This is a genomic window from Gordonia pseudamarae (genome assembly GCF_025273675.1).
Lineage (GTDB): Bacteria > Actinomycetota > Actinomycetes > Mycobacteriales > Mycobacteriaceae > Gordonia > Gordonia pseudamarae.
The window spans coordinates 4,263,881-4,494,566 of record NZ_CP045809.1 but is presented as its reverse complement, the minus strand read 5'-3'; the positions used below and the strand labels follow the sequence as shown (position 1 = coordinate 4,494,566).

At 66.3% G+C, this 230,686-nt stretch carries 208 protein-coding genes and 2 pseudogenes (2 of these 210 cut by a window edge); 141 read left to right on the top strand and 69 right to left on the bottom strand.

Annotated features, from left to right (window positions below):
* From GII31_RS19605 to GII31_RS19565, 9 genes are all read left to right on the top strand, one after another.
* Nucleotides 1-526, top strand: the 3' portion of a protein-coding gene (locus GII31_RS19605) for an MlaD family protein (RefSeq protein ID WP_213245032.1). The gene continues 443 nt to the left of window position 1, outside the view; 526 of the gene's 969 nt are visible here — the last part of the coding sequence; its start codon lies off the left edge, out of view; its stop codon occupies nt 524-526.
* 1 nt (nt 527) lies between these two features.
* On the top strand, nt 528-1,400 hold the full coding sequence (locus tag GII31_RS19600) for a hypothetical protein (protein WP_213245031.1): 873 nt from the start codon (nt 528-530) through the stop codon (nt 1,398-1,400).
* Between the two features lie 42 nt (nt 1,401-1,442).
* On the top strand, nt 1,443-2,576 hold the full coding sequence (locus GII31_RS19595; protein ID WP_246221962.1) for an ABC transporter ATP-binding protein: 1,134 nt from the start codon (nt 1,443-1,445) through the stop codon (nt 2,574-2,576).
* A gap of 85 nt (nt 2,577-2,661) precedes the next feature.
* Complete coding sequence (locus GII31_RS19590; RefSeq protein WP_213245030.1) at nt 2,662-4,149, top strand: acetyl-CoA acetyltransferase; 1,488 nt, start codon at nt 2,662-2,664, stop codon at nt 4,147-4,149.
* Between the two features lie 61 nt (nt 4,150-4,210).
* The gene (locus tag GII31_RS19585; protein WP_213245029.1) at nt 4,211-4,558 is read left to right on the top strand and encodes a hypothetical protein; all 348 of its coding nucleotides are present in this window, start codon (nt 4,211-4,213) and stop codon (nt 4,556-4,558) included.
* Nucleotides 4,555-4,983 carry a Zn-ribbon domain-containing OB-fold protein gene (locus GII31_RS19580; protein WP_213245028.1) on the top strand — a complete coding sequence of 143 codons (429 nt, stop codon included), beginning with the start codon at nt 4,555-4,557 and terminating at the stop codon, nt 4,981-4,983. The genes GII31_RS19585 and GII31_RS19580 overlap by 4 nt, the downstream gene beginning before the upstream one ends.
* Nucleotides 4,980-6,173 carry a thiolase C-terminal domain-containing protein gene (locus GII31_RS19575; RefSeq protein WP_213245027.1) on the top strand — a complete coding sequence of 398 codons (1,194 nt, stop codon included), beginning with the start codon at nt 4,980-4,982 and terminating at the stop codon, nt 6,171-6,173. Before GII31_RS19580 ends, GII31_RS19575 begins: the two co-directional genes overlap by 4 nt.
* Before the next feature lie 16 nt (nt 6,174-6,189).
* Nucleotides 6,190-7,629, top strand: a complete 1,440-nt coding sequence (locus GII31_RS19570) for an aldehyde dehydrogenase (RefSeq protein WP_213245026.1) — start codon at nt 6,190-6,192, stop codon at nt 7,627-7,629.
* 75 nt (nt 7,630-7,704) lie between these two features.
* Nucleotides 7,705-10,134 (top strand): CaiB/BaiF CoA transferase family protein, encoded by a 2,430-nt coding sequence (locus tag GII31_RS19565; RefSeq protein ID WP_213250742.1) that lies wholly within the window; start codon nt 7,705-7,707, stop codon nt 10,132-10,134.
* A gap of 244 nt (nt 10,135-10,378) precedes the next feature.
* On the opposite strand, the gene GII31_RS19560 is transcribed toward GII31_RS19565, so the two are convergent.
* On the bottom strand, nt 10,379-11,527 hold the full coding sequence (locus tag GII31_RS19560) for an acyl-CoA dehydrogenase family protein (RefSeq protein ID WP_260840123.1): 1,149 nt from the start codon (nt 11,525-11,527) through the stop codon (nt 10,379-10,381).
* A gap of 122 nt (nt 11,528-11,649) precedes the next feature.
* On the opposite strand from GII31_RS19560, the gene GII31_RS19555 reads away from it, so the two are divergent.
* From GII31_RS19555 to GII31_RS19545, 3 genes are all read left to right on the top strand, one after another.
* Complete coding sequence (locus GII31_RS19555; protein WP_322974137.1) at nt 11,650-12,675, top strand: GNAT family N-acetyltransferase; 1,026 nt, start codon at nt 11,650-11,652, stop codon at nt 12,673-12,675.
* Between the two features lie 68 nt (nt 12,676-12,743).
* Nucleotides 12,744-13,547: a crotonase/enoyl-CoA hydratase family protein gene (locus GII31_RS19550; RefSeq protein WP_213245024.1), complete on the top strand. Its 804-nt coding sequence runs from the start codon at nt 12,744-12,746 to the stop codon at nt 13,545-13,547.
* A gap of 92 nt (nt 13,548-13,639) precedes the next feature.
* Nucleotides 13,640-14,488, top strand: a complete 849-nt coding sequence (locus tag GII31_RS19545) for an enoyl-CoA hydratase-related protein (RefSeq protein ID WP_213250738.1) — start codon at nt 13,640-13,642, stop codon at nt 14,486-14,488.
* Between the two features lie 137 nt (nt 14,489-14,625).
* On the opposite strand, the gene GII31_RS19540 is transcribed toward GII31_RS19545, so the two are convergent.
* A complete protein-coding gene (locus tag GII31_RS19540) occupies nt 14,626-15,270 on the bottom strand; it encodes a TetR family transcriptional regulator (RefSeq protein ID WP_213245023.1) in 645 nt (214 codons plus the stop codon).
* A gap of 129 nt (nt 15,271-15,399) precedes the next feature.
* Between GII31_RS19540 and GII31_RS19535 the strand changes: the two genes are divergently transcribed.
* Together GII31_RS19535 and GII31_RS19530 are read left to right on the top strand one after the other, a co-directional pair.
* Nucleotides 15,400-16,290: an SDR family oxidoreductase gene (locus GII31_RS19535; protein WP_213250736.1), complete on the top strand. Its 891-nt coding sequence runs from the start codon at nt 15,400-15,402 to the stop codon at nt 16,288-16,290.
* Nucleotides 16,287-17,120 carry an enoyl-CoA hydratase-related protein gene (locus GII31_RS19530; RefSeq protein WP_213245022.1) on the top strand — a complete coding sequence of 278 codons (834 nt, stop codon included), beginning with the start codon at nt 16,287-16,289 and terminating at the stop codon, nt 17,118-17,120. The genes GII31_RS19535 and GII31_RS19530 overlap by 4 nt, the downstream gene beginning before the upstream one ends.
* Here the strand turns inward: GII31_RS19530 and GII31_RS19525 are convergent.
* On the bottom strand, nt 17,101-17,712 hold the full coding sequence (locus tag GII31_RS19525) for a PaaI family thioesterase (RefSeq protein WP_246221961.1): 612 nt from the start codon (nt 17,710-17,712) through the stop codon (nt 17,101-17,103). The genes GII31_RS19530 and GII31_RS19525 overlap by 20 nt on opposite strands.
* Nucleotides 17,713-17,929: 217 nt before the next feature.
* Here GII31_RS19525 and GII31_RS19520 point away from each other — a divergent pair, with 217 nt between their 5' ends.
* The 3 genes from GII31_RS19520 to GII31_RS19510 all read left to right on the top strand — a co-directional run bounded on the left by GII31_RS19520 (nt 17,930) and on the right by GII31_RS19510 (nt 21,256).
* Nucleotides 17,930-19,015 (top strand): enoyl-CoA hydratase/isomerase family protein, encoded by a 1,086-nt coding sequence (locus GII31_RS19520; protein ID WP_260840521.1) that lies wholly within the window; start codon nt 17,930-17,932, stop codon nt 19,013-19,015.
* Between the two features lie 115 nt (nt 19,016-19,130).
* Nucleotides 19,131-19,907, top strand: coding sequence for an enoyl-CoA hydratase (locus GII31_RS19515; RefSeq protein WP_213245021.1), 777 nt, complete (start codon nt 19,131-19,133; stop codon nt 19,905-19,907).
* 239 nt (nt 19,908-20,146) lie between these two features.
* Nucleotides 20,147-21,256, top strand: a complete 1,110-nt coding sequence (locus GII31_RS19510; protein WP_407649995.1) for an alpha/beta hydrolase — start codon at nt 20,147-20,149, stop codon at nt 21,254-21,256.
* 81 nt (nt 21,257-21,337) lie between these two features.
* On the opposite strand, the gene kstR is transcribed toward GII31_RS19510, so the two are convergent.
* Complete coding sequence (gene kstR, locus GII31_RS19505) at nt 21,338-22,006, bottom strand: cholesterol catabolism transcriptional regulator KstR (RefSeq protein WP_213245020.1); 669 nt, start codon at nt 22,004-22,006, stop codon at nt 21,338-21,340.
* A gap of 130 nt (nt 22,007-22,136) precedes the next feature.
* Here kstR and GII31_RS19500 point away from each other — a divergent pair, with 130 nt between their 5' ends.
* Nucleotides 22,137-24,347, top strand: a complete 2,211-nt coding sequence (locus GII31_RS19500) for an acyl-CoA dehydrogenase (RefSeq protein ID WP_213245019.1) — start codon at nt 22,137-22,139, stop codon at nt 24,345-24,347.
* Between the two features lie 105 nt (nt 24,348-24,452).
* On the opposite strand, the gene GII31_RS19495 is transcribed toward GII31_RS19500, so the two are convergent.
* Complete coding sequence (locus GII31_RS19495; protein WP_213245018.1) at nt 24,453-25,166, bottom strand: cutinase family protein; 714 nt, start codon at nt 25,164-25,166, stop codon at nt 24,453-24,455.
* A gap of 234 nt (nt 25,167-25,400) precedes the next feature.
* Between GII31_RS19495 and lon the strand changes: the two genes are divergently transcribed.
* The 7 genes from lon to GII31_RS19460 all read left to right on the top strand — a co-directional run bounded on the left by lon (nt 25,401) and on the right by GII31_RS19460 (nt 34,762).
* On the top strand, nt 25,401-27,776 hold the full coding sequence (lon, locus tag GII31_RS19490; RefSeq protein WP_213245013.1) for an endopeptidase La: 2,376 nt from the start codon (nt 25,401-25,403) through the stop codon (nt 27,774-27,776).
* A gap of 91 nt (nt 27,777-27,867) precedes the next feature.
* Nucleotides 27,868-28,719 carry an NAD(P)-dependent oxidoreductase gene (locus GII31_RS19485; protein WP_213245012.1) on the top strand — a complete coding sequence of 284 codons (852 nt, stop codon included), beginning with the start codon at nt 27,868-27,870 and terminating at the stop codon, nt 28,717-28,719.
* Nucleotides 28,720-28,985: 266 nt separating this feature from the next.
* Complete coding sequence (gene dnaK / locus GII31_RS19480) at nt 28,986-30,821, top strand: molecular chaperone DnaK (protein WP_213245011.1); 1,836 nt, start codon at nt 28,986-28,988, stop codon at nt 30,819-30,821.
* The gene (gene grpE / locus GII31_RS19475) at nt 30,818-31,492 is read left to right on the top strand and encodes a nucleotide exchange factor GrpE (RefSeq protein ID WP_213245010.1); all 675 of its coding nucleotides are present in this window, start codon (nt 30,818-30,820) and stop codon (nt 31,490-31,492) included. The genes dnaK and grpE overlap by 4 nt, the downstream gene beginning before the upstream one ends.
* 153 nt (nt 31,493-31,645) lie before the next feature.
* Complete coding sequence (gene dnaJ, locus GII31_RS19470; RefSeq protein ID WP_213245009.1) at nt 31,646-32,845, top strand: molecular chaperone DnaJ; 1,200 nt, start codon at nt 31,646-31,648, stop codon at nt 32,843-32,845.
* Between the two features lie 6 nt (nt 32,846-32,851).
* Nucleotides 32,852-33,361 carry a heat shock protein transcriptional repressor HspR gene (locus tag GII31_RS19465; RefSeq protein WP_407649844.1) on the top strand — a complete coding sequence of 170 codons (510 nt, stop codon included), beginning with the start codon at nt 32,852-32,854 and terminating at the stop codon, nt 33,359-33,361.
* 141 nt (nt 33,362-33,502) lie between these two features.
* Nucleotides 33,503-34,762: a hypothetical protein gene (locus GII31_RS19460; RefSeq protein ID WP_213245008.1), complete on the top strand. Its 1,260-nt coding sequence runs from the start codon at nt 33,503-33,505 to the stop codon at nt 34,760-34,762.
* Nucleotides 34,763-34,805: 43 nt separating this feature from the next.
* Here the strand turns inward: GII31_RS19460 and GII31_RS19455 are convergent, their stop codons facing one another.
* A complete protein-coding gene (locus tag GII31_RS19455; RefSeq protein WP_213245007.1) occupies nt 34,806-35,957 on the bottom strand; it encodes an FAD-binding oxidoreductase in 1,152 nt (383 codons plus the stop codon).
* Between the two features lie 216 nt (nt 35,958-36,173).
* Here GII31_RS19455 and GII31_RS19450 point away from each other — a divergent pair, with 216 nt between their 5' ends.
* A complete protein-coding gene (locus GII31_RS19450; RefSeq protein WP_246221958.1) occupies nt 36,174-37,289 on the top strand; it encodes an amidohydrolase family protein in 1,116 nt (371 codons plus the stop codon).
* A 6-nt stretch (nt 37,290-37,295) separates the two neighbouring features.
* Here the strand turns inward: GII31_RS19450 and GII31_RS19445 are convergent, their stop codons facing one another.
* Nucleotides 37,296-38,270, bottom strand: coding sequence for a serine/threonine-protein kinase (locus GII31_RS19445; protein WP_213245006.1), 975 nt, complete (start codon nt 38,268-38,270; stop codon nt 37,296-37,298).
* A 77-nt stretch (nt 38,271-38,347) separates the two neighbouring features.
* On the opposite strand from GII31_RS19445, the gene GII31_RS19440 reads away from it, so the two are divergent.
* Nucleotides 38,348-39,715: an FAD-binding oxidoreductase gene (locus tag GII31_RS19440; RefSeq protein ID WP_213245005.1), complete on the top strand. Its 1,368-nt coding sequence runs from the start codon at nt 38,348-38,350 to the stop codon at nt 39,713-39,715.
* 49 nt (nt 39,716-39,764) lie between these two features.
* On the opposite strand, the gene GII31_RS19435 is transcribed toward GII31_RS19440, so the two are convergent.
* The 10 genes from GII31_RS19435 to GII31_RS19390 all read right to left on the bottom strand — a co-directional run bounded on the left by GII31_RS19435 (nt 39,765) and on the right by GII31_RS19390 (nt 49,915).
* A complete protein-coding gene (locus tag GII31_RS19435) occupies nt 39,765-40,385 on the bottom strand; it encodes a hypothetical protein (RefSeq protein WP_213245004.1) in 621 nt (206 codons plus the stop codon).
* A complete protein-coding gene (locus GII31_RS19430; protein WP_213245003.1) occupies nt 40,382-41,053 on the bottom strand; it encodes a hypothetical protein in 672 nt (223 codons plus the stop codon). Before GII31_RS19430 ends, GII31_RS19435 begins: the two co-directional genes overlap by 4 nt.
* A complete protein-coding gene (locus GII31_RS19425; protein ID WP_260840122.1) occupies nt 41,014-42,498 on the bottom strand; it encodes an MCE family protein in 1,485 nt (494 codons plus the stop codon). Before GII31_RS19425 ends, GII31_RS19430 begins: the two co-directional genes overlap by 40 nt.
* Nucleotides 42,498-43,682, bottom strand: a complete 1,185-nt coding sequence (locus tag GII31_RS19420; protein WP_213245002.1) for an MCE family protein — start codon at nt 43,680-43,682, stop codon at nt 42,498-42,500. The genes GII31_RS19425 and GII31_RS19420 overlap by 1 nt, the downstream gene beginning before the upstream one ends.
* Entirely contained in the window at nt 43,679-44,932 is a 1,254-nt protein-coding gene (locus GII31_RS19415) for an MCE family protein (RefSeq protein WP_213245001.1), read from the bottom strand. Before GII31_RS19415 ends, GII31_RS19420 begins: the two co-directional genes overlap by 4 nt.
* The gene (locus tag GII31_RS19410; RefSeq protein WP_213245000.1) at nt 44,929-45,939 is read right to left on the bottom strand and encodes an MCE family protein; all 1,011 of its coding nucleotides are present in this window, start codon (nt 45,937-45,939) and stop codon (nt 44,929-44,931) included. The genes GII31_RS19415 and GII31_RS19410 overlap by 4 nt, the downstream gene beginning before the upstream one ends.
* Nucleotides 45,936-46,946, bottom strand: a complete 1,011-nt coding sequence (locus GII31_RS19405) for an MCE family protein (RefSeq protein ID WP_213244999.1) — start codon at nt 46,944-46,946, stop codon at nt 45,936-45,938. The genes GII31_RS19410 and GII31_RS19405 overlap by 4 nt, the downstream gene beginning before the upstream one ends.
* Nucleotides 46,943-48,103, bottom strand: a complete 1,161-nt coding sequence (locus GII31_RS19400; RefSeq protein ID WP_213244998.1) for an MCE family protein — start codon at nt 48,101-48,103, stop codon at nt 46,943-46,945. The genes GII31_RS19405 and GII31_RS19400 overlap by 4 nt, the downstream gene beginning before the upstream one ends.
* On the bottom strand, nt 48,103-48,891 hold the full coding sequence (locus tag GII31_RS19395; RefSeq protein ID WP_246222355.1) for an MlaE family ABC transporter permease: 789 nt from the start codon (nt 48,889-48,891) through the stop codon (nt 48,103-48,105). The genes GII31_RS19400 and GII31_RS19395 overlap by 1 nt, the downstream gene beginning before the upstream one ends.
* 169 nt (nt 48,892-49,060) lie before the next feature.
* Entirely contained in the window at nt 49,061-49,915 is an 855-nt protein-coding gene (locus GII31_RS19390; protein WP_213244996.1) for an MlaE family ABC transporter permease, read from the bottom strand.
* A gap of 499 nt (nt 49,916-50,414) precedes the next feature.
* On the opposite strand from GII31_RS19390, the gene GII31_RS19385 reads away from it, so the two are divergent.
* Entirely contained in the window at nt 50,415-51,740 is a 1,326-nt protein-coding gene (locus GII31_RS19385) for a cytochrome P450 (RefSeq protein WP_213244995.1), read from the top strand.
* Nucleotides 51,741-51,787: 47 nt separating this feature from the next.
* On the opposite strand, the gene GII31_RS19380 is transcribed toward GII31_RS19385, so the two are convergent.
* The gene (locus tag GII31_RS19380) at nt 51,788-52,723 is read right to left on the bottom strand and encodes a helix-turn-helix transcriptional regulator (RefSeq protein ID WP_260840121.1); all 936 of its coding nucleotides are present in this window, start codon (nt 52,721-52,723) and stop codon (nt 51,788-51,790) included.
* A 131-nt stretch (nt 52,724-52,854) separates the two neighbouring features.
* Complete coding sequence (locus tag GII31_RS19375; RefSeq protein ID WP_213244993.1) at nt 52,855-54,015, bottom strand: helix-turn-helix transcriptional regulator; 1,161 nt, start codon at nt 54,013-54,015, stop codon at nt 52,855-52,857.
* Nucleotides 54,016-54,308: 293 nt separating this feature from the next.
* On the opposite strand from GII31_RS19375, the gene GII31_RS19370 reads away from it, so the two are divergent.
* The 7 genes from GII31_RS19370 to GII31_RS19340 all read left to right on the top strand — a co-directional run bounded on the left by GII31_RS19370 (nt 54,309) and on the right by GII31_RS19340 (nt 62,307).
* The gene (locus tag GII31_RS19370; protein WP_213250711.1) at nt 54,309-55,412 is read left to right on the top strand and encodes an NAD(P)-dependent alcohol dehydrogenase; all 1,104 of its coding nucleotides are present in this window, start codon (nt 54,309-54,311) and stop codon (nt 55,410-55,412) included.
* A gap of 54 nt (nt 55,413-55,466) precedes the next feature.
* Nucleotides 55,467-56,918 carry an aldehyde dehydrogenase gene (locus tag GII31_RS19365; protein ID WP_260840120.1) on the top strand — a complete coding sequence of 484 codons (1,452 nt, stop codon included), beginning with the start codon at nt 55,467-55,469 and terminating at the stop codon, nt 56,916-56,918.
* A gap of 75 nt (nt 56,919-56,993) precedes the next feature.
* Nucleotides 56,994-58,565, top strand: a complete 1,572-nt coding sequence (locus tag GII31_RS19360) for a long-chain-fatty-acid--CoA ligase (protein ID WP_213244991.1) — start codon at nt 56,994-56,996, stop codon at nt 58,563-58,565.
* Between the two features lie 64 nt (nt 58,566-58,629).
* The gene (locus GII31_RS19355; RefSeq protein ID WP_213244990.1) at nt 58,630-59,451 is read left to right on the top strand and encodes an enoyl-CoA hydratase/isomerase family protein; all 822 of its coding nucleotides are present in this window, start codon (nt 58,630-58,632) and stop codon (nt 59,449-59,451) included.
* Nucleotides 59,452-59,585: 134 nt separating this feature from the next.
* Entirely contained in the window at nt 59,586-59,861 is a 276-nt protein-coding gene (locus GII31_RS19350; RefSeq protein ID WP_213244989.1) for a hypothetical protein, read from the top strand.
* 111 nt (nt 59,862-59,972) lie between these two features.
* Nucleotides 59,973-61,433 (top strand): aldehyde dehydrogenase, encoded by a 1,461-nt coding sequence (locus GII31_RS19345; RefSeq protein ID WP_213244988.1) that lies wholly within the window; start codon nt 59,973-59,975, stop codon nt 61,431-61,433.
* A 58-nt stretch (nt 61,434-61,491) separates the two neighbouring features.
* On the top strand, nt 61,492-62,307 hold the full coding sequence (locus tag GII31_RS19340; protein WP_260840119.1) for an SDR family NAD(P)-dependent oxidoreductase: 816 nt from the start codon (nt 61,492-61,494) through the stop codon (nt 62,305-62,307).
* A 76-nt stretch (nt 62,308-62,383) separates the two neighbouring features.
* Here the strand turns inward: GII31_RS19340 and GII31_RS19335 are convergent, their stop codons facing one another.
* The gene (locus GII31_RS19335; RefSeq protein ID WP_213244986.1) at nt 62,384-63,502 is read right to left on the bottom strand and encodes an NDMA-dependent alcohol dehydrogenase; all 1,119 of its coding nucleotides are present in this window, start codon (nt 63,500-63,502) and stop codon (nt 62,384-62,386) included.
* Nucleotides 63,503-63,691: 189 nt separating this feature from the next.
* Nucleotides 63,692-64,849, bottom strand: a complete 1,158-nt coding sequence (locus GII31_RS19330; protein WP_213244985.1) for an acyl-CoA dehydrogenase family protein — start codon at nt 64,847-64,849, stop codon at nt 63,692-63,694.
* Nucleotides 64,850-64,962: 113 nt separating this feature from the next.
* Between GII31_RS19330 and GII31_RS19325 the strand changes: the two genes are divergently transcribed.
* The 5 genes from GII31_RS19325 (at nt 64,963) to GII31_RS19305 (ending at nt 70,044) form a co-directional block, all read left to right on the top strand.
* The gene (locus tag GII31_RS19325) at nt 64,963-65,418 is read left to right on the top strand and encodes a MaoC family dehydratase (protein WP_260840118.1); all 456 of its coding nucleotides are present in this window, start codon (nt 64,963-64,965) and stop codon (nt 65,416-65,418) included.
* A complete protein-coding gene (locus GII31_RS19320) occupies nt 65,415-66,323 on the top strand; it encodes an HpcH/HpaI aldolase/citrate lyase family protein (RefSeq protein WP_260840117.1) in 909 nt (302 codons plus the stop codon). The genes GII31_RS19325 and GII31_RS19320 overlap by 4 nt, the downstream gene beginning before the upstream one ends.
* A 169-nt stretch (nt 66,324-66,492) precedes the next feature.
* On the top strand, nt 66,493-68,187 hold the full coding sequence (locus GII31_RS19315) for an AMP-binding protein (protein ID WP_213244982.1): 1,695 nt from the start codon (nt 66,493-66,495) through the stop codon (nt 68,185-68,187).
* Between the two features lie 3 nt (nt 68,188-68,190).
* The gene (locus GII31_RS19310) at nt 68,191-68,973 is read left to right on the top strand and encodes a PaaI family thioesterase (protein ID WP_213244981.1); all 783 of its coding nucleotides are present in this window, start codon (nt 68,191-68,193) and stop codon (nt 68,971-68,973) included.
* 93 nt (nt 68,974-69,066) lie between these two features.
* Complete coding sequence (locus tag GII31_RS19305; RefSeq protein ID WP_213244980.1) at nt 69,067-70,044, top strand: quinone oxidoreductase family protein; 978 nt, start codon at nt 69,067-69,069, stop codon at nt 70,042-70,044.
* Nucleotides 70,045-70,118: 74 nt separating this feature from the next.
* On the opposite strand, the gene GII31_RS19300 is transcribed toward GII31_RS19305, so the two are convergent.
* Nucleotides 70,119-70,958, bottom strand: coding sequence for a metal-dependent hydrolase (locus tag GII31_RS19300; protein ID WP_246221955.1), 840 nt, complete (start codon nt 70,956-70,958; stop codon nt 70,119-70,121).
* 338 nt (nt 70,959-71,296) lie between these two features.
* Here GII31_RS19300 and GII31_RS19295 point away from each other — a divergent pair, with 338 nt between their 5' ends.
* Nucleotides 71,297-71,743: an ester cyclase gene (locus GII31_RS19295; protein ID WP_213244979.1), complete on the top strand. Its 447-nt coding sequence runs from the start codon at nt 71,297-71,299 to the stop codon at nt 71,741-71,743.
* Between the two features lie 89 nt (nt 71,744-71,832).
* Here the strand turns inward: GII31_RS19295 and GII31_RS19290 are convergent, their stop codons facing one another.
* The 4 genes from GII31_RS19290 to GII31_RS19275 form a co-directional block, all read right to left on the bottom strand.
* On the bottom strand, nt 71,833-72,933 hold the full coding sequence (locus GII31_RS19290; RefSeq protein ID WP_213244978.1) for a helix-turn-helix transcriptional regulator: 1,101 nt from the start codon (nt 72,931-72,933) through the stop codon (nt 71,833-71,835).
* Nucleotides 72,930-74,159: a LuxR C-terminal-related transcriptional regulator gene (locus GII31_RS19285; protein ID WP_213244977.1), complete on the bottom strand. Its 1,230-nt coding sequence runs from the start codon at nt 74,157-74,159 to the stop codon at nt 72,930-72,932. Before GII31_RS19285 ends, GII31_RS19290 begins: the two co-directional genes overlap by 4 nt.
* A 189-nt stretch (nt 74,160-74,348) precedes the next feature.
* Nucleotides 74,349-74,750, bottom strand: coding sequence for a MaoC/PaaZ C-terminal domain-containing protein (locus GII31_RS19280; protein WP_213244976.1), 402 nt, complete (start codon nt 74,748-74,750; stop codon nt 74,349-74,351).
* Nucleotides 74,747-75,226, bottom strand: a complete 480-nt coding sequence (locus GII31_RS19275) for an FAS1-like dehydratase domain-containing protein (protein ID WP_213244975.1) — start codon at nt 75,224-75,226, stop codon at nt 74,747-74,749. Before GII31_RS19275 ends, GII31_RS19280 begins: the two co-directional genes overlap by 4 nt.
* Nucleotides 75,227-75,294: 68 nt before the next feature.
* Here GII31_RS19275 and GII31_RS19270 point away from each other — a divergent pair, with 68 nt between their 5' ends.
* The 10 genes from GII31_RS19270 to GII31_RS19225 are packed head-to-tail and all read left to right on the top strand — an operon-like array spanning nt 75,295 to nt 86,755.
* Nucleotides 75,295-76,500, top strand: a complete 1,206-nt coding sequence (locus tag GII31_RS19270) for an acyl-CoA dehydrogenase family protein (RefSeq protein ID WP_213244974.1) — start codon at nt 75,295-75,297, stop codon at nt 76,498-76,500.
* A gap of 11 nt (nt 76,501-76,511) precedes the next feature.
* Nucleotides 76,512-78,491, top strand: coding sequence for an AMP-binding protein (locus GII31_RS19265; protein WP_213244973.1), 1,980 nt, complete (start codon nt 76,512-76,514; stop codon nt 78,489-78,491).
* Between the two features lie 10 nt (nt 78,492-78,501).
* On the top strand, nt 78,502-79,581 hold the full coding sequence (locus GII31_RS19260) for an acyl-CoA dehydrogenase family protein (RefSeq protein ID WP_213244972.1): 1,080 nt from the start codon (nt 78,502-78,504) through the stop codon (nt 79,579-79,581).
* An 11-nt stretch (nt 79,582-79,592) separates the two neighbouring features.
* Complete coding sequence (locus tag GII31_RS19255; RefSeq protein WP_213244971.1) at nt 79,593-80,759, top strand: acyl-CoA dehydrogenase family protein; 1,167 nt, start codon at nt 79,593-79,595, stop codon at nt 80,757-80,759.
* Nucleotides 80,759-81,568, top strand: coding sequence for an SDR family NAD(P)-dependent oxidoreductase (locus GII31_RS19250; RefSeq protein WP_213244970.1), 810 nt, complete (start codon nt 80,759-80,761; stop codon nt 81,566-81,568). Before GII31_RS19255 ends, GII31_RS19250 begins: the two co-directional genes overlap by 1 nt.
* 1 nt (nt 81,569) lies before the next feature.
* Nucleotides 81,570-82,769 carry a thiolase family protein gene (locus tag GII31_RS19245; RefSeq protein WP_213244969.1) on the top strand — a complete coding sequence of 400 codons (1,200 nt, stop codon included), beginning with the start codon at nt 81,570-81,572 and terminating at the stop codon, nt 82,767-82,769.
* Entirely contained in the window at nt 82,769-83,998 is a 1,230-nt protein-coding gene (locus tag GII31_RS19240) for an acetyl-CoA hydrolase/transferase family protein (RefSeq protein ID WP_213244968.1), read from the top strand. The genes GII31_RS19245 and GII31_RS19240 overlap by 1 nt, the downstream gene beginning before the upstream one ends.
* Nucleotides 83,999-84,043: 45 nt before the next feature.
* A complete protein-coding gene (locus tag GII31_RS19235) occupies nt 84,044-84,802 on the top strand; it encodes an SDR family NAD(P)-dependent oxidoreductase (RefSeq protein ID WP_213244967.1) in 759 nt (252 codons plus the stop codon).
* Complete coding sequence (menB, locus tag GII31_RS19230; protein WP_213244966.1) at nt 84,802-85,668, top strand: 1,4-dihydroxy-2-naphthoyl-CoA synthase; 867 nt, start codon at nt 84,802-84,804, stop codon at nt 85,666-85,668. The genes GII31_RS19235 and menB overlap by 1 nt, the downstream gene beginning before the upstream one ends.
* 25 nt (nt 85,669-85,693) lie before the next feature.
* Nucleotides 85,694-86,755 carry an LLM class flavin-dependent oxidoreductase gene (locus GII31_RS19225; RefSeq protein ID WP_213244965.1) on the top strand — a complete coding sequence of 354 codons (1,062 nt, stop codon included), beginning with the start codon at nt 85,694-85,696 and terminating at the stop codon, nt 86,753-86,755.
* On the opposite strand, the gene GII31_RS19220 is transcribed toward GII31_RS19225, so the two are convergent.
* On the bottom strand, nt 86,752-87,525 hold the full coding sequence (locus tag GII31_RS19220) for a FadR/GntR family transcriptional regulator (RefSeq protein WP_213244964.1): 774 nt from the start codon (nt 87,523-87,525) through the stop codon (nt 86,752-86,754). The two genes, GII31_RS19225 and GII31_RS19220, sit on opposite strands and share 4 nt — an antisense overlap.
* A gap of 160 nt (nt 87,526-87,685) precedes the next feature.
* On the opposite strand from GII31_RS19220, the gene GII31_RS19215 reads away from it, so the two are divergent.
* From GII31_RS19215 to GII31_RS19195, 5 genes are all read left to right on the top strand, one after another.
* Entirely contained in the window at nt 87,686-88,468 is a 783-nt protein-coding gene (locus tag GII31_RS19215; protein ID WP_213244963.1) for an enoyl-CoA hydratase/isomerase family protein, read from the top strand.
* Nucleotides 88,469-88,557: 89 nt separating this feature from the next.
* Nucleotides 88,558-89,364, top strand: a complete 807-nt coding sequence (locus GII31_RS19210) for an enoyl-CoA hydratase/isomerase family protein (protein WP_213244962.1) — start codon at nt 88,558-88,560, stop codon at nt 89,362-89,364.
* Nucleotides 89,365-89,424: 60 nt separating this feature from the next.
* The gene (locus GII31_RS19205) at nt 89,425-90,237 is read left to right on the top strand and encodes an enoyl-CoA hydratase/isomerase family protein (protein WP_213244961.1); all 813 of its coding nucleotides are present in this window, start codon (nt 89,425-89,427) and stop codon (nt 90,235-90,237) included.
* A 7-nt stretch (nt 90,238-90,244) separates the two neighbouring features.
* Complete coding sequence (locus GII31_RS19200; RefSeq protein ID WP_213244960.1) at nt 90,245-91,285, top strand: phosphotransferase family protein; 1,041 nt, start codon at nt 90,245-90,247, stop codon at nt 91,283-91,285.
* Nucleotides 91,278-92,300 (top strand): DUF7064 domain-containing protein, encoded by a 1,023-nt coding sequence (locus GII31_RS19195; RefSeq protein WP_260840116.1) that lies wholly within the window; start codon nt 91,278-91,280, stop codon nt 92,298-92,300. The genes GII31_RS19200 and GII31_RS19195 overlap by 8 nt, the downstream gene beginning before the upstream one ends.
* A 73-nt stretch (nt 92,301-92,373) precedes the next feature.
* Here the strand turns inward: GII31_RS19195 and GII31_RS19190 are convergent, their stop codons facing one another.
* From GII31_RS19190 to GII31_RS19170, 5 genes are all read right to left on the bottom strand, one after another.
* Nucleotides 92,374-93,138: a hypothetical protein gene (locus GII31_RS19190; protein ID WP_213244958.1), complete on the bottom strand. Its 765-nt coding sequence runs from the start codon at nt 93,136-93,138 to the stop codon at nt 92,374-92,376.
* Between the two features lie 106 nt (nt 93,139-93,244).
* Nucleotides 93,245-93,511: a cytochrome C oxidase subunit IV family protein gene (locus tag GII31_RS19185; RefSeq protein WP_213244957.1), complete on the bottom strand. Its 267-nt coding sequence runs from the start codon at nt 93,509-93,511 to the stop codon at nt 93,245-93,247.
* Between the two features lie 2 nt (nt 93,512-93,513).
* Nucleotides 93,514-94,110 (bottom strand): cytochrome c oxidase subunit 3, encoded by a 597-nt coding sequence (locus GII31_RS19180; RefSeq protein ID WP_213244956.1) that lies wholly within the window; start codon nt 94,108-94,110, stop codon nt 93,514-93,516.
* Nucleotides 94,111-94,132: 22 nt separating this feature from the next.
* Entirely contained in the window at nt 94,133-95,047 is a 915-nt protein-coding gene (locus tag GII31_RS19175; RefSeq protein ID WP_213244955.1) for an SDR family oxidoreductase, read from the bottom strand.
* Between the two features lie 8 nt (nt 95,048-95,055).
* On the bottom strand, nt 95,056-95,850 hold the full coding sequence (locus tag GII31_RS19170) for an enoyl-CoA hydratase-related protein (protein WP_213244954.1): 795 nt from the start codon (nt 95,848-95,850) through the stop codon (nt 95,056-95,058).
* Nucleotides 95,851-96,239: 389 nt separating this feature from the next.
* On the opposite strand from GII31_RS19170, the gene GII31_RS19165 reads away from it, so the two are divergent.
* The 6 genes from GII31_RS19165 (at nt 96,240) to pglX (ending at nt 106,668) form a co-directional block, all read left to right on the top strand.
* Complete coding sequence (locus GII31_RS19165) at nt 96,240-97,298, top strand: phosphatase PAP2 family protein (RefSeq protein ID WP_246221954.1); 1,059 nt, start codon at nt 96,240-96,242, stop codon at nt 97,296-97,298.
* Nucleotides 97,295-99,007, top strand: a complete 1,713-nt coding sequence (locus GII31_RS19160; protein ID WP_213244953.1) for a hypothetical protein — start codon at nt 97,295-97,297, stop codon at nt 99,005-99,007. The genes GII31_RS19165 and GII31_RS19160 overlap by 4 nt, the downstream gene beginning before the upstream one ends.
* Nucleotides 99,008-99,287: 280 nt before the next feature.
* The gene (locus GII31_RS19155) at nt 99,288-99,914 is read left to right on the top strand and encodes a DUF1819 family protein (protein WP_213244952.1); all 627 of its coding nucleotides are present in this window, start codon (nt 99,288-99,290) and stop codon (nt 99,912-99,914) included.
* Complete coding sequence (locus tag GII31_RS19150; protein WP_213244951.1) at nt 99,911-100,534, top strand: DUF1788 domain-containing protein; 624 nt, start codon at nt 99,911-99,913, stop codon at nt 100,532-100,534. The genes GII31_RS19155 and GII31_RS19150 overlap by 4 nt, the downstream gene beginning before the upstream one ends.
* Nucleotides 100,531-104,055, top strand: a complete 3,525-nt coding sequence (gene brxC / locus GII31_RS19145; protein WP_213244950.1) for a BREX system P-loop protein BrxC — start codon at nt 100,531-100,533, stop codon at nt 104,053-104,055. The genes GII31_RS19150 and brxC overlap by 4 nt, the downstream gene beginning before the upstream one ends.
* Before the next feature lie 39 nt (nt 104,056-104,094).
* Nucleotides 104,095-106,668 (top strand): BREX-1 system adenine-specific DNA-methyltransferase PglX, encoded by a 2,574-nt coding sequence (pglX, locus tag GII31_RS19140; RefSeq protein ID WP_260840115.1) that lies wholly within the window; start codon nt 104,095-104,097, stop codon nt 106,666-106,668.
* 8 nt (nt 106,669-106,676) lie between these two features.
* On the opposite strand, the gene GII31_RS19135 is transcribed toward pglX, so the two are convergent.
* Entirely contained in the window at nt 106,677-107,114 is a 438-nt protein-coding gene (locus tag GII31_RS19135) for a BREX-1 system adenine-specific DNA-methyltransferase PglX (RefSeq protein WP_260840114.1), read from the bottom strand.
* 325 nt (nt 107,115-107,439) lie between these two features.
* On the opposite strand from GII31_RS19135, the gene GII31_RS19130 reads away from it, so the two are divergent.
* Nucleotides 107,440-108,834 (top strand): IS1380 family transposase, encoded by a 1,395-nt coding sequence (locus tag GII31_RS19130; protein ID WP_260840093.1) that lies wholly within the window; start codon nt 107,440-107,442, stop codon nt 108,832-108,834.
* Between the two features lie 107 nt (nt 108,835-108,941).
* On the opposite strand, the gene GII31_RS19125 is transcribed toward GII31_RS19130, so the two are convergent.
* Nucleotides 108,942-109,445 carry a BREX-1 system adenine-specific DNA-methyltransferase PglX gene (locus GII31_RS19125; RefSeq protein WP_260840113.1) on the bottom strand — a complete coding sequence of 168 codons (504 nt, stop codon included), beginning with the start codon at nt 109,443-109,445 and terminating at the stop codon, nt 108,942-108,944.
* 140 nt (nt 109,446-109,585) lie between these two features.
* Between GII31_RS19125 and GII31_RS19120 the strand changes: the two genes are divergently transcribed.
* The 7 genes from GII31_RS19120 (at nt 109,586) to brxL (ending at nt 118,329) form a co-directional block, all read left to right on the top strand.
* Nucleotides 109,586-110,803, top strand: a complete 1,218-nt coding sequence (locus GII31_RS19120; RefSeq protein ID WP_260840112.1) for a tyrosine-type recombinase/integrase — start codon at nt 109,586-109,588, stop codon at nt 110,801-110,803.
* A gap of 17 nt (nt 110,804-110,820) precedes the next feature.
* Nucleotides 110,821-111,126, top strand: a complete 306-nt coding sequence (locus tag GII31_RS22665) for an Rpn family recombination-promoting nuclease/putative transposase (protein WP_353735568.1) — start codon at nt 110,821-110,823, stop codon at nt 111,124-111,126.
* Nucleotides 111,080-111,487 (top strand): RpnC/YadD family protein, encoded by a 408-nt coding sequence (locus GII31_RS19115; protein ID WP_213244944.1) that lies wholly within the window; start codon nt 111,080-111,082, stop codon nt 111,485-111,487. The genes GII31_RS22665 and GII31_RS19115 overlap by 47 nt, the downstream gene beginning before the upstream one ends.
* A 168-nt stretch (nt 111,488-111,655) precedes the next feature.
* Nucleotides 111,656-112,633 (top strand): BREX-1 system adenine-specific DNA-methyltransferase PglX, encoded by a 978-nt coding sequence (locus GII31_RS19110; RefSeq protein WP_213244943.1) that lies wholly within the window; start codon nt 111,656-111,658, stop codon nt 112,631-112,633.
* Nucleotides 112,626-113,681: a PDDEXK nuclease domain-containing protein gene (locus GII31_RS19105; RefSeq protein WP_213244942.1), complete on the top strand. Its 1,056-nt coding sequence runs from the start codon at nt 112,626-112,628 to the stop codon at nt 113,679-113,681. The genes GII31_RS19110 and GII31_RS19105 overlap by 8 nt, the downstream gene beginning before the upstream one ends.
* Nucleotides 113,678-116,182 carry a BREX-1 system phosphatase PglZ type A gene (gene pglZ, locus GII31_RS19100; protein WP_260840111.1) on the top strand — a complete coding sequence of 835 codons (2,505 nt, stop codon included), beginning with the start codon at nt 113,678-113,680 and terminating at the stop codon, nt 116,180-116,182. Before GII31_RS19105 ends, pglZ begins: the two co-directional genes overlap by 4 nt.
* The gene (gene brxL / locus GII31_RS19095; protein ID WP_213244940.1) at nt 116,182-118,329 is read left to right on the top strand and encodes a BREX system Lon protease-like protein BrxL; all 2,148 of its coding nucleotides are present in this window, start codon (nt 116,182-116,184) and stop codon (nt 118,327-118,329) included. Before pglZ ends, brxL begins: the two co-directional genes overlap by 1 nt.
* Before the next feature lie 165 nt (nt 118,330-118,494).
* On the opposite strand, the gene GII31_RS19090 is transcribed toward brxL, so the two are convergent.
* Both GII31_RS19090 and GII31_RS19085 read right to left on the bottom strand, forming a co-directional pair.
* Nucleotides 118,495-119,187: an SDR family NAD(P)-dependent oxidoreductase gene (locus GII31_RS19090; RefSeq protein ID WP_213244939.1), complete on the bottom strand. Its 693-nt coding sequence runs from the start codon at nt 119,185-119,187 to the stop codon at nt 118,495-118,497.
* A 78-nt stretch (nt 119,188-119,265) separates the two neighbouring features.
* Nucleotides 119,266-120,147, bottom strand: coding sequence for an alpha/beta fold hydrolase (locus tag GII31_RS19085; RefSeq protein ID WP_213244938.1), 882 nt, complete (start codon nt 120,145-120,147; stop codon nt 119,266-119,268).
* A 157-nt stretch (nt 120,148-120,304) separates the two neighbouring features.
* On the opposite strand from GII31_RS19085, the gene GII31_RS19080 reads away from it, so the two are divergent.
* The gene (locus tag GII31_RS19080; protein WP_213244937.1) at nt 120,305-121,711 is read left to right on the top strand and encodes an MFS transporter; all 1,407 of its coding nucleotides are present in this window, start codon (nt 120,305-120,307) and stop codon (nt 121,709-121,711) included.
* Nucleotides 121,712-121,825: 114 nt separating this feature from the next.
* Here GII31_RS19080 and GII31_RS19075 read toward each other — a convergent pair whose 3' ends face one another.
* Nucleotides 121,826-123,385 carry an MFS transporter gene (locus tag GII31_RS19075; RefSeq protein ID WP_213244936.1) on the bottom strand — a complete coding sequence of 520 codons (1,560 nt, stop codon included), beginning with the start codon at nt 123,383-123,385 and terminating at the stop codon, nt 121,826-121,828.
* A 153-nt stretch (nt 123,386-123,538) separates the two neighbouring features.
* On the opposite strand from GII31_RS19075, the gene GII31_RS19070 reads away from it, so the two are divergent.
* The 3 genes from GII31_RS19070 to GII31_RS19060 all read left to right on the top strand — a co-directional run bounded on the left by GII31_RS19070 (nt 123,539) and on the right by GII31_RS19060 (nt 127,611).
* On the top strand, nt 123,539-124,021 hold the full coding sequence (locus GII31_RS19070) for a MarR family winged helix-turn-helix transcriptional regulator (protein ID WP_407649840.1): 483 nt from the start codon (nt 123,539-123,541) through the stop codon (nt 124,019-124,021).
* 159 nt (nt 124,022-124,180) lie between these two features.
* On the top strand, nt 124,181-125,764 hold the full coding sequence (locus tag GII31_RS19065) for a GMC oxidoreductase (protein WP_213244935.1): 1,584 nt from the start codon (nt 124,181-124,183) through the stop codon (nt 125,762-125,764).
* Between the two features lie 233 nt (nt 125,765-125,997).
* Nucleotides 125,998-127,611, top strand: a complete 1,614-nt coding sequence (locus GII31_RS19060; RefSeq protein ID WP_456071413.1) for a GMC oxidoreductase — start codon at nt 125,998-126,000, stop codon at nt 127,609-127,611.
* 22 nt (nt 127,612-127,633) lie between these two features.
* Here the strand turns inward: GII31_RS19060 and GII31_RS19055 are convergent, their stop codons facing one another.
* Genes GII31_RS19055 through GII31_RS19045 form a run of 3 tightly spaced genes read right to left on the bottom strand, consistent with a single transcriptional unit; the run spans nt 127,634 to nt 130,887 of the window.
* Nucleotides 127,634-128,635 (bottom strand): enoyl-CoA hydratase/isomerase family protein, encoded by a 1,002-nt coding sequence (locus GII31_RS19055; RefSeq protein WP_260840110.1) that lies wholly within the window; start codon nt 128,633-128,635, stop codon nt 127,634-127,636.
* A 45-nt stretch (nt 128,636-128,680) separates the two neighbouring features.
* Nucleotides 128,681-129,766 carry an NAD(P)H-dependent amine dehydrogenase family protein gene (locus tag GII31_RS19050; RefSeq protein WP_213244932.1) on the bottom strand — a complete coding sequence of 362 codons (1,086 nt, stop codon included), beginning with the start codon at nt 129,764-129,766 and terminating at the stop codon, nt 128,681-128,683.
* A 59-nt stretch (nt 129,767-129,825) separates the two neighbouring features.
* On the bottom strand, nt 129,826-130,887 hold the full coding sequence (locus GII31_RS19045; RefSeq protein ID WP_213244931.1) for a Rieske 2Fe-2S domain-containing protein: 1,062 nt from the start codon (nt 130,885-130,887) through the stop codon (nt 129,826-129,828).
* Nucleotides 130,888-131,011: 124 nt separating this feature from the next.
* Here GII31_RS19045 and GII31_RS19040 point away from each other — a divergent pair, with 124 nt between their 5' ends.
* A complete protein-coding gene (locus GII31_RS19040; protein ID WP_213244930.1) occupies nt 131,012-131,620 on the top strand; it encodes a TetR/AcrR family transcriptional regulator in 609 nt (202 codons plus the stop codon).
* Between the two features lie 144 nt (nt 131,621-131,764).
* Here the strand turns inward: GII31_RS19040 and GII31_RS19035 are convergent, their stop codons facing one another.
* The 5 genes from GII31_RS19035 to GII31_RS19015 all read right to left on the bottom strand — a co-directional run bounded on the left by GII31_RS19035 (nt 131,765) and on the right by GII31_RS19015 (nt 137,690).
* Nucleotides 131,765-132,679 carry an esterase/lipase family protein gene (locus tag GII31_RS19035; protein ID WP_213244929.1) on the bottom strand — a complete coding sequence of 305 codons (915 nt, stop codon included), beginning with the start codon at nt 132,677-132,679 and terminating at the stop codon, nt 131,765-131,767.
* 53 nt (nt 132,680-132,732) lie between these two features.
* A complete protein-coding gene (locus GII31_RS19030) occupies nt 132,733-134,235 on the bottom strand; it encodes an ABC transporter ATP-binding protein (protein WP_260840109.1) in 1,503 nt (500 codons plus the stop codon).
* On the bottom strand, nt 134,232-134,969 hold the full coding sequence (locus GII31_RS19025; RefSeq protein WP_213244927.1) for an ABC transporter permease: 738 nt from the start codon (nt 134,967-134,969) through the stop codon (nt 134,232-134,234). The genes GII31_RS19030 and GII31_RS19025 overlap by 4 nt, the downstream gene beginning before the upstream one ends.
* Nucleotides 134,970-135,127: 158 nt before the next feature.
* On the bottom strand, nt 135,128-136,123 hold the full coding sequence (locus tag GII31_RS19020; RefSeq protein WP_260840108.1) for an ABC transporter permease: 996 nt from the start codon (nt 136,121-136,123) through the stop codon (nt 135,128-135,130).
* Nucleotides 136,113-137,690, bottom strand: coding sequence for an ABC transporter substrate-binding protein (locus GII31_RS19015; protein WP_260840107.1), 1,578 nt, complete (start codon nt 137,688-137,690; stop codon nt 136,113-136,115). Before GII31_RS19015 ends, GII31_RS19020 begins: the two co-directional genes overlap by 11 nt.
* Nucleotides 137,691-138,292: 602 nt before the next feature.
* On the opposite strand from GII31_RS19015, the gene GII31_RS19010 reads away from it, so the two are divergent.
* The 11 genes from GII31_RS19010 (at nt 138,293) to GII31_RS18960 (ending at nt 155,941) form a co-directional block, all read left to right on the top strand.
* The gene (locus tag GII31_RS19010) at nt 138,293-140,065 is read left to right on the top strand and encodes an AMP-binding protein (RefSeq protein ID WP_260840106.1); all 1,773 of its coding nucleotides are present in this window, start codon (nt 138,293-138,295) and stop codon (nt 140,063-140,065) included.
* 208 nt (nt 140,066-140,273) lie between these two features.
* Entirely contained in the window at nt 140,274-146,057 is a 5,784-nt protein-coding gene (locus GII31_RS19005) for a non-ribosomal peptide synthetase (RefSeq protein ID WP_260840105.1), read from the top strand.
* Complete coding sequence (locus GII31_RS19000) at nt 146,054-147,199, top strand: saccharopine dehydrogenase family protein (RefSeq protein ID WP_213244922.1); 1,146 nt, start codon at nt 146,054-146,056, stop codon at nt 147,197-147,199. The genes GII31_RS19005 and GII31_RS19000 overlap by 4 nt, the downstream gene beginning before the upstream one ends.
* Nucleotides 147,192-148,211 (top strand): ABC transporter ATP-binding protein, encoded by a 1,020-nt coding sequence (locus GII31_RS18995; protein WP_260840104.1) that lies wholly within the window; start codon nt 147,192-147,194, stop codon nt 148,209-148,211. Before GII31_RS19000 ends, GII31_RS18995 begins: the two co-directional genes overlap by 8 nt.
* Nucleotides 148,208-149,026, top strand: coding sequence for an ABC transporter permease (locus GII31_RS18990; protein WP_246221952.1), 819 nt, complete (start codon nt 148,208-148,210; stop codon nt 149,024-149,026). Before GII31_RS18995 ends, GII31_RS18990 begins: the two co-directional genes overlap by 4 nt.
* Before the next feature lie 226 nt (nt 149,027-149,252).
* Nucleotides 149,253-149,759: an ABC transporter permease gene (locus GII31_RS18985; RefSeq protein ID WP_260840103.1), complete on the top strand. Its 507-nt coding sequence runs from the start codon at nt 149,253-149,255 to the stop codon at nt 149,757-149,759.
* A 25-nt stretch (nt 149,760-149,784) separates the two neighbouring features.
* Nucleotides 149,785-150,459 (top strand): class I SAM-dependent methyltransferase, encoded by a 675-nt coding sequence (locus GII31_RS18980; protein ID WP_213244920.1) that lies wholly within the window; start codon nt 149,785-149,787, stop codon nt 150,457-150,459.
* Nucleotides 150,449-152,308: an ABC transporter ATP-binding protein gene (locus GII31_RS18975; RefSeq protein ID WP_213244919.1), complete on the top strand. Its 1,860-nt coding sequence runs from the start codon at nt 150,449-150,451 to the stop codon at nt 152,306-152,308. The genes GII31_RS18980 and GII31_RS18975 overlap by 11 nt, the downstream gene beginning before the upstream one ends.
* Complete coding sequence (locus tag GII31_RS18970; RefSeq protein ID WP_213244918.1) at nt 152,298-154,037, top strand: ABC transporter ATP-binding protein; 1,740 nt, start codon at nt 152,298-152,300, stop codon at nt 154,035-154,037. Before GII31_RS18975 ends, GII31_RS18970 begins: the two co-directional genes overlap by 11 nt.
* Nucleotides 154,030-154,452, top strand: a complete 423-nt coding sequence (locus tag GII31_RS18965; protein ID WP_213244917.1) for a PaaI family thioesterase — start codon at nt 154,030-154,032, stop codon at nt 154,450-154,452. Before GII31_RS18970 ends, GII31_RS18965 begins: the two co-directional genes overlap by 8 nt.
* A 55-nt stretch (nt 154,453-154,507) precedes the next feature.
* Nucleotides 154,508-155,941, top strand: a complete 1,434-nt coding sequence (locus GII31_RS18960; RefSeq protein WP_213244916.1) for a cytochrome P450 — start codon at nt 154,508-154,510, stop codon at nt 155,939-155,941.
* A 56-nt stretch (nt 155,942-155,997) separates the two neighbouring features.
* Here the strand turns inward: GII31_RS18960 and GII31_RS18955 are convergent.
* A pseudogene (locus GII31_RS18955) lies at nt 155,998-156,435 on the bottom strand (aldehyde dehydrogenase family protein); the annotation flags it as partial.
* A 336-nt stretch (nt 156,436-156,771) separates the two neighbouring features.
* Here GII31_RS18955 and GII31_RS18945 point away from each other — a divergent pair.
* Nucleotides 156,772-158,772, top strand: coding sequence for a CocE/NonD family hydrolase (locus GII31_RS18945; RefSeq protein ID WP_246221951.1), 2,001 nt, complete (start codon nt 156,772-156,774; stop codon nt 158,770-158,772).
* 125 nt (nt 158,773-158,897) lie between these two features.
* Here the strand turns inward: GII31_RS18945 and GII31_RS18940 are convergent, their stop codons facing one another.
* Nucleotides 158,898-160,406 carry an aldehyde dehydrogenase gene (locus GII31_RS18940; RefSeq protein WP_213244914.1) on the bottom strand — a complete coding sequence of 503 codons (1,509 nt, stop codon included), beginning with the start codon at nt 160,404-160,406 and terminating at the stop codon, nt 158,898-158,900.
* A 101-nt stretch (nt 160,407-160,507) separates the two neighbouring features.
* Between GII31_RS18940 and GII31_RS18935 the strand changes: the two genes are divergently transcribed.
* Nucleotides 160,508-162,175 (top strand): ABC-F family ATP-binding cassette domain-containing protein, encoded by a 1,668-nt coding sequence (locus GII31_RS18935; RefSeq protein ID WP_213244913.1) that lies wholly within the window; start codon nt 160,508-160,510, stop codon nt 162,173-162,175.
* Nucleotides 162,176-162,447: 272 nt separating this feature from the next.
* Here the strand turns inward: GII31_RS18935 and GII31_RS18930 are convergent, their stop codons facing one another.
* Together GII31_RS18930 and GII31_RS18925 are read right to left on the bottom strand one after the other, a co-directional pair.
* The gene (locus GII31_RS18930) at nt 162,448-163,137 is read right to left on the bottom strand and encodes an LON peptidase substrate-binding domain-containing protein (RefSeq protein WP_213244912.1); all 690 of its coding nucleotides are present in this window, start codon (nt 163,135-163,137) and stop codon (nt 162,448-162,450) included.
* A 40-nt stretch (nt 163,138-163,177) separates the two neighbouring features.
* A complete protein-coding gene (locus GII31_RS18925) occupies nt 163,178-163,486 on the bottom strand; it encodes an antibiotic biosynthesis monooxygenase family protein (RefSeq protein ID WP_213244911.1) in 309 nt (102 codons plus the stop codon).
* A 201-nt stretch (nt 163,487-163,687) separates the two neighbouring features.
* Between GII31_RS18925 and GII31_RS18920 the strand changes: the two genes are divergently transcribed.
* Nucleotides 163,688-164,482: an alpha/beta fold hydrolase gene (locus tag GII31_RS18920; protein WP_213250695.1), complete on the top strand. Its 795-nt coding sequence runs from the start codon at nt 163,688-163,690 to the stop codon at nt 164,480-164,482.
* Between the two features lie 121 nt (nt 164,483-164,603).
* Here the strand turns inward: GII31_RS18920 and GII31_RS18915 are convergent, their stop codons facing one another.
* Both GII31_RS18915 and GII31_RS18910 read right to left on the bottom strand, forming a co-directional pair.
* Nucleotides 164,604-165,689, bottom strand: a complete 1,086-nt coding sequence (locus tag GII31_RS18915) for a DUF2189 domain-containing protein (protein ID WP_213244910.1) — start codon at nt 165,687-165,689, stop codon at nt 164,604-164,606.
* Between the two features lie 110 nt (nt 165,690-165,799).
* Nucleotides 165,800-166,711, bottom strand: a complete 912-nt coding sequence (locus GII31_RS18910; RefSeq protein ID WP_213244909.1) for an HhH-GPD family protein — start codon at nt 166,709-166,711, stop codon at nt 165,800-165,802.
* Between GII31_RS18910 and GII31_RS18905 the strand changes: the two genes are divergently transcribed.
* Both GII31_RS18905 and GII31_RS18900 read left to right on the top strand, forming a co-directional pair.
* Nucleotides 166,710-167,348: a carbonic anhydrase gene (locus GII31_RS18905; RefSeq protein WP_213244908.1), complete on the top strand. Its 639-nt coding sequence runs from the start codon at nt 166,710-166,712 to the stop codon at nt 167,346-167,348. The genes GII31_RS18910 and GII31_RS18905 overlap by 2 nt on opposite strands.
* A gap of 78 nt (nt 167,349-167,426) precedes the next feature.
* Nucleotides 167,427-168,179: a hypothetical protein gene (locus GII31_RS18900; RefSeq protein ID WP_213244907.1), complete on the top strand. Its 753-nt coding sequence runs from the start codon at nt 167,427-167,429 to the stop codon at nt 168,177-168,179.
* Between the two features lie 82 nt (nt 168,180-168,261).
* On the opposite strand, the gene disA is transcribed toward GII31_RS18900, so the two are convergent.
* Nucleotides 168,262-169,359: a DNA integrity scanning diadenylate cyclase DisA gene (gene disA / locus GII31_RS18895; RefSeq protein WP_213244906.1), complete on the bottom strand. Its 1,098-nt coding sequence runs from the start codon at nt 169,357-169,359 to the stop codon at nt 168,262-168,264.
* 44 nt (nt 169,360-169,403) lie between these two features.
* Here disA and GII31_RS18890 point away from each other — a divergent pair, with 44 nt between their 5' ends.
* Nucleotides 169,404-169,949 carry a PaaI family thioesterase gene (locus tag GII31_RS18890; RefSeq protein ID WP_213244905.1) on the top strand — a complete coding sequence of 182 codons (546 nt, stop codon included), beginning with the start codon at nt 169,404-169,406 and terminating at the stop codon, nt 169,947-169,949.
* A 197-nt stretch (nt 169,950-170,146) separates the two neighbouring features.
* On the opposite strand, the gene GII31_RS18885 is transcribed toward GII31_RS18890, so the two are convergent.
* From GII31_RS18885 to GII31_RS18875, 3 genes are read right to left on the bottom strand one after another with little or no spacing between them, the layout of a single operon-like run.
* On the bottom strand, nt 170,147-171,226 hold the full coding sequence (locus GII31_RS18885; protein WP_213244904.1) for a magnesium transporter CorA family protein: 1,080 nt from the start codon (nt 171,224-171,226) through the stop codon (nt 170,147-170,149).
* The gene (radA, locus tag GII31_RS18880) at nt 171,213-172,625 is read right to left on the bottom strand and encodes a DNA repair protein RadA (protein ID WP_213244903.1); all 1,413 of its coding nucleotides are present in this window, start codon (nt 172,623-172,625) and stop codon (nt 171,213-171,215) included. Before radA ends, GII31_RS18885 begins: the two co-directional genes overlap by 14 nt.
* A 33-nt stretch (nt 172,626-172,658) precedes the next feature.
* The gene (locus GII31_RS18875) at nt 172,659-173,291 is read right to left on the bottom strand and encodes a hypothetical protein (RefSeq protein WP_213244902.1); all 633 of its coding nucleotides are present in this window, start codon (nt 173,289-173,291) and stop codon (nt 172,659-172,661) included.
* Between the two features lie 342 nt (nt 173,292-173,633).
* On the opposite strand from GII31_RS18875, the gene GII31_RS18870 reads away from it, so the two are divergent.
* From GII31_RS18870 to GII31_RS18835, 8 genes are all read left to right on the top strand, one after another.
* Nucleotides 173,634-174,122 (top strand): CarD family transcriptional regulator, encoded by a 489-nt coding sequence (locus GII31_RS18870; protein WP_005191554.1) that lies wholly within the window; start codon nt 173,634-173,636, stop codon nt 174,120-174,122.
* 36 nt (nt 174,123-174,158) lie between these two features.
* Nucleotides 174,159-174,848 (top strand): 2-C-methyl-D-erythritol 4-phosphate cytidylyltransferase, encoded by a 690-nt coding sequence (gene ispD, locus GII31_RS18865; protein WP_213244901.1) that lies wholly within the window; start codon nt 174,159-174,161, stop codon nt 174,846-174,848.
* A gap of 30 nt (nt 174,849-174,878) precedes the next feature.
* Nucleotides 174,879-175,343 carry a 2-C-methyl-D-erythritol 2,4-cyclodiphosphate synthase gene (gene ispF / locus GII31_RS18860; RefSeq protein ID WP_213244900.1) on the top strand — a complete coding sequence of 155 codons (465 nt, stop codon included), beginning with the start codon at nt 174,879-174,881 and terminating at the stop codon, nt 175,341-175,343.
* Between the two features lie 11 nt (nt 175,344-175,354).
* On the top strand, nt 175,355-176,761 hold the full coding sequence (cysS, locus tag GII31_RS18855; protein WP_213244899.1) for a cysteine--tRNA ligase: 1,407 nt from the start codon (nt 175,355-175,357) through the stop codon (nt 176,759-176,761).
* Entirely contained in the window at nt 176,762-177,715 is a 954-nt protein-coding gene (rlmB, locus tag GII31_RS18850; protein WP_213244898.1) for a 23S rRNA (guanosine(2251)-2'-O)-methyltransferase RlmB, read from the top strand. It abuts the gene before it with no gap.
* 103 nt (nt 177,716-177,818) lie between these two features.
* On the top strand, nt 177,819-178,289 hold the full coding sequence (locus tag GII31_RS18845) for a hypothetical protein (RefSeq protein WP_213244897.1): 471 nt from the start codon (nt 177,819-177,821) through the stop codon (nt 178,287-178,289).
* Nucleotides 178,290-178,298: 9 nt separating this feature from the next.
* A complete protein-coding gene (locus GII31_RS18840) occupies nt 178,299-179,051 on the top strand; it encodes an ABC transporter ATP-binding protein (protein WP_213244896.1) in 753 nt (250 codons plus the stop codon).
* Complete coding sequence (locus GII31_RS18835; protein WP_213244895.1) at nt 179,035-179,847, top strand: hypothetical protein; 813 nt, start codon at nt 179,035-179,037, stop codon at nt 179,845-179,847. The genes GII31_RS18840 and GII31_RS18835 overlap by 17 nt, the downstream gene beginning before the upstream one ends.
* An 18-nt stretch (nt 179,848-179,865) precedes the next feature.
* Here GII31_RS18835 and GII31_RS18830 read toward each other — a convergent pair whose 3' ends face one another.
* On the bottom strand, nt 179,866-180,624 hold the full coding sequence (locus tag GII31_RS18830) for a LamB/YcsF family protein (protein WP_213244894.1): 759 nt from the start codon (nt 180,622-180,624) through the stop codon (nt 179,866-179,868).
* Between the two features lie 124 nt (nt 180,625-180,748).
* Here GII31_RS18830 and GII31_RS18825 point away from each other — a divergent pair, with 124 nt between their 5' ends.
* Nucleotides 180,749-182,302 (top strand): carboxylesterase/lipase family protein, encoded by a 1,554-nt coding sequence (locus tag GII31_RS18825; protein WP_213244893.1) that lies wholly within the window; start codon nt 180,749-180,751, stop codon nt 182,300-182,302.
* Nucleotides 182,303-182,320: 18 nt separating this feature from the next.
* Here the strand turns inward: GII31_RS18825 and GII31_RS18820 are convergent, their stop codons facing one another.
* Nucleotides 182,321-183,118 (bottom strand): alpha/beta fold hydrolase, encoded by a 798-nt coding sequence (locus GII31_RS18820; protein ID WP_322973035.1) that lies wholly within the window; start codon nt 183,116-183,118, stop codon nt 182,321-182,323.
* A 75-nt stretch (nt 183,119-183,193) separates the two neighbouring features.
* Between GII31_RS18820 and GII31_RS18815 the strand changes: the two genes are divergently transcribed.
* Both GII31_RS18815 and GII31_RS18810 read left to right on the top strand, forming a co-directional pair.
* A complete protein-coding gene (locus GII31_RS18815; protein ID WP_246221950.1) occupies nt 183,194-183,778 on the top strand; it encodes a DUF2599 domain-containing protein in 585 nt (194 codons plus the stop codon).
* Between the two features lie 180 nt (nt 183,779-183,958).
* Nucleotides 183,959-185,503 (top strand): carboxylesterase/lipase family protein, encoded by a 1,545-nt coding sequence (locus GII31_RS18810; RefSeq protein ID WP_213244891.1) that lies wholly within the window; start codon nt 183,959-183,961, stop codon nt 185,501-185,503.
* Nucleotides 185,504-185,582: 79 nt separating this feature from the next.
* Here the strand turns inward: GII31_RS18810 and GII31_RS18805 are convergent, their stop codons facing one another.
* The 3 genes from GII31_RS18805 to GII31_RS18795 are packed head-to-tail and all read right to left on the bottom strand — an operon-like array spanning nt 185,583 to nt 188,240.
* Complete coding sequence (locus GII31_RS18805) at nt 185,583-186,452, bottom strand: metal ABC transporter permease (protein ID WP_213244890.1); 870 nt, start codon at nt 186,450-186,452, stop codon at nt 185,583-185,585.
* Nucleotides 186,449-187,288: a metal ABC transporter ATP-binding protein gene (locus GII31_RS18800; RefSeq protein ID WP_213244889.1), complete on the bottom strand. Its 840-nt coding sequence runs from the start codon at nt 187,286-187,288 to the stop codon at nt 186,449-186,451. Before GII31_RS18800 ends, GII31_RS18805 begins: the two co-directional genes overlap by 4 nt.
* Nucleotides 187,266-188,240 (bottom strand): metal ABC transporter solute-binding protein, Zn/Mn family, encoded by a 975-nt coding sequence (locus tag GII31_RS18795; RefSeq protein WP_213244888.1) that lies wholly within the window; start codon nt 188,238-188,240, stop codon nt 187,266-187,268. Before GII31_RS18795 ends, GII31_RS18800 begins: the two co-directional genes overlap by 23 nt.
* 162 nt (nt 188,241-188,402) lie before the next feature.
* Here GII31_RS18795 and mshA point away from each other — a divergent pair, with 162 nt between their 5' ends.
* The 4 genes from mshA to GII31_RS22660 all read left to right on the top strand — a co-directional run bounded on the left by mshA (nt 188,403) and on the right by GII31_RS22660 (nt 190,948).
* Entirely contained in the window at nt 188,403-189,788 is a 1,386-nt protein-coding gene (gene mshA, locus GII31_RS18790) for a D-inositol-3-phosphate glycosyltransferase (protein ID WP_260840102.1), read from the top strand.
* Nucleotides 189,789-189,809: 21 nt separating this feature from the next.
* Nucleotides 189,810-190,325, top strand: coding sequence for a type III secretion system chaperone family protein (locus GII31_RS18785; protein WP_213244886.1), 516 nt, complete (start codon nt 189,810-189,812; stop codon nt 190,323-190,325).
* 129 nt (nt 190,326-190,454) lie between these two features.
* The gene (locus GII31_RS18780) at nt 190,455-190,799 is read left to right on the top strand and encodes an MspA family porin (RefSeq protein WP_213244885.1); all 345 of its coding nucleotides are present in this window, start codon (nt 190,455-190,457) and stop codon (nt 190,797-190,799) included.
* A complete protein-coding gene (locus tag GII31_RS22660; protein WP_353735564.1) occupies nt 190,796-190,948 on the top strand; it encodes a DUF4288 domain-containing protein in 153 nt (50 codons plus the stop codon). The genes GII31_RS18780 and GII31_RS22660 overlap by 4 nt, the downstream gene beginning before the upstream one ends.
* Before the next feature lie 343 nt (nt 190,949-191,291).
* Here GII31_RS22660 and GII31_RS18775 read toward each other — a convergent pair whose 3' ends face one another.
* Nucleotides 191,292-191,513, bottom strand: coding sequence for a DUF433 domain-containing protein (locus tag GII31_RS18775; RefSeq protein WP_213244883.1), 222 nt, complete (start codon nt 191,511-191,513; stop codon nt 191,292-191,294).
* Between the two features lie 163 nt (nt 191,514-191,676).
* Between GII31_RS18775 and GII31_RS18770 the strand changes: the two genes are divergently transcribed.
* Nucleotides 191,677-193,284, top strand: a complete 1,608-nt coding sequence (locus GII31_RS18770; RefSeq protein ID WP_213244882.1) for an AMP-binding protein — start codon at nt 191,677-191,679, stop codon at nt 193,282-193,284.
* 69 nt (nt 193,285-193,353) lie between these two features.
* On the opposite strand, the gene GII31_RS18765 is transcribed toward GII31_RS18770, so the two are convergent.
* The 3 genes from GII31_RS18765 to GII31_RS18755 all read right to left on the bottom strand — a co-directional run bounded on the left by GII31_RS18765 (nt 193,354) and on the right by GII31_RS18755 (nt 194,738).
* Nucleotides 193,354-193,788, bottom strand: a complete 435-nt coding sequence (locus tag GII31_RS18765; protein ID WP_213244881.1) for a PIN domain-containing protein — start codon at nt 193,786-193,788, stop codon at nt 193,354-193,356.
* Nucleotides 193,785-194,036 (bottom strand): CopG family transcriptional regulator, encoded by a 252-nt coding sequence (locus GII31_RS18760; protein WP_260840101.1) that lies wholly within the window; start codon nt 194,034-194,036, stop codon nt 193,785-193,787. Before GII31_RS18760 ends, GII31_RS18765 begins: the two co-directional genes overlap by 4 nt.
* A 213-nt stretch (nt 194,037-194,249) precedes the next feature.
* Nucleotides 194,250-194,738 carry an FBP domain-containing protein gene (locus GII31_RS18755; RefSeq protein ID WP_213244879.1) on the bottom strand — a complete coding sequence of 163 codons (489 nt, stop codon included), beginning with the start codon at nt 194,736-194,738 and terminating at the stop codon, nt 194,250-194,252.
* A gap of 278 nt (nt 194,739-195,016) precedes the next feature.
* Between GII31_RS18755 and GII31_RS18750 the strand changes: the two genes are divergently transcribed.
* The 6 genes from GII31_RS18750 to GII31_RS18725 all read left to right on the top strand — a co-directional run bounded on the left by GII31_RS18750 (nt 195,017) and on the right by GII31_RS18725 (nt 199,361).
* Complete coding sequence (locus GII31_RS18750) at nt 195,017-195,577, top strand: ATP-binding cassette domain-containing protein (RefSeq protein WP_246221949.1); 561 nt, start codon at nt 195,017-195,019, stop codon at nt 195,575-195,577.
* Between the two features lie 28 nt (nt 195,578-195,605).
* Nucleotides 195,606-195,854, top strand: a complete 249-nt coding sequence (locus GII31_RS18745) for a hypothetical protein (RefSeq protein ID WP_213244878.1) — start codon at nt 195,606-195,608, stop codon at nt 195,852-195,854.
* A complete protein-coding gene (locus GII31_RS18740) occupies nt 195,851-196,600 on the top strand; it encodes a phosphoglyceromutase (RefSeq protein WP_213244877.1) in 750 nt (249 codons plus the stop codon). Before GII31_RS18745 ends, GII31_RS18740 begins: the two co-directional genes overlap by 4 nt.
* Before the next feature lie 58 nt (nt 196,601-196,658).
* The gene (locus GII31_RS18735) at nt 196,659-196,976 is read left to right on the top strand and encodes a GNAT family N-acetyltransferase (protein ID WP_213244876.1); all 318 of its coding nucleotides are present in this window, start codon (nt 196,659-196,661) and stop codon (nt 196,974-196,976) included.
* Between the two features lie 191 nt (nt 196,977-197,167).
* Nucleotides 197,168-198,607 (top strand): sensor histidine kinase, encoded by a 1,440-nt coding sequence (locus tag GII31_RS18730; protein WP_213244875.1) that lies wholly within the window; start codon nt 197,168-197,170, stop codon nt 198,605-198,607.
* Nucleotides 198,608-198,677: 70 nt separating this feature from the next.
* Nucleotides 198,678-199,361, top strand: coding sequence for a response regulator transcription factor (locus GII31_RS18725; protein ID WP_213244874.1), 684 nt, complete (start codon nt 198,678-198,680; stop codon nt 199,359-199,361).
* A 209-nt stretch (nt 199,362-199,570) separates the two neighbouring features.
* Here the strand turns inward: GII31_RS18725 and GII31_RS18720 are convergent, their stop codons facing one another.
* Entirely contained in the window at nt 199,571-200,398 is an 828-nt protein-coding gene (locus tag GII31_RS18720; protein ID WP_213250690.1) for a hypothetical protein, read from the bottom strand.
* Nucleotides 200,399-200,579: 181 nt separating this feature from the next.
* On the opposite strand from GII31_RS18720, the gene GII31_RS18715 reads away from it, so the two are divergent.
* The 10 genes from GII31_RS18715 to GII31_RS18670 all read left to right on the top strand — a co-directional run bounded on the left by GII31_RS18715 (nt 200,580) and on the right by GII31_RS18670 (nt 210,718).
* Complete coding sequence (locus GII31_RS18715) at nt 200,580-201,509, top strand: Ppx/GppA phosphatase family protein (RefSeq protein WP_213244873.1); 930 nt, start codon at nt 200,580-200,582, stop codon at nt 201,507-201,509.
* Nucleotides 201,510-201,690: 181 nt separating this feature from the next.
* Nucleotides 201,691-203,379 (top strand): GtrA domain-containing protein, encoded by a 1,689-nt coding sequence (locus GII31_RS18710; RefSeq protein WP_213244872.1) that lies wholly within the window; start codon nt 201,691-201,693, stop codon nt 203,377-203,379.
* Nucleotides 203,376-204,266 (top strand): sugar phosphate isomerase/epimerase family protein, encoded by an 891-nt coding sequence (locus GII31_RS18705; protein ID WP_260840100.1) that lies wholly within the window; start codon nt 203,376-203,378, stop codon nt 204,264-204,266. The genes GII31_RS18710 and GII31_RS18705 overlap by 4 nt, the downstream gene beginning before the upstream one ends.
* Nucleotides 204,263-205,108: a thioesterase family protein gene (locus GII31_RS18700; protein WP_213244871.1), complete on the top strand. Its 846-nt coding sequence runs from the start codon at nt 204,263-204,265 to the stop codon at nt 205,106-205,108. The genes GII31_RS18705 and GII31_RS18700 overlap by 4 nt, the downstream gene beginning before the upstream one ends.
* Before the next feature lie 117 nt (nt 205,109-205,225).
* A complete protein-coding gene (gene proC / locus GII31_RS18695; RefSeq protein ID WP_213244870.1) occupies nt 205,226-206,101 on the top strand; it encodes a pyrroline-5-carboxylate reductase in 876 nt (291 codons plus the stop codon).
* Between the two features lie 186 nt (nt 206,102-206,287).
* The gene (locus GII31_RS18690) at nt 206,288-206,509 is read left to right on the top strand and encodes a helix-turn-helix domain-containing protein (RefSeq protein WP_213244869.1); all 222 of its coding nucleotides are present in this window, start codon (nt 206,288-206,290) and stop codon (nt 206,507-206,509) included.
* Nucleotides 206,510-206,751: 242 nt separating this feature from the next.
* Entirely contained in the window at nt 206,752-206,853 is a 102-nt protein-coding gene (locus GII31_RS18685) for a 30S ribosomal protein bS22 (RefSeq protein ID WP_003402602.1), read from the top strand.
* 68 nt (nt 206,854-206,921) lie between these two features.
* Complete coding sequence (locus GII31_RS18680) at nt 206,922-207,992, top strand: NAD-dependent epimerase/dehydratase family protein (RefSeq protein ID WP_213244868.1); 1,071 nt, start codon at nt 206,922-206,924, stop codon at nt 207,990-207,992.
* A 189-nt stretch (nt 207,993-208,181) separates the two neighbouring features.
* Complete coding sequence (locus GII31_RS18675) at nt 208,182-209,336, top strand: lysophospholipid acyltransferase family protein (RefSeq protein WP_213244867.1); 1,155 nt, start codon at nt 208,182-208,184, stop codon at nt 209,334-209,336.
* 221 nt (nt 209,337-209,557) lie between these two features.
* Nucleotides 209,558-210,718 carry a zinc-binding dehydrogenase gene (locus GII31_RS18670; protein ID WP_213244866.1) on the top strand — a complete coding sequence of 387 codons (1,161 nt, stop codon included), beginning with the start codon at nt 209,558-209,560 and terminating at the stop codon, nt 210,716-210,718.
* Between the two features lie 4 nt (nt 210,719-210,722).
* Here GII31_RS18670 and GII31_RS18665 read toward each other — a convergent pair whose 3' ends face one another.
* Nucleotides 210,723-211,100, bottom strand: a complete 378-nt coding sequence (locus GII31_RS18665; protein ID WP_213244865.1) for a hypothetical protein — start codon at nt 211,098-211,100, stop codon at nt 210,723-210,725.
* Nucleotides 211,101-211,215: 115 nt separating this feature from the next.
* On the opposite strand from GII31_RS18665, the pseudogene GII31_RS18660 reads away from it, so the two are divergent.
* Nucleotides 211,216-211,350, top strand: a pseudogene (locus tag GII31_RS18660) (IS630 family transposase); the annotation flags it as partial.
* 16 nt (nt 211,351-211,366) lie between these two features.
* Here GII31_RS18660 and GII31_RS18655 read toward each other — a convergent pair.
* Nucleotides 211,367-212,638, bottom strand: a complete 1,272-nt coding sequence (locus tag GII31_RS18655) for an HAD family hydrolase (RefSeq protein ID WP_407649837.1) — start codon at nt 212,636-212,638, stop codon at nt 211,367-211,369.
* 163 nt (nt 212,639-212,801) lie between these two features.
* Here GII31_RS18655 and GII31_RS18650 point away from each other — a divergent pair, with 163 nt between their 5' ends.
* From GII31_RS18650 to GII31_RS18610, 9 genes are all read left to right on the top strand, one after another.
* Nucleotides 212,802-213,074: a glutaredoxin family protein gene (locus GII31_RS18650; RefSeq protein WP_213244864.1), complete on the top strand. Its 273-nt coding sequence runs from the start codon at nt 212,802-212,804 to the stop codon at nt 213,072-213,074.
* A gap of 143 nt (nt 213,075-213,217) precedes the next feature.
* Complete coding sequence (locus GII31_RS18645) at nt 213,218-213,931, top strand: redox-sensing transcriptional repressor Rex (protein WP_213244863.1); 714 nt, start codon at nt 213,218-213,220, stop codon at nt 213,929-213,931.
* A complete protein-coding gene (locus tag GII31_RS18640; protein WP_213244862.1) occupies nt 213,928-215,283 on the top strand; it encodes a glutamyl-tRNA reductase in 1,356 nt (451 codons plus the stop codon). The genes GII31_RS18645 and GII31_RS18640 overlap by 4 nt, the downstream gene beginning before the upstream one ends.
* Before the next feature lie 97 nt (nt 215,284-215,380).
* Nucleotides 215,381-216,313, top strand: coding sequence for a hydroxymethylbilane synthase (gene hemC / locus GII31_RS18635; RefSeq protein WP_213244861.1), 933 nt, complete (start codon nt 215,381-215,383; stop codon nt 216,311-216,313).
* 128 nt (nt 216,314-216,441) lie between these two features.
* Nucleotides 216,442-218,166 carry a bifunctional uroporphyrinogen-III C-methyltransferase/uroporphyrinogen-III synthase gene (locus GII31_RS18630; RefSeq protein WP_213244860.1) on the top strand — a complete coding sequence of 575 codons (1,725 nt, stop codon included), beginning with the start codon at nt 216,442-216,444 and terminating at the stop codon, nt 218,164-218,166.
* An 88-nt stretch (nt 218,167-218,254) separates the two neighbouring features.
* A complete protein-coding gene (gene hemB, locus GII31_RS18625; RefSeq protein ID WP_213244859.1) occupies nt 218,255-219,232 on the top strand; it encodes a porphobilinogen synthase in 978 nt (325 codons plus the stop codon).
* 100 nt (nt 219,233-219,332) lie between these two features.
* A complete protein-coding gene (locus GII31_RS18620) occupies nt 219,333-220,082 on the top strand; it encodes a hypothetical protein (protein ID WP_213244858.1) in 750 nt (249 codons plus the stop codon).
* Entirely contained in the window at nt 220,069-220,506 is a 438-nt protein-coding gene (locus GII31_RS18615; protein ID WP_213244857.1) for a hypothetical protein, read from the top strand. The genes GII31_RS18620 and GII31_RS18615 overlap by 14 nt, the downstream gene beginning before the upstream one ends.
* Entirely contained in the window at nt 220,490-221,158 is a 669-nt protein-coding gene (locus GII31_RS18610) for a DUF3093 domain-containing protein (RefSeq protein ID WP_407649836.1), read from the top strand. The genes GII31_RS18615 and GII31_RS18610 overlap by 17 nt, the downstream gene beginning before the upstream one ends.
* A gap of 31 nt (nt 221,159-221,189) precedes the next feature.
* Here GII31_RS18610 and GII31_RS18605 read toward each other — a convergent pair whose 3' ends face one another.
* Both GII31_RS18605 and GII31_RS18600 read right to left on the bottom strand, forming a co-directional pair.
* Nucleotides 221,190-223,160 (bottom strand): acyl-CoA dehydrogenase family protein, encoded by a 1,971-nt coding sequence (locus GII31_RS18605; protein ID WP_213244856.1) that lies wholly within the window; start codon nt 223,158-223,160, stop codon nt 221,190-221,192.
* Between the two features lie 80 nt (nt 223,161-223,240).
* A complete protein-coding gene (locus GII31_RS18600; protein WP_260840099.1) occupies nt 223,241-223,372 on the bottom strand; it encodes a hypothetical protein in 132 nt (43 codons plus the stop codon).
* A 78-nt stretch (nt 223,373-223,450) separates the two neighbouring features.
* Here GII31_RS18600 and GII31_RS18595 point away from each other — a divergent pair, with 78 nt between their 5' ends.
* From GII31_RS18595 to hemL, 7 genes are all read left to right on the top strand, one after another.
* On the top strand, nt 223,451-224,167 hold the full coding sequence (locus GII31_RS18595) for a TetR/AcrR family transcriptional regulator (protein ID WP_213244855.1): 717 nt from the start codon (nt 223,451-223,453) through the stop codon (nt 224,165-224,167).
* A gap of 174 nt (nt 224,168-224,341) precedes the next feature.
* Nucleotides 224,342-225,505: an acyl-CoA dehydrogenase gene (locus GII31_RS18590; RefSeq protein WP_213244854.1), complete on the top strand. Its 1,164-nt coding sequence runs from the start codon at nt 224,342-224,344 to the stop codon at nt 225,503-225,505.
* 1 nt (nt 225,506) lies between these two features.
* Entirely contained in the window at nt 225,507-226,373 is an 867-nt protein-coding gene (locus GII31_RS18585; protein WP_213244853.1) for an SGNH/GDSL hydrolase family protein, read from the top strand.
* A 201-nt stretch (nt 226,374-226,574) separates the two neighbouring features.
* Nucleotides 226,575-226,952, top strand: a complete 378-nt coding sequence (locus GII31_RS18580; protein WP_213244852.1) for a DUF732 domain-containing protein — start codon at nt 226,575-226,577, stop codon at nt 226,950-226,952.
* Nucleotides 226,953-227,145: 193 nt separating this feature from the next.
* The gene (locus GII31_RS18575) at nt 227,146-227,646 is read left to right on the top strand and encodes a DUF732 domain-containing protein (RefSeq protein WP_213244851.1); all 501 of its coding nucleotides are present in this window, start codon (nt 227,146-227,148) and stop codon (nt 227,644-227,646) included.
* Nucleotides 227,647-227,770: 124 nt separating this feature from the next.
* Nucleotides 227,771-229,402 (top strand): serine/threonine-protein kinase, encoded by a 1,632-nt coding sequence (locus GII31_RS18570; protein WP_213244850.1) that lies wholly within the window; start codon nt 227,771-227,773, stop codon nt 229,400-229,402.
* Nucleotides 229,403-229,659: 257 nt separating this feature from the next.
* Nucleotides 229,660-230,686 carry the 5' portion of a glutamate-1-semialdehyde 2,1-aminomutase gene (gene hemL, locus GII31_RS18565; RefSeq protein ID WP_213244849.1) on the top strand. It continues 317 nt past the right edge of the window, so the window shows 1,027 of its 1,344 coding nt (coding positions 1-1,027); it begins with the start codon at nt 229,660-229,662; its stop codon lies off the right edge, out of view.

Sequence of the window (230,686 nt, the reverse complement as noted above, 5' to 3'; positions counted from 1 at the left end):
GGATGCCGACAAGGTGCAGGACGTGTTCCGGGAACTCGACGCCGGACTTCCCGAGGACATCGAGGTGCTCGACAACCTCAACAAGGCCGGGACTGCGATGACCAAGCAATTGCTGCGCAATCAGGATTCGCTGCGGACCCTGTTGCAGACCATGCAGCCGCTGCTGATGCGTTCGGGGCCGCTGCCGCAGGATCTGCGGGAGCTGACCCCCAAGGTGTACGACTTCACCGCGATGTTCACCTACATGACGCACGGCGTCAAGGATGCGATCGACTGGTCGGGGCCGATGGTCATCGGTATCAACGAGGGCGCGACCCCCCTGGTGGCGATGCTGCAGAAGTTCCTCGACGGCAGTTCCGGCGACATCAAGGTCATCGGCGACAATCTGTTGCCGCTGACCTCGGCGGGAGCGGCGTCGCTGCGCACCATCGACACCGGCAAGTTGCTCGATCAACTCATCGCCTCCGCCAATGGGGGTGCGCTTACGATCAGAATCGCCCAGCCCAACAACACAGGAGGTCGCTGACATGAAGAGTGTCATCGACACCCGCGCACCGGAGGAGATCGAGGACATGGCAGCGGACAGCACAGACCACGAATCCGACGCCGGGGAATCCGGCGAGGCCACCACGTCCGCCGGTCCCGATTCGACGAGCCCAGATTCAAAGAGCCCAGATTCAAAGAGCACCGAGTCTGCAAGTCCCGAGTCGAAGAAGTCTGCCGCCGGGTCCGATCCCGCCGCGAGCGGGCGGAGATCGGGCACGCTGACCCTGTCGGTGACATCGCTGGCGGTCGGACTTGGTGCGGTGGCCGCTGTCGTCATCGGCGCGGTCCTGATTTGGCTGGTGGTGGACAAATCAGGACAGGTCGACGATTTGAAATCGGCGGCGAAGGACAAGGCGCACGCCGAGGAGGTGGCGCTCGACTACGCCACCGGCGCGGCGAACATGAGCTATGAGGACACGCAGGGCTGGTTGACGCGGCTGACCGCGAACACCACGCCGGAGCTGTCGGCCAAGCTGCGTAACGCCGCGAGCCAGATGGAGCAGTTGCTGCGTCCGATGCAGTGGTCGTCGACGTCCGCACCCATCACCGCGAAGGTGTCGTCGGTGGATGGTGACGTTTACCAGGTCGACGCCTTTGTGCAGATCGTGACCAAGAACGTGCAGACGTCGGCGTCGGGCATCGACACCACCGCCACCTACAAACTGACCATCGACAAGGGCCAGGACTGGAAGATCACCGCGATCACCAGCAACGGCACCAATCTCGACGCCGACGGCGCGAGCACGGACGGCCAGGCTCCCTCGGCCGGCAACCAGAACCAGCAGACTCAGAACCAGCAGACCCCGGATCAGCAGACGCAGAACGGGCAGAACCAGGGCACACCCGGCAATTGAGTGCCGCCGGTATGTGATTGCTGACATCGGAAGGAAATAGCAGTGGGTGTAGAGGTCAGTGTCTCCGGGCTTACCAAGTCGTTCGGGTCGCAGAATATTTGGCGTGATGTGACGTTGACGTTGCCGACGGGTGAGGTCAGTGCGTTGTTGGGGCCTTCGGGTACGGGTAAGTCGGTGTTTTTGAAGACGTTGATCGGTCTGCTGCATCCGGAGCAGGGGTCGGTGGTCATCGATGGCACTGATATCACGCAGTGTTCGGCGAAGGAGTTGTACGAGATTCGTAAGTTGTTCGGTGTGCTGTTTCAGGATGGTGCGCTGTTCGGTTCGATGTCGTTGTATGACAATATCGCGTTCCCTCTTCGTGAGCATACGAAGAAGAAGGAGGACGAGGTTCGTCGGATCGTGATGGAGAAGGTCGACATGGTCGGTCTGTTGGGGGCGGAGGATAAGCTGCCGGGTGAGATTTCCGGTGGTATGCGTAAGCGTGCCGGCTTGGCGCGGGCGTTGGTGTTGGATCCGCAGATCATTTTGTGTGATGAGCCGGATTCGGGTTTGGATCCGGTGCGTACGGCTTATATTTCGCAGTTGTTGATCGATATCAATGCGACGATTGATGCGACGATTTTGATTGTGACGCACAATATCAATATCGCGCGGACGATTCCGGACAATATTGGGATGTTGTTCCGGAAGGAGTTGGTGATGTTTGGTCCGCGTGAGCAGTTGTTGACGTCGGAGCAGCCGGTGGTGAAGCAGTTCTTGTCCGGTGATCGGTTTGGTCCGATCGGTATGTCGGAGGAGAAGGACGAGGCGGTGGCGGCTGCGGAGGCGGCGATGCAGGCCGCGGGTATTTCCGGTGGTGGTACGAAGGATGATTTCACGGAGATCATTCCGCAGGTGCAGCCGAATCCGGGTATGCCGGAGCGGCAGGCGGCGATTCGGCATCGTGCGCGGGTGCATGAGATGTTGCATACGTTGCCGCCGAATGCGCAGGAGGCGATTGTGCGGTCGATGGCGCAGGAGGATGAGATCAAGGCGCAGAATCGGGCCGAGTTGGCGCAGGCGCACGCCGCCGGAGTGGCTGTCGACAACGCCCGCGGCGGGGTGCACGCCGCACCGATCGACGAGTGGTCGCAGGCGCCGACCGAGAGCTTCGGAGCGGTTCGGCGCGGCTGACCGGACCTCATATAATCTACTAACATTAGATTATGAGCTGTCCCGGAACGTCCGGGCATCGCGTACCGACGGAGGGAAGCAGCCCATGACCCTTGACCCGCGAACCCCGGTCCTGGTCGGCGGCGGCCAGATCAACGCGCGCGACGGCGGCATCGAGCCGGTCGACTTGATGGTCTCGGCCGCCCGCGAGGCGGCCGCCGAAGCCGGTTCGGCTCGGCTGCTGGAGCAGGTCGACACCGTGTGGGTGGTCGGTCTGCTGTCCTGGCGCTACCGCGACCCGGGTCTGTTGGTGGGTGAGCGTATCGGGGCCGCCGGTGCGCTGCGCCGGACCGGGTATTCCGGCAACGGCGGCAGCACCCCGCAGGTCATGGTCAACGCGGCGGCGCAGGACATCCTCGCGGGCCGGGCCGATGTGGTCCTGCTCGGCGGTGCCGAGTCCTGGCGTACCCGGATGAAGCTGAGGGCGGCCGGGGAACGGCCGGAATGGACCAAGCAGGACGAGACGGTCGGGCAGGCGCATATCGTCGTCCCGGACGTGCCGATGGAAGCCGAGAGCGAACGGCGGATCGGGATCGACCGCCCGTCGTACGTGTATCCGCTGTTTGAGCAGGCGCGCCGGATCTCGGCGGGCAACTCCATCGCCGATCACGCTCAGGAGATGGGCCGGCTGTGGTCCGCGTTCAGCAAGGTCGCGGCCGGCAATCCCAAGGCCTGGACGCAGAAGGAATACGGCGCCGACGAACTGATCACCGTCTCGCCGGGCAACCGGATGATCGCCTCGCCGTACCCGAAACTGCTCAACTCCAACAACATGGTCGATCAGGGCGCGGCCCTGCTGATGTGTTCGGTGGGCACGGCGCGAGAGCTGGGGATCGATCCGGCGACCTGGGTGTTCCCGCAGGTGGGTACGGAGTCTCACGACACGGACGCGATCGCGGCCCGCGGGGCCCTCGATCGTTCACCGGCCATCCGGATCGGGGCACGTGAGGCATTGGCGGTGGCCGGCCTCGGTCTTGGGGACATCGAGTTCGTCGACGTCTATTCATGCTTCCCCTCCGCGGTGGCGATCGCCGCGGCGGAGATCGGTCTGCCGATCGATGATCCGGCCCGGCCGCTCACCTGTACCGGTGGCCTCACCTTCGCCGGCGGTCCGTGGAACAACTACAGCACTCACGCGATCGCCACGGTTGCCACGAGACTGCGGGAGAATCCGGGCTCGTACGGGCTGGTGACCGCCAACAGCGGTTATCTCACCAAGCACGCCTTCGGGATCTACTCGACGACGCCGCCGGAGTCCGGGTTCTCCCGCCATGACGTCCAGAATCTGGTCGATGCCGAACCGGTGACCACAGAGATGATCTCCTACGCCGGCACCGCCCGCGTCGAATCATGGACCGTGGTGTACGGCCGGGATGGACTGCCCGAGAAGGCTTTCGTGGCGGCCGCACCGCGCTCCGGAGAACGGGTGCTCGCGGTGGTCACCGACGCCGACGACCTGGCGGCGTTCGCCGGTGAGGACGTCGCGGGCCGGGACGTTCGTGTCGGCGAGGCCGGCGACGCGGTGCTGTCTTGATCGCATATATCTAATGACGTAAGGTTTAACGCAACGGGGGTCGATGCAGGATGGTGGTCGAATGACAAGCAATGGCAACGAGATAGAGACGTTTCGGGGCATCTACGAAAAGCATGTGGCGGGTGTGGCCGCCGGTGACATGGAAACGGTGCTCGCCGACATGGTGCGGGCGAATCTGCCGACGGTGTTCGACGGTGTCGACATCCCGCGCGGGAGTATCGAGACCTACGAGATCATCGGTGTCCGCGCCGACGGTGAGCAGATGGTGGGCGAGACCGTGTACCGCACCAAGGCCGGTGTCATCGGGCTGCGGTCGATCTGGGATCGTCACGACGATCGCTGGCTGGCCGCCGAGCTCGCCAACTTCCCCGTCCCCGGCAGCGGCGCGGCCGACGAGGTGGCGCGGTGACGGCAACGGTGCCCTGGGGGCCGGCGGCCGACGGACTCGACCGCCCGTACTGGGACGGCCTTGTCGACGGCGAGCTCCGGCTGCAGCGATGCACCGAGTGTCGTGAGTGGATCTGGGGTCCGCAGTCGGTGTGTGCCGGCTGCTACGGATTCGACATCGGCTGGGAGAGCGTGGAGCCGGTCGGCACCATCTACAGCTGGAGCCGCAGCTGGTATCCGTACATCAGCGAACTGGGCGATGAACTCCCGTATATCAGTGTGCTGGTTGAACTTCCGCAGGCGGGTGGCCGACGCTTGCTGGGCATGCTCATAGGCGATCCTCAGCAGACCCCGCGGATCGGGGAGCGGGTTGTGGGCACAATACAGCGCAGGCCGGATGAGCCGTGGCCGTTGCTGCGGTGGCATCGTGAGGAAGGGCAGGCATGACGCGCGGAATCCAGGGCGCGAGCGCCGTCGTCGGAGTCGCCGAAAGACATTACCGGCGTGGGCAATCTCCGGACAGCGAACAGGTGATGACGCTGCGGGCGATTCTCGACGCCTGCGCCGACGCGGGCATCTCGCCCCGCGAGATCGACGGCTTCGTTTCGTACGCCGGCGGATCCAACGACGGGCCGATCCTCGGTGCGGCTCTGGGGATCGACGAGTTGCGCTGGTCCAACATGATGTGGGGCGGTGGCGGCGGTAGCGTGGCCGCCGCGATCATCAACGGCGCCACCGCGATCGCCGCCGGTCAGGCCGACGTGGTGGTTGTGTACCGGGCGATGGCCCAGGCCGACACCGGTCGGCTCGGATACGCCAAATACCACTATGGGCCGCACTTCCTGGCGCACGGCGTCGGATCGCCCGCGCAGATCTGCGCCATGCGCACCCAGCGGATGCTCGAGCACGACGGGGTACCGCGCGAGGCGCTGCGATCGCTGGTGCTGGCGGCATACCACCACGCGCAACAGAATCCGACCGCCCAGGCATACGGCAAGGCGCTCGACGCCGAGACCTACGACTCCTCGCGGCTGATCGCCGAACCGTTTCACCTGTTCGACTGCTCCCGCGAAAGCGACGGTGCTGTCGCCCTGATCCTGGTCTCGGCCGAACGCGCCCGTGACCTGCGTGCCGATCCCGCGTACATCCTGGCCGGCGCGCAGGGCGCACCGGGCGGCTACAGCGAGAGCATTGACAACGACGCCCACTATTCGACCGCGGGCTTCGGCGCCGCCAACAACGGCAAACCCGGTGTGGCCGAGCGGCTGTGGTCATCGGCGGGACTGGGTCCCGATGATGTCGACGTTGTGCAGGTGTACGAGAACTTCTCCGGACCCGCCGTCGCCGCGCTCATCGACCACGGGCTGTGCCCGCCGGGCGAGGCTGCCGGCGCCGTCCTCACCGTCGACAACCTGACCGCCCCGAACGGCAAGCTGCCGGTCAACACCAGCGGCGGCAATCTGGCCGATGCCTTCGTCAACGGCCTCAACCTGGCGGTCGAGGCCGTCCGCCAGATTCGCGGTACCTCCACCAATCAGGTCGCCGGAGCCCAAACGTCCCTGTTCATCGGCGGACCGATGGCACCGCTCGTGTCGTCGGTCCTGTTCAGCAATTCCGCCGCCCTCCGTGAGGGCTGATCGCAAGGAGCCCACGATGTCCGATCGGCCCCACCTGTTCATCGGTGGATCCTGGACCACCCCGTCGACCCCGGCGCACTTCACCGTGATCGAGGCGGCTACCGAGAAACCGCTCGGATCCGCGGCGCTGGCCGCGCGATCCGACATCGACGCGGCCGTCGTGGCGGCGCGAACGGCGTTCGACGGTCCGTGGCGCTCGCTGAGCCACGATGCGCGCGCGGACCTGCTCGACGCCTACGCGGGCGCCCTGCGGGCACGCGGGCGCGATACCGCCGAACTGGTCAGCCGCGAGAACGGCATGCCGATCTCGCTGTCCAAGGGCGCCAACGGCATCGCTCCAGCCTCGATTATCGCCTACTACGCGCGACTGATCCGGGACAGCGCCGACCAGGACACCAGGGCCAGCGTGTTCGGCGGCCGCACCGTGGTGCGCCGCGAACCCGTCGGCGTGGTCGCCGCGATCACCCCGTGGAACTATCCGCAGGCACTGGCCGCGATGAAGATCGGGCCCGCGCTCGCCGCCGGCTGCACCGTTGTTCTCAAACCGGCCCCCGAGACGGCGCTGGACGCCTACGCGTTCGCCGACGCCGCACTCGACGCCGGGCTGCCGGCCGGGGTGATCAACGTCGTACCCGCGGATCGCGACGAAAGCGCCTATCTGGTGGCGCATCCCGGTATCGACAAGGTGGCCTTCACCGGATCGACCGGTGCGGGGCGGGCCATCGGCCAGATGTGCGGCGGACTGCTGCGTCCGGTGACGCTCGAGCTCGGCGGCAAATCGGCGTCGATCGTGTTGCCCGACGCCGACCTCGACACCTTCGTGCGGGCACTGCCCGAGGTGTCCCTGGCCAACAACGGCCAGACCTGCCACGCCAGCACCCGCATCCTGGCACCCCGCGCCCGCTGGCACGAGGTGGTGTCGGCGGTGACCGACACGGTCGCGGCGCTGTCCATCGGCGACCCGCTCGACAGGACGACCGCCATCGGGCCGCTGGTCAGTGCGGCGCAACGGGACCGGGTACTCGGTTTCATCGAGTCGGGCCGGTCCGAGGGATTCCCGATCACCACCGGCGGTGGGACGCCGCAGGCGCAGGCACAGGGCTGGTTCGTCGAACCCACCGTGTTCGCCGACGTCGACAACTCCGCCCGCATCGCGCAAGAGGAGATCTTCGGCCCGGTACTGACCATCACCGGCTACGACGACGAGGACGAGGCGGTGCGGATCGCCAACGACTCGCCGTACGGGCTCGGCGGCACCATCTGGACCGCCGACGAAGAGCACGGACTGGCGGTGGCCGCGCGGATCGAGACCGGCACGATCGGGGTCAACCACTACGCCCTCGACTTCGCCTCACCGTTCGGCGGTGTCAAGGCGTCGGGGCTGGGCCGCGAACTCGGACCCGAGGGCCTGGCGCCCTATCTGACCGCGAAATCGGTCTACTTCGCCACCAGCTGACAATGCCGCCCTGAGGCGGAACATTGCTGATCCCCACCAACAGTCCCCGGAGAGAAGCCGATGAACGACAATGAGATGGCGGCACTTCCGCTGCGCGGAGTGCGGGTCCTCGACCTGACCGACGGACTCGCCGAGTCCGCGGGCCGCTTCCTCGCCGATCTCGGCGCCGATGTGGTCCGGGTCGAGCCCGAGGCCGGGTCGTACTCGCGGGGCACCGCGCCGTTCCACGAGGGCATCAGTATCCCGTTCGCCCTGCGCAACGCCAATAAGCGCGGTGTGGCACTCGATCTCACGGCGGCCGAGGGCAGGCGCCGGCTCATCGAGCTGGTGCGCGGTGCCGACATCCTGATCGACTCGCCGCGACCGGACGGGGTCGCGGGCTCGGACGTCGATCCCGCCGAACTGCTCGTGGCCAACCCCGCCCTGGTCGCGGTGACGGTGACCGGCTTCGGGCGCACCGGACCGTACCGGGAATGGGCCGCAACCGAATCGGTGATCTACGCGCTCAGCGGCGTGCTCTCGCGCTCGGGCGAACCCGGACGTGAACCGCTGCTGCCGCCCGCCGGGCTGGTCGAGTACGCGGTCGGCACACACGCCGCATGGTCGGCCCTGCTCGCGTACTACTCGCGGCTGCACACGGGCCGGGGGCAACTCGTCGACATATCCGCATTCGAAGTGATCGTGCACGGCTTCGACCCCGGCTTCGGCGTCCAGGGGTCGGCGGCCGCCGGCCGCAAGGTCGACTTCCCGCGTGGGCGGCCCGATGCCGCCGACTTCTACCCCGTGTTCGACTGCGCCGACGGCCGCGTCCGGATCTGCCTGCTGGCGAAACGTCAATGGCGGTCTATGTTCTCGTGGCTCGGTGAACCCGCGGAGTTCGCCGACCCGGTGTACGACACGATTCCGGGGCGGTTCGGCGCCGCCGATCGGCTGCACCCGCTCATCGAGAAGCTGTTCGCCTCGTACACCCGTGACCAACTGGTCGCCGAGGGTGCCACGCGTGGCATCCCGATCGGCGGGGTGCTCGCGGTGGGGGAGGTGCTCACCGCCGAACACTACGGCCGCTCCGGCGTCTTCACCGACGAACAGCTCGCCGCCGGTGTCACCGCGCGGGTGCCGGCCGGGTACGCCACCATCGACGGCCACCGCGCCGGGTGGCGGCATCCGGCACCGGCCGTCGGACAGCACAACAACGAACTGCTGAGTAGCGAATCACTGAATCCGGCGGATTCGGAATCGGCCGATGCCACAGCGGAATCGGTGATCGGCGACGAGGCCGCCCGGCCGTTCGACGGGCTCCGGGTCCTCGATCTCGGCGTGATCGTGTTCGGGGCCGAACTCGGCCGCCAGTTCGCCGACAACGGAGCCGACGTCATCAAGGTGGAGAACGCGGCGTTCCCCGACGGTCTGCGCCAGTCCAAACGAGGTGCGGCACTGGCCGCATCGGTGGCTTGGGGACATCGCAACCGCCGCTCGATCGGCTTGAACCTGCGCGAACCCGAAGGCAAACAGATTTTCCGTGAGCTGGCCGCCTCCGCCGATGTGGTGCTGGCCAACTTCAAACCCGGCACACTCACGTCGATGGGTATTTCCTACGAGGATCTTTCGGTGATCAACGACAAGATCATCGTCGCCGAGAGCAGTGCCTTCGGCAGTGTCGGCCCGTGGAGTACGCGACTGGGGTACGGCCCGCTGGTCCGGGCGGCCTGCGGCGTATCGGATCTGTGGCGGTACGACGGCGCCTACCGGGGGCTGTGCGACGGGTCCACGGTCTATCCCGACCACATCGCCGCCCAGGTGAGCGCCGCCACGGTTCTCGCGGTGCTCGTCGCACGCGAGCGCTCGGGGCGCGGCGCGCATATCGATGTGGCGCAGGCCGATACCGCGATCATGCAGCTCGGCGAACACCTCGTCAGCGAATCACTGGCACCCGGCTCGGTCGCGGTCACCGGGAACGACGACCCGTTCGCCGCACCGTCCGGGGTGTTCGCGTGCGCGGGCGATGACGAGTGGTGCGTGGTGAGCGTGCGTGACGACTCCGACTGGGGCCGGTTGTGCGCGGTGATCGGCCGTGCCGACCTCGTCACCGATGCGGAGCTGGCCACCGCCGCCGGACGCATCGCGAACCGGAGCGCCGCGCAAGCGCCACTGGTGCAATGGTTGTCGCAGCGCACGCCGACCGAGGCGATGACGGCGTTGCAGGATGCCGGTGTACCGGCCGCGGCGATGAAGCGGCTGCCCGAGCTGCTCGTCGACCCCCAGCTGGTGGCCCGATCGGCCTACACCAGCCTTGAACATCCCCTGTTGCCGGCATCGCTGCCCACGGCGTCGCGCGTCGCGCACTTCCAGACGGTTCCCGACGCCCCGCTGCGTCCCGCCCCGCTCGCCGGCGAGCAGACCCGGGAGATCGTGCGAGAGTTGCTGAGCCTGGACGACACCGAGATCGAGCGACTCGTCGACGCCGGAATCCTGCAGGAGTCCCCCGAACCGGTCACCGCCGGCTGACCGCCCCGACACTCCCCACCTCGCCGGCCGAGGCACCCCACCTCGCCGCTTGAGGTACCCCCCACCTCGCCGCCGGTGGGGCGAACATTGTCGGCTTGCGGGGTTTCGAGGCTCGGTCGCTGGGCGACCTCGCACCTCAGCCGGCGAGGTGGGGTGCCTCAGCCGGCGAGGTGGCGCCCACACGCTCGCATCGCAACCCGGCAGGGCCGTGCACCCCGACCCGGCAGGACCGGAGTGCACCGGCTCAGCGCAGGAGATCGCGGTGGATGATCTCTTTCATGATCTCGTTGGTACCGCCGTAGATCCGCTGTACCCGGGCGTCGATGAACGCCTTGGCCACCGGGTACTCCATCATGTATCCGTAGCCGCCGTGCAACTGCACACCGGTGTCGATCACCTTGTCCTGCAGCTCGGTCGCCCACAGTTTGGCCTTGGCGGCGTCGACGGCGGTGAGTGTGCCCTTGTTGTATTCGCGGACGCAGCGGTCGATGTAGGCGCGGGACACCTCGATTCCGGTGGCGAGTTCGGCGAGGGTGAAGCCGAGCCCCTGGAATCGTCCGATCGGCTTGCCGAACGCCTCGCGCTCCTTGACGTAGGCCATCGTCCACTCGAACACGGCCTCCGCGGACACCTGTCCGGCGATGGCGATGCCGAGGCGTTCGAGCGGCAGGCTCCGCATCAGGTAGCTGAATCCGCCGCCCAGTTCACCGAGCAGCTCCTTGCCGCTCACCCGGACGTTGTCGAAGAACAGTTCCGCGGTGTCCTGGGCATGCAGCCCCACCTTGTCGAGTTTGCGGCCGCGGCTGAACCCGGGGGTGCCGTCCTCGACGACGAACAGGCTGAACCCCCTCGACCCGGCGTCGGAGTCGGTTTTCGCGAACACAATGACGAGGTCGGCGAGGATGCCGCTGGTGATGAACGTCTTTGAGCCGTTGATAACCCAGTCATCGCCGTCGCGGACGGCGGTGGTGTCGATACCGCGCAGGTCGCTGCCGGCTCCGGGCTCGCTCATCGCGATCGCGCCGATGGTCTCGCCGGTGATGAAGCCGGGCAGCCAGCGCTTGCGCTGCTCGTCGTCGGCGTGGCGCAGCAGGTAGTTGAGCACGATGTCATCGTTGGTGGAGAAGCCGGACTGCAGGGCCGACGCCCCGACGCGGGCGATCTCCTCCTGGATGACGACCCGGAACCGGTAGTCGGTCTCGCCGGGGCCGCCGTACTCCTCGGGTACCGACAGACCCAGCAGCCCCTGCGCGCCGGCGGCCCGCCAGGTATCCCGGTCGATGAGGCGCTCCGAATCCCACCGTTGCATGTGGGGTTCGACGTACTTGCCGACGAACCCCCGTACGGCATCGCGGAACAGTTCGTGGTCTTCCGAGAAGAGCTCGGTGCGCATGGAATCTCCTGGTCGGCGGCCGAACGGCCGATTGCTAATTACCTATCTATGTTAGATTTATAGCATCCGGGAGCGCAGACCCGGACGTTGTCAAAAATATCGACATACGTTAGGTTTATTCGATGATCGACCAAGCCCAGTCCATCATCTCCTACTCGTGGACACCACAGTTGGAGGGTGACGACCTCGACCAGGTGCTGGCGCTGGTGACCGCTGCGTCGGAGTACGACGACGAGGCCGGTTTCGCCCAGATCGACCCGGCCGATGTCGCGAGCGTCGGCACCACCGGGATCCGGGTGCTGCACCTGCCGATCCGGGCGCGCCGCGACCTGAACCCCATCGACGACGTGCCGCTCGTGGTGGTGGCCTACCTGCGGCTGGCGATCGGTGCCGGTGGGCTCGCCGCGGTGTCCTACGTCGTGCACCCCGACTACCGATCGCGTGGTCTGACAACCCTTCTCGTCGAACAGCTCGGCCTCGACGTCGACGCCGCCGAAGGCTGGGACCGGACCGGGGCGAGTGCGCTGCGATGCTGGGCCTACTCCACTCATCCGGCCGCCGAGCGGCTCACCCGGCGGTTCGGTGTCGGTGCGATCGCCGAACAGTGGGGGCTGGCACGTCCGCTGTCGGGGCCGTTCGCGTTGCCGCTGGAGGCGCCGGTTCCGTCGGCCGGTATCACTCTCGGCGCGCCACGCGCACTGGGCGCCGATATCGAGGATCTGGTGCGGGTGCTGGACTCGGCGTCGGTGCCGCAAGCCCATCGTGACCGGCTCACCTCCGACCTGCGCCGCGGTACGGGCGTCATCATCGACGCACGGGACGAGACCGGAACCGTGCTGGGGTTCGTCTGGTACTCCACCACCACGACCATCCACCTCGAACTGCGGGCGGCCCCGGTGTTCGCGCTGATACTCGACACCGCGGCAACCGGGCGGGGTCTGGGCAGCACACTGCTGGCGGCCGCGATGATCGATCAGCGCGACAATCCGCCGGCCGGCGAACGGGGCGCGCAGGTGTCGTTGCTGCGGATCAACCCCGAGGATCAGGCCGCGGTGCGCATGTGCCGGCTGCTCGGCTACGAGCAGGAGGACTCCGACACCTGCTACCAGGTCGGTCACACCGACCAGCCGGCACCGGTTCTCGGCTGACCGTCCGCGCATATCTGCCCTGATTTTCCTGCTACGCAAGTATTTTCGGCCAAGAACGAGGAGTGTCCGTGACAGAGATCGAACCCGCCGACAACGGACCGGTGCTGTACCGGGTTCACGACCACATCGCCGTCATCACCTTCAACCGGCCCGAGGCGATGAACTCGGTCAACTCGGCGCTCTCGGCGGCGGCCGGTGCCGCACTCGAGCGCGCCGACGCCGACCCGGCCGTGCGGGCCGTGGTGCTCACCGGCGCCGGCAAGGCGTTCTGTGCGGGTGCCGATCTGAAGGAACTGGGCGCCGGGCGGCGGATCGATGACCCGGACCACCGGGAGTGGGACTTCGCCGGCATTGTGCGGCACTGGATTTCCACACCGGTCATTGCCGCTGTGAACGGATTCGCGCTCGGCGGTGGCACCGAGATCGTGCTCACCGCCGATCTGGCGGTGATCGACGAGACGGCGACGATGGGGTTGCCCGAGGTGCGTCGGGGCATTGTCGCCGCGGCCGGCGGGCTGCTGCGCATCCACCGTCAGGTACCGCAGAAGATCGCCGCCGAGATCGCACTCACCGGAGAGCCCATCTCGGCGGCACGGGCATATGAGCTCGGTCTGGTCAACCGGATCGCGCCCGCCGGAACCGCGCTCGATGTCGCACTCGAGCTGGCGGCCACGATCGCCCGCAACGCGCCGCTGGCCGTGGCCGAGAGCAAGCGGGTGATGCACGAGACGGCGCTGGACGAGCGCGGCTGGGACGACCGGTCGTGGCAGATCAACAAGACCGCGATCCGCACGGTGTTCGCCAGCGCCGACGCCAAAGAGGGGCCGCGCGCATTCGCGGAGAAGCGCCCGCCGCAGTGGACGGGAAGGTAGTCTCGGTGACCGTGACAGTCGACAGCGCCGGTGAATCCGATTCGGCAAAAAGCGGATTGGGCAATGAGATTCCCGACACCGCGAGCAACTCGATGACCCGGCAGTCCGATCCGGTGGTATCCGTCGAGATCGACGGGGAGATCGCGGTCATCCGCCTCGACCGGCCCGGCCGGCTCAACGCCTTCACTCATCAGATGTCCGAGGAGATCATCGCGGCCTTCGACGCCACCGACGCCGACGACGCGGTGCGCGCGGTCGTGATCACCGGTAACGGGCGGGCCTTCTGTGCCGGCGCCGACCTCGCCGCCGGTGGCGATACCTTTGTCACCGAAACGTCCGGCGAGGTGCCGCCCGATATCGGCGGCCGGACCACGCTGCGGATCTTCCGTTCGACCAAACCGGTGGTCGCCGCCATCAACGGCCCGGCAGCAGGTGTCGGGGTCACCATGACCCTGCCCGCTGACATCAGGATCGCCTCGGAGACAGCTAAATTCGGTTTCATCTTCACCGCGCGCGGACTCGTCCCGGAGGCGTGCTCGAGCTGGTTCCTGCCGCGACTGGTCGGTGTCGGCACCGCCCTGGAGTGGCTGATCGGCGCCCGGATGGTTCCGGTCACCGAAGCCCATGAGCGCGGCCTGGTGCGGGAAGTCGTTGCGCCGGAGCAGGTTCTGCCACGGGCGATCGAGGCGGCCCGCGAACTGGTGGCCGGCACCTCGCCGGTGTCGGTGGCCCTCACCCGTGCCATGCTGTGGCGGATGCTGGGTGCGGCCGACCCGATCGACGCGCACCGCGCCGAATCCGTGGGCATCTACCTGCGTGGCCGGTCCGCCGACGTGCGTGAGGGCGTCGATGCGTTCCTCACCAAACGGCGGCCGGAGTTTCCCGATCGCGTCTCCGACGGCCTGCCCGACCTCTTCGCGGAGACCGATCCCGCCGGTTGAGATCCGGGCGGTGACCAACTCCGTCGATTGAGGTGCGAGCCTGCGAGCCTCGAAACCGCGCGAGAGGATGTCCGTCTGCTTACCGGGGTGCCGAGGCTTGTCGCTTGCGCTCCTCCCACCTCAACCACAGTCGGGGTCTACCCGACTGTGGTGCGGTCGAGGTCGTTGTCGCGGATGATTCCGTGCAGGAAACTGCGGACCATCGCCTCGAACAGTTGCTTCTGGCTCAGTTCGTTGTCCGCGAGCGCCTTGGCCAGCAGCGGCTGAGATGACGGGTCGACGTTCGGGAAGATCGTCGACTTGCGGCTCGGCGGCCGCATCGCCTCCATCAGGACGGCGCCGACCGCCTGGGTCTCTATACCGTCGAGGATCTGCACGTGCAGGTCGCTGGGCACGCCCGAATCAAGCAGGAAGCGCGCCGTGTGTTCATACGTGGCGATGAACAGCTCGCGGGGAAAGTGCTGCAGCAGTATCGGTGCGGCGTTGCGGTGCCGGAGAATCGACTGACGGAAGTTGAGGGCGAGTGCCACGAAATACTCCGGCCAGTCCGGCCCGGGCGTCATGCGGGGTCGTGCGACGGTCCGGCCGGCGATATCGCGGGCCACTTCGGTGAGGATCTCGTTCTTGTCGGCGAAGTGGTGATAGAGCGACGGTGCGCGCACACCGAGATGTTTCGCGAGCCGGGGCAGACTGAATGCCTCGAGTCCGTCGGCGTCGATGATCTCGATGGATGCCGCCACCGCGGCCTCCCGGCTGATCAATGGTTTCGATGGTCTCGCCACGCCTACCTCCCTGCCGCCTGATGAGCGCCGATGATCAAGTCTACCGTCGTTAGTTTTGTCCGCGGTGCAGGTGGGTATGGATGCTTGCTCACGGGCCCGGCCGCCGGTGCCGCGCTGCCCGGCGTGTCGATGGTTACTGTTACCGTAAGGTCAACCGTAGATAGGAGTGTCGTGTCCGAACGATCGTTGAGTGGCCGAACCATGCTGATGTCCGGCGGCAGCCGGGGGATCGGCCTGGCAATCGCGTTGCGGGCCGCGGCCGACGGCGCGAATGTGGTACTCCTGGCCAAGACCGCAGAGCCGCACCCCACGCTGACCGGCACCGTGTACACGGCGGCCCAGGAGATCGAGGACGCGGGCGGCAAGGCGTTGCCGGTAGTCGGCGATGTGCGTGAGGAGGCGGATGTGCGGCGCGCCGTCGACGCGGCGGTCGACAGATTCGGCGGTATCGACATCGTGATCAACAATGCCTCGGCCATCGACACCTCACCGACGCGCGAGCTGGCGATGAAGCGCTACGACCTGATGCAGTCCATCAACACCCGCGGCACGTTCCTGCTGTCCAAGACGGCGATCCCGTATCTGGAACGGGGCACCAACCCGCACATCCTCACTCTGTCGCCGCCGATCGACCTCGACCCGAAATGGGTTGGCCCGCAAACCGGTTACACGCTGTCCAAGTACGGAATGAGCCTGTGCACGATTGGTCTGGCCGCCGAACTCGCCGACGCGGGCATCGCCGCCAACTCGCTGTGGCCCCGCACTCCGATCGTCACCGCCGCGATCCTCAACCGGGGCGGTGAGGACAGGGCCGCCACGGCGCGCACACCCGAGATCATGTCCGACGCCGCACACGCCGTCCTCACCCGCGACTCCCGGACCTGCACCGGGAACTTCTTCATCGACGACTCGGTGCTGATCGAGGAGGGTGTCACCAACTTCGCGAAATACCGCACCGCGCAGCGCGAGGAAGATCTGCGGCTGGATATGTACGTCTCCGAGCGGGTGGTCACCTCGTGAGCGGGATCGACACCGGCACCGAACATCTGCTGCTCGACACGGCGGACGGCATCGCCACCGTCACCCTGAACCGCCCCGATGTGAAGAACGCCGTTACGCCCGAGATGCTCGACGCGCTCGCCGTGGTGCTCGCCGATCTCGATGCGGACGCCGGCGTGCGGGCGATCGTACTCACCGGGGCGGGTGCGGCCTTCTGCGCGGGCGGCGATGTGAAGGCGTTCGCCGAACGTGGCGGTGACGTACCGGTCGGTGACGACGGCGTCCAGGACTGGTTCGACAAGCGCGCCCGCAGACAGGTCGGTGTCGTCGGGCGGCTGCGGTCGATGACCACCCCGTCGATCGCGGCGCTGCCCGGCGCGGCCGCAGGTGCCGGGCTCGGCCTTGCGCTGGCCTGCGATCTGCGTGTCGGCGGCCCATCCACCCTGCTGACCACCGCGTTCATCAAGATCGGTCTGCCGGGCGACTTCGGCGTCGCCTGGCAGCTACGCGATCTCATCGGGGTCGGGCCCGCGACCCGGCTGATGCTGCTGTCCGACCGTGTCGGCGCCGACGAGGCGCTCGGCCTCGGGCTGCTCGACTGGCTCGTCCCCGACGACGAGGTGCGGTCCACCGCCCGCGAGATCGCGGGCCGGCTCGCGGCGTCCTCGGCGCAGGCGATCGGCGCGATGAAGGCCAACCTTCGCGATGCCCGGCATCTCGACCTCGGTGCCGCGATGGACGCCGAACTCGTCCGCTACCGGGCGTGCGCCGACGGCGATGAGCACAAGGCCGCAGTGCGTGCCTTCGCCGAACGCGGCCGCAGCACCGGGACTACGCCGCGCCGGGTTTGAGGACGACGAACAGGCCACTCGCCTCCACGCAGAGGCATTCGCCGTTCCAGATCTCGCCGGTCAGGTAGCGTTTGCGGCCCTCCTCGCGGTCGAACCGGACGATCACGGCGAGATCGGTGTCGATCGGTGTGACGTTCCGGTAGTCGACGTGCAGGTTCGCGGTGCGGGCGAGGGTGCGGTCGTGGGTATTGGCGAAGCGGCCGAACGCGTCATCGAAGAACAGCGGGATGGCACCGCCGTGCACGGCGCCGTTGCCGCCGAGGAACTGGCGCCCGAACCGGACGGTGCCGCGCGACTCCGTCTCGGTTTCGGTTTCGATGTGAAACGCCGGGACCAGGGTCTGTCCCCGCCCGGGAACGGGCAGCCGCCCCGACAACTGCGACCACTCGTCGGTCGCGGACTGCGCGAGTACGTCGATGAGTTCGGCGACCAGCTGTGACGCCGTGCGGGTCTGGTCCGCGTCGGGCGCGGCCGCGGTCATCACATCCTGCAGAATCCGGAACTGCTCAGCGAATTCGGCGTACCCCTCGGGAATGACGACCGGGGCCGGCTTGTCCCACCAATTGGGCATGTTCGTGGGCAGTGCTTCCATGGTTGCGATGCGCTCCTGACCTTCGCGGTGTCGATCTTCCCACGTTATCGGTCGCGGTCGCCGAGCCGCAGCGTGGTGGCACCGGGCGTCGTGAGGGTACCCGGCGGGTGGGAAAGCACCTTCCCTGGTCGGCAGGGCATCCTATTTACTAGGATGTCCAAGTAAAGTTCGAGCCTCAGTGTGGAAGGGAGCCCCAGTGGCTGATTCGGATGGTGCGGTGGCCGACAACCCGGCATCGGTGCTGGTGAAGGTGGTTGAGGGCGTCGGTACGATCACCCTCAACAGACCGAAGGCGATCAACGCCCTCGATCATGAGATGGCGCTGGCGATGGAGCAGGCATTGCTCGGCTGGGCGGTCGACTCCGAGATCACCGGGGCCGTCGTACGTGGTGCCGGTGAGCGTGGACTGTGCGCGGGCGGCGATATCGTCGCCATTCACCGCGATGCGGCGATGCTCAGCACCGGTGACAAGACCGACGCCGATGCGGCGGCGTCGCCGTCCGCGGCGTTCTGGCGCGACGAATACCGGCTCAACACGCTCATCTCGCGGTACCCCAAACCGTATGTGGCGATCATGGACGGCATCGTGATGGGCGGCGGCGTCGGCATCTCCGCACACGGCAACACCCGGGTGGTCACCGACCGCACCAAACTGGGTATGCCGGAGGTCGGCATCGGGTTCATCCCCGACGTCGGAGGCACCCACCTGCTGTCGAAGGTGCCCGATGAGCTCGGTACCTATGTGGCGCTGACCGCCGGTACCATCCGGGCCGCCGACGCCATCGCCATCGGCCTGGCCGACCACTACATTCCGGCCGACGGCCTGGCCGCCGCCCTCGAACGGTGGAAGCCGGGCCAGGCGTTCCCCGGGGCGGATCCGGGAGAATCGGCACTGACCGATCAGCGCGGCTGGATCAGTGAGGCCTTCGCCGGTGACTCGGTGGCCGACATCATCGCCCGCTGCCGTGAACTCGGCACTCCCGAGGCGACGAAGGCCGCCGACATCATCGAGGCGAAAAGCCCACTGGCCGCGGCGGTCACGCTGCGGGCCCTGCGTGAGGCCGCATCCAGGGATGACCTGGCCGAGTCGCTGCGTGTCGAGTACCGGCTCGCGCTGCGCTCGCTGCGCAACCCCGATATGGCAGAAGGTATCCGGGCACAGGTCATCGACAAGGACCGCAACCCCACCTGGCGGCACGCGGATCACTCCTCGGTCACCGCGGCGGAGGTAGACGTGTTCTTCGAACCGCTGCCGGTGGAGTTGGAGCTGCCGATCGAGGCGTGGGGCGTGCCCGGCGAATAGCGCCAGGCGACTAGTCCGGGTCCCGACAGCGGCCCGCCAGAAACCGAACTACCCGATCACGACCCGGCCCGTCCGGATTGCGGCACCGGGTACCAACCGCACGAGAGGATCATCAATGACCGCATACGAGACCATCATCGTCGATACCGAGGGCCGCGTCGGCGTGATCACGCTGAACCGGCCGAAGGCGCTCAACGCCCTCAACACGCAGCTGATGAACGAGGTCGTCGGCGCGGCCAAGGCGTTCGACGCGGACCCGGGCATCGGCGCGATCGTGCTGACAGGTTCGGAGAAGGCCTTCGCCGCCGGCGCCGACATCAAGGAGATGTCGTCGAAGACCTACAGTGACGTGGTGTCCGAGGCGTTCTTCGGCGCGTGGGACGACCTGTCCCGGGTACGCACACCCATCATCGCCGCGGTGACCGGCTATGCCCTCGGCGGTGGCTGTGAGCTGGCGATGCTGGCCGACACGATCATCGCCGGTGAGAACGCCCGATTCGGTCAGCCCGAGATCAATCTCGGTGTGATCCCCGGCATCGGTGGATCGCAGCGGCTGACCCGCGCGGTCGGCAAGGCCAAGGCGATGGACCTGGTGCTCACCGGCCGGCAGATGAAGGCAGATGAGGCCGAGCGAGCCGGTTTGGTGTCGCGGGTGGTTCCCACCGAGGAGGCGCTGACCGTCGCCAAGGAGGCCGCCGCGACCATTGCGTCCAAGTCGCTGATCTCGGTGTACCTGGCCAAGGAGGCCGTGAACCGGGCCTTCGACACCACGCTGACCGAAGGCGTGCGCGCCGAGCGGTCGCTGTTCTACTCGCTGTTCGCCACCGAGGACCAGACCGAAGGTATGGCTGCGTTCGTGGACAAGCGTGAACCGGAGTTCAAGCACCGCTGATCCGGCCGGTCGTCACCGGATCGCGCGCGAGCGGACCGGATGCCCGCAGGTTGTCGTCTCAATGTCGTCGACCTGCGGGTTTCTCGTTTCATGGGCTGTCGTGAGTACGTCACAACTGGCTAACGGGACCTGATTCGGCTTGGGATCTGACACAACCAGAGTTACATTTGTTGTATCTGAGACTAATGATGCCAAAGGGGTTAGAGGTGCGACAGGGATTAGTGGTGCGACGAGGTGTGCTGCGCGGCGGGTGGGCCCGCGACGTGGCGGTGATTGCCGGGGTGTTGAGCCTGGTGGTTACCGGTGGCGTGGTCACCACGGCGGCACCTGCTGCCGCCGACCCGGCGCCGACGACGGTGACCGCGGGTGCTGAGCCCACGGTCATCCCGGTGGCCGACACCGACACCGACACCGATGGCGACGCCGAACCCGATCCGGCGGTCTCCCGGATCGACACGGTCATCACCGGTGAGGGTGGCCGGGTCACCGCGATCGTCTATTCGGCGTCGATGCGCAAGATGATCCCCATCGAGATGCTGCGCCCCAAGGACAGTTCCGAGCCCGCGCCGACGTTGTATCTGCTCAACGGCGCCGGCGGCGGCGAGGACTCGGCGACCTGGGCGGCCCGTACGGACTACGAGAAGTTCTTCGCCAACAAGAACGTCAACGTGGTGACCCCGATCGGCGGCGCGTTCTCGTACTACACGGATTGGCAGAAGGACGACAAGGTCCTGGGCCGCAACAAGTGGACGACTTTCCTCACCAAGGAATTGCCGCCGCTGATCGACCGGCGGTTCGGCACCACTGGGACCAACGCGATCGCCGGGATCTCCATGGCCGGCACCTCGGTGATGAATCTGGCGATCAACGCGCCCAAACTGTACAAGTCGGTGGCGGCCTTCAGCGGCTGCACCCGCACCAGCGATCCGTTGGGCCAGGCCTACATTCAGGCTGTCGTGGGCCAGCGCGGTCGTGGCAGTGTCGTCAACATGTGGGGTCTGCCGGGGTCTGCGGGCTGGCGGGAGCACGACCCGTACATCAACGCGGCCAAGCTCCGTGACACCAAGGTTTACATGACCACCGGCAGCGGTCTGCCCGGGCAGTACGACCGTCTCGGCGCGGCCGGAATCGAGAACAACCTCGATGCCCTCGCCAACCAGATCGTGCTCGGCGGCCTGATCGAGGCCGCGGTGAACCGGTGCACCAAGGACATGGCCAGGCGGATGACCCAGCTCAAGATCCCGCACGAGGTGATCACCCGGTCGACCGGTACCCACTCATGGGAGTACTGGGCGCAGGACCTCAAGACCGTCTGGCCCAAGATCGCCAAGGATCTGGGCGTCACATAGCGCACACGAGCGATCAGCCCGGCCGATCCCCAGGGGATCGGCCGGGCTGATCGCTGTATCGAGTGGTCGGGCCGCGCGGGGTCAGCGGTCTTTGAGCAGCAGCCTGACCGTGAGCTCGAGGCGGTTGGCGACGTCGGTGGCCGAGGCGCGGCGGGTGAGCCACTGCACCAGGTTCGACATCCACACGTCGGCGATCACGCGGGCGACGGCGAGGTCGTCGGCGGTCGGTTCGCCCACGTCGACCATCGCGCCGGCGAACAACCGGTCGATGGTGCCGGCGACCTGATCGACCTCGGTGGAGGCCGAGGCGTCGGCGAACATGAACGCCCGGGTCATGGCCTCGGTGAGCAGCGGGTCGCGCTGCATGGCGTAGGTGATCATGTCGAGAACGTGGCGTAGCCGTTCGACGGCGTTGTCGCCGCGCAATTGCGAGCGATCCACTTTGCCCTCGACCCGGCCCAGCTCCCGCGCCATCGCCGTGACCAGTAGATGCACCTTGGACGGAAAGTAGCGGTACAGCGTGCCGACGGCGACATCGGCCTTCTCGGCGACGGTACGCATCTGTACGGCGTCGTAACCGCCCTTGGATGCAAGCGCGAGGGTCGCGTCGAGGATGCGCTTGCGGCGCTCCCGCTGCGCCGATGATCCGGAGTCGGCACCCGGTGCGGGTGCGGCATCGGTGCCGGGTACCGGAATGTCCTCGGTCGAGGCCACGTCGACGGCTGCGTTGTTGATCGTGGAACGTGCCATCGGCTCGGGGTCCTCACATCTCGGGTCTTTCGCGGGCCGGATACCAGGCGGCTACCGGTGCACACTCTCTCGTGGCATATTAGAACAGGTTCTAATTAAGGGTCACAACCCCAACATGCACAGGAGTGTCGTGAGTCTGGTCACGAGTGAAGAACAGAGCGCGGTCTGCGCCGCGATGTCATCCTGGGCGTCGGGCCAGGGCATCGCCGACATCGTCCGCGCCGAATTGGACAAACCCGCAGGAACGCAATCGGATTCGTGGACCAGCCGGTTCGCGCGGCTCGCCGGATTCGGCGTCTTCGGTGCGGCGGTGCCCGACGAGCAGGGCGGGCTCGGCGCCGACTTCGCCGACACCGCCGCGATGATCGAGCAATGCGGCTACGACCTGATCCCCGGTCCGGTAGGACCGACGGTGGCCACCGCGATCGGGTTGTCCCGGTCGGCGGATCCGCGGGCGGCGGCGCTGCTGGCGGCGCTGCTGTCCGGCGACGTCGCCGCGGCCGTTCCGGTGAGCGCCTACACGGTCGCCCACATCGGGCCACCGACGCCGGAATCGGGGGCCGTCGAGCTGGGTCCGGTACCCGGCTACACCGAGGGCTGCGTCCTCACGATCCCACTCGCGGATGAGGGCGGGGCGGTACGGTGGTGGGCGCTGCCGCCCGGGTCGGCGCACATCACCGCCACGGCGCAGCCCGCGACCGACGGCGCCACGCCACTGTCGAGGGTCTCCGTGGACGGTATCGACACCGCACGCCTCATCCGGCTCGGTACCGCAGCGGCGGGTGATGACGCGATCGTGAGCGGTGCCCTGCACGCCGCGCTCGCCGCCTACCAGAGCGGCGTATGTCGATGGGCGCTGGACACCGCCGTCCACTACGCGAAGGTGCGCACCCAATTCGGCCGGCCCATCGGATCATTCCAGGCCGTCAAGCATCTGTGCGCCGACATCCTCTGCCGCAGTGAGCAGATCACATCGGTGGCCTGGGATCTGGCGCGGGCCGTCGATGCCGCGCTCGTCGGTGGTGACGGCGCGCCGGAGCAACTGGAACTCAGCGCGCTGGCCGCGGACGTGATCGTGGCCCAGGCCGCCCCGGCCGCCACCAAGGATTGCATCCAGGTGCTCGGCGGTATCGGCTTCACGTTCGAACACGCGGCGCACCTGTACCTGCGGTCGGCGCTGGCCGCCACGATCCTGCTCGGCCATGCCCGCGGGCAGGCCGACGCGCTGGGTGCAGCCGGACTGAGCGGTGCGCGAAGGGTGTTCGATATCGACCTGTCCGCCGTCGACGGTCGGCGCGACGAGGTACGTGCCGACATCGCGCACATCGCGGCGGTCACCGGCGACGACCGTCGGCGCCGACTGGCCGAATCGGGGTATCTGATGCCGCACTGGCCCGCGCCGTACGGCCTGGCCGCACCGGCCGCGCTGCAACTGCTGATCGACAGCGAACTCGACCGGGCGGGCGTCGACCGCCCCGACCTGGTGATCGCGGGCTGGGCGATCCCGACCATCCTGCAGCACGGCACCGACGCGCAGCGCCGGCGATTCGTCGAACCGACCCTCGCCGGAGACATCGTGTGGTGCCAGATGTTCTCCGAGCCGGAGGCCGGTTCCGACCTGGCGTCACTACGCACCAAGGCGGTGCGTGTCGACGGCGGATGGAGCCTGACCGGACAGAAGATCTGGACCTCTCAGGCGCACAACGCACAGTGGGCGATCTGCCTGGCGCGTACGGATTCCGACGTCGCCAAACACAAGGGGATCACCTACTTCCTCGTCGACATGACCTCGCCCGGACTCGACGTGCGACCCCTGCGCGAGGCCACCGGGCACCCCAAGTTCAACGAGGTCTTCCTCGACGGGGTGTTCGTGCCCGACGACTGCGTGGTCGGCGACATCGGCGGCGGCTGGCGGCTGGCGCGCACCACCCTCGCCAACGAACGGGTCGCGATGGGCGGGACGGGCCTGGGCAAGGAGATGGACACGTTGCTGCGGCAGATCGACGGACTCGGCCGCGAACTCACCGCAGACGAACGTAGAACCTTCGGCACCCTGTTCGCCGACTCCCACGTCGGCCGGGTGATGGACGCACGGGCCGTCGCCGCCCAACTCGCCGGACTGGATCCGGGCGCGGTATCGAGCGTGCGCAAACTGATCGGTGTGCAGCACCGCCAGTCGGTGCCCGACTTCGCGCTCGAACTGTCCGGTCCCGACGGCCTGGCCTGGACCGATTCCGCCGAACAGGTGATCCAGAACCGGTGCCTGTCGATCGCCGGCGGCACCACTCAGATCCTGCGCACCGCCGCGGCCGAGCGGATTCTGGGGCTGCCGCGCGGCTGAGTCACCGGCCCCCGCCTGTCGGGGCCTGGTGACCGGGCCCCGACAGGCGGGGAGCGGATTCATGCTGTCGCACCCGATGCCGGCGGGGTGGTTCAACTCAGACGGTCACACCAGGCCGGCCGCGAACGCGGCGCCCGCGTAGGTGACGCCACCGAACACGTACGCCAGGTGCAGCGGGTTGGGCGGGCTGAACGGGCTGCCGTCGCAGATGTTGTCCAGCGGCAGGCAGTAACGCATGGACTTGTCGGCGTATTCGGCGCCGAGGCGGATCGGCGGGGCGCCGACGTTGCCGAGCCAGTTGTCGGACGGCTGGGAGAACAACACCACGGCGGCGATGTGGTCGGAGATCGACGGGGGCAGCGGAGTCGGCATCGCAAACTGCACGATCGACAGATCCCGGCGAAGGCTCAGGTCCGAGCTGATCGCGTATCCGACGATGGCAGCGCCCTGTGAGAAACCGCCGAGCACGATCTTGGTGTCGGGGCATCGCCTGATGGTGCTGATGATGCGCGACTGGGTGCCGAGCACACCGTTGCGCACCGACAGGAGATACGACAGTGGCCTGGCGTAATTGCCGCTGGCCGCGTACCTGATCCCGTGACCGGCCACCGCCCGTCCCGGAAGCTGCGCCTGGAGCGAACCAAGGAAGGACTGACCGGTGGCGCCGAGCGGGGCGGGCTTCTCGGTGGTGCCGCGCGCATAGATGACCTGCACGGCCGGACACGGCGCGGCCTGTGCCTGTGGTGCCGCCACAATCGTCGCGGCGGCGGTGAGGATCGTGGCTAGACACGCGAGCACCGCCGTGGACACCTTCTTCATACCCGCTGATACTAGCGTCGCCGGTGCCCGAACGTGAGGGCTGAATCGGCGAGTGGTCCGGGTCACGTTCCGATTCGGCGGATAGACGCCGTGACCGGCCGAACCATGGTGTCCGGCCGAGGCGATTCTGGCCGAAATTCCGAAATCCATCCTGTTCGCCGGGGGCATAAGTCGATCGGGAAGAAGACCGCCGGCCATGGGGTTGAGTCCACCAGGCTGAACTTTGGAGGTTGTATGTCCAACACATACTCAGTGCCGGTCCTGTTCGTTCCCGACCTGGTCGTTCTGCCCGGCATGGTGGTGCCCATCCCGCTCGACGACGGCGCGCAGGCCACCGTCGACGCCGCCCGGGCGACCGAATCGGGCAGGCTGCTGGTGGCGCCGCGACTGGACGACCGGTATCCGACACACGGTGCGATCGTGTCGATCGTGCAGGTCGGACGTATCCCCGGTGGGCAGCAGGCCGTCGTCGTCAAGGGCGAGCGGCGTGCGCAGATCGGGTCGGGTACGCCCGGGCATGGGGCGGCACTGTGGGTCGAGGTCACCGAGATCGACGAGGAGCCCGTCACCGACGAGGTGACAGAGCTTGCCGCCGAATACAAGAAACTGGTGCTGGCGATGCTGCAGCGCCGGGAGGCGTGGCAGATCATCGATGCCGTCAACAAGATGACCGACCCGTCGGCGCTGGCCGACACGTCCGGCTACACCACGTGGCTGACCGACCGGCAGAAGCGGGAACTGCTCGAGACCGCCGACATCGCACGCCGGTTGCGGCTGCTGATCGGGTGGACCGGCGAACACATCGCCGAAACGGAGGTGAGCGACAAGATCACCGCAGACGTCCGCGACGGAATGGAGAAGCAGCAGAAGGAGTTCCTGCTGCGCCAGCAACTCGCCGCCATCCGCAAGGAACTCGGCGAGGACGAGCCCGAGGGGGCCGACGACCTCCGTGGCCGGGTGGAGGCCGCCGACCTGCCCGAGAAGGTACGCGAGGCCGCGCTGCGAGAGGTGGGCAAACTCGAGCGGGCCGGTGACCAGTCGCCGGAGTCGGGCTGGATCCGCACCTGGCTGGACACGGTTCTCGAGCTGCCGTGGAACGTCACCACCACTGATTCCACCGACATCGCCGGTGCCCGTGAGATTCTCGATGCCGATCATCACGGTCTCGACGACGTCAAGGATCGCATCGTCGAATTCCTCGCGGTGCGCGCCCGTCGCGCCGAACGCGGGCTGCAGGTGGTCGGCGGACGCGGCTCCGGCGCGGTGATGGTGCTGGCCGGCCCGCCCGGTGTGGGCAAGACCTCGCTCGGGGAGAGCATCGCGCGTGCCCTCGGCCGTGAGTTCGTCCGCGTCGCCCTCGGCGGTGTGCGGGACGAGGCCGAGATACGCGGCCACCGACGAACCTACGTCGGCGCGCTGCCGGGCCGGATCGTGCGTGCCATCGGCGAAGCGGGATCGATGAATCCTGTTGTGCTGCTGGATGAGATCGACAAGGTGGGTTCGGACTACCGTGGCGATCCGGCGGCCGCGCTGCTGGAGGTCCTCGACCCGGCGCAGAACCACACCTTCCGTGACCACTACCTCGACTTCGACCTGGACCTGTCGGATGTGGTGTTCCTGGCCACGGCCAACGTCATCGAGAACATACCGTCGGCGTTGCTCGACCGGATGGAACTGGTGACCATCGACGGCTACACCGAGGACGACAAGATTGCCATCGCCCGCGGGCACCTGGTGCCGAGACAGATCGAGAAGGCGGCGCTGTCGGCGGACGAGGTGGTCATCGGTGATGACGCGCTGCGGGAAGTCGCCGCGAACTTCACCCGCGAACCCGGTGTGCGCCACTATGAACGGCTGTTGGCGAAGATGCTGCGGAAAGTGGCCACGAAACTGGCCACAGGTGGGGCGTCGGCGCCGGTCACGATCGGCGAGGACGATCTCAAGGAATACCTCGGCCGTCCCCGGTTCACCCTGGAATCGGCCGAGCGGACCGAGGTTCCGGGTGTGGCAACGGGTCTCGCGGTCACCGGGATGGGTGGCGACGTGCTGTACATCGAGGCGACCGCCGCCGGCTCCGGCGACGGGGACGGGGATCCCCGACTGCAACTGACCGGTCAGCTCGGTGATGTGATGAAGGAGTCGGCGCAGATAGCTCTGTCGTATGTCCGTGCGCACGCAAGCGAACTCGGTGTCGATCCGGTCGCGCTCAATCGCACCGTCCATGTGCACGTGCCCGCCGGAGCCGTCCCCAAGGACGGCCCGTCGGCCGGGGTCACCATGGTCACCGCGCTGGTGTCGATGGCCACGGGGCGGCGGGTGCGCGGCGACGTGGGCATGACCGGCGAGGTCACGCTGAACGGGCGGGTCCTGCCGATCGGTGGTGTCAAGCAGAAGTTGCTCGCCGCGCAGCGCAACGGGCTGGGGACCGTGTTCATCCCGCAGCGCAACGAGCCCGACCTCGACGACGTGCCCACCGAGATCCTCGACGCGCTGGAGGTGATTCCGGTGGCCGATGTCGCCGAGATCGTCGCCCGTGCGCTGGAACCGGCCACCCGGCCCGAATCGGCGTATCCGGAGTCGTCGGCACGGACCGAGTCGTCGGCGGCCTGAGGGCGCGCCACACACCCCACCGATCCGGCGTGATCGGTGGGGTGTGTGATGTCCGCCCGCCCGTGCGGCTCGGGTGCGTAGAGTCCCGGGTATGACGTCGACCGCGGGAGGGCCGTCCGGCGGCCCGGTGAGCTTCGGAATCCTCGGGCTCGGGGAGGTGGGCACGATGTTCGCCGCGGACCTGGTGGCCGCCGGTGCCATCGTGAGCGCCTACGACCCGGACCCCTCGACCACCGCACCCGACGGTGTCGTGCGCGTCGACAGCGACCGGGCTGCGGCGGAATCGGCCGACGTCGTCATCTCGCTGACCACCGCCGCCTTTGCGGCCCCGGCGCTCGAGGCCGCGCTGCCCGCCGTCCGCGCGGGTGCGTTGTGGGCCGATCTCAACACCACCGAGCCCGGGTTGATGGCGCGGTTCGGCGACCGACTCGCCGAACGTGGCGCATACTTCGCCGATGTGTCGATCATGGCGTACGTGCCGGGCAAGGGCATCGGTGTGCCGATGCTCGCCGCGGGTTCGGGGGCGGCTCGATTCGCCGGGGTCATCTCCGCGCACGGCGGTCGCGTGGAGGTGATCGACGGTCCGGCGGGTGCGGCGGCCGAGCGAAAGCTGTTGCGCAGCGTCTTCTACAAGGGCATGGCCGCGGCGATCGTCGAGGCACTCGACGCCGCGGACAAGCAGGGTCTGGGCGACTGGCTGGCCGACAACATCCGGGCCGAGTTCGACGATCTCTCCGCCGCGTCGCTGGCGGGGATCGTCGAGGGCACCCGGCATCACGCGGCCCGGCGCGCCGAGGAGATGGATGCGGCCACCGCCATGCTCGACGGTCACGGCGTGCCGGCGGATATCGCGCGGGCGGCGGCGGTGTCGCTGCACCGGCTGGCCGGTGCCCGAACCGAATCGCAGACCTGGGCATCGCAGACCTGGGCATCACAGACCTGAGCATCACAGACCTGAGCGTAATCGGATCAACTTTTTCTCCGGAATCGGGAACAACCCCGGGGGTCCACCCGTTGGACCCATCGAGAAACTTGAGCAATACACACTCAACTTGAGTTGACCGCAGGGCGAAGGTTCCGCTAGAACATGAGTCGGCCGCACTGAAGTTGAGTGCCTGCGCAGGTTTCCGGGCAAACCAACCCGGTGCCGTGGGCGGCGCCGGACCCGCAGAAGCTTGGGCTCACGCCCTGAAACAGGAGGAAAAACAGATGTCACGTGCTGTTGGAATCGACCTCGGTACCACCAACTCCGTCGTATCCGTGCTGGAAGGCGGCGAATCGAGCGTCATCGCCAACGCGGAGGGCTCGCGGACCACGCCGTCCGTCGTCGCCTTCGCGCGCAACGGTGAGGTACTTGTCGGGCAGCCCGCCAAGAACCAGGCCGTCACCAACGTCGACCGCACCATCCGTTCGGTCAAGCGTCACATGGGCGAGGACTGGACCGTCGGCATCGACGACAAGAAGTACACCCCGCAGGAGATCAGCGCGCGCACGCTCATGAAGCTCAAGCGCGACGCGGAGGCCTACCTCGGCGAGGACGTCACCGACGCGGTGATCACCGTTCCCGCGTACTTCAACGACGCCCAGCGTCAGGCCACCAAGGAGGCCGGCCAGATCGCGGGCCTGAACGTGCTGCGCATCGTCAACGAGCCCACCGCCGCGGCCCTGGCCTACGGACTGGACAAGGGTGAGAAGGAACAGACCATCCTGGTGTTCGACCTCGGTGGCGGCACCTTCGACGTCTCGTTGCTGGAGATCGGCGACGGTGTCGTGGAGGTCCGCGCGACCTCCGGCGACAACAACCTCGGTGGCGACGACTGGGATCAGCGTGTCGTCGACTGGCTCGTCGAGAAGTTCAAGTCGCAGAACGGCATCGACCTGACCAAGGACAAGATGGCCCTGCAACGTCTGCGCGAGGCCGCGGAGAAGGCCAAGATCGAGCTGTCGGCATCGCAGTCGACCGGGATCAACCTGCCGTACATCACCGTCGACGCCGACAAGAACCCGCTGTTCCTCGACGAGCAGCTGAGCCGGTCGGAATTCCAGAAGATCACCTCCGACCTGCTCGAGCGCACCCGTGCCCCGTTCCAGGCCGTCATCAAGGACGCCGGGATCTCGGTCGGCGACATCGACCACGTGGTCCTCGTCGGCGGCTCCACCCGTATGCCCGCGGTCACCGAGCTGGTCAAGGAGCTGACCGGCGGCCAGGAGCCCAACAAGGGCGTCAACCCCGACGAGGTCGTCGCGGTGGGTGCGGCCCTGCAGGCCGGGGTGCTGCGTGGTGAGGTCAAGGACGTCCTGCTGCTCGATGTGACCCCGCTGTCGCTGGGTATCGAGACCAAGGGCGGCGTGATGCACAAGCTGATCGAACGCAACACCACCATCCCCACCAAGCGGTCGGAGACCTACACCACCGCCGAGGACAACCAGCCCTCGGTGCAGATCCAGGTGTATCAGGGTGAGCGTGAGATCGCCTCGCACAACAAGCTGCTCGGCTCCTTCGAGCTCGGCGGTATCGCCCCGGCACCGCAGGGTGTCCCGCAGATCGAGGTGACCTTCGACATCGACGCCAACGGCATCGTGCACGTCACCGCGAAGGACAAGGGCACCGGCAAGGAGAACAGCATCCGCATCCAGGACGGTTCGGGCCTGAGCAAGGACGAGATCGACCGGATGATCAAGGACGCCGAGGCGCACGCGGAGGAAGACCGCAATCGTCGTGAGGAGGCCGAGACCCGCAACCAGGCCGAGTCGCTGGTCCACCACACCGAGAAGTTCCTCAAGGACAACGAGGACAAGGTGGACGCGGGCCTCAAGGAGAAGGTCAACGCGAGCATCGCCGAGGCCAACGAGGCGCTCAAGGGCACCGACATCGGGGCCGTCAAGAACGCCATCGAGAAGCTGTCGGAGCAGTCGCAGGAAATGGGCCAGGCCATCTACGCCGCCGCCCAGGCCGACGCCACCGCCGACGGTGGCGACGCGGGTGCCGATGCTGGCGCCGATGACGTGGTGGACGCCGAGGTTGTCGACGAGGACAAGAAGTGACGGCTTCGGGCCCCCTGTCCGACGAACCGATCCAGCCTGACGAGCCGATCACCGTCAGCGACCGGCGGCGCATCGATCCCGACACGGGACAGGTGCGCCCCGGCGCGGCGGACGAGGAGCGGGCGGGGCAACCGCGGCAGGGACAGGATGGGACTTCGTCCGAGCAGGACGAGCCGCAACTCGCCACGGCGGCACCCGACGCGGCCGCGCAGGTGGCCGCCGAGCAGGTCGCCGAGCTGACCGCTGCGCTCCAGCGTGAACGGGCCCAGTTCGCCAACTTCAAACGGCGCAGCGCCGAGGAGAAGCAGGGATCGGTGGCCTACGGCAAGCGGGTGCTGGCCGAGAAGCTGTTGCCCATCCTCGACGATCTGGACCGGGCGCGCGCCCACGGCGACCTCGCCGAGGGCCCGCTCAAGTCCGTCGCCGACAAACTCCTCGGTGTGCTCACCGCGGAGGAGCTGGTGCCGTTCGGCACGTCCGGTGATCCCTTCGATCCCGAGTTGCACGAGGCGGTACAGAATGACGGCGACGGCACCAATCCGGTGCTCGGTGACGTGTACCGATGCGGATACCGATTCGGCGACAAGGTGATTCGTACCGCGATGGTGACGGTTACCGATGCACCCGCGGCTCCGGCCGAGGCCGCGACCGACACGCGGGGTGCAGAATAGGGGCAATCCGCCCCGGGTCTGACCGCACATCGGAGATGCCCGGTGACGTCACCACGGCGTCACCGGGCATCTCCGGTCGACAAGAACTTCACAGCAATCACGCGGTCCGCGCGCAGTGTCGTCGGACCCACGTCCCACAGGAGGTGACGTCCGATGGCTCCACAACGCGAATGGCTCGAACGAGACTTCTACAAGGACCTCGGCGTTGCTTCTGACGCTTCGCCTGAGGAAATTCAGAAGGCCTATCGCAAGCTCGCCGCAGAGCTGCACCCTGACCGCAATCCAGGGAACGCGGAGGCCGAAGAGCGATTCAAGAGGGTGTCTGAAGCAAAGAGCGTTCTATCGGATCCCGAGAAGAAGAAAGAGTACGACGAGACCCGTGCGATGTTCGCCGGCGGTCGATTCCGTGGCGGCGGCAACGGCTTCCCCGGCGGCTTTCCGGGCGGCGGGGGCACCAGCTACACGACCAGCACGGGCGCCGACTTCAATATCGGTGACCTGTTCGGTGGTGGTGGCGGCGGTGGCGGCGAATCGGGTGGTTTCGGCGACATCTTCGAGGGCCTGTTCAACCGGGGCGGCCGGTCGCAGACCACCACCCGGCCGCGCCGCGGTAAAGACCTGGAGACCGAGACCTCGCTGACCTTCCGCGACGCGGCCGTCGGTACGACGGTGCCGTTGCGGGTGACCAGCCCGTCGCCGTGCACGTCCTGTCACGGCAGCGGGGCGAAGGCCGGCACCAGCCCGCGCGTGTGCCCGTCGTGCAACGGTTCGGGCTATGTGAGCCGCAATCAGGGCGCGTTCGGTTTCAGCGAGCCGTGCCAGGATTGCCAGGGCACCGGTTCGCGGATCGACGATCCGTGCACCGACTGCGACGGCAGCGGTGTCAAGGTCCGTGCCCGCACCATCAATGTGCGCATCCCCCCGGGCGTGGAGGACGGGCAGCGGATCCGGCTGGCCGGGCAGGGCGAGGCGGGCCGGCGCGGTGCACCGTCCGGCGATCTGTACGTGGTGGTGCACGTCGAGGCGGACAGGGTGTTTACGCGCAGCGGCCAGGATCTGAAGGTGGCCCTGCCGGTGAGTATCTCCGAACTGGTCCTGGGCGCGACGGTGTCGGTCCCGACACTCGACGGCTCGGTGGGCGTGAAGATACCGGCGGGCACCACCGACGGACGCACCCTGCGAGTACGCGGCCGGGGCGTGCCGAAGCGGTCCGGTGGGGCCGGGGACCTGCTGGTCACCGTGAAGGTCGCGGTGCCGCCCGAACTCGACGACGCCGCGCGCGAGGCCATGCGGGCCTACGCTCAGGCCGAGCACGCTAGTGGGTTCGATCCGCGGGCAGACTGGGGACGGTGACCGGCCATGAACACGCGATCGAATTCCGACGGGGTGCCCGGTGGTCGGGACGCGGCCCGCGGCGGTGGTTCCTCTGGGGGCAACACCGCCGATACGACTGCGGTGTTCATGATCTCGGTGGCGGCGGAGCTGGCCGGTATGCACGCGCAGACGTTGCGCACCTACGACCGGCTCGGCCTGGTCACCCCGTCGCGCACCAGCGGCGGGGGCCGTCGGTACTCCTCCCGCGATGTCGAGCTGCTGCGCGAGATTCAGCGCCTTTCCCAGGAGGAGGGCGTGAATCTGGCCGGAATCAAACGGATCATCGATCTGAGCAACCAGGTCGACGCGCTGCGCGCGCGGATCGGTGAACTCACCGAGGAACTGGATTCGGCCCGGTCCCGGCGCGGTGGCGAGCTGGTCCCGGTGCCCCGCACCAGTGCGCTGGTCGTCTGGCAGCCGCGGCGCCGTGGGGGCAGAGGACAGTCGGGTTCGGGCGGTCAGAAGGGCGACCGGCAGCCGGGTTCGGACGGCTGAGATGCGCGCGGCGCCGGCGGGTACGGATGCCGACGGGGAGCCGACAGCCCGAGGCGCCGGGAGTGCGCGCCGACGCTACCCCTACAGTAGTGGGAACACCGGATCGCTCGGGCGGTTCGATCTTGACGAGGGACACGCACGATGACGTACGGCGCGAACGAGCCGGATTCGGAGGCACCGACCGTGGGGGTCGGCCGCCACGAGTCCGCCGGGAACGGCAGCGTGCTGGGCGTGGCTGTCACCGATGACGCGATCATCTCGATCGTGCGGGGGCCGGCCGGCGACATAGTCGCCAGCAATATCGTCGACCTCGTCGCCGGCACGCCGCAGGACGCGTTCGATGCGGTCGCCGAACTCATCGATTCGGTCCCGATGGCCGTCGACGCGATCGGCATCGCGGCCTCCCGTGAGCCGACGGGCGCCTTCCTCGCCGAACAGGTGGCTCTCGGACCTTCCGCTCCGGTATGGGCGGCCAAGGTGCGGATGGTGGATTTCCCGGTCGCACTGGCCGAGGTGGCGCGCGCCGAGCCGACCCGCGGTGGTGTGGTCGCCGTCGTCGATCTTGACGGCGCGGGCGTGCCGTCGTCGGGCCGCTCCATCATCACCGTCGACGTGCAGTCAGGCGCCATCGTGGGTACCGCGTCGTTCAACGACGGCTCACCGGCGCCCATCACCGAACCGGACGGGGCCAACGCGGTCGCCGACGCCGTCACGACGATGCCCGGCGGAGCAGCTGTCGTCCAGGTCATCTGCACCGGTGCCGGGGCGGCGGTGCCGGGAGTGGCGCCGGCCTTCGAGTACGCGGTCGCCCGGCCGGTGTCGATCGCGACCGCACCGGAACTGGCCGTCGCCACCGGCGTGGCCGTGTCCGCGCATCGGTTGCTGTCCGAGCCGGTCCGGCCGGTGCGTACCCCCGCTGCCGCCGCGGTCGTCGGCGATACCCCGCAGGCCCAGCCCCGTCGGTGGTGGCCGGCCGCCGCGGCGATCGTCGGTGCACTCGCGCTCGGGGCGATCGCCGGTGCGGTGATCGCGGACTCGGCCGGATCGGGTGAGGAGAAGGTCTCGACCGCCTCGGATGCGACGGCGACGGTCACGCGGACCACCACCAAGACCGTCAACAGGTCCCGCGCCACCGTCACCGAAACGGTCCGCGGCGACGGGGCCACGGTCACCGAACGCAACACGGAGACGGCGACCGCCACCACCACACGGACGGCGACGCGAACGGTCACCGAGACCGCCACCGAAACCGATATGCAGACCGAGACCGAGACGGTCACGGAGACTCCGGCCACGGTCACGGTGACCACGACGATCGAGGTTCCGGCCGAGCGTAACTACTATGTGCCCGAGCGGTCACAGACCCGCTGGCGACAGGATGCCGAGGACCCGCTCCGATAGAACCACCGGTGCGCCCGGCCCGGTGGTTCAGGTCCCCGGTGGTTCAGGTCAGGGGGTCGTGCTGGATTCTGCGAGCGGGTACGCCGGTGATGATCAGGCGCGTGCGGGTCGACTCGATCATATCGGGCGAGCCGGCCAGCAGTACCTGATGTTCGCTCCAATCGCTGTATGTCACAACCACGTTGGCCAAGGTTCCGTACATGTGCTCGATGCCGAGCTCGGTGGGGGTGACCACCGCGTCCAGCCACCACGGATCCTCGGTGTGTTCGGACACCGCGGTCACGGTGAGCCAGGGGTTGGTGGCGCAGATCCGGCGCAACACCGCCAGGTCGTACAGCTCACCCGGGTAGCGGGTGCCGTAGAAGATGTGTGTGGGCACCTGGTCGGCGCGTCTGGCCATGTCCAGCAGCAGCGCGCGCAGCGGTGCCAGACCGGTGCCGCCCGCCACCATCAGGACGGGTAGCTGCGGTTCGATGTGCAGAGTGCCGTGCGCCTGCGCGAACGTCCAGCGATCGCCGACGGCGGTCTCCTTCACCACCGACGCGCTGAACAGTCCGCCGGGCACGCCCCGGACGTGGAACTCGAGTTCGCCCGCCTCGTTCGGCGGGATCGCCGGCGACAGATTGCGCCACGTCTTGGGCCACTGCGGTATGCACACCTCCAGATACTGTCCCGTCTGATAGACCGGCGGATGATCGGTGAGCAGCCGGACCACGGCAAGGTCGCGGGAGATTCGGAACTTCTCGGCGACCTCGGCCGTCCATACGGCCGGGCCTTCGGCCATCTGTGCGGCCCCGCGCATCACACCGGTGGTCAGCAGCATCGCCTGCGACACCGCCTGCTGGGTCTCGGTGTCCCAGTCGGCGCCCATCATGGCGGCGAATTCATCCATCAGCGCCTGATACATGTGGTTGTAGTGTTCGGGCGTGATTCCGTATTTGCGGTGGTCACGACCGAGCTGGGCCAGGAAGTCGACCAGTTCGTCCTGGCCGCTGGGCGCGGGAATCGTGGCGAGCACATGGTCGATGACGCCGACGAACTTGCTGCGCATCTCGGTCATCGACGGGCCGAACAGGTCGCGTAGTGCCGGTTCGATGCTGAACAGGCGTGCGTACACGTTGGTGGCAAAACCCTGCTGGTCCTCGTTGACCAGGTCTCGCAGATGGTGCAGACCGCGTCGGGAATGGCTGACCACGGTGTATCCGTACCTCCTGTAGCCGGGCTCGGCCCGGGCATGGATTCATCGGGCTGAAGCCAATATTCTAGTCGGTGGCCGGGCGCGGCCGCCGTAGCGGAGAGGTCGTGGCGACCGATCACGGATATGGCCCGGTTGTGGATGTGACGACGACAGTAACGATGTGGTAACGACAGGGACGGCGATCGGGTCGGTCCCGTATGCGACGCTCAGGGGGTGAACAAGTTGGAAGGTGTACCGTCGGGCATCGTCGACGCGCACCTGCATCAATGGAATCCGCGTCGTATGCCGTCGTCGTCGGATGTCCTCACCCGCGGCCTGCGTCAGCTGGCCGGGATGGGCAGCCGGATCATCCCGCGGGTGACCGGCCGCGTCGAGCCGGAGTTCCTGCTCAACCCATCGGCTCTGCTGCGCGCCTATGAGCCCCGTGACTATCTCGCCGATGCCGCGCGGGTGCTGCCGGTGACCGGCGCGCGGATCGACACCGTGGTGTGTGTGGAGTCGCTGTCACTGAGTGGGCGGGACACCTCGCCGGTGGTGGAGACCGGGTATATCGCGTCGTTGCCGTTCGGGGTGGGGTCGGCACCGCGGCTGGGGGCGGTCATCGCCGCGGGCGATCCCGGTGAGGCCGACTTCGGGGCACGGCTGGACGAACACGCGGCGATCACCGATCTGCTGCGCGGTGTGCGCTGGTGCGCGGCCCGGCATCCCGACCCGGGCGTGCGTGACTTCGCGGTCGACGACGGCGCCCTGTCGTCGGCGGAGTTCCTGGCCGGTTTCGAGCAGATCGCCCGGCGCGGACTCGTCTTCGAGGTGATGTGCTATTCGCACCAGCTCTATGACGTGGTGATCCTGGCCCGCGAGTTTCCCGAAACCACCATCGTTGTCGATCACATGGGTATCCCCGTCGGCGCGTTCGGTCCCGTCGGTGTGCGTACCGGCGCGACGGCTGCCGCCCGCGCCGATATCCTGCGGTTGTGGCGTGAACGCATCGTCACCTTGGCCACCTACCCGAACGTGGTGGTGAAGCTGTCGGGACTGGCGCTGCCCGTGTTGGGGTACGGCAAGGCCCGGTGGGGCAATATCGGCGGCCGGGAAACGCTCGCCGAGATGGTCGGTCCGCTGGTCGATCATCTGGCCACCCGGTTCGGTGCCGAGCGGCTCATGTTCGGGTCGGGTTTTCCGGTGGAACGACCCAACGCCACGCTCGAGGATCTGGTGGGAGCGCTCGCCGACGTCCTGGAGGATCGCGGGTCATATTGGCTGCGAAGAGTTTTCGCCGAAAATGCGCGGGACATCTACCGGATCGGCCCCTCCGGACGTCCCGGGTGACAACCACTAGCGTCGGCCTTCGGCCCTGGTGCCCTCGTCGGTGTCGCGCTTGGGAAACCAGCCGAACCTGCGGGCGGGGCGAGGCGGTTCGGGCGATGTCACATCGCGCAGGGTGCGGGCGATGATCGACACGAATTCCTCGCACGTCTCGTATCGGTGACCCGGGTCCTTGGCCAGTGCCTTGGCGAACACGGAATTGAGCGAACTCGGCAGCCAGGGGCGGCGCCCGGTGAGCGGCGGTACCGGGTCGCGGATATGCGCGTACGTGATCGCGAACGCCGTCTGCCGGGGGTAGGGGGGCTTTCCGGTGAGCCATTCGATGAGGCTGCACGCCAGGGCGTACAGGTCGGTGGATGGTGAAAGACGTTGTGCCTGAAGTAGTTCCGGTGCCGCATAGGCGATGGATCCGCGTACCCGGCCGTTTCGGGCCAGCGGCCGGGCGTCATCGAGGAACTGTGCGATTCCGAAATCGCTGAGCAGGGCGTCGGCGGCGGACGCGGTGCGCGAGGTCAGCAGAATGTTGGCCGGTTTGACATCCCGGTGGATCACGTCGTGGTGGTGCGCGTGATCGAGGGCGGCGGCGCTCTGGGTGGCCACCCGCACGATCGTCGGCAGATCCGGTTCGGTTGCGGGGCCCGGGATCAGAACGTCGGAGGCGGGGCCGCCCGCGTACTGCATCGCCATCCACGGGGTGGGGAGCCCGTCCACGGTCAGCTCGCCGTGGTCGTACATCCGCACGATGTGCCGGTGGTGCAGCAGCGAGGCGATGGTGAACTCCCGCTCGAATCTCGCGCGCGCGACATGCTGGCCGGCCTCGCCGGAGTGCAGCACCTTGAACGCCACCGAGCCGGGATCGCCCGGTCGGGGTGCGCGCGGATGTGCCAGGTATACGTCGGCGCTGCTACCTGCGCCGACGAGCCGCTCGATGAGGTGGTTGCCGAGCACGGTGCCCGGTGGAAGCGGCTCACGCCTCGCTGTCATATCGATAGCGTAGGTGCAGCCGCATAGTGTGGCCGTACAGACCGCCCGGCGCCCGCCGACTCCATAGTGTGGGGGCTATGCCGACAGTAGACATCGCCCCGCTCGCCGACGCCCTTCCCGACGGGATGGTGGTCACCGATCCCGACGTCCTCGAAGGGTACCGGCGTGACCGGGCCCAGGACCCCGACGCGGGCACTCCGCGGGCCCTGGTGCGTCCGATCACCACCGAACAGGTGCAGACGACGGTGCGTTGGTGCGCGGCGAACGGCGTAGGGATCGTCACCCGCGGTGCCGGGACCAGCCTGTCCGGTGGGGCGACCGCCGTCGACGGTGCGATCATGTTGTCCACCGAGAAGATGCGGCAGATCGTGATCGACACAGGCACCCGCACCGCGGTCAGTCAGCCCGGCGTGTTCAACGCCGAGGTCAAGGAGGCGGCCAGGGCGCACGGCCTCTGGTATCCACCGGACCCTTCCTCGTTCGAGATCTGCACGATCGGCGGCAACGTCGCCACCAACGCCGGCGGGCTGTGCTGCGTCAAATACGGGGTGACCACCGACTATGTGCTCGGCCTGCAGGTGGTGCTCGCCGACGGCCGTGCGGTCCGGCTCGGCGGCAAGCAGCTCAAGGACTCCGCCGGACTGCCGCTGACCAAACTGTTCGTCGGCAGTGAGGGACTGCTGGGCATCGTCACCGAGGTCACGTTGCGGCTCATCCCCGCCCAGGCGGCGGCATCGACGGTGGTGGGGACGTTCGGTTCGGTGCGCCAGGCCGCCGAGGCGGTTCTGGAGATCACCGGCAGGATACGTCCGGCGCTGCTCGAGTTCATGGACAAGGTGTCGATCAACGCCGTCGAGGACATGCTCCACATGGATCTGGACCGGGACGCCGGGGCGCTGCTGGTGGCACAGTCCGATGCCCCCGGACCGGCCGCGGCCGCCGAGGTGGCGCTCATCGAGGAGGTCTTCGGCCGTCACGGCGCGTCGGAGGTGTTCTCCACCGCCGACCCCGACGAGGGCGAGGCGTTCACCGCGGCACGGCGCGCGGCGATCCCGGCGGTCGAACGTCTGGGGTCGCTGCTTCTGGAAGACGTGGGTGTGCCGATCGCGATGTTGCCGGTCCTGATCGACAGGGTGGGTGCCATCGCCGCCGACGAGCGGGTGATGATCTCGGTGATCGCGCACGCCGGTGACGGCAACACCCATCCGCTCATCGTGTTCGACCCCGACGACGCCGACGAAACCCGGCGCGCGCATTCGGCTTTCGGGCGCGTGATGGATGTGGCCATCGAACTCGGCGGCACCATCACCGGCGAGCACGGGGTCGGCAGACTCAAGAAGGCGTGGCTGCCCGATCAGGTGGGCCCCGACGTCATGGCGATGACCGCCGCCATCAAGAAGGCCCTCGATCCCGATGGTCTGCTCAACCCGGGGGTGCTGCTCTGATCGGACCGCGGGCGTGGGGGACTGGTGGGGCGGGGCGTAGGGGCCGGGCTCAGACCGGTCGTAGACCCGACACCTTCCAGCCCGAACCGATCTTGGTCAGCGACACCTTGACGCGGCTGCCGTCAAGGGTGGCGTCCGGCGAATCGGACGAGGTCGTCTTCTGGTTGACGAACAGCAGGACGTCGGCGCGATCGGCACTGTTGGAGATCAGTCCCGCCTCGACCACCTCGGCCTCGGTGCTCACCTTGCGTTCGGTGGCGCCGGGGATGATCGTGGAGGTCGCCAGCTTCTCGAACTCGTTCCGGAAGTCACCGGTGAGCAGGTCGTATTTCGCGCTGAATTGGGCCTTGACGTTCTCGGCCCGGTAGGACAGCAGGGTCGGCACCAGCTTCTTGGCCGCGGCCACCGATTCCTGTCCGGCGTCGCGGGTTCCGGTGGTGTCGATGGACTTGACCACCGAGTACCCCAGGAATCCCACGGCCAGGACCGCGGCGCAGATCACCGCGGCCAGGGTGCCGCGCAGCCGTGTCGGGGACAGGGCGCCGGTCCGGGCCGCGAGCCGCCCGAATCCGGTGTGTGGGGCGGCGAGCAGACGTTGCCGCCGAGACGGTGCGCCGTTCTCGCCGTTCTTGGTTTCGCGGGTGTCCTGATCGGATGTCTCGGTGTTCACGCCACAAACTCCACGTTCGAGACGAGCCAGCGCCCGTCGTGCCTCTCCAGGGACAATTTCATGCGGTATACGCGCGGTTGGCCGTCGGGGACCTCGGAGTTCTTCACCGTCGAGGTGACCGCGGCGATCGTGGTGGCCGACGAATCGTCGGACGTCACGATCGCGACCTCCCGGGCGGCGCCGGTCGATTCCACCGCGCCCTGCTGCAGGACGGTTGCGAAACTTCCACCGCCGTCGGTGAACTGCTTACGGAAGTCACCGGTCGTGGCGTTGGTGATCTTCTTCAGGTCCTCGTCGGCGGACTGGTGCCGCAGCGTCACCAGACTGCCGACGACCTGCCGGGTGACCAACATGATCTCCTGGTCGCGATCGGCGTCGGAGACCCCGGATCGGTGACCGATGAAGAAGATCGCACCGATCCCGGCGGCGACGATCGCCACCAGCACGCCGATGATGATCGTGGCCGCGGCTCGCGGATTGTCGGTGGCCGGCCCGGCCGCGGGCCCGTCGCGGTGCTCGGCGGTGTCGCCTTCGCCGGGCGAGTCCTGGGCAGTCGGGGCCGGGGCGCCCTCATCGGGGGCGTCCGGCCCGGTGGCAGGTGCCGCCCCGCCGGTTCGGCCGCCGGTGGTCATCGTGCCGCCGGCTCGGGCAGAAAGAGTTGTGGCCATGATGTTTTCTCCTTGCCCCCGGAGATTCCCCGGGCGATGGTGCCGATGCTGTAGGTGGTTCCGGTGGGAGTGCGGAACCGTCCGGTGGCCGGGTCGTACGGAACCGCGGTGACCCTCGGTGCGGTGCGTTGCGACGATCCGGTCGGCCGGGTGCCGGATCGGTGCGCCGAATCCGGTGTGTGTGGTGTGTTGGGGGTGGAGCGGCCGGTGCTGGGCCGGTAGGTCTGCCCGGGCCGGGAGAGCAACTCCGGCCACGTCGAGGGCAGTCCGCGCGGGCACTTGGCGACATCGGCGGTGCGTACTGCCGGGTTGGTGGCGCACGGCAGGTTTCGTGCCCCGCGTACTCCACGGAAGTCGTCCACCTTGAGTTTGCAGTACGAGTTCTCCGGCGCGGGGGCCGTCGACAGGTCGGCCGGGTCGCGCCGGGTGATCTCCTGGTAGCCGTGCGTACAGGGCACCGGGTTGGCGGTGTTGAACAACTTGAGGTCGAGTCTGCCCTGGCCGGTCGACCGGTCGGCCGGGTCCTGCAGCCCGGTGTGCATCGTGTTCACCGCGGCCGCCACCGCGGGATACACCACCAGGATGTGGCGTACACCGGGAAGATTGACCCGTACGACCTGTCCGACGGATTGCAGATTGCTCAGCAGCACCCCAGCGGTGGGAGTGAGGTCCTGCATGAGCGATGATGCCGAATCGAAGAACCCGTCGCCGGTGTCCAGGGCCAGCCGGACCGCCCCGTCGCTCATCGTGAGCTGCTGGGTGAATGACGCCAGATTCCGGGAAAAGGTGTCGATGGCCTTGTCCGACTGCGCGATCTGGGTCAACGGGCGTTGTGCGGAGTCGATGAGCCGCAGGGTCGGGTCGAGGTTGCGGCTCGCCCGGTCGACGACCCTGGTAGCCGCCGACAGTCCCGTGTTGAGTTGTCTGCCCATCCCGGTCAGCGTGGTGGACGCCTCGCGCAGTGTGGTGTCCAGATCGTCCTTGGGGACCGCCTGCAGCAGTGCGCGGACGTCTTCGATGACGGTGGTGGTGGCCACCGGGATGTGGGTCCGGTCGGCGGCGATGACGTCGCCGTCCTTGAGGCGGGGTCCGTCGCCGGTGCGCGGGATGAGGTCCACGAACTGCTCACCGACCGCGGAGATGCTGCGCACCCGCGCGTCGAGGTCCGCGGGGATCTTGTAGTCCGAGGAGATCTGCAACTCGGCGCGCGCGCCCGGCGATCGGAGGCCGACGTCGGTGACGGTGCCCACCTTGACGCCGCGATAGGTGACCAGAGCGTTCACGTACAGTCCGCCGGTGTCCTCGAGTTCTGTGGTGACCGTGTACATTCCGATGCCGGTCTGTCGCTGGATCCCGGCGTAGGCGAAGGCGGCGTATCCGACCCCGATCACCGCGACGACGGTGAAAAAGACGAGTTGGAACCGGACCAGTGTGGAGTGAAGCACTATCGGCCCTTTCGTTGCTGCGTACGCAGGGGCGCGGTCAGGGGATCGGCGTTGTCGCGGGCCAGCCGGGGCTGGACGCGGGGTTGGCGTCCATAGCTCGGGATGACCGCCGTGGTGATCTTCTCCGGGCTGATGTCCAGAGTCAGGAACAGGTTGAGGTAGTCGCCCCTGACACCGCGTTGGACGGTGGTGACGGGGAACGGGATGGTGCCCGCGATCTTGAGTGCCTCGGTCAGGTTGTCGCCCGATTCGGCGAGCTTGTTGACCACCGGTGCCAGATTGTGCAGATTCGCCAGTGTGTCGCGGTTGCTGCGGTCCAGGACGGTGCTGGCGGCGTCGCCGAATCTTCCTACCGCGCTGAGCATGTCGGTGAGCTGGCGCTGCTGGGTGTTGAGTACCTCGACCGCGGGGGTGATCGAATCGATACCCCGGTTGATGATGTCGCGGTCCTTCTCGAGCCGGTCGCTGAGGGCGGCGATGCTGTCGATGGCGCGTCGGATGTCGCCGCGTTGATCGCTGAGATCGGCCACCAGCGTCCGCAGTTTGGGGATCAGGCTCCGCAGATCGCCCTCCCGGCCGCCCAGGACACTGTTGAGTTCGCCGGTGACGGTGCGCAATTGCTGAAGCCCGGCCCCGTTGAGCACCAGCGACACCGCCGAGAGAACCTCTTCCACGGAAGGATACTGCGAGGACTGCTCCAGCGACAGGACCGCCCCGTCGTAGAGGATGCTGCCGTCGTGCCGGGTGTCACCGGTGGCACCGGCCGTCGTGTTCGGGTTGATCAACTCGATGAACTGAGATCCGAAGATGCTGGTCTGGGACAGCTTCACCCGGACGTTCGCGGGAATCTCGGCGTCCTTGCTCAGGTCGAGAACCGCCTCGGCGTGCCAGCCGCTGTTGCCGATGGTGCGGACATTGCCGATGGTGGCGTTGTGGTACTTGACCGGTGAGTTGCCCACGAGGTTCTGGGCGTTGGTCAGCTTCACCGTGACCCGATAGGTCTGGCCGCTGGCCCCGGAATTGCCGGGCAGCGGCAGTGAGTTGATGCCGTCGAAGGTGCACCCGCCCAGGAGCGCCGACGCGGCCGCGGTGGAGGTGAGGACCGTGGCGATCCGGGAATGGCGGCGCCGGGGCGGGTTGCCGCGCGGTGCGGGTGCCGGCGTGGCCTGTTGTCGACGGTTCATCGTTCACCACTTTCGGAAGGCACGTTCTTGGCTGTGCTCGTGGGGGTGGCCGTGCTCTTCGGCCCCGCCGGCTTCGATCCCGCCGGCTTCGACCCCGTCTGGCCATCATTCTTGGTGATCGCCGACTTCTTGTCCGCCGCGGCAAGATTGGTGGCCAACTGGCGGGTCACCTTCACGCAGTCGCTCTGCGGGGCGTCGACGGTCGTCAGCAGCGCGCAGATCAGCGAACGCGGGTCCGGGAAGTCAGGAATCGCCACGTTGCCGGTCAGCGAGTTACCAGCGGGGTCGTAGATGTTGTAGAAGTTGGACAGCGCGTTGGGGCCCGAGTGCAGAATCGAGGCCAGCGTGTCGACACGGTCGACGAGCACCTGGGTTGTCGTATTGGCCTTTCCGACAGCATCTTTCAATGCGGACCGGTTGTTGTCGATGAACGTCTTCACCTCCCCGAAGGCGGCATCGATGCTGTTCAGGAAGGTGTCGAGTTCGGTCCGGTTGTCGTTGAGGACGCCGGACAGCTGGGCCAGCTGCCGGGAGAATGCGGAGATCTGGTCGTCGCTGGTCGACAGGGCGCGGGTGATCGTGCTCAGGTTCTCGACCGTGGTGAACAGGTCGGGTGAGGACTTGTCGAGGGTCGATGCCGCCCTCGACAGCTGGTTGAGCGATTCCCGGAGCAGCTTTCCGTTGCCCTCCAGTGTGTTCGAGCTCGCGTGCAGGAACCGGCCGAGCGATCCCTGCTGCGCGCGACCCTCGGCGCCGGAGGCCGGGCCGAGATCGCGGGAGAGGGCTACGAGTTGTTCCTTGAGTTCGTCGTACTCGACGGGTGTGGCGGTGTCGGCGAGCGCGATCGTCGCGCCGGAGGTCATCTTCGGTCCGCCGGTGTAGGCCGGTGCGAGCTGGACATAGCGCCCCGAGACCAGGGTCGGTGCGATGATGGCGGCGCCGGCGTCGGCGGGAACCGGTTGGTCGGAGGTCAGGGTGAGGGTCAGGCGCGCACCGTCGGGTTGGGGGTCGATCTTGGTGACGGTGCCGATCGGCACGCCCAGCACCATCACCGGGTCACCGAGGTAAAGTCCTGCGGCACTGAGGAAGTAGGCGGTTACGGTTCGGTCGCCGCCGCCGGTGAACGTCGCCGCGGCGGTGGCGGCGACGAGCAGGACGGCCAGTGTCAGATAGATGAGGGTCTTGCGCTTGCCGAAGTTGAGGGCGGTGACGCCGGTGGCGTTGCGCGAGAATCGGTGTGATCGGCTCATCGGGGTGCTCCCGGACTGTAGGGCTGCTGGCCGTTGAGGTTGGCGGGCAGGATGTTCTGCAGCATGGCGGAGAAGAACGGTCCGCTGGACACCGCTTCGCCGACCTGCCTGGCGAAACGCTCGAGCCCGGCCAGTGACCTGTCGATGTTCTGGTAGTTGGCGTTGAGCGTGTCCAGCACCGAGTTGAGCTGATCCAGTGCTGGTCTGAGCGTCGCTCTGTTGTCCGAGGCGATCGCGGTCAGCGCGTTGGCGACCTCGGAGCCCTGCACGAGGACCCGGCGGATCGCCGTCGCCCGCGTGTTCAGGGCGGCGAACAACGTTCTGCCCTGCCCCAGCAACGACACCAGCTGCTGATTGCGTTCGGCGACGATATCGGTGACGGTGCCCGCGTTGTTCAGCAGATCACGCAGGTCGCCGTCGCGTTCGGCCACCGTCGAGGACAGGCGCCGCACACCGTCGATGGTGGAACGCAGATCCTCCGGAAGCGCGTCCTGCAGCTTGGTCAGCTGGTCGAGCGCGCTCGACAGATCAGGCTTGTCGGTCTTGGCGACGGTGTCGGTCACCTCGTTGAGGCTGCGGGTGATGTCGTAGCCCGACGATGTGCGCTCCAGCGCAATGGTGGCACCGGCCGGCAGTGGGTCCCGGCCGGCGGAGACGAGTTCGATGAATCGCCGGCCCAGCGCCGTTTCGACCTTGATCTGCGCGGTGGTCTCCGACTTGAGCGTCAGGTCGCCGGGGTCGGCGGTGAATGTGACGTCCACCTTGGTTCCGTTGATGGAGATGTCGGTGACCTTGCCCACCTCGACGCCCGCTATCTGGACCGCGTCGCCGGTGTGCAGCCCGCTCGCGTCGGCGAACTGTGCGTGGTACTTTTTGCCGCCGTTGACCACCGGCAGCGATCCGTAGTTGAACGCCAGCACGGTGATCGCGATGATGATGATCGTGCCCACGATGCCGATCTTGACCGGGTCGCGTTCGAGGATGCTCTTGCGGTATCGGTTGCTCATGGTTGGCACCGCGCAGCCGGGACGGTGATCATGGGAGTGGTCTCCTGAGTGGTTGAGCCGTAGCGGATCGCCAGCCCGCATACGAAGAAGTTGACGAAGTTGCCGTAGCCGGCAACACGGCCGATCAGGCGGTATGCCTCGGGGAGCTGGGACAGCACCAGATTGACGGTGTCGGTGTTGCGGTTGAGATTGGTGCTCAGTTGCCGCACGCCGGTGACGGTGTCGGCGATGTCCTTGCGGGCGGGCCCGGTGAGATCGCTCAGCGAGCGGGTGAGGCCGTCGATCTTGTCCAGCGAGGTCGTGATGGTCCGCCGATCGTCGGACAGTGCCCGGGTCAGATCGCTCACGCCGGCCAGCAGCGAGTCGAGCTGCCCGCTGCGTTCGGCGACGTCACCGAGCACACCGTTGAAGTTGGTGATGATCGCGCCGATGGATTCATCGCGGTCGGCGATAGAGTTGGTGAGCAGCGCCAGGTCGGCGATCAGTTGGGCCACCGCGGATTCGCGTCCGTTGAGTACTTCTATGAGCGATCCGGTGAGCTGGTTGGCCTGATCGGGGTCCAGGCCCTGCAGCAGTGGCCGGAAACCGTTGACCACCTCGTCGAGATCGAGTGCGGGCGTGGTGTTGGCGACCGGGATCGAGTTGCCCGACAGGGCGGCCGTCCGGCCGCTGCCCTCGGACAGCTCCAGGTAGCGGTCGCCGATCAGGTTCTTGTACAGGATCGACGCCCTGGTCCCGGAGGTGAGTACGACGTCGGAATCGAGCGAAAACTTCACCCGTGCGGTCCCGTCGCTGTTCAGGACGACGTCCTCGATCTTCCCCCGGGTCACCCCGGCGACCTTGACGTCGGACCCGGGCGTGATCCCGGATGCGGAAGAAAACTGTGCGGCATACGATGTGGTGTCACCAAAGCGCAGGTCCCCGGCGATCATCGCCACGAACAGGCCCGCCAGCGCGGTGATCACGGTGAACACTCCCAGTTTGATCAGGGTGGGCGCGATCTTCATCGAGAGCCTCCGAACAGCAGATCGGCGAGCGGGTTTCCGAAGTAGTCCTCCGGGCCGGTGATAGGTGCGTACGCGTCGCTGCCGTCGGGGAAGTCGACGTGCCGCTGTCCGACGTTCGAGTAGCAACTCGGTGCGTTGGGCAGGCCGGTGCGCGGCAGATTCTGCGGGTACTTGTAGGGCGGGTTGCCCATCAGAAGTGTCGCCATGACGTTGAGTCCCGGCCGGGCACTGCCGCCGTTGGTGATCTCCAGGTGCTTGTTGGTCTGCGCCAGGTTCTTCAGGAAACACGGCAGGATCGGCGAGAACTCGCCCAGTAGCTGGGCTGTGGGCACCAGCGTGTCCATCGACTTCTCCAGTGGCGTGCCCGCGGCCCGGAACAATTGTTCGCCGCTGGCGCCGAAGTTGGTGAAACTCAACAGGAATGCGCCGAACTGGGACCGCTTGTCGGTGAGCGTGCCCGCGGTGGTGGTCAGATTGTCGACCGTCCTGAGCATGTCCGGTGCCGTTTCGGAGAGTGTCTGTGCCGCAGCAGATCCCGAACGCAGATCGGTGCGGACCCGGTCGAGGTACGGATTGAACGAGGTCAGGTATTTGTCGAGCGAGGTGACCAGGGTGCCGACGTCGGGGCCGATGCCGCGCAGTGCCGACGACAACGCCGACAGGGTGTCGCTGACCTCGCGGGGCTTGACCACCCTGATCACCGAGACCAGATCTTCGAGTAGGTCGTTGACCTCGGTGGTGGTGTCCGCCCCGTTGATCACCGAACCGGATCTCAGCGTTGTCGGGGTGCTGCCGGCCGGTGCGGTCAGGGTGACGAACTTGCGGCCGAACAGGGTGGTGGGGTCGATGGTGGCGGTGACGTCACCGGGCAGCGCCTTGCGGTACTTCGACTCGATGCGCAGGGTCAGATCAGCCCCGGATTCGGTCGCCTTGACCCCCGAGACGGTCCCGATCACCACGCCGGCGACCTTGACGTCGGATCCCTTCTCCAGCATCAGGCCGGCCCGACCGGCGTGCAGGGTGACATCGATGGTGTCGGTGAACGATTGCTTGTAGCTGCCGATCGCGACCAGGGTCAGCGCGACGATCGCGGCGATCAGTCCCAGGCCCAGCCAGATCTCGGTGGACTTCTTTACCTCGCGGAATCCCAGTGCCATTACCCGGACATCCTCACCGCGCCGGAGGGGCCGCCGTAGACGGCGATGCCGATCAGCAGATTGATGATCATGATGGCGATCAGGGAGGTGCGGACCGCACGGCCCACCGCCACCCCGACGCCGGCGGGCCCGCCGTGTGCGTTGTAGCCGTGATAGCAGTGCACCAGCATCACGACGGTGGCCATGCACAACACCTTCAGCACCGACCACAACACATCGGAGGGGACGAGGAAGACGCTGAAGTAGTGGTCGTAGGTACCCGCCGACTGTCCGGCGAGATAGATCGTGACCCATTTGGTGGTGGTGTATCCCACCAGCAGGGAGATCGAGTACAGGGGGATGACCGCGATGATCCCGGCCAGCACCCGCGAAGCCACCAGGTAGGGCAGCGACGGGATGGACATCGTTTCCAGTGCGTCGATCTCCTCGCTGACCCGCATCGCGCCGAGCTGCGCGGTGAAGCCGGCGCCGACGGTCGCGGTCAGTGCGATGCCGGCGATGACCGGCAGTGCCTCGCGGGTGTTGAAGAACGCCGAGATGAATCCGGTCAGTGCCCCGATCCCGATATGTCCGAGGCTGTGCGTGGCCTGCTGTCCGACCTCGTAGCCGACGGCGGTGGTCAGCAGCGTGACGATGACCAGTGTTCCGCCGATCACGGCAAGGGCACCGGTACCCATGCTCACCTCGGCCAGCAGCCGCAGGGTTTCCATGCGGTAGCGGCGCAGCGTGCGTGGCAGCGCCATGAGGGTCTGCGCGTAGAACGACACCTGTCTGCCCATCGACGACATGGTGCCGACGGGTGCCTGGGCGGCCTTGGTGGCGCTGCGTAGGGCTCTTGTGTCAAGAAGTGTTGGTCTTGGCCTGGTCAATGGATCGTCCTTGTCCGAGCATCAGTTCGTCGTCGGTCTTGTTCGTCTGCGGGTGCCGGTGCGCGCACCGCAGCAGGGTGTGTGGGTGTCAGTTCAGCGAGATCGTGGTGATGATCGAGTTGGCCAGGAACAGCAGCAGAAAGCTGAAGACGACGGTCTGGTTGACCGCATCCCCGACGCCCTTCGGGCCACCCTTGACGTTGAGGCCCAGGTGACAGGCCACCAGGCCGGCCAGGAGGCCGAACACCGCGGCCTTGATCTCGGCCACCATGACATCGGGCAGGCCGGTGAGGATGGAGAAGGCCGCCACATACTGCCCGGGGGATGCGCCTTGCAGGTACACCGTCGAGAAGTACCCGCCGATGATGCCGACCGCGGTGACCAGTCCGTTGAGGAACAGGGCCACCACTGTCGAAGCGACAACTCTTGGTACACATAGCCGTTGGATGGGATCGATACCCAGGACCCGCATGGCGTCGATCTCCTCGCGGATGGTCCGCGAGCCCAGGTCGGCGCAGATCGCGGTCGATCCGGCACCGGCCACCACCAGAACGGTGATGACCGGGCCGATCTCCCGGATGATCGCGACGCCGGCACCCGCACCGCTGAGGTCGACCGCGCCGATCTCGGTGAGCAGGATGTTGATCTCGTAGACAAACATCATGCAGAACGGGATGGACATCAGCAGCGCCGGCATCACCGAGATACTGGCGATGAACCACGCCTGGGCCAGAAACTCCTTGAACTGGAACCGGGAGCTGAACAGGTACCGGAACGTCTCGATCGACGTGGCGTAGAAGCTGCCGACCGCGCGTGGCAGCACACCGGCACGAGATTTGGCTGTGCCCGTGCGTTTTCGCGGCGTGTCCCGGTCCGGGGTCGAGTCCGCCGCGGCCGGGGTGCCTGCTGTCTCCGGAGTTTTTTCTGCTGTTTGTGAGGTCATTCAAATTTCCCTACGAAAGCGAACGGTGCGGTGGGCGGGGCTGCCGCGGCGGGGCCGGGGCACCTGCTCGACCGGCGATCGGCTGGGTCGGGCGGGAAGATCGGCGGTATGGATTGTGAGGCTGTTCGCTTACTCGGGTCGCAAGTGCGGTAGATCACATTCGTTATCGGCTCGAACCAAGCTATCTATCCGATTAGGGACTTTCGTCCCCCGGTGGTGGCAATTCGTTGCCTCTTGCGGGGGATATCGCCTTTTTGGTCAGTCCATTTTAGGGCGGGTGGCCTGGGGTGACACGGGCCGTCGCGGCCCGTACCCCTCACGTACGGGGGGAGAATCCCCCCAAGTGGTGACGCGCGTCACGGTCGAGGCCGACACAATTGTGTATCAGCGTGGTTCAGCTCACTGTCCGGTCCTCCGGGCACTCACCCTTCCGTCCCCGCGCCGGGGACGCCCGCAGATCGTCGCGCAAGCGCAGATTCCCGAAAAGAGAGGCATCTCAATGACTGTCACACATGACGGCGTCCGGACCGCTCAGGTTCCCGACCACATCGCCGCCCAGATCATCAATCCCGAAGGTCACCGCGACGAGGTGAAACTGTACGAGGCCTACCGCTGGCTCAGGGAGAACGCCCCGCTGGCACAGGTGTCGGTCGACGGCTGGGATCCCATCTGGCTCATCACCAAATACGCTGATGTCATGGAGGTGGAGAAGCAGCCCGACGTCTTCTCGGCCGGCGGCGGTCCGCACAACAAGGGTGGCAACAATCCGATCCTGAACAACAAGGCAGGTGACGAGTTCACCAAGACTCTCGCCGGTGGTACCTACCGGGTGCTCGACGCGCTGCCCTACATGGACCCGGGCGAGCACACCGAGGTCAAGGCGGTGGCTCAGGACTGGTTCAAACTGGGTAACTTGCGCAAATGGGAGGATCAGATCCGTGCTATCGCACGTGAACAGGTGGCCCGCCTGGTGGCAGGGCCCACCGAGATCGACTTCGCCACTGTGTTCACGCCGTACTACCCGCTGCATGTGATGATGGCGCTGTTCGGGGTTCCGGAAGAGGACGAGGCAATGATGCTGGCACTGAGCAGGGACTTCTTCGGTGGCTCCGATCCGGACGAACAGCGCGACGACGTCGAGTTGTCCCCGGAGGCCGCGGCCGAGCAGTTCACCAAGGCGATCGGCGACTTCTACGCCTACTTCGACAGGCTGGTGGAGGATCGCCGGGCCAACCCCCGCGACGACCTGGCCACCATCATCTCGGTGGCCCGGCAGGCCGACGGTGAGTACTACCCCAAGACGTTCGCCTTCGGCTGGTTCGTCGCCATCGCCACCGCCGGACACGACACCACCGCCAGTACGCTCAACACCACCATCAACGAACTCTCCAAACAACCCGAGACCCTGGCCGAGGTCCAGGAGAATCCCAAACTGATCGGCGCACTGATCAACGAGTCGCTGCGATATGCCTCACCGGTCAAGCACTTCACCCGCCGGGCGGTGGCGGACTACCAGCTGCGGGGGCAGACCATTCATGCGGGCGACCGGCTGATGGTGCTGTTCCAGTCCGCCAATCGCGACGAGGACGTGTTCGACAGGCCCAATGACTTCATCGTCAACCGCAAACCGAACCGGCAGATCGCCTACGGCTACGGTCCGCATCAGTGCATCGGTCAGTTCCTGGCGTCGATGGAGATGCGGGTGATGCTCGAAGAGCTGCTGCCGCATCTGGAGAAGATCGAGGTGACCGGCGATATCAAGGTGTTGCAGACCAACTTCGTCGGCGGCATCAAGAACCTCCCGGTCAGGCTGACCTTCCGCTGATCGGCCGGCCCGGTGCGGTCGGTGTGACCGGCCGCACCGGGTGTTTCTCAGTTGCTTTCCAGGTAGCGGACTATCGCCTCGGACCTGTTGACCGAACCGGTCTTCCTGAGGATCTTCTTCACATGCGATTTGACCGTCTCCAAGGAGATGAACAGGCGTTCGGCGATCTCGTTGTTCGTCGCGCAGGCGGCGATCAGATGCATGATCTCCTGTTCCCGGGGCGTCAGCGCCACCCGTGACTGCTGCCCGGTATCCTCGGCCCGGGTGATTGTGGCCTCATCGACGCCGGTCAGATGCAGATCGGCGTCGATGAGCTTCCGCGTCGCCTCAAGGATGGCCTCGGTCTGCCGGGCGACGATGCTGTGCTGTGCGGCCATCCGGGCCCGGCCCACCTCGCGCGCGTACGAGAGCGCCATCGCATCGCCGTAAAGCCCGATGATGTGCCGGTCCTCGTCGCCGGGCTCTGCGTCGATGCCGCCCGCGGCATGGACCAGGCCGACCGTCCGGCCGGCGTGGACGACCGGTGCGAGCGAGTAGGCGGTGCTGCCCAGGAGTTCACTGAACTCGGCGGTCGCCGTCGCGGCGGTCGCGTTGACGGTGAGAGTGGTTTCCATACATGTCGTCTCGACACCGTCCGGTCGCCGGGGGATACCGGCGGCCAGGTGTTCGGGCAGGTCTCGTTCGGGAGTGTGGGCGATGACCGAATAGTGCCCGGGGTGTACCTCCACAACGCTCGCGCTCGTGAATCCGCCCACCTCGACGAGTTCGGCACAGCCTTGCCGGGCGACCGCTTGCGTCGATGGTTGGGCGGCGACCCGGCGCAGCGATGTGGCCAGTGCCTTGGGACCGAACAGTGTCCGGCGCGCGGCCGACTGCTGCAGCTGAAGCTGCGCGCCGAGCACTGCGGTGACCACGTCGGTGAGCTCGGCCGCAAGGTTGTCGTCGGGTGATCCGGCAACCGCCTCCAATGCGCGATCGATCACCGGATTCCCCTCGGACAAAAGGGTATCGGCGGATGCGTCCGCGGGTGGCGCCGGGAGCCCGAGAAGATCGCGCAATCGCGCGTCGAGCTGCCGGAGCCGTCGGACGGCGGCATCTGCCTGCGACCTGCCGCTCACCGAACGGTATTGCGGGACAGCTGAGCGAACTTGGCGATCGCGGCGGCCCGGGTCGAGGTGCCGAGCTTCTTGGAGATCTGTTTGAGATGGGACTTCACGGTCTCCTCGGAAATGTAAAGTGCCCGTGCGATGTCGGCGTTGGTTGCACCGGTGATCATCTCGCGCATCACGTCGCGCTCGCGGGGGGTGAGAAAGCTCGGTTCGTGGCCGGTGGCACGGGCGGACCGGGTTGCCTGGTCCTCATCGAATTCCTCACCCATCGGGTGCGTGTGCCGACCGGTTTCGGTGAGCTCGGCTGCTACCAGGGCCAGTCCGGATTCTATCTGGGCGGCGCTGGCCGCCAGTCTTTCCTCGAGCAGGGCGTGCTCGAAGAGCAATGACGTACATTCGGCGGCCACGCCGACGATTTCGGCGTCGGTGCGTGAGATCCGGCCGTGGTCGGGCTGGTCGACGTGGAGTAGCCCGATGCTCCGTCCGCGGGAGACGATGGGCGCGGCGATATAGCCTTCGCAGCCGGATATTTCGACGAGTTCCTTGAAGGTCCGCTGGTCGGAATCGGGGCTGGTGCTGAGCATCGGGGCCCGCAGCCGCACGGCTTCGCTCTCGAACGGCGCATACTGCAGGTTGATCCGGTTGGTCGCGACGTAGTCCAGGAACTGTTGTTCGGTGGGCAGCCTGTCGGCGATGTGCAGATGACGGGGTATCCAGGTGCTCCCCGATACGGACGAGACCATGGCCCGCCGGAACGAGAGATTGCCGCAGAGCCGGAGCGGGATGTGGTGAACCAGTTCTGCGGTATTCAGGCCCTCGAGGCCGGCCATGCACTGCCGGATCTCCGAGATCGCCCGGACCGCAGTGGCGCGCCGGCGTTGCAGCCCCCGGCTCTGGGTGCGGTGCACGTCGACGAGAACGCGCAGCGCCTCGGCCCTGACCCGGCCGGTGCTGCGTCGGTCACCCACCACCGACTCCAGGTGCGACCGGGCCGTGGTCAGTGCCGTGTCCGGAACCCTGGTGTGGCCGGCCTGGGCGAGCAGTTCGGCGGTCTTCTCGATGACGCACGCCGGGTCGGTGTGCGTCGGGGAGTCCGATCGGGTCCGATCCGCCGGATCACCGGATGCGGTCGGAGGTGGTTCGTGCAATGTCGCCTGTGCGGCCACCGTGTGTCTCCTAGTCTTCTTCGGCCCCCATCAGAGATGTAGATCACAGTATAGGTGCTGGTGTCCTGGGAAAACGGACGACCTTAAAAGGTCTGTCCATTCACATATGGGCAGGGTACCTCTTTCGAGGGACTGCCGGGGGGAGGTTTGAGTGATTGCCCGGTCGAGGGCTGTTCCCCCGCTCTGTGACGTGCATAACATCACACCATCTGCGGCGCCCACGCGAGTGCCGCCGGTGCCGAACTGACGAGGATCCGCACACGAGGATCCGCATACGAGGAGTGAAGAGCATGGTGGATGTGAAGGCCGCGGTCGTCCCGGCGGTGGGCGCAGATTTCGAGATCCGGACGGTCACCCTCGACGTGCCCGGCCCCGGCGAGGTCGCGATCGACGTCGCGGCGGTGGGTATCTGTCACACCGATCTGGCCATCCGCGACGGGCATCTCCCGTTCCCGCTGCCCGGCGTCCTCGGACACGAGGGCAGCGGCACCGTCACCGCCGTCGGTGAGGGCGTGACGAGCGTGCAGGTCGGTGACCGGGTGGCGGTGAGCTTCAACAGCTGCGGCCGGTGCAAACACTGCAGCCGCAACGAGCCCGCCTACTGCGACAACTTCATGGGCCTGAACCTGGGCGGCGTCCGCCCCGACGGAACCCCGCCCCTGCACGACGGTGACGAGGCACTGGGCAGCAACTTCTTCGGACAGTCGACCTTTGCCACCGCGGCGCTGGCCAACGAACGCAACGTGGTCAGGCTCCCCGACGACGCCCCGCTGGAACTGGTCGGGCCGCTCGGCTGCGGTATCCAGACCGGTGCGGGAGCCATCCTCAATTCGCTCGATGTCGAGGCCGGTTCGTCGGTCGCCATCGCCGGCGCCGGCTCCGTCGGACTCTCGGCGGTGCTGGCCGCGGTGGTGCGGGGTGCCGGCCGCATCTTCGTCATCGAACCCAACGAGGGCCGCCGGCAGCTGGCTCTCGATCTCGGTGCCACCGATGCCATCGACCCGGCCGCGGGCGTGGTTTCCGAACAGATCCGCGCGCTGGTCCCCGAGGGCGTGGACTACGCCCTCGACACCACCGCGATCACCCCGGTGGTGGCGGACCTGACGGCGGCCCTGGCGATCCGCGGAACCATCGGGCTGCTCGGCGTTCCCGCGGATCCCACGGCGGTGTTGCCGGTCCCGCTCATGCTGGCCGCCGCCATCGGCATCAGCGTCCGGGGCATCGTCGAGGGCGACGCCGACCCGCAGACCTTCATCCCCGAACTGCTCGACCTGCACCGGCAGGGCAGGTTTCCCTTCGACAAGCTCATCACCACGATGCCCTTCGACCGGATCAACGAGGCCGTGGCCGCCCAACTCTCCGGCGAGGCCATCAAGGTCGTGCTGGTCAACAGCTGACGTCGGTATCCACCGGGAGATCTCCCGCCACCACCTGAAGGGACAGACACTCACATGACAATCGACTACGGACAGCTCTACCTGGCCGGTACCTGGACCGATCCGGCCGGTTCCGACCGGATCACCGCGATCTCGCCGACCACCGAGGAGACCATCGGTTCGGTGCCCCGGGGCACCGAGGCCGACATCGACGCCGCGGTGGCATCGGCGCGGACCGCGTTCGACGCGCCCGACGGCTGGGCGCGCTGGCACCCCAAGCGGCGGGCCGAGGCGCTCGAACGGTTCGCGGTGGAGCTGGAAAGCCGCGCAGCCGAGACCGCTCGGCGCGTCACCATCCAGAACGGGATGCCGATCTGGCTGGCCCAGCAGTTCGAGGCAGGGTTCCCCGCACTGCTGGTGCGCTACTACAGCGGGCTCATGGCCGACGCGCCGGAGTTCGAGACCCGGCCCGGGATGCTCGGCGGATCGGCGCTCGTGGAGAAGCTGCCGATCGGCGTGGTCGGTGCGATCGTGCCGTGGAACGTCCCGCAGGCCATCACGTTCCTCAAGCTGGCACCGGCGCTGGCCGCGGGCTGCACGGTGGTCCTCAAGCCGGCCGAGGAAACAGTGCTCGACGCCTTCCTGATGGCCGAGGCGGCGGCCGCCGCGGGGCTGCCGGCAGGCGTGCTCAACGTTGTTCCCGGTGGGCGCGACCTGGGGGCCTACCTGGTCTCGCATCCGGGGTTGGACAAGGTGTCCTTCACCGGCAGCACCGCCGCGGGCAAGGCGATCAGCCGCACGTGCGCCGATCTGCTGCGTCCGGTCACACTCGAACTCGGCGGCAAATCGGCGGCGATCCTGCTCGACGATGTCGATCTGGTCGCCTCGCTGGAATCGTTCTTCGCCTCGACTCTGCTCAACAACGGGCAGATCTGCTGGCTGAGCACCCGGATCCTGGCGCCGCGGGCACGCTACGGCGAGATCGTCGACACCATCACGGATCTGGCCAAATCGTTGACCATCGGCGATCCTACCGACCCGGACACCAAGATCGGTCCGTTGGTGTCGGCGCAGCAACGCGCGCGTGTGGAGGGCTACATCGCCAAGGGCAAGGCCGAGGGCGCGCGGCTGACCACCGGTGGCGGACGCCCGGACGGCATCGATCACGGCTGGTTCGTCGAGCCGACTATCTTCGCCGACCTGGACAACAACGCCACCGTTGCCCGCGAGGAGATCTTCGGCCCGGTGCTCTCGGTGATCCCGTACTCGGACGAGACCGAGGCGGTATCCATCGCCAACGACAGCATCTACGGCCTCGGCGGTTCGGTGTGGTCGGCCGACGCGGACCGGGCCACCGCGGTCGCTCGCAAGGTGCAGTCGGGCACCGTCGGGGTCAATCACTATGTGAACGAACCGACGGCACCGTTCGGCGGGATCAAGCAGAGCGGCTTCGGCCGGGAACTCGGTCCCGAGGCGCTCAGCTCGTTCCAGGTGATTCGCACGGTGTACCTGCCGCCCGCCCAGTAGCCGGCCGGTAGCCGTCAACCGAATGTCGTTCCCCCACCCGGCCGTGTGCTGGACAACCACGATTGGAAGCCGTTCATGTGGAGACACAAGGCGATTCGCGTACTGCCCGACATAGCCCGTCACTGGGCCAGGGAACGTCCGGACAAGATCGCGCTCACCGACGGTGTATCGAGCCGTACCTACCGGCAGTTCGATGAGCGCTCCAATCAGATCGCACACGCGCTCGCCGGCGCCGGCATCGGTGCCGGCGAGCGGGTGGGGTACGTCGGCAGGAATTCCATCGAGTTCTGGGAGACCTGGCTCGGTGCCAACAAGGCGGGCGTTGTCTTCGTGCCGCTGAACTGGCGTTTCGCCATCCCCGAATTCGTCGCCCTCGTCGACGACGCCGGGTTGTCGTTGGTGTTCGCCGAGTCCGAGACCGCGCCGACGATGCACGAGGTTGCGGCCGCGGCGGCCGCGCCCTTGCGCATCGTCGAGTTCGGGGCCGGAGCAGGCGGCGCCGGTTCGCTGGAGGAGTGGATCAGCGGGCAGTCCACGGCCGAACCGGGGACGGTCGTGCCGATCGAGGCGACCTCGCTGCTGTCGTACACCTCCGGCACCACCGGACGCCCCAAGGGTGCCCAGATCACCCATGAGGCGTTCAACAACTGGTTCATGATGGCCGCGCTGGAGCCGACGGAACAGTACTGCGACGACGACGTTGTGCTCATGGTCATGCCCAACTTCCACCTCGCCGGGTCGTGGCTGACCCTCTCGGGTATCTACCACGGCAACACCATCGCCGTCCTCGGCCAGTTCGAACCCGTGGCGTTTGTCCGTGCGGTGCAGACATTGCGGCCGACCGTGATGTGCCTGGTTCCCACCGTGATCGGGTTGCTGGTGCACAATCCGGATCTGGCCGATGCGGACTTCAGCTCGGTACGGCGGATTCTGTACGCGGGTTCGGCGATTGCCCCGGATGTGATCGCGCTGGCACTGGAACGCTTCGGTTGCGAACTCGAACAGTTCTACGGAACCACCGAAACCTACATCATCACCATCCTGCGGCCCGAGGCCCACGATCATCCGGACGATCCGGAACTGCTCACCTCCTGCGGCAGCCCTTTCCCGTTCGTGGAGGTGAAGGTGGTTGATGCGGCGGGCGCAGAGACCGCGGCCGGCACGGTGGGCGAGGTGCTCGTCCGCTCACCGATCATGATCCGCGGCTACTGGAACAATCCGGAGGCCACCGCCGCCGCGTTCGACGGTGAGTGGTACCGGACCGGTGATCTCGGGCGCAAGGACGGGTCGGGCAACCTGTATCTGGTCGACCGGGCCAAGGACATGATCGTCACCGGCGGCGAGAACGTCTACTCGGTCGAGGTGGAGAAGGCGCTCAGCGCCCATCCGGCGGTCGCGGCGGTGGCGGTGCTGGGCACCCCGAGTGACCGCTGGGGTGAGCAGGTCACCGCGTTCGTGGTCACCGCCCCCGGCGCATCGGCCGGTGCCGATGAGCTCGTGGCGCACTGCCGCCCGCTCATCGCGGGTTACAAAGTGCCCAAACAGATCATCTTTGTCGAACAGCTGCCGACCACGCCGAGCGGAAAGATCCGCAAGAACGTCTTGCGGGAGTCGGTGGCGGGCGAGCTGGAGACGGCCGGGTCGTAGCGGCCATGTCCGACCGCGGGAGAGCAAGAACCGCGGGGAAACGAGCGATGAGTGAGGATTGCCAGTGAGTAAAGTTCTGTACGAGAAGCGTGGCGAGGTCGCGTGGATCACCATCAACCGGCCCGAGGTGAAGAACGCCGTCGACGTCGAAACGCACGAGCTGCTGTCGGCGGCATTCGCGGACTTTCGGGACGACCCGGAACTGCGGGTGGCGGTCCTGCGTGGTTCGGGTGAGACCTTCACCGCCGGTGCCGATCTCAAAACCCATGCACCGGAATGGCAGACGGTCGGACCGATGGTGGGTCGCGAACGAATCGAGGACGGGCTCTCGGGAATCACACGCGGGCCGCTGTCGCGGATAGCCAAGCCGATCATCGCCTCGATCGACGGTTGGTGTCTGGGGCACGGCATCGAGCTGGCTATGGCGTGTGATCTTCGGATCTGTTCGGACCGAGCGAAATTCGGCACCTTTGAGGTACGTCGCGGGATGCACTCGGCCGACGGCGGAATCGTCAGGCTCGTCAACACCTGCGGTGTCGGATTCGCCATGGAGATGGTGCTCACCGGCGAACACGTGTCGGCGCAGCGGGCATACGCGGCGAACATGGTGAACCGGGTGGTGCCGCACGAGCGGCTTGCGGAAGAGACCGAACTGCTGCTGCGGCAGATTCTCCGGTGCGACCAGGCCGCCATCGAATCGGCGAAGGAGACCGTTCTCGAGATCGTCGGCCGCCCCCTGCACGACCAACTGCGTGTCGAGGCGATGTGGGGATACGCGCTGTGCGGAGGAAACACCACCGTCCAGGCCAGATCGCAACAGTTCTTCGACAAGACCGATCAGGGTCGTGCGGGCGAGACCGCGACACCCCTCAACGGACTCGCGTGACACGCCCCGGGCCGGGTGATGATCGCGGCCGCGGCGCACCCACCCACCCGGTGTTGTTCTGCCACAGAGTGTTCTGCGGATACGTAGCACATTCGGACCCATGAGATTCGCGTGAATTCAATGAAGGTACTCTGATGAGACTCAATTCGCATCAACAATATCTGCAAGATCTGGTCGAGCATCATCGGCGCTGGGAGCCCTACGGCGGAAGCAGCCCCGAAGATCTCATGATCCATTTCGGCCTCACCCCGGTGCGGTTCCGCCAACGGATCCTGGAGGCGGCGCGCAGCAGCGAATTGAACGAGTACTGGGCGACGAAATCGGACCTTCGTATCCGGATTCTCCGGGCCGCGAACTGGATCGGCCACAACACGGGTACCGACCAGATGATCCGGTTGAAAGGCGCCTGACCCGGTGCGGTCCGGTCGCGGGGGATCCGGTCGCGGCGATTCATCCACCGCCTGTCGAGGCCACCACGGGCGACATCAAGCACGAGTGAAATGAAAATTGGAGCAAGGGAAATGACAACAGCTGAATCCAGGACGGATACCGACGAACTGTTCATCGGCGGAGCGTGGCGCACGCCATCGTCGGGCGCGAGGATCACCGTGAACTCGGCCAGTACCGAGGAACGGATCGGGTCGGTACCCGAAGGCGCGCAGAGCGACATCGACGCCGCCGTCGCCGCCGCGCGGGCCGCGTTCGACGATCCGAACGGCTGGGGAGGTTTCACCCCCGATCAGCGGGCCGACGCGATGGAACGCCTCGCCGACGAATACGACAAACGAGCCGGGGCGATCGCGGCGGCGGTGAGCAGCCAGAACGGCATGCCGATCGCGGTCGCGGAGAAGCTGGAGGCGGTGTTCCCGCCGCTGCTGCTGCGCTACTATGCCGGACTGGCCCGGCAGCGTCCGTTCGAGGAGACCCGCCCGGGCCTGCTCGGCGGTTCGACTCTGGTGACCTCCACGCCGATCGGCGTGGTGGGTGCGATCGTGCCGTGGAACTTCCCGCAGGCACTTGCCGCCTTCAAGTACGCACCGGGCCTGGCCGCGGGCTGTACCTTCGTTTTCAAGCCATCCCCGGAGACCGTGCTGGACTCGGTGATCTTCGCCGAGGCCATCGCGGCGGCGGGCATCCCCGACGGGGTGATCAACATCGTCCCGGGTGGTCGCGACCTGGGATCCTACCTTGTGTCGCATCCCGGTATCGACAAGGTGGCGTTCACCGGATCGACCGGCGCGGGCCGGAGTATCGCCGAGGCGTGCGGTCGGCTGCTGCGCCCGGTCACCCTCGAACTCGGTGGCAAGTCCGCCGCGGTGATCCTCGACGACGCCGACCTGGACCTGGCCAAGATCGGCGAGCAGCTCTTCAGCTCCACACTGCTCAACAACGGCCAGACCTGTTTCCTCGGCACCCGTATCCTCGCGCCCAAGAGCCGCTACGACGAGGTGGTGGAAACCTTCACCGGCTTCGCGCAGTACCTGCAGGTCGGTGACGCCCTCGACCCGACCACCCAGATCGGCCCGATGGCCAGCGCACGTCAGCGTGAGCGTGTCGAATCCTACATCGCCAAGGGCCGTGACTCCGGGGCCATGCTCACCACCGGCGGGGGTCGTCCGGAACAGCTCGACAAGGGCTGGTTCGTGCAGCCGACCATCTTTGCCGGCGTAGACAATTCGTCGGTCATCGCCCAGGAGGAGATCTTCGGCCCGGTGCTCTCGATCATCGCCTACGACGGCGATGACGAGGCGGTCCGTATCGCCAACGACTCCGAATACGGTCTGGGAGGCTCCATCTGGACCTCCGACCACGATCACGGCGTGGCCGTGGCGCGCCGGATCGAAACCGGTTCGCTGGGCATCAACGCCTATCTGCCCGATCCGACGGCACCGTTCGGTGGTATCAAGTCCTCGGGACTGGGGCGTGAACTCGGTCCCGAAGGTCTGGAGGCGTACCTGGTCAAGAAGTCGATCTATCTGTGATCGTCCGTGAATCATTGCGGACGGGCAATCGCGGGGCAACGAAGGTGAAGGAAAGACAATGAGTGGTGAGAACTCCGGGCAGGAAGCCAGGCCCGGACCGGTGGTGCGTGAGCTGGCGGACTGCGGTGCGTTGATCGTGGGCGGGACGTCGGGAATCGGGCTGAGTTCGGCGCTGGCGCTGGCCCGGGGCGGGGTTTCGGGCATCGTGCTGGTAGGACGTTCGGCCGACCGCGGTCTGCTCGCCCAGCAGCGGTTCGTCGACGAGGGTCTGCCCAAGCCCCAGTTCGTCGCGGGCGACGCGGTGCGGCCGGAGAGTGCGCAGGAGATCGCCGATCGGGCGGCGGAGTTGTTGCCGGGAATCGATATCCTGCTCAGCTCCACCGCGCCGGATGTACGTCCCGAACCGTTTGGGCGGATGCCGCTCGGCGACATCGGGTCGGTCCTGAGCCAACTCGCACTTGCACCGTTGCAGATGTCGGGCGCGGTGATCCCGCATATGCGCAGGCGCGGTGGCGGTTCGATCATCACCGTCGCCTCCGACGCGGGAAAGACCGCCACGCCGGGTGAATCGGTGATCGGTGCGGCGATGGCGGCGATCATCATGTTCACCAGGACGCTGGCGATCGAGGAGAAGCGCTACGGGATCAGGGCGAACGTGCTCACACCGTCGCTGGTGGAGGGGACGATCACCGCGGAGAAGGTCACCAAGGACGGCTTCAGCGCCAAGCTGTTCGCCAAGGCCGCCCAGGCGGCGAGTCTGGGTGTGGCACGGCCGGAGGATCTCGGCGAGCTGGTGGCCTTCCTGGCCGGGCCGGGAGCGGCCAAGCTCACCGGTCAGGCGATCAGTGTCAACGGTGGAATCTCGGCCGCGTAGCCGCGCGTACCGCACGAAAGAGGGTGGCGGTGACCGGATTTCCGGTCACCGCCACCCTCTTTGGCCGTAGCCCCGGTCAGAATCGGATGACGCCGCGGATGTTCTTGCCCGCGTGCATGTCCTCGTAGCCCCGGTTGATCTCGTCGAGGGAGTACTCGGTGGTGATCACCTCGTCGAGTTTGAGGTAGCCCGCCCGGTAGAGGTCGAGCAGGATCGGGATGTCGGCGCTCGGGTTGGACGATCCGAACAGCGATCCCTTGATCTTCTTCTCGTACAGGGTGAGTTCGAGGATCGAGATCGGCAGCCCCACCGCGGCGGCATTACCCAGCGCCGTCACCACCACGGTGCCCTGCTTACGGATTCCCGAGAATGCCTGGGCCACATGATCACCGGTGATCACGCCGACCGTCACGATGGCGACGTCGGCGCCCTGGCCATTGGTGAACGACTGGGCCAGCGCGATACCTTCCTCCGCGGTGGCGACCGCGTGCGTGGCGCCGAGGGACAGGGCACTTTCCCGCTTGAACTCGACCGGATCGACGACGATGAGCCGCGCGGCGCCGGCATGTGCGGCACCCTGGACCGCGAAGGATCCGATACCGCCGGCGCCGAAGACCAGGACGGTGTCGCCGGCCTGGACATCGCCGGTGCGGACCGCCGAACCCCATCCGGTACCCACGGCGCAACCGAGCAGGCAGGCCTTCTCCAGCGGCGTGTCGTCGGGCACCTTCACCGCGGAATCGACAGCCACGGTGGTGTATTCGGAGAAGGTGGAGATACCCAGTGCCTGGCCGACGGGGGTGCCGTCGGCCAGGGACAGCCGGAAGCTCTCCGGATCGTCCCAGCGGGAGCCGACCAGTACCGTGGCGCCGAGGTCACACAGATTCTGGTGGCCGGTGGCGCACCACCGGCATTTTCCGCAGGCCGGCAGGAACGAGAAGACGACCTTGTCGCCGGGGGCGAATCCCTTGGTGTTGGGGCCGACGGCGTCGACGATGCCCGCGCCCTCGTGCCCACCGCACACCGGATACACCGCCACGGGCAGATCGCCGGTGGCCATGTGGTCGTCGGAGTGGCACATCCCCGAGGCCACCATCTTGACCCTGATCTCATTCTGCCGGGGATCGTCGAGGATCAGGTCGGTGACCTCGAACTTTCCGGGAACGGTCCGCAGGATCGCGCCGCGAGTCTTCATGTGGTCTGGTACCTCCTATGGGGCGGTGGCGCTTTCGCCACTGCGGGAACGGATTCACGCGGACGGTCGACATCGATCGATGCGTGTATGGCGATCCGGCCATGTGTCCGCGGACCCACAGTGTCACACCGGCGGGTGATGCACATCACCCGCCGGGGCGAGCGGTATCCCCCGATAGGGGGGTGGGTGTCAGTAGGCGACGGTGCCGTTGCGGTAGAGGTCGGCGGCGATGATCCGCTTCTGGATCTCGGCGCTGCCGTCGGCGGCCACCAGATACGCCATCACATCCCGGTAGCGCGCCTGATGGGGGAACTCGGCGGCGTAGCCGAGGTTTCCGTGGATGCGCATCGCCACTTCGATGGCCTGGCGTGCCACCTGCGGCGGCCACCACTTGCTCATCGACGCCAGCGAGGTGTGCGGCTGTTCCGCCTCGCGTAACCACAATGCCTTGTAGCAGAGCAGCCTGGCGGCCTCCAGGTAGGTCGCCTGTTCGGCCAGCCCGAACGACACGCCCTGGTAGCGGGAAATCTTCTGCCCGAACGCCTCTCGCTGCTCAGAATAGGTCAGGGCCTCGTCGAGGCTCTGCCGGGCCGCCCCCAGGCACATGAGACCGATTGCCGCCCTGCTGAAATCGAAGTGATTCATCACCGTGTGGAAGCCGCGTCCCTCCTCGCCGACCAGGTGATCGGCCGGGATGAACACGTTGTCGAGGTGGATCGATCCCCAGCCGAGCGGCAGGCAGCCCATCCCGAGCATGTGATGACGGGTGACGCCCTCGGCGGCCATCGGGACCAGGAAGCAGCTCACTCCCTGGGACCGGGTGGTGCCGGGCGTGCGCGCGTAGACGAGCGTTGCCGAGGCGTTCATGGCCCAGCTGATCGCGGTCTTCTCGCCCGACAGTCGCCAGCCACCGTCGACCGGGGTGGCGGTGGTGCGCAGCGCACCGGCGTCCGATCCGGATCCGGGTTCGGTCAGCGCGATGGCCAGTGTCTCCTTTCCGGAGATCAGTGTGGGCAGGTAGCGTTCCTGTACTTCGTCACTCGCGTAGAGCAGCTGGGAGCCGACCAGGCCCACCTGGATGGGGGCCGACGCCAGGTTGATGTCTCCGGCGGCGAGGGTTTCGGTGGCGAGCCCGAGCAGCACGGGGTCTTCGGCGCCTGTGCCGCCGAACTTCTCCGGCAGTCCGATCCCGAGTACCCCGAGCTTGCCGAGTTCGGCGAAGGCGTCGAACGGGAACTCCGTGCTCGCGGCCCGCCGGTTGTAGTGCGGGAGCAGTGCCTTGGTGCTGAAATCGCTTAGCACTTCGGCGAATTGCTGGTGTTCGGCGGAGAAGTTGAACGAAACCATGGTTGTCCTGTCCGGTGGTGGGGGATCGGCCGGCCGCTTCTGGGTAGCGGTATTGACCATCGAGTAAAAATGGTCGTACCATACGAGCAAATGCGAAGCAATGGAGGAAGTCTATGCCTGGCGTGTGGTTCGACGACCTGACGGTCGGCCAGAGGTTTGAGCATCCGATCCGGCGGACCGTCACCGAGACCGACAATGTGCTGTTCACCGCGATGACGCACAATCCGGCCCTGTTGCACCTCGACGAGGAGTACATGAAGGGCACCGACTTCGGGCAGCGGGTTGTCAACAGCGCCTTCACGCTCGGGTTGATGGTGGGAATCTCGGTGGGAGACACCACCCTGGGCACCGCGGTGGCCAATCTGGGCTGGGATGAGGTCAGATTTCCCAAGCCGCTCTTCCATGGCGACACGATTCACGTCGAGTCGGAGGTGATCGACCTGCGCGAGTCCAGGTCGCGGCCCGATCAGGGAATCGTGACCTTCCTGCATCAGGCGTTCAACCAGCACGACGAACTGGTCGCCACCTGCAAGCGCAGCGGTCTGCAGCGGAAGCGTCCGGCGGCATGAGGGCCACCGCCGCCGCGGCGTCGGCCGGTACGCCGATCCGGTCGTTTCTGTTCGTGCCCGGCGACAGCGAGCGTAAGCTCGGCAAAGTTGCTTCCTCGGCCGCCGACGCGGTGATCCTCGATCTCGAGGATGCGGTGAGCGCATCCCGTAAACTGCTTGCGCGACAGATGGTGTCGGAGTTCATCGTCGGCGAGCTGGGCGATCGGGACGGCCCCCGGCTGTGGGTGCGGATCAACCCGCTCGACAGCGGTCTGGCGCTCGAGGACCTGGCCGCGGTGGTTCCGGCGGCCCCTGCCGGGATCATGATCCCCAAGATCGACGGCCCCGACGATGTGCTGCGGGTCGGGCACTATCTGGAGGCACTCGAAACCTCCCACCGGTTGCCGGCCGGCGCCATCAAGGTGTTGCCGGTGGCCACCGAGACGGCCCGCGCGCCGTTCCGGCTCGGTGACTTCGCCACCGCCGGAATTGATCGTCTCTATGGATTGACCTGGGGAGCAGAGGATCTCAGTGCGGCCCTGGGCGCCTCGACGAATGTCGGTCCGGACGGGGAATGGGCGATGACCTATCGATTGGTGCGGTCACTGATGCTGATGGGGGCGCGGGCCGCCGACGTCGAGGCGGTGGAGACCCTCTACGTCGACATCGCCGACGACGAGGGACTGGCCGAATCCTCTCGCCGGGCCCGCGCGGAAGGGTTCTCGGGCCGTATCGCGATACACCCGGGCCAGGTGGACACGATCAACGCCGCGTTCACCCCCACGGCTGGTGAGGTGGAGTACGCACAACGGGTGATCGAGGCGTTCTCCGCCGACGTCGGTACCGTCGCGCTCGACGGCAAGATGCTCGATCTGCCCCATCTCAAGCAGGCGCAGCGCGTTCTGGCGCTGGCCGGCGACCACTGACGGTCCCCCGAATGGGGGAGGTTCGGGGGGTGTCGGAGTGAACTCCACCCGAATCGCGACATTTCCGGCTTCCGATACCGCCTACTGGAACCTACAGGCTTGAATAAATGGTAGGACCATTCTACCATTAAACAATGTGAGACGCGTTACACCCTAAGGATGGGATGACATGACCAACCAGAGAGAGCTCGGCCGGTACACCGCCGCTGACGTCGACAACTACTACGCGAGCGGGCAGTGGTCGAAGGACAACTACACCGACCTGCTCAAGTCCCGGGCGCAGTCCCACGCCGACAAGGTTTTCGTCACCGACGGGATCAACGCGCTGACCTTCGCCGAACTGTACGAGGCCTCTCAGCGCCTCGCGCTGGGTCTGCGCCGCAGCGGTGTGAAAACCGGCGACCGGGTGGCCGTGCAACTGCCCAACTGGGCCGAATTCTTCACCGTGGCCTCCGCCTTGGCGCGGATCGGCGCCGTCATGGTGCCGATCATGCCGATCTACCGCAAGGACGAGGTCGCCCACGTCGTCTCCGATGCCGGCGTCTCCGTTGCCATCGCGCCGGAGGACTTCAAGGGGTTCAAGTATGCCGAGATGTTCGACGACATCCGGTCCGAATCCGGAACCCTGACCACCGTCCTGGCCGTCCGGGTTGCCGACGGGGCGCGAGATGCGTTGCAGAACAGAAATGTCGGTGTTCTCGATGATGTCTTCGTGACCGATGTGGCCGCGGATGCGATCGACGCCGAACTCGATGTCCGTGTGCACCCGGACGACCCGTACGTCATCGTCTACACCTCGGGCACCACCTCGCGGCCCAAGGGTTGTCTGCACACCTTCAACACCTACGCCTCCAGTTCGCGGGCACTGGTTATCGCGTTCGGACAGACCGAGGCCGACGTCCAGTTCGGGCCCTCGCCGATCACCCACACCACCGGCCTCGTCACCAGCCTGCTGGTGCCGCTGATCGTGGGCGCGGCGACCCACGTGATGGCGGAGTGGAGCCCGGCGCAAGGGCTCGTGGAGATCGAGAAGTTCGGGTGCACCGCATCGGTGACCGCGACGGTCTTCCTGCAGACGTTGATCGGTGCCGCCGAGCAGAGCCCGGAGGCGGACCTGTCCTCGCTGCGGGTCTGGACCTGCGCCGGTTCGCCGATCCCGTCGGCGGTGGTGGAGAACGCGAAGGCAAAACTTCCCGGTGCGTCGATCCTGTCGCTCTACGGGCGCAGCGAGAACCTGTGCACCACGACCTGCACCGCGGACGACGATCCGCGCCGCGCCATCACCTCCGACGGTGCCGCCCTGCCGGGCGCCGAGGTCAAGATCGTCGGGGCGGACGGGCTCGAAGTGCCGCGTGGCGAGGAGGGGGACATCGCCTACCGCGGTCCCTCGCACATGATCGCCTACCTCAACCGGCCCGACGACACCGCCGAACTGTTCACCCCCGAAGGGTTCTCCCGGTCGGGCGACCTGGGCGTGATGGATGCCGACGGATTCGTCCGGGTCACCGGGCGCACCAAGGACATCGTGATCCGTGGTGGCATGAACATCAGCGTCCGGGAGGTCGAGGACAAACTCGCCACCCATCCCGAACTCGCGGCGCTGGCGGTGGTGGCGATGCCCGATCCGGTGCTCGGCGAGAAGGTGTGCGTCTTCGTGGTGCCCAACGAGGGCGCGAGTGCACCGTCGGTGGAGCAGCTGCGCCAGTTCCTCACCGATCGGGGCGTCGCCATCCAGAAGACTCCGGAACGGGTCGAGGTGGTGGAATCGCTACCCATGACGGCCACCGGAAAGATTCAGAAACACCTGCTGCGCAAGCAGATCGCCGACAAGCTCGATCAGGTCACGGCCGTGGGCGCGCACTGAGACATGCCGGTCACCGAACTCCTGATCTGCGGTGCCGAGGCGCTGGTCCGGGTGCGTACCCGGGCCTTCGCGGCAGGCGTCTGCGAGTTCACCGTCCGGCCGGGCCCCTGGCTGCACGACCCGGTCGCCGGGTGCAGCCGGGGGTCGCTCGGCGTGGTCCTCGACGATGTCACGGGCTATCTGGCAGCGGCGCGTGCCGCGCCCGGGCGCTGGCCCGTGAGCCTGGGTATCCGCGTCGACTTCCTGGCCGACCCGCCGCTTGCCGGGGAACCGATGGTGGCCGTCGGCGAGCTCGTCTCCGCGGACGTCTCGGGTGCCACCACCCGGGGCACGCTGACGGATGCGGACGGAACGGTGGTGGCGCTGGTCACCCAGCGTTCACACTTCATCGACGCGCAGGCGCCGGCATCCCCGGCGCTGGCCTTCTCCGCGCCCGAGCCGTCCGCGACCGTCCGCGAGGTCCTCGGTATCAGCGAACCCTCGCCCGGCACCGTCGAATTGCCGTCGACCCCGTACGCGGCGAACGGGCGGGGCCACGTCCACGGCGGGATTCTCATCTGCGGGGCCGAGTTCGCCGCCATGTCGGCGATCGGCGCGGACGGCCGATTCCGGACCCTGTCGGTCGATATCAACTATGTCCGGCCCGGTGATGCGCTGGCACCGACGGTGTTCCGTGCCGAGCTCTGCCACCGGGGCCGGAGTCTATGCGTGGTGCGGGTGGTGGCCGAGGGGCCCGCGGGGAAGCCGTACGCATTCGCCACGGTCACGATCTCGCGCCGGCAGTGATGCCATGTGCGGTGACGGTGCCACAGAAGGCGGATGCGCAACCAGACGAGAGAGTGCGTGACCAGAAGTGACGGTGCAACGACAGGAGTCGGCGTGAAGGCGATCGTGATGTCCGGGTTCGGTGAGGCGGAACAACTGGTTGCCCGCGACGTCGCGGAACCGGCGCAACGGCCGGGCTGGGTGACGGTGAAACTGGAGGCGAGCGCATTGAATTGGCACGATGTCCTCGTGCGCCGCGGCCTGTACCGATCGCCGCTCCCGCACACGCCCGGAGCCGACGGTGCGGGAATCCGTACCGACACCGGCGAGCAGGTGGTGATCACCCCGTCGCTGTTCTGGGGCAAGCGAACCGAGGCCCCGGCAGCCGATTTCGAGATTCTCGGCGACGCCACGGCGGGCACGTATGCCGAGTACGTCAGTGTTCCCGAGGAGTGCGTACTCCCCAAACCCGAGGGCTATTCATGGGAGCAGGCGGCCGCACTGGGGCTGGTGGGTATCACGTGCTACCGGGCACTGGTCACCCGGGCCGCCCTGGCCGCGGGGGAGTCGCTGCTGATCGTCGGAGCGGGCGGGGGCGTATCGACGATGGCGCAGGCGCTCGGCTGCGCCATCGGTGCCGATGTCTTCGTGACCGCCTCCGGCGTGGGTAAACTCGACCGGGCGCGGGCGTCCGGCGCATCCGGTGGGGTGCTGCACGACGATGACGGGTGGCCCGAACGCGCCAGGGTGCTGGCCCCCGGAGCCGACGGCTTCGATGTCATCCTCGACCCTGTCGGATTGTGGTCACATTCGGTGCGTGCGCTGCGACCGGGCGGCAGACTGGTCGTCCTGGGTGCGAATGTCGCCGAACAGGTCACCATGGATGTGCGCCCGTTCTTCTTCGGCCAATACAGCCTGCTGGGTACCACGATGGGCAGCCCGCAGGACTTCAGTGGCCTGCTCGGGTTGATCGCGGCCGGTGACGTGCCGCCGCCCACCATCGACTCGGTGTTCTCCCTCAACGAGGCCGCGGCGGCGCACCGCCGCCTGGAGTCGGGTCAGGCCATCGGAAAAATCGTCCTGCGCAACTGATCCGGAAGACAGGACGCACGGCGGGCGAACGCGGGGCGTCGACGGTGATACCGTCGGCGCCCCGCGTTCAAGGTCTACTCGCCGGTCTGCTTGGCCCACTGGCGTTCGGTCTCGGCCAGCACCTCCATCGAGCGCTCGGGAACCGGGATATTGATCGGATCGTACTTGGGGTGCATGGTCTTGATCACCCGGGGCAGTACGTATTTGAGCATCCGGCCGCCGGCGGCGGCCAGCCGTAGCCGGCTCTTTGCGCGGTCGGGGATACGGGCGGCCCGGTAGTCTTCCTCGAGCAGATAGAGCGTCGTGCGGATCATGTACGCGAACATGTGTCTTCCGGCGTACCAGATGCCGTAGAGCCGCCACCAGTATCCTGGGGTGACGGCATCGTAGATGTAGTTGCAGACGTGGCGGTGTTCGTATTCCTCGGCCAGATGCCACCGCCAGAGATCTGCGGTGGGGTCGTCGACGTCGGGTGCCTGCAGTTCCTTCGCGGATTCGAGGAAATAGCAGGCCAGGATCGGGCCGAGGGTCTCGAATCCCTCCGCGTACCCGAGGTTCCACCGCAGATCCTTCTCCTTGAAGAATCGTTCGTAGTCGGCCTTCATCACCGCTTCACGGTCGGCCAGGTCCCGGTAGCCCGATTCGCGGAGCATCCTATTGAATTTGGCGTGGTTCTTGTAGTGCTGGGTCTCCTGCGCGACAAAGATCTTGCAGTCCTCGCGCAACTGTGACTCGGACTCGGGAAGTCTGTTCATTCCCTCTCTGACCACCCGGTTCAGGTACGGCTCAAGGTAGGGCAGGTAGCTGGACGTGGCGTTCCAGAACTGGGCGAACTCGGGAGTGGCCGGTGTCCAATAAACCTTTGCGGTGGAGAAGTCGATATCGATCTTGCGGACCTTCACTGGTGACCTCACAGGATTGCGTTGTTTCGGAGATTTCCTACAATGGTGCTCCCGGACGAGGGTGGGGGAATCACCCGAATTGGGGACGCGATGTCCTTCGTCGGGGTGAAGTATCAAGGCTGACCGCCGAATTCTCCCGTTCGTTCTTGACGAGTAATCCCGGCGTCCGTACGGTTCGGACTACGGAGAACGAACGGTTGCCGAAATTCCTGAATATCTCAGGACGCCTGAAGATCTCAGGTGGTGCCCGCCGGCGCCGATCGACCTCCCGGCCCCCATGGAATCCATATCGCGGAATCCATATCGCGATACCGTCCCAGTTGAGCAAGAACGTCCCGAACGGAGAACTCATGTCCACACCTTTGGCAACAGATATCAGCGTCCTCGAGGCCTACCCCGCAAGGTATTTCGCGGCGTGGACCCAGCGGGACATCGGTGTCGCGCTCGATGTCATCGCCGCCACCGTCGACTGGCAGGACCCGTCGCTACCCGAACCGCTGACCGACCACGAGGGTGCCCGCGGCTTCTTCGAGGCGGCCTGGTCCGGCTTTCCCGACATGGCCTTCGAGTCGGTCGGTGCGCCGATCATCGACCTCGGCCGCGGCCGGGTCGCCCACGAATGGCGGATGACCGGTACCCACACCGGTGAGGGCTTCCCGCCGGGGGTTCCGCCGACGGGCAAGGCATTCGACGTCCCGGGTATGGACGTCTTCGAGGTCGACTCCGATGGCCGGGCGATCTCCGTGCACGCCTACTGGGATGTTGCGACGCTGCTTCGTCAACTCGGTCTGGCCTGAGCCGACCGGTGTCCGGGCCCGGAGCGACAGAGCGCTCCGGGTCCGGCGTCGTCGTGCCGGTTCGGCAGGAGCGCCGTGCGGGGTTCCGGTCAGCGGTGCTGCATGTGTAGCGAGAGAAGCTCCGCCCGGTTGATCGCCCCGACCTTCCGTAGTATCTGCTTCACATGGGATTTGACCGTTTCCACGCTGATGACCAGATACTCGGCGATATCGCGGTTCGCCGCTCCCGTCACGAGCAGGCGATACACCTCCCGTTCGCGGGCGGTGAGCAGATCTTCCACCGGTGAGGGGGCGATCGGCGGCCGGCGTCGCGGTGGTATCGCGCGGTCGTCGGTATCGCGGCGATCGAGTCCGTGGCCATCGGGGGCGTTGTCCAGATCCGTCAGCGAACAGGGGATCGCGTCGGCCAATTCGTCGAGCAGGCGGGCGGTTTCGATGATCGAACGACGGCGCCTGCGGTTGTCCTCGATGCGTCTGCTCCGGCTGTAGGCGGCCGCGACGGCCGTACCGAAGGCATGCAGGACCTCGATCTCGACGAATCCGATGACGCCGGTCGGGGGCCGGGCGCAGTGCAGTAACCCGATCCGGTCGGTGCCCGCGATGATCGGTACCACGGTGTAGGCGTCCGCGTCCAGGACCGTGCATATCGGCGCGGTCGCCTCCGCCGAATCGCGGACGTGGATCACCGAGCCCTCGGTGACCGAGACGTGTTCGGCGGGTGAGGAGTTCCAGGAGCTGCGGACCGTCCGGCCGGTGTCGTCGCCCTCGCCCAGGTCGGTGACGACCCAGCCGTCGTCCTCGGCCACGGCGAAACTCGATGTGCGGTAGCCCAGTTCCCGGGTCGCGGCGACGCAGGCGTTGTGCCGCACCGCGGCCACCGTCGCGGCGCCGGACACGTGCTCGACCGCCTTGGCGAGATCCGTCAGCCGCAGCATATGCCACGACGAGATACGCTGCCGCAGCTGATGTTGTCCGCGCAGCGAACGCAGCATCAGGGTGGTGGTCTCCGGTGGCGTCGCATGACCTTCGGAGAGGGAGAGGCGGACCAGCGCGATCGTCGAGGCGGCCGCGTCGAGGGCGTCGAGCGGCTCGTCCGGCGAAGGCGCGGCGTCGAGGCCGGCGTCGCGGCGCAACTGCCCGTCGATGTCGTGGAGTTCGGCCACAAGAGAGTCGATCCCGGGGGCGCTCATGGGGTGGGTTCCGGGTCGGTGACCGTTCCGCTGCCGGTGAGTGCGGTCTCCGCGTACAAGGCGATCGCCTCGGCACGTGTGGTGGCACCCAGCTTCTTGAAGATCCGTTTCAGATGTGATTTCACCGTCTGCTCGGATACCGCCAGGGCACGGGCGATCTGCCGATTGGTGGCACCGGTGCAGATGTGAGCGATTACCTGGCGTTCGCGGGCCGTCAGCATGTTCTTGGGCGGGGTGGCTGCGATCGGGACGGGCCGGATCGGAGGACGGGCGCGCGATGACGTCGTGCGGCCGGAGCCGTGGTCCCCGTCGGTCTCCGCGCCGCCGGTCCCGCCGAGGCTCTGCCGTAGCGTGTCGATCGAGTCGGCCCAGCCCGGGACCGAGCGCATCCGGGCGCGCAACCGGGCCGATTCATATGCGACCGAGGTGCATCGCGCGTAGATCTGCAGCATCTCCAGGTGTTCGGCTGTGAGGCTGCCCGAACGGGTGCGATCGCCGTGCAGCATCGCCACCACCCGCCCCTGTGAGACCACCGGTGCCCCGACATAGGAGGGCGAACCGGACACCTCTACGATGTCGCGGTAGACGCGGTCGTTGCCGCGGGTGTTGGTGATGAGTTGCGGGATTCGCCTACGGATCATCTCGGTCTCGACGGGTGCCTTGCGCAGAGGTATCCGCGCACCGGTCACGAACGAGACGAAGGCACGATCGGCCGTCGGATTGTTGGTGGACACACTCTTCGGCGCCCACACCGACCCGGTGGCGGCCGACATCATCGCCCGGTCGAGGCCGACGTCGGCGATCAGGCGTTGCGGTACGGCGGTGACCAGTTCTGCCGGGCTGAGTTCGTACAGTGCTTCGATACCGGCGCGGATCCGGCTGAGTCCGCCGACCATCCGGTCGATGGCCAGGGCCATCCGGTGGTGCGTCGCGTCATCGATCCGGATGAGGATGTCGAGCGCGGCGAGCCGGTCGTCCGGGGTGCCCTCACCCCGCACGATCGATCCCTCGATGCGGGTCCGGGCGCGGGCGAGTCGCTCGTCGGTGTCCTGTTCGTCCGGGTGGTGCCGGTGTGTGGGGAACAGGGGGTCACGCGGGGCGGCCGGGCCCGGTGGGCCGGCCAGACCGGCGGCGAACTCCTCGGCCTCGATGAGCGCGGTGTACACCCGGTCGTCCGGATCGCACCGGACGTGCGCCGATGACTCTGTCGGAAACGAGAGACTCATACTCGGACGTTAGGTAGGTCACAGACCGAACCGAAGCGGTTCGGGTGGTACATCCCTCATACCTCCCCCCGGCACTCCCATTCCGGGGGAGACGGAGGTACCCCCGGGGGTGACGCCGGGCACAGTCGCGCACCGACCGAGAGACTCCGACTGTACGACGGGCCTGCCGAACGCGGGCTCCGGTGGACCTCACCGCGTGCGGATGCGCGCTTTCCCCGAGACCACCACCCGGTCGGCCGCCTTGGCCGACAGGTCGAGGCCGATGACATCGCCGTCGGCGGTGGTGACGGTGCCGCTCAGGGTCAGTGTCTCGCCGACGGCCAGAGGCGAGGTGAATCGCACCGAATAGGACAGCAGGTTCTCCACGCCGGCCACATCGGCGATCCATGAGGCGAGCAGGCCGGCCTGCAACTGTCCCATAGCGATGATCCCGGGTAGACCGGCGGCCCGCGCGTAGTCCTCGTCGTGGTGCAGTGGGTTGAAATCGCCTCCCGCGCCGGCGAACCGGACGATATCGGTCTTGGTGATCGGGCCGATCGTACGCGGTTCGAGTTCGTCGCCGACGGCGAACGGCGGTGGTCTGCGAGTCATTGCCGCGTTCCCCTTTCCACCAGTACCTCCCGCTGGGTGAGGGCCACCGCGCCGTCGTCGCCGGTCCAGTCGGTCTGCAGGGTGACCAGCCGCATCGTGCCGCCGCGCTTGCCCTCCCGGGTCGCGTCGCCGACGACGCGACGGATTCCGGTGAGCCGGTCACCCGCGACGAGCGGGCGCGCGTACTCCCATTCGACCGAGCCGACGACTATGCGGCTGATGTCCAGGCCCAGCGCGTTGACGAATCCTCGCTGATCGCGGTGATGTCCGGCCACCACGACGTGGGTCGGGGTGGCCGCCACGGCGTCGAATCCGGCCGCGCGGGCCGCGGCCGGATCGGTGTGTACCGGGTCGGTGGCGTGGGTGGCCCTGGCGAATTCGCCGATCTTTCCCGCTTCCACCGTGAATGTCACCGAGTCGACGACATCGCCGACCAGTCCGTCGTGGCCGGGCGCTTTCCGATGGGGAGTTGCCATCGCGAACCTCCTAGATTTTTTGGTCAGACCTATAGTACCTTTAGCCCGTAACGATCTTGGGAGGTCAGATGGATCTGAGCGAGTCGCCCGACGAACTCGAGTTCCGGCTACGGGTCCGGCGGTGGCTGGAGGAGACGTTGCCGACGCTGCCCTGGCCCGAACCCGCACGGCTGGAGGACAAGCGCGCCTTCTGGTCGGTATGGCAGAGGCAATTGTGCGACGCCGGCTTCGCCGGACTGTCCTGGCCGACCGAATTCGGTGGCGCGGGCGCGGATGCGAAAATCAAGGCCGTCTTCAATGAGGAAACCGACCGCGCGGGAGCGCCCGAGCGGCTCAACATCATCGGCGAGGACTTCGCCGGTCCCACTATCGTCGCCTTCGGCAGCGACGAGCAGAAGCGGCGTCACCTCAGGCCCATCCTGGCCGGCGAGGAGATCTGGTGCCAGCTCTTCTCCGAACCGGAATCGGGATCCGACCTCGCCTCGCTGCGCACCAAGGCCACCAAGGTCGACGGCGGCTGGAAGATCGACGGGCAGAAGATCTGGACCTCCCGCGCCCAGATCGCCGACCACGCGATCCTGCTGGCCAGAACCGGCGGTGGCGAGCGGCACAAGGGCATCACCTACTTCCTGCTGCCGATGTCGACTCCCGGGGTCACGGTCCGGCCGCTGGCCCACATGCTCGGTGAAGCCGAGTTCAACGAGGTCTTCCTCGACGACGTGTTCGTGCCCGACTCGGCGGTGGTCGGGGAGGTGGACGGCGGCTGGAAGGTCGCGATGGGCACGCTCGCATTCGAACGTGTCGGCATCGCCACGGGCCGGGTGAACACCACCCGCGCGGTGGCGGATCTGATCGAACAGGTCGGCCGCACCACCGACGACGAGGGTCGGCCGCTGGCGCAGCAGCCAGCGGTCCGGCAGCGGATCGCCGATCTGTACGGCCGCGCGCTGACGCACTATCTCATCGGGCAGCGTGTGATCAGCGGCGCCGCGTCGGGGCAGCCTCCCGGGCCGGTCACCTCCATCGGCAAGCTGTACTTCTGTCCGCTCGTGGAGGACATCGCCGACTTCGGTCTGGAACTGTCCGATCTCGGCGGGCAGATCGGTCTCGCCGATCCGGACCTCCCGGACTCCGGCGCGTCCACGGCGGCCGCCGACCAGCAGCGCTGGCTGCGCCTGGCCTACCAGGCGCGCGGCACCGCCATCGCAGGCGGATCGACCTATATCCAACGCAATATCGCGGCCGAGCGGGTGCTCGGCATGCCCAGGACCTGACAGAGGCGGCTATGAGCACATATGTGTGGACACCGACCCCCGACCACATCGAGAACGCGAACGTCACCCGGCTGGCCCGCGCCCACGGGCTCGACACGATCACACAACTGCGGGAGCGTTCGACGGCCGACATCGCCTGGTACTGGGACGCGGCGATCACCGACCTGGGGATTCCGTTCGCCACCGGATACGACTCCGTTCTGGACACCTCCGGCGGCATCGAGTTCCCCGAATGGTTCACCGGCGGCACGTTCAACGTTGTCGACGCCTGCATCGGCAGGTGGGTGGCCGAGGGCGCGGGTGACCGGCCCGCGGTCATCCATGAGGCCGAGGACGGCGCCGTCACCATACTGACGTACGCGGAGTTGGCCGACCGGGTGTCCCGGGTCGCGGCGGGACTGGTGCGGCTCGGCGTGCGGGAGGGCGACGCGGTCGGCATCTACCTGCCGATGATCCCGGAGGCGGTGATCGCCTGCTACGCGGTCGCGGGTATCGGCGCGATCCTGGTACCGCTGTTCTCCGGTTTCGCGGCCCCGGCGATCGCGTCCCGGCTCAACGACGCGGAGGTTGCCGCCGTCATCGTGGCCGACGGAACCATCCGGCGCGGTCGCGGTGTCGGGATGGCCGGCGAACTCGCCAAGGCGCTGCGCGAGACCCCTTCGGTGCGGGCCGTCGTCGCCGTCAACAACGTCAACACCGACAACCTCACCACCGACCGGCAGGCCGATCTCGAGGGGGCCGCGGTGCCGGTGACACCGTGGCGCGAACTCCTGGACGACGAGCCGCACACGTTCACCGCGTTCGGCGCGATGCACACCCTCATGCTGGGCTACACCTCCGGGACGACCGGCAAACCCAAGGGCGCGGTGCACACCCACGCCGGGTTCACCGTCAAGGTCGCCTCGGAGGTGGCCTACTCGTTCGATGTCAAGGCCGGCGACGTGTTCTGCTGGATCACCGACATGGGCTGGGTGATGGGACCGCTGTCGGCGCTCGGCACCCACGCCAACGGCGCCACTCTGGTGCTGTACGAGGGATCGCCCGACACCCCCGACCCCTATCGGCTCTGGGACCTGGTGCAGCGGCACCGGATCACCATGCTGGGCGTATCCCCGACACTGATCCGGGCACTGAAATCCTCATCGCCGCAGGAGATCACGGGCCGCGACCTGAGTTCGGTACGCACGCTGGGCTCCACCGGGGAACCGTGGGACCCGGACTCCTACGATTGGCTGGCCGACACGGTGTTCGGCGGCCGGGTGCCGGTGATCAACTTCTCCGGCGGCACGGAGGTCGGCGGTTCGTTCCTGGCGCCCTACCCGGTTGAGCCCATCCCGAGTTGCTCCCTGGGCGGTCCGTCGCTCGGCATGGACGTGGACGTGGTCGACGACGAGGGCAATCCGCTGCGCGGCTCCATCGGCGAACTCGTGTGCCGGCAACCGTGGCCGGCGATGACCCGCGGCGTGTGGCGCGACAACGAACGCTACCTGCAGTCGTACTGGTCCACCTTCGAACACATCTGGTGCCACGGTGACTACGCGCTGATCGACGGCGCCGGACAGTGGTTCATCCTCGGCCGCTCCGACGACGTGATGAACGTGGCGGGCAAACGTCTGGCCCCCGCCGAGGTCGAGTCGGTACTGACCACCCACCCCGCGGTCGCGGAAGCCGCCGCGGTTGGTATCCCGGATCCCAAGAAAGGGGAAACGGTCTGGGCATTCTGGGTACCGAATCCGGGTAGTGACACCGAAGGCGTGTCCGACGAACTCCGCACGTTGGTGGCGGCCGGTGTCGGTAAGCCGTTCGCGCCCTCGAAGGTGTGGCAGGTCGAGGCATTGCCCAAGACCCGATCTGCCAAGATTCTGCGCCGGGCGGTTCGGGCCGCGGCCATCGGCTCCGATCCGGGCGACCTGTCCAGCGCGGAGAACCCCCAAGCTGTCGCGGCGATCGCCGATGTCGTACACAACACTGGCAATCAGAATGCAGGGTAGGGGTAAGTAGATGCGCTGGGAACTGTCCGACGAGCAGGAATTGTTTGCTTCGTCTCTGAAAGAGTGGCTGACCGCCAAATATCCGGCCGAGACGGTGCGGGCATTGTTCGACGCCGCCAGGCCGGGAGACTTCACGCGCGATCTCGTGGACGAGGGCTGGTGGGGCGTCGGTTATCCGGAGGATGCCGGTGGACAGGGCGGTGGTGTGCTCGAGCTGACCCTGGCCGCTCGGGAATTCGGCCGTGCGGGGGTGCCGAACTCACAATGGCTGGCAGCTGCTATTGCCGCGCCCCTGCTGAGTGAGTCCGAATTGGCCCGCCAGATCGACGGAACACGACTGCACGCATTGGCGGTCCGTGCCGACCGGATACCTGAGTTGGGTGTGCTGGACGTCGCCGACGAACGGGTGACCGGAACGGTCGGGCATGTGCTGGGTGCGGAAGGCGCGAACGTATTGCTGGTGCCGGTAGCCGGACCGGGTGGAACGGTGATAGCCCGCGTCGAGGCCGGCGAAGGCGTATCGCTGGTGCCGGACAATCTGCTCGACCGGTCCCGGACCAGCGCCACGGCCACCTTCGACCATGCGCCCGTCGCCGGCTGGATCGATAACCCCGCCGCCCTGGATGAGATCACAGCACGAGCGGCGGTCCTGACCGCCGCCGACGCGCTCGGTGCCGCCGAACGGATGCTGGAACTGTCGGTCGTCTACAGCAAGCAGCGCAAGCAGTTCGGGCAGTTGATCGGTGGATTCCAGGCTGTCAAACACGCCGCCGCGCAGATGCTGGTGAGCGTCGAGGCCGGGTATTCGGCGACCCTGTACGCAGGTGCGGCACTGGACCATCACCTGGCCGATGCCGGCCGTATCGCGGCGGTGGCCAAAGCGCAGGTCACCGCATCTGCTGCCGCATTGGCCGATTCGGCACTCACCGTGCACGGCGCGATCGGCTACACGTGGGAACACGACCTGCACATGCTGTACAAGCGGGCCAAACTGGACCGCATTCTTTTCGGGTCGCCCGGTGCGTGGAATGAACGCATTGCCGCCGAGCTACTCGGCGCCCCAGATGCTTTAGATGCCCAGATGGCTTAGGAGAAGCGCAAGTGGATTTCGAATTGACCGAAGACCAGACCACGATTCGCGATGCGGTCGCCGAACTCGCAGCCAAGTTCGACGATCAATACTGGCAGGAGAAGGACGAGAAGCACGAATTCCCGACGGAGTTCTACAACGCCTTCGCCGAAGGTGGCTGGCTCGGCATCACCACTCCCGAGGAATACGGCGGGCACGGCTACGGCATCACCGAGGCATCGATCATCCTCGAACAGGTGGCGGCCTCGGGCGCAGGGATGAACGGCGCGAGCTCGATGCATCTGTCGATCTTCGGTATGCATCCGGTGATCGTGCACGGCAGTGACGAACTGAAGCAGAGCACCCTGCCACGTATCGTCACCGGCGATCTGCACGTGTGCTTCGGCGTGACCGAACCCGGTGCGGGTCTGGACACCACCAAGATCACCACCTTCGCCAAACGCGACGGCGACCGGTATATCGTCAATGGCCGCAAGGTGTGGATCTCCAAGGCGGTGGAGTCGGAGAAGATCCTGCTGCTCACCCGCACCCAGAAGTTCGACGAGTCACCGCGCAAGACCGACGGCCTGACGCTGTTCCTCACAGATCTCGATCGCAGCAAGATCGACATCCGGCCGATCAAGAAGATGGGCCGCAACGCGGTCACCTCCAACGAACTGTTCATCGACAATCTGGAGATCCCGGTCGAGCATCGGGTGGGCGAGGAGGGCAAAGGTTTCTACTACCTGCTCGACGGTCTCAATCCCGAGCGGATGCTGATCGCCGCCGAGGCACTCGGTATCGGCCGGGCCGCGCTGCGGGCCGGGGTGCGCTACGGCAACGACCGTGAGGTGTTCGGGCGCCCGATCGGCAAGAATCAGGGAATCGCCTTCCCCCTGGCCGACTCCCTGGCCCGGCTCGACGCGGGCGAACTCATGCTGCGCAAGGCGACCTGGCTCTATGACAACGGCAAACCCTGTGGTCGCGAGGCGAATACGGCCAAATACCTGTGCGCCGACGCCGGCTTCGAGGCGGCCGACCGGGCATTGCAGACACACGGCGGAATGGGGTACTCGGAGGAGTACAACGTCGCCCGCTACTTCCGTGAGGCCCGGCTGACGCGCATCGCGCCGATCAGCCAGGAAATGATCCTCAACTATCTCAGTTCACACGTCATGGGTCTGCCGAGGAGCTACTGATGACAGCAACATCCACCGCGAATTCACCCGTGGAGGGCAGTACCCCATTGGGTATTGAAGTATTCGGCCTGGCGGGCCGAACCGCACTGGTCACCGGCGCCGGAGGCGGTGTCGGAGCCGCGGTCGCCGAGGCGTTCGCCGCTGCCGGTGCGGCCGTGCTGGTCACCGACATCGACAGCGCGGCTGCCACGACGGTGGTCGACCGCATCACCGAACGCGGCGGCGTCGCACAGCCGTTCGTTCTGGACGTGACCGATGCGGGCAATGCCCGCGAGGCGGCCGCCGCGGCTGCGCAGCTCGGCGGCGGCACTCTGAACATCGTCGTCAACAACGCCGGCGTGATCGCGCCGGCCATGTTTCCGAAGATGGACGAGGAGCGCTTCCGCAAGGTGCTCGACACCCACCTGATGGGCACTTACCACGTCAGTCACGCGGCACTGGGGTATCTGCCCGATGACGGCAGTGGCCGCATTATCAACGTGACGTCAGCGGCCGGCCTGACCGGGACGATCGGGCAGGCCAACTATGGTGCCGCCAAGGCCGCAATTATCGGTTTGACCAAATCGCTGGCCAAAGAGCTGGCCCGGCAGTCCATCACCGTGAACGCCATCGCTCCACTGGCCGCCACGGCGATGACCGAGACGGTGCGGACGAACGAGAAGTTGGCCGCCAAGAATCTGGCTCGGGTGGCGTTGGGCCGCTGGGCATATCCGGACGAGATTGCACCGTCGTTCGTGTTTCTGGCATCTGCCGCGGCAGGCTACATCACAGGGCAGATTCTGCCCGTCGACGGCGGAACGGTGATCTGACATGGCTTCCAAGGTTTCGGGTCCGTTCGTCGGCGCGGGTCGGGAAGTGGTGATCGCCGAAGCGGTACGCACTCCCATCGGCAAGTCGCATCCGGAGAAGGGGTGGTTCCGCGACACTCACCCCAACGCTATGCTGGCCGCGTCCTACCAGGAATTGATCAGCCGCACCGGGCTCGACCCGGCCGTGGTGGAAGATCTGGTCATAGGGTGCACCGCGCCGTTCGGTGAGCAGTCGCGCAATATCGGCCGCAATGCCTGGCTGCAGGCTGGCTACCCAGCCGAGGTTCCGGCGACCACACTGGACCGCCGCTGCGGGTCGGCACAGACCTCGGTGAACTTCGCCGCCGCGCTGGTCGCTTCGGGAGTGCACGACATAGTTATCGCGGGCGGCGTGGAACACATGGGTCACGTTCCGATGAACTCTCCGGCCAAGATCAGCGAGTTGTACGGCGAACCGTGGCCCGCGGAATTGCGCGCCCGTTACGATTTCGTCGGACAGGGGGAGAGCGCGGAGCTCATCGCCGATCGCTGGGGCATCTCGCGCACCGAGATGGACGAGTTCGCGGTCCGCTCGCATGGGCTGGCCGCGGAGGCGATAGCCGAGGGACGGTTCACCGCCGAGATGGTGCCGATGGAACTCGACGGCGAAGTTCGCTACGCCGACCAGTCGGTGCGCCCGGGAACGAGTCTGGACACCCTGGCCGGACTCAAGACTGTGTTTCGCCCGGATGGTGGCCGGATCACCGCCGGCACCTCGAGCCCGATCTGTGACAGTGCCGCCGCGGTCCTCCTGTGCACCCGTGAGGCGGCGCAGCGGCACGGGCTGCGGATCCGCGCGCGGATCGCCGATCAGACCACCGTCGGCGTCGATCCGATCATCATGTTGACCGGGCCGATTCCGGCCACGCACACGCTGCTTGACCGCAACGGTCTGGTCGTCGGCGATATCGATCTGTTCGAGGTCAACGAGGCATTCTCATCGGTGGTGCTGGCCTGGCAACGGGAGCTGAAGCCCGATATGGACCGGGTGAACGTCAACGGCGGCGCCATCGCACTCGGACATGCGGTGGGTGCCACCGGTTCCCGGCTCATCGCCACGATCCTGGCCGAACTTGAGCGCCGCGACGAGGCGCTGGGTCTGGTGACCATGTGCTGTGGCGGCGGCCTGGGTACCGGCACCCTCATCGAGCGAGTGGGCTGATGGTGGACTTCGGCGGGGCACTGCGACCGGGGATGGGCGTGTGGTGGAGTCAGGCCGCCGCCGAACCCCGGCCGCTGGTCGACCGGCTGCTGGCCGCTGCCCCCGGTATCGGGCCGCTCCGTCTGTTCACCGGACTGAGCTGGAACGACCAACTGGCGCAGTCGATCTCGCCCACCGACACAATGGTCTCCTACGGCGGTCTGGGTGCGCTTCGTGAACTCGGTGCCACTGACCAGCTCGATGTGGTGCCGTGCCACTACTCGGCCCTGCCCCGGATGTTCGCCGAGCACCGACTGCCGTGCGACGCGGGTCTGCTGCAGGTGGCGCCACCGGATTCGGAGGGGATGTGCTCGCTGGGCATCGGCGTCGACTACATGGCGGATGCGATCGCGCACACGGCGCTGCTGTTCGCCGAGATCAATCGGCAGATGCCGGTGGTCGCCGGTTCCCCGCGCATCCCGTTGAGCCGCTTTCACTCCACGATCGGCACCGACCGTCCGCTGCAGGAGGAGGTGAGCCGGCCCGCGGGCGATCCGGACCGGGTCATCGCCGGGCACATCGCCGAACTCGTCGACGACGGGGACACCGTCCAGGTGGGTATCGGTTCGCTGGGGGCCGCGGTCTTCGGCGCGCTCTCCGGTCACAGCGACCTCGGTGTGCACACCGGGATGATCACCGACGGCGTCCTGTCGCTGATCGACAAGGGTGTGGTGACCGGCAGCCGCAAACAGATCGACACCGGGATGGCGGTGGCGGGCACGGCGCTGGGATCGAGCGACCTGTACCGGCGTGCGGCGCACCTGCCGCTGTTGTTCCGGCCTACCAGCTATACGCATGCGCCGCAAACCCTTTCGCAGCTATCCTCGCTGGTCGCGGTCAACTTCGCGATCGAGGTGGACCTCACCGGACAGGTGGGCGCGGAAATGAGCCGCGGCACCTACCTCGGTGCGGTGGGTGGTCAGGTCGACTTCGCCAGGGCCGCGGCACTGACCGGCAAGCGTTCGATCGTGGCGTTGCGGTCGGCGGTCCGGGGAAGGTCGTCGATCAAGGCGCGGCTCGACGAGGGTGTGGTCACCACCGCGCGGGCCGACGTCGACTGCGTGGTGACCGAACACGGCATCGCGCACCTGCGTGGACAACCACTCGCCGAGCGCCGCAGGCGGCTGATCGCCATTGCCGCACCGGAATTCCGGGAACAACTGCGGCATCAGGTGCGGGTGGCTTCGTGACTTACGTTCGTACACTCTCACTTTCAACGAAAGGTATTGATTGACATGGCAAATCGAGTAGCATTCGTCACCGGTGGAGCGCAGGGCATCGGCGAGGGGATCTCGCGCCGGCTCGGCGAGGGCGGGTTCAGGGTGGCCGTCGCCGATCTCAACATCGAAGCCGCGACGCAGACCGCCAAGGAGATCGTCGCCGCCGGCGGCCGGGCCATCGCGGTGCCGATCGACGTGACCGACACCGCCTCGGTGCGGGCCGCGGTGGAGAAGGTGACCGCCGAGCTCGGACCGATCGAGGTCGCGGTCAACAACGCCGGCTGGGACGACTTCATGAAGTTTCTCGACACCACCGAGGAGTTCTGGGACAAGATCCTCGACATCAACTTCAAGGGCGCACTGCGGGTGAACCACACGGTGGTCCCCGGGATGATCGAACGCGGTTTCGGCCGGGTCATCAACATCGGCTCCGACGCGGGCCGGGTCGGATCGTCGCTGGAGGCCGTGTACTCCGGGGCCAAGGGCGGCACCATCGCCTTCACCAAGACACTGGCCCGTGAGGTCGCCACCAAGGGTGTCACCGTCAACACGGTGTGCCCCGGCCCCACCGACACCCCGGCGCTGCGCAAGTTCGCGAACAACTCCGGCCAGGACGCCGACAAGGTGCTCGGCGGGATGACCCGCTCGGTGCCGATGAAGCGGCTCGCGCTGCCCGCCGACATCGCCGCCGCCGTGGCCTTCTTCGCCTCCGACGAGGCCGGCTACATCACCGGTCAGACCCTGTCGGTCAGTGGCGGATTGACCATGGCCTGATGGGTACCGGACCAGATCGCGGGCAGCCGTCCGATTCGGTGGAGTGGTCACGGGTCCGGCGCTACGAGGATGTCGACTACTCGCGGACCGACGACGGGATCGCGAAGATCACGATCTGTCGGCCGCAGGTGCACAACGCCTTCCGGCCACAGACCCTGATCGAGATCTCCGATGCGCTCACCCATGCCCGCGAGGATCCGTCGATCGGCGTGATCATCCTGACCGGCGAAGGGGGCCGGGCGTTCTGTTCGGGCGGCGACCAGCGGGTACGTGGTGACACCGGATATCTCACCGAACCGGATCGGCCCGACGCGGTGGGCAGGTTCCACGTCACCGATCTGCAGGTGCAGATCCGGCGGCTGCCCAAGCCGGTGGTGGCGATGGTGGCCGGGTACGCGATCGGCGGCGGCCACGTATTGCAGATTGTGTGCGATCTGACCGTCGCCGCCGACAACGCCGTCCTCGGACAGGTCGGCCCACGTGTCGGCTCGTTCGACGGCGGATTCGGTGCGGGCCTGCTCGCCGACATCGTGGGAACCCGCAAGGCCAAGGAGATCTGGTTTCTGTGCCGTCAGTACGGCGCGCAACAGGCGCTGGAGATGGGCCTGGTGAACACGGTGGTCCCGCTTGCCGACCTGGAGCGGGAGACCGTCGCGTGGTGCCGGGAGATGCTGCGGCTCTCGCCGATGGCACTGCGGCTGATGAAGGCCTCATTTCACGCCGCCGAGGACGGTTTGGCGGGCATTCAGCAACTCGCCCACGACACCAACCTGCTGTTCTACGCCTCCGACGAGGCGAGGGAGGGGCGGGAATCGTTCAAGGCCAAACGGGAACCGGATTTCAGCCGATTCCCGCGCCGGTCCTGACCGGCTGTCGACAAGGAGCCATGTGATGACGACTTTCGGGGTCAACGCGTTCGGGGTCGGTCGCGGCCGGAACCGGTACGACTCGATGCTGGCGCTGGCGCGGGAGGCCGAGGACGCGGGCTGTGCGGCGGTGTGGCTCAGCGAGTTGTACAGCCGGTCGGCGACGATTCCGATGGCGGTGCTGGCGGCCGGCACCACCCGGGTGCGCATCGGTACCAACATCGCCTACGGGGTGGGCCGCAGCCCGCTGATCTGGGCGGCCGAGGCCCGCGATCTGGACGAACTGTCCGGCGGCCGGATCATCATGGGCCTGGGCAACGGCACCGCGACGATGATGGAGAACTGGCACGGGGTGAGCGGCGAGGCCCCGGCGGCCCGGATGGCAGAACTGCTGACGGTGCTCAAGGCGTTGTGGAAGCTGCACGAAGGGCCCGTCCATCACGACGGCCGGTTCTATCGGGTGCACGTCACACCCACCTCCGATGTGCCCGAGCCGGTGCGTCCGGCGATCCCCGTCTGGATCGCCGGCGTGAACAAGCTGATGCTGCGGACCGCGGGCGCGCACGCCGACGGTCTGGTGGGGCACCCCATGTTCACCGCGGACTATGTCAGGGGGCCCGTGGCGGACGAACTGACGACGGGGGCGGCCACCGCGGACCGTGATCCGGCGGACGTCGCGATCATGGGCATCAAGATGTGCGCGATCAACGACGATGTCGGGCTCGCACGCCGGCAGGCGGCGTTCGCGATCGGCCAGTACGCGGCCTCGCGGGTCTATGACCGGCTCTTCGAACTGCACGGGTGGTCGGGCCCACAGCGCACGATCCGCGAGGCGGCGCGGTCGCGCGACACCGCCGGGCTGATCGCCGCGGTGACCGACGACATGATCGACACGATCGCCATCGCCTGCACCCCGGAGGAGTTCGTGGACCGCCTGGCGACGATTCCCGATGTGTTCGATCACCTGGATCTGATCGCACCGCCGTGGGGGCTGACCGACGCGCAGACGATGGAGATCAACAGATCGATCATCGCGGGCCTGCGTACCCGCACGGCGCCCGGTGCGCAGGGTCCCGATCCGTCCTAGTGCGTCTCGTCGAGCGTGATCTGGGTGCGTTCCTCCACCTGGACCACGGCCTCGGCGTATCCGTGGACGTGTTTGGACATGCGCCGCATCGCGGCGGCCGAATCCTGCGCTCGGATCGCGTCGGTGACCGTCTTGTGCGCGCGGTAGGTGGTCCGGCGCACCTGTTCGTCGACGAACGCGGTGTTCTCGGTGGAGCTGTAGATGGCCTTGGACAGCGCCGACATGAATCCGGTGAGCAGTTCGTTGTGGCTGGCGCCCGCGACGGCCAGGTGCCAGTCCACATTGGCCTGCAGGAACTGCTCCAGTGGGATGTCGAGATCGCCGACTGTCCGGTTGGCGGTGTCGAGGATCGCCAGATCTGCGTCGGTCCGGTACTTGGCCGCCAGGCCGGCGCAGGCCGGTTCGATGGCCTCGCGGGTTTCGAGCAGCGCGGTGAGCCGCAGCTGCTGGCCGCGGATCAGCAGACTCACCGAGGTCGCGACGGCGTCGCCGTCGGGCTGGCGCACGAAGGCGCCCCCCGCACGTCCGGTCTTGATGGACACCAGGCCCTGCACCTCGAGGATGCGCAGGGCCTCGCGGACGGTGGTGCGGCTCATCCTGGTCTGGTTGACCAGTTCGCGTTCGGGCGGGAGTGCGGTGCCGGCGGGAAAATCGCCGCGCAGGATCCGCTCGCGCAGGTCGCCTGCGAGCACATCGGATGCCTTGGGCACCTGCATCGGTTCAAGGCGTACGGGATGCCGGGATACGGCACCCGGTGCGGGCTCGGACATGTCCACCGACTTTCTGTGTATTTGGTCGTACCTAAATCTAACAGGAGGTGGGGAAGGTTTTGCGCGGGAACACTCCCGGCGCCGTCCACCGTATGCTAGTTTGGTCATACCAAAAGTACTATTCAACATGAGTGAGACCGAGGGAATCCGAGGGAACGGGATGGCAGACAAGCCGCAGGACGTGGTCACCTGGAAGATCGTCGCACCGGGAATCACCTCGGTGATCCTGGACAGGCCGCCGGCCAACGCGCTCGGGATACCGCTGCTCGACGGCCTGCACCAGGCGATCGATGCCGCGGAGAAGTCGGGCGATGTGAAGGTGATGATCATCTCGTCTGCGCGGGAAGGATTCTTCGCCGCGGGCGCCGACATCAAACACCTGTCCACCATCGACGCCGCCACGTTCACCGCCTACGGGAACAAGATGCGCGAGGTCAACGACCGGCTGGCGGCGTCGCCGTGGATCTCCATCGCCGCGGTGGACGGAGTGGCCCTGGGCGGCGGACTCGAACTGGCCATGGCCGCCACCCTGCGGGTGTCCGGTGCGCGCGGACGGTTCGGCCTGCCCGAGGTGAAACTCGGCCTGATCCCGGGTGCCGGCGGCACTCAGCGGCTGCCCCGTCTCGTCGGCCGTGGGCGCGCCCTCGACATCATGCTCACCGCACGGCAGGTGAAGGCCGACGAGGCCTACCGTATCGGGTTGGTCGACCGGCTCACCGACGGTGATGTATACACCGCGGCACTGGAATTCGCTCAGGAGCTGCTCGGTCCGTCGCTGCCCGCGCAACTGGCGGTCGTCCGCACCGTCGACGCGGCCGGTGATCTGCCGCTGGCCGACGGTGCCCGGGCCGAGGTCGAGCAGATTCAGGCATTGTTCACCGACGGTGAGGCGGCCGAAGGCATCGCCGCCTTCGTCGGAAAGCGCGCGCCGCGGTTCCGCTGACCGCAGATCCATCACCGAAACGAAATCGCCGAGCATAAGCCGGGAAAGCCCGTGACATCGGGAGTGCCCAGGACACCGGGAGTGCCACTGTGAAAGTCACCGAAACCACCTACGAAACCCTGCTCGTCGACGAAGTGAAACCGGGAATCGTCGTCGTCACCCTGAACCGTCCCGACCGGTTCAACGCGATGACCGACACCATGTTCGTCGAACTGGAGGCGTTGGCCTGGGCGCTCGACGCCGAGGACACCCTGCGGGTGATGATCCTGACCGGCACCGGCAAATCCTTCTGCCCCGGATACGATCTCGCCGACGCCGACGATCTGCCCGGGCTCGGCGCCATCGGCATGCTCGACCAGCAGGAACGGGCCGCGCGGGCGCTGTCGGCGATCCGCGGCCTGCATGTGCCGGTGATCGCCGCAGTCAACGGTCCGGCCGCCGGCGGCGGCTTCTCCCTGGCACTGCAGGCCGACATCCGGCTCGCCTCCCCGGAGGCCAAGTTCAACGCCGCGTTCGTCCGGATCGGGCTCTCGGCCGGCGATCTGGGTACCTCATGGCTGCTCACCAGGCTCATCGGCCCGGCCCACACCAGCGAGATCTGTTTCACCGGAAGGGTTGTGGACGCGGCCGAGGCCGAACGGCTCGGCATCGTGAACGCGGTGGCGCAGGACGTGGTGGCCGATGCGATCGCCCTGGCCGAGAAGATCACCACCAATTCGCCGGGCGGGGTGAAGATGTCCAAGCGGGCGCTGCAGGCCAACATGGAGGTGGGGTCGTACGCCGCCGCGCTGGAACTGGAGAACCGGGGCCAGGCGCTGCTGACCCGGAGCCTGGACATGGCCGAGGCGCTGGCCGCCTTCAAGGAACGGCGCCCACCTGTTTTCGTCGGCAACTGACCACCATCACACATCGCCAGGCATAAGACAGCGATGCACAAGACAGCGAGGCGCAAGATAATGGCGACAGCATTTCCGGAACTCGAAACGCTGACCTTCGAGGAGGCCGAACCCGGGATCGGGATCCTCCGGATGAACCGGCCCGGGCGGGCCAACTCCCAGACCGTCACCATGTTCAGGGAATACCTGGTCGTCGGACGGGCGTTGCGCGACAGCGGTCTGCGCGCCCTGATTGTCACGGGCACCGGGACCCGGGCGTTCTGCGCGGGATTCGATATCGACGAGGTACACGTGCTGACCGAGATGGGCGCCGGCGAGTTCATGAGGTTCCAGGAGACCGCCACCGGCGGTATCGCGTCGATCCGGCATCTGCCGTTCCCGGTGATCGCCGCCATCCACGGGCCTGCCACAGGTGGCGGGATGGCGCTGGCGCTGGCCGCGGACATCCGGCTGGCCGCGCCGACCATGAAGATCAGCGCCGCCTTCGTCCAGGTGGGCCTGTCGTTCGGTGAGCTGGGCACCTCCTACAATCTCGCCCGGCTGATCGGTCCCGCGCGCGCCGCGGAGATCGGTTACACCGCACGCGTGGTCGAGGCCGAAGAGGCCGAACGGATCGGATTGGTCAACCGCATCGTCCCGACCGAACAGCTCCTGGACGAAGCGCTGTCGACAGCACGCCAGATCTCCCTGAACTCTCCTGCCGGAGTGCGCTTTTCCAAACGCGCTATCCAGCGGAACACCGAGATCGGCTCGTACGAGGCTGCACTGGAACTGGAGAATCGGGGCCAGGCGCTGCTGACCCGCACCGAGGACATGCCCGAGGCACTGGCGGCGTTCAAAGAACGCCGGCCGGCGGTCTTCGCCGGAAAGTGAGTGTGGCGTGAGCTGGGACTGGGCCGGAGAATCGCTCGCCGCGCTGACGGGCTTCCTCAATGATCGGGACCTGCTGTCGGGGCCGGTCACCACCCGGCGGATCGGCGACGGTCATTCCAATCTGACCTTCCTGGTGGGCGACGGCCGTCGCAGTGTCGTGGTGCGCCGCCCGCCGCCGCCACCGATCCCGCCCGGCGCCAACGACATGCTGCGTGAGGCGCGGCTGCTGGCGGCGCTGGCGTCCACCGCAGTGCCGGTGCCGCGGGTACTCGCCGTCGCCGACGCCGGCGAGGTCATCGACGTGCCGCTGTATGTGATGAGTTTCGCGCCGGGGCCGGTGGTGACCGACCGCACCCCCGCGCCGCTGGACACACCCGGGCAGCGGAAGCTGATCGGGCACAGCCTCATCGATACTCTCGCCGAGCTGCACCGGGTGGACCGGCATGCCGCCGGTCTGGACGATCTGGGCCGGCCCGAGGGCTTCAATGTCCGGCACCTACGGCGAATGCGTGGACTCATCGCCGACGACAACGGCGATCTGCCGGCGGATTTCACGGCGGTCACCGACTGGCTGGCCGCGCACACGCCGACCGAGTCCGGTGCCACGCTCATCCACTGCGACTACCGGATCGGCAACGTGATCCTCGCCCCCGGCACGCCGGGCCGGATCGCGGCGGTCCTGGACTGGGAACTGGCCACCGCCGGTGATCCGCTGTTCGACGTCGGCTACCTGTTGGCCACCGTGCCCGAACCGGGCCGCCCGCTCAACCCGACGGCAGAGCTGAGCGTGGCCCTGCTCGAGGACGGATATCCATCAAAAAACGAACTTGCCCAACGATATAGCGAACAGACCGGGCGTGATCTGCGCAATCTGGGATGGTACACCACCCTTGCGCTGTGGAAGCTCGCCGTGCTCTACGAATACAGCCGGCGGCGTGTCCACGACGGCATCGGCGACCCCTACTATGCCGACCCCGCACTGGTACGTCGATTCCTCGACGATGCCCGCCGGGCGGCCGGACTCGCGGAGGTTCACCGATATGGCTGAGCAGGCCGAATTTCACGATGCGCTCATCGGCCCGGAACGGACCGATCTACCGGCCGGCTTCTTCGACCGGTTCATGTTCAACATGCATCCGGTGGAGGTGGCACCCGGGTCTCCGTCGATCATCCTGGGGTTCGGCATCTATCCGCCGAAGGACACCACCGACGGCTTTCTGGTGTACGCCGACGGAGCCGAGCAGCGCAATCTGCGCTTTGCCGGTGAACTGGGCGTGACAGGCCGCACCGGCGCCGGTCCGTTGCGCTACGACGTGGAGATCCCGAACGAACGGTGGCGATTGACGCTGGCCGCCAACGATATCGGTGTCGACGGTGAGATCGTCTGGCGGTCGAGGACCCCGGCGTGGTGGGGTGAGGTGGCCGTCGACAACGCCACCTCCACGCGAACCGCGTTCGATCATCTCTTCCAGTCCGGTACCTACACAGGGACTCTGCGCGTCGACGGCGCGGAGGTTTCCCTCGACGGCTGGTACGGGCAGCGTGACCGGTCGCGTGGGGTGCGGACGATGGCCGGCGGTCAGGGACTGCACATCTGGTTCCAGGCACAGTTTCCGGAGTTCTCGATCGGCTTGCTGCTGGTGGAGACCCGGACCGGAGAGCGGCTACTGCTGGAGGGCGCGGTGATGCATGTGGCCGGGCACCTCGATCCGATCACCGGCGTGCGGCACGCATTGACGTTCGACGACGGACTCGACCTGACCGGCGGCCATGTCGAGGTGCGGACCGAGGCCGGGCGGACATATCGCGTCCGGGCCGACCCGGCCGGCCGGGGAGGCTATATGGCGGGTGCGGGATACGGTGGACACCACGGCAATTCGCGTGGAGCCGACCACGTCGAGAGTGATCGGTACCCGCTGGACGGATCGGTGTCGCCCCGCACCCTGGATTCGGCCCTCACCGACCGCCTGTGTGCCTTCGAGCTCGATGGCACACAGGGGTCGGGGATTTTCGAGTTCGCATTGACCCGAAGCCGCAGCTACACCTACCGACGTACGCTATAAGTAGTGAGCCACGACGACGAACGGTTTCGATCCGAGGATGGGTCGAAACCGTTCGTCATCGCGCTGCGGGGGTTCAGCCGACGGGCGTCGGTGAGGGTCCCGTCGGGACCTGTGCACCGTCCCGCTCCGCTGCCTCCTCCCGGTCGAGTTCCTTGAGCATGAACCATGCCGTGCCGACCAGGTAGAAGCCCCAGATCGCCATCGGCAGATAGAATCCGAGAAGTCCGTTGTAGGCGAAAGGACCGCTCTTGAAGAAGGCGGGGCCCGCAGCGGTCATCAGCGTGACCGCCCCGGCGATCGTGAGCCAAGTCATCCAGCGCGGAACCATCGGCTCGGCGCGCTTGTCCGACAATTCCACCACGGCGGTCGACAGCATCTCGATGGACAGATAGATCCACCCGAGCAGGAAAGCGAACCACGCCCAGTCGTACCAGGCCTGGATGACATCGCCACCGTTCTCGGTCCGGTACGCAGCGGTGATCCAGGCGCAGCAATTGAAGAAGATGATCAGCGAGATGAAGATTCCGCATACACCGGTCGTGAAGGACCACAGCGGCCGCCGGCCCTCGATCTTGGACAGCATGAGACCGAACTGGATCGATCCCGGTACCAGGAGTCCGCAGGCGACGTAGAAGATGGTGCACCCGATGATGATGCCCCACCGGTGATCCTCGGTGAACCATTGTTTGATCTGCTCGGCGCTGTTGTCGCCTGGTTCAGGCTTGTAGAAGTTGGCCACGCCCAGCCAGCCGATCACGGTCAGCGCGGCGAAGATCCAGGTGCACCACAATCCGATTCGCTGTGAGCCATAACTTGTCTTGGTTTGTTGCTCTTCCATCGTTTTCTCCCTCGTAGACTGCATGTAGAAGACGCCGGAATCGGTCACCGAGGAGATGAGCAGAGGTTGACGGCATCCGGTTTATGAACTATCCGGATATGTATGGCTAGGCCGCCAAATACAATCCGATGACCCCGATGGTGACCACCGCGACCCAGCCCTCGAATACGATGCGTGCGGCTCGGGGTGCGGTGCCCAATTCCATGAAATAATTTAGCACCAGTCGAGCTTTTATTGCGGCGATCAGAATAATTCCAACGGTGCCCGCGGGCGCCGGAAATGCGTCTTTGGCCAGGAACCAGGTGGTGATGACCGTGGCAAGCATCAGGGTCAGCCAGACCACTGTCGTCGGCCGTTTCAGCAGATCGGTCACGGTCACCTCATCAGGTAGAGCAGCGGAAACAGGATGATCCACAACATGTCGACCATGTGCCAGAAGACGGCGCCCGACTCGAGTGCCAGAAAACGGTTGCTGCTCAACGTGTTCCTGCGGGTCATGTTCCAGAACACCAGCAGCATCACGGTGCCCGCGACGACGTGCATCAGATGAAATCCCGTGAGCACGAAATAGTACATGAAGAAGTCATTGGTGGCCGGGGTCAGTCCGTCGCTTATCTTGGAGGCGTATTCGACCACCTTCAGCGCGGCAAACACGACACCGCAGTAGGCCGCCGCGGGGAGCCAGCGGGAGACCTCCGGGCGCTTGTCGCGGGCGGCCCGCACCGCCATCACCACGCACCAGGAGCTTGTCAGCAGGATCAGGGTGTTGACGCCGCCGAAGGTGGGGTTGAGTACCCGGCGCGCGGTCTCGTACTCCTCAGTCGCATCGCGGCGACCGACCATGAAGGACAAGAACAAGAGCAGGAAGAAGGTCATGTCGACGCCGATGAACACCCACAGCCCCTCGACGCCGGCCAGGCGTCGAGGGGCTGAGGTTTTCGTTGTCGCGGCGGTGGTGGTCGATTCGGTCATGATCGCGGCCGGTCCAGGCGCTCTACACGCTGCGTTGTGACTTGCTCGCCGCTGACGCGGCCTTGCTGGTTTCCTTGATCTGCTGCCAGTCGGCATCGGTCAGGGAGTTCAGGCCCGCAAAGGTCCCCGGACCGGCGAGCATCTGACCGCCGTCCATCGCGACGGTCTGGCCGGTCAGATAGTCACAGGCATCCGAGAGCAGGAACATCGTCAGGTTGGCCAGCTCTTCGATGGTGCCCGCCCGGCCGGCCGGAATCTGATCGGTCTGCGTCGCCCCGACCGAACTCTTGTCGGTGGGGTTGAGCATTTCCCACGCGTAGTCGGTGGGGATGGGACCGGAGGCGATCGCGTTGACCCGGATATTGTATTTCGCCCATTCCACGGCCAATGACATGGTCATCGAATGTACGGCCGCCTTGGCCATCGCCGAGGGCACCACGTACGCCGATCCGGTCCACACCCAGGTGGTCAGTGTCGACAGGACGCTGCCGGGAAGTCCGTCGGCGATCCAGCGTTTGCCGGCGGCGTGGGTGGTGTGGAACGACCCGTTCATCACGGTGCTGGTCACCGCCTCGAAGGCGCGTGGGCTCAGATCCTTGGTCTGTGCGATGAAATTGGCGGCGGCATTGTTGACCACACCGGTCAGCGGTCCGTGATCGGCCCAGATCCGGCTCATCGTCTCGTCGACATTGGCGTAGTCGCGGACGTCGACGGTGTGAATATGAACCGAACCCGGCCGGGACGCCGACGCCTCGGCCGCCGCGTCGGCCAGGACCGCCTCGCGGCGGCCCCACAGATGCACCTGTGCGCCGTGATCGACCAGATGCCGGGCCACCCCGCGGCCCAGACCCGTACCGCCGCCGGTGATCAGGATTCTCTTGCTGGCGAGCAACTCACCTGTGAACGGGGTGGCTTTCGACGGGGTGGCTTTCGACATCGCCGAACTCACTTTCCGCGGTACTGACCGAAGTCGGGTTTGCGCTTCTCGTTGAACGCGGTGATACCTTCGCGGGCCTCCGGCGTCTCGCCGAAGATCTCCAGCGTCGAGTACGCCATCTGGCCGATGCTGACGAAATGCTCGGTGTCGGTGTTCAGCGACTGTTTGAGCACCTTGAGTGCGGTCGGGGAGAACTCCAGCATCTGGTCGGCCCACGTACGCACCTCGTTGCGCAATTCGGCGGCGGGTACGACCTTGTTGACCAGGCCCCACTCCTGGGCCTCCTCGGCCGACAGACGGCGCAGCATGAACCAGATCTCGCGGGCGCGCTTCTCGCCGACGACCCGGGCCAGATAGCCCGAACCCAGACCGGCGTCGAAGGAGCCGACCCGGGGACCGTTCTGGCCGAACTGGGCGGTGTCGGCGGCGATGGTGAGATCTGCCAGTACGTGCAGCACATGCCCGCCACCGATGGCCAGTCCGTTCACCGCGGCGATGACCGGCTTGGGGACGTCACGGATCACCCGGTGCAGGGACTCGACCTCGAACAGGCCGCTGATCGAGGGGCCGTAGTCGCCGGTCTCCATCCGCTGCTTCTGATCGCCGCCGGCGCAGAACGCCTTGTCGCCGGCTCCGGTGAGCGCGATGACACCCACGTCGCTGCTGACCCATGCGCGTTTGAAGGCCAGGATCAGTTCGTCGACCGTCTGCGCGCGGAAGGCGTTGTAGCGATCGGGGCGGTTGATGGTGATCCAGGCGAGCCCGTTGTCGACTTCGTAGGTGATGTCGGTGAATTCGGTCATCAGACTTCGGCGTCCTCTCGTGTCACGGCTAGTCCTATTGTTTTGGACTGACCATTTGCATGACAGTACCGTTTCTGTCGCCGGGGGCGCAAGGGTGTGCGGGCGCGTGGTGGTTCGCTGAGGTCACGGGTAATCCGGCGCGGAAGTGTATGCTGGCGGCTTGACCTGTCACCGACGGACAGGGTTGAGGGGTCCCCGCCGGTGCGGTGGTGGCCACTGCCAAGAACCATTCGGTGAGCAGAGGGCAGGTTGCGCCCACACTGGGTGTTTACCTAGGGTCAGCAAGACATTCCCTGTGGGTGCACCGTATCCACGAACGCTTGTGGCGGCCGGAGGCCGCCGACGCCGGCACAGCCATCAGGTGTCCGCGGATCTGTGAGGAGGGCGCCGTGACGGGTGCGAGAGGATCTGTCGACGGCGCCGCAGCTGCCTCCGATGCCGGCTCCGGCCGTGCGGTATGGGGTGCCCTGGGTAGGCTGCCGCGCGGTGTCACCGCGGTGATGAGGTACTTCGTCGCCCCTCGCTGGTGGGTGGAGATCCTCGTCCTCGGTGCGCTGTACGGAATCTATTCGATGATCCGCAACATGGCCGACGGCGACGTGGGCGTGGCATTCAAGAACGGCCGCGACATCCTGGCCTGGGAGGACGAGTTCGGCCTGGCGTTCGAGCGCTGGCTCAACGAGTTCGTCAACGACACCCCGCCCGTGGCCGCACTCAGCGCGCTCGAATACGCATCGCTGCACTTCATCGTCACCCCGGGCGTCCTGATCTGGTTGTTCGTGGCGCATCGCAACAGGTACCGGCTGATGAGTTCGGTGCTGGTGTTCACCACCGGGTTCGCCCTCATCGGCTTCTACACGATGCCGACGGCGCCGCCGCGGATGCTCGCCGACGAACGCTTCGTCGACATCATGGCCAAGACCGGCTCATGGGGCTGGTGGCCGGAGTCGGGTGCGCCGGGATCGGATGCCGTCTCCAACCAGTTCGCCGCCATGCCGTCGCTGCACTGTGCATGGGCCACCTGGTGCGGCATCATGCTCGTGCACTTCGGCCGCAGACACTGGGTACGGGTGCTCGGCTGCCTCTACCCGTTCACCACCTTCTTCGTGGTGATGGGCACCGGCAATCACTACTTCATCGACGTCGTCGCCGGGCTGGGGACCCTGCTCGTCGGAGCTCTCGCCGCCTACGGCATGCGCTACCTGTGGCGGCGGTATCTGGCGTCGCCGCTGAGCGGGATCACTTGGCGGGATGTCACCGCCGGTGACACGGCGGACATCCGGCCCGGACGGGTATCCCTGCACAAGCCGGAGCGGTCCGCGCGCAACCTGTCCGGTCGCGATCCTTCCGGTCGCGATCCGTCAGAACACGATCCTTCGGGCGGGGATCGGTCGGCGGGGGATCTTTCAGGAAGTGTCCCGGCCGAACGGGTTACGCCGGAGCCGTGAGCATCCTGCACCAGAGTCCCCGATTCCGGCGCGCATGGTTGCCGCTCGGGACCGCGGTCGTGGCCAGCATCGCGCTGCTGCTGGTCAGCCCGGCGCTGTCCGACCTGCAGGCCGCCCTCGCCCGTGAGGACGCCGCACGCTCGGGCGTGGGCCTGGCGTACTGGTTCGGCTGGTACGGCGGGGTCTCGCCGGGCAGTTACTCCCTGATCGTGCCGTCGTTGTCGACGCTGATCGGCTCCCTGCCGCTGCTGTGCGCGGCGACTATCGGCATCGCGGCGCTGGCCTACCCGCTGTCGCGGTCGGCGGCCCATCCGACGATGCTGGCATGGGCCATCGCGGGCGCGGCGGTCCTGAACATGATGTCCGGGCGGGTCGCGTTCGCGGTGGCGGCGGCCATCACCCTGGCCGGTGTGGTGCTGATCCAGCGGCGAATGCTCGTCGTGGGTGCCGCCGTGCTGGTGCTCGGTGGTTGCGCCAGCGCATTGGCCCCGGCGTTCATCGGTCTGGCCGTGGTGCCGTTCGTGGTGCGGTCGCTGCACGACGGCGGTCGGCTGGTATGGCATCACACCGGGGTACCCGCCGCCGATCCACCCGTCGTGAGCAGACCCGATCCCGCGTTATGGGCATTGCTGATCGGTTCGGGTATCGGCGTGCTCGTCCCGTTCGCCCTGTTCGGGGCACCCGGGTCACAGGTGTTTCCGGCCACCACGCTGTTCTGGTGTGTGCTGATCGGTGTGGGCGCCTGGATCGCGCTCAGACCCGAACGCGGGGGACCGGGGGCCGGGGCCCCGGACGGCGACGTCGATTCGGCCGCGAACGTGGTACGCGAGACCGCCGTGTGGATCGCTCCGCTGGCGCTGGCCGTGGCTCTCGCGCTGTTCCTGATCCCCACCGGCATCGGTTCCAACCTCAGCCGATTCTTCTGCTTCGTGCTGCCGTGCCTGGTGCTGTACTTCTCCCGCAGACCGGTGCGGTTCCTGGCGATCGCGCTCGCCCCGGCACTGGTGTACTCGGTGTTCGTGGCCACCGCCGACCAGATCGCGGCCGCCGACGTCGACGACCCGGAAATCTCGTACGCGCCGCTGGTGGAGCAGCTCGAGCGGATTCCCGGTATGGCCAACCATCGCGTCGAACTTGTCGACGCCGGCACCCACGCCGGGTCGCATATGGTGGCCAAGACGGTGAAGCTGGCGCGCGGCTGGGAGAACCAGTCCGATGCCCGGTACAACCCGATCTTCTATGAGACCGATGCCCTGACCGCCGGCAGTTACCGGCTGTGGCTCTCGGACAACGCGGTCGCCTACGTCGTGGTGTCGGCCGCACCCATGCGGCAGATGAAGGCCGAGGCCGAACTGATCGGGTCGGGCCTGCCGTACCTGAGGCGGACGTGGAGCAACGACGACTGGACGCTCTACCGGGTCGCCGAGCCCACCGCCATCGTGCCCGAACCGCTCCGACTCGTGGAGGAGTCGCCGTCGCAGATGGTGATCGAGGTACCGGCGGCCGCCTCGTACCAGATCCGTATCCGGCCCAACCGCTATCTCACGGCGCGTGACGCGGCCGACGCGACGATCACAGCGTGCGTGAGCGCCACCGTCGACGGATGGACGGAGATCCGCGCCCCGGCACCGGGGCGCTACGTGCTGGCCGGCGACTTCAGCTGGCGGGGGGTGCTGTCGGGCGAGGCCGCGCAGTGTCCGGAGAGTTGACGATGACACTGACCCGGTGGATCGGTGCCGGACTGATCGTCGGTGGCATCCGAGTAGTGGCGCACATGTGACGACGACACCTTGTACATGAGGGTGACGGAGTACTTCGGCGTCCGCCGGTTGAACCGGTGACGAGGAACGCCGACGGTGGAGCGACGGGCAGGCGGGTGCCGTGTCCGCCTCGGGTCGGCGAGGCGACGCGTATCAGTCGGCGCTGGTGTCGTAGGGTCCGGATAGTCTTGATGCGGCCAGGACGACAGGAAGGGAGGCCGTACGCCACGTGACTGACGAGCTGCGCTACGCGTTGTCGTTCACCAGCGGTGGTCTCCTTGCTCGCGAGGCCGTGGCCGTCGCGGCTATCTACCTCGATTCTCGCGACTGGGTGCTCACCCGCGCCCGGGTTGTCGACGGCAACCTACTGCAGGCGCGTACGATATCCTCACTGGTCCGGGTCACCCGGGAGACAGTTCAGCGCCTTGCGGTACTCGACGACGACGAAATCGAACTGCTCGCTGACGGCAGCCCGACGGAGCAGTACCACCTGATGTGGGCCGCAGCCTGCCGCCGCTATACGCTGATCGGCGACTTTGCCGAGGAAGTACTGCGGGAACGCTTCCTGCTGTTGACGCCGACGCTGGGCACCGACGACGTCAACCGGTTCCTCACCGGCAAAAGCCTGTGGCATCCGGAACTCGACGGTCTAAAGCCGTCCACGCTGCAGAAGCTCCGGCAAACATTGTTCCGGATGCTCCGTGAGGCCGGTCTGCGTACTGATGCGGGCGACATCGTCCCCGCCGTGCTCTCCGAGCGCGTCGGTGAGGTACTGGACCGCCGCACGCCCAGCGACCTGCGGTTCTTCCCGACCAACACACCACTCACATCATTCGGCGATCAGGTGCAGCGATGACAACGGCCCAGCGAAATCTCGCCCACGACGAGAAGCACGTCTATGACGTGCTGCGTAGCGACCGGTTCTTGAAGATGGAGGGACTCTCCAAAGAGGTTCCGTTCTTCATTTACCACTTCCCGCCCGCCTGGTCCCTGGAAGTCGACGGGATGCGCGACAGGGTCAGCACCAAACTGCGGAGCGACGATGGCATCAGCGTGGTCGACATCGACCTCTATGAGCTCGCTGTCCAACTCCTCACCGAACGCGGAGTCTGGGAACGAGTTCTGGCCGCGGAGCCGACGATGGACAAGGTCGAGTTCCGAGAGATGCTCCAGGGGATGCTCGATCCGCACGATCATCTCGCCCCGGCGATCCGCACCCGTCTCGACGCCGAACCGACAGCCGACTCCCACCGCACAGTCGTTTTCCTCACCGGTATCGGCGAAGTGTTTCCGTTCATCCGTACGCACACGGTTCTGGAGAATCTGCAAAGCGTGGTGGTGGGCCGCCCGTTGCTGGTGTGGTTCCCGGGCACGTACGAGTTCACCCAATCGGCCGGGCATCAGTTGCGTGCACTGAACCTCGGCGCGAGCGACAGTTACTACCGGGCCAAAGACATTCTGGAGCAGGAGGCATGAGTGTGACCACGATCAACGAGATCTTCGCCAAACCGATCGACCGGTCGATCGAAGGGGTCATCAAGGCCGACGACACCTCCCACCTCGCCACCGAGGTGGAGGAGTATGTCCTCACCAACGAGGCCGCCAAGGGCGTTGAGCTGGTGCTGGAGGCGTACACGAACTACACCAACGCCAACGGGGTGTGGATCTCCGGTTTCTTCGGCTCCGGTAAGTCGCACCTGTTGAAGATGCTCGCGCACCTGCTCGGTGACATCGACGATCATACCTACCCGCGCTCCCAGGTCTGCGAACAATTCCACGCAAAGGCCGACGACGAGTTCCTGCCGGCGTTGATCGACAAGGCCGAGCGAATCAAAGCCAAGAGCCTGCTGTTCAACATCGACCAGAAAGCCACCCTGATCTCGAAGGATCAGAAGGACGCCCTGCTGAAGGTGTTCGTGAAGATCTTCGACGAGTCACGGGGCTACTACGGCAATCAGGGGCACATCGCCCGTTTCGAACGTGATCTCGACTCCCGCGACCAGTACGCTGCCTTCCGGGATGCCTTCGAGCGGATCGCGGGTATCCCGTGGACGCAGGGCCGGGAACAGGCCGCCCTTGAAGCGGGCAACATCGACAAAGCCTTCACTGAGGTCAACGGCGTGGAAAGTCCTGGCATCATCCGCCAGTACAGCGCCAACTACGCGGTCTCGATCGAGGACTTCGCCGACGAGGTGGCCGCGTGGCTCGGCGGGCAACCCGCCGGCTACCGGTTGAACTTCTTTGTCGACGAGGTCGGTCAGTTCATCGGTACCAACACGCAGCTGATGCTGAACCTTCAGACGATCGCCGAATCGCTCGCCACCAAGTGCCAGGGGCGGGCGTGGATCTTCGTGACCTCCCAGGAGGATATGGAGAAAGTCGGTGGCGACCGCACCAAGCAGCAGGCCAACGACTTCTCCAAGATTCAGGCGCGTTTCAAGAATCGGCTCAAACTCACCAGTCAGGATGTCGAAGAGGTCATCCGCAAACGGTTGTTGGCCAAGACCGATCAGGCGAGCCACGAGGTCGAGGGGATCTACGACGCGGAGAATGCGAACTTCAAGACCCTGTTCGATTTCGTCGAGGGCCGCCACTATCCGAACTACCGCGACGAGGCGCACTTCATCGGCACCTACCCGTTTGTCACTTACCAGTTCCCGCTGTTCCAGGCGGCGATCGAAACGATCAGCGACCACAATATCTTCGAGGGCCGCAACAGCTCTGTCGGCGAACGCTCTATGCTCGGTGTCGTCCAACAGGTTGCCTCCGGACTCGCCGGTCGGCCGCTCGGCACTCTCGCATCCTTCGACCGGATGTTCGAGGGTATCCGCGCGTCGTTGAAGTCCGCGAATCAGCGTGCCATCATCAACGCTGAAAATGCCTGTGGTAGTGGAAAGATCAGCCCTCTCGCGGTGCGTCTACTCAAAGCGTTGTTCCTGGTGAAGTACGTCGACAGTTTCAAGGCGACGCCCCGCAATCTCACGGTGCTGGTTTACGACCGTTTCGGTACCGATCTCACCCGGCTCGGCAAAGACGTCCTCGAAGCGCTGAACACGTTGGAGGCGCAGACCTACATTCAGCGCAACGGCGACCTGTATGACTATCTGACCAATGAAGAGCAGAAGATCGAGCAGGAAATCAAGGACGTCGACATCGACAGCTCCGACGTTTCCGCGAAACTCAACAAGCTGCTCGCCGAATCAGTGGTGAAAACCACCAAGGCCACCGCCAAGAGTGGCCAGAATTTTCCGTTCGGGTACAAACTTGACGGAGTCCCGTACGGCAAACAGTACGAGTTGGCTTTGCATGTCATCAGCCCCGAGTCCGATTTCAGTCTGGACACGATCAGGATGCAAAGTACCGGTTACGACGAGCTTCGCGTTGTACTCCCGGTGGAAGCCAATCGAATCCTCGCTGACTTACGGCTACTGCTGAAAACCGAGAAATACGTGAAGCGGACCCAGGGATCGGCGCGCACGGCAATCGAGAGCCGCATCCTCAGTGAGAAGGGCACCCAGAACGCCGAACGGGAAAAGGAGATCGTCGAACGACTCCGCACCGCAGTGGGGGCGTCGACGCTGATCCACAACGCCGGAGTTCTCGACGTCACCGCCACCGACGTACAGACACGCATCAACGAGGGCTTCGGCAAGGTTATCGCCGCCACCTACACCAACCTGAGCATGTTGGGTGGTAAGGCCTTCGGCGAGCAGAGTTTGGGCGGACTGGTGAACCCGACGGACGGAATGTTCGAGTCGTCTGCCACCATTTTGGAGGTTCCGGCCGATGACCTGCTCGGGCATCTGGTGATGCGCGGCAAATTGCACGAGATGGTCACGATGAAGCAGCTCATCGCGCGATACATCGCCAAACCTTATGGCTGGGATCTGTGGTCGATCGCCGCCGTGGTGGCCTACCTCGCGGGGCAGTCGAAGATCGAGATCCAGCTCGACGGCATGGCATTGGCTCGTACGGAGATCGCGTCGGCGCTGCGCAACACCCAGCAGCACGCGAAGCTGGTCGTCGCCCCGCAACGTGTCTACGACCAGAAGGTCGTCAATCTGTTCCGCAAGTTCGTCATCGAATTCACCGACGACGGCAGTGTCACCAAGGACGCAGCCGAACTGGGTCGTGTCGGTAAGGAGCATCTCGAAGCCAAACTGGCCGAGCTGACAGCACTACGCGCCGGAGCCGCCGCATACCCCTTTATCGGTCAGCTCGACGAGCCGATCAGGCTCCTCACCGAGTTGAGCGGTAACCCGGCGCCGTGGTTTGTCGAACACTTCACCGGCGCCGATGACCTGCTCGATGCCAAGGACAACACGATCGATCCGATCAAGGCATTCCTCAACGGCAAGCAGCGCACCATCTACGACGACGCACACACATTCGTCCAGACCAACAACACCAACATCGCGCACCTGCCCGCCGGGGCCGCCGACACGATCGAGGCGGCACTGGAGGACGCCCAGATTTTCCGCGGCACCAGGACCACGCAACTCGGGAATGCGGTCACGGCTCTGCAAAAACAGCTCGACGGTGTCCTCATCGAAGAGCGGGCTACAGCCACCACGAAGATCAACGACTACTGGGAGCAGGTGCCGACCAGCGCCTCGTATTCGGCAGCCACCGAGACGGCTCGTCAATCGGTGACCCGTCGGGCCGAGCAGGTACTGGCCCGAGTCGGGCAGGAGACCCAGATCCCGACGATCCGTAGCCTGGCCGCCCAATTCGCCGACACCACCTACCCGGCGATACTCGACGAACTCGAAGCATCGAAAGCTCTGCCGACCCCGAAGCCGAAAGGCGCCGACGACGGGCAAACGACTCGTACGGTGACCACAACCCCGACGAAGCAGAGCATCTCGATAAAAAAACTGTCGCTGCCCGGAGCGGGCGGTGTGCTGGAAACCGAAGCCGAGGTGGACGCCTATCTGGATCAGCTTCGTGCGATGCTGCTCGCAACCATCAACGACGGCAAACGCATCACTCTGTAGCTCACCCCGGTACTTCATAGACCCAGGTAAGGACGCAACATGGACACCAAACCGTTGGAGAGTTTCGCGAAGGCGGCCCGACGCGAACTGATCGCCGCGGTCGAGGCGCGGATGTCGGCGGTACTCGCCACCGGGTCTGTCGCGCGTAGTGAGCGCGCCGACACCGTTCGCGCGCTGGAGGCGGCGATCGGCAACCAGAGCCGCAAGCACGTGGTCGACAAGGTCGCCTACACCTGGTTCAACCGACTCGTCGCCCTGCGTTTCATGGATGCCCGTGGCTACACCGACGCCGGTGTGGTTTCGCCCGCGCACGCCCAGGCCCATGGCCAACCGGAGATCTTGGCCGATGCGAAACGCGGCGACCTCGACGGCGAGGTGGTCACCCATGCGCACGACGCGGTGATCAGTCTCCTCGACGGCACTCGGCGCAGCACCGACCCCGAGGGGGAAGCGTATGCGCTGCTGCTGATGGAGTACTGCCGCCACTGGAACAAGGCGATGCCGTTCATGTTCGAAGCCGAGGGCGCCTACACTGAACTGCTCATGCCGTCTGGTCTGTTGGCAGATGGCAGTGTACTGTCTCGGGCCCGCGATGTGCTCACCGAGGAAGTGTGTCAAGAAGTCGAGGTGATCGGCTGGCTCTACCAGTTCTACATCTCCGACCGTAAAGATGAGGTTTTCGCCGGCTTCAAGAAGAACAAGAAGGCCGGGGCCGAGGAGATCCCTGCCGCCACCCAACTTTTCACCCCGCACTGGATCGTCCGCTACCTGGTGGAGAACTCGCTCGGCCGGTTGTGGCTGCTCAACCGGCCGGATTCACCGCTGGTTGACCAGATGGACTACTACATCGCTCCCGTCGATGAGGAGACCGACTTCCTGAGGATTGCCGGCCCCGAGGAGTTGACGGTGATCGACCCGGCGTGTGGCTCGGGTCACATGCTCACCTACGCCTTCGACCTGCTGTACGCGATGTACGAAGAAGAGGGCCGTGCACCGGCGGACATTCCGGGTCTGATCCTCGCCCACAACCTCCACGGCACCGAAATCGACCCACGCGCCGGAGCGCTGGCCGCGTTCGCACTTACGATGAAGGCACGCGCGAAGCAGCGCACGTTCTTCGGCAAACGAGTGAAGCCGAAAATTTGTGTGATCAAGCCGATCGCCCTTGGCGACGACGACATTGAACAGCTCGCCGACCCCGGTGCCGACCAGGACATGGAACGTGCGTTCTGGCGGCAATTCGAACACGCCGACATGTTCGGGGCCCTGATCCGACCTGACGCGACACAGGCCGAAATCGCCGCGAAACGAGTCACCGAACTCGCCGAGCGCGGTGACCTGTTCGCCACTATCAGTGATCGCGCAGCACAGATCGTCGAGCAGGCCGAATACCTTGCCCGCAAGTACGCGGTCGCCATCGCGAACCCGCCCTACATGGGCTCGAAGCAGATGAACGCCCTCCTTTCACAGTTCATGAAGGACGAATACCCGGAAAGCAAATCCGACCTGTTCGCAGCCTTCATCCAACGTTGTGCTGATCTCGCGTCCCCGCGTGGACTGGCGGCGCTCATCACTATGCAGTCATGGATGTTCCTCAGCTCGTTCGAGAAGTTGCGGATCTCGCTACTCGGCCGCCACCAGATCAGCTCGATGCTGCACCTCGGTACACGCGCTTTCGACTCAATCGGCGGCGAGGTGGTCTCGTCAACGGCGTTTGTCCTGAACGATCGCCCGTCCGGGAGCCAAACCATTGCCGGCACCACGAAGGGCGCTTTTATACGCTTGGTCGACGGTTCCTCAGAGGGCGAGAAGGTCGCTGCATTGCGCGTTGCGCTTGCTGGCCGTGACCAGGAGTCGGGCTTCCATCTCGCGTCCAGTAAAGATTTCGCGACCATCCCAGGCTCGCCGATCGTTTACTGGCTCAGTGAAAAGATGCGGGAGTCATTTGCGGCGGGTCAGCAGCTCAGTGACGTAGTCAACCTCCGGCAAGGGTTGGCGACTGCCGATAACAACCGATTTCTTCGCCTTTGGTGGGAAGTATCAGGCAGCCGCACCGCGTTCAGTTGCACATCACGTGAAGAAGCCGCAGCGAGCGGAGCACGCTGGTTTCCCTACAACAAAGGCGGCGAGTTCCGGAAATGGTACGGCAACCAGGAGTACGTGCTCAACTGGGAGAACGACGGTGCGGAAGTCGTCGATTTCAAGCCACGCGCGGTAATCCGTAACCCCGGAACTTATTTTTCGCAATCAGTGTCCTGGTCGGATATCTCGTCCGGCGAAGCTGCCTTCCGGCGCTACCCTGCCGGATTCGTTCACTCCAATACGGGCCACTCGGGTTTCGGGGCGCAGTCCCTTCTGGATCAGATTGCGATGATCATGAACTCAAAATACGCCATGGAGGTCCTGAAGGTACTCGCTCCAACTATGCACTTCGATATTGGGTACGTAGGACTCGCACCATTCGCGCCTGGAGTCGAGGGACTTCCCGCCGACACAATAGAAAACCTCATAACCACGTCGAGGACGGATTGGGATCGGTCCGAAACATCATGGAACTTCGAGCAAAATCCGTTGGTAAATTTGCATGACCGTATAGATTCCTCGGGTAGGTGAAGTCGACTTTAGTCGCGCTCGAATAAGTCGACCAGCGGGCTTCTGGTGAAGTTCCAGGAGGACTCGAAGGAGTCCCAGTCGGTCTGGGATTGTTCGATAAGGACACCAACCCGATCAACGATAGTGTCGGGCCTATCGTCGGCCATTGGAAGTCCGGCGACCTGGCCAGCTTCGAAATTCAGGGTCGGCGCCACAGCTGCCAACTGGTCGAAGGCCATTTGTGAGTTTGCGAATGCGATCAATGCAGCCCGATCCCTCGGAGAGGTCGCAAATATCGAATTACCCGCATCGGCAAATATAAACCCCGGCGGATATGCACGGAACGATGGCGCACCACTGCTGACTTTTGACCAAGAAACGGATGGAAGAAAATAGAACTCGCGGGACGGAAGTTTGTTCCCGCTTACGCGGAGAACCTCGTAATTCTTCTGATCATAGGCGACCACATGTTCGTGGTTTCCGTACCACTTTCGATACGAACCACCCTTGTTAAGGCTAACCCACTTCCTTCCGCTCGCGTGAACCTCCGAAGTTGACTCCGCATTGCGAAGGCTTTGCCCCTCACTCACCTCGTGCCAATGCCGCACAAATCTGTTGACGTCACCACCGTGCATGCCAGCTTTCGGACTGCCTACCTCACGTATCGGTCTGCCGATGCTAACCTGGGCCTTTCACGGTAATTCCGTGTCGTTAACAAAGAATGGTGCCCTGACCTGGGATGATTGAACTTGCGAAGGTTCCAAACAGACCAGATCGAGGAGCACCATTCAGGTGAGTAAGTCTACGTCGCCGTACCCGTCAGTGTCGGTAGATGGTTCAGGAACCGGTGTCGTGTCGCATGCGGGGGCTGTGGTGTTGCTGCGTACGGCGCACAAAACTGGTCTGACCAGCGCACTGTCACAGGCATTGGCGCCGTGGCGTGCGCCGATGGCAACCCATGATCCGGGCAAGATCATCGCTGATCTGGCCGTGGCGGTCGCGATCGGTGGGGACTGCCTGGCCGACATCAACCAGGTCCGCACCGATCCGGGTGTGTTCGGGCCGGTGGCCTCCGATCCGACGGTGTCACGGCTGGTCTCGACGTTGGCCGCCGATGCCACCACAGCTTTGGCGGCGATCAACACCGCACGCGCAGCCGCGCGTGCGACGGCGTGGTCCGCTGCCGGTGAGGGTGCCCCTGATCATGGCCGTGATGCCCGTGCACCGCTGATCATCGATCTCGATGCCACGTTGGTGACCGCCCATTCGGAGAAGCAGCAGGCCACCGCGACGTGGAAGAAAGGATTCGGGTTCCACCCGTTGTGCGCGTTCGTCGACCACCAGGGCGAGGGTACCGGTGAACCCCTGGCAATCGAGCTACGCCCGGGCAACGCTGGTTCCAACACCGCCGCCGACCACATCACCGTCGTCGAACAAGCGTTGACACAGATCCGGGGCACCGGCGGGTATCGGGTGGGTAAAAGCGTGTTGATCCGCACCGATTCCGCTGGTGGCACACACGATTTCCTGGACTACCTGACCCGTCGGCGCCTGTCCTATTCGGTCGGGTTCGGGCTGACCGAGACCATCGCCACCGTCATCGACCGCCTCCAACCTGCGGCGTGGACACCGGCCTATGACAGCGACGGCACCGAACGCGACGGGGCGTGGGTGGCTGAGCTGACCGGCGTGCTCGACCTGTCGGGTTGGCCCGACGGTATACGCGTGATCGTACGCAAAGAACACCCGCATCCAGGGGCGCAACTGCGCTACACCGACTCCGACGGAATGCGGTTGACCGCTTTCGCCACGAACACCACCACAGGTCAGCTCGCCGCACTGGAACTGCGCCACCGTCGTCGTGCCCGCTGCGAGGACCGCATCCGCAACGCGAAAGACTGTGGCCTGACAAACCTTCCATTGCACGGCTTCGACCAGAACCGCATCTGGTGCGCCATAGTCATGCTCGCCTGCGAACTGATCGCCTGGACCCAACTCCTCGGATTCGACGGCACCACCGCACGCCGTTGGGAACCGAAAAAACTACGACTGCACCTGTTCTCCATCGCCGCCAAGATCACCCGACACGCCCGACGCACCCGACTCAAACTCGCCACACACGCACCCGGCCGACACCTACTACTGGCCGCACTCACCCGGCTGGACACCCTACCCAACCCCCGCTGACCACCCAACCAACCCGACCAACCAACACCGAAAGGACCACATTTCGGGGCCGTGAACCCCAACGCCCACCGACGCCTCGGCACACTCCTCACGGCCTCGGCCCGAAGTCAGGTCCCCAGACCACCCAATCGGGCCATCGGCAACCGACCGCCACCCCACGAAATTTTGAGGCTAAAGGCAGCCCGCATCTTTTCACTGAGCCAGTAAACGATCGGCGAGCCGGGGATCGCGGCGAAGTCCGCCTGCGCCACCTCGTAGCGGTTATACGCAGCATCGAGGAACAGCGCCTCGATCGTGGACACCGACCTGACATCTACGTGCTGCTCGAAGAGGCGTCGATACACGCCACGCGCCGACATGGCCGGTGCGTTGTCGATCACGAAGGCGACGGACCCGAAGTCCGACCCGAAGATGCCGCGTCCGAGGTGGACCATTGAGACGATTCGCTGATCCCTGAGCAGGTCGTGCCGCAGATCTTCGAACGACTTCAACGACATCCACGACGGGAGGTTGATCATCGCCCAGGTACCGCGCCGAACCGTGAACTCCTGCGCACGGACCATAAAGGCGGCCATCAGGTCTGCCTTGCCGGTCGGGTAGTCGTCCTTCATGAACTGTGGCCATCACGTCGGCGTCGTCGTGTATTGATGCAGGTCAAGGTGTTCCAGATCGTCCCCACCCGGTGTGATGCTGTGCTCGATGGCTACCCCGATGGCTACCCTTGCTCGCCGGTCGCGGTCATCATTTGATGATGGCTAAGGTCAAACAACGCAGCAAGGGAACCGGCTCGATTTACCAGAACGCGCGGGGCCAGTGGGTGGCCTCGATCGAGGCTGGGTGGTCCGAACGCGGCTCGCGGCACCGAGTCACCTTTAAAGGACGGACGAAGGCGGCAGTTCGCGCCAGACTCACCGAGGCGCAGCGGAGGGCCACGGCAGAACTGGCCACGTCCCAGACCTGCGGCAGCATCACGGTCAAGCGGTGGGCCGAGCGGTGGCTCGAACAGCGGCAGCGCATCGTGCGGCCGGGCACGTTCGTCTCCGATCGCTCGGGGGTGAACCGCTGGATTGTGCCGACTATCGGACATCTGCGCCTCGATGAACTCGCGCCCGCAGACATTCGCAAGGTCACGACCGCCCAGGAAGATGCGGGTCTCGCGCTCGCCACGATGCAGCGTACGCACGCGGTGCTCGGTAAGATCCTCGCTGATGCGGTGGCCGAAGGTTACGTGGTCCCCCAGCGTGTCCGCGACGTGAGCGGCCCCGGCGCCGGGCATTCCTCACGGCAATCTTTGAGTGCGGAGTCCGCTGCGAGAATCCTCGCCGTGGCCGTCACGCGCCCTGACGCGTCGCGTTGGGTCGCGGCGCTGGTCGAAGGGCTGCGACCTGCGGAGGCGTTGGGGCTTACCTGGGAAATGGTGGACCTCAAGGCTGCGACGATGACGCTGGCCTGGCAGCTCAAGGCGTTGCCTTATCGTGCGTTCAGGCGACCCGAGAGCGGGTTCCGCGTTCCACGCGGGTTCGAGTCTCGACAGATTTGCGGTGCTTACCACCTCGTCCGGCCCAAGACTCGCGCCGGGAGCCGCGTCATCCCGCTCGTGCCGTGGCTCGTCGATTCGCTGTCATCGTGGGCGAAGTGCGCGCCGTCGTCGCCGTCCGGGCTGGTCTGGCCGCGCGGTGACGGCAACCCCCGATCGGCGGAACTGGATCGCCGACAGTGGTATGAGATCGCGCGGGAAGCAAAGGTCTCCGTCACGCTCCCGGACGGCAACAGCCGCACGCCGTTGCTGTACGAGGCGCGCCACACCGCGGCCACACTGCTACTGGCCAACGGCATCGACGAGACGACGATCAAAGCCATACTCGGGCATTCGACGGTGCTGAGTACACAGGCATACCTGCACGCCGACGAGTCGAGGGCACGGGCGGCGCTCGAAGTGTCCGCCAAGACAGTTGGTCTGTCCCGGTGAATCCGGGCGAACCCAAAATGTCCGTACGGCCACGTATGGTCGGCCCTATGGCCGATGGGGGTTCAGGTGAGCGGGCACACCAGCCGCATGACGGCTTGTTCCGGCGGGTGTTCGGTGATCCTAAGCATGCCGGATCAGAACTGCGGTCGGTGCTGTCGGCTGAAGTCGCGGCGCACATCGACCTCGACCATTTGGAGCCCGTCGCGGCGTCGTTCGTCGATGACAACCTGCGCCAGGTGCACAGTGACCTCCTGTTTCGCACGACCCTCGACGGTGATGACGCCTACCGACGCCACGGCCTGGTTGTTTGCGGGACTCGATGATTGGCGAGCCGTCGCGGCGGACGAGCCAGGCCTGCTCGTGGTGTTCTTCACGTATCTTCTAAGAGTCGGCGACATACCCATCGACCGCATTACCGACTTCGCAGCACAACTGGGTGAGGACGCAAAGGAGGCCGCAGTGACGACGGCACAACAGCTCCGCCAAGAAGGCATCGAACAGGGCATCAGTCAGGGCATCAACCAGGGACAAGTACAGATTCTGGTGGCCATGCTCGAAACGAGATTCGGCGAACTCGACAGCGACATCCGCGTTCGCATCGAACGTGCGACCCCCGACCAGGTCGCCGACTGGAGCACGCGCTTCGCCCGCGGGGCTTCGTCTGTGGCCGAGATCTTCGACTGAGTTCGTCTCGATCGGTACGACCCGGGTGCGGTGTCGCACTTGAGGTGTCCGCCAAGACTGTCGGTATGTCCCGGTAATCTGGGCGAACTCACTTCGGCTACCCCGATGGCTACCCTCCCGGGTGTGGCGACGTGATCCGATTCCGTGGCCGACCGTAAGGAACTTGAGTTGAAGACGCTCGAACAGACTGTGGCGCAGCATCGAGACGAGTGGGCGGCGCGCTCACGGGCGCAGCAGCAGTTGGAGATCGCGAACAACGAAGCAGTCGCGAAACTCTACGGGCTTGAGGACGAGGTGTCGTCGGACGTCCCGCTCGAACGGGTGTCCCTCACCAACAACTCCGCATTCCGGTGGCCGAACAAGACGCCAGAAGAACGCGACGCACTCTTCACCGAGTCCGCCATCGTGGACCTCGTCTCGTATGCCGTCGGCTGTATGTTCGGACGCTACAGCCTGGACGCGCCCGGACTGATCCTCGGTGATCAGGGTTCGACGCTGCAGGACTATCTCACCAAGGTTTCGGCAAGCTCTGCTGGTGACCTCCGTTTCATGCCTGACGCCGACAACGTGATCCCATTCGTCGACGACGGCTGGTTCGAGGATGACGTGGTCGAGCAGTTCCGGCAGTTCCTCAAGGTCGCGTTCGGCACCGAACACTTCGAGGCGAACCTGCGGTTCGTGGAGGAGTCGCTGGGGGTCAAGACGCTGCGCGACTATTTCATCACCAGGTCGGGCCGGTCGAAGTTCTACGACGACCACGTGAAGCGCTACAAGAAGCGGCCTATCTACTGGATGTTCGCCAGCCCCAAAGGTTCGTTCAACGCACTGATCTACCTGCACCGCTATACGCCGTCGACGGTGTCGACCGTGCTCAATGAGTACCTGCGTGAGTACGAGAACAAACTGCAACGAGCATTCGAACAGGCCGAGGCGGCAGCAGCCGGCGGGACGTCGGCCAAGGACCAGAAGGAAGCCGATCGGCTGCGCAAGGTGCTCGCCGAGCTGCGGGACTACGAGCATGACGTGCTCTACCCACTCGCCACCCGGCAGGTCTCGATCGACCTCGACGACGGGGTGAAAGTCAACTATCCGAAATTCTACCCGGCGGTAAAGAAGATCGCCGGGCTGGAGGCGAGCGATGGGTGACGGCGATAAGACTGAGCTGGAGCGACGTGGCCAGCCGAGTGACCTGTTCGATCAGGTGTCGGCGCTGATCGACCAGACCCGCGCGGTTGTCGCCGCGCAGGCAAACGTGTCTCTGACCATGATGAACTGGCAGATCGGGCACCTTATCAACACCAAGGTCCTCGGGGAGCAGCGCGCCGAGTACGCCCAGGAGATTGTGGCCACACTGTCGCCACAATTGACCAAGCGCTACGGGCGAGGGTTCGACAAGTCGAGCCTCCACAGGATGGTCCGGTTCGTCCAGACCTTCCCAGACCGCCAGATTGTGGCCACGCTGGGGCAACAATTGAGCTGGAGCCACTTCAAGGTGCTTCTTCCCGTGCATTCCGACGAGGCACGGGACTTCTACATCCAGCAGGCGCTCGATGCCCGACTCAGCGTCCGGGCGCTGCGCGAGCTTATCGGGCGCCAAGGCTTCGAACGCAGGGAGATCGCGAACGCGCAGACACCGGGCGGCTCCACCGTGCCACTCGACAGTTTCCGCGACCCATATTTTCTCGACTTCCTCGGGTTGAGGGACGTCCATGCGGAGCGCGACATTGAGGAGGCCCTCATTCGTGAGATGGAGACTTTCCTCCTCGAAGCGGGCAACGGCTGGGCGTTCGTCGCGCGGCAGAAGCGGATGACGGTCGACAACGACGACTTCTTCCTTGACCTGCTGTTCTTCTCACGTCCGCTTCGTCGCCTGATCGCGGTGGAACTCAAGATCGGCAAGTTCAAACCCGCGTACGAAGGGCAAATGAAATTCTATCTCAAGTGGCTCGACCGCTACGAGCGACGCAAGGACGAAGAGGCGCCCCTGGGGCTGATTCTGTGCACCGAGACTTCCCGGGAGCAGATCGAGATGATGGAGATGCACAAAGATGGCATCGTCGTGGCCGAGTACTGGACCACACTGCCGCCGAAAGAAATTCTGCAGCGGCGGATTACGGAGATTTATCGCGCCGCGCAAGAGCGCATCGCGCGCCGCGCACTCGGCCCCGCCGGTGACGACGAGGATGATGAATGAGTACCACCCCCACCATCGCCGGCCACCTCGCTGATCGGTTCGAATCCCAGCGCATCGTGGTCTGGCACGACACCGACAGTGGCTATGCGACCGAAGTTGACGCACTGGCACCGACCGACGTGACAGTGCTGCGCGTGGCAGACGACGAGTTCGCAATCAAGCACCGGATGCTCCGTGACCAGCCTGCGGTCAAGTTCCTTGTCTACCGATCCGGCACCGTGCCTGAGGGGGTCGGGAACTGGCTACTCGACGTTGAACTGGCCTACGGCCCGGTGTTCACCGCCGACCGCGCCGCCTTGATACGTGCCGACCTGGGTCTCAGCGCGCCGGGTGCGGAGGAGTTGATCGTCCGGTACCCGGCGTTCTTCAACGACGAGAAGTTGGTGACCAATCTTAGGGCGCTGCCGCTGATCGGCGACGATCTGACGGTGGTACGGGCGCAGATGTGTGCGGTACTGCTGAACCAGAAAGAGCACAGCTTTTCCGAGATCACCCGCACACTGCTGGACCAGCACGCGCGCGGCGATACCACCGGAGTTGATGCGCTCACCTCACACGACCTTGTCGACTTCTACTGGGCCGGGGCTTCCAGCATCTACGGATACGCGTCGCAGGCGCCGACCATGGCGGGGTTCGTACTGTGGATGTTCCAGCGTGCCGTCGATGGATTCGAGGTCACCGAATCGAATAAGGCCCGGAACCTGGCGCTCGACTTCCGTGGCTTCCGCGACTCCAAACGCAGCAGCGCGGCGATGAAGGAGTTGGCCCGCACCGTCGAAGGGAACCTTGACTACGCCGATAGTGTCGGTGACGCCGCATGGGAAACACTGAAAAACGAAGACATCTTCGAAGCCAGCGAACGGGAGGTAATCCGGCGCCTGGTCGACGGGATCGGCAACCAGACCATGCCGCAACGCGACATCGCCGACGCGATCAGCGCCCGGCGTCGTGACAGTTTCTGGTTCGACGACTACGCGACGCTCTACGAGGGACTGAGCGCCGCCGCCGAACTACTGCCCGCAATCCGGAACGCCACTGTCCACATCGCCGACTTCGCTGACGGTCTCGCGCGGTATCGGGATGACTGGTTCCGCATCGACCAACGCTACCGCCAGTTCACCCAGGCATACCTGACGGCCGAGTTCAAACAGCCCATTGAGGCACTGGCAGACATTGTCGAGAATACTTATGTCACAGACTTTCTTGCCCCGCTAGGGGTGGCCTGGCAGCAGCAGGTCGATGCGGTGGCGCGGTGGCGCACCATCGGGGTGACCTCACAATCAGCGTTCTACGACCACTATGTCGCCCCGACCCTCAAAGGCCGAAAGAAGGCCGTAGTCATCGTCTCGGACGCGTTGCGCTACGAGGTCGCCGACGAACTGAGCACCAAAATCCGTGGGGAGAACAAGTTTTCCGCAACCATCGAAGCGATGCTCGGCGTGCTGCCGTCGTACACGCAACTCGGGATGGCGGCTCTGCTCCCGCACACCACGTTGGCACACTCCGACGGCGGTGATCCGGTGCTGGTCGACGGACAGAAATCAGACGGCACCGCCAACCGCAGTAAGATCCTGAGTGCGGTGGACGGTGTGGCGATCCAGGCGCGAGACTTCGTCGAGATGAAGTCGGCCGAGCGCCGCAATCTGTACTCGTCAAACCAAGTGCTGTACGTCTACCACGACACGATCGATGCGACCGGCGACAAAGCCGTCTCCGAGCACAAGACCTTCACGGCAGCCGCGGACGCGGTCCGTGAGCTGATCGACATCGTCAAGATGCTCGCAAACGCGAACGCGACCAACATTATCGTCACCGCCGATCACGGGTTCCTGTACCAGCGTTCCAAACTGGCCGAGCACTTCACCCTTACGGCGAAACCGCACGGTGAGCAGATTGTGAAATCGGCGCGACGCTATGTGTTGGGGCGAGGACTGAAGGATGACCCGGCGTTCACGACCTTCAAGCCCGGCCAGGTGGGGCTGTCCGGCGACCTGGAAATACAAATCCCAAGCTCGATCCAGCGGATTGTGCAGCCCGGTGCCGGCTTTCAATTCGTGCACGGCGGCGCTTCCCTGCAAGAGATCGTGGTGCCGGTGATCCAGATCAACAAGAGCCGTAGTGACACCGTGGAGCCGGTGAACGTCGACATCCACCCCGAATCAGACAAGATCACCACCGGGCAGATCGTGGTCAAGCTGTACCAATCGGCCAAGGTGGAGCCGCACAAACCCGCGCGGCGACTGCGTGCCGGGCTCTACTTCGACAACGCGCTGATCTCCAACGAGCAGGAGATGACGTTCGACTCGACCAGCGACGCCGGACGTGACCGATTCCAAAGTGTGACATTGCTTCTCAGCAAAGATGCGGACCAGGCCAATGGCCACGGCGTCGAATTCCGGCTGTCGGAACCGATCGAGGGCACCGACCAGTGGAAGAAGTACAAGAGCGCACCGTACACGGTCAAGCGTGCATTCGCCGGCGACGACGGATGGGATTTCTGATGAGTGAGCACATCGACCTGACCGAAGCAGCCCTCATCGAACAGGCTCCTGACGAAGGCCCCACCGACGTCGTGACCGAGCAGACGCAACTGGATCGCAAGATCAATGCGCACTTCCCAGGCGCGGTGGTGCGTAAGGACCTTGTCAAAGCCGTCAAAGGCAACGCGATCGTGCCGTCATATGTACTGGAATACCTGCTCGGTCAGTTCGCCGCGACCGACGACGAGGCAACGATCCAGGAGGGCATCGAGAAGGTGCGCCGGATACTCGCCGAGCACTATGTGCACCGCAACGAGTCGGAGCTGGTGAAGTCGAAGATCCGGGAGAAAGGCCGCTTCCGGATCATCGACCGCGTCAGTGTGACACTCAACGAGAAGGACGACGTCTATCAGGCATCGTTCGCCAACCTTGGCATCGGTGGGGTACTCGTGGAACCGAATACGGTCAACGCGAACCAGAAGCTGCTGGTGGGCGGGGTGTGGTGCCTGTGCGACATCGAATACTTCCACAGTGACAACGCCAAGGTAGTGCCATGGATTCTGGGTCGGTTGCAGCCGATCCAGATGTCGAGTTTCGACTACGCAGGCTACCTTGAAGCTCGGGCCGAGTTCAGTACTGATGAGTGGATCGACCTGCTCATCCAATCGATCGGCTTCAACCCTGAGATGTTCGGGCGACGCGCGAAGCTGCTCCAACTGACCCGCCTGATCCCGTTCGTGGAACGCAACTACAACCTCGTTGAATTGGGGCCGAAGGGTACCGGCAAATCGCATATCTACTCGGAGTTCTCGCCTCACGGGATGCTGATCTCCGGCGGTGAGATCACCGTGCCGAAACTGTTCGTGAACAACGCCAACGGCAAGATCGGTCTCGTCGGCTATTGGGATGTGGTCGCCTTCGACGAGTTCGCGGGCAAGAAGAAGCGCACCGACAAGGCGTTGGTCGACATCATGAAAAACTATATGGCCAACAAGTCGTTCTCCCGTGGAGTGGAGACACTCGGTGCGGAAGCGTCGATGGTGTTTGTCGGCAATACCTCGCACACCGTGCCATACATGCTCAAACACTCCGACCTCTTCGACGAGCTCCCCGAAAGTTACCACGACTCGGCCTACCTCGATCGTCTGCACTTCTACATTCCCGGCTGGGAAGTCGACACGATCCGCGGTGAAATGTTCTCCAGTGGTTACGGTTTCGTGGTCGATTACATCGCAGAGGTACTCAAGTCGATGCGGAATCTCGACTACTCCGACCGCTACCGGCAGCACTTCGAGCTCGGCTCGGACATCTCAACGCGCGACCGCGACGGTATCCACAAGACCTTCTCCGGTCTGATGAAGCTGCTCTACCCACACGAACAGGCCACCGCAGAGGAGATCGAGGAGGTCCTGCGTTTCGCAATCGAAGGCCGCAAGCGCGTCAAAGATCAGATCCTCCGAATGGACGACACCATGGCCGCGGTGAAGTTCGGATACCAATCGGTCGCGGGAAAGTGGACTGCTGTCACGACTCTCGAAGAAGACGAGTATCCCGGGCACTATCACCGTGGCCGTCCTGGTGTGGCAGACAAGGATGCGGATCCTGTCGATCTGGTTGGCCCGGCGTCAGGTGCGGCCGTCCCGGAACCGGCGGCCACCCAGACTCCCGTTGAGGAAGAACTGTTCCAGGGGCAGAGAGACTTTGCCGAGAACCAGCGCGGCGTCTCCTTCGAGGCTCTCCTCATGCCGTACTTGCGGGGTGCCACTCGTATCGAGTTGCACGACCCGTACATCCGGATGAACCATCAGGGCCGGAATCTGGTCGAACTGTTGGCGCTGATAGCTGCGGCCAAAGACCCCGCTGACGAGGTCACTGTCAGACTGTTCACCGTCCTCGACCCCGACCCCGGGTATCAGAAGAAGCAATTACAGATGCTCAACCAGATAATCCAGGGTGCCGCCCAACAGGGCATCACCGTCGAGGTAGCGAAAGACCCTGGTGGTCACGATCGTTGGATTCGCACCGACAACGGGTGGCGGATCAACCTCGGTCGTGGCCTCGACATATTCCAAAAGCAAGACGGCGGCTGGTTCGATTTCGGCAGTAGCCGCCAGGAGTTCCGTCAGGTCCGGGCCTTCGGCGTGACATACATCCGGGACGAGGCGTGATGTGGCGACGCGCTGGGCCCAACGGTTTCGGTGGTTGGCCGTCATGTCATGTCATGTCGCCGGCCCCCTCGTGACCCTCGCTCGGCCTCGGGGATCAAGAGGGGTGCCACGCCCTTCGTCGTGTCGGCCCGGGAAATCGAAAAGGGTCGCGCGACGAGTAGGCGGTCAGGCGTCGCCGTAGACCGGCACCCGGGCTCCGCTGATGGGGGCGGCGTCGGCGCTGCTGAGGAACGCGATCACCTTGGCGATGGCGGCGGGGCTGACCGCGCGGGCGGCCAGGTCGTCGGACATCCAGGTGCGGTTGGCGGGGGTGTCGATCACCGACGGCAGCACCGTGTTGACCCGGATTTTCTTGGGGCGCAACTCCTCAGCCAGCAACTCGGTGATCCGGACGACGGCGGCCTTGCTGGTGGCGTGGGCCAGTGGCGCGGCACCGGCGACGGCGGTCTTGGAGCCGACGGTGACGATCGATCCGCCGCCGGTGGCCTCGAAACGCTTGGCGGCCTCACGGGCCGACCACACCACCGAGTCGACATTGGAGTCGATCATAGCGTCCCAGATGTCCTCGGTGAGGTCGGCCAGTGAACTCGGCTGGAAACCGCCGGCGAGAGTGACCAGGGTGTCGGGGGTGCCGATCGCGTCGATCGCCTCCCACGCGGCCGTCGTGGCGGCGGCATCGGAGAGCTGGGCGCCCACCGCGTGGACGTTCTCGGTCTGCCCCAGGGCATCGAGGCGCTCACCGGCGATGTCGACGGCGACGACGGCCGCGCCTGCGGCCAGGAACTCGGAGACCACGGCCTGCCCGAGGGCGCCCGCGGCTCCCGTGACGACGACCAGACGCTGCGATGAATCGGTCATTTCTCTCCTCAGATTGCGATGGTGGTGGGCCGGTACAGCCGCGACGGGCTATACCGTAAAACATACCGTAAGGACGAATCAGGGGTTCGGGCGTGCGATCGCGCGCCGGATCTCGGCGAGCAGTTCGAGCGGATAGTCGAGCATCACGTGATGGCCGGCCTCCGGGAAGGTGACGATCCGGGAGATCGTCCGTAGCCCGGACACGATCTCCCCGGCCATGAACGCGGTCATCCGGCCCTTGCCGGAGCGGATCACGGTGACCGTGGCGTCGGGGTCGGGCATCGGTGCCCTGTGATCGAGGTCGATGCCGAACGTCCGGTCGAACTTCCAGCGCCAGCCCTCGCTCTCCTCGACCACCGAACCGGCCGCCACGTAATCCTTGGCGTAGGTGTAGCACGGGTGGTCGGGGACCAGCCGGTAGCGGGCCAGCAGATCGTCCCGGCTCGGGTAGAACCTGCGGCCGGTGCTGCGGATCTCTGGCACCGACTGACCGCCCGTCTGCGCCGCCCGGATCTGGTCGGGGTGGAAGATCTCCGAATCGATGATGAGGATGTTGTCGATGACATCGGGGAACAGCGTCGACGCCTTGGCGGTGATCAGGCCACCGAGGCTGTGGCCCACCACCAGCAGCTGATCAGTCACGCCGGCCGCCAGCGCGACGGCGTGCACCTCGGCGGCCCAGCCGTCGAAGCTGTACGAGTCACGCCAGTCGCTGTCCCCGTGCCCGGACAGGTCGAGGGCCGCCACCCGGCGATCACCGGCCAGCTGCGGTGCCAGGTGATCCCACCAGCCCGAATGCGCGGCACCACCGTGCACCAGCAGCACACCGGGCGCGCCCTCGGGGCCCCACGTGCGGTACACGATCCGCGCGCCGTCGACCTCCAGGCAGTGTTCCTGAGCGGGGGTGCCGACCGCGTCGGTGAACCACTGTGGGGCGGGGGCGGCCTCATCGATCGGCATGGGGGTCCTTCCTGAAAAGGGGCTTTGGATCGACTCTAGGTGAGTACAACCGGACTACCCGCACCGGTGTCGCCGCTGCCTGGGAGAACGCCGCGACCGGCTCCGGGCGGGCGGCCCGGTGTGCTGTGCGCGCCCTGAACTCGGGCAGTATTGAACGATGGTCACAGTGCATCGCAATACGGAATCCGTACGGCCGATCGCACTGATCTACACCGCTCTCACCTCGTCGATCGTGGCCTCCCTCGGCATGCTGCTGGTGCCGACGATCTCCCGGGAACTCGACGTCGCGGTGAGCGCGGCGCAGTGGACCCTCACCATCAATCTGCTGGTCGGCGCCGTCGTCACGCCGGTGATGGGCAGGCTGAGCGACGGACCGCACAAGAAGCGGCTGCTCATGGTGTCGTTACTGATCATCATGGCCGGATCGGTGATCGCGGCGTCGGCGCCCAACTTCTCGGTGTTCCTCGTGGGCCGGGCATTGCAGGGACTGACCTACGGCATCGTGCCGGTGACCATCGCGGTCGCCCGGCGCTATCTGCCGCCCGACCGGCTCGCCGGCGGCATCTCGTCGCTGTCGGTGACGGTCGCGACCGGCCTGGGTCTCGGCTACCCGCTCACCGGTCTGCTGGCCGCCGACTTCGGTTTCCGGACGGCGTTCGGGTTCGCTGTCGCCTTCATCGCCTCGGCGATCGCCGTGGTGTGGTGGACGGTTCCCGACGGCCCGGACGAGCAGGCGCCCACCCGGCCGTTCGACCTGCGCGGCGCGGCGCTGTTCGGTACCGGCCTGGCGGCCCTGCTCATCGGCATCAGCCAGGGACCGGCCTGGGGCTGGATGTCGGGGCGCGCACTCACGACCATCGCAGCCGCGCTCGTCCTGCTGTCCATCTGGGTGGCGGTGTCACTGCGCACCCCGCACGCGATGGTCAACCTGCGGGTGATCCGCCGCCCCGACGTGCTGCTGGCCAACGGCGCCGCCATCGGGCTCGGGATCGCCATGTACATGGGACTCTCGATCATCAGCCTCGTCGCGCAGTCGCCGGAGAGCACCGGTTTCGGTCTCGCGGTGCCGGTGCTGTGGGCGGGTTTCGTGATGCTGCCGCTGTCGGTGGGCAGTTTCGCCGCTAACCGGGTGGTGCGGGCGCTGGCGGCGCGGACGTCGCTGACGACGTTCCTGCCCATCGGGGCGAGCGTGCTGACCGCGGCGGCCTTCGTCATGTTGTTCGCACACACCCACCTGTGGGAACTCATGGCGAGCCAGTTTCTGTTCGGGGTGGGTATCGGCACCACTTACGCCGCGATGCCCGGACTCATCGCGCGCAGCGTCGTCACCGAGGAACTGGGCAGCGCGGTGAGCTTCAATCAGGTGCTGCGCACGCTCGGCGGTGCGATCGGCAGCGCGCTGTCGGGGGCGGTGCTCACCGCGCACGCGGTCAGTGCGGGCGGACCGCCGTCCGAGCGCGGTATCGAGGTGGCGCTGGCGATCAGCGCGGTGGGCTGTGCGGCGGTGTGCGCGGCCCTCACCGTCAACCTGATCCGCGGCGGTGTGCGCGAACGGGAGCAGTGACCGCCGGACGCCGACGGCCACCACAACAACAGCTACGAGGACAACTGGGAGAACAACCACGACGGCGGCCGGACCCGATCGGGTCCGGCCGCCGTGTCGTCGAGGTGGTGGTGACTACGTGCCCGCCGCCGTCGGCCGGGTGTCGGTGAGCTGGGTGTCGGTGAGCGGGGTATCGGCAGGCTGGATGTCGCCGGGCTCGGGGACGCCGTCCACCGGCAATCGGTCGGGCTGGGCTCCCGGCACCAGCATGGCGATGGCGACGCCGACGAAGGCGGCGATGGCGCCGATCAGGAAGCACCAGGTGAAGGTCGAATCGGCGGGGAAACTGATCCCGTCGACGTCGATCGTCGAGGAGGTGAGCACGAGCGCCATCACCGCCGACGCGGAGGTGGTGCCCACCGACCGCATCAGGGAGTTGAAGCCGACGGCCGCACCGGCCTCCGACATCGGGACGTTCCCCAGGATGAGGGTGGGCATCGCCGCATAGCCGATACCCACGCCGGCGGCGCAGATCATCGACGCGATCATCAGCTGCCATGCCGAACCCATCATGAACGCGGCGAACAGGTATCCGAAGCCGAGGACGGTGGCGCCCAGCATCAGCGTGTACTTGGGGCCGATCCGGTTGATCAGGGTCGCCGAGACGGGGGCGAACACCAGCATCATCACACCGCCGGGAGCCATCCACAGACCGGCCTGCAGGATGGTCTGGCCGAGGCCGTAGCCGGTGCTCTTCGGGGATTCGAGCAGCAGCGGCACCACGATCGACTGCGCCATCATGCCGAAACCGATGGCCACACCGGCGATGTTGCAGAACAGCACCGCGGGGCGGGCGCCGGTGCGCAGGTCGATGAGCGGATCGCGGTGGCCGAGTTCGTAGCGGCCCCACGCGGCGAACACGATCAGACCCGCGGCCAGCATGCCCAGTGTCGTCACGCTCGACCAGCCCCAGTCGTTGCCCTTGGTGATCGCGGTGAGCAGCAGGACCAGGCCGGTGGCCAGGCCGATCGCGCCACCCCAGTCGAGGCGGCCGCCGACGGCGTCGTGGACGGACGGCACGACGAAGAACGTCAACACCAGTGTGATCGCCGCGAGGGCGGCGGACACCCAGAACAGGACGTGCCAGTTGCCCGATTCGTAGATCGCGGCGGCCATCGGCAGGCCGATCGCGCCGCCGACACCCATCGTCGCCGACATGGTGGCGACGGCGATCGAGGTCAGCCGGGGCGGGGTGACCTCACGCATCAGGCTGATGGCCACCGGGATGAAGCCCATCGCGAGTCCCTGGACGGCACGCCCGACGACCATCGGGACCAGGCTCGATCCGACGGCGCAGATGACCGAACCGAGCACCAGCAGTGCGGCACTGACCAACAGCACCCGCTTTTTTCCGAACATGTCGGCCAGGCGTCCGGCGATCGGCATCGCGACCGCCGCGGCGAGCAGGGTGGCGGTGATGACCCACGAGGCGTTGGTGCGCGAGGTGTCGAGCAGGCCCGGAAGCTCGGGTTGCAACGGGACGACGAGGGTCTGCATCAGGGAGGCGACCAGACCGCCGAAGCAGAGGGTCGCGATGATCAGTACCGGGTTGGCACCCCTTGCCTGTGCCTCGACGGCGGCCGGGGTCGTATCCGTACCGGCCGGGTCCTGGACGCCCTTGGTGTGCTTGGACATGACACCTCCTTCGGCTATGCATAGTACATATGTAACCTACATATGGGAATCGCCCTCTAGATTGAATACGTGTGACGGGGCGGAATGCCCGATATATGTGTGGCGATCCGCCGGAAGGCGGACTGCCGCGTCGGAAGTGGGTGTGATCGGGAGATGATGTTGGACAGTCGCGAACAGGACGAAGCCGATGGTTCCTTCATGCCGTGGCCGTCCCAACAGATCCACGACATCGTCGATGAACTGCTCCGATTGAATCGGCGCAAGATCAACACCTTCGCCGGTGCCGTCCTGGAGGCATCCGCCTTCACCATCCTGTTGCGGCTCTGGGAGGGCCCGCGCACCCTGCGCGAATTGTCCGTCGAGCTCGAACTCGAACAGTCCACGGTCAATCGCCAGGTCAACGCCGCGATCAAACACGGCTACGTGGAGCGCTTCGCCGTCGAGGGCAGTGCGAGCAAGATGCTGCGACCCACTGAGGCGGGTCGGGCGGCGTTCGTGCACGACGGCAACCTGCGCGCCGACCGCCTGCGCCGGGTGTTCGATGACCTCGCGCCCGGCCGTCCCGAGGTGTTGCTGCACGAACTGCGCGCCTACAACGACGCCTACGAGCGGGCGGTGCGGGCCGAAGGGCTCTGACCCGGGACGGCCCGCAGGACGCCGACGGGTCACCGGTTGCAAGTCAGGGCACGGTATTCGACATCGCGCAATGTTGACGAACACCGGTTACGCTCCGGTAAGTTTCCCTACAGTGTTTTCTGGGGCCGTCTGGTCTCACGGGTGTATCAGGGGAGTGGAATGTCCTTGTCAACGCGTCGTACCTTTCTCAAGGGCGCAGCCGCGGTGGGTGCCGGAGTGGCCGGTGCCCAGCTTGTTCCCGGCGCGGCCTCGGGTGCTCCGCGCGTGCGGACCGACCGGTCCGAGCAGCGTGCGATCGTCATCGGCTCGGGCTTCGGTGGGGGTGTGGCCGCGCTGCGCCTGGCCCAGGCCGGTGTCAACGTGCTGGTCCTCGAGCGTGGTAAGCGCTGGCCCACCGGCCCCAACGCCCGGACCTTTCCCACCGCCCAGAACATGGACCGGCGGACCCTGTGGCACAAGTCCGCGCCCAACCTGTTCGGTCGGCCGTTCGGTCAGGATCCGTACGTCGGCCTGTTCGAGACCGTTGTCAGCCCCACGATGTCGGCGGTGTGCGCGGCCGGTGTCGGTGGCGGATCACTGGTGTACCTCGGCATGACCTTGCAGCCCAGGCGCTCGGTGTTCAACGCCTGGTTCCCCGATGCCCTGGACTACTCGACGATGGATCGCGTCCACTACCCCCGGGTGGCGCGGATGCTCAAGGCGGGTGTCGCGCCCGATGTGCTGATCAACTCGCACGCCTACCGGGGCGCCCGCGAGTTCGCCAAGCGCGCCCGCCGGGCGGGGATGCCGGTGGAGAAACTGCGCGCACCCATCGACTGGAACTACGCGATCGCGGAGAACCATGGCCGGATGCGGCGGTCCTACACCGTGGGCGACACGCTGTTCGGTGTCAACAACGGCGGCAAGCACAGCATCGACGTCACCTACCTGCGTCAGGCCGAGGCCACCGGCCGGGTCACCGTCGCCACCCAGCACGAGGTCACCGGCATCTCCCGCGGCCGTACCGGCAAGTGGATCGTGAACGTCAACCGCACCGATAAATCGGGGCGGGTGGTGCAGCGCAAGGTGTACACCACCAAGGCGCTGATCCTCGCCGCGGGCAGCCTGAACACGAGCAAGCTGCTGGTAAAGGCCAAGCGGAGCGGGGCCATCTCCAACCTGCCCGACGGCGTCGGCCATGGCTGGGGCACCAACGGTGACCGTACCTTCTCCTGGACGGGCATCACCGCCGATCTCGGTGCGCCGCAGGGTGGTCCGGTCGTCTACGGTTCGCGGAACTGGTCCAATCCGCGCACCGCGTACACGCTGGTGCAGGCGGCCGCACCCAAGTTCCTGGGTGTCGACGCCCGCAGCACCATGTTGTTCGGCTACGGGGCGAGCGGCACCCGCGGCAGCATCGGGGTCGACCCGCTGACCGGCAACCCCTCCATCAACTGGCCGCTCGGCGGTGACGCGGGCGTGGCCGGCCGACTCAACGCGGCCGCCCACCGCATCGGCGGCATCGACCCGGTCACCGACCTCAATCTGGTCACCCCGTTCACCTGGCATCCGCTCGGCGGCGCCAACATGGGCGTGGTGTGCGATCTGGAGGGCCGGGTCAAGGGGCAGCGCGGTCTGTATGTTCTGGACGGCTCCCTGCTGCCCGGCACCGCGGGCGCCTGCAACCCGTCGATGACCATCGCGGCGGTCGCCGAACGCGCCATGGACCGGATCGTCACGCGCGACGTCGGCTCCATCATCTGAGTGCCCGGCGTCCGCGGATCGTTCGGTATCCGAAGGGTCGTCATGTCTCATTCAGTGGGACAAATACGTTGTCCGGTAACCTAATTGAGGTGCTCATCACAGTGACACGAAGCGTGTGACCTGGCAGGGTTACCGGTTAGTAGGATAAGTTCCATCACTTGTGTGCGATCCGGGGTGCGTCGCTCGTCCGGGTCTCGGCCAACTGACCCCGGAGTACCGTCATGTCTTCAGCCCTGTCAGCCTCATCCCGCCGTACCTTCATCAAGGGGGCTGCGGCAGTCGGTGCCGGTGCCGCCGCGGCGCAGTTCATCCCGAGTGTCGGATCAGCCTCCGCCGCGCCCCACGCCGCCGGCAAGCCCTCTCGTGTCCGCACCACCCGCGAGGAGCATCGCGTGGTGGTCATCGGGTCCGGATTCGGCGGCGGTATCTCGGCGCTGCGGCTCGCACAGGCGGGCGTCGACGTACTCGTCCTCGAACGCGGCCGCCGCTGGACGGCCGGCCCCAACTCCGACACCTTCCCGCGGGCATCGGCACCCGACAAGCGGATCCTGTGGCATCGGTCCGCACCCACCCTGTTCGGACGCCCCGTCGCCTTCGAGCCGTACGTCGGCCTGCTCGAGACGGTGATGGGCGACAACATGATGGCGATCTGCCCGACCGGCGTCGGCGGGGGATCGCTGATCTATCAGGGCATGACGTTGCAGCCCGCGGAGTCGGTGTTCAACGAGTGGTTCCCCGAACAACTCGACTGGCAGTTGTTGAACCGCGTGCACTACCCGCGGGTCGCCCGGATGCTCAAGATCGCCGTCGCCCCCGACAGGCTGATCAACTCCGCCAACTACAAGGTGGCCCGAGAATTCGCCAAGCGGGTCCGGCGGGCTGGTCTGCCGCTGGCCAAGATTCCGATGCCCATCGACTGGAACTACGCGCTCGCCGAACTCGACGGCAAGATGCGGCCGTCGTACACCAACGGTGACGGTGCGCTCGGCGTCAACAACGGCGGCAAGCACAGCGTCGACGTCACCTACATCGCCAGGGCCGAGGCGACCGGGCGGGTGCGGGTGGCCACCCAGCACACCGTGACCTCCATCGCGCGGCGCGCCGACGGCAAGTGGACCGTCCACGTCGACCGCACCGACGAGACCGGCCGCACCGTGGAGAAGAAGATCCTCACCACCCCGGCGCTGATCATGGCCGCGGGCAGTGTGAACACCAGCAAACTGCTGGTCAAGGCCAAGGCGACCGGCGCCATCTCCGACCTCCCCGACGGTGTCGGCCGGGGGTGGGGCACCAACGCCGACCGCATCTATTCCTGGGTCAGCCCCGCCTCCGGTTTCGGTCCTGTACAGGGTGGGCCGGTCGTGTATGGCTCCAAGAACTGGAGCGATCCCAAAAACGCCTTCACCTTCATCCAGGCGTCGATGCCGCCGGTGGCGCCGGAGGCGGTCGGTGCGACGACGCTGGTCGGTTTCGGCGTCAGTAAGGGGCGGGGCAAGGTTGTCTTCGACTCCGCCACGGGCGAAGCGGTGTTGCGCTGGCCGCACGAGGGCGATGCCTCCATCCAGCACCGCTACATCGAACCGGCGATCCGTAAGATCACCCGGTCCGATCTGCTGCTCGACAGCGCAGCAGTGGTCCCCAACACCTGGCATCCGCTCGGCGGCGCCAACCTGGGTGTGGTGTGCGACCTCGAAGGCCGCGTCAAGGGCCAGAAGGGTCTCTACGTGCTCGACGGCGCGCTGATGCCCGGCAACACCGCGGCGTGCAACCCGTCGATGACCATCGCCGCCATCGCCGAACGCGCCCTCGACGACATTGTCGCCAAGGACGTGGGCAGCCTCATCTGAGTGTGGCCGGAGGTATTCGGACCTAACCGATCTCGTCGACCAGCCCCCACCGGTGCGCGGTGGGGGCGTCGATGGTTTCGCCGGAGAGCAGCAGATAAGCGGTGCGGTGGCGGCCGATACGTCTTGGGACGCTGAACATTCCACCCGCGCCCGGGACAAGTCCGACCGACAGTTCGGGGAGCCCGAGCACCGTGTCGGGGTGTGCGCGGACGGTACCGCAGAAGGCGGCCATCTCCAGTCCGCTGCCGAGTACCTGCCCGTGGATGCGGACGCGCAGCGCGGTGCCCAGGCGTTGTTCGAGCTGGAACAGACCGAGGGCGGGGGAGTGCCGGGTGCGGGCCAGATGCGCCGACGCCGGGTCGTCGAAACCGCCGAAGTCGGCGAGGTCGCCTCCGCTGCAAAAGGATTTACCCGCACCCGAGATCTCGACGGCGGTGATCGTCGGATCCAGATGTGCCAGATTCAGTGCTTCGATGAGCAGTGCCCGCATTCCGTCGTTGAACGCGTTGTGCCGGCGAGGGCGATGGAACTCGATGTGCAGGGTGTCGCCGTCGCGGTGATAGAGCAGGGGCGTGGTCTCGTCGGCCCTGGGCGTCGACGGACCGCGGGAGGCCAGCCACCGGGCGAACTCGGGGCCGGCCTGCAGGGTCGAATAGGCCAGGGATTCGACGATGAGCGCGGGACGCAGGTCGGCGGCCGGGTCGACGGCGCGCAGGACGTCGTCACAGGTGGCCGCCGTGATGGGGGAGTCGGTGACCCGGCGGGCGATCTCGCGGGCCGCCGTGCGGGGATCGGCAACGGTTACCGCGCGCCGGTCATCGGTGGTGGCCGTGGTGAGCGTGACAGTGGCCCGGTCGAGCCAGAACCGGGTGCCGGGGGCGGTGAGGTCGTCGGCGACGGCCACGATCGGCACGCCGAGCGAGGTCGCCTCGTCCGGTGTCACCTCGTCCGGGGTCCTGGGGTCGGACGAGGCGTCGACGATGCGGATGGCGCTGTAGGGGACGATGGAGCTGTCGGGGTCCATCGGACCATCTTGCCCGACGGCCCTGCTCAGTTCGTGAGGCCCTGCTCAGTTCTTGAATCGTCCCGCGAACGCGCGCAGCGGCAGGTCGTTGCTGGTGATGATGCCCGGTGGGGCGGCGACCACCGATCGCAGCGAGTTGAGCAGCGGCATACCGGTGACGGTCATGCCGATCTTCGCGAAGTTGTCCGCGTTCGACAGATCCATGCCCTTGGGCGGGAAAATCATGTGTTTGCTGTAGACCATCGGGTCGCCGGTGATCTGGGTGATGTAGCAGCCCTTGATATCCCACGACGGATCGGTGTGCGGGGTCATCTGCCATTCGAGGTTCGACTCGATGCGCGTCACGCCGTCGACGACGCCCTGATAACTGATGTAGTTGCCGCCGAGTGATCCCTTGGGCAGCTGATACCAGCCAAGATCGACATCCTTTGTGCAGGCACCCAATTCGTAGGTGAAGCGCACCTCGTCGAGTTCCAGTCCGAATGCGTCGGCCAGCAGGTACACCGAGTCGGCGAACACTGCGGTGTACTTGTACAGCGAGTCGGGGATCGTGGGGTCGTCGACGGGACGACCGTAGCCGACCGCCTTCCAGGTGTCCACCGAATGATGGCACGACACGTCGACCGATTCGGTGACCGAGATGTGTTCGATCTCAGCGACATCGGCGGTGTGCACGATGCCGAGAATCTGGTTGAGGCCGGGGTTCATACCCGAACCGTAGAAGGTGGCACCGCCTCGCTCGCAGGCCTCGGCGATCAGCTCGGACACCTTGCGGCCCGACGGATGCGGGTGGTTGGTGTCGCGGTGATAGCCGGTGATCCAGTCGGCGGTGGTGGCCACATTGATGCCGGCTTCCAGGACGGTGACGTACAGGTCCTCGTCGGGGAACACGCCGTGGAAGGTGAGCACATCCGGTGTGGCGGCGATGATCTCCTCGACGGTGCCGGTGGCGATGACCCCGATGGGGTCGATGCCGACGATCTCACCGGCATCGCGGCCGATCTTGTCGGCCGAATAGCAGTGCAGACCGACAAGTTCGAGGTCGGGATGGCGTTGGATGCGGCCGATGGTCTCGGTGCCGAGGTTTCCGGTGGCAACTTGGAAAACCCGGGTCTTCGCGGGGGAGGTCATAGTGATCCTTTCGCAAGGGCTGGATTGATGCCGGCGTCCTGTCGGGATGAAATCTGCTGTCAGATCGCCAGGCCCGCGGCCTTGCGGAGGTCGTCGAGCTCACCGCGCGAAATGGTGACGAGCTCGTCCGGGCCGTCGGGCGTCGGGTAGAACTGGTTGGCCCACTTGCGGATCGCGCGGAATCCTTGTGCCTCGGACCGGGAGAGTGCGGGTGGATCGGAGTAGCGCTGGTGGGACCAGATATGAATATCGGCCTCGAATTGTTCGATCACGAAGCCGGCCATTGTCTTTCCGAACCCGGTGATGTCCGGGGTGTTTTCCTCGCCGCGTTTGCGGCCGATCCAGACGGTGAACCGGACGTCGGACGTCTTGTCGTCGACGGGGGTGACGGCGGGCATGGTGCGGTTGTCGACCATGCCCCAGCTGCGGGTGACGGCGCAGCCCAGGCCCGCGTTGATGGATTCGACTCCGCTGGCGGCGCCTTCGAGGGTCGCGCCCTCCTCGAAGGCGATGGTGAAGTCGACATAGGAGATCGGCCCGGAAAAGTCGTGGCGGGTGAACTCGGGCATGAACGGGGTGCCGTGCACGAACTTGAAGTGTGCGAAGTCGACGCCGTTCTCCATCACGTACTGCGGATGCAATTCCAGGCCGGGGCAGTAGAGGGTGGCCGCCGGTACCGGCGGGTAGTAGTCGTCGGCGGTCTTGTCGTCGGGAAAGTCGGCGAAGATATCCGGTACGTCGAAATACGGCTCGCGGCCCTTCGTGTCGTACCAGATCCACACGGCTTCATTGCGTTCCACCGTCGGGTAGCTGCGAATCCGGCGCCCCTTGTTGGGATGCTCCTCGTAGGGCACGCACACATTGCGGCCCTCGGTATTCCATTCCCAACCGTGGAACGGGCAGGCGAGGTTCTCGCCGACGACGTGTCCGCCGTACCCGAGGTGGGCGCCGAGGTGCTCGCAGTAGGCGTCGAATACGGAGATGCGGCCCGACGCCGAGCGCCAGGCCACCATCTCGCGGCCGAAATACTTCATCGTGTGCACGGCGCCGACGCCGATCTCGGGTGACCAGGCGACCTGGAACCACCCGGTCGGTTCCATCGACAGGGGTGGCGGTGCCATGGTTGATCCTCCGACGAAGCTGTGACGGCAGTAACACCACCGAACATAGAACCCTCTTTGAAAGAAGACAAGAGGGTTCTGTGAAACTGGTCGTCAGATGGTCGCCGACACTAGGATCGCGCACATGACCGAGCCCACACGGCGAGCGAACAAGCGTGGTGTGGCCACCCGCGAGACGATGATCGAGGTCGCGATATCGTCGCTGGCCACCGGTGATCCGGCGGCGGTGTCGGGCAACCGGATCGCCCGTGAGGTGGGCGTGACCTGGGGGGCTATCAAATACCAGTTCGGCGACATCGACGGGCTGTGGGCCGCGGTACTGCGGCACACCGCCCAGCGCCGCGGCGATCTGCCCGCGACCGACAAAGTCGGCGGCACGGTCGCCGACCGGGTCACCGCCCTCGTCGACGGCATGGTGAGCGGCCTGGGCACCCCCGAGGCCCTGGCCATCGAAACGCTGCGGGCCGCACTGCCCCGTGAACAGGCCGAACTCGAACGCGACTACCCGCTCACCGCAGCCGAACTGGCTTCCTGGAAACCCGGTTGGGATGCGGCCTGCGCGCGTGCCTTCGCCGACCTCGGTGTCGACCCGGTACGCGTCCGCCAGGTTGCGGCCCTGCTGCCGGCGGCTCTACGCGGTCTCACCTCCGAGCGTGTTCTGGGGACATACAGCAACCTCGACGACGCCCGCGCCGGCCTCATAGGCTCGGTCACCGCCTACCTGTCGGGATAGCTCGGGTCGATAGCGCGATGGGCTGCTGCGGTGGACATCTGCTCGGTTCCTCGCGAGCGGAGTAACCCGAGCGCATCGGTAGTGGTGAGCGCATCAGTTCGCGCTTAACCATTTCCTTGAATTCCTACTGGATCCGATTGGCGTTCACGGAAACTTCTGAGCGGTTCGGAGATCGGTTCGGTCCGAGGCCGACGAGCCGAGGGCGTCGATGACCAGATTCGCCACCGCGGAATCGTGAGTCATGCCCAGATGACCGACCCGATTGGCGGGAAAGCGGTCCTGAACCGCCAGATTGCGGACCGACGATCCGGTCAGGAATCCCGATTCCGGTGGTGTCACCACGAGATCGTGACGGGTGATAATCGCGGTGTAGTCGACTCCGTCGACGGTTTCGCCACCGCGATCGGTATCGCGGAGAAGTGCGGATCCGGCCAGTTGATCCATGGCCGCGTTGCCCAGGACGGCTGTTTCGACGTCGCGGATCGCCCGCATCGGTTGCGGGAATAGCTTCTGAGCCTCGGCGAGCACTGTCAGGCCGTGTAGCGTCGTGCCGTGGTGCGGTGCGGCCAGTGTCACGACGCGGCGGATAGCGCCGCCACCGCACTCGTGGAGGTAGCGCCGGATCAGCAGCCCGCCCTGCGAGTGCCCGACCAGGTCGACCAGGGTCGAGCCGGTGCGGCTGCGGACGAGGTCGACGAAGGTGTGCAACTGCCTCGTCGATGTGGTCAGCGGTGCGGTGCCGTAGACGCCGGGCAGCGACCCGGCGACCGACCCGGTATCACGCCCGTAGTTGAAGGTGAACACAGAGAAGCCCGCGCGGCTAAGCCGACCGGCGAGATACCCCAGATCGGCGGCCGAAAGAAACGTACCATGTACGAGAATTACCGGCCGTGGATGCGCGGTCCGCGGATTACGAAAACGGTTGGTGCCCGACGGAATGCCGACGAAGCTGTCCGGTGGCAGCGCCGTGGCCCCGGCGGCCGGAGTGGGGTCCGCGAGCGCCGGACCCCGGCCACCCGGTCCCCAGGTCGCGATCAACGCGACTGCTACTGCCGTCACGGCGGCCCACAGGGCTCTACGGGTAGGCGCCGGACCGCCCCCATGGCCGCCGTTCACGCGGTGTCGCTCCCGGCCATCTCGCCGTCGGGTACCTCGTTCTCCGGCATCTTGTGTGCGGCTGCTTTGGTCCCGTCGTCGGACGACGTGTCGTACAGATCAGCGCGTGGTCGCTGCGCCGGACCGGGTGCGAGATCACGCGAATGGCCGATCCTGATCTCCCGCGCCGCCAATCGATCGACAACCGCGCGGTCGTGTGCGACCAGGATGATCCCGACCGATCCCTCGGCCAGCAAATCGTCGAGCAACGTCACGATCGCGGTGGCCGACTCGCTGTCGAGTGCCGATGTCACCTCATCGCACAGCAGGACCTCGGGTTCGGCGGCGAGTGCTCGGGCGATCGCGACGCGCTGCCGTTGGCCGCCGGATAGCTCGTTCGGCATGCGTGTGAGAAGCTCCTGGGCCAGACCCACTTTCGCGAACAACTCGGCGGCCTGCCCGGCTACCTGGGCACGCGGCACCTTGCGCATCCGCAGCACGCGTTCGACGGCGAGCCCGGCCCGCTGGAGGGGATGCAATGCGTCGAGGGTGTTCTGCGGCACGAGCTGAACCGACAGGCGGTCGCGGCGTGAGCGGCGGACGAGGGAACGGTGGAGCGGACGATCGCCGAGCCTGACCTCCCCGGGCGCTCCGCCTGCCAGCCCCGCCACTCCTCGCAATACCGTCGACTTACCGGCTCCGGAGGCTCCGGAGACGGCGACGCATTCGCCCGGTCGTACCGACACGTCCACTTTCTCGCCCTGGTGCGGTCCGTACGGGAGCGTGAACGATCCGCGCAGGACTGGTGGGGAATCTACGTGCCGCGAGACTCGGACGATCCCCGTTCTTGGGGTCGAGGTCGGGGACCAGGTGGTGAGCCTGCCCGCATCGACCGCGACCACGGAGTCGACGATGCCCGTGGTCGAGCGCAGGTCGTGGGTGATCCAGACCAGCGACGTCCCGTCTTCGCGCAGGCGCTGAAGTTCCGCGCGCACATCGGCAATTGCATCCGGGTCCAGCGCCGAGGTCGGCTCGTCGAGTATCAGGATTCGGGGACGCCGGGCCACCGCGATCGCCAGCCCTGCCCGCTGCAATTGTCCACCCGAGAGCTGTTCGGCTGTGCGCGAGAGGAACTCGCCCGGCAGCCCGACCCGTTCGAGAGTGTCGGCATCGGCGCCGATCGCGTCCAGTACGTGGCCGATACGGCGGCCGGGGGGCAGCACGGCCGAGGGATCTTGCCCAAGGTAGGCGATCTGGCGGCCTCGCAGATCGGCGGCCGAACCGGCGGAGGCCGGGATACCGATCATCGTGGTGCCGTTGATTCGCACGCAACCTCTGGCGACGCTGAGTCCGGGCCGGACGTGCCCCAGCAGCGCGAGTCCGAGAGTTGTCTTACCCGAACCGGATTCCCCGAGTATCGCAAGGGATTCGGCGGGTCCGACCCGGAGTGTCACATCGTCGAGGACGACGCCCTCCCGGCTCCGCACCGTCAATCCGGACACGTCGATGAGCGGTGTCACGCCGTCTCCTGACCACGGTCGAGGGCCGAGTCGGCCGCCAGATTGACCGCCACACATAGCACCGCGATACACAGCAACGGTGCGAGCAGCGTCAGCGGCGCCAGATCCGCGGTACTGAGTGAGGTAGCCACTTGCGTGGCCCAGTCGTCGTCACCGGAATGAATACCCAGAACACCGGCCGCCGCCACGAGGTATATCGCCCCGGTGAAGCGAACGCCGAAATCGGCGAAGAACGGTAGGATCAGTAGCGGGGCGAACTCACGGCCGAACATCCACGGTAGGCGTTCACCCCGGGCGAGGGCCGCCTCCACGTGTACGCGGTAGGTGATCGGCCGGGCGAGTTCGGCGAAGACCCGTGCCGAGAGTGGAGTGGACCCGGCGACCACCGCGATGACAATACCGGTGCGGGTCGGCACCGCGGTGAGGATCACGATCGAGGTGATCAGCGGCGGGAGGACTGCCAGCGCATCGGTAGGGCGAGTGAGCAGATAGCCGAGGGCCCGGCGATGCATCCCGACGATGACTGAGCCCACGCCGATCACCGCACCCAGTGTGACCGCGAGGAGGGTGCCGATCGCTGCGGTGCCGATCAAGGATCGACCGCCGCAGAGCACCCGGGAGAACACGTCCCGCCCGAGCTGGTCCGTTCCGAACCAGTGTGACGATGTGGCGCCCTGAAACGGCGCGGCCACGGACTCGGCGGGATCGAAAGGTGCAAGGAGTGGTCCGATCATCGCCATCACGGTGATCGCGAGGACGATGAGGACCGGCAGCAACCGGGCTACCCGGAGTATCGGCTTCCGTGCCGCGTTCGGCGATAGCTCCGACGGGGGCCCGGCCGCGCTGGGCGGACCTGTTGGTGACATCGCATTGCGGGCCGTCGTTTTCGACGTCATCGTTGCCTTCCGGTCCGATGCCGGACGACCATGCCGGCCGTGTCGGTGACCAGCAGAGCGGTCGCCGCGATGGTCGCCAGCAGCAGAGCGAATGTCTGTGCTACAGGCAGGTCGCCCCCCGATACCGCATTGATCAGAGCCTCGCCTATTCCGGGGTATCCGAATACGCCTTCCACCATCACGGTTCCGCCCAGCAGCGTGGTCAATGAGACGACCCACACCTGCACGGCCGCCGGTACCACCGTGGGCAGCACCGCGAGCCTCGTCACCGATAGTATGCTGAAACCGTTGAGCTGCAAAAACTCTGCGTGATCAGACAGATATGACGTGGCGGCGGCGGCGCGAATGACCCGGGTAGCGTAGACCACGGCGGTGGCACCGAGAGTGACGACCGGCAGCACCAGCACCTCCGGCTGCGCGAGCGGACTCTCACCGGGCGGCACGAGGGACAGCGCGGGCAACCATCCCAGCGTCAGGGCGAAGATCAGCACCCACAGTCCTGCCCAGATGAAGTCGGGAATCGACTGCACGCCGACGATGATCGCCGATGCCGCGGTATCGGCGACACTGCCGCGGCGCCATCCGAGCCAGAGTCCGAGCGCCAGCGACACCGGTACCGCCACGATTCCGACGATTCCCACCAGGATGGCAGTGTTCGCGAGACGATGCCCCAGCAGATCGGCAACCCGCACTCCGGTCGCCGATGTTCCCAGGTCTCCCTTGAGGATGCCGGTGAGCCAGTCTATGTATCGGTCGAGTACTGGCCGGTCAAGTCCCATCTGGGACCTGAGCTCAGCTGCCCGCTCGGGGCCCAGTCGACCTTCGCGAACGGAGACCGGATCACCGGGAAGCAGATCAACTCCGATGAAGACGATCACCGAAAGCAGAAGGAGCATGGCGGCCGTCGCTGCGATCCGGCTGATCAGGTAGCGGGTCAGTACTCCAGGTAGCGAGCGAACCGCAGGCGAGGTCGACTCTCGATCAGTGAACAAATCCCACCTTGCCCAGCCATGGGTACTTCGGTGATTCTCGCTCCACTATCCCGCCGAAGTTGTCTGCCGCGATCGCCAGCGTGTCGGCCCTACCCCAGACAATCCAATTTCCCCGGTCGGCGGCGATCTGCTGCGCTGCCTCCCATGCCGTCCGTCGGCCGCCGTCGGTCGTCTCGTGGAGAGCCCTGTCCAATGCCTGCCCGAACTCCTTGTCGTGGAAGGCCAGCGGGGGGAACGATTGTGACAGACCGTAGCAAGTGGGTAGGTTGAAGGCGCCGATAGGGAAAGCGGACGCATCGTCGGCGGCGAGTGACTTCATATCGAATGCCTCGGTCATGGTGACCTCGTTGACGGTGGCATCGAGACCCAGATCGCGCAGTTGTGACGCGAACAGCTTCGCCGAATCAACCAATCCGACTTCGTAGTTGAAGCAACGGATGCGGAACTGCTTACCGATCGCGCCGGCTTCCTCCAGAAGCGTGCGCGCACGGTCCGTGTCGCGTTTCGGTACGGAGGCATCGAGGTAGTACTTGGCTCCCGCTCCGACCAGGTCGTTGCCGGGCTCTCCGTGGCCGAGCATGATGGTGTCCACGAGAGCCTGACGATCGATACCGAGCCGTAGCGCCTTGCGGAATGCCTCCTGCTTACCCAGATCGCGACTCATATTGATTGCGAAGCAGTAGCTTCCACGAAGATTATCGGGCGACGTACGAACCTGGATACCGGACGTGGACGTCGCCTGCATAGCGGTTGCGAAGGGCACGTCTGCTGCGTAGTCGACTACCTTGGTCTTGACGGCGTTGACCCGAGCACCTGGCTCGGGAAGGCTGAGCAGGACGAGCTCATCGACATTGGCCGGCCCCGCCCAGTACTCGTCGAACCGCTTGAGCACGGTCTGCTCGCCTGGGGCAAACTTCGACAGAGCGTAGGGCCCGGTGCCGATGGTGCTCGTCGTGGTGAATGTGGTTGTCCCGGCCTTGACGATCTGCAGGCTGTCCGATGCCAGCGCGGCTTCCGGCCAGCCGATCCGTCGACCCCTTACCGGAACGCGCACGGTGAGTGGTCCGTCGGCCCGAGCTTTGGCGAAGTCGAAGTACATCAGCAGATCCGAGGGATAGACATTCGCAGGCCCGGCAAAACGGGAAAATGTGAACACCACATCGGCGGAGGTTAATGTGCTGCCATCGTGAAAGGTCACACCCTCACGCAATGCGATAACGAGATCATCGCCCTCGTAGGTGACACCGGTGGCCAGACGCGGCTCGGGTGTGGCGTCGTGAAATGCGAATAACGGATCGAAGATGGAAATGCGTCGCGCGTAGTCGACCGCACTGGGCGCGCCAAGGGGATCAAGGGATTCCGTGGCACCTGATCCCGCGAAGGCAAGGCGGGCTCGACCGCCGGTTCCGATATCTCCGGAAGCGCCGGTCGGTAGAGCTTCGTCGGTGGTCGTCGACGATTCGCTTCCGCAGGCCACCGCGGCAACGGCAAGTGATCCGATCCCGATGGCCGTCAGCAGTTGCCGGCGCGTCATACGGAGGTCGGTCACAGTGATGTTCGGCGGCATTTCCACTCCTTGGGGAACCTGATGAAACATGAGTCTGCGAGTCGTGTGTGACTTTGGTCCCGCCGGTCGGAAAAGAGAACTACTTGCGCCAGAGGGCGAATCGGCAGCCGAGCCGACAGGGACGTGGCAAGGCTAGTAAAATCTCGGGCACCATGTCAACGCATGAGGCGAATCCGGCAACCTCTCAAGGCATAGCGAATTGCTTATTAGTCGACCATTGCGAGCGGAGTGTCTGCTGTCGGCGTTGTCGCCGGCGGAATGTGGATTGCATGTTTCGGCGAAGTGCCGGCCCGTATCAATCTGTGTTTGGCACTGGCGATTTGAGGTCGTACGCCGACCCGTTGCCCAATCCCGATGCCTGCTCTGGCCGGGAGCGACGGCCCGGTCCTTGCGCGCGGAAACGTTTAGGGTTACCTTAACTGACAGTTCAGTCTTATCTGGCTGCTCGGCACCTGGGGGCGCTGGAGACGATCGTCGAGACGGTTTGTCGGGGGGGCATGTGGCGAAAACGGACAATTCACCCACGTGATTTGTTCTGGCATAAAACGGACAATTCGGAAAATGTGACTGCTGTTCAGTTCTGGACCCATCTTTCTTGTTGCATGATCAAATTGACTCTCTACCAACGGGTATCGCTGTCGCGTATCCCGGACCATCCATCGCACGGGAGTTCATCAATGCGAGTTCACGAAGTATCCGGTGATCACCATGCCGGTGAAGCTGTGGCGCAGCCGGTCGTTCACGAAGCGCTGATCGACATGTTGACGTGCAAAGTCGAGGAGTGGGGGCGTGGAATCTATTTCGCCACAGCGCGAAGCGAAGACTTCTATCCCTACGCGCAGCTGTACCGGGATACGATCGTAAGCTCCGCCCGGCTGCTCGAAGCAGGTATCTCACCGGGTGATCGTGTGCTCTTTCAAGTGGCCGACTCGCGAGTGCTGATCAGATTGTTCTGGGCGTGCGCGTTCGTCGGCGCGGTGCCCGCACTGCTGCCGCCCGCGGTCTCCGCGGCCGACACGGTGCGCGTTGATCGGGCCGCTGCACTCATGCCGCAAGCGGCAATACTGGCTGATGAGCGTACTCACTCGTTGTTGGAGCGCAGTGGTTCTGCCGATAGAATCGTACGGACGTCTCAGTTGCTCGTAGACCAGGAGGGCGACTTCCGGGCATCGCTGCAGCCTGCCGAGGTCGGCCCGGAGTCCGAACGGCTGATCCAGTTCTCCTCTGGGTCGACCGGCCTGCCGAAAGGGATCATCGTCACTGAGCGCGTCCTGATCGGAACGCTCCAGACAACATTGCCGCAGCATGGCTATCGGTTCCAGAACTCCATGCTGACCTGGCTTCCGCTGGCGCACAACCTGTCGCTCGTGGGCTTCCATGTCAACTCGGTATCGCAGGATTTCGACCAGATCATCATGCCGACGGTCGACTTCCTCGCCAATCCCTACGTATGGATGGAGGCGATCACGCGGCATCGACCGACCGTCACCGTATGCCCGAACTTCGGCATGAAGCATTTCCTGTCCTATGTAGAATCGCGACCACCCGCGGAAGGCAGTTCCTACGATCTGTCGAGTGTGCAAAAGGTCATCACCGGTGCCGAACCGATCGATGCCAATGTGGCCGGGGAGTTTCAGCGTAGGCTTCGTGACTACGGACTTCAGGAGAACACCATCTGGACCGGCTATGGAATGTCGGAAGCATGTCTGACGATCTCCACCGCCGAATTGCGTTCGGAGCTGCGGACTATACAGTTGGATCGTGATCGCATCACCACAGGTGCGCGGTACGCGGATATCGCGACGGGCGACGGCGTTCGCTTCGTTTCGGTCGGGCGGGTCGCTCCGAGCATCACCCTGACGATTCGCGACGATGACGCCACTGTCATAGGCAACGGTGTGGTCGGTGAGATCCACCTGCAAGGGCCCACGATCACCGAGTCGGCGATCACCGATAAGGGCACCGTGCGACATGCCGTCACAGACGATGGTGCATTGCCCACCGGCGATATGGGAATGCTCCACGACGGTGAACTGTATGTGATCGGGCGCCGCAAGGAGATCATCTTCGTCAATGGGAAGAACTACTATTCGCCCGACCTTGAACGAATCATCTGGGAAAACGCGGCCATCGACACGGTCGTCATCGGCAGATCCAACCCGGACACCGGAGGTGAGGATGTGGTGGTCTACGTCGAACGCGGTGAGCATGGCGACCGAGCAGCGGTCGAGCGCTCACTCACATCGGCACTGATGCGAGTTGCCGGTGTGCCCACCACTCAGGTGTGCTGGATCGATTCCATTCCGGTTGCCCCCAACGGAAAGAAGCTCCGCGGCCTGGTCGGAAAGGGGTCGACCGTTGTCGCTGCGCAATGACCTCTCCGGCATGACCACCGAATGTGCCGGCACGTCCGTCGACGATCGACTTACACAGATTCTGTTCAACTCGGGGGGCGCCGTAGTCGACTCGCCCGAAGCGGTGCTTCGCGAGCACATCCCGAACTCGCTCGCTCTGATCCAGACATTCGTCGCGATCGAGGATGAGTATCGAATAACACTGGATTACAGTGGGTTTCACTATGAGATGACCGTTGCGAATCTGGTGGAGGAGATCCGGCGGGCGCCCAGCCGCGAACACGCAGGCGGCATTGCGGACGGTGATCGGCCGGATCGCGATGACGGCCGGGCGGTCATACCGCTCAATCCGATCCAGACGGCGTACGCGCTCGGCTCGCACGACGGCATCGAACTCGGCGGGCAGGCCACTTTCGTCTACTGCGAGGTGCGGTATTCGTACCCGGTCGACGAGGTGGTTGCGGCAGCCAACGCGGTGCTGGCCAGGCACGAAGTCGACGGGTATGTGCTCGACCTCGACTCCGGCGTCCTGTACCGGGAGGTTTGCGACCAGCGGCCCATCCGCCCGGCCCTCGGTGGCGACGGCGATCGGGTGCGTGCTCAACTGATGGATCAGGCGCGCGCCTCCAACGAGACAGGCCCACTGATCGCGGGCGTCGTCGTCGAGGACGCCGACGGTGCGCGCCTGCTGATCTACTTGAACATGATCATCGCGGACGCGGGTTCGGTCTACGTCTTCCTCAATGAGGTCGACGACATGCTGGACGGGCGTGACTTGAATCCGGTGATGTCGATAGTCGAGGCAACCCAGCGGGTGGGATCGGTGCACCGAGCCCGTGATCGCGTTCGCGACCTCGACTACTGGCGGGAAATGAGTGGCCGGCTGCCGACGCGACCCGACTTCGGGGTCACCGTGGCAGGTACGGAACAATGGGAGATGACGCGGAGACAATTCGTCGTCGAGCACGAGACCCTGACAAGGCTTGAAAGCAATGCCCTGATCAATAAGGTCTCACTATCGGCGCTCCTGCTGGCGGTCAACGCGGCGGTGGTCGCGCGTTGGTTGAACTGCTCAGGACTGACGGTGAACGTAACGGTGTCCGAGCGTAGCGCCCTCGATGCGCGGCGTCCGGTCATCGGCGACTTCACCTCCTCGATCCTGGTAGGTGTCGACGTCGACGGTGTGACATCGGTGCCACAGCTGAGCCGGTCCATCGGGCGGTCTATCGATGAGGGACTGGCGCACCGCAGCATCGGCGGAGTCGAAGTGATGAAGTCCTTTCTCCGGGGCGGTGGTGACCAGACCGCGGCGACCGCGCCCATCGTCTTCACCAGCTATGTCGGTGGATCCGGTGGTGAGCGCCTGCGATCGCGACTTGATCACGTCTATTCGCAGACGGCGCAGGTGTGTCTCGATATCCAGGTAATGCCGCGAGGCGACCAACTGGTGATCTCGTGGGACCTGGTCGCCGACTATTTCCCGCAGGCCGAAGCGATGTTCAGCCGAATGATGGCTGCGGTGGCCGAAGTGGCCGATGGTCGTGAGATCCTGCCGCTGCTCGACCCGGTCTCCGAACTCGCGATTTCCGACTACAACAACACCCGGCGGCCTACTACCGAACACACCGTGCTGTCGCTGGTGTATGAGTCGGTTCGTCGGTTCCCCGGCGAGGTAGCGGTCTGCCTGCGCTCGGCGGGCATCTCCTACCGGTACGACGAACTCTGGCGACTCTCGGCAGAGGTTGCGGCCGAGCTCATTCGGCTGGGATGCCGACCCGGAACCAACGTCATCGTGGAGTACACGCGCCATCCCGACGATGTGGTGAATATGCTGGCCGTGTTGCAGGCGGGCTGTGTCTTCGTGCCGGTCGATGCCGGCCTCCCGGCCAATCGGCGGGCATCAATCGCAACCACCTGCGATGCTTTCGCGGAGATACTGACCACCGGATGGCGACATAATCGATGTCCGGAAGTGGTGCGCGCTGATTCGATCGGCGGCTCACAGGACAATCCGATCGCGTCTCACCCGGATAGCCTGGCGTACATCATTTTCACGTCCGGTACCACCGGTCATCCCAAGGGTGTGGAGATCACTCACCGCGGGTGTGTCAATACATTGCTGGATATCAACGAGCGTTACGCGGTCACCGAGACGGACCGAATCATCGGATTGTCGTCACTCGGCTTCGACCTTTCCATATACGACATCTTCGGCACGCTGGCGGTCGGGGCGACGCTGTCGATGATCGCCGACGAGCGTGACGCGGACGAGATCATCGAGGTATTGGCCGCTACCGAGGTGACACTGTGGAACTCGGCACCGGCATTGCTCGAACTGCTCTTGCTGCGCGTCGACGACGGCGTACGGTTTCCCTCGGTCCGCACCGTCATGCTCAGTGGTGACCGGATCGCGGCAGGTCTGCCCGAGCGGGCGCAGATGGTATTCCCGGCGGCCGACATCCACAGCCTCGGCGGTGCCACGGAGGGTAGCATCTGGTCGATTTGCTACCCGCTTGCCGCTGACAGCCTTCGCCATCGGATTCCCTACGGATATCCCATGTCCAATCAGGGGATTCATATCCTCGGCACCGATCTGTCGCACTGCCCGATCGGGGTTCCGGGTGACATCTTCATTTCGGGTCTCGGTGTGGCACGGGGATACTGTGCCGACCCGCAGCGAACCGCTGCCGCATTCTTGGAGATTCCAGGATTGGGCCGGGCCTACCGCACTGGCGACGTCGGAGTGTTCAACGAGGAACGCTTTGTCGAGTTCCTCGGCCGCTCCGATCGACAGGTCAAGATTGCCGGCCATCGAATCGAACTGGGCGAGATCGAATCTGTACTCGAGCGCTCCGGTCTGACTGAATCGGTTATCGCGGTAACGGCTTCGGCTGCGGGCGAGACCGTTTTGGCGTGCTTGTACGTTCCGGTGCCGGGCACCGATGCGCATGCTGAGGCCGTGCTTGCCGAACTTGAGGCGAACCTGCCGCGGTACATGGTTCCTCAGCGCATCGTGGCCGTGGAGGAGATGCCGGTCACCGCCAACGGAAAACTTGATGGAACGGCAGTACAGGCACTCGTCGATGCCACCTCCACCGCGCTTCCCGGTCGAGGCATGCTTGCCGGGCGCGGTGCCGGGGCAGATGTCGCCGCCGCGGACGCCGACACGATCGAACGGGTGGAGGCGATCTGGGATGCGGTGCTCGCCGCACCGTCGCTGGGCCGGACCGAGTCATTCTTCGCCCGTGGCGGCGACTCGCTGGCCTTCCAGCGGATGCTGCGCCGGGTGCAGGCTGATTTCGGTATCCGCCTCAGGTTCAGGGACGTTATCGCCGATCCGTCGATCGACCGAATCGCGAGCCTGCTCAGCACTGCCGGCGACCACACGGCGCCAGAGCCGGCTGCTACCACCGCATCCCCGGACAGTGAGATCGACGACTACGGAAGCGATCCGGGAGATCCGTTTCCGCTCACCGACATGCAGATGGCGTACTACATCGGTCGGAACTCCGGATTCGAACTCGGCGGCGTTACCGAGCACTACTACGCGGAATTCGACTCCGATGTAGACATCGACCGCCTCGAAGAGTCGTTGAACCTGATCATCGAGCATCACCCGATGTTGCGCGCGGTCTTCACCGAGCACGCTACGCAGCGCATCCTGGCCGAAGTACCTCGATACCGCATAGCAGTGGACGATCTATCCCGCGCCTCGATCGGGGACATCGAGAACGCTATCGAGGCTAAGCGTGCCGAACTCAGCCACCAGGTATTCGACCTGGAAGAATGGCCGTTGTTCAGCTTGTCCGCTATCGCTGCGCCCCATGGTCGGCATCGGCTCTTCTTCAGCGTCGACATGATCATCGGCGACGGCGCGAGTCAGCGAATATTCCTTCGCGACCTTGAACTCGCCTATCGCGGAGAACGACTGCCTGATCCGGACGGTGACTACCGGACCTACGTGCTCGCATCGCGGGCGACGTCGCACGCCAGAGGTACCGACCCAGCCGACCTGCGTGCCGAACTCGATGCGATCGTGGACGACTTCCCGGCCGGCAATGTCCTGCCGAAGGTCTGCGAAGCCGCGGATCTGGTGGCGCCGACGATGCGTAGGCTGCACACGCGTCTGAGCCGAGAAGATACTCAACGCTTGTCATCAGCGGCGCGCAACGCCGAAGTGTCCGTGTCGGCGGTGCTGCTGACCCTGTACGCGTGCAGTCTGTCGCTCTGGTCGCTCGACGATGCAGTCGGGGTCAATGTGACTACCTACAACCGTGATTCCGACGTGGCGCCGGCCGAAGGCGTCTTCGGCGACTTCACCGGGTCGGTCCTACTCGGCTTTTCGGAGTTGGGTACCAGGAACCTGAAAGATCTGGTGCAAGAGACACAACGACGCCTGATCGACCATATGGAGATGGGCTACTCGGGAGTCCGACTGATCGGGGAGATCTCCGGCCGACGCGGATTGTGGGGGCAGGCGGTGGCGCCCTTCGTGTACACCTCGTTGCTGTTCGGGCGTGGCGACCGAGCGGCCGAGGAGGTGGTCAGCCCGTCGGTGCTCGGAGACGTGGTGTACGCGGTATCGCAGACTCCGCAGGTGCTGCTCGACCACCAGGTGCTCGACACGGGTGGCCGGCTGAGTATCGCGTGGGATTTCGTAGAGCAGGTCCTCGACCCGGTAATGATGGAGTGCGTGTTCGCGCACTTCGCCGCCACGCTGGACACGATCGTCGCCGACGGCACCTGGACTCTGGCGCCCGTTCCGGTGGCGGACGTGCTCCGACTCAAGAAGCAGCTCGGCGTCGGTGCTTCCGCGACCGGCGATCGACCGAGTGCGGCCATCGCCTCGGGAGTTCTGACTGTGGGTGACCCGGAGGTTATCCGGCAGGTGTGCGAACTCGCAGGTCGGGATCTGCCGACCAGAATCGTTGACCCGGATTCCAACTTGTTCGATCTGGGTCTGAGCTCGCTGCGCTTCGTACAACTGATTCAAGAGGTCCAGCGCCTCGCGGCGATCCGTATTCCCCTGGCGCAGGCATTGAATGAACCATCACCAGCCGCCATCGCCAGACTCGTGGTTGAAGCCGGTGCAGGGCAGGCCGACGGGCCGCTGACCTTGCTCAGAGCTGGTTCGGTGGAACTGCCTGTGGTCATGGTGCACGGTGGATTCGGGACGATCGATATCTACCGCGACCTGGCGCTGGCGCTACCGAACCGATATCAAGTGTGGGGATTGGACTTTCGAGACTTCGCACGCGTACACCCGCGTTGCCTCAGTATCGAGGAGATAGCCGCGTCGTACGTCACGACTATCGACGAAGCATTGTTGGGCGTCGACCACATCGTGCTCGTGGGGTGGAGTATCGGCGGAACGCTCGCTGCGGAGATGGCACGCCAGATCGGAAGCGAGCGTGCTTCATTGGTCATGCTCGACAGCTTGGCTCCGGGGCTGCATGCCGAGGTCGGTGACTTCGACGTCGAGGCAGAGCTGCGTCTCGTCGGCCCGCTGGTGAAGTCCATGACGGCCACGGCCGATCTACCGCCGGCGAGTGAAGCCTCGGCCGGCGAGGTGTGGGAGTGGGTGGAACGTTCGCTCGACGGGATCGGCGACGGTCAGTCGGCATTCGTACGCGAGATCGCGGCAAGAATTTCACCGACGCTGGTCGAAGATCTGGGCATCGTCGGCAACGGGGTCAGTCTCACTAATTTCTCGACCCTGCGCACGCTCGTCGCGGCGCGTAACGGATACCGCCCCGATGGACTCCTCGCCGATAGTGCGCTGTTCATTCTGCCCGACGACGGTGAGGCCGACAATCACGCCGATTGGGCCGACGGGTTGATCGGCGACCTTGCCCTGGTCCGGGTACCCGGTGATCACTACTCATCGGTTTTCGGCGACCGAATCGCGCCCACCGCCGACGCGATTGCTCACTACCTGGCCACCCGCCGGTCGCGGTTGGACCGAACTTCGGCAGACCAGGCTGCCGGCACGGTTGATCTGGAGGCTCCATGAGAATTCTGATAGTAGGTGGCAGCGGTGTCACCGGATCGATGATCCGCAGCAACCTGCACGCCTACGACGTCGACGTGTGGACCGCGTCACGACATCGGCCGCGCGAGGACCGAGACCGTCATTTTGTGATGGACGTCCGCCGAAAGCCGGCCGATGCGATCGAAGTCATGCGCCGATTCGACTGGATCGTGAACTGCACAGGCCCATTCGAGGATCTCGGCGACACGGTCGCCAAGCTCAGCATTCAGGCGGCGAGCAACTACATCGACGTCAACGACTCGATCGACGCCCGCCGGGAGATCCGACGGCTGGATCCGGATGCGCGGGCTGTGGGTGTTCATGTGCTGACCGGATTCGGCCTCTGCCCTGGGTTGTCGACTGCGCTGATGATGAACGCGGTGGACACCGAACTCGTTGCGCCGGAATCGGTGACAGGAATTCGAACGGACCTGGTCATCGGGGAGAAGCAGGTATCGGGTGCGGCCGCCATAGGCTCGATGTTCCGCACGATGCACGGTGACTATCGGGTCCTGCGCCACGGTGTCGAGGCGACGCTCGACCGGGCGACCGCTTCCCGCCCTGTCGAGGGAGCGGTGGCCAACGACGAAGCCGGCGCGAACGCAGACGGCCGGACTGCACTGATCGGCTACGAGTGCCCGGATATCGATGTCGTGACCTCGCTGTTCCCGAACCTCCTCGGCTACGAGTACCGGGTGGCCTTCGAGGCGATCGACGATGCGATGGTGACCAAGCTTCAGCAGTCCAGAGTCTTTACCCTTCCCGTCGTATCCGCAGCGCTCGCCCGGCTTGCCGCACGCGGAACGGCCAGGTCCGCACGTGCAACCGCAGGCCCCGAGCCATCGACACTGACCGTCTCATTCGATGATTCGGGTGTTCGGAGCACGGTTACCGGGTTGTCGTCGTACGCAATTACCGCCGTCGTCCCGGCGGTCACGCTCGGTGCCCTGCTCGAGACCGACACCACCATCCTCGATACCGGACCCGGGGTCATCGAGGTTGCGCAGCGCCCGGCGATGGTTCCGCATATTCTGCGAGGCGTGAAGGACGCGGGAGCCACGATCGACGTCCTCCCGGCGTTCGACGCGCCGCCTGTCGCGCGGGGAAGGGCTACCGGTGCCTGACGATATCTCCGGACGGTCGGATTCCGATATCGCGATCAAAGCCGTAGGCCTGACCAAGAGTTTCGCGGCCGGAAAAGACAGTCCGGTAACAGTTCTCGACGGGATCTCGTTCGAGGTGCCGCGGGGGGCGATCGTCTCGTTCCTCGGCCACAACGGGGCGGGAAAGACGACGCTGATCCGGATTCTGTCGACGCTGCTGAGCTTCGACGCGGGCAGTGTATCGGTGTTCGGCGACGACCTGGCCCGAGATCCACGAGCGATACGCGACCGAATCGCAACGACAGGGCAATTCGCGGCAGTCGATGAGAACTTGACCGGTCGGGAGAATCTGGAGTTCTTCGGCCGACTGCGTAGGCTGGGTCGGCGCGCCGCGGCGGAGCGGGCAACCGAACTACTGGCGGTCTTCGGTCTCGACGACGCCGCGGATCGCCACGTCAAGGAATACTCCGGCGGGATGCGGCGGCGTATCGACATTGCGATTTCGTTGATGGTGGTGCCGGATCTGCTGTTCCTCGATGAACCGACTACCGGACTGGACCCGGTCAGCCGGGAGGACCTGTGGGCGCTGGTTCGCCGGTTGCGGGACGACGGTATGACCTTGGTATTGACAACGCAGTATCTGGAAGAGGCTCAGGCACTCGCTGATCTGGTCTATCTGCTGAAGGACGGCTCGATTGTGGACGCCGGCACTCCGGGTGAAATCAGGGGGAGGCTGGGCACGCACGTTCTGGTCGCTGCCTTCGAGTCAGACAGTGATGCAAAGCATTTTGGTAGTCACCTGAGTCGTGCGGGGGTCGTAGGTGCGGGCGTACGAACTGAAGGTCGCACGGTGACCTGCGATGTCGCACCAGGGGCGGCGGCCATCACGGAGATCTCCCACGTCGTGGCCGTGAGCGGGATCGCTCCGGAATCTCTGAGCATTTCGCCGCCCACTCTGAACGAAGTGTTCATCCGGGTCAACACCGCAGACGCAGCCGCGACCGGGACAGGTCGATCGGGGAGTGGCCGGTGATCGCGCCGCATCGTCATCCGGAGGCCGAAGCAGCCGATCGTACGGCCGTCAGCGGCGACGCGCCGACAGCGGGCGGAGTCCGTGCGTTCATCCGCCGCGATCTCGCCCTGTTGCGTCGAAACTCCGCGTCACTGATCTCCATGTTCGTTGTTCCGCCCCTATTTCTTCTGTGTCTGGTCGGTGTATTCGGCTATTCGGCAGAGGAAAGTGGCGTCGACTATCTGCGTTATATGCTGGCGGGCTGCATCTTTCAAGCCGGTATGTTTACCTCCAGTGCTTCGGCGATGGCCGTCGCGCACGACGTGGAGTCGGGTATTCTGGATCGGGTCAGGCTCGTTCCCGGCGCTCTCGCCGGATTCTTGACGGGCCGGCTCGTCGTAGACATGGTGCGAATGACCGCCTCGACCGTGACGCTTTTCATCGTAGCCCGACTGTGTGGTTTGTCGTTGAGGTGGTCGGAGTATGGACTGACACTCCTCTGGGGCCTGGTCGCTGCTCTCGTCTTATGCCTCATCACCGACGGGTGGATAGTGTTGTTGGACAAGCCCGTAGCAGCGGCCGCGAGCGTGCAGTCATTCGAGATGCTCTTGTTTCTGTGCTCGACCGCCTTCATTCCCGCAATCGCGCTGTCCGGAGCTCTTCGGGCTGTGATCGAACACATGCCGTTCTCGCCGATCATCGCCGTGATCCGCAACGTGCTCACCCACGAACTATCCCGCGGAGGAACCATCGAGGCCATGACCTGGATCGTCGCACTGGGGTCGGTGGGGATCGCCCTGATCGTCAAGCGGTTCTCGGGACGCAGTGCGACATGATCACCATCACTGTCGTACACGGCTGGCGTATTCTTCGGCAGTGGCTGCGCGGACCACGATTCTGGTTGACGGCCATCGCCTTTCCGTTGCTCTACGCCGGCGTGGTCAATCTGCTGTTCGGTGCGCTGGTCCGGCAGTTCACCGGCGACTTCGATCCCGCGGACGCAACGATTCTCGTCGCCGTGTCCTGGGCGTTCATGCTGTGCATCATGGGCTCGGTGATACGTTGTCCGAGCGCGACAGCGGCATCTACGAACGGTTCGCGACGATGCCCACACCGTACGCCGCTGCGCTCGCAGGTCGGGTCATCGTCGAGTTCGTGCGCCTCATCATCATGATGTTCACTCTGACGGTGGTCACGGAACTGGTGTCCGGGTCGCGACTGCTGGCCGAGAATGCCGCGACTGTGATACCGGTATGGATCATCGTGGCGGCGAGTGCCGCGTGTCTGGGCACCCTCGTCGGCTTCTCGATAAGAACACCGCAGGGTGCGGTCGCGGTCATACCACTGATCGTCGTCGCGATGTTCGTGAACACCGCCATGCAGCCCGCCGAGAATTATCGGCCCGCGCTCAGGTGGCTCGCCGAGCTCACACCGGTGTCGGCGGCGAAGCGGGCCATCACCGAATCCACCCTCGCAGGATGGCTTCCGTTGCTGGTCTGGTCGGGGTTCCTGGTGATCGTGACCGTCGTCGGGCTACAGAAACAAAAAGGGAAGGTGGGAAGTCATTAGGCTTTCAGACACGGCGCATCGGATCATGGATAACAGGATCGTTCTCGCCGGATATGAGAACTATGTATATCCGAAGTTCCTGACCTCCTATGCGAAAGAGCCTTACGACCATGCCCGGGTGTATCGCGAGCTGCGCGCGATCGAGCCCCGGCGAGAGCGCAGGCTGCCGTCGGTCGTCGTCGATCTGTGCTGTGGCACCGGGTGGTTCGCCCGTAAGATCGCCCGCGACGGTACCTGTACGGGCGGCCGTATCATCGGGGTCGACTTCTCGGTCAATGCCATCGACGTGGCGTGCAACCGGCACCGTGACCACAGCAGCGGTATACCGGACGCGGATGTCACATTCTACGTCGCCGACGTTCTGCAACCGGAGACCCGTACCCTACTGTCGGCAGCGCCCGCAGACGAAGTCTGGATCATCGGGTCGTTGCATCAGGTGAGCGACAAAGGGCGGCTGACCGCCTTGGTCGACGAGATCCTCGCTCCCGACGGGCGAGTGCTGATTCAGACTTACCGCGATGTGCCCGGTGCGAACGCCGCTGCCGACATCGCAGCGATGAAACGGTTCGGCCACTCGGTGTTCGCCGAGTCCGAGCTGGCGGAGCTGGCCGGTCGGTACGGCCTCGTAGTGGTCGGTGAGCGGCAGATCGGTCTGCTGTATCTGTGTGTGCTGGAGCGTGATGGTTCTCATGGGAACTGACAGGGCGAATTCCGACGTCGGCAAGGCTCGGACTTCCACGTCCGTCGGCACCGCGACGACCGCCGCCGTACCGCCTGCGGTACGTCCTGCCGACCTGCTCAAGCCGGTACTGGGCAGGCTGTACGGTGTCGCGATGCTGTCTGTGGTGACGGCGGTGGCCACCGTGATTCCGCTGCTGTGCGTCATCGAGATCGCCGACCACGCGGGCGACGAATCACACACGCGGCTGTGGATTCTCGCGGGCATTCTGGTGATTGCGGCGGCGATCAAGGGGGCGGCGAGTGCCGGTGCGGGTTTCTACGGGCATGTCATCGACAACGACGTGCAACTGTACCTGCGGAGCAGCCTCATCGCGCATATCCGGCGGGTTCCGCTCGGGTGGATCGACAGCAGACGCTCGTCGGGTATCGTCGCCGGCGTCGAAGGTGACGTAGCCTCCGTGCACCACATGGTGGCGCACACCGTGCACGAAACCGTTGTCGCGATCCTTGTGCCGGTGATCTCGCTCGTCGCCTTGTTCATCGTCGACTGGCAGTTCGCGCTGATCGCGGTGGTGCCGGTGATCGTCACCTTCCTGGTGATGGCAGTGATGCTGTCAACCGGGGCACAGAAGCAGCAGACGTACAACCGGGCCAACGAGAACATGGCCGCGTCGGTGGTCGAATTCGTACGTGGCATCAGCGTCATGAAGGCCTTCAACGTGACCGCCGCCGGAATGGACCGGTACGCCGATCGCCGGAGGTCGCTCGTCGAGGCGTGGTCGGACTGGTCACGACAGTCGAATGTCTACCTTGCGCTCATCGACATCCTTACCTCACCGGTCACGATTCTGCTCATGATGTGTGCGGTCGGTGTCGGACAGACCCGGGAGGGAACACCCATCGGCCTTATCGCGGGAATCGTCCTGGGACTTGGCCTGGCAGCGTCGATAGTGGCTGCGGCAATGAATTCGGAGGCTCTCATCTCCGGTATCTCGGCGCTCGGCGCGATTGCGGAGGTCCTTTCCACCGAACCCGTGCCCGAACCCGCCGAACCCGTGAACCTCGGCGGCGCGGGGCCGCTCGACGCGACAGTGGTCATGGAAGACGTCACCTTCGGATATGGCGCCGGCGATCCGGTGATCCAGGGGATTTCGATCGAGTTTGCGGCGGGAACGACGACCGCGCTGGTTGGTGCATCAGGCGCGGGAAAGTCTACCGTTGCCACCCTGCTGGCCCGCTTCCACGATCCCACAACCGGGCGAATCACACTGGGTGGGCACGATCTGCGGGAGGTGGCGACCGGCGATCTGTATCGGCACATCGGTGTCGTCTTCCAGGACCCGCTTCTGCTGTCGATGTCACTGCGGGACAACATACGCATCTCTCGCGCATCCGCCACCGACGACGAGATCATGGACGCGGCGCGCCGAGCTCACATCGCCGACGACATCCTGAATCTTCCGAACGGCCTGGACACGGTTCTCGGTGTGGAGGTCGAACTGTCCAGTGGACAGGCGCAGCGCGTCGCCATCGCCCGAGCCTTCGTCACTCGATGTCCGGTACTCATCCTTGATGAGCCGACCGCGTACGCCGACCCCGATTCGGAGGAGTCGGTGCGGGCCGCCGTCGCCGAGTTGTCACGAGATCGCACCGTGATCATGATCGCGCACCGACTCAGCACAGTAGCCGGTGCCGCTCAGATCGTCGTCCTCGACAGCGGGCGGGTGGTGGAGCGCGGCAGACCCGAAGATCTGCTGAAAAATGTTGAGGGCCACTATGCGAAGCTCTGGCGGGCATACGGCGCCGACGCCGAGATATCCGCTTCGGCCGCACCTATCGACGCTATCGGAGGCGACGGTGATTCGTGATCTGTTCGAGCTGGTCGATGAGCGGACCCGCACGATCCTCGGCCGACTGATCGGCCTGACCTCCATCGCGGCGATCTGCCAGGGCATGGCCTTCGTGGCACTGTTCCCGTTGCTGTCGGCGATTATCGACGATGACGAGTCCGGCGTGGATCGGTGGTTCTTCGTGATCGCCATCCTCGCGGCAGTCAATGTCGTGCTCAGCGTCATCGCAGGCTCCGTGGCCCGGTCCGGTTCGGCTTCCCTGCTCGATAGCCTTCTGACGACTCTGGGACAGCGGATCTTGTCGCTGCCGCTCGGATACTTCCGGGATGCTACGGCAGGCCGGTTCTCCGAGATGGCGTCGTCGGGAATCGGGTTCGCCGCGGCTGTGCCGCATGCGGTCATCAGGCCGGTGATCTCAGGGGTGTTGACACCGGCGACCATCGCGATCGGGGTAGCCGTTATCGATTGGCGCGTCGGACTGACGTTGTTGATCGCGGCACCCCTCATCTTCGTAGCCTATCGTGGCATAGGCAGGGCGACAGGACATTCCGACCGGGAGCATACCGCCGCTGCGGCGCTGGCGACATCCAGGATGATCGAGTTCACCCGATGTCAGGTGGTGTTGCGCGCCGCCGACGAGAACTCCCGCGGTGTCGGACTGGTCGAAGAAGCGCTGGTCGGGCAGTACGAAGCGTTCGGCCGAGCCACCAAGACCCAGGGCCGCGCTGTCGCGCGGTTGGGCAGTCTGGTGCAAGCGGTGTTCACCGCCGCGGTGGTGCTGGCGGTGGTGCTGGCGATCACCGACCACCTAGATCCCGTGACACTCATCGCACTACTGATCGTGGTGACCCGATTCACCGACCCGATCATCGCGGCAGGTGTCCTGTCCGGAGGATTCAGTCAAGGCCGCAATACTCTGACCGACCTCAAGGAACTGCTGGATACTCCGGGGTTGAGCGAACCGCTACAGCCCGTGGTGCCACGGCGATACGACATCGAATTCCGTGACGTTTCGGCCGGCTACGGTGGCGAATACGTGATCAACGACGTCGGCTTCACGATTCCCGAGAATTCCCTGGTGGCGATTGTCGGACCGTCGGGATCGGGAAAAACCACGCTCATCCGGTTGCTATGCCGGTTCGCCGATCCGGACGAGGGGCAGATCCTCATCGGCGGTGTGCCGTTGCCGGAAATCGGTACGGCAACGGTGAATAGCCTCGTAACCCCACTCTTTCAGGATACGTTTTTATTCGACGCCACCATCGAGGAGAACATCCGAATCGCTCGGCCGAACGCGACGACGGAAGAGTTGTCCCGGGCGATCGCCGCATCTGCGGTCGAGTCGATGATCGGGGACCTGCCCGGCGCGATGGCCACCAATGTAGGTGAGGGCGGCACGTCGTTGTCCGGTGGACAACGCCAGCGCGTTGCACTCGCGCGGGCGCTACTCAAAGACAGTCCGGTGGTGCTATTGGATGAGCCGACCGCCTCCGTGGATGCGGCCACCGAGGCGGCGATCATCGACGCGCTGTTCGCCCTTCGCGATGCGCACACTGTCGTCGTGGTGGCACACCGCCTGCACACCGTGCGAGACGCTGACCTGATCATCGTGCTCGGAGCCGACGGGCGGGTGGTCGAGTCGGGCACACACGACGAACTCATTGCCGCGGGTGGGCTATACCGCGAGCACTGGGATAGACGGCAGGTTGGCCTCACACCGACCGAAGAGGAGCGGGTACATGGATGACGGTGCGCTGGAACGGGTGCGGAAACTGAACGGCAGCAGGGACAACTTCGGCCGATACATCGGTATCGAGTACTGCGAGGTCACTCCTGACCGGGTACGCGCGGTGGTGAATCTGACGAGTAACCACATGCAGGTGTTCGGCAGGGTGCACGGTGGCGTGTATACGTCGGTCGCGGAAGAGGTTGCCTCGTGTGCCGGTATGAAGTGGCTTGGCGCCAAAGGCACTGTGGTGGGAGTCAATAACAACACAGATCTGCTTCGCGCGAGTCGGAGTGGAACATTGCATGCCACCTGTACTCCTGTGCATCGAGGTCGGTCGCAACAACTGTGGCGGGTCGATATCATTGATGATGAGGGCAAACAGGTGGCAGTCAGCCAGGTGCGTCTGGCGAACGTCGATCCGAGTCGGCAGTGATGGTCGTTCGGTCGGAGAACCGGACCCGATGTCCTAGGTGGAAGGGCGAGCACCGATGAAATCGATCCAGGCGGTGCGTCGGAATCTACTACGGGCACAGGCGGGTTACCCGCGTCCCGAGCGTCCGCTCGCGCCTGCACCCGTCGGTTCGGGGCTGCTGTCAGTCCCCGGCGATTCGGGTCTGCCCCTGGTGGGTAACACGGTGGATATGCTGGGAAACCCGCTGGGCAATGTGCTGCGGCAATATCGGCGATACGGTCAGGTGTCGTGGTCACGGTGGTTCGGTGGCAATATTGTCCACCTGATCGGTCCGGATGCGATCGAGGCGGCGTGGATGGACCGCGACGGAGTGATGTCGTCCGAACTTGGTTGGGGTCAATTGATCGGTCCGTTTTTCGACCGCGGCCTCATGTTGCTGGACTTCGCCGAGCATCGGCACCACCGTCGGATCATGCAGGCCGCGTTCACGCCGCGGCGCCTCGACGGATACCTGGAACTCATGGCTCCGCTCGTCGCCGATCACATTTCGGAGTGGGATGGGGGACAGGGATTCCCGGCTTCGGCCCGGATCAAGGGTCTTCTCCTCGCGGTAGCGAGCGAGGTATTCATGGGCTCGGAGCTCGCACCCGAGCACACCCGCAGGCTGGAGGAAGCGTTCGACGCGACGGTGCACGGCGGACGTGCGTTTCTTCGTGCCGACGTCGGCAACTTCACCTGGGCACGGGGCCTGCGTGGGCGCGAGATGCTGCAGGAGTACTTCCGTTCCTGGATACCGGCACGGCGTGCCGGAAGCGGTGGTGATCTGTTCACCGTGTTGTGCAACAGCTCCGACGAGGACGGTAACGCCTTCACGGACGAAGACGTCGTCAATCACATGATCTTCGCCATGATGGCGGCACATGACACCACGAGCGTTGCGCTATCGATGATGGTGTACTATTTGGGCCTTCATCGTGATTGGCAGGATAGACTGCGGGAAGAATCTTGTGAGCTGGGCGACTCGGCGATCACGGTCAAGAGCCTGGACGCGTTGTCCGGAATGGACCTGGTATTCAGGGAAACCGTTCGTATTAACGCGCCCGTCGGAATGATATTCCGAAAAACAGTCCGCGACACGGATATTCTGGGGCACTACATACCGCAAGGCTGTCTCGTGGGAATACACCCATGGGCTACGATGCAACTGCCCGAATGGTGGCCCGAGCCTAAACGCTGGGACCCCGAACGATTCTCACCGGAACGAAGTGAGGACCGAGTGCACAGGTTCGCCTGGGCTCCCTTCGGTGGCGGTGCCCACCGATGCATCGGAATGTATTTCGCTGCGATGGAGGCGAAACTCATTCTCCATCAGCTGTTGACCAAGTTCGAATGGTCGGTGCCGCAAGGATATCGGATCAGGTTCACCTATGGCACCGGTGCGGTGCCGGCCGATGGATTGCCGATCGACGTCTGCCGTTTGCGCACGCCCCGATCGTCGGTGGTTCATTGATCTCCTAAGCCCGGACCGCACCGGTGCGGGCCGGGCTACTCGGTTACTGGGATGACTCAGGGGTTCTGTGGCACTTGGTAACCCGTCGGCAGCATTGTCGACTTGTGTTCGAGGAACGCTTCGAGCCCTTCGGGTCCGCATTCGCGGCCGATGCCGGAGTTCTTGAAACCGCCGAACGGGGAGCCCGGATCGATGGCGTAGAAGTTGATGCCGAAGGTGCCGGTGCGGATCTTCTCGGAGATCGCGATGCCGCGTTCGACGTCGGCGGTCCATACCGTGCCGGCCAGACCGTAGTCGGAGTCGTTGGCGATGGCGATGGCCTCATCGACGTCGTCGTAGGCGATGACCGAGAGCACCGGGCCGAAGATCTCCTCCTGTGCGATCGCCATATCGTTGGTGACTCCGGTGAAGATCGTCGGAGTGAGAAAGTACCCGCCGTCGAGGCCGTCGGGGCGGCCACCGTCGAGGACTGCGGTGGCCCCGCTGCCTTGCCCGCCTCGATGTCGACCCGGTGAAGGTACGGCAGGTGGCTGCGCTGATGCCGGCGGCCCCGCGCGGGCTCGCCTCGGAACGGACGCTGGGTACTTGCAGGGATCTCGACGACGCCCGCGCGGGTCTGATCGGCGCGGTATGCGCATATCCGGCGGCTTGACATCAAGTTACCCGTGAGTTGGGATCTATGGCGTGGGGTACATCGCCGGCTGTCGGCGACGCACATTACATCGGCGTACCGCGTCGGTGGTGCGGTGTGGTTCCGAGGGTGCTTCACCCTGAGGGGGAGGGTCATTATGGGTTTGGGTTTGAGGCGCGTGGGGGTCATCCTTCTCGCGGTGCTGTCTGTTGTTGCCGCGTTGTGCGTGGCCGTCCCACGGGCCGATGCCGCCCCGCTCGGATTGCACCCGGCGCAGTGGACGAAGACCGCACAGAGCGAGCGGCAGAAGTATCCGCGCGTCGCCGTCAGCACCAGCGTGCCCATCCACATGTCCGACGGCACCGTGCTCCGCGCCGACGTGTACCGCCCCGCCGACTCAAGCGGCCGGGCCGTCGACACCAAGACGCCGGTCATCGTCAACATGACCCCGTACAACAAGCTGATCAGCATGATCGCCGGAGCCGCCGCCAACTACCCCGAATTGTCCAAGCAGGCGTTCGATCTGCTGGCGAGCGTCAACCTGTCGGGCACCGGGATCTCGGGCACCGAACGACTGCTCAAGGTCGCCGCCGGTGGTGTGCCGTCCATCTTCTCCGTCGACGAGAAACTGGTCCGGTCCGGGTACACGCAGATCGTCGCCGAAGTCCGGGGCACCGGCGGCGGTTCGCAGGGTGTGTGGGATGTGTTCGGCAGCCGCGAACAACGTGACACTATCGAGGTTCTCGACTGGGCGCGGACGCGGTCCTACTCCAACGGCAAACTCGGTATGTCCGGGTACTCGTATTCGGCGATCAACCAGATTCAGGCTGCCGCGAAACGGCCCAAGGGCCTCGGCGCGATCTTCCCCGCCGCGCCGATGAGCGACATCGTCGCCGACGTGGTCGCGCCGGGATCGGGTTTCGGTGCGGGTTTTCTCGGGCTATGGCTGTTCGCGGTGAACGCCACCAAGTTCATCCCCGATCTGCCGAGACTGCTGCGCGGACAGTTCGATCCGAAGTGGCTGGCCGATCGCATCGCGAACCCGGCGGTGTTCATCCCCGAGTACATCGAGGGCCTGACCGCCCCGAGCGTCGACGAACTGACCGGTCGCACAAGGGACCTGGTGTCCATGAAGTCCGCGTATCGGAAGGCGCTGACCACTGATGCCGCCAACATCACCACCCCGGCGTTCGTGATCGGCGGCTGGCAGGACCTGTTCACCAACATGGAATGGCGCGCCCTCAACCAGCTCAGTGGATTGCCGGACGACAAGAAGAAGCTGGTGATGAGCACCGGCCAGCACGTGACCAACGGTTGGGACATGGGCCGGAAGGGAACACCGCCGAGCATCACCTCGTTGCAGCGGGCCTGGTTCGACAAGTGGCTCAAAGGCGTCGACAACGGCATCGACAAGTACTCGCAGGCCACCAGTCATCAACAGGGTGGTGGCTGGGTGCAGTCGGCCACCATGCCCCGCACCGATCAGACCCATCGCAGGCTCTACCTGAACGCGGCGCACAGCGGCACCGCGCCGACCGCCCTCAAAGACGGTTCACTGCGATCGTCCGGCGGAACCAAGGCGGCCAAGTGGACGGTATCGGCGGGGGTCACCACGCTCTGCTCAGGTGACTCCAACCGGGCGTTCGTGGGCCTCATCAGCCCGATCGACGGCTGTGCCAACGACAACCGGGTCAGCGAACGCAACGGCCTCACCTTCACCTCCGCGCCGGTGAAGCAGGCGACGTCGATCAACGGTGCGGTCAACGTCCACGTGCGAACCCAGGTGGACGCCCGCGACGGCTTCTATGTCGCGGTGCTCACCGACGTCGCCCCCGACGGGCGGTCGACGATCCTCACCACAGGCAATATGACGGTGTCGATCCGCAACCAGATGGTGCCGGCGCAATCGACGTACGCCCCCAACGGCGATGTCGTCGACCCGTACTACGCGCTCGACGCCTTCACTCGCGCAACCGTGAAACCGGGTTCGGTCCAGAACCTGGACATCGGGTTGCTGGGTACCGACGCCCTGCTCAAGCGCGGCCACCGGCTGCGGGTCACCCTGTACGCCTACAACGCCCCGCAGAGTGTCAGCTTCGGGCCCATCACCAACGACAGCGGCCTCAAACCGCAGCACATCCTGCTCGACCCGAAGAACCCGAGCTGGGTGCAGGTGCCGAGCAACCGCCCCATCGGCTGATCGGTCGATCCCCAAGGGGGCCGGCGGCGTTCGATGCATGACGCAGCCACCCCAGGCCCGCTGGGGCCTGGGGTGGCTGCGCGTGCTCCCCGGTCGGCTACATTCGTAGCCGGCCGGTGGGCGTTTCAGGAGTCCTGTGACACCTGGTAGCCGGCGGGCAGCATCGTCGACTTGTGTTCGAGGAACGCTTCGAGCCCTTCGGGTCCGCATTCGCGGCCGATGCCGGAGTTCTTGAAACCGCCGAACGGGGAGCCCGGATCGATGGCGTAGAAGTTGATGCCGAAGGTGCCGGTGCGGATCTTCTCGGAGATCGCGATGCCGCGTTCGACGTCGGCGGTCCATACCGTGCCGGCCAGACCGTAGTCGGAGTCGTTGGCGATGGCGATGGCCTCATCGACGTCGTCGTAGGCGATGACCGAGAGCACCGGGCCGAAGATCTCCTCCTGTGCGATCGCCATATCGTTGGTGACTCCGGTGAAGATCGTCGGAGTGAGAAAGTACCCGCCGTCGAGGCCGTCGGGGCGGCCACCGTCGAGGACTGCGGTGGCCCCCGCTGCCTTGCCCGCCTCGATGTAGCCCTCGATGCGCTGTCGCTGGCGTTCGCTGATCACGGGGCCGAGTTGGGCGGACGGGTCGTCGGGCAGGCCCACGGTCATCGTCCGGGCGGCGGCGACCATCGCCTCGACGATTTCGTCATGGCGGCTGCGCGGCACCAGGATTCGGGTTTGCGCGACGCATGCCTGGCCGGTGTTGAACAGGCCGAGGAAGGTGATCATGTAGCCGTTGGCGGCGATGTCGACGTCGTCGAGGACGATTGCGGCGGACTTGCCGCCCAGCTCAAGTGAGCACCGTTTGAGGCTGTGGGCGCAGGCCGCGCCGATTGCCTTGCCCGCGGCGGTGGATCCGGTGAAGGTGATCTTGTCGACGCCGGGATGCTCGACAAGTGCCTTTCCGGTGTCGGCGCCGCCCGGCACCACCGAGATCACGCCGTCGGGCACGCCCGCCTCGGCGAACAGTTCGGCCAGGTAGTTGCCGGTGAGCGGGGTCTCGGGTGCGGGTTTGAGCACGATCGAACATCCGGCTGCGAGCGCGGCGCCGAACTTGTTGCAGATCAAGAACAACGGCACATTCCACGCCGTGATCGCACCCACCACGCCCACGGGTTCGCGGGTGATCCGGGTGGTGCCGAACAGGCCGTCACGGTATTCGACCCACGCGTAGTCGCGGGCGGCCTGAGCGTAGGCGCGCAGGACTCCGGTGCCGGGGAGCTGCTGGAGGGTGGCGATGGCCGCCGGCGGTGCGCCCATCTCGGCGGACACCAGCGAGATGATCTCGGCGCTGCGTTCCTCGATGAGTGCGGCGGCGCGGTCGAGGACATCGGCGCGTTCGGCGGGCGGAACACTGCTCCAGACACCGGAGTCGAAACTCGCGCGTGCGGCCCGTACGGCGGCGTCGACGTCGGTGGCGTCGGCGTCGGGGGCGGAGCCGACGCGGGCGCCGGTGGCGGGGGAGAAGACCTCGACGATGGCTGTGGAGTGGGGATCGACCCACGTGCCCCCGATGTAGAGCTGGTGCCGGTCGCCGCCTACGGTATCGGCGGCCTCGGCGGTGTCAGGCGTGCTGGTTTCAGGCATGGACGTGCGGACTCCCTGTGTGTTGTGACCCACTACACGGCCAATACTAGAACACGTTCTATTTTGTGGGTAGAGGGCTGTCCGGTGCGACGATGGTGTCCATGACCGCAACGCTCGTCGCCAAAGGCCTCGCGGGTGGCTACGCCCACCGCGTGCTGTTCGACAACCTCGACCTGACCGTTGCGCCGGGCGATGTCATCGGCGTCGTCGGCGCCAACGGTGCGGGCAAGACGACGCTGCTGCGGGTGCTCGCGGGCGATCTTGCGCCGCTGGCGGGCACCGTGTCACAGACCCCGCCCGACGCCTTCGTCGGCTGGTTGCCGCAGGAGCACGAACGCGTCGCCGGTGAGACGGTCGCACAGTACGTGGCCCGGCGCACCGGTTGTGCGGCCGCCACGGCGCGGATGGATGCCGCCGCCGAGGCGCTGGGCGCCCCGGAGGCCGCCACCGGCGCCGATCCCGCTGATGTCTACGCCGCCGCCCTCGACCACTGGCTTGCCACCGGTGCCGCCGACCTCGACGAACGGCTGCCCGCGGTGCTCGCCGAACTCGGCCTGGACGCCGACGGTGCGGGTATTGACCCGGGATCGGCGTTCATGACCTCGCTGTCGGGTGGCCAGGCCGCCCGGGTCGGGCTGGCCGCGCTGCTGTGTTCGCGCTTCGATATCGTGCTGCTCGACGAACCCACCAACGACCTCGACCTCGACGGCCTCGCCCGTCTCGAAGAGGTGGTGCGCGGTCTGCGGGGCGGGGTGGTACTGGTCAGTCACGACCGGGAGTTCCTCTCGCACAGCGTGACCCGAGTCCTCGAACTCGATATCGCGCAGCATGCCAACACCATCTACGGTGGTGGCTACGACAGCTACCTCGAAGAACGCGAGGTGGCGCGGCGGCACAAGCGGGAGGCGTACGAGGAGTTCGCCGAACAGAAGGCCGACCTCGTCGCGCGGGCGCGCAAGCAACGCGAATGGTCGAGCCAGGGTGTGCGCAATGCGATCCGCAAAGCACCCGACAACGACAAGATCCGCCGCCGCGCCGCATCCGAGTCGAGTGAGAAGCAGGCGCAGAAGGTGCGGCAGATGGAAAGCCGCATCGCTCGGCTGGCGGAGGTGGAGGAGCCGCGCAAGGAGTGGGTGCTCGAATTCACCATCGGCGCCGCCCCGCGATCGAGCTCGGTTGTCGCCACCCTCAACAACGCTGTTGTGCGGCAAGGAGATTTCACGTTCGGTCCGGTGTCCGTCCAGGTGAACGCGGGCGAGCGGATCGGCATCACCGGTCCCAACGGGGCCGGAAAGACGACGCTGCTCCGGACACTGCTGGGGCACACCGCTCCCGACGAGGGCTCGGCCGCCCTCGGCACCAATGTCGCCATCGGCGAAATCGACCAGGCGCGTGGACAGTTCACCGGACCGGAAACGCTGACCGACCGTTTCGAAAGCCTGATGCCGGACATGTCCACCGCCGATGTCCGCACGCTGTTGGCCAAGTTCGGCCTCCGCGCCGACCACGTAGGCCGTCCCGCCGCCGAACTGTCCCCGGGCGAGCGCACCCGTGCCGGGATGGCGCTGCTACAGGCCCGCGGTGTCAACGTGCTGGTCCTGGACGAGCCCACCAACCACCTCGACCTGCCCGCCATCGAACAACTCGAATCGGCCCTCGATTCGTACGAGGGCACCGTCCTGCTCGTCACCCACGACCGCCGGATGCTGGCTGGTGTTCGGACCGACCGACATTGGCACGTCGATGCCGGCCGGGTCACCGAATCGTAGCGTCGTTCTAACCCGTCACCGGAGTCGAGCTCGGCCCGAACGCTGAACCCGAAGGTCGAGTAGCGCTGCTTGTCCATCTGTCCGCTGCTGGAGCAGCACACCACCTTGCCGTCGCGTGCGTAGCAGGGCTGCCCGTAGCAGAGCTCCGGTGCGACAGTCGTGACGATCGATCGCATGGGCGCCAGCCGACCCGGACCGAGCGTGCGGGGCTGTACGGTCGCCGGTTCCTCAACGAGGGCAGCACCCGGGGGCTGTGATACCCACTGTGCGGGCTACCTCGTGAACTCGACCGCCGCGGCCAGGCCGTCGACGGCGTCGTCGAGGATGCGGAGCTGGGTGTCGGCGTCGTCGGCTTCCAGCAGCAACTGCCGGTCCGATGATCCGAGCGGGAACCGCGCCGCCCAGCCGGCGACACCGAGCTCGTCGTGGAGCGCCTCGTCGAGCCGGGACAGGTCGACGATGGCGCGTTCAACCGGGTTCAGTGCGAGCGCCGCAATGCCGCGGTTGTCGGCGAACTCGTCCAGCAAGGTGGCCACCCGGGCACACAGCGACTCGAATGCGGCTCGATGCTCGGCCGTCACCGGTGGGTTGGGCAGCGGCTGCACGGTCGCCAGTGGGTAGGGGGCTTCGGGAAGCCATTCGACGACACGAAAACGATTGCCGCCCACACAGCTCAGCGATGCCTGACCGTCGGGTCGCCGGGACATCTGGGCGATGTCGGCGTAGGTGCCGACGTCGTATCGGATGTCACCGCCACCCACCTCATGCCCTTGCGAGATGAGCACCACACCGAATCCCGGGGGACTCAGGGTCGGGGTGGGGACGTCGGGGTCGGCCTCGCGGCGTTCGAGCAGTTCCCGGTACTCGCCGAGCGTATCGGTGAGCAACGCCCGGTAGCGGGGCTCGAAAACCCTCAGCGGCAACGAATCCCCGGGCAACAACGCGCGACCCAGCGGGAACATCGGGATTGTCGCGGGTTCCCACCGGTCCACGCGCACCCGCCTACGCGGAGGGCTTCTGGTCGATGACGACCTCGAACTCCAGCAGATCGGCGCCGGAGGCCACCGGATTGCGCTGCTCGCCGGCGTGCGCCTCGCGGGCCGGGCCCTTGGCCCAGGTCTGGAAGTCCTCCTCGGTCGCCCAGTTGGTCACCACGAAGTAGCGGTCCTCGCCCTTGACCGGGCGCAGGAGCTGAAAGCCGAGGAAACCGGGAGAGCCGTCGACCGAATGAGCGCGGGCGTGGAACCGCTTCTCCAACTCGGGGCCTGCGCCCTCGGGAACCCTGATCGCGTTGATCTTCACCACTGACATGGCCACCACCCTACTGCCGTACCGCGGGCCGGGATAGATGCGAGGGCCACTTGCGGTCCGGCCGGAGCTTTGCGCGCCGGGGCGAGGGGCCCTACCGGCGTCCGGTACCGGTCGGTGGCATCGTGGGGGGCGGCATCGTGTGGGTGGCACAGTGTGGGCGGCACAATCGGACGGACGTCCAATATCCTGGTGGACGTGACCATGGCGCCGGACAAGCACTACGCGGACATCGGCCTGCTCGACCACGGCGGCCAGGACGGCCCGCTCGGCCCGATCGTCCTGCTGCACGGACTGATGGGACGTGGGCGCACCTGGCGCAGGCAGATTCCGTGGCTGCGCCGCTACGGTCGCGTGTTCACCTTCGACGCGGCCTTCCACACCGGTGCCGACGTCGATCACCCCGACGATCCGTGCGAGTTGTCCACCGAACGTTTCGTCGCCGACGTCGCCGAGATACTCACCTGGATCGACCTCGGCCCGGCGGTGCTGATCGGGCATTCGATGGGCGGCCTGCACGCCTGGTGCACCGCCGCCGCCTACCCGGAGATGGTGACCGCGCTGGTCGTCGAGGACATGGCCCCCGACTTTCGCGGGCAGACCACCCGATCGTGGACGCCGTGGTTCAACAGCTGGCCTGACCGGTTCGCCTCACTCGAGGCCGCCGAGCAGATGTTCGGCCCGGTTGCCGGCCGCTACTTCTACGAGGCCTTCGACGACGGTGCGCTGCACGGCAGCCTCGATATCTGGGCCGATATCGCCGAGGAGTGGGGCGGACGCCACTTCTGGGATCAGTGGGCCGCGGTCGCCGCGCCGACGCTGGTGATCGAGGCCGAGTACGGCGTCACCCCGGCGGGCCAGATGCGCCGGATGTGCGCCGCCAACCCGAACTCGCGCTACCTCCGGGTGCCGGGAGCCGGACACCTGGTGCACGACGACGCCCCGGACACCTATCGCGGGGCGATCGAGGCGTTCCTGTCGATGGAACAGCCCGACTGACGGCCGCACCGGTCGACCGGCGGCCTGAACCGAGGGCGATCACCGAAGTGATCGGCGCAGAAGAATCCCGGTGCCCCCTGAGGAGGCACCGGGATGTCGGGAAAGGTCGTGCGTCGGACCGTCAGTAGGCGGGAGCCGCACCCGGGGCGGGAGCGATCTGCCCACCGGTCATCCGGCGGTAGCAGTGCACGTAGAACAGCTGTGCCAGCGGCAGCGTCACGATCAGGCCGATGTAGCACACAATGGCGCCGACGCCACCGATGATGCCGGCGAGCAGCCACGCGATGAGCGAATCGCCGAGGTTGTTCTTCGCCAGCTCGAACGACGCCTTGATCGCGTTCACCGGGGACAGCGACTTGTCGATGGCGATGACGATCGCGAACTGCGCGAAGAAGGCGACGATGATGCCACCGATGATCACGATCGAGCCGATCGCCACACCGACGGCGACGAGCAGCGCGGTCAGGACGACCGGAACGAGATTGCGCGGAACCAGGAAGTCGCGCGCGGTCACGTCGACACCGTCGGCGACCTTCAACGCGCCGGAGATGATTGCCGACGACAGGTACAGCAGCACGAACCCGAACACGAAGTACAGCAGCATCAGGAAGATCAGGCCGATCGGATTGATCTCCGATGTCGTCGTCGTGTACGAGTAGTCGCCACTGCCGACGCGGACGGTTTCCTCATTGACCGACAGCGCGGTGCCGAAGATCGCCAGGATCAGCAGGATCACGGCGGCGCCGAACACGGCCAGACCCGGCAGGATCATCACCCCGATCTTGGCGCGGAACTGGGCCCATGCCCAGTTGAACGCCTCGCCCACATCCGGCTTGCCGGGCGCGCCCGGAGCGCCGAAACCGCCCGCGCCGTACTGCGGCGCGCCATAGGGGCTCTGACCCGGCTGGCCGTACTGGCCGCCGGCCGGCTGGCCGTACTGCCCCGGGGTGGGCTGCCCGTACTGGGCGCCGCCCGGCTGGCCGTACTGGCCCGGATTGGGTTGGCCGGGGTCTGGCTGGCCGTACTGGCCCGGATTGGGTTGGCCGGGGTTCGGCTGGCCGTACTGGCCCGGGCCCGGCTGACCGTACGAACCGGGCTGACCGTACGAACCGGGCTGGCCGTACTGCCCCGGATTGCCGCCCTGCTGGTAGGGATCTTTGCCCTCGGGCGAAGAGCCCGACGGCGGAGGAGTTGGGGGGTAAGTCATAGCTCGCGACAGTATCAATACTTGCGAGGTGGTGGGTAAACCCTGGAAACCAATTCATTCGATCGTTGCCCGGCGCACACGCGGCCACGGGCAATCCGGCCACGTCCGTGCTAGCCCTCCCGATCGGGACCGGCTTCCCCGGCCAGACAGAACAGGCCCGACCCGGTGGTCTCCACCAGACCGTCCGACAACAACGAATCCAGTGCGCGATCGCGTTGCGCCACATCGGTGGTCCATACGGCATCGAGGCTGCCCCGTGGCACCGGATCGGCAGAACCGCGCAACACATCGAGCAACAGCCCCCGCACCTGGCGGTCGGTGCCCGCGAACTTCTGCACCGTGCGCGCCGGGCCGGTGTGGGCCGGCCGGCCCCGGCGCACCCACCGGCAATCGGTCAGCGGGCAGTTTTCGCACGCCGGATTCCTTGCCGTGCACACCAGCGCGCCCAACTCCATCAACGCCGCCGAGAACCGCGGCGCGTCGGCCGAATAGGAGCCGTCGGCCGACCTCGGCAGCAACACCTCCGCGTCGTCGAGATCACGCCTGCTCGGGTTGCCCGGTTCGGCCCGCCCGTGCACCGCGCGTGCGATCACCCGGCGCACATTGGTGTCGACGACCGGAACCGCCCGGCCATAGGCGAAACAGGCCACCGCCCGCGCCGTGTAGTCGCCGATCCCCGGCAACTCCAGCAGCGTGGCCACATCGTCGGGAACCATATCGTCGTAGTCGGCGGCCAACACCTGGGCGCAACCGTGCAGCCGCAACGCCCGGCGTGGATAGCCGAGTTTTCCCCACGCCCGCAACACCTCGCCCGGTGACGCCGCGGCCATCGCCGACGGTGTCGGCCACCGCCGCACCCACTCCGACCAGGGCCCCAGCACCCTGGCCACCGGGGTCTGCTGCAACATGATCTCGCTGACCAGAATCTCCCAGCCGCTGCGCCCCGGCTCCCGCCACGGCAGATCACGTTCATGGACGTCGAACCACCCCAGCAGAGTGGTCGGTGGCACACTACTTGACATGACCGAAGGACTCAGCCCAAGAGCGGCCTGGCAAGTGCTCAAAGCGGGCAACGAACGTTTCGTGTCGGGACAATCGCAACATCCCAGTCAGGGTATCGAGGATCGGGAACGGCTTGTCGGCGGGCAATACCCGCACGTCGTGCTCTTCGGTTGCGGCGACTCCCGGCTCGCCGCCGAAATCATCTTCGACCAGGGCCTGGGCGACATGTTCGTCGTCCGCACCGCCGGACACGTCATCGACTCCGCAGTGCTCGGGTCACTCGAATACGGACCCGAAGTCCTGTCCGTACCGCTCATCATCATCCTCGGCCACGACAGTTGCGGAGCCATCGCCGCGACTCTCAGCGCTCTCGACGATCTCCAACTGCCCACCGGGTACATCCGCGACGTCGTCGAGAAGGTGGCACCGAGCATCCTGGCCGGCCGCAGCGAAGGTCTCACCCGCGTCGACGAGTTCGAGGCCCGGCATGTCGTCGAAACCGGTCGTGTCCTCATGCAGCGCAGCCGCATCATCGCCGATCGGGTCAACTCGGGCAAGCTCGCCATTGTCGGCCTCACCTATCAACTGGACCAGGGCAAGATCCATGTCCGCGGCGTGTTCGGTGACATCGGTGAGGTCACCATCGAGCCCGTGTAGTGTCTTTGCCCGAATTCACACTCGACACGCCGCGTCACGTCAGCGCGGTGATCGGGGGCGGCCGATAGCGTGGGCGGGGTGATCGAACCGCACGGGCCGCTGCCTCCTGAAGTCTATTGGCGACGACGCATCCTCGCCGGAGTCGTCGCGCTCGCCGTGGTGGCCGTCATCGTCGGACTGATCGTGTGGACCACCAGCGGTGGCGACTCCACACCCGGCAACACCGAGTCATCGACCTCCGCCTCGTCATCGACACCACCCCCGACCACCACCGAACCCGCCGATGAAAGCATCGACGAACGGGTCACCGGGGGCGGTACCGGCGGTTGGGCCGCATCCGGTGGACCGGCCGACACCTCGACGACGCCCAGCGCCGAACCGTCGGCCACCGCGAGCACCACACCCGGGCCCGTGCCCGCGTCCGGCCTGTGTCCCGACGAGAACATCTCGGTCGTCCTCTACACCGACAAGCCCACCTACACCGTCGGCAGCCAGCCGGTGTTCACCATCGTCGTCACCAACGCGGGCTTGAGCGAATGCACCCGCGATGTGGGCAAATCGGCTCAGGACGTGATTGTGCGCACCCTCGACGGCACCCGCACCCTCTGGACCGCACGCGACTGCTCACCGGTCAAGACCCCCGACAACCGGGTACTCAAACCCGCCCAGCAGGTACGCGACACCATCACCTGGTCGGGCACCACCAGCAGCCCCGGCTGCAACAAGCCCCGCGTGCCCGTGGCCGCGGGCCAGTACCAGGCCATCGGCAAGATCGGGGAGAAAGAATCCTCCCCGATCACCTTCAACGTGGTGAATCCGGCCAGCCGCTAGGGTGTGTCTCCCAATTCCTCCGCCGAGGGCGGCACAGGGAATTGGGAGACACACCCTGGACGCGCGGAGCCCGGTGGCCGGGCTACTCGTAGCGCTCGATGCTCGATTCGGCCAGCCTGGACAGGCCCTCGCGGATGTACCGGGCCCAGATCGAGCCGATGCCCTCGACCGCCTGGAGGTCGGCGGCCGAACTGGCCAGCAGGGCCTGCAGCGAGCCGAAACTGCGGACGAGCCGGTCGACGTGCGCGAACTGCAGCCGCGAGATCCGCGCCAGCAGTCGGTATCCGCGCGGACGCATCGTGGTGTCCTGGGCGTCGATGGTGGTGGGGTAGCCGAATGCGCCGGCCAGTAACGTCAGGTCGAGCAGGTCGGCGTCGGAGAAGCCCTCGATGGTTTCCAGCGCCTGCCGTACCTCCTCGATGGTGGCCGGTTCGGGGCTGGCGTAATAGTCGCGTACCAGCAACTCGCGCATCGTGTCGTTGTCGTGGATCAGCTCCTCCAACTGCAGGCTCACCTGCCGGCCGTTGACGCCGAGCTCAAGCACGTACTCGTCGATCTCCACCGAGACCCGGCGCACCATCTCCATCCGTTGTGCCGTCGACATCGCATCGCGCAACAGGACGTAGTCCTCGATCTCGGCGCGGGAGAGCGCCGCGATCACCTCGTCGAGACGTGACTTGTAGCGTTCGAGCGTCGACAGGGCGACGTTGGCGCGCGAGAGGATCGGGTCGGGGCTGTCGACGACCCGCCGGGTCCCGTCGACGTAGATGCTGACGATCGACATCGACGCGCTCACCGAGATCACCGGGTGACCGGTCTGCACGGCGGTGCGTTCGGCCGCACGATGGCGGGTACCGGACTCTTCGGTCGGGATCGAGGGATCGGGGACCAACTGCACATTGGCGCGCACGATCCGCGATCCGTCGGTCGACAGCACCACCGCGCCGTCCATCTTGGCCAGCTCGCGCAGCCGTGTCGGGGCGAACTCGACATCGAGCTGGAATCCACCGTCGCAGATCTTCTCGACCGCCGAATCGTGGCCGAGCACGATGAGCGCGCCCGTTCCGCCGCGCAGGATCCGCTCGAGGCCGTCGCGCAGCCCGGTGCCCGGTGCGACACGGGCCAGCGTCTCCCGCGTCAAAGCATCCCGGCCGCTCCCGTGCTTGTCTGTGTCGGGCACCGCGTGCCACCTCCTTCGGAGTCCGGCAACTAGCCTAACCATCCATGAGAAGTGAATTCGTCGTGCCCACCGATCTCGACACCGCTACCCGCCACCCGCGGGCCGCCGCGCCGGGCGAACCGGTCGGCGAACACAACCCGGTCTGTTACGGGTGTGGTTCGCGGGCGCCGCACGGGCTGAACCTGCGCACGATCGCCGGAGACGGCCTCACCGTCTGGGCGGACATGGCGGTGACGCCGTGGATGGAGGGCGGTCCCGGGGTCATCCACGGCGGGATCCTGTCGACGGCCTTCGACGAGGTCATGGGTGCGATCCCGAAACTGCTCGGCGCCAACGCCGTGACCGTGCACCTGGAGATCGACTACGGCAAACCCGTGTCCGTCGGATCGACGGTGCGCCTGCACGCCGAACTCCTCGGCGTGCAGCGCCGCAAGATCTTCACCAAAGCAGTTGCCCATCTTGGTGATCCGAACGACTCGTTGGCCATTGCGCATGCGGTGTTCGTGACCATCAAAGGCCGTGAACACTTTTCGGACTACGTGGAGAACAGTCGCGCCGCCGACGAGTACCGGCCGCACTTCACGCCGTGACGTACACGCGCGCGCACCGGCGACGGAACAAGTCCGGAACCGAGATCTCGTCTTCGCCGCCCTGCGAACGAGCACGGCGTAGACACCATCGTCGATGTCGCGAATCTGCACGGTCTCAGGCATGGTTGCCTCGTAACGTGCGATTGTGTATGTCCGCTCTGCCTGACGGCACATGGTCGCCCGAGGACGTCAAGGCGTCACAGCCAGTCGCGGCGCCGGAAACTCACGTACAGCACCGCGACGGCGACCACGATCAGTGTGGAGCTGACGATGAAGCCGATGGTCGAGGAGAACCCCGGAAACGGCACGTTCTGCCCGTAGAAGCCCGTGATGGCGGTGGGCACCGCCACGATCGCGGCCCACGAGGTGAGCTTCTTCATCACGGTGTTGAGCCGGGCGTCGGCCAACGACAGATTCGTCTCGAACACGGTCGCGATCATGTCCCGCAACGATTCGGTCCACTCCGCCGCGCGCAGGGCGTGGTCGTAGAGGTCCGAGAAGTGTGGGTCGAGTTCGGGCGGTGCGTGATTGTCGATGCGCCGCCGCTGCACGGTTGCCAGCACCTCGCGCATCGGCAGCACCACGCGGCGCAGGATCACCAGGTCGCGGCGGATGCTGTAGCTGCGACGTTGCAGGTCGCGGCCGCGGCCGTCATCGGCGAAGAGTATTTCTTCGAGTTCCTCGATCTGGTCATCGAGCACCTGCACGGCATCGAAATGTCCGTCGACGACCAGGTCGAGCAGTCCGTGCAGCAACGCCCCGACCCCGTACTGTTCGCCCCCGGTGTCCGCCCACCGCCGCATCAGTTCGTCGACGTCGAAACCGGGTCCACCGCGCACGGTGATGAGGGTGTTTCCCTTGAGGAATATCGAGATGCGGTGCAGTTCGAACGATTCGGCGCGCCGGGATATCGTCGGCGGCCCAGGCGTGTTCGCGGCTACCCGGTCGTCGCCGGACGCCGCCGACCGCGGTGACACCGCGTACACCATGAGGAAGGTGTGGGTGGCGTAGGCGACGGTCTTGACCCGTTCGGCGGCCGCCAGAGTGTCCTCGACGGCGAACGGGGACAGCTTCAGCTCGTGCGCCAGCCGCGACAGCGTGGCGTGCGAGGGGCTTTCCAGGTCGGCCCACACCAGCAGTTCCGGATCGTCGAGGCAGTGCTCGATCGTGTCGAGGGAGAATCCGTCGACGGCCGCACCGTTGCGCCAGATCTGCCCGCGGATTCGCTCGGGCGCGGGTTGTATCCGGTCCGGCCGCGACCGGTCAGAAGGGGGCATCGGCGATCTCGAGGTGTGCACGGGGTGCGGTCCGACCGCCGCCTCCGCGGACACCGCCCGCGGTGATCGCCTCGCCCAGGTTGGCCACCCGTACGACCCGGATACCGGCGGGAAGCTTCTCGTCGGTGCCCGCCGGGATGATGGCGCGGGCGAAACCGAGGCGTTTGGCCTCGGTGAGCCGACGGGCGATACCCGTGATCCGCCGCACCTCGCCCGCCAGCCCGAGCTCGCCGATGACGACGGTGTCCTGGGGGACCGGGGACCGTGTGACGAAGGAGGCCACCGCCATGGCAGCGGCCAGATCGACCGCCGGCTCGGTGACCTTCATGCCGCCGACCGTGGACACATAGACCTCCTGCTTGCCGACCTTCGGATGCCCGTTGGCCTGCAGGACGGCCAGGATCATCGCGATGCGCTGGGAATCGAGGCCGGAGACCGCGCGCCGAGGATTGTGCATGTCGTCGCCGTTGGCCAGGGCCTGTACCTCGCCGACCAGGGCTCGTTTGCCGTCCATGGTCACCATCGTCACCGAACCGAAGATATCCGGGCCGCGCTGGTGCAGGAAGATGCCCGACGGATCGGGTACCTCGTGGATGCCGTCGTCGTGCTGTTCGAAGCAGCCCACCTCGTCGGACGCACCGAACCGGTTCTTGATGCCGCGGATCATGCGGAGCGTCGAATGCTTGTCGCCCTCGAACGAGAGCACCACGTCGACCAGGTGTTCCAGCGAGCGCGGGCCGGCCAGGTTGCCGTCCTTGGTGACGTGGCCGACCAGGACCACCGCGATACCGCGGCTCTTGGCCAAAGACACCAGAGCGGTTGTGACCGCGCGTATCTGGGTGACGCCGCCGGTGACGCCGTCGACCCCGGCGGCGACCACCGTCTGTACCGAGTCGACGATCAGCAGGGTGGGTGCGACGGCGTCGACGTGACCGAGGATGGTCGACAGGTCGGTCTCGGAGGCGAGGAAGATGTTCTCGTGGACGGCGTCGGTGCGCTCGGCGCGCAGTCGCACCTGCGCGGCCGATTCCTCACCGGTGATGTAGAGCGCCGTATTGCCGCGCCGCGCCCAGTGTTTGACCGTCTCCAGCAGCAACGTGGATTTGCCGACACCCGGCTCGCCCGCGAGCAGGATGACCGAGCCGGGCACCACGCCCGACCCGAGAACCCTGTCGAACTCACCGATTCCGGTGGGTACGGCGACCGACGTGGTGGCGTCGATGTCGGTGATCCGCCGCGCCGGGCTCGACGGGGCCACCGACGCCGCCGACCGCGACGTGGGTGCGGGGCCGGCCTCGGCGATGGTGCCCCAGTCGCCGCACCCGGGGCAGCGCCCGACCCACTTGGGCGGTGTGAAGCCGCATGCGGAGCAGGTGTAACTGGTCTTGGGTTTGGCCACGGGGCCACCCTAATGACCGGCTACGACAAGGTTCTAGTGCCCGGCCTCGGCCTGGCGGATCTTGTCCTGACGGGCGAGGTCGCCGCCGTTGAGGGGGACCAGGATGCGCACTTCGCCGGCCTTCTCGAACGTGAAGATCAGCTGGGTGCTGACGCCCGCGCGGACGGTGTCGCCGGCGCCGGTGAGTGTGGCCGTGAGGCGTTCGTCGGCTTCGTCGGCTTCGGGTGCGGCGCTGCTGGGCGCCGCGGCGGTGGAGGTCGCCGCCGCCGAACTCGGGGCGCCCGTCTTGGTGGCGTAGCCCTCATCGGTGAGCAGGCCGTCGGGCGTGCCCGCGTGCAGCGCCTTGCCGGGGTTCACGGTGGCATCGCCGGTGAGGGTGACGGTGCCCCGCGGCGGGGTGATCGACACGAGTTTGTCGACGACGGTGGAGCTCTGGTTGCTGATGAGGAAGCTGATGTCGTAGGGGCCGCCCGCCTCGTGGACCGCCTCGGCGTCGTCGCCGGGCCAGACGAAGGTGACGTCGCGGATCAGGAGCGCGCCGATCTTGGCCGAGCCGCCGTTGACGGCGGGCTCCTGGCTGGTGGTCTGTGACACCTGCCCTGTGCCGCAGGCGGAGGTGCCCAGCGCGATGGCCAGGCCGAAAGCACCAACCGCACCGGCAGTCATCAGACGCCGTGTCCTGTTTTGAAGCTGTGACACCCGTTCCTCCAAAGGTCCTCAGATGAAGGTGGCGTGCGAACGCGCACACTCTGCACTACGCAGCGTAGTGGGCGGGTGCGGGGAAAGTCCGTCCGGGTCGCAGATTGGTGCCAAGTTGTGTTTGTGGACCGCCGTCGCGGCTGTGTGAAACAAGTACTTGCGTGGTGTGGATCACGGTGGTATGTGACCATGGCAAACCTGCGTGAATCCGCCTGTGCGGCATGGCTGTAGTGCCGTGACCTGCACTGTTGGCGAAGCCTCCGAAGTCAGGCGTGTTAGACTGGCCTCACTCGAAAGGGGCATAGAACATTGAATTTCAAAGTTGGCGACACCGTTGTGTATCCCCGTCACGGTGCGGCTCGTGTTGCGGACATCGTGACACGGACCATCAAGGGTGAGCAGATCGAATATCTCGTTCTCAAGGTGGCCGATGGCGACATGACGGTTCAGATCCCGTCGTCGAAGCTTCAGGATGTCGGTGTTCGCGACGTCGTGGGTCAAGAGGGTCTCGACAAGGTTTTCCAGGTTCTGCGGGCCCCGCACACCGAGGAGCCCACCAACTGGGCGCGTCGGTTCAAGGCCAATCAGGAGAAGCTCAACTCGGGTGACATCATCAAGGTTGCCGAAATCGTCCGTGACCTGTGGCGTCGTGAGCAGGACCGCGGTCTTTCGGCGGGGGAGAAGAGCATTCTGACGCGTGCGCGCCGGGTGCTCGTGGACGAGTTGTCGCTGGCGCAGAACACGGACGACGAGAAGGCGACGAGCATTCTCGACGAGGTTCTGGCCGCGGCCTCCTGATCGGTGTCCGAAGTAACTCGGTGTCTGAAGTAATCGGTGTCTGAGACCGGACAGCCGGGCGGTTTCGCCCGGGTGGCGGTGATTGTTCCGGCCGCCGGTTCCGGTGTCCGGCTCGGGGAGGATTCCCCGAAAGCGTTTGTCGATCTCGGCGGTTCGACGATTCTGGAACGTTGTGTCTCCGGGATCATCGACGCCGGGATCGACGCATTTGTGGTGGTGGTCGTGCCCGCCGGGCTCATCGCCCGTACCCGTCAGCTGTTGCCGGGGGTGACGGTGGTCGAGGGCGGAGCCCATCGCAGCGAATCGGTACGGGCGGGCCTGGAGGCGTGCGCCGGGGCCGACGTGATTCTCGTCCATGACGCGGCTCGCCCGCTCACCCCGCCGGAAGTGTTCGGGCGGGTCGTGGACGCCGTCCTCGCCGGGCACGAGGCGGTGGTTCCGGGATTACCGGTGGTGGACACTCTCAAACGTGTCCTACCGGGTGCCGACGCCGAGTCGGTCGCCGAAACGGTGGACCGCGAGCCGCTGCGCGCGGTTGCGACCCCGCAGGGTTTTACCCGCGCCGCGCTGCTGCGGGCGCACGCCGACGACGCGGGCCTGGCCACCGACGACGCGGGCCTGGCCGAACGATGCGGCATTGAGGTGGCCGTGGTGCCCGGTGATCCGCTGGGCTTCAAGATCACCACGCAGTGGGATCTGCGTATCGCCCGGATGCTGGTGTCGTGACGGTGTGTTGCCGGTGAAGGCGGGAATGTTGTGAGGGTCGGTATCGGGACGGACGCGCATCGCGTCGACAAGGGCGCGGACTGCTGGATGGTGGGTCTGCATTTTCCGGGTGAGCCGGGCTGCGAGGGACATTCGGACGGCGACGTCGGCGCACATGCCCTGTGTGACGCGGTCCTGTCGGCCGCCGGACTGGGCGATCTGGGCTCGGTGTTCGGCACGGGCCGCCCCGAATGGGCGGGCGTGAGCGGTGTGGAGATGCTCGCGCACGTGGCCTCGCTCGTCGCGGCGGCCGGTCTGACGGTGGTGAACGGCGCCGTGCAGGTGATCGGTAATCGGCCGAAGATCGGTCCGCGGCGCGAGGAGGCCCAGCGGGTTCTGGGTGCGGCGCTGGGTGCTCCGGTGTCGGTGTCGGCGACCACCACCGACGGTCTGGGGATGACGGGCCGCGGTGAGGGCGTGGCGGCGATGGCAACCGCACTGGTGACAAGCAGGTAAGATGGCCCGTCGTGACGTTGCGCCTTTTTGATTCCGCTGCCCGGGAGGTCCGTGCTTTCGAGCCGTGCCGCGACGGACTGGCGTCGATCTACCTCTGTGGCGCAACCGTGCAGGGAGTTCCGCATATCGGTCATGTGCGCAGCGGTATCGCCTTCGACGTGCTGCGGCGCTGGCTGACGTACTCGGGGCTCGACGTGCTGTTCGTGCGCAACGTGACCGACATCGACGACAAGATCCTGCGCAAGGCGGCCGACGCCGGCCGGCCGTGGTGGGAATGGGCCGCCACCCATGAGCGCGAGTTCACCTCCGCCTACGACGCGCTCGGGGTGCTGCCGCCCTCCGCGGAACCGCATGCCACAGGCTTCGTGACGCAGATGGTCGAGTACATGCAGCGGATCATCGACAACGGTCACGGCTACGCCGCCGACGGAAACGTGTACTTCGACGTGCGTAGTCTGCCCGACTACGGCGCGCTGAGCGGACATCGCCTCGAGGACGTGCATCAGGGCGAGAGCGCCGGCACCGGCAAACGCGATCCACGCGATTTCACCCTGTGGAAGGCGGCCAAGCCGGGTGAGCCGTCGTGGCCGACGCCGTGGGGTCCGGGCCGGCCCGGGTGGCATCTGGAATGCTCGGCGATGGCTACGTCGCTGCTCGGTGACAAGTTTGATATCCATTGCGGCGGAATGGACCTCATCTTCCCTCACCATGAGAACGAGATCGCGCAGGCTCGTGCGGCCGGCGACGGCTTCGCCAACTACTGGCTGCACAACGGCTGGGTCACCATGGGCGGCGAGAAGATGTCGAAATCCCTGGGCAATGTGGTCTCGATTCCGGCGATGCTGCGCAAGGTTCGGCCCGTCGAACTGCGCTACTACCTGGGCAGCGCGCACTACCGGTCGATGCTGGAATACTCCGACGGCGCACTCGCCGAGGCAGCCGCGGGCTATCGGCGGATCGAGTCGTTCGTGCACCGGGTGGCCGAGCGGGTCGGCGAGGTGAAGGTCGGTGAGGTGTCGGCGGAGTTCGCCGCCGCCCTGGACGACGACCTCGGGGTGCCGGCGGCGCTGGCGGCCGTGCACAACACCGTCCGCAAGGGCAACACCGAACTCGAATCGGGCAACGGCGTCGCGGCCGCGCAGACTGCGTCGTCGGTGCGTGCCATGACCGGCGTGCTCGGCGTCGATCCGCTCGACGAGCGCTGGGTGTGCGCCGGTGACGATTCGACGGCCACGGCGGCGCTCGATGTGTTGGTTCGCAGCGAACTCGATCGGCGGGCGCAGGCCCGTGCCGACAAGGACTGGGCCACGGCCGACGCGGTGCGCGACCGGCTCACCCGGGCGGGCATCGAGGTGACCGATACCCCGGACGGGGCCAGATGGTCCCTCAAGGAGCCGACCCTGGAGGGGAGTCTGTAGATGGCCGGAAACTCGAAGCGGCGCGGAGCGATCCGCAAAGAGGGCACCAAGAAGGGGCAGGTCGCCGGTTCCGGCGGTCAGCGCCGACGTGGTCTGGAAGGACGCGGCGCCACCCCGAAGGCCGTGGACCGGCCGTACCACCCCGCCCACAAGCGGGCGGCGGCCACCGCGAAACGTGCTGCGGGACGCTCCAATCCGCGCAAGGCCGAGGGTGGTCCGGAGTATGTGGTCGGCCGCAACCCGGTGCTCGAATGCCTGCGGGCGGGAGTCCCGGCGACAGCGTTGTACGTCGCGGTCAACTCCGACCCGGACGAGCGGGTGTCCGAATCGGTGGCACTGGCCGCCGACAAGAGCATCGCGATCCTGGAGGCCACCAAGCCTGAACTGGACCGGATCTCCACCAACGGTCTGCATCAGGGTGTGGCGCTGCAGGTTCCGGAGTACACCTACACCCATCCCGACGATCTGATGGCGCAGGCGCAGGCCAGCGGCACCCCGCCGCTACTGGTGGCCCTCGACAACATCACCGACCCGCGCAACCTGGGCGCGGTGATCCGGTCGGTGGCCGCGTTCGGCGGTCACGGCGTGCTGATCCCGCAGCGGCGCAGCGCCAGCGTCACCGCGGTCGCGTGGCGTACCAGCGCCGGAGCCGCGGCTCGGCTGCCCGTTGCGCAGGCAACCAATCTGACTCGCACGCTGAAGGATTGGGCGTCGACCGGCGTGCAGCTGGTGGGTCTGGACGCGGACGGCGATGTGACTCTCGACGACTACGACGGCACCGGGCCCACCGTGATCGTCGTCGGGTCCGAGGGTAAGGGTCTATCGCGGCTGGTGCGCGAGAACTGTGACTCGATCCTGTCGATCCCGATGGCCGGGGACGTGGAGAGCCTCAACGCGTCGGTCGCCGCGGGCGTGGTGCTGGCCGAATTCTCCCGCCAGCGCAGGCGGGGCTGACGACGGGTCGTGGGTCTTGCGGGACCGTGTGGCGCGGGCATATCTTGTGTGGGGTCCGCGTTAGGCTTGCCTAACAGGAGTCCGCTCGCCGAAAGGTCTCGCCATGAAACGACTTGCCCTGCTGATCACCACCTGCGCCATGATCGGTGCCTTCGGGCTGGCGGCCGCGCCGTCGGCATCGGCACTTCCGAAAGTGGGGGAGCAGGGACTGTGGGTGCGTTCGGAGCATCCCATCGCCCAGCAGCTTCTCGCGCAGATGGCCGCCCTGAACAATCCGGATGTGGCCGACGGACCCAAACGCGCCAACATCTACGACCCGAACGGCACGTACAAGTCCGTGATCGATGTGTGGTTCCGGTACGTACGGTCGTACAAGCAGGGCGATGTCACCTGGTCTACCGGTACGCCACAACAGAATGGCGCCACGATCACGATGCGGGTCAAGTCCACGGCCAAGGGCTACGGCTCCTTCGACGAAAAGTACTTCTGGCAGAAGCATGAAGGCCGCTGGAAGTACGATGTGATCCGTTGGTGCCGGACGTCCGCGAGCTGCCCCGGCAAGAACCTGGTGTAGCGCGTCCGCGTGATCGTCTGCACGGGTATCGAGAAGCACTTCCCGGGCGGTCGTGGTGTCGTGTCGTGCGACTTCGCCGCCGCGGACGGCGAGGTGACCTACCTCGTCGGCCCCAACGGGTCGGGGAAGACGACGCTGCTCCGGATGATCGCGGGCAGTCTGCGGCCCGACGCCGGAACAGTCACTGTCAACGGGCTGAACCTGCGGTGGCGGGCCGACGCCAAGCGGCACCTCGGGGTCAATCTCGACGCGTTCGCCGTCGACAGGTCATTGACGGCGTGGACGCACATCCTCTGGCAGGCCAGAGCGGCCGGCCTGGGGACCGCCGACGCCCGCGCCGCACTCGACCGGGTCGGCCTGTACGAGGTCCGCGGCAAACGACTCACCACCTTCTCGTACGGCATGCTGCAACGCGTCGGCCTCGCCTCGGCGTTGCTGGGTGATCCGAGGACGGTGGTGCTCGACGAACCGCTCAACGGACTCGACGCCGAGGGCATCATCTGGATGCGTGAGCTACTGGCCGAGGAAACCGCCCGCGGCACCTGCTTCCTGGTGGCCTCGCACATCTTCGGTGAGGTGGAGGCGACGGCGTCACGGGTCATCGTGCTGGGTGGTGGACAGATCCTGTTCGATGGCCCGGTCGCCGAGCTGCTGGCACTCGGAGAGGGGCCGCGGCGGTTCGAATCTGCCTATACCGCACTGACTTCCGAATTCGTCTCGTACAGCGGGAAGGGTCGGTGGCCCGGTGTGGGGACTGCGTAACGCGATTCGCGCCGAACTGACCAAACTGACCTGGCGCAGTGGCACCCTGTGGGCCGCGGTACCGCTGTCGATCATCATTCCGGTGCTCGTCACCGGGGTGATCGCCGCGGGTAACCAGATGATCGCCGACACCAACCGCGAGGCCGGGCCCGACGCGGTGCAGTTGCCCGGCGGCTATTCGATGACCCCCGACAACTCCGTCTACTGGGTGCTGTTCTTCGCCACGTTCATCATGATGTGCGCCGCGGTCAATTCGTACGGCACCGAAATCAAGAACAAAACCGTGGACCTGTTCGGCTTCATCCAGCCCGCCAGATGGACACAAGTGGTCGCAAAACTCGTGGTCTTCGGGACGATCGGCGCACTGTCCACCGCCGCCGGGGTGGTGTTCATCAACGGGGTATTCCCGCACCTGTTCCCCGGATCATGGTCCGATGTCGGACTGTTCACCGGCGAAGGGGTGCGATTCCTGTGGTCGATACCGCTGTACACCCTTCTGCTGATCGCCGCGGGCCTGGGCATGGTCGCGATCGTGCGGCACACCTACATCGTGGTGGCGTTCATGCTGTTCGTGAAACTGGGCACGGAGGCGTTTCTGGCGTTCGCCGACATCGACCTGGCCGAGCGGGTGCGCCGGTATTCACCGTTCGTCAACGCCGAATACAGCACCGGGCAGATGCAGGGAATGCCGGACGGCATCTGGGGCGAGAACATCGCGATCGGCTACTACGCGGTGATCTTCCTGGCCGTGTTCGCCGTCGGCGTGTGGCGGTCGGCGCAGGTGAGCCGGAACTAAAGTTGCGCCGGCCGGGCCTCAACCGGCCTGGTGGCGGGGTGCGACAACCTCGATTCCCGCCTCGCGCAGGGCGGCGGCCACGGCGCGGGCGTGTTCGACGGCTCCCGGGGTATCGCCGTGCAGGCACACCGACTGCGCGTCGACACCGATCGTGGTCGCGTCGACGGCGGCGAGTGTCCCGGTGCGGACAAGGGTGACGACGCGGTCGGCGATCTGGGCGCTGTCGGTGAGGACGGCGCCGGGTTGTGACCGCGGGACGAGCGTCCCGTCGGCCGTGTAGGCCCGGTCGGCGAACGCCTCGGTGATCACGCTCAGGCCCGCGCGCCGGGCGCGGCGCAGCACTTCGGAGCCGGGTAGTCCCATCACCGACAGTTGTGAATCATATTGTGCGACAGCATTGATCACCGCATCCGCTTGCGCTTCGTGGTGGACGAGCGCGTTGTACAGAGCGCCGTGCGGTTTCACGTACGCCAGCGCTGTGCCCGCGGCCCGGGCCATCGCATCGAGCGCCCCGATCTGATAGAGCACGTCGGCGGCCAGGTCGTCGGGGGCGATCTCCATGAACCGGCGCCCGAAACCGGCCTTGTCCGGGTAGGAGACCTGTGCGCCGACGCGGGTACCGGCGTCGGCGGCCGCCCGACACGTGGCCAGCAACTCCGAGGGGGTACCCGCGTGGAATCCGCAGGCGATGTTGGCGCTGGTGACCACCTCCAGCATCGCTGCGTCGTCGCCGACGCCTTCGCCGAGATCGGCGTTCAGGTCGACCGACAGGGACATGAGGCGAGTCTAGGGCATGTCGCCCCATTCCCTGTGCCGCCGTCGGCGGATGATATGGGGAGACACGTCCAGTGCGCCGGCGTTCGGTGTCGGAGGCGCATCGCCTTCCGGCTACATTTGAACCATGACAACGCTCAGTAGCATCGTTTCTACCGACCTCGGCCTGGTCGAGGGCGTCCACGGTCGACGCACCCGGAAGGGGACGATCAGCTGGAAGGGCATCCCCTTCGCGGCGGCGCCCATCGCGGGTAACCGCTTCCGCGCACCGCAGCCCGCCACCCCGTGGCCGGGTGTGCGTCCGGCCAAGGCCTACGGCAAGGCCGCGATGCAGGACAAGCGGTTCACCGCCGTCGGCCCCGGCAAGTACCAGCAGACCGGGGAGGACTGCCTCACCCTCAACGTGTTCTCGCCCGATTCGGTGCGTTCGACGCCGCGGCCGGTGATGGTGTTCATCCATGGCGGCGCCTACATCATGGGCACCACGGCAACCCCGCTCTACGACGGTTCCTCCCTCGCCCGTTCACAGGACGTCGTCGTGGTGACCGTGCAGTACCGATTCGGCCCATTCGGGTACCTGGACTTCTCGGCGTACTCCACCGATGAACGAACGTTCGAGAGCAACATCGGTATCCGCGACCACCTCGCCGCCCTCGACTGGGTGCGGCGCAACATCGCCGCGTTCGGCGGCGACCCCGGCAACGTGACCGTCTTCGGCGAGAGCGCGGGCGGTTCGGCGGTGCTGGCACTGATGGCCAGTCCGGCCGCGCGGGGGCTGTTTCACGCGGCGATCGCTCAAAGCCCGGCACCGGAGCTGGTCGTCGAGGCGCCGGATGCCCGCGCGTACGCCGATGCGTTCTTGCGGATCCTGGAGAACCCCCGCTACCGCGCGGGCAGTGCTGGGGATGAGGAGCCGATCAGCGCCGAACGAGCCCGGCAACTGCTCACCCGGGCGTCATCGGCGGACCTGCACAAGGCGGGCGCCCGGTTGATGGGGTACGCCAAACACGCCGACGTGATCTCGCCCATCCCGTACGGGCCGGTCATCGGCGACGACGTCCTCCCCACGGCGCCCCTCTCGGCGGCGCAGGCGGGCACACTGCTGCCGGTCCCGCTGATCATCGGCACCAACCATGATGAGGGACAGCTGTTCGCGAAGGTATGGAACATCTTGCCGCCGGCGGAGAAGACGGTGATCGAGGCGGCGGGTGTCGACAGTTGGAACGAGATCTCGGCACTCTACGAGAGCGGCGGCCCCGACGGCGTCCGGCTGTCGGCGGACGCGGTGTTCTGGGCGCCGTCGATAACGGTCGCCGACGGGCACAGCACCGTCGCGCCCACCTACGTGTACCGGTACGACTACGCCACCGAGATGCTGCACCGGACCGGCTTCGGCGCGACCCACGCGATGGAACTGTTCGCGGTGTTCGGTGCGTTCCGCAGTGCGCTCGGTGCGGGTATGGCGGTCGGCTCGTGGCGGGCGGCCGGGCGGGTCACCCATACCGTGCAACGACATTGGGGCAATTTCGCGCTCGTACACACCCCGGTCGTCGGATGGCCCGCGTACACGACCAATCAGCGGCGGGTGCTGCTCATCGACGACCCGTGCCGCGTACGGGTCGATCCCGGCCGGGAACGGCGCGCGGCGTGGCAGAAGGCGCACGCCGCCCGCGCCAGGTGATCGCGCGGCGCCGGCCGATCAGATGTTCCAGGCGGTCGGCGGCTCGGCCGCCAGAAACGACAACACCAACGGATTGACCACCTCGGGAGACTCCACCGGCAGGTAGTGCGTGCCGGGCAGAACCGCCAGCCGCCCGGCGGGCAGGGCCCGGGACAACTCCAGGGTGTGGTCGATGTCGATCCCGCCCATGTCGGCCGACAGCACGAGCGTCGGGGCCCGCACCGTCGAGAAGTCCTCCGGGGAGTGGTCCGGGCCCGGGATCATCAGGTCGGTGCACTTGCTCAGATAGGTCTCGAAATGGTCGCGCCCGTCGGGGGTGAACGCGGTGAACAACTCGCTGAGCAGGCCGACGATGCCCGGATCGCGGCGGATCAGCGGACCGATGAATTCGTCCTTGTCGACGGCGTCGGAGTTGATGTAGCCACACACCAGCACGAGCTTGTTCACCAGATCGGGGCGTTCGCGCGCCACCAGCAGCGCGGCCACCGCCGCCTCGCTCCACGTGATGATGTGCGCGGGCCGGCGAACCACCGTTTCCAGGTAGGCGATCAGGTGCCGGGCCGTGCCCTCCATGGTGAAGGGTTCGTCACTGTCGGGTGTGTGGCCGTGCCCGACACGTTCGGGGGCGTACAGGTCCAGACCGTTGTCGCCGAAGTCGAGGATCTGCGCGGCCCACGACGCCGACGACGCGAAAACACTGTGCACCAGGACCGTCGCCGGTCCGGCCGGATTTCCGGTGTGCAGATGCCAGGTGGGGACGCCGTGGACGTCGACGTACTCCCCACCGTCTCGGCGCTCGCCGATAGCCACAGACATGTCGACCATCGTGGCAGACGGTTGGGCACCGGTGGAACACGATTGTGGAAAGAACCGGCAACTATCGTTGTCGGCATGGGCAATGAGTGGCGAGCATCGGTCCGGACCCGACACACAGGTCCGGTCCGGACGGTGGCGGCCGCGCTCGCCGCCGGCGCGCTGGCGTGGATGCTCGCCGCGTGCGGCGACTCCGGCGAGGTCGCCGATGACACCACGGCAGGGACGTCGACGAGCGCTTCCGTACCCACAACGACAGGACCCACAACGACAGGGCCCTCGGCAGACGGCAGCCCGGGCCCGGAATACTCGACGACCCCGGAATACCCGACGACGCAGGTGTACCGGCCGCCGTACATCGACCACCTCGAATGGGCCGAGACCGAGGTGGGGCCGAGCCTGCGAATCCATCCGACGGTATCGGGACGCAACACCGACGCACCCACCGCGGGCGACGAGGCGTGGTCGGAGATCCTCACACTGGACCCGAGCGCTGAAAGTCCCGGAATGCGAGCGCAATTCGACTGCCACTGGACGTTCGCCCGCCTCGTCGACCCGGACAAGACCAGCTGGAACCTGGAGCCGCGGCGCCCCGTGGTCACCGCCGACGAGATGATCGCCGCCCGCTGCAACCCCGGATTCGCCGAAGAGCCGGGCAACTGATCGGGCCACCGGATCGGCCGTGCTCATGCGGTCCGGTCGGCCTGCGCGGTGAGGGTATGCAGGGGCTCGCGCCGGATTGGGTTGGTGGCACCCACCCGACTGATCAGACCGTGCACCCTACCGGCCCCGACGAACGGTGAGACGGGTGAACCGTCGTCTGTATCCAGTACAGTAAAGCCGATGGTAGCCATGGAACGAGTTATCGCCACCGACGCGGGGCTGGTCGGCGGCCGCCGCGGCCGGGGCCGGAGCATCAGCTGGCGAGGCATCCCGTTTGCCGCGCCGCCGCTGGGGGAGAACCGGTTCCGTGCACCGCAACCGGCACCGCCGTGGCGCGGCGTGCGCGAATGCGACGAGTACGGCGCCGCGCTCATCCAGGAGAAATACCTGACCCTCACCACCCCGCTCAAACTGCAACCGATGAGCGAGGACTGCCTCACCCTCAACGTCTTCTCGCGCGACTCGGTACCGTCGGCGCTGCGGCCGGTGATGGTGTTCATCCACGGTGGGGGATTCCTGATGGGCATGGCGGCCACCCCCATCTACGACGGCACCCACCTCGCCCGCACCCAGGATGTGGTGGTGGTCACCATCCAATACCGGTTCGGGCCGTTCGGGCTGCTTGACCTCTCCGACTACGCCACCGCGGAACAGCCGTTCGAGACCAACCTCGGCCTGCGCGACCAGATCGCCGCACTGCGGTGGGTGCGGCGCAACATCGCCGCATTCGGCGGCGACCCCGACAACGTGACGGTGTTCGGGGAGAGCGCGGGCGGTACATCGGTGCTCGCGCTGCTGGCATCGCCCGCCGCGAAAGGCCTGTTCGCCGCCGCGATCGCCGAAAGCCCCGCACCCGAACTGATTGTCGACAGGGCCACGGCACGGGTTATCGCCGACGAATTCCTGCGGCTGCTCGACGACCCGGCCAGGAAGCCGGGCGCACCGCACGGGGCCGGGCCGTTTCCCGGTGGGCGGGCGCGTGAACTGCTGGCGCGCGCGTCGGGCGATGATATCCACGGGGCCGGCAAGAAGCTGATGGACTTCGCCCAGAAGACGGACATCGGGGTCTTTCTGCCGCTGGCACCGATCGTCGGCGACGACATCCTGCCGCAATCGCCGCTGCGGGCCGCCCACGCCGGCACCACACACCCCGTGCCGCTCATCATCGGCAACAACCGCGAGGAGGGGGCGCTGTTCTCGCGGTTCTTCGACCTCACACCGGCGGTGGAGAAGACGGTCCGCGCCCTCGCGGGCACCGACGGCGACGAGGCCATCCGCGGCGTCTACCGCGACCACAAGCGGGACAGATCACGACTGTCCGGCGACTTCCTGTTCTGGGGTCCCACCAGCGTGTTCGTCGACGGACACAGCGCGGTGGCCGCCACCTACCACTACCGCTACGACTACGTGACCAGGCTGCTCAAGGCGAGCGGCTTCGGAGCCACCCACACCACCGAGATGCTGGCGGTATTCGGTTCGCTGAAGACCTATGTCGCGGGGTTCCTGGCCATCGCCGACTGGCGGTCGGTCAGCCGCCTCGTCGGCGAGGTGCAGGGCCGCTGGGCCGGCTTCGCCCGGCACCGCAACCCCGGCACCGACTGGCCCGCCTACACCACCGACGACCGGCAGGTCCTGATCATCGACGACCCGAGCCGGGTCGATACCGACCCCGACGCGGGGCGGCGGGAGGTGTGGCGGCGGCTGCACTCAGCCGCTGTGGGCTGAGTGGGGCGTTGGGTCACCGGGTTTCGAGGCTCGTCGCTTGCGCTCCTCGCGCCTCAACCGGCGGTGGGTGGGGTGTGGGTCAGCGGGTGGTCCATACGCGTCGGCGGCCGATGATGCGGCAGACGACGTAGATGATGAACGAGATGGTGGTGACGAACACCGACACCGGGAGCCCGGGGGCCAGGGACAGCACCACCCCGCCGATCGCGGCGATCTCGGCGAACAGAACGGCCAGGCCCATCACGACGGCCGGGTTGGCGCTGACCCGGGACGCGGCCGCGGCCGGAGTGATCATCAGCGACATCACCAGCAGTGCGCCGATGATCTGTACCGCCTGCGCCACGGCAAGTGCCATCAGCACCGCGAACACCACCGACAGCAGCCGGACCGGCACGCCGTGCGCCTGCGCGACGCGCGGGTCGAGCGAGGCGAACAGCAACGGCCGGTAGATGATCGCCATACCGGCCAGCACGATCACGGTGGTGATCGCGGCCGCGACCAGACCGGAGGTGCTGACGCTGACGACCTGTCCGGTGAGCAGTGCGAACGCGGTGGTGGTGCGGCCGTCGTAGAGGGCGATGAACAGCACGCCCAGACCCAGGCCGAACGCCATCAGCACCCCGATCACCGAGTCGCGTTCGCGGGCCTTGTTGCCGAGGAAACCGAAGACGGCCGCCGCGACCACGGCGCCGCCCACGCCACCGAGGTTGACGCTCACCCCGAGTAGCAGGGCCGCGGCCGCACCGGTCAGCGACAGCTCGCCCACCCCGTGCACCGCGAACGACATCTGCCGCGCCACCACCAGCGGGCCGATGACCCCGCCCATCAGCGCGACCAGTGCCAGCGCCAGCAGTGACTGGTGGACGAAATCGCGTTGCAGCAGGTCGGCCGTCTGTGAGAAGTCCCAGAACTGGTGCAGTTCGACCCGGGAGGCCGCCAGCGCGCTCATGCGGCACCGTCGGTGTGCGTATCACCCATGCAGTGATGCCCGTACTCGCCGCCCACCACGAGCAGCCTGCCGCCCACCCGGATCACCTCGATGTCGCTGCCGTACAGCTCCGACAGCGTCCCGGTGGTCATCACCTCGTCGGGCGGACCGATCCGGAACTGCCCGCCCACCAGGTACAGCACCCGGTCGACGTAGGGAAGTACGGGATTGATCTCGTGGGTGACAAACACCACGGCGGTGTTCGCGTCGCGGCGGCGGGCGTCGATCAGTTCGACAACGAGCTGCTGGTTGGCCGGGTCGAGACTGGCGAGGGGTTCGTCGCACAGGAGCAGCCGGGGGTCGCCGGTGAGCGCTTGGGCGACCCGCAGGCGTTGCTGTTCGCCGCCGGAGAGTACCCCGAGCGGGGCGGTGGCGTACTTCTCGGCACCCACCTGCCGCAGGGCGTCGTCGACGAGTGCGCGGCGCCGGGCGCGCCCGCGCAACCCGAATCCCCACGCGCCGCCGTCGACACCGAATCCGACCAGGTCACGCCCGCGCATGGCCATCGCGTCGGCGTCATCGGCGTGCTGTTGGGGGATGTAGCCGACGGCGTCGGTGACCTCCAGCGTGCCCGAGTCGAGCGGGTACTGACGCAACAGCGTGCGCAGGAACGATGTCTTTCCCGAGCCGTTGGGGCCCAGGACCGCGATCCATTCGCCGGGTTCGATGGTCAGGTCGAGGTCGTCCCACAGGACGCGGTCGCCGAACGCCAGGCGGGCGTGGTGATACCGGGCCACCGGAGTGTGGCCGTGGGGTGCTGGACTGCTCACCGGACTATTGTGCGGCGTGCAGGGCATCGGCGAGCGACTGGATCTGTGTTCGCTGCCAGTCGATGAAGTCGTCGACGCCGTCGGGCAGCGTCTCGGTCAGCTCGACGATCGGTACCCCTGCGGACCGCGCCGACTTCATCAGCGCCTCGGTGACCTGGTCGACCTCCTGCGCGTTGACCACGAACACCTTCACCTGACGCTGCGTGAGCAGGTCTTCGAGTGCGGCGCGGTCGGCGGCCGACGGCGACTGGCCGGCCTCGACGGCCCGCGTGAAACCGGCGGGTGCCACGTCCAGGAGTCCGGCCTCGGCCAGCAGGTAGCCGGCGAGCGGTTCGGTCTGGGCGACCTTCACCCCGTTGTGGGTGCGCTTGATCTCGGCGAGCTGTGAGCGCAGCGTCTCGATCTCCTTGCCGAAACGGTCGGCGTTGGCGCGGTAGTCGGCGGCGTGGGCCGGGTCCTTCTCGGCGAGGACTCCGGCGAGTTCGTCGGCGACCTCACCGACCAGGCCGAGGTCGTAGAAGACGTGCTCGTTGTCGGCACCGGTGTGTTCGTGCTCGTCGCCCTCGTGGTCGCCGTCGTTGTGTTCGTCGCCGTCGTGCTCGTTGGTGTTGTCGCCGCCGGAACGCAATTCGTAGGCGTTCACCACGGCGGCGTCGCTGTTCGCGGAGGCGTCCTCGAGATACTCGTCGTAGTGGCCGCCGTTCATCAGAATGATGTCGGCGTCGGCGATCTTGGCGGTGTCGGCGGCGGGTGGCTCGAACTCGTGCGGGTCGCCCTGCGCGTTGGAGAACAGGGCGGTGACCTCGGCCTTGTCCCCGGCTACGGCGGTGGCCACCGAACCCCACACGTCGGTGGAGGTGACGATGGTGGGCATCCCCGACGCCGCCCCGGTGCCGCCGTCGTCGCCGGAGCATCCGGCCAGGACCAGAACACCCGCCCCGATCAGCGCCGTCGCGCCCAGGAGAGCTCGCCGCTTCATATGTACCGCCTTACGCAAATGACAATCGTTACCGAGAGCAGTGTAGGCGAAGGAACGCCCGCCGACGAATCGGGCCCGATCGCGGTGCCGGGCCCGGCCGGTGGCACCCGGGTCCGCCGACCGAACCAGGCCGGGCCCGACCGGATGACTAAGGTGGTGGGCATGTCCGTGATCCCGGTGCCGCGTCGTGTCGCACTGATCTCCGTGCACACCTCGCCGCTGGCGCAGCCGGGAACGGGCGACGCGGGCGGAATGAACGTGTACGTGTGGCAGACCGCCACGCGGCTCGCCCGGCGCGGCGTGAAGGTCGAGATCTTCACGCGCGCCACGTCGTCGTCCGACGCGCCCGTCGTCGACGCCGCGCCCGGGGTGCTCGTGCGGCATGTGGCCGCCGGGCCGTTCGAGGGCCTGGACAAACAGGATCTGCCCGGTCAGTTGTGCGCGTTCACCGCGGGGGTGCTGCGCGCCGAGGCGATGAACGAGCCCGGCTACTACGATCTGATCCACTCGCACTACTGGCTGTCGGGGCAGGTGGGCTGGCTCGCCCGCGACCGCTGGAGCGTTCCGCTGGTGCACACCGCCCACACGCTGGCCGCCGTCAAGAACGCGTCCCTGGCCAAGGGTGACACCGCCGAGCCCCGGCTGCGCGAGATCGGTGAACAGCAGGTGGTGGACGAGGCCGACCGGCTGGTCGCCAACACCGCCACCGAGGCCACCGAGCTGGTGTCGATGTACGGCGCCGACCCCGACCGGATCGACATCGTCACACCCGGCGCCGACCTCGACTGTTACACAACGGGTTCAACGGCCGCGGCGCGGGCCGAGCTGGGTCTGAACCCGGACGAGCGGATCGTCACCTTCGTCGGCCGCATCCAGCCGCTCAAGGCGCCCGACGTCCTGCTCGCCGCGGCCGCGCCGCTGATCCACCGTGCCCGGCAGGCGGGTTCGGGTGTGCCGCCGCTGCGGGTGCTGATCGTCGGCGGCCCCTCGGGATCCGGCCTCGAACGGCCCGGCGTGCTGATCGAACAGGCGGCGCAACTGGGCATTGCCGATGCCGTGACATTTCTGCCGCCGCAACCCTCGCGGCGCCTCGCCGATGTGTATCGGGCGTCGGATCTGGTTGCGGTGCCCAGTTATTCGGAGAGCTTCGGGCTGGTTGCCATCGAGGCGCAGGCATGTGGCACCCCGGTGATCGCGGCCGACGTCGGCGGGCTGAGTGTGGCCGTCGCCGACGGTCGCAGCGGACTGCTGGTGCCCGGGCACGATATCGACACCTGGACATCTGAATTGGAAAGCGTTCTGGGACAACCGGACCGGCTCGCGGAGCTGGCAGCCGCGGCGCGCGGACATGCCGAACAGTTCTCCTGGGAGCACACCGCCGACCAGTTGCTGCTCAGCTACGGCAGGGCGATGGATTCCCTCGAATCATCCAAACATGCTGTTCTCACAGAGCATCTGAGCCGAAAGGGTAGCCTCGGACTCACCGAGGGCATCGGTCAACGAATGCGCCGGAGCTGGTTGCGGCGCCGCACACGTGTGGGTGCCTGACCCGAGTAGAACGGAAACCGTATGGGGTACACCGAGATCGCCCAGATCGTGAAGTCCGCGCTCGAGGAGCGCGAGATCGCCTACGACACCAAGGGGTCCGGTGGTGCGCAGACCGAGCATGTCGTCGTCGAGCTGCCCGGCGAGAAGAAGCTCAAGACCACCGTGCTGCTGACCGCCGAACAGCACGGCCTGCGGGTGGAGGCCTTTGTGTGCCGGCATCCCGACGAGGACTTCGAGCAGGTGTATAAGTACCTGCTCAAGCGCAACCGGCGCATCTACGGGGTCGCGTACACGCTCGACAACGTGGGAGACATCTATCTCGTCGGTCGGATCTCGGCCGACGCGGTCACCCCCGACGAGATCGACCGGGTGCTCGGGCAGATCCTCGAGGCCGCCGACAGCGACTTCAACATTCTGCTTGAGATCGGCTTCCACACCTCCATTCAGCGCGAATGGGCCTGGCGCGTCTCCCGCGGCGAACCCCTGCACAACCTGCGGGCGTTCGAGCACATCATCGACAAGGACGAGAAAGGGTAGCGGTTGGTTCGCCGGTCGGTGCCCCAGAGTTGCCGTCTGGAACTGGCACTTTCGTCCCTATCTGGTTGTGGTGTCCAGTTCCGCAGGGTATGGTCACACCTATCATAGATAGTGAATTGCAAGTCATTGATGAGCCGCGACGCGTTTCTTGGCGGGAAAATCCGCGCTGAGATCACCGGGCCACGTGGAAAATTGATCCAGAATGGCAAGTTCGAGACAGGGTATCAGATCGGATATCCGATATCGTTTGCGCCGAGCGGAGTTTCGATCATGATCGCTACTCCGAGCATTATCGTTGGCGGTTCAGTGGCAATCAAGGTGCCGACAAAGGATGAACCCTCTACGGTGAGTGGCGAGATTCATGCAGAGGCCATGATTGTCCCGTCTCACACCATGTCCTTTACGGTTGAGCGTGGGGGAATTAAGGTCATTCCGACACAAACGTTACGAAGAGTCGACAGGATGAAAAGTTGACGAGTAGAAATCCTTATATAGCAATACTGGTCTTCGAATACAATTCGAATGTGGAAGGATTTCAGTCGCTCTACCGTGAAGATACAGTTCTGATCCATGCTGCTTCGGAGGAGTCGGCGCGACATCTCGCGCAGAAGAAGGCCAGGTGACGGTCGTGGTGACGTTGAAGGCGATCGTGGATGTTTCTCCATGCCTTTCTGGCAATCTTTCGCGGGATGCTGACATCTATTCCAGGTTCTTCCGTGACTACGAGGCTTATGCCCGGGCGGAACCGCTCTTGGACGGTGAGCCTCTGTGATCGGCGCGGTGAAGGTTGGTGTGGTCCTACGGCCGGATTGGTAGTTGCGCGGGAGGTAGTTGAGCAGGATCTGTCTTCCTGAGCCAGTGGAGCCAGTGGAGCCAGTGGAGCCAGTGCCCGGCGAGGTCGGCTGGTCTTCGGTCGCCGGTCAGCGAGTTTGGGAGGCGAACCCTTGCACTCGTGGATCAGGAACTTCAAACTGTACGCTGGATGGGCAGGATTGAAGCCTGATCCGCACCATAGTGAAGGCATGCCTGAATGGCGTCGCGGCTCAGTGTCGGATACTCCGCGAGCACGGCGTCGACCGACAAGTATTCGGCGACGATCTTGAGCACCGTCGACACGGGGATTCGGGTGCCTTTGATGCATGGAGTGCCACCCATGATGGAGGGGTCGGAGGTGATTCTTGCAGCCATGGCGCAAAGGTAGTCACGTAAGGCGTTTCCTGGCAGATAGTTTCTGTCCTTCTGTCCTTCTGTCCTTGTGCCCGGTTTACGGTAGTCTCATGGCGGCCTGCGTCACACCGTTGTAATTCCTGTTGTTACGATTGAGGCGCGAAACCCACTACACGGAGGTCCGATGAGCTTCAAGAACCCGTATCCCGATGTCGAAATCCCCAACGTCAGCGTGTATGACTTTCTTTTCGGTTCCATCGCCGACGAGGATCTGGATCGGGTCGCTCTCGTCGATCCCAAGGCGGGGACCGAAACCACCTACGCCGCCCTGATCGCGCAGATCAACGCCGCCGCAGGCGCGCTCGCCGCCCGCGGTATCGGTGTCGGCGACGTGGTGGGCATCCTCTCGCCCAATGTGCCCGCCTTCGCGACCGTCTTCCATGGCGTGCTGCGTGCGGGCGCCACCGCGACCACCCTCAACGCGCTGTTCACCGCCAACGAGATCGAGAAGCAGCTGATCGACTCCAAGGCCAAGATTCTCATCACGGTCTCGCCGCTGTACGAGCACGCCGCCGAGGCCGCCAAGCGCGTCGGACTCGGTGATGAGAACCTGATCGTCCTCGACGGCGAGGGGCTGGAGAAGTCCGGCCACCCCAACGCCGTCGACCTGCTGGCCCCCAACCATCCCGCACCCGAGGTGTCATTCGACCCCGCCACCCACATCGCGGTGCTGCCGTACAGCTCTGGAACCACGGGAAATCCCAAGGGTGTCAAGCTGTCCCACACCAACCTTGTGGCCAATGTGGCGCAGATCCAGCCGCTGCAGTCGATGAGCCGCGACGACGCCATCATCGCGGTGCTGCCGTTCTTCCACATCTATGGCATGACCGTGCTGCTCAACGCGGCGCTCTACGCACGTGCCCGCCTGGTCATCATGCCGCGCTTCGACCTCGTCGAGTTCCTGGAGAACATCCAGAACCACAAGATCACCTACGCGTTCATCGCGCCGCCGGTGGCCGTGGCGCTGGCCAAGCATCCGATCATCGACAACTACGATCTGTCGTCGCTGCACACCATGCTCTCTGGTGCCGCCTCGCTCGACGCCGAACTCGGCAACGCCGTCGCCGAACGTCTGGATCTGCACATGCTGCAGGGCTACGGCATGAGTGAACTGTCACCGGTCAGCCACCTCATCCCCACCGACTCGCGCGGGGTGCTCGGCAAGGACGAGCCGCCGCTGTCGTCGATCGGCTGGGCCGTGCCCAACACCGAGAACAAGCTGATCGACCCGGCGACCGGCGACGAGATCGGCATCCCGGATTCGGGTGTGTCCGAGCCCGGTGAGCTGTGGGTGAAGGGGCCGAACGTGATGCTCGGCTACCTGAACAACGACCAGGCCACCGCCGACACCATTGACGCCGAGGGCTTCCTGCACACCGGCGACATGGCCACCGTCGACGCCGACGGCTGCGTCTACATCGTCGACCGGCTCAAGGAACTCATCAAGTACAAGGGCTACCAGGTGCCGCCGGCCGAGCTGGAGGCGCTGCTGCTGACCAACCCGAAGATCGCCGACGCCGCGGTCATCGGCGTGATCGAGGAGGAGACCGGTGAGGAGATCCCGAAGGCGTTCGTGGTCCGCCAGTCCGGTGCCGAGATCGACGAGGCCGAGGTGATGGAATTCGTCGCCGAGCGTGTCGCCCCGTACAAGAAGGTGCGCGTGGTCGAGTTCATCGACGTCGTGCCCAAGTCGGCGTCGGGGAAGATCCTGCGTAAGGACCTGCGCAAGTAGGGTTTTGGACAAGCAACGGTGGGCGAACCGAAGTGGTTCGCCCACCGTTGTCGGTTCTGGCTGACTGCGTTAGAGATCATCGGGTAGTAGCCGGAACGCGGCGTGGCCGGTCAGTGGTCGGACCGCTCGGAAGTCGCGTCTGTCGAGAGTCAGTATCGCGGCGGTTTCATAGCGCTCGGCGAGCGAAACGTTGACCGCATCCGCGAGGTCCAGCGTAAGGGCCCGATACTTGTTCTGGACTATGCGTGAGGTGCGCAGGGTATCCGCGGAGATCGTCGCCAGTTCCACCCGGCCGGCCCGCTCCTGCGCCAACAGCCAATCGTTGATCCCATACGCGGCGTCCCGGTTGATATTTCGGGTGACGACATGCTCGACCTCGTGCAATACGAGGGGAGACACAACGATCAATCCCGCCATCTGTAGAGCCGCCCGCGCGGCATCATGCTCAGGATCTCTGACGTTGAAGGTGGCGACCATACCTGATGTGTCGCCGATGAGGATCACCTGGGATCCTTCGTCTCGCCTCCGATGGACTCGCGCACCAGCTCATCGACCTCGTCGGAGGTTACGGCGTGGCCGAAGTCCAGGACGGGTATATCCATGTCCTGATCCCATCGGCGGCTCCGCATTGCTGCCAAATGAAACGCTTCCCTGAAGTATTCGGATTCGGGGCGACCATCGCGTGCGGCTGCCTGTTTGATCAGGTCCAGGTCGGCTTCATCCACCATGACAGTGGTCTTCTTCAGAGGCATGGAGGTTATGGTACCACCACCTTAACTTATCGCCGGGCGGGTTGCCCGAGTGATCGAGTTCAGACCGAACATGTAGCGCGGGTGCTATGACCACAGACTTGGCGAGGCCGCCAGGCCCGTGGGACTTGAGGTGATCGCACCCGGAGCGGGCACGCATGGCGAGGAGACCTGAAATGAAACAAGTGGGCGACGGGGCCCGCTCGATCCGGCGGGTCAGTCGGCCAGGACCGAGTTGGTGAAGGCGTCGACGCGGCGGGTCAGTTCGGCGATCTGCTCGGCTCGGATGGCGTCGAGATCCGTGCCCTTGTGATAGGCGGGCGGCAGTTGCCGGACATTGCGGGAGCAGTGGAATGTCTTGCACACCAACACTCCTACCGTGTCGCCTCGCCGTCCGGCCGGACCGGCGCGGCGGGCCGCGTAGAGCACGGCCTCGTCAGTGAGGTTGACATCGCGGCACCACGAACACATCGCTCGCGCACGGGGTTTGGCGTCGGCGCGGGTCAGCGGCAGGGCGACGACACCGGCGTCGTGGGGGATGACCACGTAGGAGCGTTTGGGCATCTTCGGGTCGCGCCAGCCGTAGAACTCGAGGACGTCGAAGTTGACGGCGTCGAAGTCCACGGCGAAGGTGACCTTCTTGATCTCGCTGCGCGTCGCGCCGCGGAATGAGGACAGGATGTCTTGTCGGGTAACAGATTTCATGGGATGATCATTCGGTGACCCGCCAGCCGTCGCCGGCGGTGAGTGAGGTGAGGGCAGCAAAACCCGTCCGGCCCAGTGGGTCGGTTGCGGGGCGCGATCATCTGCCGAGGGCGCGCGCGGCGCCTACGGACTCCTCAACTCGAACGATCATCACCCAGCCAGTGTATGGGAGCTGTCAAACCAAATCGTCGAGTACTGGATGATTTCTATGCGGGTGCATAGGCCGATCTCAACGTCGAGCAGACGCGTCGAGGGGTGCCGACGGCGATCGTTGAATCATGAATACTACAACGACACACGCACCGACGACTGACGCACCGACGACACGCATAACGAACTACGGGCACTCGCCCCGACCGACCGCTGAACCCGCTATCGCGGCCGACGGACTGACCAAACGGTTCCGGTCCCGGACGGCCGTCGACGCCGCGACGCTGACCATTCCCGTCGGCACCGTCACCGGTCTGGTCGGGCCGAATGGCGCCGGTAAAACGACACTCCTGGCAATGCTGCTGGGACTGGTCCGGCCCACGTCGGAAACCGCTACCGTGCTCGGCGAACCACTGACCCGGCCCACGGCCTACCTGCCCAAGGTGGGTTCGCTGATCGAAACCCCCGCCTTCCACCCGTCCGTCAGCGGTCGGGACAACCTGCGCGCACTCGCCCTACTGGGTGGCCAAAACGCCGCTGACCTGGACGAACTCCTGCACCTGGTGGGGCTCGCCGGCGGTAGCAGTCCTGGTCGCCGGTGTGGCCACGGCGACAATCGTCGCACCCCGGTATGGATTCTCTACGTCGGAATGGTTCAGCGCCAACGGACTTGGCGGCATCGCCGGTGATATCGCCAGGCTCGGCATGTTCGTCCTGATGTATGCGGCCATCGGTACGACGCCGGCCGTCGTCATCCGGTTGACTCCTATCACGCTGGCTGTGCTGCTGCTGTGGTTCGGCCCGATCGAGAACGTCATCGGCGAGGATCTGGACTGGGCGCGCCGCTGGTTCCCCGGTCGTCGCCTACCAGACGGGCCTGGCCGAACCGCCATCGTAACGGACGAGAATGCCCGTCGGCGCCGTCGGGACACAGCCGTCGCCGATGTGGAAAACTCATCGGCATGAGCAACGGCACCCTGATTTTGATGCGGCATGGCGAGAGCGAATGGAACGCGTCCAACCAGTTCACCGGTTGGGTCGACGTCGCGCTCACGGAGAAGGGCACGGCGGAGGCGGTGCGGGCGGGCGAGCTGCTCGTCGAACACGATCTGCTGCCCGACGTCCTGTACACCTCGTTGCTGCGCCGGGCCATCGCCACCGCGCAGATCGCCCTGGACAAAGCCGACCGGCACTGGATCCCGGTGGTCCGCGACTGGCGCCTGAACGAACGCCACTACGGTGCGCTGCAGGGCCTCAACAAGGCCGACACCCTGGAAAAGTACGGCAACGAGCAGTTCATGCTGTGGCGCCGCAGCTACGACACCCCGCCGCCGGCAATCGACGTCGACGCCGAGTACAGCCAATCGAACGACCCGCGGTACGCCGACCTCGACGAGGTTCCGCTGACCGAATGCCTCAAGGACGTCGTCGAGCGGCTCATCCCGTATTTCACCGAGGCCATCGCCGCCGACCTGAAGGCCGGTAAGACCGTGCTGGTCGCCGCTCATGGCAACTCGCTGCGGGCACTGGTCAAGTATCTCGACGGAATCTCCGACGAGGACATCGCCGGCCTGAACATCCCCACCGGAAACCCGCTGCGCTACGACCTCGACGACCAGCTCAAGCCGCTCAACCCGGGCGGCACCTACCTCGATCCGGAGGCCGCCGCGGCAGGCGCCGCCGCCGTCGCCGCGCAGGGACAACAGAAGTAGACAGGCAGCGGCAGGAGAAGTGGACCCGCAACCCTGTGATGCGGGCTACATTGGACCCATGGGCGAAACGGGGACGGTTCACATCAAGCACCTGCCGGGTCAGGAGCGCTACGAGGCTTCGGTGACTTCGGACGACGGTACCGACCTGCAGGTCGGCTACCTCGACTATGTCTCGGAGATCGAGCAGGTGGTGCTCACCCACACGGTGATCTACGAGCGGTTCAGCGGACACGGATACGCGGGTCAGCTGGTGAAGGCGGTCCTCGACGACATCCGGCCCTCGGGCAAGAAGGTGGTGCCGGTGTGCTCGTATGTGGAGGCCTACGTGGGTAAACATCCCGAGTACGCCGACATGGCGGTCAGCGTCCAGCGCTGACCCGGCGAACCGGCGCGGCGGCTGCGTTCGGCGATCGCCCACCGGGAGGTCGTCGCCCCGGCAGCCCCCGGTCGGCCATCGGGTGCGGTATGCGAGCGGAGCCTGTTGCGTTGTGGAACTCTGCGTGAACAGCGGCCGAACTCTCCCGCGAGGAGTGCGACGGGCGTTCGGCGAGCCGTAAAGTACACGTTGTGACCGTTGCTTTGGTTCTCGGCGCGATCGCACTGGCATTGGCTGTCGGCGTTGCTATCGGAACCTTGATTGTGCGACCCCGTTTCGTGGGCGGTGCCCGCGTCCCGGGGCCGCACGCCGCCTCGTCGTCGGTTGCCTCGTCGTCGGTTTCCCCGTCGTCGGTTTCCCCGTCGTCGGTTTCCTTTGTGCATCTGGAGGCGGCACAGTCGCCGCGGGCGGTCCCCGAGGACGCCGAACTGAAGGTGTCCGACGTCGTCGGCCTCACCTCGGACGGTCAGATGACCAAGGCCGGGCTTCTCGGTCTCATCGTGCGCAACTCCGAGACGGCGGTGGCCGTCGTCGACCAGTTCCGTGACGTGGTGCTCTACAACCATCGCGCCGTCGAACTGGGCATCGTGCGTGACAGGCTGCTCGCCGACGTCGTGTGGCGGGCGGCCAAGGACGTCCTCGACACCTCCGCGGAGAAGCGGTTCGAATTCACTCCCAGTCCGTCGACGCTGGGTTTCGTATCCACCGGCCGGGCCACCGTGCGTAACGTCGACTCGGTCGGCTGCCTCGTCCGGCTGGCGGTCGGTGACGACGCGGCAGGAACGGAGCGCGGGAGCAAGGCCAAGGGCGCAGCCGGCCAGGACGAGCGGTACGCGGTGATCTACGGGGTCGACGACACCGAGCACGCGCGGGTGGAGGCCACCCGCCGCGATTTCGTCGCGAATGTCTCACACGAACTCAAGACGCCGGTCGGCGCGATCGGTCTGCTCGGCGAGGCGTTGCTCGAATCAGCCGACGACGTCGACGCGGTCAGCCACTTCGGCACCCAGGTGGTGGGCGAGGCCCAGCGCCTGGGCCGGATGGTCAACGAACTGCTGTCGCTGTCGCGGCTGCAGAGTGGTCGCGCCGAGGGGTTCGCGCACGTCGATGTGGACGCGCTCGTCGACGACGCGCTGGACGCGGCGGCGCTCACCGCCGACGCCGCGGGCATCAAGCTGCAGGCCGACGCGCCGATCGGGCTCGGTGTACGGGGCGACCGGATGCTGCTGCTGACGGCGCTGAACAACCTCATCGTCAACGCCATCGCGTATTCGCCGGAGAACACGATGGTCTCGATCAGCCGTAGACGCACCGACGTCGACGGCGTGCCGATGGTGTCGATCGCGGTCACCGACCGTGGTATCGGTATCGCGCAGGCCGACCAGCAGCGGGTGTTCGAGCGCTTCTTCCGCGTGGACAAGGCGCGGTCGCGGCTGACCGGAGGGACCGGTCTGGGGCTGGCCATCGTCAAGCATGTCGCGGCCAACCACGACGGGACCATCGCGCTGTGGAGCAAACCCGGCACCGGATCGACGTTCACCCTGAGCATCCCGCTGGACGTCCTCGGCGAGGCCGACGACGACGGCGCCGACGACCGGGCCACAGCCGTCGGCGGGGTGCCCGCGGCGTGAATCCGGTATCGCCGTGGACCGGCCCCGACCCCGATTGTCGTCTGAAAATCAAGACAGAAGGAATCTATCTGTGACGCATGTACTGATCGTCGAGGATGAGAAAGCCCTGGCCGATCCGTTGGCCTTCTTGCTGCGTAAGGAGGGATTCGAGACGAGCGTGATCAACGATGGAGCGCAGGCACTCGCCGCGTTCGACCGCATCAATCCCGACATCGTTCTCCTCGATGTGATGCTGCCCGGAATGTCGGGTACCGAGATCTGCCGGGCCCTGCGCGCCCGATCAGGTGTCCCGGTGATCATGGTGACCGCCCGCGACTCGGAGATCGACAAGGTGGTGGGCCTGGAACTCGGCGCCGATGACTATGTGACCAAACCGTATTCGGCGCGTGAGCTCATCGCCCGGATCAGGGCGGTGCTGCGTCGCGGCGACGGCGGCGACGACGAGGTGGCCGTGGCGGTGCTGGAGGCGGGTCCGGTCCGGATGGACGTGGACCGGCACACCGTGGCCGTCAACGGCGAATCGATCACGTTGCCGCTCAAGGAGTTCGATCTTCTCGAGTATCTGATGCGCAATGCCGGACGGGTGCTCACCCGCGGTCAGCTGATCGACCGGGTGTGGGGTGCCGACTACGTCGGTGACACCAAAACCCTTGATGTGCACGTGAAGCGGCTGCGCGCCAAGATCGAACCGGACCCGGGGTCGCCGAAACATCTGGTGACCGTCCGTGGCCTGGGCTACAAACTGGAACCGTGACACCTGTTCTGAAACCAGCCACTGCCGGTTGAGGTGCGAGCGGTTGAGGTGCGACGAGCGTTGGCGACGAGCCTTCAAACCCGGTGAGATGACATTGTCGGCTTTGCGGGGTTTCGAGGCTCGGCCGCCGGGCGGCCGCACACCTCAACCGGCGGGGCCTTCCTGTCTGAACGGGCGGCGGGAGAGTTTTGGTGGCTCAACCGGCAGGTTCAGTCGTCGAGGCGCTCGTACTTGATGTCGGTCTCGCGGCGTGCCGTCGCGGCCGCCGTCGCCGGGTGAACGGCGATGAGTCCCAGACCGTTTCGGCGCTCACACACGGCGGCGAGGGCGTCGTAGGCGGCCTGCCCGATCAGTTCGATCAACTCGGGGGCATATGACTGCCACACCTGGGTGGCACCGACGTGCGCGTCGGGAGACCCCGAGCAGTACCACTTCAGGTCGTGGCCGCCCTCTCCCCAGCCGCGCCGGTCGTACTCGGTGATGGTGGTCTTGAGCACCTGGGTGCCGTCGGGCCGCTCCACCCAGTCCTGCTCGCGGCGTACCGGAAGCTGCCAGCACACATCGGGTTTCACGGTCAGCGGTTCCAGGCCCTTACGCAGCGCCATCGCGTGCAGGGCACATCCGGGCCCCTTGGCGAAATCGGGGCGATTGAGGAAAATGCACGCGCCCTTGTGGGTTCGCGTCTTCAGGGCCGGCTCGTCGTCGAGGTCGCCCTCCTCGAGATAGCCGTGCGGGCCGACCGGGTTCTTGCCCGAACCCTTCTTGTGGAACTGCCAGTCGTCGGCGGTGAGCATCGACATCCCCCTGGCCAGCCGTTTGCGGTCGTCCTTGTCGGACAGATACGCACCGTGGGTGCAGCATCCGTCCGATTCGCGGCCGTCGACGATACCCTGGCACGCGGGCGTGCCGAATACACATGTCCAGTGCGACAACAGCCAGGTGAGGTCGGCGTTGATCACGTGTTCGGGGTCATCGGGATCGGCGAATTCGTACCACTCGCGCGCGAAGTCGAGGTCGACCTCCGGGGTGGGGCGCATCCGCGCGCTCGTCTTGGTGCTCGGCACATGTCAACGGTAGCGCCGTGGGCGCGGATTGTGCCGATCGAGGAGGTAGAAGGGCCGCACAAAGGCCGGTGACCGTGCGTGAATCGAAAAAAAGATGGTGCCTTTGCCGGGAGTCGCTGTCGCGGTCGGCCCGCGACGCAGTAGCGTGTGCGGAGTGCGCTTAGGAGTACTCGATGTGGGCAGCAATACGGTCCACCTGTTGGTCGTCGACGCCCATCCGGGTGGTCATCCCACCCCCATGAGTTCGACGAAGGCGATTTTGCGCCTTGCTGAACAGATTGACGATGACGGGCGTCTGGTCGACCGCGCGGCGGACAAGCTGATCGACGCCGTCGACGAATTCACCCGTATCGCGGAGTCATCGGGATGCGAACAGATCATGGCGTTCGCCACCTCGGCGGTGCGCGATGCGACCAACTGTGATCAGGTTCTCGCCGACGTCGAGGCCAAGACGGGCGTCACGGTCGATGTCCTGTCGGGCACCGACGAGGCGCGCCTTACATCGCTGGCCGTACGCCGCTGGTACGGGTGGAGTGCGGGCCGCATCCTGGCACTGGACATCGGCGGCGGTTCGCTGGAGATGTCCAACGGGGTCGACGAGGAACCCGATGTGGCGCTGTCGCTGCCGTTGGGTGCGGGCAGGCTCACCCGCGAGTGGCTGCCCGACGATCCGCCGGACCGCCGCCGCATCTCGGTGCTGCGCGACTGGCTCGACGCCGAGCTCAAGGGTGCGGCCAAACAGCTTTCCGATTGCGGTCGGCCGGACATGGTGGTGGCCACGTCGAAGACCTTCCGCAGCCTCGCCAGGCTCACCGGGGCGGCGCCGTCGAGCGCCGGACCGCGGGTGCGTCGGGAGTTGACCTCCAGCGGTCTGCGTCAGCTGATCGCGTTCATCTCGAGGATGACCACATCCGACAGGGCCGAACTGGAAGGTGTCAGCAGCGACCGTGCCGGACAACTGGTGGCGGGTGCGCTGGTCGCCGAGGCGGCGATGCGCGCATTGGATATCGATACACTGGAAATCTGTCCGTGGGCGCTGCGGGAGGGTGTGATTCTGCGGCGGCTCGATTCCGGGCTGGAGTAGATCGCCCTGCGGTCGCGGCCCCCCGTGTACTCCGGCATGTGCTCCTGGCACATGCCGGAGTACACGGGCTAGGGTGCGGACGTTTTAAGATGCTGAACGCGGTTGTCGGAGAAACTTTGGGAGAGCGCACGTAATGGTGAACAAGGACGCAGATTCCCGGCCCATTTCCGTATCAGAGCTGTTGGCACGCCATCAGGGTGATGCCGACGCCGCCGGGACCGCGAAGGACGGCCGCAACCGGCGCAGAGTCGGTCGCGCCGGGGCGGTGTCGATGGCGGAGCTGACCGGCGAGGTTCCCCGCGTCTCCTCCGACCCCATCGCCGAACCCCGGCACACCTCGTTCCCGCGCGCCGAGCGCCCGGCCTCCCGGCAATCGGCCGCCAGCGGTATGCCCGCCTACGGCGCCGCCGAATCCGCCCGGCGCGAGCAGACAACGGAGCAGGCCGGACCCGTACCGGTGGCCGATGACACGGCCGACAACGAGGTGACCGGGATCATCGAACGGGTAGATGCCCCCGAATCACCCGAGCCGGCGGACGCCGCCGGTGGCGTGGAGGCGCTGTCGTCCGGCAGTTCACCGTCGGCAGCCGCGACCGATTTCGACTCGTATCGGTCGTTCTCCGACGTCGAATCCGAACCCGAGGTCAAACCACGGCGCGGACTGTTCGGCCGACGCAACAAGGGGCGCGGTGACGCGCGGGTCACTCCGGCCGCGGCCGACGGTCCCACCCAGACGATCGCCGCCACGGCGCAGGTCGCGGACCGCACCGACGCTCTTGATCGAACCGACGCTCTTGATCGAACCGAGGCCCTGGACCGCACCGACGCACCCGGCGGCGCCGGTGTGCCCGGGCCGGCCGACGCCGTCCAGGCGCTCGACCGTACCGATGTCATCGATCGGGCCGGTGACGTCGGCGACGTGCCGGCGTGGGCCGCATCGTCCGAACCGGACCGAGCCGGTGAACGAACCGAGGTGATCGCCCGTGGCGATCTCGACGGTCCCGCCGAACCGGCGGACGACCGGGCGACCGACGTGAACCCCGTCGTCGGCGGGTCGTCCTCGGACTACCTGACCAACCTGTACTCGGGAACCGGCGCTCCCGAGAGTCGTGACTCCGAAGATCGTGACGACGATCTGCGGCCGGGGGAGTCGACCGAGGTCATCGAGCCGATCACCGGCGAGGCACCCTCCTACTCGGCCGACGCGACCGGCGGCTACCGTCCGGATGTGCCCGGATCCGATGATCCCGATCCCGATCCCGCGACCGATGCCGGTACGGACGCCGAGGATGGTGTTCCGGACGCCGACTCCGGCGAGGACACCGCTGCCCATGACCCCCGGACCGACGATGAGCAGGCATTCGACGCGGCCGCACGGGCCGCGAAGGCGCGGGCGGCCAGAACCGCCAAGTCGGCCAAGAAGAAGCGTTTCGGCAGGAAGGCGGCCGAGGCCGACTCGCCGGCCACCGATGCGGCGCTGGATACCGATACCGGGGACCACACGGACACCTCCGTCGCCGATGCTCAGGCGGACGAGAAGCCGACCGGCGCGAAGACCGCCGTGGGCGATTCCAGCAGCGAGAGCGCACGCGAGCGGACCGGTCACGAACGATCGCCGGCGATGGCCTGGCTGCTGCTGGTCGGGGAATCGATCCTCGGTATCGCTGTCGGTATCGGCCTGTTCTGGGGTTTCACCGAACTCTGGCGGTGGAGCGTGCCGTTCGCGCTCGTGCTCGCGGTGGTGGTGATCTTCAGCATCGTGACCATCACACATGTGGTGCGCCGTTCGCGTGACCTGGTCACCACATTGCTCGCGGTGGGCGTCGGGTTGCTGGTGACCATCGGCCCACTGGTATTGCTTGCCACGTGAGGTCCGCTCCGCTGGGCCGCCGCATCGAGCGACCCGAGATCCCGGTGGGATTGTCGACCGCCTCGGTGTATCCGCAGAACACCGAGGCCGCGTTCCAGTACGCGGCGGAGCTGGGCTTCGACGGCATCGAACTGATGGTGTGGGGTGACCCGGTCAGCCAGGACATCGCGCACGTCGAATACCTGTCGTCGCGATACCAGGTGCCGATCCTGTCGATCCACGCGCCGTGTCTGATCATCTCGCAGCGGGTGTGGGGCAAGGACCCGGTGCCGAAGCTGGCGCGGGCGGTGCATGCCGCCGAGGATCTGGGTGCGCCGACCGTCGTGGTGCATCCGCCGTTCCGCTGGCAGCGCTACTACGTCGAGGCGTTCGACGATCTCGTCGGCGAACTCGAGGACGACAGCGGAGTGGCGATCGCGGTGGAGAACATGTTCCCGATGCGCGCGGACCGGCTGTTCGGGACGGGCGAACGCTCGGCGCGGCGGCTGTCGCGACGCGGCGGCGGTCCGGGGGCGTCGGCGTCGGCGTTCGGAAAGTCCATCGACCCCACCGACGACGGCTATCGCAACTACACGCTCGACCTGTCGCACACGGCGATGGCGGGTGCCGACGCACAGGTGATGTTCGGCCGGATGGGCGGCGAACTGACCCACCTGCACCTTGCGGACGGCACCGGCGCCGCTCACGACGAACACCTGCTGCCCGGCGACGGCAACCAGCCGTGCGAGACGATCTGCCGCAGACTGGCGGCAAGCGACTTCGACGGCGCGGTGGTGCTGGAGATCACCACGAGTTCGGCACGTACCAAACCGGAGCGGGGTGCGATGCTTGCTCGGGCCCTCGACTTCGCCCGCACCCATCTGACACGGCACGGAGCATTTCCATGAGCGGACTTCTGACCGAGATTCGAACCCTGACCCGCAGGTCCGGCAACCACGACGGCGTGGCGCTGGCCGCGACCATCGACCCGGTGTTCACGATCGGCCCCAAGGTGCACGGCGGCTCGCTGCAGATGGTGGCAGTTGGTGCGGCGCGCGCGGCGTTCGCCGAACTCGCGCGGGCGAGCGTGGCGACGGGAGAATCCGGACTGATGCCGGTGGCCATCGCCAGCGACTATCTGTCGGCACCCGATCCCGGCGTCGTGGACATCGACGTGACGGTGCGCAAACACGGTCGCACCGTCGCGGTGCTGGCGGTCGATATCGGTCAGCGCGGGCGCACGATGGTGTCGTCGACGGTCACGCTCGCTTACGCGGGCACGGGCGAGCCGGGTCATCGCGCACCGACCGGCGTCGATGACGTGCCCGTCGCCCCACCCGCCGACGGAGTGTCGGTGGACGAGGCGCCGATGCGCGACATCGTGCACTTCGGCCCGGCTCTGGACATGGTGCTCGACCCCTTGACGTTCCCGGTGATGCGCGGGCAGACCGGCCCGGCCCGGATAGTCGGCTGGGCCAGGCCCAAGGGCGCCGAGCCGGATCTCGACTTCGCCGTGCTGGTGGCCGACGCGTCACCACCGGTGGTGATGAATCTCGGTATGTTCGGATGGGCGCCGACGGTGCAGCTGACGACATATCTGCGCCGGCATCCGGCGCCGGGCTGGCTGCGGTTCGAGTCGTCGAGCGTGCAGGTGGGGCCCGGGATGTTCGAGGAGGATCACCTCGTGGTGGACTCGACGGGTGCGGTGGTCGCCCAGTCGCGCCAGCTGGCGCTGCTCCCGAAGCAGTAGCGTTCGCCCGGACCCCGGCCCCGTCGCGAGCGCTTTCGCCGCGATCGGTCCTGCCGGGATCCGTCGCGGTGTCCAGCGCACCCCAGACGCAGTGCACCCCAGAGGAAAGGCAGACAAGTGTCCCAACGTATCGCGATCATCGGTGGCGGAAAGATCGGTGAGGCGCTGCTCGCCGGGCTCGTCCAGTCGGGCAAGCAGACCAAGGATCTCGTCGTCGCCGAGAAGTCCGAGGTCAGGGCCGCCGAGATCGCCGACGAGTACGGCGTTCTGGTGACCGACGTGGTCAACGCCGTCGAAGGGGCCCGGTATGTGTTCATCGCGGTGAAGCCGGACGGGGTGACCGAGGTGCTGCGCAATATCGCATCGGTCGACGACACCGGGGACACCGAGCGCGTCGTGGTCACGCTGGTGGCGGGTCTGCCGTTGTCGCGATACGAGAACGCGCTGCAGGCCGGCTCGTCGATCATCCGGGTGATGCCCAATACGCCCATGCTGGTGAACGAGGCGATGTCGGCGGTGTCGCCGGGCCGGTACGTGAGCGACGAACAGCTTGAGTCGGTGCTCGCCCTGCTGCGTGCGGTCGGCAAGGTGAGCGTCGTGCCCGAGAAGTTGATGGACGCGGTGACCGCGGTCTCGGGTTCGGGACCGGCGTATGTGTTTCTGCTGGTGGAGGCGATGATCGATGCCGGTGTGGGGCTGGGTCTGACGCGGGCGCAGGCCAGTGACCTGGCGGTACAGACCATTCGCGGTGCGGGCATCCTACTCAGCGAGTCCGGGCTGTCGCCGGTGGATCTGCGGGCGGCGGTCACCTCTCCCGGGGGCACCACCGCCGAGGCCATCAGGGAGTTCGAGGCTGCGGGTTTCCGGCACGGCGTGTACCAGGCGATGCGCGCATGTGCCGTGGCCAGCGCAAACGCTGGCCGTCGAGTCGACGTTGAGAGTTTGCCGGGCGGTCCGGCAACTTTGGGCGAATCTGGCGCACCCCGTATCTAGTGGTGCAAAGGTATTTTCACTACTACATATTGTGTTTTCTGGTACGGAATGGGCCATTCCTCGGGCCACACACGTCGCTTTATTCACATCTGCCCCGTTAAGCTGCTCAAAGCACGTGCGTGTCTGATTGCTCGCCGGAGGGGAAGCCGGCGGCCACGATTCGTGCACCGGAGGTATGAGTAAGTCATGGCACCTGTAGAGAAGACCGGATCGGTGAGCAGCACGACCGCGGGGTCGCAATTTCTCACCGTCGCAGAGGTCGCATCCCTGATGCGGGTCTCGAAGATGACCGTTTACCGGCTCGTTCACAGTGGTGAGCTGCCCGCCGTCCGCGTGGGCCGTTCATTCCGTGTTCACGCCAAGGCGGTTCACGACTACCTGGAGACCTCGTACTTCGACGCCGGTTAGGCGGCATGCCGTTCGCCGAGTGCGGGTTGGCACCTCGATTTCTCCTGGAGGTTCCCAACCGGTAGGCTTGGGGATCGCGTGCTGCGATCCCCAACGGCTCTCGGTCGACCTGACCGGCGTTGGCGTTGGCGGGTTGGTTTCTGGCGGGCGGGTTCGGTTCTGGCGAGTAACGGCCGGTAGGTCGGACCCCGAATGCGCCGAAAGCACAGAAGGTTAAGCGTCGAGCGTGAGGAAGCACCCCCATGGGTTCAGTGATCAAGAAGCGCCGCAAGCGCATGTCGAAGAAGAAGCACCGCAAGCTGCTGCGCCGCACTCGCGTTCAGCGTCGTAAACTCGGCAAATAGCCTGTAGTGGCCACAAGGACCCGCGCTATCCGCGCGGGTCCTGTGCGTTATGCCCTACTCTCGAGACCATGACAGGGGAGACAACAACGTCGTCATCGGATTCGCCGCGGTCGGTCCTGGTCACCGGTGCCTCGACGTTTCTCGGCGGGTATCTGGTGGCACGGCTCGCCGCGAACCCCGACATCGAGACAGTCCTCGCAGTCGATTCGCGGGTGCCGCGCAAAGACTTGTTGCGGCGGATGGGCCGCGCCGAGTTCATGCGCCTGGACATCCGCAGGCCGGCGATGGCCAAGGCGATCAGCTCCTACAACGTCGACACAGTCGTCCACGCGGCCACCTCCATCATGGAGGCGGCACCGCATTCGGCGGCGATCAAGGAATTCAACCTGATCGGGTCGATGCAGGTGTGTGCCGCATGTCAGCGCAGCCCGTCGGTCAAGCGGGTGGTGCTGCGGTCCACCGCGATGGTCTACGGCGCCAGCTCCAAGGACCCCTCGCACTTCGACGAGGGCACCGCGGCGCGGCGCGAACCCAAGACCGGCTACGGACGAGACCTGCTCGACGTCGAGGGATATGTGCGCGGTCTGGCACGCAGACGTCACGACATCGATATCACCATCGTGCGCCCGCAGGCGATCCTCGGTCCGCGGATCAACACCCGGATGGGGTCCTACCTGTCGTTGCCGGTGGTGCCGACGGTCATCGGGATGGAACCGCGACTGCAGTTCCTGCACGAGGAGGACGCGCTCGCGGCGATGGAACACGCGGTGCTGGCCAACCGTCCCGGCACCTACAATGTCTCGGGCGACGGGGTGGTCACCCTGACACAGGCCATCCGGCGTCTCGGACACCTCCAACTACCCGTTCCCAAGGGCCTGATGGCCCCGGTCGCCGGTGTTTTCCAGGACCTGCGGTCGGCCAAGCTGAGATCGAGTCAGACGGATTTTCTTACCTACGGCCGGGTCCTCGACACCACCCGGATGCGTACCGAGTTCGGCTTCGTGCCCCGCTACACCACAGATCAGACGCTCGATGACTTTATCCGCCGCGGGTCGGCGAGCCCGGTCATCGGGGCCGATACCTGGCGCGGTTTCGAACACCGGGTCGTCTCTGCCGCGCACCGTCTGGTCGAGGTGTGATCTGTCCGATACCGGGATGCGATCCGGGACTTTGGTCCCTATGGTGCAGTATGCGCAACGCAATTGCAACGTTTACAATGTGATTTTGAGACCTTCTGGGGGAAATGCGGGGAAGACGGCGACGCGCCCCGAGCTGCCATTGGTCAAGGCAAGTATGTAAACCATGGCAAGACGAGAACCAAGGCGAGGATGGTGGGCATCGTGGGGACCGGAGCAACCGACGCACGCACGGCGAAGGTCATTCAGCTCTACGCGACCCCCCGCAGTTCCGCCGACGGTTCGGGGGCCATCGGCCATCCGGGTAAGGCGGACACGGGCCGGGACCTGTCCGAACGTCGGCACCCCAGCCAACTGGCCGGCCATCCCAACACCGACGCGTTCGGCATCCCGCCGGCGAGCGTCACCCCGATCACCGATGAGGTCACCCTCGCCGACGGGCTCGGCGCCGAACACGGCAACGACGTGCGCTCGAGTCCGTTCTTCAGTCTCGGCGGTATCCGCGGCGCCATCGCCGACACCCTCACGTCAACGGCCGGGTTCATCCGCGAACGGATGACCGGCGAGTACGCCGTCGACGAGTTCGGCTTCGACCCACACTTCACCGAATCGGTGTGGTTCCCGGCGATCCGCCAGGTATACGAGAAGTGGTTCCGGGTCGAGGTCACCGGCATCGAGAACCTGCCCGACGAGGGCGCCGCGCTGCTCGTGGCCAACCATGCCGGAGTGATCCCGATCGACGCGCTCATGTCGTCGATCGCCGTCCACGATAATCATCCCGCCGGGCGCTACCTGCGGGTGCTGGCGGCCGACCTGGTGTTCGAGATGCCGGGGATCAGCGAGGTCGCCCGGCAGATCGGCGCCACCATGGCATGCGCGAACGACGCCGACCGGCTGCTGCGCAACGGCGAACTGACCGCGGTGTGGCCGGAGGGCTTCAAGGGCATCGGCAAACCGTACAAGGACCGCTATCGTCTGCAGCGGTTCGGCCGCGGCGGCTTCGTCACCACCGCGCTCAAGAACTCGGCGCCCATCATCCCGATGTCGATCGTCGGTTCGGAGGAGATCTACCCGATGATCGCCGACCTCAAACCGGTCGCGCGGATGCTCGGCCTGCCGTACTTCCCGGTGACCCCGATCTTCCCGCTGCTCGGTCCGCTCGGCGCGGTGCCGCTTCCGTCCAAGTGGCACATCCACTTCGGCCGTCCCATCGACACCAGTGGATACGACGAGTCCGCCGCCGACGATCCGATGGTGGTCTTCGACCTCACCGATCACGTGCGCGAGGAGATCCAGCAGACCCTGTTCCGGATGCTCAGTCGACGCGGCAGCGTCTACTTCGGCTGATCCGCAGGCGGGCACCCACCGTGCGGCCGCCGGGTGATAGCCGGCGCGAGTGTCGCCACCTCGGATGGCGGGGTCGGGGGACACGGTGAGGTTCGGGGACTGCTGTATCCGGCTGCGTGAGCCCGGATCGAAGTGAACCCGTCCCGGAGTGTCGGGGGATCGCCGGACCCGAGGTACTAGGGTATTTCCAGAACTAGTGGCCTTGATCGAGGGAGCTGAGTGTGCGCGCAGTGGTGTGTCATGCGGGTGAGTTGACGGTGCGGGATCTGCCGACGCCGGTACCCGGGCCCGGCGAGGTGCTGTTACGGGTCACTCGTGCCGGGATCTGCGGATCCGATCTGCACGCCCGCGTGCACTGCGACGTCTCCGCCGATGTGTCGGAGGAGGTAGGCTACCCGGGGTTCATGCGGCGCGAGCATTCGGTGGTGTTCGGGCACGAGTTCGCCGGTGAGGTGATCTCGTACGGACCCGATTGTAAGAAGCGCTGGGGGCCGGGCACTCTGGTCGTGGCGGTGCCGATGGTATCGCATGGCGGAGAGCGGCATCTCACGGGATTCTCGGAGTCCGCACCCGGCGCGTACGCCGACTTCGTCGTCGTCGCCGAGGATATGACCTTCGAAGTGCCCGAAGGGGTTTCGGCGGAACACGCGGCGCTCACCGAGCCGATGGCGGTGGCCTACCACGCCGTGCGCCGCGGCGCCGTCGGCAAGCGCGATGTGGCTGTCGTGATCGGTTGTGGTCCCATCGGTTTGGCCGTGATCGCGGTGCTCAAGGCTTCCGGTGTCAAACATGTTGTGGCCAGCGATCTCTCGGAAAGCCGGCGTAAACTCGCACAACGTGTCGGCGCGGACGTGGTGGTCGACCCGCGGGTCGACTCGCCGTGGGACGCGGCGTGCGAACGCGGCCGCTATATCACCAGGGCACCTGACATGCTCGGTGTCGCGTTTGATGCCATGCACCGCCTGCGTCGCCTCCCGGTGGTCCCGTGGCGGCCGGTGTTCCAGGCCGCCGAACGCCTGGGCGCCGTACCCGGCGGCCCCGTCGTCTTCGAATGTGTCGGCGCGCCCGGGATGATCGAAAACATCATCACCGGTGCCCCGTTCCGCTCCCGGATCGTCGTCGTCGGTGTGTGTATGGAACCCGATTCGTACCGTCCGGTCATGGCCATCAACAAAGAACACGATTTCCGCTTCGCGTTCTACTACGATCCGGCCGAGTATCACACCGCGCTGCAGATGATCGCCGACGGCCGTATCGACGTCTCGCCGCTCATCACCGCCACCATCGGATTCGACAGCGTACCGGCAGCTTTCGAGGCGCTCGGGTCCGCCGAACAGCATGCCAAGATCCTCATTGACCCCACCAGTGACGCGGTGCTGTGACGGGTCAGTAGCAGGAGGCGTAGCTGTAATAGTCGCTGCTGTCGTTGGACTTGGCCACGACCTCGCCGTTGACGTAGATCTTGCATGACACGGGCCCGCCATTCGTGTCGACGACGCTGACCGACACGTAGCCACCGTATTCGCCTGTCTCGGTGAGATCGTAGAGGGCACATTTGTTGCCCGACAGATTTCGCGTGAGCTGCTCGGAATTGCCGTACCGGTTCCGCAGGTCGATCTTGACTGTGTCGTTGGCGCACATCACGTAGCGGACCCGATCGTACTGATCGGTCGACACTGCCTCGGCCGACGGCACATTGGCCGCTCCGGCGATACCGGTGACGGCGACGGCGACGCAGGCGGCGCGGGTGAAGAACTTTTTCATGGGGACTCCTTCGTGTGGATGTGATCGGAACAGTAGCCGCGGCCTACGACAAAGCCGTTTCGGTCGCCGTCCGCCCAGGCAGGCGTCGGGCCTGAATCCTCCGAACCCGAGCATCTACACCCCAACCTCCCGGGCATGGCTCAACCTCGTCGAAGTCTGGTTCGGAATCATCGACGGACAGGAGATCGGGCGCGGCGTCTTCATCTCCGTCACCGACCTCAACGCAAAGATCCGAGCCTTCATCAACGGGTGAGCGGGAGGCGGGCTCAGCGGTGGCGCAGCATGCGGGCGGCGACCGCGGCGCCGCCACCGGCCGCACCGACGGCCAGTGCCGTTGTGGCACTGTACTTCGCCGCTTTGCGGGCGGTGCGGAAGTCGTACATCTCCCAGCCGCGGACCTTGGCGACGTCACGAAGATCGGAGTCGGGGTTGATGGCGACGGCCTTGCCGACCAGCGACAGCATCGGGACGTCGTTGTGGGAATCGGAGTAGGCGGTGCACCGTTTGAGGTCGAGACCTTCGCGAATCGCCAAGGAACGCACCGCATGTGCCTTGCCGGGACCGTGCAGGATATCGCCGACGAGGCGGCCGGTGAACACGCCGTCGACGCTCTCGGCGACCGTGCCGAGCGCGCCCGTCAGGCCCAGGCGGCCCGCGATCACCTGGGCCAGCTCCTGTGGGGTGGCGGTGACCAACCAGACCTGCTGGCCCGCGTCGAGGTGACGCTGCGCCAAAGCCTGTGTGCCGGGCCAGATCTTATCGGCGATGTACTCGTCGTAGATCTCCTCGCCCAGATTGATCAGCTCCGAGGTCCGGCGTCCGGCGATGAACGAGAGGGCCTTCTCGCGGCCCTCGGAGACGTCGTTGGCGTTCTCCTTGCCGGTGATCCGGAACTTGGCCTGCGCCCACACCACGTCGAGGATGTCGCTGTACCGAAAATAGTTGTGCGCGGCCAAACCCCGCGTGAAATGTACGATCGACGCGCCGTGCACCAGTGTGTTGTCGACGTCGAAGAAGGCGGCCGCGGTGAGATCGCGGGCCACCGGCGGTGTCCGCGGCACATCGGAATCGTCGGTGCGCTCACCGGTACGCGCCCGCAGCGAGTCCACCGCGGCCTCGGCGCTGGCCTCGCCGGCCAGCCGCTGACGCAACTCGGCCGCGGTCTGCCGGAAACGGCCCGTCGCCGCGCTCGCCCGCTCGGAGATCCAGGTGGTGACCCGGCTCGCCTCGTCGATGTCGTTCTGGTCCGGGTCGTTCTGGTCCGGGTCGTCGTCGCCCGGCGTAGCCGAGTCGTCGGCGGCCCCGTCCGGATCGACGATGTCGGCGTGCGCCTCCCAGTCGTCGGGGTGCGGCAGCACGGTGTCCGGACCGGCGGCGTCCCCGCCGGCCTCCTCCGGCAGCACCGCATCCGGTTGTGCCGGATCCTCGTACGGGGTCGGGGCGTCGTCGATCACGGCGTCCGCACCCGCCTTCGCGGCGTCCGCACCCGACTTCGCGGCGTCCGCACCCGACTGCTCCGCGTTTTGCATTTCGCCCACCGGACCACCTCCCGCACAGCTTGCGTCTACGGACCCACCCTACTTGCCGGGGGCCCGCCGCAAGGCATGTCGGGCAGGCGCGGACACTGGAGCGGACCGGCACATCGGACGTTCACCCTCGGCGCGGGTGGCCGCGTCCGCACCGACCAGGAGGGCTGACGAGATGGATGTCACAACGCCGAGGATCGAATTGCTCGTCCGCGCGGGTTGCGCGGCGTGCGGGCGGGCACGCGCGGACCTCGACAGGATCTGCGGACCGCTGAACGTGCCCGTCACCGAGGTGGACGTCGACGCGGCGGCCGAGGCGGGCCGCGGCGACCTGCGCGCCGAATTCGGTGACCGGCTCCCCGTCGTGCTGCTCGACGGCGAGGAGCACAGCTACTGGGAGGTCGATGCGCCGCGGCTGCTCGCCGACCTGAGCCCGGCCGACGGGTAGGGGTCGGCGGACCGGACATGTCGTCGCCGTGCGGAGGCCGGAGTCGCCGTGCTGGGAGGCCGGAGGGTGAGGCAGAAGACTCCCGCACTAGGCTTACAGGAACGTGTGATCAGTACCGGGCAGACGCAGGACGGGAGCGTGCGATGGGGCGGCCGACGACGATCCCGAGACCGGCCGTGAGCCGCCTGGCCACCTATCTCTACATCCTGCGCTCGTTCACCGCCCGCGGAGTGGTGGTGGCCTCCAGTGGCGAACTGGCCACCGCGGCGGGTGTGAACCCGTCCATCCTGCGCAAGGACCTGTCGTACGTGGGGGCGGTCGGGGTACGCGGCGTCGGCTACGACGTGTCGCGGCTGACCGCGCGCATCAAGCTCGCCCTGCACACCGACAGCACCAACACCGTCGCACTCGCGGGCGCAGGCAGGCTGGGCCGCGCACTCATCTCGCACACCGGCTTCGGCCGCGGTTTCACGGTGGCCGTGCTTTTCGACAGCGATCCCGAGGTCGTCGGCAGTGGGTTCGCCGACGACCTCGTCGTGGCCCCGCTCAGCGAGATCGAGGCGACCCTGGAAGGCCTGGGATCGGGTATTGATTTCGGGGTGATCGCCACCGCCGACGACGACGCGCAGACCGCCTGCGACGCGTTCGTGGCGGGGGGAATCAGCAGGCTGCTCAACGTCACGCCGGTGCACTTGTCCGTCGACTCCGATGTTGTCGTCCGGCAGGTTGATCTAGCCTTGGAATTGCAGGTACTCGGTTTTCAGGCATACGCGGTGCACAGGGCCGACGCACCGGAACGTATTGTGCCTACTACAGAGAGTAATCAGGCTATGGGCGAAGAAGCGGTGACCGCGTGAGTGTTCTGTTGTTCGGAGTGTCGCACCGAAGTGCTCCGGTCGAGGTGCTCGAGCGCATCTCCGTGTCCGAATACGACCGGCCCAAACTCGTCGACAGGCTGCTCGCCCATCGCGCCGTCTCCGAGGCGATGCTCGTCTCCACCTGCAACCGCATCGAGATCTACGCCGTCGTCGACGCATTCCACCCGGCCCTGGAGGCCGTGGGCGAGGTACTGGGCGAACACTCCGGCATGAGTGTCAACGAACTCACCAGACACGCCTATGTCCGGTACTCGGAGGCCGCCGTCGAGCACCTGTTCACCGTGGCCGCCGGGCTGGATTCGCTGGTCGTGGGCGAACAGCAGATCCTCGGCCAGATCCGCAACGCCTACCTCAGCGCCGACGCCAACAAGGCCGCCGGCCGCACCCTGCACGAGCTGGCCCAGCAGGCCCTGCGGGTCGGCAAACGCGTGCACACCGAGACCGGCATCGATCGCGCCGGTGCCTCGGTGGTGTCGGTGGCGCTCAACCGCGCCAAGACGCTGATCGCCGGCGATCCCGAGGCGGCCCGGCTGCGCTCGGCGGTGGTGATCGGCGCCGGTGCGATGGGTGGACTGGCCACCGCGCACCTGGCCCGCGAGGGCGTGGGGCACATGGTGGTGGTCAACCGGACCATGGCCAACGCCGAACATCTCGCCGGCAACGTCGCCGCCAATCACGGCATCTCGGTGCGCGGCGCGGGCCTGGACGACCTGGCGTCGGTGATGGCCGACACCGACATCGTGGTGGTGGCCACCGGCAGCGTCGGCGCCGTCGTGGGTGTCGGCGAGGTGCACTCGGCGCTCGCCGCGCGCACCGCCACCCAGCCCCTCGTCATCTGTGACCTGGGACTTCCCCGCAACGTCGACCCGGCCGCGGCCCGTCTGCCGGGCGTGCACATCGTCGACATCGCGGGACTGCGCGATGACGAGGCGACCCGTGCCGCCGAGAACGACACCCTCGCCGCGCGGTCGATCGTGGCCGACGAACTGGCCGACTACCTGACGTTGCAGCGGCAGGCCGAGGTCACCCCCACCGTCGCGGCGCTGCGCCAGCGGGCCGCCGACGTGGTGGAGGCCGAGATCCTGCGGCTGGAAACACGCCTGCCGGGCCTGGACGATCCGCAGCGTGACGAGGTTGCCAAGACCGTGCGGCGCGTCGTCGATAAGTTGCTGCACGCACCGACGGTGCGGGTCAAGCAACTGGCCGCCACACCCAACGGCGACCACTACGCCGAGGCGCTGCGCGAGTTGTTCGAACTCAAGCCCGGTGCGACCGGCCCGGTGTCGGCGCCCGAGAGCGGTCTCGACGACCAGAGCCGCACGCAGCACTGACTGCGCGTCCCGGACAGTCTCCACCACTGAACCATCCTCGGCGCCGGACTTTCATACGGCGCTGACCCATAAACAACCACTGATCAGGGGCGATACAGTGATTCGGATCGGCACACGCGGCTCTCAGCTGGCCACCACACAGGCGCAGACGATCGCCGACGCACTCACCGCCGCCGGGCATCCGGCAGAACTGGTGATCATCAAGACCGCGGGCGACGTGTCGGCGGCCCCGGTCGCCGAGATCGGCGTCGGAGTGTTCACCACCGCCATCCGGGTGGCGCTGCGCAACCACGAGGTGGACGTCGCCGTGCACTCGTACAAGGATCTGCCGACCGCACCCGAGCCGGACCTGAACATCGCCGCGATCCCACCGCGCGAGGACCCCAGAGATGCGCTGGTCAGCAGGGACAACCTGGTCCTGGGCGAGCTGCCACCGGGGTCGGTGATCGGGACCTCGTCCCCGCGACGGGCGGCACAGCTTAGAGCATTGGGTCTCGGTTTGGAAATTCGCCCCCTAAGAGGCAACCTAGATTCTCGGTTGGGCAAAGTCGCCGGCGGTGAACTCGACGCAGTCGTGGTTGCCAGAGCCGGACTCGCACGCATAGGACGCACAGAAGCGGTGTCCGAGGCGTTCGACCCGGTGGTCATGCTTCCCGCTCCCGCACAGGGGGCGCTGGCCGTCGAATGTCGCGGTGACGATGCCGAACTGGTGAGAATACTCGCCGAGTTGGACGACCCGTCCACAAGGTCGGCCGTGGAGGCCGAGCGGGCGTTGCTCGCGGCCCTGGAGGCCGGATGCACCGCACCGGTCGGTGCCATCGCCGAGGTGGTCGAGTCGATCGACGACGACGGGCGCATCTTCGCCGAACTCTCGTTACGCGGGGGAGTGGCGGCCGAAGACGGATCCGATGTGATCCGGGCTTCGGTGGTGGGTCCGGTCGATCGGGCCGTTCAGCTGGGCAGGGATCTCGCCGCCGAACTGTTGGAGCTGGGAGCCGCGGAGCTCATCGGCACCGGTTCGCGGGACTGAGTGTCGTCGTGCCGAGCACGGCGGGATCACCCCACGTGCCGGCCGCCTACGACATCCGTCGACTCTCACGCTGGTGACAGCGCAAGTTACCGCAGCCCTGAACGGACAGGGCAGGAGAGTGCGAACGCATGAGCCGTGCAGCGAACAACGTCACACCGGGGAACAAGGCAGGCCAGGGGCGACCGGGCCGGATACTCTTCGTGGGTTCGGGTCCGGGAGACCCCGACCTGCTGACAGTGCGGGCGCGCAACGTCATCGTTCACGCGAGGACCGCCTACATCGACCCCGACGTGCCCTCGGCCGTGGCCACGCTGATCGGGTCGGCCTACCGCGATGATGCGCCCGAGCAGACCCGTAGCCGAGCGGGCCGCAAGTCGGCCGCCGCGAAGGCGGCGGAGGCCGCGGCGAAGGCCGGGGACCCGGCCGACACCGCGGACACACCGGTTCCTGTCGCGGAAACCCCCGCAGAACCCGCGGAGGAGGAGTCGGTGGTGCATCCGGCACTCGGCGATCCCACCGAGGTCGCCCGCACGCTCGTCGCCGCCGCGAAGGCCGGCGATGACGTGGTGCGCGTGGTCGCCGGTGACCCGTTGACCACCGATTCGGTGCTCGCCGAGGTGACCGCCGTGGCCCGCACCTCGATCCAGTTCGAGGTGCTGCCCGGGCTGCCCGCCGCATCCGTCGTGCCCAGCTACGCAGGTATGCCGCTCGGCTCCACCCACACCGCGGCCGACGTACGGGGCGAGGTCGAGTGGGCCGCTCTGGCCGCCGCGCCCGGACCGCTGGTGCTGCACGCGACGTCGGGACATCTGGCTGAGGCCGCCAGCGCCCTCACCGAACACGGCATGGCCGCGCAGACCCCGGTCGCCATCACCATCAACGGCACCACCTGTTCGCAACGCACCATCGAGGGCACCCTGGCCACCATCAACGAACTGGGCAACGCCTTGTCCGGGCCGCTGGTGCTGACCGTCGGCAAGGCCGTCACCCAGCGTTCCAAACTGTCGTGGTGGGAGTCGCGTTCGCTGTACGGCTGGACCGTGCTGGTGCCGCGCACCAAGGACCAGGCCGCGGACATGAGCGAGCGGCTCGTCTCGCACGGCGCTGTGCCCAAAGAGGTGCCGACGATCGCCGTCGAACCGCCGCGCAGCCCCGCCCAGATGGAACGGGCCGTCAAGGGACTGGTCGACGGCCGCTACCAGTGGGTCGTGTTCACCTCCACCAACGCCGTGCGCGCGGTGTGGGAGAAGTTCGCCGAATTCGGTCTCGACGCCCGGGCTTTCTCCGGTGTGAAGATCGCCTGCGTCGGCGAGGCCACCGCCGAGAAGGTGCGCGCGTTCGGCATCAACCCCGAACTGCTGCCGACCGGGGAGCAGAGTTCGCTGGGCCTGCTCGAGGCGTTCCCGCCGTACGACGACGTGTTCGACCCGGTTAACCGGGTGCTGCTGCCGCGCGCCGACATCGCCACCGAAACGCTGTCCGAGGGTCTGCGCGACCGCGGCTGGGAGATCGACGATGTCACCGCCTACCGCACCGTGCGGGCAGCGCCGCCGCCGGCCGAGACCCGCGAGATGATCAAGACCGGCGGCTTCGACGCGGTGTGCTTCACCTCGTCGTCGACGGTGCGCAACCTCGTCGGCATCGCCGGCAAGCCGCATGCCCGCACCATCGTCGCGTGCATCGGCCCCAAGACCGCCGAGACGGCCACCGAGTTCGGGCTGCGCGTCGACGTGCAGCCGGAGACCGCGTCGATCCCGGATCTGGTGGACGCGCTCGCCGAGCACGCAGCCCGGCTGCGGGCCGAAGGGGCGCTGCCCCCACCGCGCAAGAAGTCGCGGCGCTCGCGGAGCTGATCGCGCCGGGCCGAGCCGCAGCCGCCGGGCCCGACCCCACAGTCAGGACCAACTCACCGCACGGCAACCCCAGAGGAAGGGACACCCGGTGTCACCTGTGATCCGCCCGCGCCGATTGCGTACCTCACCGGCGATGCGCCGGCTGGTCGCCGAGACCACCCTGGCGCCGCGCCAGCTGGTGCTGCCGATGTTCGTGGCCTACGGAATCGACGAACCCCGCCCCATCTCGTCGATGCCAGGGGTCGTGCAGCACACGCCCGACTCGCTGCGCCGGGCGGCCGAGGAGGCCGTGTCGGCGGGTGTCGGCGGGCTGATGCTGTTCGGGGTGCCCGGGACCGCCGCCAAGGACGCGCGCGGTTCGGGTGCCGACGACCCGGACGGCGTGCTCAACCGGGCGCTGCGCGTGCTCGCCGACGACCTCGGCGACAGCACCGTCCTGATGGCCGACACCTGCCTTGACGAGTTCACCGACCACGGCCATTGCGGTGTGCTCGACGGCGCCGGCCGCGTCGACAACGACGCCACCCTCGACCGCTACGTGGCGATGTCGCTGGCCCAGGCCCGCGCCGGGGCGCACCTGCTCGGCCCCAGCGGCATGATGGACGGCCAGGTGGCCGCCATCCGCGCGGCCCTGGACGCCGAAGGTTTCACCGACACCGGCATCCTGGCCTACGCCGCCAAGTACGCCTCCGCGTTCTACGGGCCGTTCCGGGAGGCCGTCGGATCGTCGTTGCAGGGCGACCGCCGCACCTATCAGCAGGATCCGGGCAACCGGCTCGAAGCGCTCCGCGAGGTGCGCCTGGACCTCGACGAGGGCGCCGACATCGTCATGGTGAAACCGGCCATGGGCTATCTCGACATCGTCCGCGACGTCGCGGAGATCTCCGACGTACCGGTCGCGGCCTACCAGATCAGCGGCGAGTACTCGATGATCACCGCCGCCGCCGAACGCGGCTGGATCGACCGGGACGCGGCCATCCTCGAATCGCTCACCTCGATCCGCCGGGCCGGGGCCACGATCATCCTCACCTACTGGGCATCAGAGGTCGCGGGCCGGCTCGGATAGGCACCGGCCACTGCGCTCCCCGCATACGTGCGGGTGTGCGCCCGGCCGGGCTGAGTGCGGGATAAGTGTGCTCTAAGTCGGGTGTCCTAGTCTTCTCGGTATGTCCGTTCCGTTCCCTTCGGCCCACCGACCCGAGCAACCCGGCGACGGCCCCGCCGGCCGGCCCAAGCTCGCCGATTCGGTGTCCATAGCCGTCGAACTCTGGGTTGTGGTCATCGTCGGGCAGATCATCGCGTTCGTCGGGCAGTACCAGATGATCCGTGACTTCGTCGCCGACTATGTGGCCGACCTGCCCGAAGACACCCCGCAGAGCCAGATCGACCTGCTGTCGGAGCCGTCGACCACCGTCGGGCTGATGGTGGTGGTCGGGACCGTGCTCACCGTGATCTCGATCGGTGTGGTGCTGCTGGTACGCAACGGCTACAATGCCGCCCGCGTCCTGCTCGGCGGCATGAGCGCCTACCTCGCCGTCAGTATGGTGATGGCCTTCTTCGCCGACATGACGCCCGGCTGGGTGATGATTCCCGTCGTGATCAGCGGCGTGGCCGCGCTGGGGGCGGCGGTGATGCTGATGCGCGGGGACTCGTACACCTACTGCCGGGCGATGGCCCGCCACCGCAGGGACAAACGCAACCCGCCGCGACCGCAGATGCCCGCATCCGGTGGATATCCGCCGTATCCCCAGGGCGGATATCCACAGAGCGGATATCCCCAGGCCGGATATCCCCAGGCCGGAGAACCGCCCGCCGGGCAACGGTCGGAGGACCGGCCCACACCCGAACCTGGTTCGTCGTATGGTGAACAACAGCCCACTCAGACCGAAGGACGCAACTCCGGTGATCAAACCTGACCCCGACACCCGCCCGAACCTGGTGACCTGGGCATACCGACTGTGGCTCGCGTCCGGAACCGGTATCGCGGCACTCGGTATCGCCGGGGCGATCGCAGGTTTCCTCGTCGACGGTTCGACCCTCGCTCCGGTCGGCATCGGGGTCCTGCTGACCGCGGTCGGTGTCGCGTTCGTCCTCATGGGCAGCCGGGCGTTCGTCGGCGACGCCCGGTGGCGTTCGTCGCTGGCCGCGCTGACCCTCGTCGTGGTGGTGATGCTGCTGCTGTTCAGCCTGATGTTCATGTCGCCGTGGTTCGCGATCGTGTTGCTCGTGGCCATCGCCGGTCTGTTCGGTTCGCTGCTGGCCTACCGGCCCGAATCCGAGCAGTGGTACACGGGGGAACCTCCGGACAAGCAGTCCCGTGCCGGTGGACGCACGAAGTGAGGGGCTGCCGGTGAACGACGATCCCGAAACCGCAGATCCTCATGACGCAGATCCCCATGACGAGAAGGCGCGGGAAGACGACAGTCGGGAAAACGACGACACGCGGGACGACGGGGCGCGGAAGGAGCGCGCGCCGGCCGAGCCGGTGGACGAGGGCCCGGTGGATGAGGGTGACGTGCTGTTCGCCGAACAGGGCGGCAGCTGGTGGGTCGTCGCGATCGGACCGGTCATGGTCGGCGCCGTCCTCGCGATGGAGATCACCGGACCCGGCCAGGTGCACTGGACGGTGATGTCGATGTTCGCGCTGATCCTGGTCGCGTTCGCGCTGGTCCAGGTGTACGCTGCCCGCCGGCATGTCAGTGTGTGCCTCACCGAGACCACACTGCGGCAGGGCACCAGGACGTTGCCGTTGAGCGACATCAAGAAGATCTACCCGCCCAACGAGAGCCATGAGGCGCAGAAGTGGGAGAGCGCCAAGGCGCTCGGCGAACTGCACGGCGTGCCCCGGCGCCGCAAGGGCATCGGTGTCGTACTCACCGACGGAGCCCTGGCCCAGGCATGGGCACGTGACGTCGAGGGCCTGCGGCGCGAACTCACCGAAGCCGTCCGGGCCGTCCAGTTGGGGCTCCCGCCGCGAGGAACGAAAGACTAGCTCGCGGTGAGAGCCCCCGCCGGCGGTGCGGTCAGCCGTGATCGAGCATGGGGGCGGTGAGCAGGGATTCGGGGATGCCGAACGCGTCGACCAGGGCGCGGGCGTGCGGGCGCAGGTCGGCGCACAGGTCGTTGACGCCGCGGCGGATGGCCTTGGCGCGTTCGACGGAGACGTGCCGGTGCATCAGGAACCAGCCCAGATCCGCTTCGAGCGCCGAGTAGACGAACAGGTCGCACACCTTCCACAGCACCTCGCGTGCGACGGTGGCACCCTCGGTCCCGTCGCCGGCCCGCTCCTCGCACTCGGCGATCGCGGCGATCATCGACTCCAGGATGACGCGTTCGGTGTGCACCTGCCCGACCTTGAGCAGGTGGTCCTGGGCGTTGTTGAACACCTCGAAGGCGTCCTCGTCGGACGATGATTTCCGCAGTCGTTGCGCACAGGTACGCAGCAGATGGTCCTCGCGATTGCGGAACAACCGGATCTGGGTGCCACGGTTGGTGAGGTTCGAGTCCTCCGGATTCTCGTCGGAGTCGTCCAGGAAGGTCTGGATCACCTGCCGGACGGCGGTCTTCTCGGCGACCACGTCGCGGGCCATCGTGGCGACGAACCGGACCCAGCCGCGTGCCGACAGGCCGCGCATGTCCTCGGCATAGGCGCCGAGCAGTTCTTTGCCGACGAGTTGATACAGGACCGTGTTGTCGCCTTCGAAGGTGGTGAACACGTCGATGTCGCCGCGGATGATCGACAGTTGGTTCTCGGCGAGGTACCCGGCTCCACCGCAGGCCTCGCGGGCCACGTTCACCGCGTTCGACGCGTGCCAGGTGGAGTACGCCTTGAACCCGGCGACGTCCGCTTCGAGCCTGCGCGCCCCGTCGGGGTCGGCCTCGGTGAGCCGGGCGGTGATGTCGTTCTGCGCGAACGCGATCGCATACGACTTGGCGATCAGCGGCAACAGTGTGCGCTGGTGGCCGAGGTAGTCGAGGATCGTCACCTCGCCCTGCTCGTCGGGAGCGTCGAACTGCCTGCGCAGCAGGCCGTAGCGGGTCGCCAGGGTCAGTGCCTTGCGGGCGGCGGCCCCGGAGGTGGCGGCCACGCACACCCGGCCGCGGATGAGGGTGCCGAGCATGGTGAAGAAGCGCTTGTTGGTCGACTCGATCGGCGAGGAATAGGTGCCGTCGGCGGCGACGTCGCCGTACCGGTTGAGCAGATTCTCGGCCGGGATGCGCACGTTGTCGAACAGGATGCGGCCGTTGTCGACGCCGGCGAGGCCGCCCTTGTGGCCGCAGTCGGACGTGATGACGCCGGGTAGATCGTGGCCGTCGTCGTCGCGGATCGGTACGACGAAGCAGTGCACCCCCCGGCCTTCGGGTTCCTCATCCGGTCCGCCGGTGATCAGCTGCGCGAAAACCGCTGCGACCCGGGCGTGTTCGGCGGCACCGCCGATGTAGTCCTTGCGCGCCGACGGCGTGGGAGAGTGAATGACGAACTCGGCGGTGGCCGGATCGTAGGTGGCGGTGGTCTCCAGCGAGGCGACGTTGGAGCCGTGCCCGGTCTCGGTCATCGCGAAGCATCCGAGTACGTCCAGGGAGATGATGCCGGGCACGTACTTCTCGTGATGCCTTGCGGTGCCCAGGTTCTCGACGGCGCCGCCGAACAGGCCCCACTGCACCCCCGACTTGACCATCAGTGACAGGTCGGCGTACCCGAGGGTTTCGATGCCGGTGACCGCGGCCCCCACATCGCCGGTGCCGCCGTGACCTTCCGCGAAACCGGGCGCGGCAAAGCCCTGTGCGGCCAGGTCCCGCATTGTGGCGAGGATCCGGCCGCGGGCCTGGTCGAGGGTGTGGGACGGGTCGGGCAGCAGGTCCACCCGGTCGATGTTCTGCCGGACACTGTCCCGGGTCTCGTGCCATTGCCCGTCGAGGACGGTGCGCAGGACTCCGGTGAGGGTGTCGGTGCTGTCGAGGTCGGTCGAATCAGGTGCTACCGGTGCGGACATGGCCTCCACCGTAGGCAACCCGTGGTGACACGGTGATGTGATTTGACGCACCGGTCCGGTGGATGTCGGGCCGGTGGATGTCACCGTGCCATGACGGCGGCCGGCGGAGTGTCGGGGTGCAGGTCGGTGCCGGCCACCGTGAGCATCCGGCGTGCGCGCTGCAACGCTGACTTGATCCAGTGGACTGCCGGGATCATATTGTGGGACGGCACGCCCTCCCAGATCCACGGGTCTTGATCATTCCTCTGGGTGGGGCATACTTGGTGAGTTGTCGGTGGATACTGGTGCGTATGTCGACGACCGAACCTGTGGACCTGCGCACCCGTATGGTGGCCGAGTCGATCAGGCTGTTCGAGGCGCAGGGGTACGAGGCCACGACCGTCGACCAGATCGCGGAGGCGGCGGGTGTGTCGCGGCGGACCCTGTTCCGGCAATTCCGGTCGAAAGAGGACGTGATCTTCGCCGACCATGAGGTGCTGCTGACCGATGTCGCGCGGCGGCTGGCCGCGGTGTCCGGTGATCCGTACAAGGCGGTGTGCGCGGCGGCTGCGTCGGTGTTCGAGCATTTCCGTTCGGCCCGGGACCTGGCGGTGCGCCGGTACCGGGTGGTCGCCGAGGTGTCGGCGCTGCGTGAGCGGGAACTGATCACCACCTACCGCTATCAGCGTGAGTTCGAGGAGTTCCTGCGCGCGCGGCTGCCCGGCGAACCGCCCGAGCGGCTCGTCGCGTTCGCGGCGGCGGTTACCGGCGTGCACAACTATCTGCTGCGCACGATGTTGCGCGGCGACCCGTCGGCGACGCTGGACCGCCTGCACACCGAATTGGCACTGATCCGCCGTTCGCTGACACCGCGTGCCACCGCCGACCTGTTGAGTGGCGAGGCGTCGAGCGGCGAGGCGGCGACCGGGGACCGGGGCGCCAGGGCCGTCACCGTGGTGACGTATCCGGCGGGGACCTCGGTGGAGGAGGTCGCGCGGCAGGTCGCTGAGCAATTGCGGCACCCGTGAGGGCTTCGACGCGCACAATGGGGGTGCGCCGAACGTCACCGCACCGCCATTGACATGGCACTCGGTGCCGTGTACCACTAGAAAGGATGATCTGATGGCACGCAGTGTCATTGCAAGATCCCCGAGCATTGCAAGATCCCCGAGCATTGCACAATCCCTGAGCGAGGAGTGACCATGGGTTTCGGCAACCCCGACTTTGACCTGTTCCAGCTGCCCGAAGAGCATGTGGCCCTGCGCGAGGCCATCCGCGCACTCGCCGAGAAGGACATCGAGCCGCACGCCGCCGACGTCGACGAGCATGCCCGCTTCCCGCGCGAGGCGCTGACCTCGCTGGTCGCCAACGGATTCAACGCCGTCCACGTGCCCGAGGAATACGACGGCCAGGGCGCGGACTCGGTCGCCGCCTGCATCGTCATCGAAGAGGTCGCCCGCGTGTGCGCGTCGTCCTCGCTCATCCCCGCCGTCAACAAGCTCGGCACCATGGGCCTGATCCTCAACGGCTCCGACGACCTCAAGAGGCAGGTCCTCCCCGGGCTGGCCGCCGGTGAGGCCATGGCCTCCTACGCGCTGTCCGAACGCGAAGCCGGCTCCGACGCCGCCGCGATGAAGACCCGTGCGCGCCTGGACGGCAACAACTGGGTCATCAACGGCAGCAAATGCTGGATCACCAACGGCGGCGAATCCACCTGGTACACGGTCATGGCCGTCACCGATCCGGAGAAGCGGGCAAACGGCATCTCCGCGTTCATGGTCCACAAGGACGACCCCGGTTTCACCGTCGGCCCGCTGGAGAAGAAGCTCGGCATCAAGGGCTCGCCGACCGCCGAGCTGTACTTCGAGGACTGCACCATCCCCGCCGACCGCATCATCGGCGACGAGGGCACCGGCTTCAAGACCGCGCTGCAGACCCTCGACCACACCCGGCCCACCATCGGCGCACAGGCCGTGGGCATCGCGCAGGGCGCCCTCGACAAGGCCATCGCCTACGTCAAGGAGCGCAAGCAGTTCGGCAAGTCCATCAGCAGCTTCCAGGGTGTCGAATTCATGATCGCCGACATGGCGATGAAGGTCGAGGCCGCCCGTCTCATGGTGTACGCATCGGCCGCCCGCGCCGAGAAGGGCGAGAAGAACCTGGGCTTCATCTCCTCGGCATCCAAGTGCTTCGCCTCCGACGTGGCCATGGAGGTCACCACCGACGCCGTCCAGCTCTTCGGCGGCGCCGGCTACACCCGTGATTTCCCCGTCGAACGCATGATGCGTGATGCCAAGATCACCCAGATCTACGAGGGCACCAATCAGATTCAGCGAGTGGTCATGAGTCGCGCGCTCCTGAAGTGATATGTGCCGGCTGAGTGTCGTGCTGTCCGCGGCACTGCTGCTGGTGACGGCGTGCGCCGGGGAGTCCGAAGCTCCCCGGCCGCCGGCGCAGGCGGTGGGGGAGCGGTACGTCAACCTCGGCGACAGCTATGCCTCGGGCACCGGAGTTCTGCCGCTGCAGCAGGATTCGCCGTTCCTGTGTTTCCGGTCGACCCGCAACTACGCGACCCTGGTCGCGGAGCGGACCGGGCGCGTGCTGACCGACGTGAGTTGCGCCCGGGCCGCCACCGAACACCTCACCGCCGGCCAGTTCGAGGGTGCCCCACCGCAATTCGACGCCCTGACCGAGGACACCGAGCTGGTCACCATGATGATCGGCGGCAACGACAACGGCGCCTTCGGGCAATCTATCGGCCTGTGCGGCGCCGCGGCCGCCGCCACTCCGCCCGACTCATGTGCGGACGACATCTCCGCGCTACGGGACAAGATCGCGACCGCGACGGCGCCCGCGCTGGTCACGGCGGTACGGCAGATCAGGCAGCGTGCCCCACGGGCGAGCGTGCTGCTGATCGGCTACCCGTGGATCCTGCCCGCGCGGACCGGCTGCTACCCCGATGTTCCGGTCGCCGCCCGCGACGTGCCGTCGGTGCACGACCTGCAACGCCACCTCAACGCGGCGATCGGCCGGGCCGCGGCGGCTGCGCCCGGCGTGCGCTACGTCGATATGGCCGGCGTCTCCGACGGCCACGACTCCTGCCGGTCCGAGGGCACGCGCTGGGTCGAACCGGCCCGCAACCGGGCGGCCTCGGTCAGCGCGGTCGGCGGACTGCATCCCAACGCGGCCGGACAGCGGGCCATCGCCGAACAGGTGCTCGCGGCCCTGAATTGACCTGCGGCCATGTCGATCGATACCACAACTCATGTTTGCTGAACCAAAATCCGGGCGGGGTTGCTCGGCCGGTTCCGGGATGCGGCGTGTCGCGGTCTACAGTGGCGGGCGCGCCGCCCGAACGCGCCCGGCGCGGCGCCCGGTCGCGCACACCGCGCGCGGGCATCCGACGAGGCGGCCTGCTGTGAAGGAGTACACGTGATGCGCACGACCGTCCGGACCGCGATCCTGCTGATTGCCGCGGTGGCACTGATCGCCGTGAGCGGCTGCGGCGGAGGCTCCGACCAGGACAGCGCGGCGTCGGCGGCCTCCTCGGCCAGCGAGTCGTCGGCCGACGTCGCCGCCAAGGACTCCACCTTCTTCGCCATGCTCGACATCGCCGGCGTCACCGTGACCGACAAACCCCGATTCATCGCCGCCGCGGTCACACTGTGCGAGGCGATGAGCTCGGGTACCTCCTACACCGACGCCTCCTCGGCCATCGACGTCGGCCTCGACGAAACCGGCAACGCCAAGGTCGCCAGCGCCGGCATCGCCGCCTACTGCCCCGACCAACAGGTCAAGATGGCCACCGGCTGAGCGAACGCCGATCGCCGGACCCCGACGGGGCGTCGGTGGGCCGGTCCGCGTCGGTCGAGTAGCCGACGGGCAGCCTCCAGCGGGTATCGTCAGCTACTACCCGCAAACGGTGGGTACACCCCAATCGTGTTCGCGTGCGTACGCGATGGGGCCCGCACGACAGAGACACCGCCCCGACAGGAAGACGCACCCTATGATCCGACGAATCATCCGCGTGAGTCTGCTGCCGACCGTGGTGGGCGCGGCGCTGGTGCTCGGGGGCTGCACCACCGACGGTACGCCCGTCGCGGACGGGCCCGCGCAGGCCTCACAGTACGACAGCGATCAGACGAACACGGGTCAGACCGACACTGGGCAGACCGACACCGGATCGGGTGCGGACACCAGCCGGACCCCGAGCCCCGAAACAACCACCACCTCACCCGAGGCGAGCGGCCACGGACTGTCCGAGGACAAGGAGAACGAAGCCTTCATCCGCACCCTCCAGCAGCTCGGCGTGGCGGTCCCCGACGAGGCCGAGTACATCGCCGTGGGCAGGCAGGCCTGCGCCGACATCCGCGGTGGGAAACCCTTCATCGATGTCGCGCTCAACCTTTCGCTCGGCCTCGGACCGGTCTCCAACGGCTCGGTGGTGGGGGCGGCGATCGGCGTATTCTGTCCCGACCAGCAGTCCAAGATCTCGACGGGCGGGTAACACCGCACCGGCGCAGCATCATTCGCCGCCGTACCGCGGGTGAAGGTTGCGTCGCAACAATTCACATCAGAACGAAAGACAATCCGGCACGTGCGCGCCGGATGGACGAACACAGGGGAGATCGATGGCGCTGCAACCGGGTTCAGAGTTCGCCGGCTACACCGTCTTGTCCAAACTCGGTCAGGGCGGCATGGGGCAGGTGTACGTCGTCGAACACCCGCACCTCGGTCGCCGTGAGGCGATGAAGATCATCTCCGTCAGCGGTGACCCCGAGTTCGAGCGGCGCTTCACCGCCGAGGCCAAGACCGCCGCCTCCCTCAACCACCCCAGCATCATCACGGTGCACGGCTACGGCGTCGTCGACGGTTCGCCCTGGTTCACCATGTCGTACATCGACGGCCGCGACCTGGCCACCGAACGACTCACCCTGCCCGAGATCGGATCCGTGGCCACCAAGGTCGCCGACGCCCTCGACTACGCGCACCGCAAGAATGTCATCCACCGCGACATCAAACCGGCCAACATCGTCGTCACCCGCGACCCGGACACCAAACAGATCGACGAGGTGGTCGTCCTCGACTTCGGCATCGCCAAACTCGTCACCGACGCCACCTCGATGACGGCCGCCAACATGGTGGTCGGCACCATGGCCTACCTGGCGCCCGAGGTGGTCGCCGGCAATGCGGCCGGCCCGCGCTCGGACCAGTACGCGCTGGCCTGCACCACCTACCAGCTGATCACCGGCACCACCCCGTTCTCCGGCGACACCGCACCGGCCATGATGATGGCGCACGCCACCAAACCGGTTCCCCGGGTCAGCGCGGTGCGACCCGACCTCGCCGCCCTCGACCAGGTCTTCGAGACCGCGCTCGCCAAGGACCCGGCCCGGCGCTTCACCGACTGCCGGGCCTTCGCGGCCGCGCTCGTGCGCGCGCTGCAGGTCGCCCAGAGCACCGCCCAGGGCAGTGCCCGGCCGGGATTCCAGCCGGCCCCCGTCCCCGCACCGACCCCGTCGGGGCCGACAGCACAGCCGGGATCGTGGCCGTCGGGCCCGGCCAACCCGATCCCACCCGGCCAGGGCGGTTTCGGCTCAGGACCCCACCCCGCGCCCAGCAACCCGATCCCCGCCGGAACAGCACCGCTCGGGGCATTCGGAACCGTTCAGCAGAGCGGACCGCAACACAACCCGTACAGCGCCTTCGGCAGCGGACCGCAGAACGCCTCGCTACCGGGTGCCGGCGGACCGGCAGGCGGCGGATCGGGCAACTCCAAGAACCAGACGCGGATCCTGGCCGGCATCGCCGTGTCGGCGGTACTGGTCATCATCATCGCGCTCGTGGTGATCGTCGCCAAGAAATCCGGCAGCGACGACGAGAGCACCACCACCGTCGGCACCACCACCAGCACCACGACGTCGACCGACGACGCCATCACCAGTGAAACCACCACGACCACCACCACCGAGGACACCACCACGACCTCGGCACCGACGACGATCAACCTGCCGGACTCGCAGAAGGACAGCATCTTCATCAAGACGCTCGAATCCTCCGGCATCGCCGTCAACGGCAACGACTCCCAATACATCGCCACCGCCAAACAGGCCTGCACCGATATCCGCGGCGGCAAGTCGTTCCTCGACGTCGCACTCAACCTCAGCATGGGTAACGACCCCACCCAGAAGGGCACCATCGTCGGCGCCGGAATCGCCGTCTACTGCCCCGAGCAGGAGAGTAAAATCACAGCCGGGTCGTAATATGGCGCCCACTCGCAGGCTCGTGGATCGCGGGCCGGAATGCCTGTCAGCCTGTGTCTTCCCTCCTCCCTCACCCGGCTCGTACCTCGCCGGTTCGGTCGTCGGTCCAGACACAGGCGGCATTCCGGCGGGCAGGTGAGCACGGCGCCCACTCGCAGGCTCTCCGATCGCGGGCCGGAATGCCCGTCAGTCCGTCCCACCTGTCGCGCGCAGCACAAATTAGCGCGTAGGGGCGTCTGTTTGGAACACTGGTCAGCGTGACCCGCCCCGCAGCCTCCGGCAATAGTCCTTCAGACGCCAATTCCGCAGCGCTATTCGAACGGGCGGCCCAGGCGATCCCCGGTGGCGTGAACTCGCCCGTACGGGCGTTCTCCGCGGTCGGCGGCACCCCGCGTTTCATCACAAGCGCCCAGGGCTGCACCCTGACCGATGCCGACGGCAACAACTATGTCGACCTGGTGGCGTCGTGGGGACCGATGATCCTGGGACACGCGCACCCGGCGGTCGTGGACGCGGTGCGGCGGGCGGCGGGCACCGGCCTGTCGTTCGGGGCGCCCACCGAAGCCGAGATCGAACTGGCCGAGGAACTGATCGCCCGCGTCGACCCCGTCGAGCAGGTGCGCCTGGTCAACTCGGGAACCGAGGCGACGATGTCGGCGATCCGGCTGGCCCGCGGTGTCACCGGGCGGGGCAAGATCATCAAATTCTCCGGCTGTTACCACGGCCACGTCGACGCGCTCCTGGCCGACGCCGGTTCGGGAATCGCCACACTCGGTCTGCCCACCTCGCCCGGCGTGACCGGTGCGTCCGCACACGACACCGTGGTGCTGCCGTACAACGATCTGGCCGCGGTGGCGGCCGCCTTCGAACGGTACGACGGCCAGATCGCGGCCGTCATCACCGAGGCCGCCGCCGGCAACATGGGGGCGGTGGCACCGGTCGACGGCTTCAACGCGGGCCTGCGTGAGCTGACCCTGCGCCACGGCGCGCTGCTGATCGTCGACGAGGTGATGACCGGATTCCGGGTGAGCCCGGCCGGCTGGTACGGACTCGAAGGTGTCGCCGGTGACCTGTACACCTTCGGCAAGGTGATGAGCGGTGGCCTGCCCGCGGCGGCATTCGGCGGCCGGCGCGAGATCATGGGACATCTGGCGCCGTCGGGACCGGTGTACCAGGCGGGCACACTGTCGGGGAATCCGGTGGCGGTCGCCGCGGGCCTGGCGACGCTGCGCAACGCCGACGCGGCCGTCTACGAGGCACTCGACGCGAACGCCGACCGGCTCG

Excerpts from the sequence above, each read along its gene's own strand:
- GII31_RS19600 (WP_213245031.1), top strand. The coding sequence starts at position 528 with ATGAAGAGTGTCATCGACACCCGCGCACCGGAGGAGATCGAGGACATG.
- GII31_RS19590 (WP_213245030.1), top strand. The coding sequence starts at position 2,662 with ATGACCCTTGACCCGCGAACCCCGGTCCTGGTCGGCGGCGGCCAGATC.
- GII31_RS19585 (WP_213245029.1), top strand. The coding sequence starts at position 4,211 with ATGACAAGCAATGGCAACGAGATAGAGACGTTTCGGGGCATCTACGAA.
- GII31_RS19575 (WP_213245027.1), top strand. The coding sequence starts at position 4,980 with ATGACGCGCGGAATCCAGGGCGCGAGCGCCGTCGTCGGAGTCGCCGAA.
- GII31_RS19570 (WP_213245026.1), top strand. The coding sequence starts at position 6,190 with ATGTCCGATCGGCCCCACCTGTTCATCGGTGGATCCTGGACCACCCCG.
- GII31_RS19565 (WP_213250742.1), top strand. The coding sequence starts at position 7,705 with ATGGCGGCACTTCCGCTGCGCGGAGTGCGGGTCCTCGACCTGACCGAC.
- GII31_RS19560 (WP_260840123.1), bottom strand. The coding sequence starts at position 11,527 with ATGCGCACCGAGCTCTTCTCGGAAGACCACGAACTGTTCCGCGATGCC.
- GII31_RS19555 (WP_322974137.1), top strand. The coding sequence starts at position 11,650 with ATGATCGACCAAGCCCAGTCCATCATCTCCTACTCGTGGACACCACAG.
- GII31_RS19545 (WP_213250738.1), top strand. The coding sequence starts at position 13,640 with ATGACCCGGCAGTCCGATCCGGTGGTATCCGTCGAGATCGACGGGGAG.
- GII31_RS19535 (WP_213250736.1), top strand. The coding sequence starts at position 15,400 with ATGGTTACTGTTACCGTAAGGTCAACCGTAGATAGGAGTGTCGTGTCC.
- GII31_RS19525 (WP_246221961.1), bottom strand. The coding sequence starts at position 17,712 with ATGGAAGCACTGCCCACGAACATGCCCAATTGGTGGGACAAGCCGGCC.
- GII31_RS19515 (WP_213245021.1), top strand. The coding sequence starts at position 19,131 with ATGACCGCATACGAGACCATCATCGTCGATACCGAGGGCCGCGTCGGC.
- kstR (WP_213245020.1), bottom strand. The coding sequence starts at position 22,006 with ATGGCACGTTCCACGATCAACAACGCAGCCGTCGACGTGGCCTCGACC.
- GII31_RS19495 (WP_213245018.1), bottom strand. The coding sequence starts at position 25,166 with ATGAAGAAGGTGTCCACGGCGGTGCTCGCGTGTCTAGCCACGATCCTC.
- lon (WP_213245013.1), top strand. The coding sequence starts at position 25,401 with ATGTCCAACACATACTCAGTGCCGGTCCTGTTCGTTCCCGACCTGGTC.
- GII31_RS19485 (WP_213245012.1), top strand. The coding sequence starts at position 27,868 with ATGACGTCGACCGCGGGAGGGCCGTCCGGCGGCCCGGTGAGCTTCGGA.
- dnaK (WP_213245011.1), top strand. The coding sequence starts at position 28,986 with ATGTCACGTGCTGTTGGAATCGACCTCGGTACCACCAACTCCGTCGTA.
- dnaJ (WP_213245009.1), top strand. The coding sequence starts at position 31,646 with ATGGCTCCACAACGCGAATGGCTCGAACGAGACTTCTACAAGGACCTC.
- GII31_RS19465 (WP_407649844.1), top strand. The coding sequence starts at position 32,852 with ATGAACACGCGATCGAATTCCGACGGGGTGCCCGGTGGTCGGGACGCG.
- GII31_RS19460 (WP_213245008.1), top strand. The coding sequence starts at position 33,503 with ATGACGTACGGCGCGAACGAGCCGGATTCGGAGGCACCGACCGTGGGG.
- GII31_RS19445 (WP_213245006.1), bottom strand. The coding sequence starts at position 38,270 with ATGACAGCGAGGCGTGAGCCGCTTCCACCGGGCACCGTGCTCGGCAAC.
- GII31_RS19440 (WP_213245005.1), top strand. The coding sequence starts at position 38,348 with ATGCCGACAGTAGACATCGCCCCGCTCGCCGACGCCCTTCCCGACGGG.
- GII31_RS19430 (WP_213245003.1), bottom strand. The coding sequence starts at position 41,053 with ATGGCCACAACTCTTTCTGCCCGAGCCGGCGGCACGATGACCACCGGC.
- GII31_RS19420 (WP_213245002.1), bottom strand. The coding sequence starts at position 43,682 with ATGAACCGTCGACAACAGGCCACGCCGGCACCCGCACCGCGCGGCAAC.
- GII31_RS19415 (WP_213245001.1), bottom strand. The coding sequence starts at position 44,932 with ATGAGCCGATCACACCGATTCTCGCGCAACGCCACCGGCGTCACCGCC.
- GII31_RS19410 (WP_213245000.1), bottom strand. The coding sequence starts at position 45,939 with ATGAGCAACCGATACCGCAAGAGCATCCTCGAACGCGACCCGGTCAAG.
- GII31_RS19405 (WP_213244999.1), bottom strand. The coding sequence starts at position 46,946 with ATGAAGATCGCGCCCACCCTGATCAAACTGGGAGTGTTCACCGTGATC.
- GII31_RS19400 (WP_213244998.1), bottom strand. The coding sequence starts at position 48,103 with ATGGCACTGGGATTCCGCGAGGTAAAGAAGTCCACCGAGATCTGGCTG.
- GII31_RS19395 (WP_246222355.1), bottom strand. The coding sequence starts at position 48,891 with ATGTCGTCGATGGGCAGACAGGTGTCGTTCTACGCGCAGACCCTCATG.
- GII31_RS19390 (WP_213244996.1), bottom strand. The coding sequence starts at position 49,915 with ATGACCTCACAAACAGCAGAAAAAACTCCGGAGACAGCAGGCACCCCG.
- GII31_RS19385 (WP_213244995.1), top strand. The coding sequence starts at position 50,415 with ATGACTGTCACACATGACGGCGTCCGGACCGCTCAGGTTCCCGACCAC.
- GII31_RS19365 (WP_260840120.1), top strand. The coding sequence starts at position 55,467 with ATGACAATCGACTACGGACAGCTCTACCTGGCCGGTACCTGGACCGAT.
- GII31_RS19360 (WP_213244991.1), top strand. The coding sequence starts at position 56,994 with ATGTGGAGACACAAGGCGATTCGCGTACTGCCCGACATAGCCCGTCAC.
- GII31_RS19350 (WP_213244989.1), top strand. The coding sequence starts at position 59,586 with ATGAGACTCAATTCGCATCAACAATATCTGCAAGATCTGGTCGAGCAT.
- GII31_RS19345 (WP_213244988.1), top strand. The coding sequence starts at position 59,973 with ATGACAACAGCTGAATCCAGGACGGATACCGACGAACTGTTCATCGGC.
- GII31_RS19340 (WP_260840119.1), top strand. The coding sequence starts at position 61,492 with ATGAGTGGTGAGAACTCCGGGCAGGAAGCCAGGCCCGGACCGGTGGTG.
- GII31_RS19335 (WP_213244986.1), bottom strand. The coding sequence starts at position 63,502 with ATGAAGACTCGCGGCGCGATCCTGCGGACCGTTCCCGGAAAGTTCGAG.
- GII31_RS19330 (WP_213244985.1), bottom strand. The coding sequence starts at position 64,849 with ATGGTTTCGTTCAACTTCTCCGCCGAACACCAGCAATTCGCCGAAGTG.
- GII31_RS19325 (WP_260840118.1), top strand. The coding sequence starts at position 64,963 with ATGCCTGGCGTGTGGTTCGACGACCTGACGGTCGGCCAGAGGTTTGAG.
- GII31_RS19320 (WP_260840117.1), top strand. The coding sequence starts at position 65,415 with ATGAGGGCCACCGCCGCCGCGGCGTCGGCCGGTACGCCGATCCGGTCG.
- GII31_RS19315 (WP_213244982.1), top strand. The coding sequence starts at position 66,493 with ATGACCAACCAGAGAGAGCTCGGCCGGTACACCGCCGCTGACGTCGAC.
- GII31_RS19310 (WP_213244981.1), top strand. The coding sequence starts at position 68,191 with ATGCCGGTCACCGAACTCCTGATCTGCGGTGCCGAGGCGCTGGTCCGG.
- GII31_RS19295 (WP_213244979.1), top strand. The coding sequence starts at position 71,297 with ATGTCCACACCTTTGGCAACAGATATCAGCGTCCTCGAGGCCTACCCC.
- GII31_RS19290 (WP_213244978.1), bottom strand. The coding sequence starts at position 72,933 with ATGAGCGCCCCCGGGATCGACTCTCTTGTGGCCGAACTCCACGACATC.
- GII31_RS19285 (WP_213244977.1), bottom strand. The coding sequence starts at position 74,159 with ATGAGTCTCTCGTTTCCGACAGAGTCATCGGCGCACGTCCGGTGCGAT.
- GII31_RS19280 (WP_213244976.1), bottom strand. The coding sequence starts at position 74,750 with ATGACTCGCAGACCACCGCCGTTCGCCGTCGGCGACGAACTCGAACCG.
- GII31_RS19275 (WP_213244975.1), bottom strand. The coding sequence starts at position 75,226 with ATGGCAACTCCCCATCGGAAAGCGCCCGGCCACGACGGACTGGTCGGC.
- GII31_RS19270 (WP_213244974.1), top strand. The coding sequence starts at position 75,295 with ATGGATCTGAGCGAGTCGCCCGACGAACTCGAGTTCCGGCTACGGGTC.
- GII31_RS19265 (WP_213244973.1), top strand. The coding sequence starts at position 76,512 with ATGAGCACATATGTGTGGACACCGACCCCCGACCACATCGAGAACGCG.
- GII31_RS19260 (WP_213244972.1), top strand. The coding sequence starts at position 78,502 with ATGCGCTGGGAACTGTCCGACGAGCAGGAATTGTTTGCTTCGTCTCTG.
- GII31_RS19250 (WP_213244970.1), top strand. The coding sequence starts at position 80,759 with ATGACAGCAACATCCACCGCGAATTCACCCGTGGAGGGCAGTACCCCA.
- GII31_RS19245 (WP_213244969.1), top strand. The coding sequence starts at position 81,570 with ATGGCTTCCAAGGTTTCGGGTCCGTTCGTCGGCGCGGGTCGGGAAGTG.
- GII31_RS19240 (WP_213244968.1), top strand. The coding sequence starts at position 82,769 with ATGGTGGACTTCGGCGGGGCACTGCGACCGGGGATGGGCGTGTGGTGG.
- GII31_RS19235 (WP_213244967.1), top strand. The coding sequence starts at position 84,044 with ATGGCAAATCGAGTAGCATTCGTCACCGGTGGAGCGCAGGGCATCGGC.
- menB (WP_213244966.1), top strand. The coding sequence starts at position 84,802 with ATGGGTACCGGACCAGATCGCGGGCAGCCGTCCGATTCGGTGGAGTGG.
- GII31_RS19225 (WP_213244965.1), top strand. The coding sequence starts at position 85,694 with ATGACGACTTTCGGGGTCAACGCGTTCGGGGTCGGTCGCGGCCGGAAC.
- GII31_RS19220 (WP_213244964.1), bottom strand. The coding sequence starts at position 87,525 with ATGTCCGAGCCCGCACCGGGTGCCGTATCCCGGCATCCCGTACGCCTT.
- GII31_RS19215 (WP_213244963.1), top strand. The coding sequence starts at position 87,686 with ATGGCAGACAAGCCGCAGGACGTGGTCACCTGGAAGATCGTCGCACCG.
- GII31_RS19205 (WP_213244961.1), top strand. The coding sequence starts at position 89,425 with ATGGCGACAGCATTTCCGGAACTCGAAACGCTGACCTTCGAGGAGGCC.
- GII31_RS19195 (WP_260840116.1), top strand. The coding sequence starts at position 91,278 with ATGGCTGAGCAGGCCGAATTTCACGATGCGCTCATCGGCCCGGAACGG.
- GII31_RS19190 (WP_213244958.1), bottom strand. The coding sequence starts at position 93,138 with ATGGAAGAGCAACAAACCAAGACAAGTTATGGCTCACAGCGAATCGGA.
- GII31_RS19180 (WP_213244956.1), bottom strand. The coding sequence starts at position 94,110 with ATGACCGAATCGACCACCACCGCCGCGACAACGAAAACCTCAGCCCCT.
- GII31_RS19175 (WP_213244955.1), bottom strand. The coding sequence starts at position 95,047 with ATGTCGAAAGCCACCCCGTCGAAAGCCACCCCGTTCACAGGTGAGTTG.
- GII31_RS19170 (WP_213244954.1), bottom strand. The coding sequence starts at position 95,850 with ATGACCGAATTCACCGACATCACCTACGAAGTCGACAACGGGCTCGCC.
- GII31_RS19150 (WP_213244951.1), top strand. The coding sequence starts at position 99,911 with ATGACAACGGCCCAGCGAAATCTCGCCCACGACGAGAAGCACGTCTAT.
- brxC (WP_213244950.1), top strand. The coding sequence starts at position 100,531 with ATGAGTGTGACCACGATCAACGAGATCTTCGCCAAACCGATCGACCGG.
- pglX (WP_260840115.1), top strand. The coding sequence starts at position 104,095 with ATGGACACCAAACCGTTGGAGAGTTTCGCGAAGGCGGCCCGACGCGAA.
- GII31_RS19125 (WP_260840113.1), bottom strand. The coding sequence starts at position 109,445 with ATGAAGGACGACTACCCGACCGGCAAGGCAGACCTGATGGCCGCCTTT.
- GII31_RS19120 (WP_260840112.1), top strand. The coding sequence starts at position 109,586 with ATGGCTAAGGTCAAACAACGCAGCAAGGGAACCGGCTCGATTTACCAG.
- GII31_RS22665 (WP_353735568.1), top strand. The coding sequence starts at position 110,821 with ATGTCCGTACGGCCACGTATGGTCGGCCCTATGGCCGATGGGGGTTCA.
- GII31_RS19115 (WP_213244944.1), top strand. The coding sequence starts at position 111,080 with ATGACGCCTACCGACGCCACGGCCTGGTTGTTTGCGGGACTCGATGAT.
- GII31_RS19105 (WP_213244942.1), top strand. The coding sequence starts at position 112,626 with ATGGGTGACGGCGATAAGACTGAGCTGGAGCGACGTGGCCAGCCGAGT.
- pglZ (WP_260840111.1), top strand. The coding sequence starts at position 113,678 with ATGAGTACCACCCCCACCATCGCCGGCCACCTCGCTGATCGGTTCGAA.
- brxL (WP_213244940.1), top strand. The coding sequence starts at position 116,182 with ATGAGTGAGCACATCGACCTGACCGAAGCAGCCCTCATCGAACAGGCT.
- GII31_RS19090 (WP_213244939.1), bottom strand. The coding sequence starts at position 119,187 with ATGACCGATTCATCGCAGCGTCTGGTCGTCGTCACGGGAGCCGCGGGC.
- GII31_RS19085 (WP_213244938.1), bottom strand. The coding sequence starts at position 120,147 with ATGCCGATCGATGAGGCCGCCCCCGCCCCACAGTGGTTCACCGACGCG.
- GII31_RS19080 (WP_213244937.1), top strand. The coding sequence starts at position 120,305 with ATGGTCACAGTGCATCGCAATACGGAATCCGTACGGCCGATCGCACTG.
- GII31_RS19075 (WP_213244936.1), bottom strand. The coding sequence starts at position 123,385 with ATGTCCAAGCACACCAAGGGCGTCCAGGACCCGGCCGGTACGGATACG.
- GII31_RS19070 (WP_407649840.1), top strand. The coding sequence starts at position 123,539 with ATGATGTTGGACAGTCGCGAACAGGACGAAGCCGATGGTTCCTTCATG.
- GII31_RS19065 (WP_213244935.1), top strand. The coding sequence starts at position 124,181 with ATGTCCTTGTCAACGCGTCGTACCTTTCTCAAGGGCGCAGCCGCGGTG.
- GII31_RS19055 (WP_260840110.1), bottom strand. The coding sequence starts at position 128,635 with ATGGACCCCGACAGCTCCATCGTCCCCTACAGCGCCATCCGCATCGTC.
- GII31_RS19050 (WP_213244932.1), bottom strand. The coding sequence starts at position 129,766 with ATGACCTCCCCCGCGAAGACCCGGGTTTTCCAAGTTGCCACCGGAAAC.
- GII31_RS19045 (WP_213244931.1), bottom strand. The coding sequence starts at position 130,887 with ATGGCACCGCCACCCCTGTCGATGGAACCGACCGGGTGGTTCCAGGTC.
- GII31_RS19040 (WP_213244930.1), top strand. The coding sequence starts at position 131,012 with ATGACCGAGCCCACACGGCGAGCGAACAAGCGTGGTGTGGCCACCCGC.
- GII31_RS19025 (WP_213244927.1), bottom strand. The coding sequence starts at position 134,969 with ATGATCGGACCACTCCTTGCACCTTTCGATCCCGCCGAGTCCGTGGCC.
- GII31_RS19015 (WP_260840107.1), bottom strand. The coding sequence starts at position 137,690 with ATGCCGCCGAACATCACTGTGACCGACCTCCGTATGACGCGCCGGCAA.
- GII31_RS19010 (WP_260840106.1), top strand. The coding sequence starts at position 138,293 with ATGATCAAATTGACTCTCTACCAACGGGTATCGCTGTCGCGTATCCCG.
- GII31_RS19005 (WP_260840105.1), top strand. The coding sequence starts at position 140,274 with ATGACCGTTGCGAATCTGGTGGAGGAGATCCGGCGGGCGCCCAGCCGC.
- GII31_RS19000 (WP_213244922.1), top strand. The coding sequence starts at position 146,054 with ATGAGAATTCTGATAGTAGGTGGCAGCGGTGTCACCGGATCGATGATC.
- GII31_RS18980 (WP_213244920.1), top strand. The coding sequence starts at position 149,785 with ATGGATAACAGGATCGTTCTCGCCGGATATGAGAACTATGTATATCCG.
- GII31_RS18975 (WP_213244919.1), top strand. The coding sequence starts at position 150,449 with ATGGGAACTGACAGGGCGAATTCCGACGTCGGCAAGGCTCGGACTTCC.
- GII31_RS18965 (WP_213244917.1), top strand. The coding sequence starts at position 154,030 with ATGGATGACGGTGCGCTGGAACGGGTGCGGAAACTGAACGGCAGCAGG.
- GII31_RS18960 (WP_213244916.1), top strand. The coding sequence starts at position 154,508 with ATGAAATCGATCCAGGCGGTGCGTCGGAATCTACTACGGGCACAGGCG.
- GII31_RS18940 (WP_213244914.1), bottom strand. The coding sequence starts at position 160,406 with ATGCCTGAAACCAGCACGCCTGACACCGCCGAGGCCGCCGATACCGTA.
- GII31_RS18935 (WP_213244913.1), top strand. The coding sequence starts at position 160,508 with ATGACCGCAACGCTCGTCGCCAAAGGCCTCGCGGGTGGCTACGCCCAC.
- GII31_RS18930 (WP_213244912.1), bottom strand. The coding sequence starts at position 163,137 with ATGTTCCCGCTGGGTCGCGCGTTGTTGCCCGGGGATTCGTTGCCGCTG.
- GII31_RS18925 (WP_213244911.1), bottom strand. The coding sequence starts at position 163,486 with ATGTCAGTGGTGAAGATCAACGCGATCAGGGTTCCCGAGGGCGCAGGC.
- GII31_RS18920 (WP_213250695.1), top strand. The coding sequence starts at position 163,688 with ATGGCGCCGGACAAGCACTACGCGGACATCGGCCTGCTCGACCACGGC.
- GII31_RS18915 (WP_213244910.1), bottom strand. The coding sequence starts at position 165,689 with ATGACTTACCCCCCAACTCCTCCGCCGTCGGGCTCTTCGCCCGAGGGC.
- GII31_RS18905 (WP_213244908.1), top strand. The coding sequence starts at position 166,710 with ATGACCGAAGGACTCAGCCCAAGAGCGGCCTGGCAAGTGCTCAAAGCG.
- GII31_RS18910 (WP_213244909.1), bottom strand. The coding sequence starts at position 166,711 with ATGTCAAGTAGTGTGCCACCGACCACTCTGCTGGGGTGGTTCGACGTC.
- GII31_RS18890 (WP_213244905.1), top strand. The coding sequence starts at position 169,404 with ATGAGAAGTGAATTCGTCGTGCCCACCGATCTCGACACCGCTACCCGC.
- GII31_RS18885 (WP_213244904.1), bottom strand. The coding sequence starts at position 171,226 with ATGCCCCCTTCTGACCGGTCGCGGCCGGACCGGATACAACCCGCGCCC.
- GII31_RS18875 (WP_213244902.1), bottom strand. The coding sequence starts at position 173,291 with ATGACTGCCGGTGCGGTTGGTGCTTTCGGCCTGGCCATCGCGCTGGGC.
- rlmB (WP_213244898.1), top strand. The coding sequence starts at position 176,762 with ATGGCCGGAAACTCGAAGCGGCGCGGAGCGATCCGCAAAGAGGGCACC.
- GII31_RS18845 (WP_213244897.1), top strand. The coding sequence starts at position 177,819 with ATGAAACGACTTGCCCTGCTGATCACCACCTGCGCCATGATCGGTGCC.
- GII31_RS18830 (WP_213244894.1), bottom strand. The coding sequence starts at position 180,624 with ATGTCCCTGTCGGTCGACCTGAACGCCGATCTCGGCGAAGGCGTCGGC.
- GII31_RS18825 (WP_213244893.1), top strand. The coding sequence starts at position 180,749 with ATGACAACGCTCAGTAGCATCGTTTCTACCGACCTCGGCCTGGTCGAG.
- GII31_RS18820 (WP_322973035.1), bottom strand. The coding sequence starts at position 183,118 with ATGTCTGTGGCTATCGGCGAGCGCCGAGACGGTGGGGAGTACGTCGAC.
- GII31_RS18815 (WP_246221950.1), top strand. The coding sequence starts at position 183,194 with ATGGGCAATGAGTGGCGAGCATCGGTCCGGACCCGACACACAGGTCCG.
- GII31_RS18810 (WP_213244891.1), top strand. The coding sequence starts at position 183,959 with ATGGTAGCCATGGAACGAGTTATCGCCACCGACGCGGGGCTGGTCGGC.
- GII31_RS18805 (WP_213244890.1), bottom strand. The coding sequence starts at position 186,452 with ATGAGCGCGCTGGCGGCCTCCCGGGTCGAACTGCACCAGTTCTGGGAC.
- GII31_RS18800 (WP_213244889.1), bottom strand. The coding sequence starts at position 187,288 with ATGCCCTGCACGCCGCACAATAGTCCGGTGAGCAGTCCAGCACCCCAC.
- GII31_RS18795 (WP_213244888.1), bottom strand. The coding sequence starts at position 188,240 with ATGAAGCGGCGAGCTCTCCTGGGCGCGACGGCGCTGATCGGGGCGGGT.
- mshA (WP_260840102.1), top strand. The coding sequence starts at position 188,403 with ATGTCCGTGATCCCGGTGCCGCGTCGTGTCGCACTGATCTCCGTGCAC.
- GII31_RS18785 (WP_213244886.1), top strand. The coding sequence starts at position 189,810 with ATGGGGTACACCGAGATCGCCCAGATCGTGAAGTCCGCGCTCGAGGAG.
- GII31_RS18780 (WP_213244885.1), top strand. The coding sequence starts at position 190,455 with ATGAGCCGCGACGCGTTTCTTGGCGGGAAAATCCGCGCTGAGATCACC.
- GII31_RS18775 (WP_213244883.1), bottom strand. The coding sequence starts at position 191,513 with ATGGCTGCAAGAATCACCTCCGACCCCTCCATCATGGGTGGCACTCCA.
- GII31_RS18770 (WP_213244882.1), top strand. The coding sequence starts at position 191,677 with ATGAGCTTCAAGAACCCGTATCCCGATGTCGAAATCCCCAACGTCAGC.
- GII31_RS18760 (WP_260840101.1), bottom strand. The coding sequence starts at position 194,036 with ATGCCTCTGAAGAAGACCACTGTCATGGTGGATGAAGCCGACCTGGAC.
- GII31_RS18755 (WP_213244879.1), bottom strand. The coding sequence starts at position 194,738 with ATGAAATCTGTTACCCGACAAGACATCCTGTCCTCATTCCGCGGCGCG.
- GII31_RS18750 (WP_246221949.1), top strand. The coding sequence starts at position 195,017 with ATGAATACTACAACGACACACGCACCGACGACTGACGCACCGACGACA.
- GII31_RS18745 (WP_213244878.1), top strand. The coding sequence starts at position 195,606 with ATGTATGCGGCCATCGGTACGACGCCGGCCGTCGTCATCCGGTTGACT.
- GII31_RS18740 (WP_213244877.1), top strand. The coding sequence starts at position 195,851 with ATGAGCAACGGCACCCTGATTTTGATGCGGCATGGCGAGAGCGAATGG.
- GII31_RS18735 (WP_213244876.1), top strand. The coding sequence starts at position 196,659 with ATGGGCGAAACGGGGACGGTTCACATCAAGCACCTGCCGGGTCAGGAG.
- GII31_RS18720 (WP_213250690.1), bottom strand. The coding sequence starts at position 200,398 with ATGCGCCCCACCCCGGAGGTCGACCTCGACTTCGCGCGCGAGTGGTAC.
- GII31_RS18700 (WP_213244871.1), top strand. The coding sequence starts at position 204,263 with ATGAGCGGACTTCTGACCGAGATTCGAACCCTGACCCGCAGGTCCGGC.
- GII31_RS18690 (WP_213244869.1), top strand. The coding sequence starts at position 206,288 with ATGGCACCTGTAGAGAAGACCGGATCGGTGAGCAGCACGACCGCGGGG.
- GII31_RS18685 (WP_003402602.1), top strand. The coding sequence starts at position 206,752 with ATGGGTTCAGTGATCAAGAAGCGCCGCAAGCGCATGTCGAAGAAGAAG.
- GII31_RS18680 (WP_213244868.1), top strand. The coding sequence starts at position 206,922 with ATGACAGGGGAGACAACAACGTCGTCATCGGATTCGCCGCGGTCGGTC.
- GII31_RS18675 (WP_213244867.1), top strand. The coding sequence starts at position 208,182 with ATGGTGGGCATCGTGGGGACCGGAGCAACCGACGCACGCACGGCGAAG.
- GII31_RS18665 (WP_213244865.1), bottom strand. The coding sequence starts at position 211,100 with ATGAAAAAGTTCTTCACCCGCGCCGCCTGCGTCGCCGTCGCCGTCACC.
- GII31_RS18650 (WP_213244864.1), top strand. The coding sequence starts at position 212,802 with ATGGATGTCACAACGCCGAGGATCGAATTGCTCGTCCGCGCGGGTTGC.
- GII31_RS18645 (WP_213244863.1), top strand. The coding sequence starts at position 213,218 with ATGGGGCGGCCGACGACGATCCCGAGACCGGCCGTGAGCCGCCTGGCC.
- GII31_RS18630 (WP_213244860.1), top strand. The coding sequence starts at position 216,442 with ATGAGCCGTGCAGCGAACAACGTCACACCGGGGAACAAGGCAGGCCAG.
- GII31_RS18620 (WP_213244858.1), top strand. The coding sequence starts at position 219,333 with ATGTCCGTTCCGTTCCCTTCGGCCCACCGACCCGAGCAACCCGGCGAC.
- GII31_RS18605 (WP_213244856.1), bottom strand. The coding sequence starts at position 223,160 with ATGTCCGCACCGGTAGCACCTGATTCGACCGACCTCGACAGCACCGAC.
- GII31_RS18595 (WP_213244855.1), top strand. The coding sequence starts at position 223,451 with ATGTCGACGACCGAACCTGTGGACCTGCGCACCCGTATGGTGGCCGAG.
- GII31_RS18590 (WP_213244854.1), top strand. The coding sequence starts at position 224,342 with ATGGGTTTCGGCAACCCCGACTTTGACCTGTTCCAGCTGCCCGAAGAG.
- GII31_RS18585 (WP_213244853.1), top strand. The coding sequence starts at position 225,507 with ATGTGCCGGCTGAGTGTCGTGCTGTCCGCGGCACTGCTGCTGGTGACG.
- GII31_RS18580 (WP_213244852.1), top strand. The coding sequence starts at position 226,575 with ATGCGCACGACCGTCCGGACCGCGATCCTGCTGATTGCCGCGGTGGCA.
- GII31_RS18575 (WP_213244851.1), top strand. The coding sequence starts at position 227,146 with ATGATCCGACGAATCATCCGCGTGAGTCTGCTGCCGACCGTGGTGGGC.
- GII31_RS18570 (WP_213244850.1), top strand. The coding sequence starts at position 227,771 with ATGGCGCTGCAACCGGGTTCAGAGTTCGCCGGCTACACCGTCTTGTCC.